Below are 222,796 nucleotides of genomic sequence, written 5' to 3' on the forward strand. Positions count from 1 at the left end.
GACCGGGATCGAGGTGCACCGTTACGGTGCGCACCTGTTCCACACCTCGAACAAGCGGGTGTGGGAGTACGTCAACCGCTTCACCGAGTTCACGAACTACCAGCACCGCGTGTTCGGCAAGTACCAGGGCCAGGTCTACCCGCTGCCGATGAACCTCGCGCTGATCAACCAGTTCTTCGGCAAGTCGCACACCCCGGACGAGGCCCGCGAGCTGATCGCCAAGCAGGCGTCGGAGTTCGAGACCGCGAACGCGCAGAACCTCGAAGAGAAGGCCATCTCGCTGATCGGCCGCCCCCTTTACGAGGCGTTCATCCGCGGCTACACGGCCAAGCAGTGGGAGAACGACCCGAAGAACCTCGGCGCCGACATCATCACCCGGCTGCCGGTCCGCTACACCTTCGACAACCGGTACTTCAACGACACCTACGAGGGCCTGCCCGTCGACGGGTACACCGCGTGGCTCGAGAAGATGGCCGAGCACGAGAACATCGAGGTGCGGCTGAACGTCGACTACTTCGACGTCCGCGAGCACATCCCCGCCGGCACCCCGACCGTCTACACCGGGCCGCTGGACCGCTACTTCGACTACTCCGCGGGCCGCTTCACCTGGCGCACCGTGGACTTCGAGTCCGAGGTCGTCGAGACGGGCGATTTCCAGGGCGCCTCCGTGGTCAACTACAACGACGAAGAAGTGCCCTACACCCGGATCATCGAGTTCCGGCACTTCCACCCGGAGCGCAAGCACTACCCGAACGACAAGACGGTCGTGTTCCGCGAGTACTCCCGGTTCGCCGGTGAGACCGACGAGCCGTACTACCCGATCAACACCCCGGACAACCGCGAGAAGCTCGAGCGCTACCGCGAGCTGGCGAAGACCGAGGCCAAGGAGCGCAACGTCCTGTTCGGCGGCCGGCTCGGTACCTACAAGTACCTCGACATGCACATGGCCATCGGTTCGGCGCTGTCCGCCTTCGACAACAAGATCGCGCCGCACCTGACCGATGGCGCGCCGCTGGACGGATCCCTCGATGCTTGACAAGGGCGTTCCCACCGGTGAGGTGGCGGTTCTCGCGAAGGCTCAGGGCGTCCTGAAGAGCGACGTCACGGTGAAGGCGGCACGTGGTCTTTCGCACTTCGGTGAGCACAGCGCGGGATGGTTCGCGCTCGGGCTCGCCGGGGCCGCGGTCGACAAGAAGCGCCGCAAGGACTGGCTGGTCGCGGCGGCGGGCGTCGTCGGCGCCCACGCCGCCTCGATCGCGGTGAAACGCGTGGTCAGGCGGCCGCGACCGGACCACCCGAGCGTCGAAGTCCTGGTCTCCACGCCGAGCAAGCTGAGCTTCCCGTCCTCGCACGCGACCTCCACCACGGCGGCGGCGGTGCTCTACTCCGGATTGACCGGGCGTAACCTGGTCCCGGCCCTGGTACCGCCGATGCTGGCCTCCCGGCTCGTGCTCGGCGTCCATTACCCGACCGACGTTCTGGCCGGAGCGGCCCTTGGGGGCGTAGTCGGCGGCTTGATACGTAGGAAGCTGAAGCGACGATGAGTGAAACGACCGAGAAGGCCGATTCCAAGCCTGACGACGTAGAACCCGTGGCCGCGACCGAGGCCGCCGAACCGAAGAAGGTCGCCGGCGGTCTCGTCGGCGGCATCATCAAGACGGCACGCCCGCGCCAGTGGGTGAAGAACGTGCTGGTGTTCGCCGCCCCGTTCTTCGCCTTTTCGAAATCGACGGACCGGACCGGCCTGCTGATCGCCGCGTTGATCGCCTTCGCGGCGTTCTCGCTGGTGGCCTCCTCGGTCTATCTCATCAACGACGCGATCGACGTCGAGGCGGACAAGGCCCACCCGACCAAGCGGAACCGGCCGATCGCGGCCGGGATCGTGCCGGTGCCGGTGGCCTTCGTCGCGGCGGGTGTGTTCTTCGCCGCGGGCCTCGGCATCTCGTTCCTCGCCAGCTGGCAGCTCGCGGTCGTGCTCGCGGTCTACGAGGCCGTCCAGCTCGGTTACTGCTTCGGCCTCAAGCATCAGCCAGTGGTCGATCTGGCCATCGTCGGTTCGGGCTTCCTGATGCGGTCGATCGCCGGTGGTGTGGCCGCCGGTATCGCGCTTTCGCAGTGGTTCCTGCTGGTCACCGCGTTCGGCTCGCTGTTCATGGTGGCGGGCAAGCGCTACGCCGAGATCATGCTCTTCGAGCGCACTGGAGCGAAGATCCGATCTTCGCTCAAGAAGTACTCGGCGAGCTACCTGCGGTTCGTCTGGGCGACGTCCGCGGCGATCCTGATCATGTCGTACTGCCTGTGGGCGTTCGAGATCCGCCAGGTCGAGCGCGACTCGGTCTGGGCGATCGTCTCGATGGTCCCGTTCGTGGTGGCCGTGCTGCGCTACGCCGTCGACGTCGACGGCGGCAACGCGGGCGAGCCGGAGGAGATCGCGCTCAAGGACCGCGTGCTCCAGGTGCTCGGCGCGAGCTGGGTGGTCACACTGTTCCTGTCGTTCTATCTCTGATTCGACAGCTCGGACACAGCGCGTCCACAGGATGCGCACGCATCCTCGGTGATGGGGGCGGGCACTGAGCCGGCCCCCATCGACCTAGGAGCGAAAGATGAGCGACCCGCAGCGACCGTCCGAAGACGAGACGGTCCAGCAGCCCGTCGTCGGTGACGAGAGCCCCGAAAAGCCTGCCGGCACTCCGGCCGCCGCCCCAGCCGGGCCGCCGCCAGGCTGGGTGCCCGCCCAGCAGGCTTCGCCCGCGAAGGGCGGCTTCCGCCGCTTCGCCGGGCATCGCGCGACGCAACTGGTGGCCGTCGGTCTCCTCGGCTTCGTCCTCGGTGGCGGAATCATCGGCACCGCCGTCGGCGTGGCCTCCCGTGGCGGCGACCGGCCCGGTTTCTCCCGCGAACACCGTGGCCCGGACGGCCCCGGCGGACACCGCGACTTCCGTGACGGCCCCGGCGACCGTGACCGGCCGGACCGATCCCACGGCGGGTAGATAACGGAATCATCACGACACCGTGTACGGTGTCCGTGATGCGAAGCGCCTCCGCTGATCTGTCCCAAGCTCCCGGTGCGCTGCCGGGAGCCGCCGTCCTTACCCGCCCCTGGGTGCTCCCGGCCGGCGCGGCGGTGGCTTCGGCCCTGGTGTTCGTGCTGGTCAGCGGGCATTTGATCGACGACACGTACATCACGCTGTCGTATGCGAAGAACCTCGCCTTCCACGGACACTGGGGCCTGATCGAAGAGGGCACCGCCAACACCGCGACGTCGCCGCTGAACGTCCTCGTGCTGGCGCTCGTCACCTTCATCGTGCGAGACGCCGTCTTCGCGACCGGGATCGTCTTCGTCGCCAGTCAGGTGGTGCTCGTCCTCGGCCTCCGCCGCATCGGCGCCGCGACCGGTCTCCCCGGCCGGTTCGCCCCGCTGGCACTCGGCCTGCTGCTGGTGAACCCGCTCCTGCTGTCCTCGGTCGGCCTCGAAGTCGCCCTCGGTGCGACGGCGGTCATCTGGCTGATGGTGTTCCTGCACGAACGCAACCCCGCCGCCGCGGGCGCGGTGATCGGCCTGCTCGCGCTGATCCGGATCGACCTGTTGCTGATCGCCTTCGTCCTGTTCCTCGCGCGCCGTGAGTTCTGGGTGGGCATCTGGCGGATGACGTTCGCCGCGCTCGCGGTGATGCTGCCGTGGTTCCTGTTCAGCTGGCTGGTGCTGGGTTCGGCGGTGCCGGACACCCTGGTCATCAAGATCATGCAGCGTTCGTGGGGCGAGTTCAGCTTCACCAACGGACCCCTGCTGTACTGGCGTAACTTCCCGCTCGCGGCGACGCTTTCCTTTCTGCCGCTCCTGCTCGGCGGGCTCGCCGGTCTACTGTGGACATGGCGTTTCCGGCGCGGTTCGGAACGGGCGAAGCGGCTGCTGCCGTTCGCGACCCTCGCCATCGCCGGTGCGGCGCACTATCTGGCCTACTGCTGGCTGAACGTCCCGCCGTATCACTGGTATTACGCGCCGAGCATCACCGGCGCGACGGTCTTCCTGGCCGCCGCTGCCTGCGCCGTGCCCGGTCGCGCGCGGCTCGGTGCGGGGATGCTCGCCGGTGCGTTCCTGTTCGTGAGTGTCGTCGCGTACGCGGCTCCTGAACTGCCGCGCCGGTTCGCGCCCGTCACCAGCAATCACGCCGCGTCCGCCGAGTACCGCCGGATCGGCGCGCAACTGGGCGAGCTGACCAAGGGGCGCAAGGTGGAGAGCGCGGGCGAGGTCGGCGCGCTCGCTTACGCCTGCGGTTGCGACATCGTCGACCAGTTCTCCGACCGGGGCTCGGTCGACCCGGCCATCGTCGAGACGAAGAACCGCAGCGGCGATCTCGGCAAGGCCCTGCTGGAAGCGAACTTCCGGTTCTTCGACCACAGCGTCCCGCCCGCGACCGCGGAGCTCGTGCTGGCCACCACCCGGAAGACCCCGCCACCGGACGCGCTGGCGATTTGGACGATCAGCTCGCCTTGGATGGGCACACAGCAGCTCTACCTGCTCCCCGCGCGGTGACCGTTCGGTACAGGCGGTCGTGAGTGGCGTTTCGGGTTCTACTGAGAGGTACGCAAAGGTGTCGGGTCGCGGGGTTTCGCTCGCGGCCGCGGGGTGACGGTGTCGCGAAAGCCACTTTCGGGACGTCAAGCGTCGCGAAAGGGTGCCTTTCCTCTCCACAAGTACGTGAAGGCCCCCTTCATGTACCTAGGCGCAAGGAAGGGGGCTTTCATGTACTTGGGGCCCCGTCTCGGGCCAGAACCTCTCAATAACCCGAAACGACCCGGCGTGGTGCGCTCGTGCCCTAGATCGGCAGTTTCCGGAAGATCGGCCGGGGCACGTGCCGCAGGGCCGACATGACCAGCCGGAACGGCGCGGGAGCCCACACCAGTTCCTTGCCCGCGCGCGAGGCGCCGACGGCGATCTCGGCGACCTGCTCGGCGGTCTGCGCCAGCGGGGCGTCCTGGAGGCCCTCGGTCATCTTGGTCTTGACGTGCCCGGGGCGGACGACGGTGACCTGCACGCCGAACTCCGCCAGCGCCTCGCCGAGTCCCAGGTAGAAACCGTCGAAACCGGCCTTCGTGGAGCCGTAGACGAAGTTCGACCGGCGGACCCGCTCACCGGCGACCGAGGACAGGGCGATGACCTTGCCGTGGCCCTGCTTCTTGAGCTTGTTCGACAGCGCGACACCCACCGAAACCGCGGCCGTGTAGTTCACGGTCGCCGCCTCGACGGCCTTCGCGTGGTCCTGCCACAGCTCTTCCTGGTCGCCGAGCAGGCCGAAGGCCACGACGGTGACGTCGATGTCGCCACCCTCGAAGGCCTTGTCCAGCACGGCGGGGTGGGTGTCCATGGCCTTGGCGTCGAAGTCCACAGTGCCTACTTCGGCACCCTTGTCCTTCAGGCGCTGCGCGGCGGCGTCGAGCCGCGGCGACGGGCGCCCGGCCAGCACGACCCGGAGGGGCTTCTCGGCCAGGTACCTCTCCGCGATCGCGAGCGCGATGTCGGAGGTGCCGCCGAGCAGCAGCAGGGACTGGGGGTTGCCCACAGCGTCGATCACAGTTCCAACCTTCGGGACATGTCAGAGGCGAAAACGCCTTCGGGGTCAACGGAAGCGCGGACCTTGCGCCATTCCTCGAGCCGCGGGTACATCTTCGCGAAGTTCTCCGCGGAGGTCCGCGAGTCCTTCGCCGTGTACAGGCGGCCGCCGAGCGCGAGCACGTCCTCGTCGAGTTCCTGGCAGAACCGGCTCAGCCCGTCCTTGATCGGGAAGTCGAGGCAGACCATCCAGCCGGGGTGCGGGAACGACAGCGGCGCCGCGTTGCCCTCGCCCATCTGCTTGAACACGTTGAGGAACGACACGTGCCCGGAGTCCGCGACCTTCTGGATGATCCGGCGCAGCGGCTCGTGCGCGTTCAGCGGCGTGCTGAACTGGTACTGCAGGAAACCCTTGGAGCCGTACGCGCGATTCCACTCGCCGAAGAGATCCAACGGGTGGTAGAAGGCGGTCAAGCTTTGGATCTGGTCACGCGCGTTCTTCGCGGTCTTGCGGTAGTACAGCTCGCCGATCGCGGAGAACGACAGCTTGTTCATGAGCCCGTTCGGAAAGATGTCCGGCAGGGTGGCCAGGGTGCCCGGGTTGAACTTGAGCGGGTCGGCCCGCAGCTTGGGCGGCAGCTCGTCGAGCTTGGCGAGCGAGCCGCGCTGGAAGGCGGCGCGACCGAGCTTCGCACCCGTGGAGATCGAGTCGAACCAGCCGGAGGAGTACGTGTAGTTGTCCTCGGAGCCGTCGGTGACCAGCGCCAGGGTCTCGTCGAGGTTCGCCGTGCGCTGAATGTCGGCCTTGAAGTACGCCGTCTCCGTCTTCGTCATCCGGATCTTGGCGCGGACGATGACGCCGGTCAGGCCGATCCCCGCGACGGTCGCCCAGAACAGCTCGGCGTCCGGGCCCTCCGGGGTCAGCGTGCGCACCTGGCCGTCGGCGGTGACGAGGTCCAGCGAAACGACGTGGTTGCCGAAGCTGCCCGCCGAGTGGTGGTTCTTGCCGTGGATGTCGTTGGCGATCGCGCCGCCGATGGTCACCTGGCGCGTACCCGGCAGCACCGGGACCCACAGGCCGTACGGCAGTCCCTCGCGCATCAGCTTGTCGAGACTGACGCCCGCGTCGAGGTCGACGATGCCGGAATCCGGGTCGATCGAGTGGATGCGGTCCAGCGCGGTCATGTCGATGACCAGGCCGCCCGCGTTCTGCGCCGGGTCGCCGTAGGACCGGCCGAGACCGCGCGCGATGACCCCGCGTTCCCCGGCCTGTGTCACCGCGCGGGCGATGGCCTCCACGTCGGGGGTGCTCAGGACGTCCGCGATACTCGGCGACGTCCTTGCCCAGCCCATGAGCGTCCGCCGCTGTGTCTTGGGTGCTTGGGTCACGCCGACCAGGGTAACCACGCCGAACAACGCCCGGAACGTGACCCTGAAGTGGCCGCTTCTACACTTTGGGCACCAGCCCCAGCAGTTTATGAGGTAGAGCAGTGGTGGCGACCGACTCGCAAGCCGGTTCGACGGCGGCAGCGCCGTCCTCTCCTGGGCTGTTCGGGCAGCTCATCCGTTTCGGCCTCATCGGCGGCTTTTGCGCCTTGGTCGATTTCGGCGTCTACCAGGGGCTCCGTGCCCTCGGTATGGACGCGACACCGTGGGTCGACGTCGCCCGCGCACTCAGCTTCATCGTCGGTACCACGACCGCCTTCTTCCTGAATCGCAAGTTCACCTTCGCCGGTGGACGCCAGGAAGGCGCACGTCAGATCGGTAGCTTCGTACTTCTGTATGCCGTGACGTTCCTCGTCGCCGTCGGCGTCAACCGGACGATGCTGCACGTCCTGCCGGAGTCGGCCTGGAAGGCCACCTTCGGTTGGGTCGTTTCGCAGGCAACCGCGACCGTGATCAACTTCGTCATGCTCAAGTGGGTCGTCTTCCGTGAGCCCCGCGCAATCGCCACCAGCCCGGTCTTGACCAGCACAGAGGAGAACTGAGGATTCATGCCCGGTAAAGCCGCCGTCACGGGAGAGGCCCCGAGCGCCATGGTGGGCACCATCGACGACACCCGCTTCGCGGAACGCACCCCGCAGGGCCGTCTCACCGCGCAGCGCGGGCTCTACGCCGGCCCGGCCCCCATCGTCAGCAAGGACCTTTACGCCGAGCTCGAATGGGGCACCGCCGTGCGCGAGCGCGCGAGCATCGCCATCGAGCCCGCGTCGAAGGTGTCCGGCAACACCTATTTCGGGCGCTTCCCCGCGAGCTACTGGCAACGCTGGACCGACGTGACCGAGGTCCAGGTCGAGGCCGTCGTCACCGGGGACGGCCAGCTGTCCGTCGGTGCCTCCGACATCGAGGGTGACGCGCGCGTGGTCGCCGCCGAGGTCGTCGCGGGCGCGAAGCAGCAGAAGGTGACGCTCGTCGCGAAGCTCGACAAGTTCTACGACGGCGGCGCGCTCTGGCTCGACCTCGAAACCGAAGGCGGCCAGTCGCTGCGCGTCGAGAACGTCCGCTGGACGGTCGAAGCGCCGGAGAAGATCCGCCCGACCGCGGTGACCATCTGCACGATGAACCGGGCCGACGACTGCCTGTCGAACCTGCAGGCGCTCGCCGCCGACGTCTCCTCGCTGGAGACGCTCGACGCGATCTACGTCGCCGACCAGGGCACCGACCTCGTCGAGTCGCGCGACGGCTTCGAGCAGGTCACGAAGGACCTCGGCGACAAACTGCACTACATCAAGCAGCCGAACCTCGGCGGCGCCGGCGGCTTCACCCGCGGCCTCTACGAGGTCGCCGGGCACACCGAGACCGAGCACGCGAACGTCCTGTTCATGGACGACGACGTGCTGCTGGAGCCGGACCTGGTGATCCGGATGACCGCGTTCTCCAACCGCACGGTCAACCCGGTCATCGTCGGCGGGCAGATGCTGAACCTGCTGCACCCGAACCAGCTGCACGTCGGCGCCGAATACGCCCGGCTGAACACGCTGGAGCCCGGCCAGCCGGTGACGCACTCGCTCTCGACCGCCGACCTGCTCGGCGTCGACGAGGAGACCCTCAAGCCGAACCGCCAGGAACGCCGCCTCGACGCCGGGTACAACGGCTGGTGGTCGTGCCTGATCCCGTACGAGGTCGTCAAGGCCACGGGCTACCCGCTGCCGTTCTTCTTCCAGTGGGACGACGCGGAGTACAGCTACCGCGCCCGCGCGCACGGCTTCCCCACCGTCACCCTTCCCGGCGCCGGCGTCTGGCACGCCGACTTCCACTGGAAGGACTGGGACGAGTGGCACCGCTACTTCAACCTGCGGAACTCGATCATCACCGCCGCGCTGCACTCGCCGTTCAACCTGAACCTGCTCTCGCGCGTGCTCATCGCGCAGCTGGTCCGGTATCTGCTCGGCATGCAGTACGGCCTGTCCGCCACGCTGATCAAGGCCGTCGAGGACTTCCTCGAGGGGCCGGAGGTCCTGCGTGACGGCGGCGTCGCCGCGATGAAGGAGATCCGCCGGATCCGCGACGAGTACCCCGAGACCAAGCGGCACAAGGCCACCGACGTCCCGGGCATCGCGTCGAACGACATCGGCATCATCAACAGCGCGCCGCGGCCCAGCCTGCAGCGGCTGGTGCTGATCAAGCGGATCCTCGACCGGGTGCTCGGCCGCAGCCGCCACTCGCTCGGCGCGATCCCGATCGACGAGGCCCACTGGTGGCACGTCGCCACCTTCGACACCGCCGTCGTCACCGACGCTTCGCAGGAAGGCGTGCGGGTCCGTTCGTACGACCGCGCGAAGATGTTCGACTTGGCACGCCGGGGCGCGAAGGTGATCCAGCGGCTCCGGAAGGAAGGCGCGGCGGTGCAGGAGCAGTACAAGCGCTCCATGCCCGAGCTGACTTCGCGGGAGAACTGGAAGCGGCTCTACGAGCTGTAACCCGCTTCGCTCACTGGGGTCGTGAGTGGCGTTTCGGGTTAGAACCCGAAACGCCACTCACAACCCCCGGCCGGTCGCCACCTCAGCCCGGCCAACGGCAGCACGTCGGTACTCGCCGGACGACACCCCCAGCGGCTCGTCCGGGAAGCCACCTTCCTGCTGGTCGCCGCCGGCCGCCCGGAGATCAAAACCGGCTTGCTGGAGCTTTTCTCCCGGAACTAGTGCAGACCGAACACGCGGGTCTTGCGGTTCAGGTCGTCGATGTAGGCGGCGGCGACGTGGGAGAAGTTGATCGCCACCTCCGCGTCCTCCTTCGTCTGGATCGTCTGTACCGAACCGGTGCGGACGAAATGCGAGAGATCCTTCGTCAGCCGTTCGGTTTCTTCCGTCGTGAGTGCGAAGAGCAGTGGCTCGCCGCCGGTGGCGAGATGGAGGACGAGCGCGGGTTTCCGGTCTGCCATGAAGCCATCGCACCAGCCGCGAGCACGGCCGGGCAAGCGGGTTCGCTGCGGGCGTATCGGGTGCGTGGTCTACGTTCATCCCCGACGGACAAGACACCCGCGGGGGGAAATGGCGATGCCGCATTCGTTCTCGCTGTCGCTGGCGGCGGTGGACATCCTGCTCGAATACGGCCGGTTCGGGACGGCGCCCGCCCCGTTCGAAGTCCCGCACATGGGCACGACGACCGATCAGCGCGCGATGGTGCGCGAGGCCGTCTTCCGCGATCTCGAAGGCCGGGGCCTGATGCGCGACGGCAGGCTCGACGCCGACGTCGAACTCGCGATCGCCACGTTCGTCAATCCGCAGCTGGCCGTCTGGACGGTCGCGCAGATGGACAACGACAAGCAGCTGTTCGCGAGGGCGGCGACGAACGGTCAGTTCGCGGTCGTCGTGCGCCAGGACGAGAACCTGCTCGTGTTCGAGGAGACCAGGCCGACCGCGATCGTCGCGTCGATCGTCGACCTGCTGCCGCTGACCCCGCCGGGCCCTGGCCAGTCCGTCACCATCGCCAAGCCGGCCAGCGCGCCGAAGCGTCCTCGGAACGACGACGCGTACGATCCCTTCGCCCAGGTCAGCGGTCCCCGTTCCCACGGGTCGACTCCGCAGCAGCGGCAGGTGGAGCGGATCTTCGAGAAGCCGATGAAGCGAGTGGGCCAGTTCAGCGTGTTCATCCGCGGCGGTCAGGTCTTTCCGCCACTGGCGTGGTTCGACACCGAAGCCGGCCGGTTCATGATGACCTCGCGCCAGGCGGCCGACGGGCAAAGCTGGCTCACCTACGCTCCCGCCGACAACGCGAGGATCGCGCAACAGCTGTACGCCCAGCTCGAAGGCCAGTTCTGAGCCGTGGGGAACCGGGTCGGCGCCCGTTTCGTCACAGTTTTCGGAGATCTTCGGTGATCGGTGAATCACCGTTGCGCTGAGTGTTCGGCTAGTAGACTGCCGGGCGATACGGGCGAGCAGACGACCGAGCAGACGACGCAGTGGGGCGGGCGATGGCTTTCGAAGCGGACGGCGGACAGGCGGCACCGGACTTCTCGATCGGCTCCGCCCTGGGTGCGGCGGCCAATTACGTCGCGATGGGTGGCCTGAACACGGCCGCGATCGCCCAGGTCGGCGCGGAGACCCAGAAGCTGGTCTCGGCCGCCAAGAGCGGCGGCTTCAAGATCACCGAGGAAGGTGTCAAGCCGCTCCTCCAGGCGGTGCGCGACATGGGGACCGAGCTCACCAGACTGGAGCGGCAGACGATCCGGCTCTCCGAAGCGCCGCAACTCGGCGACCACCCGTACGGCAAGGCCGTCGCGGCCCACGACCACAAGGGCGCCGCCCAGTCGGCCAATTCGGCGAGTGCGGTGCTCGGTAAGTTCAAGCAGGTCGTGCTGGACACCGAAGAAGCGCTGTTGCGTGCCTCAGGACAGTACAAGAAGAAAGAACAAGAAACGGTCGAGGCGCTCGATCGGCTCAAGAGCTGAGGCGGAATGAAGAAGCTGCTCCTCGTACCGCTGACCGCGGCCGCGTTCGTGCTCGTGGCCTGTTCCACCGAAAAGCCGGGCACCCCCTCCGCGGCGCCGTCGTCGCCCGCGCGAGGCGGCGAGTCCACCGCCCCGACGACGGCCACCGGTGGTGCCGACCCCGCGTCGATCGATCCGTGTTCGCTCCTCGGCGCGGCCGATCTCGCGTCGTACGGAACTTTCGAGTCGCCGGTCCCCTCGGACGGGGCCGGTGCCCGTGGCTGCGAGTTCACCAAGAAGGCCGAGACGGCGGCGGACGCCGTCACACTCGGCGTCGACGTCCGTGACAAGCAGGGTGTCGACAGTGTCGTCGACGGTGGAAACGGCAAGACCACCGGCAACGTCAACGGACGCAAAGCGGTGCTCGTCCCGAAGCCTCCCTCCGGCTGCCTGATGGCGCTCGAAACGGGTGCCTCGGCGCGGGTCGACGTCGTGGTCGTCAGTACGGATCCGCAGAAGTCGTGCGGGATGGCGGAGAAGATCGCCGACATCGTCGAACCGAAGCTTCCGAAGGGCTAGGGGGACAGGATGACCACGAACAGGGCTCAGGTGACCGAGGACGAGTACGTCGCGGGTCTCTCGCCCCAAGCCCGGGACGAGTACTACCGGGACAAGGCGAGCGGGGAGGTCGGCGACGGTCCGTTCGCGATCTTCCAGCGGTTGATCGCCGAGGGCAAAGCCCAGCAGCATTCCGAAGACGTCGGGAACAAGACCGTCGACGAGCTGACCAAGAACAAGGACGTCAAGTACGTCGAGGGGCTCGAACCGCCGAACGGCGACTACCTCGGCTACGACCACCAGAAGCTCGAACAGTTCGTCAACAGCAACCTCAACGTCGAACAGGTCTCCGAAGTCTCGAACGCCTACCACGAGATCCACAAGGCCTTCGACACCTTCTCGAGGACGATGGACGAGGCGGTCACCGCGTCGAAGGGCACTTGGGACGGCGACGCGGCGGGCAACGCGCAGGGCTATTTCAAGAGCCTCAGCAAGTGGTCGGAGACGAACTCCCAGAACGCGAAGCTCGCCTCGGAAACGATCTACGACCAGGGCACCGCGGCTTCCACCGTGAAGAACACGATGCCCAAACCGATCCCCTTCGACTGGAAGGAAGAGGTCGGGGGGTGGATGACGTCGAACCCGTTCAACCTCGGCGAGAACATCGACAAGTCCATCCAGAAGCAGAAGGACAGCCAAGAGGCCCACACTCAGGCGGCCTCCGCCATGAACAGCTACGACAAGGCCTTGTACGACGCCGCGTCGAAGCAGCCGGTGTTCGCCGAGCCGCCGAAGTTCGGCGTGGGTGGTGGCGGCGGGATCGAAGAGCCCCCGCCGAGGCCGCTGCCCTATCAGGTGCCGCCCGGTGCCGACAATCCCGGCTCCAACAATCCCGGCAACACCTACCTCCCGCCCGGCGGTGGCAGCGGCAGTGGTAGCGGCAGCGGCAGTGGTGGCGGGGGCAACGGTGGTGGCGGTGGCGGCTACGGCTCGTCCATTCCCGGCCCCGGCAGCAGCACGGGATCCGGCAGCATTCCGTCGGGCACGGCGCCGTCCGGCTTCCAGAACGGGCCGGCGCCGATCAGCACGCCCGGCCCCAGCAACACCGCGATGCCGATGAGTCCCATGCCGATGTCGCCCATGATGGGCGGCGGCATGGGCGACTCGGAGTACAACAGCCGAAGCGCCCGTGGTGGTGGCGGCGGAAGCGGGTTCGGTCCCGGTGGTGGCGCGGGTGCCGCGCCCGGTTCGGGTTCCGCGTCCGGCGCGGCCCGTCCCGGTGGGGTCGGCGCCGCCGAAGCGGCGGCAGGCCGCGGTATGGGCGGCCTCGGCGGTGGCGCCGCCGGTCGTGGCGCGCCCGGTATGGGCGGCGGCATGGGTGGCCGCGGTCAGCAGTCGGACGGGGACGAGGACACCGAGCACCAGCGCCCGACGTACCTCGTCGAGGGCGACCCGGACGAGGTCTTCGGAACCGACATGCGCACCGCGCCGCCGGTCATCGGCGAGTAGGGCGGTGCCTCACCGGAAGTGAGATGAAAGGTCCCTTCATTGCAAATTTTGCAATGAAGGGACCTTTCATCTCACGCGGGGGACCACCTCAGTAGCGGTAGAACTTCTCCTTGCGGCCCTGGCGCACCAGCTTGAGCCACTGCAGGAACGCCTTCGGGTCCCGCTTCACCCCGACGAAGTACAGCCCGAACCGCACCACTTCGAGCGCGCCGATCTTGCGCATACCCGGCTGCGACAGCAGGTACCCGCGGTTGCGGTAGGTGTAGTAGCGCTTGACCTCGTTCTCCGGGTCCTGCGCGTGGAACCGGCCGCCCAGCATCGGCTTGAACTCGTCCGAGCCGTCCGGATGCAGGTACGCGGTCTTGAGCGAAGTGCCGAACGGCAGCCCCGAACGCACCAGACGCCGGTGCAGTTCGACCTCGTCGCCGCGGAAGAACAGCCGCAGATCGGGCACCCCGACGACGTCCAAAGTGGACGCGCGGAACAACGCGCCGTTCATCAGCGAGGCGATGCCGGGCAGGAAGTCCGTGCCCAATTCCGACGACGAACGCTTCCAGGTCAGCCCGCGCCGCAACGGGAAGGCGAGCTTGTCCGGCGCGTCAATGTTGGTCACCACCGGGGAGATCTCGGCCAGCTCCCGCTTTTCGGCCTCTTCCAGCAGGATCGCGAGCACGTTCTCGTCGGCGGGACGGCCGTCGTCGTCGGCGAGCCAGATCCAGTCCGCGCCGAGGGAGAGCGCGTGCAGCATGCCGAGCGCGAACCCGCCCGCGCCACCGAGATTGCGGTGCGAAGGCAGGTACGTGACCGGAAGCGGGAAGTCCTCGACGACGTCCCGCGCCGACTTGTCCGGCCCGTTGTCGACCACGACGAGGTGGTCGACCGGCCGCGTCTGCGCGGCGATCACCTTGAGCGAGTCCGCGAGCAGTTCCCGCCGATGGCGCGTGACGACGACGCCGACGACGGCGCCTTCGGGCAACTGCCGGCTCTCGCTGGTCATCCTTGGCCACCGTTCGTCAGTGACACGGGCTCCGGGTCGGGCTCGACACCGAACCGCTCCAGTGTCTCCTTGCTCATGTTCTCGAACGGGTCGCGGCCCTTGTAGCCGGTGAGCACCTCGCGCAGCGAACCGCGCTGCTTGACGTGCCCCTCGTCCATCCAGATGGCGGAGTCGCAGAGCTCGAAGAGGAACTCGTCCGAGTGACTGGCGAACACCAGGATGCCCGACCGCTTCACGAGATCCTTGAGCCGGTCCCTCGCCTTGTTGAGGAACGCCGCGTCGACCGCGCCGATGCCCTCGTCGAGGATCAGGATCTCCGGGTCGATCGAGGTGACCACGCCCAGCGCCAGGCGCACCCGCATACCGGTCGAGTAGGTCCGCAGCGGCATCTGGAGGTAGTCGCCGAGTTCGGTGAACTCCGCGATGTCGTCGACACGCTGTTCCATCTGCTTCGCGGTCATCCCGAGGAACAGGCCGCGGACGATGATGTTCTCCAGCCCGGAGATCTCCGGGTCCATGCCGATGCCGAGGTCGAAGACCGGCGCGATCTTGCCGGAGATCTTCGCCGAACCGCGGGTGGGCTCGTAGATCCCGGACAGCAGCCGCAGCAGGGTCGACTTCCCGGCACCGTTGTGGCCGACCAGGCCGACGCGGTCGCCTTGTTTCAGCGAGAGCGTCACGTCGTGAAGGGCTTCGATGATCGGCACCTTGCTCTCCGTGCCGATCTTGCCGCCGACCTTGCCCAGCACCCGCTTCTTCAGTGAGCGGGTTTTCGCGTCGAAGATCGGGAAGTCGACGTAGGCGTTGTGCACATCAATGCTGACCATCTGTCACACCCAATAAGAGACGCGGGAACGGTAATTACGCATCGCGACCAGCGCGAGAGCCCAGCCGACGACGGTGATGCCACCGACGACCACCCAACTCCAGATACTGACGGCCTGCCCGATCAGGGGTGCCCGCACGATCTGGATGAAGTGGAACAGGGGATTGGCATAGACATAGGGCAGAAGGCCCGAGTTGGCGGCCTTGAAGCCGCCGGCCATCAGCTGGTCGATCGGCCAGACGATCGGCGTCATGTAGAAGAGCAGTTGGATCAGTGAGTTGACCACCTGCGGGATGTCCCGGTAGCGCGTCGAGATGATCCCCAGCAGCAAGGTGACCCAGCCGGCGTTCAGGGCGAGCATGAAGAAGCCGGGAATCGCGCTGAGGGAGTACCAGCCGATGCCGGGGTGGCAGATCCCGGAGAAGTTCGGTTCGCAGACACCGCTGTTCAGCGTGTACTGGTGGTTGAGCGAGGTGAAGAAGACCGCGATGACGATCACATAGACGATCAGGTTGTGCGTCAGCATCAGTGTCTGGCGCCAGACCGTCCGCAGGACGTACACCGAAAGCGGTGCCGGGAGCTGTTTGATCAGCCCCTCGTTGGAGATGAAGGTCTCCATGCCCTCGGACAAGCAGCCGCTGATGAAGCCCCAGATGATGAAGCCCGTACTGATGTAGGGCAGGAACGTCGCCGTCGGCATGTTGAACAACTGCGAATACAGCAGTCCGAGGCCCAGCGCGATGACCCCCTGGCTGATGGTGATCCAGAACGGGCCGATCACCGAGCGGCGATAGCGCTGCTTGATGTCCTGCCAGCCGAGGTGTCCCCACAGCTCTTTGGCGGCGAAACCGGTCTTGATGTCGGCGAACGCGCGCGAAAAGGTCTTGCTGTCCGAAATCGGCGGAACCGAGGTCGGCGCAGCACCGTCGGGCGCGTGAACCGTGCTGGTGGCGTGCACGGGAACGAGGGTACCGATGGGGCCGGTGCCGCCTGGGCCGCCCCGCCCGACCACGGAACGCCACCGTCGGCTTCCGAGCGGGGCGCGGTAGGTGTGCTGGTACTTTCTGCCCTCATGACTGCTGCACTCGGCGAGGCGCGCCTGATGGTCGATCTGCTCGCCGCGTACGCCGACCGGCCGGAGCCTCGTTCGGTGGCCGTGGTCGGGAACCAGCCGCTGCCGCCGGACGCCCGGCGCGCGAAGGCGATCGACGCCTGTGACCTCGTGATCCGTGTCAACGGCTTCGTCGTGGACGAGCCGGGCGGCCCCGAGACCGTCGGCAGCCGGGTGCACGTCGTCGTGTTCAACCGCGCCGTCCGCGCCACCAAGCACGTCTTCCGTGACTACCGCAAGCGGCTCTACCTGCTGGTCGAGCCGGGCCGGATGCACTGGGAGCCCGAAGCCATCCCCGGCTGGTGGCCCGCGGACCTCGGTCACGTGCCGGTGCCGAACCGCGAGGTCGTCCTGCCGCTTTCGGACGCGCTCGGCCTGCCGAGCCGCGAACAGGGCCTGTGGTCGACCACCGGGACGCTGGCCGCCTGGATCGCGCGGACGTCGTTCCCGCACGCCAATCTGGTCCTGTCGGGGTTCTCGTTCATCGACGACCCCGACCAGACACACTGGGAGCACGCCGCGGGCGACTCCTGCATCGTCGGCCCCGAGCACCGGATCGCCGCCGAGGGCAGGCTGCTGGACTCCTGGACGAAGACCGGCGAAACCGAACTCCTGCGCTGAACTCCCAGCCAGCCCACTTTCGAGAAGGAACCACCCCATGGCACTGCAGAAACTCCGCAGCGGCGTGATCGGCCGGATCGCCCGGCTCATCGACTTCCGGATCGACGAGCGGCTCCGCGACCTCAACGGGCGCGTCAACGACCTCGAACACGCCACCGCGGATCACCGGCGTCGGCTCGACGGCGCCGAAGGCGGCCTCGAGCACGCGCGTGGTGACCTGCGCTGGACCCGCGCCGAGCTCGACCGCCTCATCCCGAGCGTCGCGGCCCAGGAGGCCCAGCTGGAGGATCTGCGCGAGTCGCTGTCGCTGCCGTTGCACGCCGACAGGCCCGAGCTGGCCGAGGCGCGCAGCCTGATCCAGGAGATTCAGCGCCAGCACGCCCAGGTCCGGGTCCGGCTCGCCGGGATCGCCCGGTACGAGGACCGGCTGCGCCGCATCGAAGACCGCCACCGCGACACCCTCGAGCAGACGCAGTAATCCAGTGTCCGCCCGAAAGGCGACGGAAGCCGACGCGGGGCTGCTGCTCGCCTGGCGGAACGACCCTCGCACCCGTCAGGCGTCCCGGTCGACCGGCGTGATCACGCTCGACGAGCATTCCGCCTGGTTGCGCGGCGTGCTGGCGTCACCGGACAGGGAGCTGTACGTCGTCGAATCCGGCGGGAACCCGGTCGGCACCGTCCGGTTCGACCGCGAAGACGACGGTGTCTGGGAGGTCAGCATCACCCTCGCGCCGGAAAGCCGGGGCCGCGGCCTGTCGGGCGCGGTGCTGGCGGAAGGCGAACGGGCCGTGACCGCGAGCCGGCCCGTGCGGGTCATCGTGGCCGCGGTGCACCGGGACAACGCGGCGTCGGCCGCGCTCTTCGCCCGGGCGGGGTACGCCGAGACCACGCCTGCCGTCGACGGCTTCCGGAAGCTGCGTAAGACTGTGTCCTGACCAGACCGTCGTCAGGGAGGCGTTTCGTCCATGTCAGCACAGGAAGTCCGGATCGGCGCGCACCGCATCGGGGCCGGGCATCCGCCGTTCGTCATCGCCGAAATGTCCGGCAACCACAACGGTGAGCTGGAGCGGGCGCTCGAAATCGTCGACGCGATCGCCGCGACCGGCGCGCAGGCGGTCAAACTCCAGACCTACCGGCCGGACACGATCACCATCGACGTCGACGCCCCCGCTTTCCGCGTCAGCGACTCGCATTCGCTGTGGGGCGGCGAGAACCTCTACAAGCTCTACGAGCGCGCCCACACGCCGTGGGAGTGGCATGAGCCGTTGTTCGAGCGCGCCCGTGCCCGCGGTCTCGAGATCTTCTCCAGCCCGTTCGACCCCACCGCCGTCGACCTGCTGGAGTCACTGGACGCGCCCGCGTACAAGATCGCGTCGTCGGAGATCGTCGACCTGCCGCTGATCGAACTGTGCGCGAAGACCGGCAAACCGCTGATCATCTCGACCGGGATGGCCAACGTCGCCGAGATCGACGCGGCGGTCCGGACAGCGCGTGAGGCAGGCAACGACCGGCTGATCGTGCTCGGCTGCACCGCCAGCTACCCGGCGTCGCCCAGCGAGAGCAACCTGCGTGGCCTGCCGGTACTGGCGGGCGTGACCGGGACGCTCGTCGGCCTGTCCGACCACACGCCCGGCATCGGCGCCCCGCTGGCGGCCGTCGCGCTCGGCGCCGTCGCCATCGAGAAGCACGTGACCCTGGCCAGGAGCGACGGCGGTGTCGACTCGGAGTTCTCGCTGGAGCCCGCGGAACTGGCCGCGCTGGTCACCGAGTCGCACCGGGCCTGGGAAGCGCTGGGCGCGGCCGTGATCGGGCCGCGCGAGAGCGAGAAGGAAGGCTTGCGGTTGCGGCGTTCTCTGTACGTCGTCGAGGACGTGCGTGCCGGGGACACGGTGACGCGGGAGAACGTCCGCTCGATCCGGCCCGCCGGTGGGCTGGCGCCCGCCGAGATCGTGAACGTGCTCGGCCGCACCTTCGCCTCCGACGTCCCGAAGGGCACCGCGCTCACCTGGGGCCTGATCTAGCCGAAGAAGGCGTGGACCTCGTCGATGACGCGGTCCACGTCGGCGTCGGTCAGCGCGGGGAACAGCGGCAGCGAAAGCTCCTGGCGGTAGTACAGCTCCGCGTTCGGGCACATCCCGCGCCGGTAACCGAGGTCCTCGAACACCGGATGCCAGTACACGGGAACGTAGTTGACCTGTACGCCGATTCCCTTGGCGCGCAGGTGATCGAAGAGTGCACGGCGGCGTCCTTCGAGGACTCGCAGCGGGTACAGGTGCCACACCGGGTCCGCGCCTCCGCGCACGGCCGGCGTCAGCACTCCATCCAAAGAGGACAGTGCGGCGGTGTAGCGCGCATGGATCTCCGCGCGCCGCCTCTTGAACTCGGCGAGCCTGCGCAGCTGGCTGCTTCCCAAGGCGCACAACACATCCGGCAACCGGTAGTTGAGGCCGAACCCGTGCACCTCCTGATGCCACGCGCCCTCTTCCGGATAGCGCTGCGCCGCCTTGTCGCGCACCAGCCCGTGATTGCGGAAACCGCGGGCCCGCGCCACCAGCTCGTCCGAAGCGGCGACGACCGCGCCGCCTTCGGCCGTGGTGAGGTTCTTGGTGGGGAAGAAGGAGAACGTCGTGAGATCGGCGAGCGAGCCGACCGGCCTGCCGTGGAAGCTTCCGCCGACGGAATGCGCGGCGTCCTCCAGCAGCAGCGCGCCGTTTTCGCGGGCGATGCGGCCGAGTTCGTCCAGTTCCGCCGGGTGGCCGGCGTAGTCCACGGCCGCGACGACCTTGGTCCGTGAGGTGAAGGCCGCCGAAGCCGCCGCCGGGTCGAGGTTGCCGGTGTCCGCCTCGACGTCGGCGAACACGACCTTGCCGCCGAGCAGCACCGCCGTCGCGGCGGTGGCCACGAAGGTCATCGGTGACGTGACGACCTCGTCACCAGTGCCGATCCCGGCCGCCGCGTACGCGACGTGCAGCGCCGCCGTACCCGAGGTGACGGCTACCGCGGGCGTGCCGCCGGTGTGCTCGGCGAGGTCGGCTTCGAAGCGCGTGACGGCGGGGCCGGTGGTCAGCCAGTCACCGCGCAGCACCTCGGTGACGGCGGCGATGTCTTCGTCCGAAATGGACTGACGGCCGTAGGGCAGGAAGTCACCCATACTGCTCGACCAGGTCGCGCAGCTCGTCCGCGTCCAGCCACAGGTCGTTGGTGTCCGAGCGGTAGGCGAAGTTCTCCGGCACGGCCTCGCCGCCGGTCGGCGGCTCGTAGCCCCAGCCCGCGATGTGCGGCTGGACGACGTACCGGTCGCTCAGCCGCACGGTCCGGCGTGCGTCGTCGGGGGCGATCATCTCCTCGTGCAGCTTCTCGCCGGGCCGGATGCCGACCTCGTGCATCGGCGAACCGGGTGCGATCGCCTGCGCGAGATCGACCAGCCGCATGCTCGGGATGCGCGGCACGTACAGTTCGCCGCCGTTCATCTGGTCGAACGAGTCGATCACGAACTGCACGGCCTGCGGCAGCGTGATCCAGAAGCGGGTCATCTCCTTGTGCGTGATCGGCAGCGACTCGCCCTTGGCCGCGAGCGCGCGGAAGAACGGGATCACGCTGCCGCGCGAGCCCATCACGTTGCCGTAGCGGACCACGGAGAACCTGGTCGGATGCGTCGCGGCGTAGTGGTTCGCGCTGATGAACATCCGGTCGGCGCACAGCTTCGTGGCGCCGTAGAGGTTGATCGGGCTGGACGCCTTGTCCGTCGACAGCGCGACGACCTTCTTGACGCCCGTGTCGATCGCGGCCTCGATGACGTTCTGCGAGCCGACGACGTTGGTCTGCACGAATTCGAACGGGTTGTACTCGCCCGTGTCGACCTGCTTGAGCGCCGCGGCGTGCACCACGTAGTCGACGCCGTGCATCGCGCGCTCGAGGCGGCGGCGGTCCCGGATGTCGCCGATGAACCAGCGCAGCCGCGGGTCGTTGTCGAACTGCTGCCGGGCTTCGTACTGCTTGAGCTCGTCGCGGGAGAGCACGACCAGCCGTCGCGGGTTCAGCTCGGCCAGGGCGTAGGTGAGGAACGCCTTGCCGAACGAACCGGTCCCGCCGGTGAGCAGGATGCTGGAGCCATCCAGCTCGGACATCGTCGACCTCCGCGGTTCGGTGCTACTGCCGCACGACATCATGTCACCCATGGATCCAGCCCCCGGGGCCCACGTGGTCAACGCCGTCATCCAGGCACGCGCGTCGTCCACCCGGCTTCCTGGCAAAGTCCTTCGCCGGATGGCGGGCCGGAGTGTGCTCGGCTGGGTCATCCGCGCGGCGGCGGCTTCGCCGGGGATCGACGACGTCGTGGTCGCGACCTCGACGGAGGCCGACGACGACGCGGTGGCCGAAGAGGCCGCCCGGCACGGTGCCCTGGTCACCAGGGGACCGCTCGACGACGTCCTCGCGCGCTTCGCGGTCGCTGTCGAGTCGTACCCCGCCGACGCCGTGGTCCGGCTCACCGCCGACTGCCCGCTGCTGGATCCCGGGCTCATCGGGCAGCTCGTGGCGCAGTGGCGCGCTCAGCCATCGCTGGACTACCTGAGCACCGTGCTGGTGCGCACCCTGCCGCGTGGCTTCGACGCCGAACTCGTGCGCACCGGGGTGCTCGTCGACCAGGTCGAAACCGCTCGCGGCGCCGATCGCGAGCATGTGACGTCGGGCATCTACGCGAACCCGGAGCGGTATTCCTGCGCCGGGATCGTCGTCAGCCCGCCCGCCGACGACCTGCGCGTGACCTTGGACACCCCCGAGGACTGGGCTGTCCTCGAAGGGATCGTGGCCGAACTGGGCGACCGCGTCGGCGACTGGCGTGAGGTGGTCTCCGTGCTGCGCGCACGACCGGAACTGGCGAAGCTCAACGCGCATGTCGAGCAGAAGAAGGTCGCCCGGTGACCCGGCTGCTGCTCCGGGCCGACGCCTCGCCGACGATCGGTGCCGGCCACGTCTCGCGCATGGTCGCCTACGCCGAACGCGCCGTCGCGCGCGGCTGGGAGGTCGTGTTCTCGGGCCGGGTGGACAACGCCGAATGGCTCGCCGCCCGGTTCGAAGAGCTGTCGGTCCCGGTGGTGCCGTCCGTGCCCTTCGAGGGGTTCGACGCGGTGGTCGTCGACCACTACGGCCTCGGCGAAGTGCGCGAAGAGGTCAACGCCGCGGGCGCGCTGCTGGTGTCCATCGAGGACGACGTGTTCGGCAGGCGCGCGGCGGACCTGGTCGTCGATTGCGCCTTCGAGCCGGGGCCCCGCCCCGAGGACGGCTCGGCGGAGTTGCTGCGGGGTGTGCGCTACGCGCCGCTGAGGGAAGCCGTCGTGCGGGCGAGGGAAAAGCGCTCCGGGCAGAGCACGGATGGTGACCGACCGCGGATCACCGTCGTGCTGGGAGGCGGCGCGGAGTGGGCCGAAACGGTCAGCGCGCTCTTGCGCGCCCTTCGTGACACTCGGTTGCCTTTCGAAGCCGACGTGCTCGTCCGCGGTGAACCGGTCGTGCCCGAACCGATGCCAGGTCAGGAGTTCCGGGTCGCACCGCCCGGGCCAGGGCTGCTCGACCTGCTGGTGGAAACGGATCTGGCGATCAGCGCGGCCGGGGTGACCCTCCTCGAACTGTGCTGTCTCGGTGTGCCCACCGCGGTCGTCCGCCTGGTCCCGAACCAGGACGCGGGCTACCGAGCGGCACTCGGCCTCGGGCTGGCGGCCGGGCTGGGCAGCGCGGACGCGCTCGACGGCCAGGCCACCGGGACGCTCGGGAGCCTGTTGTCGGATCCGGCGGCGCGTAACGGTCTTTCCGGGACTTCGATGGCTCTGGTGGACGGGCGAGGAGTGGACCGGGTGCTGGACCGGCTGGAGAAGACGAGGGTGACGGGATGACGACCACGGCGGAGCGAACCGAGGCCGACGCCGTCCCGGAACCGAAGCCGCGGCGAGGACTCCTCGCCGTCCTGCTCGGATTCGGAGCGCTTTTCCTCGTCGGGTGCTGGGCGGCGTGGTTCCTCACCATCGACGACGCCTTCATCACCTTCCGGTACTCGGCGAACATGGCCGACGGCCACGGTCCGGTGTGGAACGTCGGCGAAGACCCGATCGAGGGCTTCACGAACTTCCTCTGGATGCTCTGGCACGTTCCCTTCGCGCTCATCGGAGTGCCGCTGGAGACCGTCGCGAAGGTGACGTCGCTCGTCCTGGGGATCGGCATCCTCGTGCTGCTGGTCCGTGCCGGGCACCGCGGCGCGGGCCTGCTCGGCGCGCTCGTGGCGGGTGGCGCGCTGGTGCTGTTCGTGCCGTCCTACTTCCACGTCACCGCCGGCCTGGAGACCATCGCGTTCGCCGCCGTCGTGCTGCGTGCCGCGATCGTCGGGGTGGATCTGGTCCAAGGCCGCCCCGTGCGGGGGTGGGAGCCACCGGTGCTGCTGCTCCTCGCCGGCATGATCCGGCCGGAGGGCGTGCTCGCGACCGTCCCGGCCTTCCTCGTCTGGTGCTGGCTCGGCCGCCGGAGCGGCCGGACGTGGGCGCTGGTGGCCGCAGTGGCCGTCGCCGGCGGCGCGTACTTCGGCTGGCGGTGGAGCTACTTCGGGCATCTGTTCCCGAACACCTTCTACGTCAAGTTCGGCAACCTCGACTCCGGTTCGGTGTGGCTGGAGACGACGGCCTGGCTGGTCGCCCCGCTGCTCGTGCTGACCGCCTTCCTGCTGTTCCGGAAGGCGAGCCGGGGCGCGGGCCTGGTGCTGTGCTCGGTCGTCCTCCTGACCGGGATGACCTACGCGGTGTCCGGACCGACCATGGACTACCTGCACCGGTTCGCCTTCCACGCGTTCCCGGTGCTGTGTCTCGGCGCGGGGCTGGCCATGGCGCACCTCGGCCGCCGGTGGATCGCCGCCCTGACCGGCGCGGTCGCGGTCGGCTGGGTCGCCGTCACCGGCGCGGAATCGGCGGATCTGCCGGTGCTCGCCAACTACGGTCCCGATCTGCAACGCGCCCACGTCGCCATCGGGAAGGGCCTGGCGAACGCCCAGGTGCCCGAGGCGGCGCGCAGTCTCGCGGTCTCCGACGCGGGGGCGATCCCGTACTACAGCGGCTGGAAGTCGATCGACTACATCGGACTGAACGACGAGGCCATCGCCCACGGCGCCTCGCCGACGGACGTCGTCAAGGCCGTCCGCCCGACGGTCGTCGTGGTCACCGCCCGCGGTCCGGGACAGACGCCCGGCTGGGCGTACGGTCTCGTCGTCCCCGACGCGGCGAGGGACTACCAGCTGGTGGCGGACGTCCAGATGCGCGACGGCTACTACCAGGAGGTCCTCGCGCTGCCCGAACACGCGGCGCCGATCCGGGCGGCGGTGGCGGCGTCCGTCGACGAGGCACAGCGCCGGAACGACCCCGGCCGGTACGAGGACACCATCGACCGCTGGCTCGATCGCCTGCGGAGGCAACTGCCGGGCGGATGAGGACGGTAACCGTCCTCGATCCTTCCTACCGTCGTTCGCATGACCCTCTCACCGTTCACGATCGACGTTCCCCAGCGTGACCTCGACGACCTCGCCGCCCGCCTCGCGAACACGCGTTGGCCGGATGAGATCGACGGCGTCGGCTGGGGTCTCGGGACACCGCTCGGGTACCTCCAGGAACTCACCGAGTACTGGCGGCTCCGCTACGACTGGCGCGCCCACGAGGAACGCCTCAACGGGTTCCCCGGTTTCCTGATGAACATCGACGGCGCGAACGTGCACTTCCTGCACGCGCGGTCACCGGAGCCGGACGCGATCCCGCTGGTGCTCACGCACGGCTGGCCGGGGTCCATTGTGGAGTTCCTCGACGTCATCGGCCCGCTGTCCGACCCCCGCGCGTACGGCGGCGATCCCGGGGACGCGTTCCACGTCGTCGTTCCGTCGCTGCCGGGGTTCGGCTTCTCCGGGCCGACGACCGACGCGAACTGGGGCACCAGCCGGATCGCCGATGCCTGGGGAGAGCTGATGTCGCGCCTCGGGTACGAGCGGTTCGGGCTGCACGGCGGCGACTGGGGCGCGATCGTGTCGCGCGAAGTGGGCGTCCGGTGCCCCGAGCGGGTGATCGGCGCGCATCTGACGATGCTGCCGCACGCGGTGCCGGAATCCGAGGCCGATCTCGCGGGCCTCACCGGGGAAGAACTCGCGCGGGGCGAGGCGGCGCTGGCGCGCGGGCGGGAGTTCCAGACCGGCGAGCTGGGATACGCGATGATCCAGGCGACCAAACCGCAAACGCTTGCCTACGGGCTCACCGACTCACCGGCCGGGCAGCTCGGGTGGCTGGTGGAGAAGTTCAAGTCCTATTCGGACTCCCGTGACGTCCCGGAAGACGCCATCGATCGCGACGACCTGCTCACCAACGTGATGCTCTACTGGCTCACCGGGACCGCGAACTCGTCTTCGCGGATCTACGCCGCGCCGGGCCCGGCTTGGGGCGAGGGACCGGCGAAGTCCACAGTGCCCACCGGGGTGGCTGTGTTCCCGAAGGACACCGGCCTGCCGATCCGGCGGCTCGCCGAGCGCACCGACGACATCGTGCACTGGTCCACCCCGGACCGCGGAGGTCACTTCCCGGGGCTGGAGGTGCCGGACCTGCTCATCGAGGACCTGCGGACGTTCTTCCGCCTGCTGCGCTGACCCCCCACCGGCTGCTATGAAAGGTCCTTTCCTTGCAAAATTTGCAAGGAAAGGACCTTTCATAGCACGTCAGAGGTACTGACCGGGCCCGTGCGCGTCGCCGCCCGCCCCGTGCCCGCCCAGGGCACCGCCCGCGGAAGGACCGGCCGGGAGCCCGCGCCGCATCTGCTCCAGCTGCACCCGCGCGGCCATCTGCTGCGCGAACAGCGCGGTCTGGATGCCGCTGAAGAGCCCTTCCAGCCAGCCGACCAGCTGGGCCTGCGCGATCCGGAGCTCGGCATCGGACGGCGTCGAGTTCTCGGTGAACGGCCGCACCAGGCGCTCCAGCTCGTCCTGCAGCTCCGGCGCCAGCGCCTGCTCCAGCTCGCGGATCGAGGTCTGGTGGATCTCGCGCACGCGCGTGCGGCTCGCGTCGTCCAGTGGTGCGGCGCGAACCTCCTCCAGCAGCTGCTTGATCATCGTGCCGATGCGCATCACCTTGGCGGGCTCTTCGACGAGGTCGCCGAGCGATTCCTCCTGGGCCCCCTCTTCACCGGAGCCTGGAGAGGCGACGCGCGCGGTGCCGACCGGAGTGCCGTCGGGCCCGACGACCACCACGTGGGGCGAGGAGTCTCCGCCGCCGTCACCGGGGGTGTTCGATTCGCGGGAAACTGGGTCGGTCATGTGCTCCATCCTGGCCTACGTCGGGCGCGAAGCGCAGTGTGGTTTTCAGCGCCGTCTCCGAGCGTAGCGGGAATCGTCGCACCCCGTGTCCGGGCAGCCAACCCCGGGTAGAGCGCCGAACCGCACGTCCGTACGGTGTCCCCATGGCGTTCGACGTCGCTCGTATCCGTGGGTTGTTTCCCGCGCTGGGTGACGGCTGGATTCACTTCGACGGCGCCGCCGGAATGCTCGTGCCCGAACAGGTCGCTTCGGCCGTATCCACGGCCATGCGTGCTCCGGTGTCCGGGCCGGGCGGAGCGTTTCCGGCCTCCCAGCGCGCGGAAAGCATCGTCTCGGCCGCTCGCCGGGCGGTCGCCGATCTGGTCGGCGCCGACCCGGCCGGAGTCGTGCTCGGGCCCAACGCGCCCGACCTCCTCCGCCGTCTCGTCGACGCGATGGCCGATCGCTGGACGATCGGCGACGAGGTCGTCGTGTCCCGGCTCGACGAAGAGGCCAACCTGGCGCCGTGGCGCCGCGCGGCGAAACGCGTCGGCGCGGTCGTGCGCTGGGGCGAGATCGACATCGAGACCTGCGAGCTGCCCGCGTGGCAGTACGAGAACCTCGTTTCCGCGCGCACCAAGGTCGTCGCGGTCACGCTGGCGTCCGGTTCGGTCGGCACCCGCCCCGACGTCCCCACGGTGATCGAGTTCGCCAAACGCGTCGGCGCGCTGGTCGTCGTCGACGCGACGTACGCGGCGCCGTTCGTGCCGCTGGACCTCAACGCGCTCGGCGCCGACGTGATGGTGGTCTCGGCGCAGGCCTGGGGCGGGCCGTCGGTGGGGGCGCTGGTCTTCCGCGACCCCGAACTGCTCGAACGCCTGCCGTCGGTCTCGCTCGACCCGGCCGCACGCGGTCCGGCCCGGATGGAACTGGGGCCGCACGCGTATCCGTTGCTGGCCGGGTTGATCGCGTCGATCGACTATCTGGCCGGGCTGGACGACGCGGCGATGGGCTCGCGGCGCGAGAAGCTGGTGACGTCGCTGGGCTCGGCGAAGTCGTACCACGCGGGACTTCTGGCGCAGCTGTCCACCGAACTGCGGTCGCTGCGGCATGTCATGGTCATCGGCGACGCCATGCGCCGGATCCCCGCGCTCGCGTTCGCCGTCGCGGGCAAGAAAGCGCCCGAGGTCGCCGAATACCTGGCGTCCCAAGGGCTTTGCGCCTTCGCCGACGACGGCACGAGCGGTGTCTTCGGATCGCTCGGCGCCGCCGAAGTCGGCGGCGCCGTCCGTATCGGCCTCGCGCACTACTCGAACGTCTTCGAGGTCAATCAGCTCGTGCGGGTGCTGGAGGAGATCCGCTGACCCGGACCCCGCCCCACCGCCACCGACGGACAGGCTGCGCCTGACTCGTCAGGATTTCGCGGCGAGCAGCACCTTGCCGAAAACCGTGCCCTCCTCCAGCGCGCGGTGCGCGGACGCGGCTTCGGCCATCGGGAGGACCTGGCCGACGATCGGCTTCACCGAACCCTGCTCCACCAACGGCCACAGCCGCTCGCGGACGTCGGCGACGATCGCGGCCTTCTGCTCCAGCGGCCGCGACCGCAGCCCGGCGGCGTACACGCTCACGCGTTTGCCCAGCAGCTTGCCGATGTTCAGTTCGCCCTTGACGCCGCCCTGCATGCCGATGACCACCAGCCTGCCGTCCGCTTTCAGCGCGTCGATGTTGCGGTCGAGGTACTTGGCGCCCATGTTGTCGAGGATGACGTCCGCGCCGCCGGTCTCGGCGCGCAGGATCTCGACGAAATCCTTTTCCTTGTAGTTGATCGCGAGGTCGGCGCCGAGCTGGCGGCAGCTCTCCAGCCGGTCTTCCGAACCCGCCGTCACCGCGACCGTCGCGCCGAGTGCCTTGGCGACCTGGATCGCGTGCGTGCCGATGCCGCCCGCCCCGCCGTGGACGAGCAGGACGTCGCCTTCGGACAGCTTGGCGTGCATCACCACGTTCGCCCATACCGTGCACGCGACTTCGGGCAGTCCGGCGGCGGCGATCAATTCCACTTCGGCGGGCAGCGGAAGCAGTTGTCCGGCCGGGACGGCGACCTTTTCCCCATAGCCGCCACCGGCGAGCAAAGCACAAACTTCGTCGCCGATTCGCCAGCCCTCGACGCCTTCGCCGATTTCGGCGATCGTACCCGAACATTCGAGTCCGAGAATTTCGCTCGCCCCCGGCGGCGGAGGGTAGTGGCCCTGGCGTTGCAGCAGGTCAGCGCGATTGACCGCGCTCGCGGCGACCTCGATGACGACTTCGCCCGAACCCGCTGCCGGATCGGGCATCTCTGTCCATTCGAGAACATCGGGATCGCCGGGCTCACGGATGGTGATCGCGTACATACTCCCGACCTTATCCCGGTGTCGTAAAGTCCGCCGAACGTCGGTTGACCTGTGGCGCGAACCACATAAGGGTGACGCTCATGTCATATTCGCGAAGAAGCATTTTTCCCTCGATCGTGGTGATGGCCACCGCCGCGCTCACGGTCGGAATGGCTCCCGCTGCGACGGCCACGACCGGGCCCGACGGTCCCGCGCTGGCCAAGCAGCTCGTCAAGAAGGTCGACGTCGGCAACGTCAACCGGCACCTGATCGCGCTGCAGCGGATCTCGGACGCGAACGGCGGCCGCCGCGCCGCCAGCACCGAAGGGCACAAGAAGTCCGCGGAGTACGTCGCCACGAAGCTGGAGCAGGCGGGCTTCGCGGTCACGCGGCAGGAATTCCCGTTCACCTACGCGGAAACCGTCGCGGAAGAGCTGACGGTCGCGGGCGCCGACGTCCCGATCATCATCATGTCCTACAGCCCGTCGACGCCCGCGGGCGGAATCACCGCCCCGCTCGCCGTGGTCCCGGTCGACGACACCAGCGGCTGCGAGGCCACGGACTACGCCGGTGGGGTCGCCGGCAAGATCGCGCTGATCCAACGCGGTGGCTGTTCCTTCGCGCAGAAGCAGGCGACCGCCGCCGAGGCGGGCGCCGTCGGCGCGATCGTCTACAACAACGTCCCGGGCCCGGTCAACGGCACCCTGGGCGACCCGGCCGCGGGCAAGATCCCGACCGGCGGCATCAGCCAGGCCGACGGCCAGGCACTCGCCACCAAGGCAGGCTCCCCGGTCACCCTCGACCTGCGCGCCTTCCTGGAAGAGCGGACCAGCTACAACGTCGTCGCCGAGACCAAGACCGGTCGCAAGGACAACGTCGTGATGCTCGGCGCCCACCTCGACAGCGTCACCGAGGGCCCCGGCATCAACGACAACGGCACCGGTTCCGCCGCGCTGCTGGAGACCGCGTTGCAGCTGGGCAGCAAGCCCAAGGCCAACAACGCCGTCCGCTTCGGCTGGTGGAGCGCCGAGGAGTTCGGCCTGGTCGGCTCGACCCACTACGTCAACTCGCTGAGCTTCGAAGAGCAGCTCAACATCGCGCTGTACTACAACTACGACATGATCGGCTCGCCGAACGCGGCGTACTTCGCCTACGACGGTGACAACTCCGACGGTGACGGCGCGGGCGCGGGCCCGTACGGTTCCGCGCAGCTCGAGAAGACCCTCGTGGACTACCTCCAGCAGGGCAAGGGTGTCCCGGTCGAGGGTACGGACTTCACCGGTCGCTCCGACTACGGCCAGTTCATCGCGGTCGGCATCCCGGCCGGTGGCCTGTTCACCGGCGCCGAAGGCGTGAAGACCGCCGCACAGGCCGCGAAGTGGGGCGGTAGCGCCAACGTCGCCTACGACAAGTGCTACCACCAGGCCTGCGACAACCTCGGCAACGTCGACCGCGTCGCGCTCGAGCGCAACTCGGACGCCGTCGCCTGGGCGCTGGGCGTGTACGCGACCAGCACCGCGAACATCAACGGTGTTTCGGGTGCCTCGGCCACGAAGGCGAAGGCCCTTCGCGCGGCCGAGCGGTCTCAGCAGCGGAGCATGACGGCTTCCGTCCACGCTGACGACCACCACGTCGCCGCGTAGTCGCTCTCTCAAGTGCAATGAAGGGGCCTTTCATCGCAAAATTTGCGATGAAAGGCCCCTTCATTGCGTCTTTGGGGTGACGCGCGGCCCAGGAACTCAGCCCAGGCTGTTGGTCGCGAAGGTGTCGCACCGCGCCGGCTGGCCGGTCTCGAAGCCGGTGGTGAACCACTTCTTCCGCTGCGCCGAAGTGCCGTGGCTGAACTGCGACTCGTCGACCCGGCCGCCGCCGAGTTTCGACTGGATGTAGTCGTCGCCGATCCGCGAAGCGGTGTCCAGCGCGGAGTTGATGTCCTCCTGGGTGACCTCGCTGATCAGCGGCCGTCCCGTCTCGGTCGGCGTGGTCGTGGCGTGGTTCGCCCAGACGCCGGCGTAGCAGTCGGCCTGGAGTTCGAGCCGCACCGAACCCGACGTCGGCCCGCTCCCGGTGCCCTTCTTGGACACTCCGGTGAGGTTCTGCACGTGATGGCCGTATTCGTGGGCCAGGACGTACGCCTCCGCGAACGGCCCGCCCTGCGCGCCGAACCGGGTGCGGAGTTCGTTGAAGAAGGCGAGATCGATGTAGACCATGGAGTCACCGGGGCAGTAGAACGGCCCGACGTCCGAAGTCGCGCTGCCGCAGGCCGTGTTCACGCCGCCGTTGAAGAACTTGGTGACGGCCTTGCGGTACGTCGAGCCGGACCGCTGGAACTCCTGTCCCCAGTAGTCCTGGATCGAGTTGATCGTGGCGACGACCGCGCAGTCGTGGTTCCGATTCGCGTCCGCGCCGGTCTTGCACTCCTGCGAAAGCGACGTGTTGTCCGTCTGCTGCCCGGAACCCACGTCGCCCAAGCCGCCGAGCCCGCCCGTGGGCGGATTCAGGCTGACGCCGCCGAACTGGGCCATGAGGAAGTAGATGACGAGGCCGACCACGCCGAGCCCGCCGCCGCCGAGTGCCACCCGGCCGCCGATACCGCCGCCACCGCCACCGCCGCGCAGGTCCTCGACTTCGGAGGTGTCCAGGCCCGCGCCTTCGTCGAATCGCACGGGGGAAGCGTAACCGGAATGGGCCGGACATGCCTGGGTGCGGCCACGCAGCGCGGCCGCACCCAGAACTACCGAGGTTGTCTTGTATCGATCGCCGGTCGACCGCGATCACCAGGCCGACGCCGGGCACTGCCGAGGCGGTCGAAGAGGCCGCGAACCCGAAACAGGCCGGAGTGACGCCGCATGCGCCAGAAATGTCGTGCGCAGCCGAGATGCCCGCGCTCGTCGCTGTTCACAGTCGCGACCGACCCGGTTCGTTCCGTTCCGGTCGCGGGGACACAGCGGGCGGTCAACCGCGAGAATCACCCGCCATACCACCACCTGACCCTTCCCGGCTGGGAGCGAGTCCGGCGACCGTCCGTGGAGATCGCCCGTTACTTGCCCGACCATCCGCTGACAAGAAGAATGCGCCTTTTCGCGCCGAGTCTCAACCTTTTCGTAACCCTCCTTCGGGCGAATGTCCCGCCCGGTTTTCACCACCGAAAAGTGACCGGCGGGTATGCGCCCCGTGCGATCAACGCTCTACGCTGCGGGGATGGCGGTGGAGCAGAAGGAAGTGCGCTGGCTGTCCGAGCCGGAGATGGCGGCTTGGCGCTCGTACATCGTCGCCACCATGCGGCTGCGGCAACGCCTGCATCGCGAACTCTCCGAGCGGCACGACGTCACGCTCGCCGACTACGAGGTCCTGGTCTGCCTTTCGCTCCAGTCCGACAACCGGATGCGGATGACGGAGCTGGCGAGCATGCTCGGCTCGACCAAGAGCAGGCTTTCGCACCAGATGGTCCGGCTGGAGGCCGAGGGGCTCATCCGCCGCACCCGTGACCCGGCGGACAAACGCGGCGTCGTCGCGGAGATGACCGGACGCGGCGCGGAGCTGCTGGACGGTGCCGCGCCGACGCACGTCGAGGGCGTCCGTGAGCACTTGATCGACCTGCTGAGCCCCGAAGAGCAACAGGTGCTGGGACGGGCCTTCGGCCGGGTGCTGAAGCACCTGTCGGAGATCGACGGTCTGCCGAGGCTGCCCCCGGTCACTCCTTGAGGGCGTTGAGCCGTGCCGCTTGCCGCGTCAGGTGGGCGTGCTCGGCCAGGTTGGCCGCCTTTCCGGCGGCCTCGCCGTACAGCCGTGCCGCCGTCGCCAGATCGCCGTCGCGCTCGTGGAGGTACGCCGCCACCGCCGTGTACCTCGGCAAGGTGTCGTCCAGTTCCGCCAGCGCCGCCAGGCCCGCGCGCGGTCCGTCCGCCTCGCCGACGGCCACCGCGCGGTTGAGCCGGACGACCGGGTTGCCGGTCGACAGCACGAGTTCGTCGTACCACTCGACGATCTGCACCCAGTCGGTCTCCTCGGCGGTGGGCGCGTCGGCGTGGAGCGCCGCGATGGCGGCCTGCGCCTGGAACTCGCCCAGCCGGTCGCGTGCCAGCGCCGCTTGCAGGATTGCCACGCCCTCGGCGATCAGGCGCGTGTCCCAGGCACCCCGGTCCTGTTCGGCGAGCGGCACCAAGTCGCCGCCGGGAGTCGTCCTGGCGGCGCGCCGGGCGTGGTGGAGCAGCATGAGGGCGAGCAGCCCCCGCACCTCGGGATGGTCGATCGAGACCGAGAGCCGCCGGGTGAGCCGGATGGCCTCGGCGGCGAGGTCGACGTCGCCGGAGTAGCCCTCGTTGAACACCAGGTAGAGCACACGCAGCACGGTGGCGACGTCACCCGCCTGGTCGAACCGCACCGCGGCGACGGTGCGTTTGGCCCGGCTGATGCGCTGCGCCATGGTCGCCTCGGGCACCAGGTACGCCTGGGCGATCTGCCGGGTGGTCAGCCCGCCGACGGCGCGCAGGGTGAGCGCGACCGCCGACGAAGGCGTCAGCGACGGGTGGGCGCACAGGAAGTACAGCTGCAGCGTGTCGTCCACCGCGGGAGCGGGCCCCGGCTCCGGTTCCTCTTCGACGAGGTCCTCGCGACGCCGGCGGGCGGCGTCCGAGCGGGCCATGTCGAGGAATTTGCGCCAGGCGACGGTGACGAGCCAGCCCTTCGGATCCTTCGGCAGGTCGCCGGGCCGGCCGCGGACGGCCTCGATCAGCGCTTCCTGCACGGCGTCCTCGGCCGCCGCGAAGTCGGCTCCGCGGCGGACGAGGATTCCGAGGACGTTCGGGAGGAGACCGCGCAGCAGGGCCTCGTCCATCTCGGTGTTCACTCCGTGACGACGAGGGGTTCGCCCCACAACGGCCGCAGTTCGAGCCACTCGTGGATCGGCTTCCCGCCCGCGCCCGGAGCGGCCGACAGCTCGCCCGCCAGTTCGAGCGCCCGCTCGTAGCCGTCGACGTCGATCACCATGAAGCCGGCGATGAGGTCCTTGGTCTCGGCGAAGGGGCCGTCGGTGACCGGCGGCTTGCCCTCGCCGTCGTATCGGACGAAGGTGCCTTCGGGGGCGAGGGCCAGCTCGTCGACGAACTCGCCGGTCTCCTGAAGCCGGAGCGCGAAGTCCCGCATGTACTCGATGTGCGCGGTGATCTCGTCCGGCGCCCAGTGGTCCATCGGCACGTCGTTGACCGCCGCCGGAGCGCCGCGGTAGTGCTTGAGCAGCAGGTACTTCGCCATGACTGTTCTCCTCGATGAGGGTGGCGCGGCCGGGTCCGGCCGCCTTCATCGCCAGGGACGGAGCCGCGTGGGAGTTCTCGACATCGTCGGGAACAGTAATGCCGCCCGATGGCCGGGAACAGAGCGGGGACGACCGACGTCATCCAACCTCAGGCGGATCGATCGGAGAGAAAACTGCCCCTCAATGGCGTCTAGTGGTCTAGACATCCGATCTCTAGCCTTTTGCTGGCGGCTGATTTTCCCATCGCGAAAGGAAGAGCCCTTGTCCAAGGCAAAACGGCGATCCGCCGGCCTTCTGCTGACCGCCGGTCTCCTCTGCGGCTTGTTCGTGGGTGAGACCGCGGGGGCCGTGGCCTCCGACAACCCGGCGGCACCCGCCGTCAAGGACCACCGCCGGCCACTGCCGCCCGGCGCGGCCCCGGTGGCCCCGCTCGCCGCTTCCGTCGCCCAGGCGCAGATCGCCGCCAATCCGGTGGTCTGCGAGGGTGACGGGGTCTCCGGCAAACGCATCGAACTGGTCTACGTCCGTGAGGCCGGTCAGCCCGACCGGTACGCGACCGTCGTGCCGTCCCTGCGCGCCTACGCGTCCGGGATCGACGACTCGTTCAACGACAGCGCCGCGGCCACGGGCGCCAGCAGGCATCTCCGGTACGTGACGACCGCGGGCGCCGGCTGCCAGGTCGCCGTCGGCAACCTCGTGGTGCCCAACGGCACGTACACCTCAGGGGCGATCCGCGACGCCGCCATCAACGCCGGTTTCCACCACGTGGACCGCGACTACATGCTGTTCTCCGACAACCCCCACACCTGTGCCGGTACGTGGGGCGACAGCGACGATCAACCCGGTCCCGCCAACGCCTTCAACAACGGCAGGCACTACACGGAGATCGCCGTCCCCTGCTGGGGTGTCAACGGTGCGGCCCACGAGCTCGGCCACATGCTCGGCGCCGTCCTGCCGGGTGCCCCGCACTACCAGGGCGGCGGGCACTGCTCCCAGGAATGGGACCTGATGTGTTACGGCGACACCCAGTCCTTCGACTGCACGGAGCGCGATTTCGATCGGCTGCTGGACTGCGGCAACGACGACTACTTCAGCACGAATCCCACGCCCGGCAGCTGGCTCGCCACCCATTGGAACGTCGCCAACAGTGCCTTCCTGATCAAGAAGGACACCCCGGACAACGACGACGGCCACGCACGGGGCGGTAAGACGTACGTCATCACCGGCGCCAGTGGCAACGCCATCGACGTCGTGGGTTCGTCGACCGGTGGCCTCGTCGAACTCAGTCACCGGGCCCGCACGGATTCCCAGAGCCAGAAGTGGGTCCTGGGCTACAACACCGGTCTGCAACTCGTCAACGCCAACAGCCAGCTGTGCGCCGACAGCGCCCAGAGCGGGACGGCGCCCGGCACGCACATCATCCAGTACAACTGCAACGGCCAGAACGGCATGCGGTGGGCGTTCCAGCCGCTCGGCAACGGTCGCGTGGCGATCTTCAACTACCTGACGGGGTACGCGATCACCGAGGGAGGCGCGTATCCGGCGTCTCTCGTCCAGCAGCCCTACACCGGGGCGGCCAACCAGCAGTGGACCCTGAACCCCGTCGCGGACCCCGGCCCGAAGGCGAGCACGAAGTACTATCTCACCGTCGCGACCAACGGCAACAGCGCGGCCGTGGTCGGCGGCTCGTCCTCTTCCGGCGCGAAGATCACCCACGTGGCCAGGCAGAACGACAACGGCCAGAAGTGGAAGCTCACCGACGTGGGCGGCGGCTACTGGAGGATCTCCAACGAGCGGAGCGGTCTGTGCCTGCGACCGGTCTCCGGCAGTACCGCGGACGGCGCGCTCCTCGAACAGACGCACTGCGGTTCGGCGACCAATCAGCAATGGAAGCTGCTGCGGAGCGCCGACATGCGCTACGGCCTGGTGAACCGGGCGAGCCAGCTCGCGGTGCGGCAGGTGAACGACGGCACGGCTTCGCTCCTCGAACAACGGCCCTTCGTGGGTGGCCGTAGCGACGAGACCGTCTGGGCTCTCGTGCCCGCGTAAAACGCGAAGCTCCCCAGGGCCGTGGATTCCTCGGATTCGTCGGATTCATGGACCTGGGGAGCTCTGTCGTCAAGACTGGCGGTAGCGGTGGGATTCGAACCCACGGAGGACAGAGCCCTCGCATGTTTTCAAGACATGTTCCTTCGGCCGCTCGGACACGCTACCGCTGTCGAGGATATCCGAAGGGACTTCGGCAGGACGCTTCGGATGTAGTCGAAGCACGGCTTTCCGTCGAGTGCCTAGTCGAAGTCCCAGTCGGTCAGGATCCCGATGAAGACGAAGCCCGCCAGCAGGAGCACGATGATCGCGACGCCGATGTAGCCGATGATGATCGCCGCCAGCGCCATCCCCTGGCCGCCCGCTTCCCCGCGTTTGGCCTTGGAATGCGCGATATGCCCCATGATGACGCCGACGATCGAGGGCAGCCCGCTGCACGCGACGAGGCTGGCGATCGACACGACCAGTGCCGCGATCGCCAGCCCCTGGTCCTGCGGCGGTTGCGGCGGACCGTAGCCGTGACCCGGCTGCGGGTACGGCTGCCCGTAGGGATCCTGCGGATATGTCACCGGCTCACCGTAACCGGCGGAGATCGGATCAGGACGCCTGACTTTTCGCGGCCTTCGCCGCGATCCGCGCCTGGACCTCGGGACGGCGCAGCGGTGGCACCGTCGCCGGCGGCCGGCGGCGAGCGGGCAGTTCGGACAGCAGCCGCCTGGTGATCGCGGTGATCTCGGCGACGGCGGCCTCGAACGGCTCACGGGTGGCGTCGGACAGGCTCTGCACCCCGGACACCTTGCGGACGTATTGGCGGGCGGCGGCCTCGATCTCGTCCGGCGTCGCCGCCGGCTCGAGGCCTCGAAGCGTGGTGATGTTCCGGCACATGCCTCGATCGTACGTCCGCCCACCGACGTTTTCGGGTGCTTCGATCACACAGTCGGTTAGAAGCTGCCCCGGTTCGTTGACGCCGAAAAACGCGTTTGGGCAGTCTCGGCGGAGTGCCACTCAGACCCCGCTCTCTTCGCCGCGTGCCCGTCGAGCCGATCCCCGAACCGGCCAAGCCTTCCTCGATACCGGAACAGGTCTGGCAGCGCGTCCCGATCGACGCCCTGATCGACCTGGTCACCGAGATCTTCACCGCCCACGATCTGCCGTGGTCGCGGGCCAGGGTGGCCGCCGAGGCGGTGTGCCACGGCGATCTCACCGGAACACCGGAGTCCGGTGTCGCCGAACTGACCCGGCTGCATCTGCCCATGCTGGTCGACGGCATGGTGCGGCCGAGGGCCGAACCGCTGATGATCGCCGACCGCGGCGCCGCCGCCCTGATCGATTATCGCCGCGCGCCGGGGCTGTGGGCCGTCGGCGACGCGATGGACCGCGCGGTGTCGAGGGCGGGCAGGTACGGCGTCGGGCTCATGTCGGTCCGCGGCGTCGGGCCGTTCGGCCGTGCCGGGCACCATGCCGCGCGGGCGTTGCCGCACACCATGATCGGGCTCGTCATGGCGGCGGGTGGTGAGCTCGGGAAGGCCGCGAACCCGCTCGGGATGGCCGCCCCCGCGGGCGCGTACCCGGAGTTCGTCCTCGACTTGGACACCATCACCGACGCCGACAGCGCCGCCGTCGCCGGTTTCGCCCTGCTGGTGGAGATCTTCGCCGGGGTGCTTTCGGGCGTCGGCGACCACGATCACGACACCGGTCTCATGGTGATGGCCATCGCGCCGACGACGCTGCGCAGTGCCGACGGGTTCTACAAGGCCGCGAGCGCGTTGTTCGGCAGCCTGCTCGGCTGGGAGGGCGGCACGCCGGTCCGATATCCGGGCTGGCGTGAGGCGCAGTACCTCGAACAGTGCCAGGCGCTGGGCGTGCCGCTGAACGAGCCGGTGCACCGGGAGCTCGAAGAACTCGCGAGGGCGTTGCGCCTGGCGCCGTTGCAGGGCCGCTAGGCCAGGACGACGCGGCCGCCTTCGCCGCCGACCTCCACGACGTCGCCGTTCGTCAGCTGGCGGCCGCGCCGGACCTCCACCTCGCCGTTGACCGTGACCTCTTCGGCGTCGAGGAGGTCTTTGGCGTGCGAACCGTCTTCGGCCAGGTTGGCCAGCTTGAGGAACTGGCCGAGGCGGATCGGTTCGCCGGTGATCGGGACGTCGTGGATGCTCATGGGGAGATCATCCCCGTGCGTCCATCTTCCGGTACAGGGTGGCGACGTCGGTGTCGAAGTAGCTGCTGTAGGACGTGTCCGGATCGTCCCCGCCGTAAAGGTAGCCGCCGATCACGCCGACGACGGTGCCGAGTTCGGTCGCCGGGTCGGGGTCCACCACCCACGGGCCGCCGCTGGTGCCGGTGGTGAAGCCGGGGCAGCCGACGCGCAGCTGGTAGGTGTCGGCCTGGCTGCTGCTGCCGTGACAGACGACCGGCACCTCGCGTTCGTCGGGATACCCGGTCAGGGTGATCGAGTGGGCGAACCCGCCGCCCGTCAAGAGAGTGTTCGCGCCGGTGACGCTTTCGAGGGTCTTCGTGTTGCCGGCCTGATGCGCGGTCGCGAAGCCGACGTCGAGGTCCGGATCGGACGAATCGGCCCATCCCTCCGGGACCTGGGGATCGGAGACGTCCCAATAGCCGTATGGTGCGATGCCGTCGTGGTAGCCGGGCGCGAAGGAGATCCCCGTCGCGTACTCGCCGCCTTCGCCGTCGTGGAGGCAATGTGCCGCCGTGAGCAGGAGGTCGCCGGGAACACTGTGGACGACGCTGGCCGTGCAGAAATGCGACCCGTCGATGAAGAGCGCGCCGATCGCCGGGTTGGTCCGCGTGGCGACGGGGGTGGCGGCCACCGTCGCGGCGGTGTCGCCGGCGTCGGTCGCGACAGGCTGCGAGGCGGCGGAGCAACCGGACAGAACGACACAGAGCACGAGCAACAGGGCGCGGCGCATCGTCTTCCCTTCGCTCCTCCACGGCTGTCCGGTCACAGATCACCATAAGCGGCGCACGAACACAGCCCGAATCGATCAACGCACAGCAAGCTCACAGCCGTAGTATGTGTTACCTCGGGTAACACATCGAACGGTTGGGAGCGGGCATGAGGTCGTTCACGGACAAGGTCGTGGTGATCACGGGCGCGGGCTCGGGAATCGGCAAGGCGCTCGCGATCGAGCTGGCGGGACGAGGGGCCAGGCTGGCGCTTTCCGACGTCGACGCCGTCCGTGCGGCGGGCACCGTCGCGGAGTGCGAGAAGGCGGGCGTGACCGCGAAGGCGTACGCGCTCGACGTCGCCGACCGTGACGCCGTCCTCGCGCACGCCGAGGAGGTCGCCGTCGATTTCGGGGGCGCCAACGTCGTGGTGAACAACGCCGGGGTCGCGCTCGGGGCCACGGTCGAGGAAATGACCTGGAAAGACTACGACTGGCTGATGGGGATCAACCTCGGCGGCGTGGTCAACGGTACGAAAGCCTTTCTGCCGCAAGTGATCGCTTCGGGTGACGGGCACATCGTCAACCTTTCGAGTGTGTTCGGCTTCATCGGCGTGCCCACGCAGAGTGCCTACAACGCGGCGAAGTTCGGGGTGCGGGGGTTCACCGAGGCGCTGCGGCAGGAGATGCTGATCGCCCGTCATCCGGTCAAGGTCAGCTGCGTGCATCCGGGTGGGATCAAGACGAACATCGCCCGCGACGCGCGGGGTGGCGTCGACCGGGACATCGACAAAGCGGCCGAGGGATTCGAAAAGATCGCGAGGACGACGCCGGAGAAGGCCGCGCGGACCATCGTGCGTGGTATCGAACGGGGGACGGCGCGCATCCTGATCGGGCCGGACGCGTATGCCATCGACGCGATTCCGCGCGTGCTCGGCTCTTTTTACCAGCGGCCGCTCGCCCTGTTGGGGCGGCTGGGGATGAAGCGACTCTGAACGGAGTAACCCTCCGTGCTCCGGACGGCTCGGCATAACTCGATCGGGGTGCGTTACTTACGGCGGCGTCGGAAATGCACCACAATGCTCTCGTTCGTGATTCCCCTTCCGGAGGTCCCCATGCCGCGCGCCGCCCAGCGCCGTCCGTCGACCGACGCCGCGTTCTCCGCGCCCGTCGAGACCGTTGAACTCCTGGACCGGACGGGGATCATCGCGGCGAGCCTGCCGAAGCGGCGGCGCAGCCCGGAAAACGAACCGGAGCCCGAGCCGATGCCGGTGCGGCCCCCGGTCTGCGAACCGGTCGTGGACAAGGATCTCCGGCCCAAGGCCGTCGTCATCCACCGTCGCGCCCGGTCCTGGCTGGTCGGCGGAGCGGGGGTGGCGCTGCTCGTGCTCGGCTGGTTCGCCGGCACGTCCACCCTCGGGACGGTCGAGGACACCGCCTTGCCCGAGCCGCCACTGCCCGCCGTGGCGACCCAGCCACCGCCCGTCGCGCAGCCCGCGCCGCAGGCGGCCCCGGTGACCGTTTACGTCCCGGTCACCGTGAAACAGCAGGCGCCCGCGACGAAGAAGAAACCCGTCAAGGAACGGGTCGTGGCCCTGCCGCCCGCCGGGACCAAGCCGCCGGAGCAGCCGCGCTCCGACCTCGGATCGGGCGACAAGGCCACGGACGACCTCCGGAGCATGCTGGACCCCGTCGTGGCGAGTTCGCTGGCGATGCAGATGGCGCAGGGAATGCTGAGCTACGGCCGCTGACCCGCCGGCGCGGCGCCCTCGCCGGGATCGCCGTGCACGAGTCCGGTGCGGTGGACCACCCGCGGCGAGGACGGGGAAAGCACGCCCATGCCGGCAAGCACGTCGGCGCTCGTCGGCGCTCGTCGGCATGAGGACGCCATCCACGTCACGCCGGGAACGCCGGCCGCGCGGATCTTCGACGCGGAGCGTTCCGTTGAGCGGTACCACTGTTCGTACGGTCTCGACGCCCGGCAACGGGACACGTTGGCCGCGAACGGTCTCGTCTTCAGTGGATTCGACGGCGAGGGTGCCACGCGGATCGCGGAACCGCCGGAGCATCCGTTCTTCCTGCCGACGCTGTTCCAGCCGGAACTCGCCGGCGACGGGAACCGGCCCCCTCCGCTCGTCCAGACCTTCGCCTGCGCCGCGAATCTGACTATCCACAGTGGACTTCAACGGCGGTCGTGAGCCGGATGGCCGCTGACACAGCGGAAGTGATCGACTACCGTGAGCCAAGGGGAGGGCTCATGAAGAAGGGGGAGTTCGCTCGGAGCACCGGGTTCAAGGCCGCTTTCGCGGTCGGCGAGTTCCGTGCGTTGTGGGCGGCCGAGGCGTTTTCGCAGGCCGGTGACCAGCTGGCCAGGGTCGCGTTGTCGGTACTGGTCTGGGAAAGAACGGCGTCGGCGGGGCTGACGGGACTCACCTACGGATTGACGTATCTGCCGACGCTGATCGGTGGCACCCTGTTCGCCGGGCTGGCGGACCGGTATTCGCGGCGGACGGTGATGATCGTCTGCGACCTGCTGCGCGCGGCGACCGCGGCGTCGATGGCGGTTCCGGGGACGCCGTTGCCGGTGCTGGCCGGGCTGCTGGTGATCCTGACGATGGCGGGTGGTCCGTTCCGGGCGGCACAACTCGCGTTGCTCCCGGACGTCCTCGAAGGCGAGCGGTACGTCGCCGGGCTCGCGGTCCGCACGATCACCATCCAAACGGCACAGCTGGCCGGATTCGCCGGTGGCGGGCTGGTGATCGGGCTCGTGACGCCCTACTGCGGACTGGTGATCGACGCGGCGACCTTTGTGGTCTCGGCCCTGCTCGTGTCCACAGGGGTCCGTCGCCGGGGCCCCGCCACCGCGGAATCTTCGGTGAAAAGCCGGGTGGCGCGGGCTTTCAGTGGCGAAGGTGTCCGGGAACTGTGGCAGGGCAAGGGAATCCGGGTGCTGTTCGGGTTGAAGATGCTCGCCGGGTTCGCCATCGCGCCGGAAGGGCTCGCGGCGCCGCTCGCCGTCGGGCTCGGGGCGGGGAGTTTCGCGGTCGGCCTCATTCTCGCGGCGGATCCGGTGGGTTCGGTAATAGGATCGTGGATCTTCATGAAATGGGTTCCGGCGCGACGGAAAACGCGAATGGTCGGTATTCTCGCCATCGCATCCGTCGTTCCACTGGTCTTTGTCTTCTTTCGTCCGGCCCTGCCGGTCTGTCTCGCGTTGATCGGGCTCAGCGGTGCGTTCGCGGCGCCGTACCACCTGCAGGCCGTGGCGCTGATGGCGCGCGCGGTGCCGGACGGTGTCCGGGCGCAGGTGATGGGCCTGACCTCGACGAGTTTGGTGACCGTACAAGGAATCGGGATCATGCTCGCGGGCGGTCTCGCCCAGTTGACCGGTCCGTTCGTGGCCGTCGGGGTGGCCGCGACGGTCGCCGTCGTCTCGGCGGGCCCGATGGCGATGGCCTGGAAACGCACCATCGCCACCGGGCCCGAGGTATGGCTCCCGGCCGGGAGCCGAACCGGCTGAATCGGTGGGATCAGTCCTCGCGACCGTTCATGATGGTCCTCCCTCCCACTGCTCCATCTGTGTGTTCCGGAATTGACTCGAGCCACCCTCAGTACTACCTCGGATACATTGAATCGCGTACGGAAGGGGGACCGGTGACGATGATTATGGGGGATGAGGAACTCGTCGGAGAAGGGGCCGGTACGCGGCTGAGAACCTGGGTCCGAAACTGGGACCTATGGTCCGGACCACGGGGCGTGCCGACGGTTTTTCTTGTGGTGGAAGGACTTGCGGCGGCAGTCGCCGTAGTCGCCCTGCTCCGATCGAACTACGAGAGTACGGAATTCGTCCGCTTTGGAGCACTGCTCGGCCTGGCTTTCCTGCAGGCCGAGCTTTCGCGTTCGGTGGAACGGTTGCGGCGCACGCTTTGTGACCGGCCGCATATCAACATGACTTCGGTGTGGACGTTCGCGGGGGTGCTCGTCCTGCCGTCGGGGCTCGCGCTCGCCCTCGGGCTGCTCATCTACCTGCACCTTTGGCTCCGGGTGTGGCGGGGGATGAGCCACCGTCCGGCCTACCGCGTCGTGTACTGCGCGGCGGCGATCGTGCTCTCCTGCCTGGCTTCGGGCGCCATCGTCTCCGGATGGAACGGCCTGCCCGCCGGGTTCGCCGGTTCGCTGAAGATCGTCGAGGCGGCGGCCGTGTTCACCGTGGCCAACGCGTTCGTCGTGGCGCTTTCGGTGTACCTGCACACCGGAGGCCGGTCGCCGCGATCGCTGTTCGGCTCCGGCGACGACAACCTGCTGGAGGTCACCACCCTGGTGCTCGGGACCTCGACCGCGCTGGGCGTCGTGCACGCGCCCGCGCTCGTCCCGTTCGTCCTGCTGCCCGTGCTGGTGCTGCACCGCAGTGTGCTGGTGCGGCAACTGGAGATCGCGGCGAACATCGACGGCAAGACCGGCGTGCTGACCGCGCACGCGTGGCATGTGCTCGGCGAACGGGAGCTTTCGTCCGCGGCCAGGGCGAAGAGCAAGCTCGGGGTGCTGATGCTCGACCTCGACCACTTCAAGCAGGTCAACGACGTCTACGGGCATCTCGCGGGCGACGTCGTGCTCAAGGTCGTCGCGGAAACGATCTCGGAGCACGTGCGCGACTACGACTCCGTCGGGCGCTTCGGCGGCGAAGAGTTCGTCGTGCTGCTTCCCGGCGCGACGGAGACCGAGGTGATCCCCGTGGCCGAGCGGGTCCGGCAGGCGGTGATGGCGATCGAGGTCGAGGTCGCGACCGCTTCGGGGCCACGGGTCGTGCGCGGGCTTTCGGTGTCGATCGGCGTCGCGGTCTACCCGTCGGGCGGGACCGTGCTGGAGCGGCTGCTGCACGTCGCCGACTCCGCGCTCTACCAGGCGAAGAACAGCGGCCGGAACCGCGTCGTCTCGCTCGCGGCAGCCTGACGCAACGCCGAACTCGCGTGCTTGAGGGCGTAACTCGCGTGCTTGGGGGTGTAACTCGCGTGCTTGGGGGCGTAACTAGCGAGTTACGCCCCCAAGCACGCGTGAGCGGGTTCTACCAGGGTGAGTTTTCTTCGTCGTCCGGTGCTTCGTGGCGCTTCTCGCGAGGCGCCGGCGGCGGAGGCGGGGTGTCGGCGGGCGGCGCCGGGGGAGCGGGCGGCGCCGGAGGCTCTTCCTCTTCGATCTCGGGGAAGCGGCTGCGCAGGGTGCCGATCATCAGCGCCCTGGTCTCCTGGTCCTCGTCGCCGAGCGATTCCTGCATGACCTCGGCGACCTGGCCCGCGATCCCGGCCTGCGCCTGGTGCATGGTCTGGAGGATCTGCCGCGACAGTTCCTCCAGCGGATACGTCCTGGCCTTGTTCCCGAACTCGATGTCCGTCACGCCACCGTCCGCCCCGACGGTGATCTTGACGGCGCCGTCGGAGCTGGACGCGGTCAGCCGCAACTGCTCCGTCCGCTCTTGGGCGGCCGCGTAGCGCTGGGCCTTTTCTTCCAGCCCCGCGGCCCATCGGTCCATTCTGCGCTGGGCCTCGTCGGGGTCCAGCATGAGCTCGCCGAGCTCGTTCCCGCCGGTCACTTCTTTCCTCCGATGTCCAAGGCCTTGAAGTCCGCTTTGAACGGTTCCGCGTTGGTGGTGTCACCGTCTACATAGGACTTCGCGGCGGTGCGGACGTTGTCCGCCGTCGATTGGATGCCTTCCGCGGCGGCCTTGATCGTCTCCGCCGCGCGTTCGCCGGCCGGGTTGACGATCGGTGGCAGGAACGCGCACAGCAGGCCGTACGCGTCCGACGACATCGCCGAACCGGTCGCGCCGTGCGCGGTGTTCAGCCGGTCCACGAGCCCTTCGAGATGGCTCGCGTGCGCGGTCAGGTCGTCCGGGTCGACCTCGAACGAAGCCGTCACTTCCAGTCCTTGTTCTTCCAGTCGCCGATCACCGGCGGGGCCACGATCTCGTCGGCGGCGAAGAAGGACGGGTCGTCGGATTCGACGTAGTCGGCGACCTTGTGCTCCTTGTCCTCCTGGCCCTGTCCCTTGCCGGCACCGGGCGCCATACCGCCCATCGGCATGCCACCGGGGGCACCCGGCTTGCCGCCGGAACCGGCCGCACGGGCCGCGGCCGCCTCGGCGTCCATCGCGCCCGCGCCGACGGCGCCACCCATACCGAGCGAGCCCGTCGCCCGGCCGGCACCACCGAGACCGCCGGCACCACCGGCACTGCCGGGACCGCCGGGACCACTGCCGCCGGCGCCGGCACCGCCCGCGCCGGTCCCGCCACCGAAGCCGCCGGTGCCGCCGCTCGGGAGGTTCGGCATGCCGAGCTTGGGCGGGTTGTACGGCGTGCCCTTGTACGAGTTGCCGTCCGGGAACGTGGGGCCACCGAGCCGCTCACCGATGCCACCGGGCCGCGGCATCGGCGGGATGTTCGGCATGACCGGCTTCGGTCCACCGCCGGTGGGCCCGTTCGGGATGTTCGGCATGACCGGTTTCGGCCCGCCGCCGGTAGGCCCGTTCGGGATCGGGATGTTCGGCGGGGTGAACGGGAGACCGCCACCGGGGCGCGGCCCGCCGCCGCTCTCGGGGATGGGCATGTTCGGCGGGGTGAACGACGGCGGCGTGACGGACGGCGGTGTGTAGCCCGTGGTGCGCGTGCTGTCGTCGATCTTGGGCAGGTTCGGGAGGTGGGGCCCCGCCGACGCCGCGGGCCGGTGGCTTTCGCCACCGGTCGGCCCGTTCGGGAGGGCGATGTTGGGCATGGTCGGGTTGGAGCCGGGACCACCCCCACCGGGGAAGCCACCGCCCGGACCGCTGCCACCGGGACCACCGCCGCCGGGGAAGCCACCGCCGGGACCACCGCCGGGACCGCTGCCGCCAGGTCCGCCGTTCGGCGTGTTGAACGGCGACACGCTGCCGGGACCACCGGTTCCACCCTGGGTGGTCCCGTCCACCGAAGCGGCGATGGTCCCGTCGGAGCGCACATTGGACGGGCTGTGCCGCTGCGTGCCGTCGGCGCCTTCGGGAGCCATTCGATCGCGAAGCGTGTGGGCGGGTGAGCCCGCCCCACCGCCGGCGGGTGAGCCCTGCAATTGCCTGGTCGCCTGTGCCGTCGGCAGCTTCGGCGGGGCGGGGAACGCCGGGGTGGCGATCGCCGAGCCGACCGTGCCGTCGAAGTCGGTCATCACCTTCGCGGCCTGGTCCCGCGCGTCCTGCTGCTTCTTGAAGGTCGAGAGGTCCTTCCCGAGCTGCGCCATGTACAGGTGCGGGTCGGTGATCGTCTGCAGGTTGGCGTTGGCCTCCTGCACGCTGAACGCCACCGGCGGGTTCGCCGCCATCAGCTTCTGTGTCTCGTTGAGGGTCTGCGAGTGGATCTGCTGCTGCCGCCCGGTCAGCGTCGCGCCGTTCGCGGTCGAGCCGAGCCATTTGCCGACACCGGCGAGGTGCTCGCGGGCCGCGTCGCCGCCTTCGCCCTGCCAGTTGCCGGTGCTCGCGTTGATCGCTTTCGCCAGGTTGCGCTGGTGCGTGGCCAGGTCGTTGCCCGCCCGGATCCACTCTTCGGAGGTCTCGGCCACCGCGGCCGAATCGGCGTTGTCCGCGATCGCGGCCTGCATCTGCTCGTGGGTGGCGTTGGCCCACACCGTGGACGGCGGGGTGCCGGGGTTGCGAAGGTCCAGGTTCTTGTCGAGACCCTCGCGCGCCTTGTCCAGCTGACCTTCGTAGATCTTCTGCGTGAAGACGTCCTTGAAGCCGTTGAGCGCTTTGTCACCCCAGCCGAGGAGGTTGAACAGCAGGTCGGTCCCGGCCGCGGCCCCGGCCCGGATCTCGTCACCGGAGGCGGCCTCGTCGGCCAGCGGCCCGACGTAGTAAGCGGACGACGAGTCGGCCGTGATGTCGTAGAACGGGTCGTCCGGGTTGTAGTCGGGGGACTTCGGATCGGAGACCTTCGTGGTCTTCTCCGCGGCTTCGGTCACGGGTCTCTCCTCTTAGAACTCGGTGTCGATCCGCGTCAGATTGCGCTGGTTCTCGTCGTCGCGTTCCCGGTAGTTCCGCTTGGCGAGTTCGATCGCCTCGACGTAGGTCGGGAATTCGGCGCGGGCGGCCTCGAGCTGGGTGAGCAGGCCCTGCGCGTCCGTCGCGGTGCCGTGCATGTGCTGGGACACCCAGCGCGCGGTCGCGGTGGAACTCATCGGCGGCGTCTTCTGCAGCTTGGTCAGCGCGCTCCAGCGCTCTTCGAGACTGTCGATCACCCCTTGCAGTGACCGGATCATCTCCGCGCCGGTGCTCTCGTCGACGGCGAAACCGCCCTGTTTCGCCATGGCCTTCAGCTGCGCGCCCGCGAGCGTCTTCGCCGGGGCCCAGGCCGCCGGCTCCAGTTCTTGTGCTTCCTCGGTCAACGGAAGATCCTCTCGCCGGGTTCAGGAGGGTCAGTAGATGTCAGCGATGGCCGTCCGGATCGCGTTCGCCACGCCCGGCTGACTCGCCGGGTCGTAGTGACCGATCACGGCGCCGGAGGCTTCGTCGGTCTCCGTCCAGACCAGGTACCGGCCGTCCTCGGTGTCGAGCCAGCTCAGCGGCGTCGACCGGAGCCGTTCGCCGCGACGGCCGATCCCGCTCACGATGATGTGCCCGCCGCCGAGGCGGGTTCCGGACAGCACCTGCTCCAGGACGGCGACGTCGCTCTCGTCGTCGCGCGGGGAAGAGGACTCCGGCCGGGCGCGGACGACGCCGGTGAACTGGAGGTTGCCGAACGCGTCGGTCTCCTCCTCGTCGAACTCCGCCTCCGCCTGACGGCGCGCGGCCATCGCGGAGACGGCGCGCTCTTCCCGGTGCACGAGGGTGCGGCGGCCCGTCGACGCGGGGCGCATCCGTGGCAAGACCCCGGCGAGGACCTCGACCAGCTCTTCGTCCGCGAACAGCGCGAACTGCAGGAGGTCTTCCCCGTGGGCCTGGGTGATGCCGAGCGCCTGCCTGCCGTCGGTGAGGGTGAGGACGGCGATGTCCTGGCCGATGCCGTCGATCCCGTTGATCGAAACGGTGATCCGGTGGTTCGCGAGCAACGCGAACGCGGTGCGGACGGCCTGGTTCAGCTCACCGTTGACCGACAGGCGGCGCTGTTCGAGATCGGTGTAGACCTTCCGGATGACGGCGGCGTACCGCGCCGGGTCGATCGAAGTGTTGCGGACGCGCAACGGAAACAGGCGGACATCGACGCCCAGAGCCTGCCCGACCACGGTCGCCTCAACCGTCCCCAGCGCGAAATCGGCTCGTTCAGCCATGCTTCTGCGCTACTCCCTCGCGGGCGCCGGGCCCCGACTTTGTTGATGGCGAAAACAAACTAGCACAGCGCATGACTGTACGGAACCATACGAACACCGGTGAACCCGATGGAATGGATCACAGTGCCCGAATGGGCACTTTTCTTGCCCTTAAAGGAATAGCGACCGAAGTCAGCGGTCGGCCGTCGCGGGTGCGTAAGTCGTCATCCGACGGGCCACGTCCGTCCGCGAACGGGCACCGAGTTTGCGCAGCACCTTGGCGACGTGCTGTTCCACCGTACGCGGCGAAAGGAACAAACCGTCCGCGATTTCCCGATTCGTGCGCCCGTCGGAAAGCATGCGCGCCACCTCGAGCTCACGGGGCGAGAGTTCCTGGCCGTAGCCACGCCGTCCGCGCTGCGAAGGCGCCCACGCACCGTGCTCCCGCAGCAGGTGGCGGCAGCGGCCGGCGTCCCTGGTCGCACCGAGCCGCTCGTAGGCCTCCGCGGCCGCCGTGAGCTCCTCGATGGCCTTGCGGTCGCCGGCGGTCGGTTGACCGGCGGCGAGCCGGTCCGCGGTGAGCCGACCGGCGTTGAGCCGGCACAGCGCCGCCCGCTCCCGGGCGCCGATGGCCTGGTACGGCATCGGCAGTGCTTCGTAGCCCGCCGCCGCTTCGTCGAAAACCGTTGCCGCGGCGGGATGTTTGCCGCGCGCGTCGAGCAGGATCGCCTGGCCGGCGAGCAGCGCGACCCGGGAGACCGGTGAGTCCTTGCCCTCGCTGCCGCGGGCGAATTCCTCGACCACGGCGTCCGCCTCCGACCAGCGTCCGGCCCGCGTGTAGGCCTCGGCCGCGGCGGGCACCAGCGCCGCCGCCCACACCCAGACACCCTTGCGCCGGGCCGCCGCGACGGCGTTGTCGGCCGCCGCGCACGCGCCGTCGACATCGTCCGTCGCGAGGAGCACGCGGACGAGGACCCCGGCCGCCGAAAGGACGACGGGAATCGGCCCGTGTTCCGGGGCGTGCACGCTCGCCGCGGTCAAATGGCGTTGCGCGGCGGCGAATTCGCCACGAACGGCGGCCAGCCCGCCGAGGACGAGCGAGCACTCCATGACGATCGGGCCGAGGTCGGGATGGGTGTCGCGGAGCTGTTCGGCGGTCTCCGCGAGCCCGGACCAGTCGCCGCGTACCCAGTCGAGCCGGACCCGGGTGCCCTGCGCGAGCCCGGCGGCGTAGAGCGCGCCGGCGTCGGTCGCGCGCCGGATCCCTTCCGTGACCAGCTTTTCCGCCCTGACCAGATGCCCCGCCCAGGACTGCGCGTCGGCGAGGTTGCACCACAGCCGCGCCAGTTGCACCCGTTCGGCGACCCCGTCGACCACGTTGCCCTGTTCCGCCAGTTCGGTGAACTCGGTCCAGGCCGATCCGTCACCGATATGCGCCTGGGTGGAGATCCGATCACCGAGGAGCGCGAGCCGCAGTTCCGGGTCTTCGATCCGGTCGAAGGCCTCGCGGGCCCGGTCCATCCAGACCTCGTGCCAGGACAACGGCGTCAGCCCGTCGATCGGCTGGGCGAGCAGGTTGATCCCGCGGGCGGCCAGTTCCGGCTCGTCGGCCAGTTCGGCGATCGCCTTCTCCACCTCGACCCGGCCCTGCGCAAGCCGTCCGATGGTGCGGACGAGCAGCATCCCGAGGCTGAGCCGGATCGTTCCGCGCACGCTGGGCCGCAGGTCGGTGAGGTCTTCGAGGATCCGTTCCAGGGTCTCGACGACGTCCGGGCGGAAGCCGCGCAGCGCGACCTGACTGAGTTTCGTGGCCAGCCGGGCGATGTCGTCCTCACCGAGGCCCGCCTCGGCCAGTACGGATTGGAGCAGGTCGATCGCGCGTGACGTGTCGCCGTGGGCGATGGCCTCGTCGGCGGCGGCTTCCGCGTAGTGGCGCCATTGTTCGGTCCGCCCCGCCGCGCGCGAGTGGTTCGCCAGCAAGGTCAGCGGCGGCACCGGCTGACCGGTGAGCACCTGGATCGCACGCGAATGCAACAGCGTCCGCTCCGGACCGCTTATCGTGTCGTAGACGGCCTTGCGAGCCAACGGATGCCGGAAGCCGTAGCGGTCGCCACCGAGTTCTCCGAGGACACCTCCGTCCAAAGTGGACAACAGGGCCGAGCGGAGCGTTTCGCCGTCGAGGCAGGCGAGCCCGCCGATCACCGCGGGCTCGGACGGGACGGCGAGCACGGCCGCCGCGCGGGCCAGCCGGACGGCGGGTTCGGGCAGCGCGTCGAGCCGCTCGGTGATGGCTTCGCGCAGGGAGATGGGCACTTCGAGGCTTTCCAGCAACCGGTCCGAGAGCACCTCGCCGATCGGCAGCCGTCCGGCGGCGTCCCGCAGCGCCCGCAGGGTCTCCTCGACCACGAACGGGATCCCGGCGGTGCTCTCGTGGAGTCTCGCGGTGAACGGCGCGGAAACCCTCGGCAGGTCCAGTAGTTCTTCCGCCAGCTTCCCGACCGCCTCGACGTCGAGCGGGCCCAGTGTCACCCTGGCGGTCTGGACGTTCGCCCGCGTGCGGAACGGGATGCCGGCACCGTGCCCGGAAGGGGAACCGGTCCGATAGGCCGCTACGACGGCCAGTTCGGCGGGCATGGCCGCGGTGAGGAACCGCATGAGGTCACGGGTGTCTTCGTCGGCCCACTGGAGGTCGTCGATCAGGACGAGCGCGGGCCCGCAGGCGATCAGGAGCTCCCGGACGGCGCGGAACTGACGGTGCCGTTCGGCGCACGGGTCGGCGAGTGGTTCCGGCCGGGGAGGAAGGCTTTCCGCGAGTTCGGGCAGCAAGGGTCTCAACACCCCGGCGACCGGGCTGAGCGGGCCGAGCGGCCGGTCACCCACCGAACGCAGCGCTTCGAGCACCGGCCCGAACGGGAACGGCTCGCGCATCTGCTGGCAGGCACCCGAAAGCACCCGGCCGGACGCGAACTCGCGGCGTCCGGCCAGCTCTTCGAGCAACCTGCTGCGGCCCATCCCGGGTTCGCCTTCGATCAGCACGGCGGCGGGACGGCGCAGCAGGATCTTCACTATCGCCGAGACCTCGACGTCGCGGCCCACGAGTGCCGTCGATCCGGCGCGGACCGAAACCGAGGTCGGGCGAGGGGTGGCAAGCCACATCATGCGCTCCTCGGTGGGGAGTTCCCGCTGAGCCCGACACGATCTTGTGCGTTGTCCTGCGGAGCCTAAGCACTGCCTACCCGGTCGTAAACCACCCAACACGGACACCAAGGGCACCCTGTGCGGCCCTTCGGGGACGCACCGTCACCGGCAGGCTGACGGATCGCCGGTGAAAAAATCACCGGACACCCGAAACATCGGCGATCCACCCGATTCAGCGAGTCATCCCACGTTCAGGGGGTGACGGTGACTACGCAAGGTATTCGCTCGAAACCCTACTTACGGACGTGTCCGTCCGAGTGCCCGCGGTAGGTGGCCGCCCGTGGAGCAGGGAATTCGGCTTTCGAAGAATGGGTATACCTATCCGGCGCCGACCCGGATTGCGGCCTTCGGCGGACTCCAGAACCCTCACCCATCAGGGGAGGGCCATCGCATGGCGAACCGGAGCCGTGCGTGATGACGAGGGAGAAGCATGAAGATCACGAAGCTCCTCGGTGTGGCCGCCACGGCAGCACTGGCCACCGGCGCGCTCGTCACGGGTACCCCCGCGGCGGCGTCCTCACCATCTTCGGACACTCTGCTCAACCAGGAAATGGTTCCCGCCCTGCAACGGGACCTCGGCCTGACCGCCGGCCAGGCACTCGCCAGGATCCAGAGCGAGACCGCCGCCGGCACGCTCGAACAGTCGCTCGCCTCGACGCTCGCCGGCAGCTTCGGCGGCGCCAGCTACAACGAAGCCACCGGCAAGCTCCGTGTCGGCGTCACGGACGCGGCGAAGCTGGGTCAGGTCCTCGCCAGCGGTGCGGAAGCGGAACTCGTGCGCTTCTCGGCCGCCCAGCTTGATTCCACTGTGGACAAACTGAACGCGGGTGAGCGCGCGGCGGACGGCGCGATCACCGGCTGGGGCGTCGACACCAGGACCAACCGCGTGACGGTGAACGTCCTGCCGGGCAAGAGCGGCGTCGTCGACTCCTACCTGGAGAAGACCAAGGTGGACAAGACCGCCGTCGCGGTGGTCGAGACCGCCTCGGTGCCGACCCTGAAGTACGACGTCCGCGGCGGTGACGCCTACTACATCGACAATTCTTCACGCTGCTCGATCGGCTTCTCGGTCGGCGGCGGCTTCCTCACCGCCGGGCACTGCGGCCCGGGCACGGTGACCGGCTCCAACCGGGTCGCGATGGGCTCGTTCGCCCGCGCCAGCTTCCCCGGCAACGACTACGGTCACGTCCGGGTCAACAGCAACTGGGTGCCGCGCGGCGTCATCAACAACGGCACCCGCGTGAGCGGTTCGACCGTGGCGGCCACCGGTGCCTCGGTCTGCAAATCGGGTTCGACCACCGGCTGGACCTGCGGCACGGTCGGCGCCAAGAATCAGACCGTCCGCTACGCCGAAGGCGCGGTCTACGGCATGACCGCCACCAACGTGCGTTCGCAGGCGGGTGACTCCGGCGGCTCGTTCATCGCGGGCAACCAGGCACAGGGCATGCTGTCCGGCGGCAACAGCTCGGTGACGTACTTCTTCCCGGTCCGGCCGGCGTTGTCCGCGACCGGGACCTCCCTGGTCCTCGGCTGACCTTCGGTCCGGGCCGTCCCAGGAGCAGGAACACAGGACGAAGGGCGGACCGAGTGCCTCCAGTGCACTCGGGCCGCCCTTCGTCTTCGTACCGCGGGAAAGTGTCAGACGTTGCTGATCTCCTCGATCAGCGCTTCGACGTCGAAGTGCTCGCTCTCGGCGCCGAGCGGGACCAGCTCGTAGGTGGACTCGAGGAAGGCCTCGACGTCCTCACGCTCGAGCTCGAACGACGCGTAGCCGTCCGGTGACTCGATTTCGAGCGTCAGCAGCGACTCGTCCTCGGAGAGGTCGGGGCGGACGCGGACGTCGCCGAGCCCGGCGGGGTCGGTGAGACCGGTGACGAGCAGTTCCCGCGCGAAGGTCCACTCGACCCACCGGCCGCGCTCGGTCCGGAACGACACGGTCACCGCGAACGGTTCGCCGGCGAGGAAGGACAGGCGGGAGAGAACGGGCGTGCTGCTGTTGTTCAGCAGAACGAACTGGCTCTGGTGAATTGCGTCGGTGTGCACGGCCACTCCTCGGTGCTCGTGGTTCGCGCGGCGCGAACTTTTCGTCTCGGGGAGGAGATGCCCTGGCGAACGCCTGATGACGCGACCGCGCCGACGTTCACGCTATCGGCTGCATCTGTCCATAGTGGTGTAACGCCGGGCACAGACCCTCGCGTTCGGGTCGATACTCCTGGTGGCGAGACCGGGAAATCCTTTTTGGACGCGAAAATCGAAGGACGCTTCCTCGCAGGCGACGTGGGAAAGTCCCTTCCGCTCCACGTGGTTCTCACAGCTCCAGCGGCAGCGACAATCCCGTTTTGACCCGGTCCATCGCCACCGACGTCGTGAAGTGCCGGACGTTCGGGTTGTCGAAGAACATCCGCCGCGTGAACGCCTCGAAATCCGCCATGTCCCGGCAGGTCACCACGAGCACGAAGTCCGCGTTGCCGGTGACGTAGTAGCACTGCTGGACGTTGTCGTCCGAGAGCACCTGCCGCCGGAACCCGTCGAGCACCGCGAGGCTCTCCCGTTCCATCTCGACCATCACCACGAACGTCATCGACAGCCCGAGCGCCCGCGGCGACAGCACCGCCACCTCGCGTTCGATCACCCCGGTCTCGCGCAGCCGTTTGATCCGCCGCTGCACGGCCGCCGCCGACAGGCCCACCTTCGCGCCGATGGTCTCGGCGATCGTGCGGGCGTCGGACTGCAAGCAGGCGAGGATGGCGACGTCCAGGCTGTCGAGGTCGGGTGTGTGCACCAGGTCAGGCTAACCGGGGGGCTCCTCCGGGCGCCTGATCTTCGGCCGTGCCGCCACGCGGTGTGGATCACCCATCGGAGGCTCGCGTTCGAGGGGTCAGCGGGGTTCTCCGGCCACGGACCGTGGCGTCCGCACTGCTGGATTCGCCCGGTCGGGTGCCGAGGTGGCACGGGTGGCCCGTGTGCCCTGTCACCCATCCTGCCTGCTCGGTCGCGGTCGAAGCAGGTGAAGCACGGCGCGGCGGGAAAAACCGGGAATTCTTTGAATTGTGACCCGGAACACAACTGGCGGGTCTACTGAATGGTAGCGCTTACAAGTGAATGGCAGACCTCTCATTTCCCCGCGGAAGGATTTCTTGGTGCCCTCATCTCAGGTGGCCGTTCTCGCCGGTCTCGGCTCTTGGCTGCCGCCGCGCGTGGTGGGCAACGAGGAGATCGCCCAGCGGCTGGACACCTCCGATGAGTGGATCCGCTCGCGGACCGGCATCGCCGAACGCCGCGTCGTCGACCCCGGAACGTCCACTGTGGACCTCGCGGTCGAGGCGGGACGCCGGGCGCTGGCCTCGGCGGGGGAAGGCGGCGCGGACGCGGTCGTGCTCGCGACGTCCACGGCCGATCAGCTGTGCCCGGCCAGCGCGCCGCAGGTCGCGACCGAACTCGGGCTGAACGGCGTCGCCGCCTTCGACGTCAACGCCGTGTGCAGCGGGTTCATCTACGGGCTCGCCACCGGCGCCGGGCTGATCGCCGCCGGCATCGCGCGGCGTGTGCTGGTGATCGGTGCCGACGTCTTCACCTCGCTCGTCGACCCGGAAGACCGCGGCACGGTGCCGATCTTCGGCGACGGCGCGGGCGCGGTCCTGCTGCGTGCGGGCGACGCCGACGAGCTCGGCGCGCTCGGCCCGTTCGACCTGCACAGCGAAGGCGAGCTCGCCGAGCTGCTCTGGGTCGAGGCGGGCGGTTCGAAGAACCGTCGTTCGGACGACCCGCGTGACCACTATCTGGTGATGCGAGGCCAGACCGTCTTCCGGCACGCCTGTGCCCGGATGGCCGAATCGGCACGCGCCGTACTGGCGTCCGCGGGCTGGATGGTCGGCGACATCGACCGGTTCGTCGGGCACCAGGCGAACATCCGGATCCTGCAGACCTGCGCGAAACAGCTCGGCCTCGCCGAAGACGTGATGGTGTCCAACATCGAGAAGGTGGGCAACACGAGCGCCGCGTCGATCCCGATCGCGTTGGCCGACTCGGTCAAGGACGGGACGCTCCAGCCGGGGCACCGCGTCGTGATGGGGGCCTTCGGCGCCGGGCTCACCTGGGGTTCGACGCTGCTGCGCTGGCCGGACGTCATTCCGGGCTGAGCACGCTCACCTCCCAGGCGGACGTCGGCTCCCGGCGCCCGCGCAGCTCGAGTTCCGCATACGGCTCCCAGTGCGTGCGCTCGCTTTCCAGCGCCGCCTTGAGCACCCCCTCGCTCGCCAGGACCCGGCCGTCGGCGGCTTTCGCGTACTCGGTCAGGCGCGCGGCCTCGTTCACCGCGTCACCGATGACGGTGTACTCGAACCGGCTGCTGGTGCCCAGCTGACCGGCGAAGACCCGCCCGCTCGCGACGCCGATGCCGAGGTCCAGCTCGCCGGTCTCCCGGACGGCGTCCCGGATCGCCCGCGCGGCCGACAGCGCCGCCGTCGGCGCGTCCGCGAGCCGCGTCGGGGCGCCGAAGACGCAGAGCGCGGCGTCACCCTGGAACTTGTTGACCAGCCCGCCCCGCGCCCCGACCGCGTTCACCACGCCGGCGAAGAACCGGTTGAGCATCTTGACCAGGTCCTCCGGCGGGGTGCGGCTCGCCAAGGCCGTCGAATCGACGACGTCGACGAACAGGGCCGTCACCTCACGCACGTCACCGGAAAGGGAGGCGCCGTACTCGAGCGCGTGCCGCGCGACCTCGTCCCCGACATGCCTGCCGAACAGATCCCGCATCCGCTCCTGCTCACGGAGCCCGGCGGCCAAGTCGTTGACGGAGGACTGCAACAGGCCGATCTCGCTGGAGTCGTCGACGTCGACCACGATGTCCTTGTTGCCGCGCGCGATCTCGTCGAGCGCCATCCGCAGCCGGTGCAACGGCGTCGCGACGGCCTTCGCGAGCAACCCCGTCCCGATCGCGCCGACGCCCAGCCCGATCGCCGAAAGCAGGATCAAGCTCGCGACGTGGTCGCCCTGGCCGAGGTCCGGCGGGGCGGCCACCAGCAGCACCCCGAGGAACGGCACCCCGCTCGCCAGCGCCCAGGTGACGACCACCCTGGTGCGCACGGTGACCCGGAGCGTCCCCTTCGGCGGGGTCACCTTGAGCGCGATCGTCATCACCGGCCGGGCGACCCATTCCGCGGCGAGATAGGTGAGGCCGACCGTGGTCAGCCCGCCGAGCCCGATGACCAGCGCCATCCCGAGCGCGTCCAGCCAGGACCCGAGCACCCGCGCGAGCGCGCCGAGCACGATCGTGCCGATCAGCCAGAGTGTCCCGCTCACGATCCCCATGTCGACCGGGAGCCGCAGCGCCCGCTCGGCCTCGGCCCTCGTCGGCGGGCGGCCGAAGACGAACCAGACCGCCGTGCGCCGCTGGAGCCAAGCCGTCCACACGGTGCCGACCACCAGCGACAGCACCACGATGCCGGCCGCGGTGACCCCGAGGATCCAGCCACGGTCACCGACCTCGCTCGGCAGGCCCTGCACCAGCAGCAGCAACGCCACGACACCGGCACCGCACACACTGGACCCGACGCCGAGCGCGGCGAACCCCAGACTGGTCCTGAGCACCAGCCGGAACCGGCTCGACATCGTCTTCCCACGCACCCGGTGATCGTATGACCTCCGGCGGAAAACGGTTCGCCAGTTCTCGCGTGCGCTGGCTACCGTGCCGGTATGGAACCGCTGGGCCAGGACGAGATCAGGGCGTCTTTCGTGAACTGCACGCGTGGTGAGGCCAAGGGCGTCACGCTACCCGCCCGGCCCGAGGAAATTCCCTGGGAGAACAGGGAATTCCTGGGTTGGCGCGATCCGAAGGCCGCTTCCCGGGCGTATCTCGTGCTGCCGTACGGCGGGGAAATCGTCGGACTGTCCCTTCGCGCCGCACCCCGGCCGAAGGGCCGTGTCCTGCTGAGCAACATGTGCGGCCTGTGCACGACGACACATCCGCTGTCCGACATCGCGCTGTTCTCCGGCCGCCGCGCCGGGAAGCTCGGGCGCGAAGGCAACACGCTCGGCATCTACGCGTGCGCGAACCTCGCGTGCAGCCAGTACGTCCGCGGCGAACTGAAGCCGGACGTGCCGCAGCCGTTCGAGTCCTTGACGCTGGAGGAGCGGGTGTCCCGGCTGGAGGACAAACTGCACGGGTTCGTCGAGCGGGTGCTCCAGTCACGCTGACCGGCTCGTACCGTCCGGCCGGGACCTCACCTGGTTCCGCGGGCGGTCGGGTCCGGCTGGATCCACGAGACCTGCGTGTCAGCCGGTCACCCTGGGTTCCACAAAGGACGCGGCTGAATGCCCACTCGATGCCTATATGCGGTTTCGTTAGTGGGCACAAGTGGTCAGTGTCGTGCTAACGCAATGCCATGCAGCTTGATCTTACTCCTGTCGTTGCCGACGTGACTTGGGCGGCGTGATCAAAAGGGTTATCGAGGAGTAAGGCAGGTGTCCTGTGGGTGACTTCGAAGCCTGACGCTGGCGTCACAGCCGTCCCACTGTCACCAGGGAGTACATCTGAGGGTGGCGAAGGCTCCTTCCCTGCCTTCAGAGTGGCAGGAGGCCTCCACGACCAGCAACAGTCAACAATGGACACCATGAGCTGAGGAGCGCGAGCTGTCGCTCACCGACAAGAAGCGCAGTTCAACGGGGTGACCCACTCAAGCTGCGTGGCCTTCCGTTGGAACGCCCCTAACCCTCACGAATCCCTCGGGAGATGGCGCAAATCGCGCACCCTCCCGTGCGGAAACTGTCCCTTGTGGACACTCAACCCCGTCACGAGGCTTTGCCGAACCTGAACCGCAGGATCCGCCCCATTTTCTTGAACGCCGGGAACAACCCCACGAGCCACAACTGTGCCCGCATCGGCCCGGAGATCCGCTCCTTCACCTCGGGCGTCGCGTAATCCGTCGCGTCGAGTTTCGAGACCAGCGTCAGCCCGAGCCGTTCCAGTTCGGAGATCTCGTCTATGCCCCAGTGCAGCGTCGCCTTGGCCTTGCGAACCACCGGATTCAGCTTCTGCAGTTTGATCCCCAGCCTGCTGAACGTGTCGAAGACCATTTCGCCGCCCTGGGGGAAGTGCGCGATCAGCCGCCGCAGCAATTCCTCGCCTTCGGACGGGCGCAGGTACATCGTCAGCCCTTCCGCGATCACCAGACCGGGTTTGTCCGACGGGATCTCGTCGACCCAGCCGAAGTCCGTCACGGACGAGCCGATGGTCCGGTATCCGTCCCGTTCGGGGTAGATCCGGGCGCGCAGGTCGACGACCTCGGGATAGTCGACATCGAACCAGCGAACCGAGGGCGGCGGGTCGACGCGGTACACGCGGCTGTCCATGCCGCAGCCGAGCTGGACGACGGTCGCGTCCGGGTGTTCCTTCAGGAACTCCGAGGCCCAGTCGTCCATCGGCTTGGCCCGCATCGCGACGGTCAAGCCCATGTCGGCGGTGACGCCCAGTGAACCGAAGTCGTAGTCGATCTGCTTGACGGCCTCGTCGGCGGCCTTGTCGCCGAGGATCGGCCGGACGCCGCGGGCGTCGAGCGCCCGGCCGTACAGCGTGGCCAGCATAGTCGCCTTCTCTTCGGTGAACCGGACCCGCTCCATCGCACACCCCCGTCAGAAGTTTCACAAACTTCTGAAAATAATACTCGTGAAAAGCCGGTCGCGCCATCAAGGTGCCTACGGCAGTGGCTTGAATCGCAGGTTCGTAAAGGAAGGGGCCTTTCAGCTCGCCCCGGGTGCCGCAATCCTCACGACCCAGGCACGCCACTTCGCGTTCCGAAGGTCAATCCCTGGCCGTGTAGTCGTGGACGTAGGTCTTGGCGTCGAGCAGATGCCGCAAGGTGATCTCCCGCGCGGCCGCGGCGTCCGAACGGCGGATCGCCTCGAGGATCGCGCGATGCTCGTCGACGGCCTTCCGGATCTGCCCCGGAAGCCGCAGCGCCGCGCGCCGCTCCTCACCGACCAGCGAGAGCACCGAACGCAGCAGATCGGTGACGTCGTCGTTGCCGGCGTTGCCCGCGATCACCCGGTGGAATTCGGCGTCGGCCGCGATCACGCGCAACATGTCGCCGTCGGCCGCGGCCTGGTCCATCTCGTCGACGGTGCTTTCCAGCCGGGCGAGCACCCGCGGCGTGTGCTCGAGCGCGAGCCGCTCGGCCAGCGTCGGCTCGACGGTGGTCCGCAGGTCGAACAGCTTCTCGACCAGTTGCTCGTGCTCGGAGAACCAGCCGCGCAGGGGTTGTTCGTCGATCTTCTCGCGGACATACGTGCCCGAACCGGGCCGCACCTGCACGTAACCGATGGAATCCAGCACCCGCAACGCCTGCCGCAGCGAACCGCGGCTGATCCCGAGCTGTTCGCAGAGCGTGCGTTCGGCGGGCAACCTCGACCCGGCGGGGAGCCTGCCCGAATCGATCATCGTGCGCAGATGATCGACGGTCGCACTCCACACCTGTTCGCGCTCGTCCTCGGCCACGCCGCCATCCTCGCAGGTTCGCGCGCTCGCCCGGGACTGTCGGTGGGCGATGCCATCATCGAACGATGACTGGGGTGGCAGGATTGATCAAGGCCTGGGTGCACGGCTGGGCGCTTTCCCGCGGCGTCGGGATTCCGGTGGCCGAACCGGACGGTTACCGGCTCGACGTCGGGCGTCCCGGGCATCGCGTGAGATACGTGCTGGAGGACGCCGGGTCGGTCGCGCGCCGGGCCCGTTCGCTGACCGAACCGGGAACGTGGCTCAAGGTGAGCGGCTCGCGGGACGAGGTGGCGAAGACGGTGCCGCCGGAATGGGAGGTCGGCCCGCCGGAGTACCTGATGAGTGCCCCGCTCGCGTTGCGGCCGGTCATGGCCGCGCCCGAGCCGTACCGGGCGGAACTGGTCGGCGACGGCGTGGTCACCGACGTGGTGGTGCGCGCGCCCGACGGTTCGCGCGCCGCCACCGGCCGGGTCGCGATCGCCGGCGGCACGGCGGTGATCGATCAGGTCGTGACGGAGCCCGAGCACCAGCGGCGAGGGCTGGGCAGATTCGTCATGCGCCGGCTCGACGAGGTGGCGGTTTCGGCCGGGGCGGAGCGTGCCGTCCTGGTCGCGACGGAAGAGGGACGGGCGCTGTATCTCGCGCTCGGCTGGACGGTCGCCGGGGAGATCACCGCGGCTCATCTGCCGGAAGGAAACCGAACCGGTGGCGGTGCGCCGTCACCGGGACGAGCGCTCGTCGAGTGAGGTCGGCCCGCAGTCCGGGGTCAAGACCGGGCAGAACGGTGTGCGCTTCGGCACCCGAACCGAGTCGGACGTCCGCAAGGCGACGAAACCGCGTCTTCGCCCCGAACGAGACATAACGGGCTCGTGGCCTGTTCGACCAGACACATCCACAGCGCGAAAGGAGGTGACGATGCTTAGGGTGCGGACGTGAGTGCTTTATGACGTGGTGGCACGCGGTCGTGATCTTCGTCGCGGGGCTCTGGGCGGGCACCATCAACACGGTCGTCGGCTCGGGCACGCTGGTGACCTTCCCGGTCCTGGTCGCGCTCGGCTACTCGCCGCTGACGGCGACGACGTCCAACGCGATCGGCCTCGCCCCCGGGACGGTCAGCGGGGCGATCGGCTACCGCGACGAGCTCAAGGGCTACTGGCCCCAGGTCGGCAAACTCGCCGTGGCGTCGTTCTTCGGCGCGATCTGCGGGACGATTCTGCTGCTCTCGTTGCCGAAAGACGCCTTCGAGACCGTGGTGCCCGCGCTGGTGGGGCTCGCGGTGGTGCTGGTGATCGTCCAGCCGCGCGTGTCCGCCTGGGTGACGAAGCGCCGCGAGGAGAACGGAACGGTCCAGAAGATCGGGCCGCTCCTGCTGTTCCTGATCTTCCTGATCGGCATCTACGGCGGATACTTCACGGCCGCGCAGGGCGTGATGATGATGGCCGTGATGGGGATGCTGATGTCGGAGTCGCTGCAACGGCTCAACGGCGTCAAGAACGCGCTCTCCGCCGTCGTGAACATCGTCGCCGGCGCGATCTACGCCTTCATCGCACCGGTCAGCTGGCCCGTGGTCGCGCTGCTCGCGGTCGGGTCCACGATCGGCGGCCAGCTCGGCGCGAAGATCGGCCGCAAACTCTCGCCGAAGGTGCTGCGTGCCGTGATCGTCGTGATCGGCCTCGCCGCGATGGTGCAGTTGCTCCTCAAATAGGGAAGCCCGGTGGATCCGGGCCTCCGGCGAGTTACGCCTCCAAACACGCGAGTTACGCCTCCAAACCCGCGAGTTACGCCTCCAGACACGCGAGTTACGCCGCGTAAGCCACTTTCCAGACCTCTGACGTCCCCAGAGTGGCTTACGCGACACGCCACCTCTGTCAGCGCGGGAAATCCCCGGCCGCTTCGAGGAAGAGGTCGTTCTCCTCGGGCGTCCCGATGGTCACTCGCGCGCCTTCGCCCGCGAACGGGCGCACGATCAGCTTGCGCTCGAGGGCGTGCTCCGCGAACTCGGTCGTCCGCTCGGTCAACGGCAGCCAGACGAAGTTCGCCTGCGTCTCCGGCACCTCGTAACCCAAGGCCACCAAGGCATCCCGGACACGAGTGCGTTCCGAGACGATCTCCTTGCAGCGTTCCAGCAGTTCACCGGCCGCGTCGAGGGAGGCGATGGCCGCCGCCTGGGCGATCATGTTCACCGAGAACGCCACGTAGACCTGCTTCAGCGCGACGATGATCGCTTCCGGCGCCACCGCGTAACCCACGCGAAGACCGGCGAGACCGTACGCCTTGGAGAAGGTCCGCAGCACCGCGACGTTGTCCCTGCCGCGCGCCAGTTCGACGCCGTCGGGCACCTCGGCGTCGGTCACGAACTCCTTGTACGCCTCGTCGAGCACGACGAGCACGCCCGAGGGCACGGCGTCGAGGAAGCGCTCCAGTTCCGCGCGTCGCACGACGGTCCCGGTCGGGTTGTTGGGGTTGCACACGAAGACCAGTCGAGTCTTCGGCGTGATCGCGGCGAGCATGGCGTCCAGGTCCAGCCCGTGCCCGGCCGTCAGCGGCACCTTCACGCTGACGGCGTTCGCCACCTGCGTGACGATCGGATACGCCTCGAACGAACGCCACGGGAAGACGACCTCGTCGCCCGGGCCGCACAGGGCCTGGATCATCTGCTGGCAAAGGGAAACCGAACCGCAGCCGACGGCGATCCGCCCGACCGGCTCGGCCAATTCGCGGGCCAGCCGTTCGACGAGCCCAGAAGCCGTGATGTCCGGGTACCGGTTGATGCCCTGCGCCGTCTCGGCTATGGCCTGCGCCACACTCGGCAGCGGCCCGCCGGGCACCTCATTGCTCGCCAGCTTGATCGCACCCTGGATTGTCCGGCCAGGGACGTACTTCGGCAACGATTCGAGATCCGCACGCGGCGAAACAGGGGACATCTTCGGCGCTCCTACGTCTGGGGGACGGCTCCGACACCGTATCCTCCCGCGCGAACGCAAGCTCCGAATATTTACCTAAGAGTGGTCTGATGGAGGAATGACCCTGACGACCACCGTGGAACACCAGCACGCCGACGGCCACACGCTGCGCCTGACCTTCGCCGAACCGGATGGTGTCGTCCGCGGCGGGCTCGTGGTGCTGCACGAGGAGGCCGAAGAGGTCGAAGAGGGTCTGGGCCTGCTCTTGGCCGGGCTCGCCGGCGAAGGCTGGCTCACCGTCACCCCGCATCTCGACCGGGACGATCTCACGCAGCAGGACCTGCTCGAAGCCACCGACGCGACGCTCGCATGGCTCGGTGAGCGCGGCATCCAGGCAGACCTCGTCGGTGTCGTCGGTTTCGACCTCGGCGGGACCGCCGCGCTGGTCGTCGCGTCGAACCGCAGGCTGGGCGCGGCGGTGAGCGTGGGCGGGCAGGGCGTCACCGGGCTGCCGGTACTCGTCGAGATCGCGGGACGGCTCACCAGCCCGTGGCTCGGCATGTACGGCGACGCGGGTGACGAGGCCGGAGGCGCCGAGGTCGAGCAGCTGCGTGACGCGGCGGCGACGGCGAACGTCGCGACGAACGTCGTCCACTACCCGGGCGCCAACCACCGCTTCGACGCCGACCCGGACGCGGCCGCCGAGGCCTGGCAGCGCACGTTGAATTGGTTCGACGCCCACCTGCGGTGACTCCATTCGCGCTAGCATTCCCCTCAAGATGTGACAGGGGAGGGTCGAATGGCACAGTCACCCAAGGTACCTGCGACGCCACAAGCCGCGTTCGGAGCTTCCGCTCCGGCGTTGGCTCCGGTGGCGGGTCAGATCCGGGATTCCAAGACGGATGCCAAGAAGGGGACCGTCAAGGTCTCCGAGGACGCCGCCAAGAAGCTCGTCGACGCGCTGCTGAAGGCACGCCATGAGCTCAACGCGCTGATCAAGGACTCGACCGAGTTCAACGCGCCGTTGAAGCTGGGCGACAACTTCGTCGGTCACACCATGAGCGAACGCTTTCAGGGCGCCGCGAACGAGGGGACCGAAGCGGCCGTACCCGTTCTCCGGGACTTCGCCGTGGTGCTCAAGGACTTCCAGCTCACCGTGATGGCCGCGCGGAAGATGTACGTCGCCGCGGACGAGGAAGGCCAAGAGCAGCTCGAACGGGTCGCTCGCCGGTTCGACATGGAAGACATCGTCGGCCACGAGCGGAAGGACGAGCACTGATGCGCGGCCTTCCCCTGCCGTGGCCGCCTCGCGAGCCCGAACCGCAACCCGGCCCCGAGCACCTCCACGCCGACATCGACTGGATGAGCTACTCGCATCGCGAGCTCTACGAGATGGTCCACAACGAGCTGGACCTCGCGAGCGCGGAAGCCGTCGCCGCGCAGTGGACGAAGATCAGCGCCTTCCTCGACAGGGCCGCTTCCGAACTCCGGGCGGCGCTGGCCGCCACCTCCGACGGCTGGACGGGCGAGGGCGCGGACAGGGCGCGTGACGCCGCCGTCAAGCTCGTCGATTGGGCGGGCGACACGGGTTGGCGCGCGGAGAACGTCGCGAACTGCGTGCGCCGCCAGGCGGACATCGCCGACACCGCGCGGCGCACGATGCCCGAGCCGCCGGGACACGCGCCGCGACCCAAGATGCCGGAGCCACCGAAACGCCGTCCGATCCCGGTCTCCGATTCGACGCAGGCGATGTCGGCGTCAGCCACGCCGGCACCGTCGGGCTCCGGTTTCGCCGAGGCGGGGCGGATCGTCGCCGAACCCACCGACGAAAGCGCGCAGGATCTGCACCGGCAGGCGGCCGACGTGATGACGCGGATGCAGCGGAACTCCGGTGAGGTCTACGAGAACGTTCCGGCCTTCACCTCGTACGGCAAGCAGCCGAACCTCCTCAAGACACCCGAAGAGCCGGAGAAGCCGAAACCCGAACCCGCGCCGGAACCGGTGCCGCCACCGGACGACTCCACGCGCAGCAGTGGCGCCGACGATCCCGCCCCGTTCCCGGTGCGGGAGCCGATCGACACACCGCGCGCGCCCGGCGCGAGCAGCGGCGCGTACGTTCCGCCGCCACCCGGTACCGCCGGGGGAACCCACGAGCAGCTCGGACAGGGCGGCCGATCCGGTGCCGGCGGCTTCGGGCCGTCGGGGCAGCAGCCCGGCCAACCGGCGGGGACACGCGCCGCGGCGGCCGCGGGCATGGGCGGTTTCGGGGGGATGCCGATGGGAATGGCGCCCTCGCAAGGACGACAGGGCGAAGAGGACCACAAGGCGCCGAACTACCTCGTCGAGGATTCCGACGTCTGGGGGCTCAGCGGGCAGGTGACCCCACCGGTCATCGGCGAAGACCCGAGGAGCGGTCGCTGATGGACTGGATCCGGTTGCACATCGGCGAACTGTTCCTGCTCTGGTCGGCGCACGGACGCGACGAACTGCCCGCGGTGCTGGAGGTTCCGCACGTCGGGCGGACCCCGGAGTTCCGCGCGGAACTGGTGGCGGCGGCGAACGGGACGCTGTCGGAACGCGGCCTCGGCACGGTGGAGGCACCCGCGCCCGGGCTGGTCCGGCTGCTGCACACCGTCGCGAACAGCGAACTGACGCTCGACCTGCGGCTCGACGGCGATCCGGCGTACCGGGCCGTCGGCTGCGTGTCCGATCGCGGCGCGGTCGCGATCGGCGTTTCGGGCACCGACGTCGAGCTGTCGGCCCTGCGGGAGCCGCTCGTCGCCGCGACCTTGCTGCAGGCGTTGCCGCCGTGCGACCAGGGCCGTGGCCTCTCGGTCAACCTGCGCGTCGACGACTACACGGCCGCGTGCGAGGCGGGGGAGGGCGGCGGGCAGCCCGCGTTCTCCGACGTCCTTCGTGACGCCGGGCTGCGTGAACCCGAGGTCATCGTGCTGGTGCGGATCGCGACCCAGCGGATCGGCAGCGGGCGGCTCGGGGCGACCAGGAAGTCGTGGGAGGGCCGCTGGGTGCGCGGCGAAGGCACGTTGACCTGGGTGGACACCCCAGATGGCCGCTACGGGCTTCGCCGCGACCGGGGGTGGCTGACCGTCACCCCGCTCGACGCGGCGCGGCTCAAGACGATGGCGTACGAGCTGTTCACGGGGGCTCGCCAGTTCGGTTAAGGGGTGGATCAGCAAGCGCGGAGCGCTTTCCGCTGAGGGTGGTGGTGGGGCGGGGAGGGTTAACATCGCGGGGTGACGCACACCGCCGACGCCCCAGAAGTGCTCTGGCGCCCCGAGCCGAGCCGCCTGTCCGACACCAAGATCGACGCGTTCCGCCAGTGGCTGCGCGCCGAACGCGGCGTGGAGGTCGACGACTACGACGCGTTGTGGGAGTTCTCCGTGCGACGTGGGCCCGAGTTCTGGTCCGCCGTCGCCGGCTTCCTCGGCCTGCGCTGGCACGACGAGCCCGGCGAGGTGCTCACCGGCGAGATGCCGAACGCGCGATGGTTCGAAGGCGGCACGCTGAACTACGCCGAGCACTCGCTGATGCCCGGCGTCGCGGGCGCCGCGAAGGCCGACGACGAGGTCGCCGTGATCTTCGATCGCGAAGACGGCCTCTCGTCGCAGCTGACCTTCGGTGCCCTGCGGTCCGCCGTCGCCTCCGCGCGGGAAGGGCTGCGGAAGCTGGGAGTGGCCAAAGGGGACAGGGTGGTCGCGCTGGCGCCGAACTGCCCGCAGACCCTGATCGCGTTCCTCGCCACCGCGAGTCTCGGCGCGATCTGGTCGTCGTGCTCGCCGGACTTCGGCGTCCGCGCGGTCACCGACCGGTTCGCGCAGATCGAGCCGAAGGTGCTGATCGCGGTCGACGGCTACGTCTACAATGGACGGTGGTTCGACAGCCGGTCGACGGTGAACGCGTTGCGTGACGAGATCTCCACACTGGAAGCGACCGTGCTCGTCGACTACGCCGGTGGCCGCCTCGACGGCACACTCGACTGGGACACGCTGCTCGCCGACAACGCGGGCGCGGAACTGGCCTTCGAACCCGTCGAATTCGGCCACCCGCTGTGGGTCCTGTACTCCTCGGGGACCACCGGCCTGCCGAAGGGCATCGTCCACGGCCACGGCGGCATCACCCTCGAACACCTCAAAGCCCTTGCCCTGCAAAGTGATCTCGGCCCCGATGATCGTTTCTTCTGGTTCACCACCACCGGCTGGATGATGTGGAACTTCCTCATCTCCGGCCTGCTGACCGGAACCACGATCGTGCTCTTCGACGGCAGCCCGGGACATCCGGACCTGAACGTGTTGTGGCACTTGGCCGAACAGCACCGCGTCACCTACTTCGGCACGTCGGCGCCGTACATCCAGAGCTGCCTGAAGGCCGGCATCGAACCGGCCGAGCGCTACGATCTCACCGCGTTGCGCGCCTTGGGTTCCACCGGCGCGCCGCTGAGCGTCGAGGGTTTCCGGTGGATCGTCGACGAGGTCGGCGACCGCGTCCAGATCTGCTCGGTCTCCGGCGGCACGGACCTGTGCGCGGCGTTCGTCGCGTCCGCCCCGGACGTCCCGGTCTGGCTCGGCGAGCTCTCGGTCCGCGCGCTCGGCGCCGCCGTCGCCGCGTTCGACGAGCAAGGAAAGCCCGTCGTGGAGACGGTCGGCGAACTGGTGATCACCGAGCCGATGCCGTCGATGCCGGTGTTCTTCTGGAACGACCCGGACGGCGCACGGCTGCGCGAGGCGTACTTCGAGATGTACCCCGGGATCTGGCGGCACGGCGACTGGATCCGGATCACCGGACGCGGCTCCGCCGTCATCTACGGACGCAGCGATTCGACGCTGAACCGCGGCGGCGTCCGGATGGGCACGGCCGAGTTCTACCGCGTCGTCGAGTCGTTCGACCAGGTCGCGGATTCGCTGGTGATCGACACGTCGGCGGCGGGGAACGAGGACGGGCAGCTGCTGTGCTTCCTCGTGCTGGCCGAAGGCACGTCGCTCGACGAGGTCGAACCCGCCCTGCGCAAGGAACTGCGCGGCGCCCTCTCGCCGCGGCACGTGCCCGACCGGTTCGTCCAGGTGAGCGAAGTGCCGCGGACACTCAACGGCAAGAAATGCGAGGTCCCGGTCAAGAAGATCCTTTCGGGGGTTTCCCCTGACCGCGCCGTCAGCCGGGATGCCCTGCTGAACCCCGACGCCCTCGTACCGTTCGTGGAGCTGGCAAGGAGCTAACAGGAGCGGGCGCTTGGCAGGTGCCTCCTCGGTGACTCGGCTGCCCCTGGTCCCGGCCGGACGGCGCACCCCGCGCGGCCGCGTCGCCGAATGGCTGGAACCGCCGCACGAGGCACGGTCGGCGCGGCGCCGGTCGCGCTGGTGACCGGTGTGTTGCTGATGCTGCTCAGCGCCGGCCTGGCAACTGGCGGTCGCCGCCACGCTGCTGATCTTGTCGCACTTCGGCCTCAGGCATGCTCGGTGCCGGGTCCGTGTCGCTCGCGCTACGACACACGGCGTCACTTCATTGCGCTCCCCACCCGGTGACCGGCCGATGGCACGCGGCCGGCTCTTCCTGCGACTGACGGCGGCCGGTGTCGCGATCAACTTCGTGCTGCCGGCACTCGCGCCCGTCGGTGACCGGCTGGCGCAGTCGACACCGGCCTGATCGGCGTTCGTGGTCCGGTGGTGTCCCCGTGATGTGCCTTCCGCGAACCTCGACGAACTCTGGACGCTCGCCGCCACGTAGCGCGGCAACCGACACCGAATGCGGCTTCTCGATGGGCCCTCGGCCGCATGAGCGACCCCGGCTCGGTCCTGGTGACGGCGTGTCCTCCAGTTCGTTCCGTGGGGCGAGAAGGGTCTCTCGCTGAACGTCATGCGTCGTCCTCAGCGCGGTCTGGAACATCGCGCCGACCCCATTACCCGCCTGTCCGCTAGGACACTGCGATTCTTCTCACGTTAGATCCAGATCGAGACCCTCTGCCGCTTCAACGCGAAGTTCCGATCCAGCTGGGTCCGCGCTACCTGGCGTACCCCGCGGCCCGCCCCGGAGTCGGCGTCGCCGTCTTCGAAGCCGAAGGTCTCGGCGGGCGCTCATCCGGCCTGCTCAGAGCCCTGCAACGCGTCTAAGGGGGGTCCCTTCCAAGGAGGTCCACAGGGTGTGTAACCTATTTGAGCAGTGGTCGTTGGGCCTGGGAGGCTTCGCCTAGTCTGGTCTATGGCGCCGCACTGCTAATGCGGTTGGGGGTAACCCCCCCTCCCGGGTTCAAATCCCGGAGCCTCCGCTGGTGCCTGTTCCGGCAGGTGCTAGATTGACAACTGAACAAGCGCCCGTAGCTCAGCTGGATAGAGCATCTGACTACGGATCAGAAGGTCAGGGGTTCGAATCCCTTCGGGCGCACGTCTGGTTGAGACAGCACTAAGGCCCTCCCGTTCGCGGGAGGGCCTTTTTGTCTGTCCTGTAATTTCTGGACCGGACACGTCCAACTGGGGCAGCATGTGTTCGATGCCAGTCAGGTGTGCTTTCGCCGCTGTGCCGGCATCGGTATGAAGTTGAGCACTTAAGTGCAGCGAGGGGACGCCGGCTTGTTCGACATGGTTCTAGAGGGTCCGCCTGGACGCGGAGATGACCCTGAGCTCGACGCTGTAACCGATCGGCTTTATGAGCATGATCCATCAGGCGATCGTGTCGCCAAGGTACTTAGAGAAACAATTGACCAGCTACTTGACGGGCGTCGAAGCGGCCGGTGGGATTACGTACAACTTCACAAGACCGAAAAGACTCACATGGGCACGTTGGTTGAGATCAACCTGCATCGTGAATTTGATTTTGCAGATGGAGTAGCCACCGACTATCGGATCGCCGGCCACGATGTGGACTGCAAGTTCTCCCAGCGGATTGGCGGCTGGGAGATGGGACCCGAGATGGTCGACCAACTGTGCTTGGTGATCTGGGCAAGTGACCTGGAAAGCAAGTGGCAGGCTGGCCTTGTCCGGGCAAGGCAAGACCGGTTGCGCCTGAATGCGAATCGAGATGCAAAGCGGCGACTAACCGAGCGCGGCGTCACAGAGATCAGGTGGCTCTGGAAGTCGCATGGCAATCTTGCCCCGAACGTACTGTTGCATCTTGACCCGCTGAGGCGAGAGCGGATCATGGATGCGCGCGCACGACGCGGTGATCGCCATGCGCAAGCACGGTTGTTTCAACTGTGCCGAGATGTGCAAAATCAGATAATTACCCGGGCCACCGTTGAAACGGTGGGCTGGGGTCTGGACGATCCATTGAAACGGATGCGCAGCAATGGCGGTGCCCGCGATGCGCTTCGTCCCGAAGGTTTGCTTGTCCTCGGGCACCAGGACAACGATCCTGGAGTTGCGTCCGCGCTAGGACTTCCGGTGCCGCAAAAGGGACAGTTCGTAGTCACCCGGGTTGTGCCCGCACGAGACGATGAAGATCTGCGGATGGCCTCGATACAAGGCCAGCTCTGGCGGAAGGCAACACCAGATGATCCTCTGCACCCCGCTCCGGTTGTTCCTCGTAGCTAGGTTCCGTGTTAGGTGATCGTCGCTAACGACGGCTCCCGCCGGCCTGGCTTACCCGAGCTGTATCGATTAGCCAGGCCAGCGGGAGTGTAGTCAGCAGTAAGACGACGCAGATCCGGTTAGCTCAGCAGCCAGATGATAAAGGCTACGAGCGCGCCTCCGGCGCCGGAGGCAAGGCCCTTGACGAAGTGCGTGCAGGCAAGCTGCCACCACCGACGCCATCCGGCGGGCTCGGGCCACCTGCTCTCACCAGCAGGTTTGCCGGGAACTGCCCTTCCCGACCGTGTGACTCGTGCCGGACGGCCACCCGAAGAAGGGCGGCGACGTTTACTATTCATGTAGGGACTCCTTGTCCACGGCAGTTGGCGGGGGTTCTGAAGGGGGAGGGCCCTGCCGGCCTTGGTTCCTAGGCCTGCCGGTCGGGCCTTCCTCCGGTATCTCGGTCTTCGCGAGGGCATATCGCTCCACCCCAATCACGTATTGTTGATCACAACACTGCGAGTTACTGATAGGTCGCGAGGGAGGGCCCCGCGCCGCAAGCAACAAGTCAGAGCAGGACACAACGGCTTCACGCCGTGTCCCGCCTGTTACCTGTTGCGGCAAGGACGACGCTCTAGACAAAGATCACCTGCCTTCCAGAAGCACGAGCGCGTTGTCGGTCAGCCCGACGTCGAGGAGTTCGCTGATGATGGCCAGCCGATCGTGCGAGCTGCGGCTGCGCGCGCCATGCAACACCACATCAGCGGCATCAGGGTGGCCAGCATCTACGAAGTACGACACAGCACCGGCTACTTCCTTAACAGTTACTTCGGAACCAGTTGCCCAGAGAACACTGGAAACGTCGTGCAGGTGTCCGTTGTCGATGTAGGACAAGACCTCGTCGAGCCCTGGCGGCGGCGCGGGTGTGCTCATCGCGTTGCGCCGGTCTCCATCTGCCGTCACGCCGTTGCGCCGGTCCTTTCCCTCATGGCCCGCTTCCCATGGTGGCGGCGCTTCCACCAGCGCAACATGGCAGTTAGGGCATAGCCCCAGCTTGACGGCGGCTCGGAGTTCGAGAAGATACTCAAGGGTGAACGGCATTGTGGTGAGCACACCATGTCTTGCCACATCCCGTGCCGCCTCCTCGTACATCAAGATCAAAGTGGCGATCGTTGGCAGCCGTCGCGCGTTGTAGTAGTGCGAGAGTGATGCGTCAGAGACTCCAAGTCGCTTACTTACCGCGGCGATAGTGCTTGAGTGAAAGCATTTGTGCAGGTCAGTGAGAGCCTCGGCGAAAGCCGCGGCCATGGGCGTAGTCCCGTCCGGGTATCTGCCGCCTACACGTCCTATCGGTGGCATCCCATCCCCTCTTCAGCCCCTTCCTTGAAGAGTCGCGTACAGCCCTTCGACGCGTGAAGGCGCGAAGGACATGTACGCGACTGTAGGGCATCGAGGTCATCTAGATGGCAGCGACTGGCCTGAAAATCTCGATTTTCTTGCGGCAACAAAACCTGGCCGCAGTTCCGATATATCGCAATACGTTGCGATATATCGGAACTGCATCACCAGTCCCTACAATCGGTGTAGTCATTACAAAAAATGTAGGAATGCTTGTTTAAGTGGGCTCGGTGAACCTTCTGTGTTACAAAGGAAGTTCAGCTGTCATGGTCTGCTGGTTCGCAGTGTGGCTTGCCAGCGAAGTCGGCACAGAAGGGCTTATGCGTGCTCCCGTCGTGGCAAGATCATGAGCTTGGAACGATGAAGCGAGTCGCCCTGTGGCTGCTCGCAGAGGTCGGCGAGGGAAATAAATTTACAAAGGAGAAGCTAAGAAAAGACTTCCCAGGTGTGTCTCAGATTGATAGAAGAATGCGGGATCTTCGGAAGTTCGAATGGCAGATTGACACCAACCGTGAGGATCTGACACTCGATCCTCACGAACACTGCTTCGTCAAAGCCGGCCTTCCCGTCTGGGAGCGAGGCGTTGCGCTTAGTCAGCGGGCAAATGCTGCTATAGGTGCCGCTATGCGCAGAGAGGTGCTCGCGGCCGATGGAAACATGTGCCGGTCGTGCGGCATTACACCTGGGCATCCCTACGCCGGCACCCATGAGATGGCCCAGCTTGACATTGCTCGTCGGCATGTGGTCACTTCCACCGGTGTCGAGGTACAGCTGGTGACCGAATGTAAACGGTGCAGGGTGGGTGGACGTGGCATCGAAGCCAGCCTGGATGCCGTACTGCGGGACCTGTCTTCCCTTGGGGCTATCGAACGCCGTTTGCTGACCGGCTGGGTCAAAGCGGATCGCAGAGACTTTAGCCGGATCGAGGAGTTGTGGTGCGACTACCGGTCCCTGCCGGCTGAAGCGCGATCTAAAGTCCAGGAAGCGCTAGGCCTCGGCTAGGCCGTACTAAGCTACCGCTTCGGCAGGCTGCACTGCTGAACCAGAGCGACTTCGTATCAGGAGAGAGTAGTGACTAAAGACTACGGTCGGCCGCCACGAGCTGAAGAGAACCGCGCGCTGATCGAGAGTCGACTGGCGGAAGTAGCTGCCGGCGCAGGGGTGCACGAGACTGTAACGATTGACTGGCGTGGTCGACCAACACATCTAGACGTTATCGAGATGTCGGTAGGTGATCTGTATTACAACCCAGCTACTCACAGGATTCGCGCTCAACGTAGTCACGACAGTTCGCGAAGTGACTTGCTCGAACAGGATCCCTGGAGCCAGGGAAGTCAAGAGTACCTAGACTTTTTGCTTAAAGCCTTGCCATCGGATCTTTCAAAAGTTGACCCAGTTTTTACTGGGTTGGCTGAGAGCCTGAATGACTACAAACAAACTGACCCCGGGCTAATCACCCGTGATGGTGTACTTGTAAACGGCAATACGAGGCGTGCGGCTCTGCTTCAGATTGGCGGGCCGGGGCAAGGTATGCGTGTCGCAGTTCTGCCCGAGTCATGTACCTGGGCCGACGTAAGCGACGTTGAGCTGTCTTTGCAGCTCCGAAAGACCCATCATCGAGAGTACTCCTATGTCAACCGGCTACTAGCTATTGATGAGCTGACTAAACAGGGAATGCCGACTAGCGTGATCGCGACAACGTTTCGCACCACGTCAGCTGCTTGTGAACAAGATCTGTGGGTGCTCAGGTGCATTGAATCACTAGTTGAGCGCAGTAAGGCGCAGGGTACACGCCTGCCGATCTTTGCTTTCGAAGATAAAACTGAGAAGCTTAAAGAATTATATCGACGGTACTCAAAAGACGTCACAGTCGACCCGGAGATGGCAGAGTTGGTAAAAGAGTATCGCCTGGCTGCTATTACTTTGGATTTTTCGAAGACTGACGTGCGGCTGATTGAGGATGATTTCCAACAACGCTATCTGTCTAAGCACCTCCCTGAGGTGCTGAAAGAACAGGACGATGGTCACGAATCAGTTTCTATTCCGGGATTAAATCGAAAAGTTAAGGGCGCGTCGAATGCGTTGGCTTCTGTCAAAAAGCTAACTGATACAGCTTTGCGGGCAAAGGCTGCTGAAGCATTCGATCCTACTCTCCGGGATCCTGTCGCAGCTGAAGCAGTTCAGGCGGGAGAGGAACTTCGTGCGGCAATGGAAAAGGCCCTGGTGCCGGCAGGCAAAGATGCTCGGATACGAAAAAGGAAGCAGGCGGCCCCCACAAGGCTTCTGGATGCTTGCCAAGATATCGATCAATGTGTCACTGACCTGGTTATGTCTCGGGGATCTAGAAGCCTAGATGAGGAATCTTTTGACGAGGCGGTCGTCAAGCTGAGGAGCAGTCTGGAGCGGCTAGCGCTGGAGACTCGACGCACAGTTTCCGTTCCCGGCGATGGAGTGGACTGGCTTATTTCGGCCCTCTATTCGGGGTCTTAATGGCTATGAACCCGGAAGCGAGCCTATTCATTGGCTTCGATGTAACTCGTACTCAAGCTTTGCTGCGGGCGCGATTAGATTTCGTTTCCGCTCTGGGGCGGCTGCTTGAGCGCTTTCCGGCAGGACGGTTCTCGGACAAGACGGCCGCGGTTGTTCCTGTCGATGAATTTCTCATTGGCCTGGAAGCCTTAGCCGATTGGCCTGAGCCAGAAACGGTCACCTGGGATGCAACGTTCCAAGCAACTGTCGAGGAGATGCTTGACGATGCTGAAGAAGCTGATAGGCAGCTGCATGGTGACGGCCAAATCGAAATTGGTTCCAGTGAAGTCGATGAGCTTCTCGGGCCAAGCTGGTGCGGTGAGCTGACCGACTTTCAGCGTCGGGATATAGCCCGTTTGATATCACTTGGGCATAGCGCGAATTTTAGTGTTCCTGGCGCAGGTAAGACGCGGGTGGCGCTGGCGGTCTTCGCGGCGATGCGTGAGAAAGGAAAAGTCGATCGGTTGTTAGTGGTAGGACCAAAGGCTGCTTACGAAGCATGGCTGTACGAAGCCAAGGTTTGTTTCAAACGTCCGCTCGAAGTCAAAGTGGTAACCAACCGGCTACCAAGCGCGGCAGATCTTCTTTTAGTGAATTACGAACGCTTGAACCCTTCTCTGGCTGGATTTGCTAGGTGGTTGCAAGAGTCTCCTGGAATGATGATTCTTGATGAAGCTCACAGGATGAAATTGGGTGCTGCTGGGGTTTATGGATCCGCATGTATGGCGCTTGGCCCATTGAGTCGAGTCCGGATGATCCTTAGCGGTACGCCAGCGCCTAATGGCCCCAAAGACCTTGAAAGCCTTTTGGCGTTCGTCTGGCCGGGCCGCGGCCGCCGGGTGGTCCGGCAGGCGATCGGCGGGGGAGATCTTGGTTATGCGAGTAGCAAACTGAGGCCGCTCTACACGCGAACAACAAAACAAGAACTAGGCTTACCCCCTGTTTCAACGCGTGTTCGCAGGGTTGAAATGTCACCTTTGCATCGAGAGATATATGATGCGATGGTTGGCCAGTTCACTGCTCGTGCAGAGCGAAACCGTAACGACTTCGAATCATTGGGAAGGGCAGTTCTCCGACTATTGATGGCGGCTACCAGTCCTGCCCTTCTTGTGGAAGGAGCGACGAAGTATGAGCCGCTTTCATTTCAGATTCCACCTTTGGAAGTGAATGAAGACGAGCCACTCTATGTCCTGCTTAGAGATTTGTCAAAGTATGAGATCCCCCCTAAGTATCAGGAAGCCTTAACTATTGTTGCAGATAATGCGAGAAATGGGTTGAAGACGCTGGTTTGGGCTAGTTTTGTGCGCAGTATTAAGTCTTTAGAGGTGCTTTTTAAAGACTTCAGTCCGGCTGTGGTGCACGGAGGTACTGCGGACAGAGCCGAGCAACTTCGTACCTTTCGCGAAGATCCGGCATGCGCGGTGCTGGTTTCAAATCCGGCCACCTTGGGCGAGGGGGTTAGTCTGCATCAAGTGTGTCATGACGCAGTCTATGTGGACCGAGATTTTCAGGCAGGCCGATTCTTGCAGAGCCTTGACCGTATCCATCGGCTAGGTCTTGCGCATGACACTGAGACCAGGGTAACGATACTCGAAGCTCAAGGCAGTATTGATGAGATTGTGGCACTGCGTTTGAAAGAAAAGCTGGAGTTCATGGGGCAGATTTTGGATGATCCCTCAGTGCGGAAACTGGGAGACCCTGAAGACGAGATCGCGCTCGCGGGTGGCCTGGATGCAGCGGACATACAGGCCATCATTGGCCGCGTTGGCGCGATCCTGCCGTAGCTAGGTGTTAACTGATCTTTGCTCGACTCTTCAAAAACACGGCGTGCCGGTCGTGGTCGTCCTGCCCCATAAAAGCTCTGAAGTTCCCGAGCTTGTGCTTTGTTACGCCATTATCTGAGATGGTTTCTACGACAAAATCTTTCTTCAGTCTGGCTATGCTGAGCTCGACTTCTGGAATATCGATTGTTTTTTCGCCGGAATTTTGAAGATGTTCAACTTTGACGAAGTCGCCCACTTCTTTGAGCATCTTGTAAATTGGATCGTGCCCGACTGGCTCGCGCACGACCTTCTTCCCTTTTTTGCTAAGTGCATTCTTGATGGATTTTCCGACAGCTTCTGCGACTGGTGGCGGAAAGGCGTTGCCGATCTGCCTGTACTTGGATGTCTTAGGCCCCTCGAAAGTCCATTTGCCCTCGTCGGGGAATCCTTGAAGCCGTGCAACCATTTCATTGGTCAACTTGGGGCCACGGCCATTGCGAGAGTACTCATCTTTCGGGCCCGGAACATCGTTGGCGACACCATGTGCGTCGACCCAGAGCTCTTGCCATGCTCGCTTGGCTCGTGTGGGCCCAAGGTCGGCGCCGCCGTGCTTCTTTGAGCCTCCCACGATCGTGGGAGCGATCTTGTTGGCGCGTTCCACCCAATCATCGATCTGGCCCCAGCCCCGTGTGCCCATGAGGTCCTTAAGGGATTCGCCGACTGTCGGAGCGTTGAGGAGCGGTTTCGGCCACCTGAAATAGTCCGCATATTCCTCTTGAAGCGCTACCAGGACAAATCGCGGTCGCAGCTGTGGGACGTTGAAGTCGGAAGCATGGATAAGACGCCACTCGGCGACGTAGCCGAAAGATGTTAGACGATCTAGCACGTGCTGCCGGTATCCGGAGAACCGTGGCATACTCAGTCCTCGGACGTTCTCAAGCAGCAAGGCACGCGGTTTCACTGTCGCAACCTGCTCGACGGTCCAGGCGAAAAGGTCCCGCTCGTCGTTGGCTCCAAGTTGCTTACCCGCGATCGTAAACGGAGGGCAGGGTACGCCGCCCGCGAGCAAGTCGATCCCCTTGTAGTCGTCGGGCTTCCAGATCTCCGGGTCTGCCACGTCACCCGTCTTGATCTTATCCAAGGTGAAGCCGCTGTTCTTTCGGTCGCTGTTGGTCTGGAGAGTCTTAGAGGCGTTCTCGTCGAGCTCGACCGCAAGCGTGTGGTGGAAGCCGGCGTTGTGCAGGCCCAGGGCTTGGCCGCCAGCGCCAGCGCAAATCTCGACGGCGTTGAGCTTCATGGTCACTTAACCTTCCAAGGTGGTGCAGCTGGCGAGGGGCCTAGCGAGGTATCTTGCCTCATGTGTCCGTGATCGGATGAAGAGGTTCGGCAGGCGTGGTTCAAGGTGATCGGAGCAAGGCTCGTGCCCGAGCGCATGCGAAGGGGCTCTACCCGGCGCCGAAGAATGCCGGTCGGTCTCGGAACATGCAGGCCAACCGGCGTGCTGACACCAAGCCAGAAGTTGAGCTCCGTAAGGCGCTGCATCACCTTGGTTACCGGTATCGCAAGGATCTTCGCCTGACGTTGGACGATGGCGTGAAGGTCCGTCCGGATGTTGTCTTCACGGCTCGCAAGGTAGCGGTGTTCGTGGACGGTTGCTTCTGGCACGTGTGCCCTGAACATGGGAGACAGCCCACGTCGAATGAGTGGTACTGGGCGCCGAAGCTTCGCCGCAACGTTGAACGCGACCGCCGGGTTACTTCCGCTCTGGAGGGCGCTGGCTGGCGTGTAGTGCGCATCTGGGAACACGTGCCCCTGGAAGCTGCCGTAGTCGCGGTGACGGATGTCCTCGAACACGGGTTCGACAGTACTCGCGACGGCCGACAAAAGCCGGTATGACACGGCGGTGGTGCTCGCCAGTTGATCCCGGGCGTGGTTGGCTAGCCCCCGAACACGCTGGTCAGCGCCTCCCGGATCAACCCCGCCAGATCCGCCTCCCCGTCCGTCTCCGCCCAGCGCACAAGCGCCACATGTGCCGCCCCAAGGCACGCCATGGCCGTAGCCCGCACCTGAAACTCCTCGTCCGGCGAAGGGGAAGGCCCACAAAGAGCGGCCACGATCGCGTCCGCCGTCGCGTACTGGCTGTCCAGATGCCGTGCCCGCAACGCCGGCACCGAGATCATCAGCCGTAGCCGCGCCAGCAGGAACGCCTTTTCCTGCGAAGTGCCCAAAGCGGCGGTCGACTCCAGGGCACGCCCTATCCGAGAAAGCAAAGGGCCAGGCGGCTGCGCGGCGACGGCCGAAGCAGTGACGGGGTCGTATTCGTCGTAGAGGACCAGGTCCTCCTTCGTCGGGAAGTGCCGGTAGACCGTCATCGCCGAGACGCCGGCGGCCGCCGCGACGTCGGCGACGGTGGTCGCGTCGTAACCGACGTCGGTGAAGAGGCGGATGGCGTGCTCCTGCAGAAGAAGCCGGGTTTCGGCGCGCTGGCGATCTCGGAGGCTCACGTGGTAGACACTATCAAAGTGTTAGTGACTAACATCTGGGGTGCGCATGAAGACGGCATTGGTGACCGGGGCGTCGCGGGGGATCGGGGCGGCGATCGCCCGGAGGCTGGAGCGGGACGGCGTAACCGTCCTGAGACAAGACAGCGGTCAGGCCGACTTGTCGACGATGGACGGTGTCGACAAGGCCTTGGAGGGCATCGACAGCCTGGACATCCTGGTCAACAACGCGGCAGCCGCACCGCGGGGACCGATCGAGACGGACACACCCGAAGGCTTCGACCACCTGATGGCGGTCAACGTGAAGGCACCGTACTTCCTCATCCAGCGAGCACCGCTGAACGACGGTGGCCGCATCATCAACATTTCGTCGGTCGCCACCAGGATGGCCAACCCGACGCAGACGTCCTTCGCGATGACCAAGGGGGCGCTCGAGACGATGAGCCGCACGCTCGCCCACCAGCTCGGACCACGCGGGATCACGGTCAACGTCGTCGCGCCGGGCGCCACGAAGACCGAGACGAACAAAACCCTCTTCACGCCGGAGCTGGAGGCCGCCATCACCGGCCTCACGGCGCACCGGAGGCTCGGCACCGCGGAGGACATGGCGGACGTCGTCGCGTTCCTCGCCTCCGACGACGCCCGGTGGGTGACGGGGCAGGTCCTCGACGCGAGCGGCGGGTTGTTCCTCGGGCCGACGGCGCAAGGGGTTCAATAGGGCGGTGACGTGGTTCAGCGAGGACGAGCTCCGCAGGCAGGCCGGTGACGTCTCCTTCGCGCGCGGGGCCAAGTACCTGGAGTCGGTCGAGACGCTGGACGACGTCGCGGGCGGGGTCGCGGCGGTGGTCAGCGGCACCGACCGGTACACGGTCCGGTTGCGCAACGTCGACGGCGAGCTGGTCGGCGAGTGCTCCTGTCCGCACGCGGCGGACGGGTTCTTCTGCAAGCACTGCGTGGCCGTCGGGCTGCTGGTGCTCGAGGGCGTGGCGGACGGCGGCGCGGCGGACATCCGCGGGTACGTCGAGACGCTTTCCCACGCCGAGTTGGTCGAGCTGCTGGTCGGGCACGCGAACGAGGACCCGGCGCTGTTCCGCAAACTGTCGCTCAAGGCGGGCCGCGAGGACCTCGACGCGTTGCGGCGGCACGTCGAGGGAACGTTGCGGTTGCGCGGTTTCGTCGGTTTCCAGGGCACGGTCGCGTACACCGAGAAGGTGCGCGAGGTGCTCGCCACCGCGAGGGAGCTCATGGACGGGCCGCTGCTGTGCCGCGTCATCGAGCTGGTGGTGGAGGCACTGGACTTCGTCGAGGACTCCTTCGGCGCGCTCGGCGCCGAGGTCCGGGGCGCGCTCGCGTTGTACGCGGAGGCCTGCGCGGACTCGCCGCCGGAGCCCAAGGAGCTCGCGGAGTGGTTGCTGCGACTGGATCTCGACGGTTCGGGCCGCCTCGACGTGAACATCGCGGACTTCACCGCGGGCCTCGGTTTCGAGGGGCTCGCGGTGTTCCGCGCCGGCGTCGAGGAGCGGTGGCGGCTCGACGACGGCGAGGACCCGTACCGCAGCCGCAAACTCCAGCGGCTGCGCGAAGGGTTCGCGGCGATGCGGAACTGGCGCGCCTAGAACCGCTGGCGGTTGCGGTACAGCTCCTCCAGATCCCGTAGCCCGGCCTGGTCGCCGGTGTCTGCGGCCGCGCGGAACCAGTACTCGGCCTCCTGGAAGTTCCCGTGGTCGGCGGCCAGCCTGCCGAGGTTGGTGTACGCGGGCACGCTGCCGAGTTCCGCGGCCTTCCGGTACCAGGCGGTGGCCTCACCGGGGTCGTTCCGGTCGTTGGCCAGCACACCCAGGTTCGTCATCGCGGCGGCGTCGCCCCGTTTGGCGGCCTTGAGATACCAGCGTTCGGCGGCCTCGAGTTCGCCGCGGCGGTGCAGCACCAGACCCAGCCGGACGGCGGCTTCGGGGGCGCCGGCGGCCGCGGCCGCGTGGTAGCAGCTTTCGGCGCGCGCGAGATCGTTCCGCCGCTGCGCCCGGCGGCCGAGCTCGCACAGCGCGGAAGCGTCGGCCCCTTCCCCCGCCTTGCGCCACCACGGTTCCGCCTCGGCCGTCCGGCCGGTGTCGCAGAGCACGGCGCCGAGCGTGATCATCCCTTCGACGTCGCCCGCCCCCGCGGCCTCGCCCGCCCAGTACTCGGCCTCTTCGAGTTCGCCGCGCCGATGCAGTGCCCGCGCCAGCTCGGCCATCGCCTCGACCCGGCCTTCGGTGGCCGCGCGTCGCCACCAGTCCTCGGCGGCGGCCGCGTCACCCCGTCGCGCACAGAGTTTTCCCAGATACGACATGGCATGCGAATCACCGGCCATCGCGGCTTCGCGGTACCAACGTTCGGCCTTTTCCGGTACGCCGCGCTCGTTCAGCAGGTGCGCCAGGTTGCCCATCGCGACCCTGTCCCCGCCCTCGGCGGCCTTCCGGAACCACGCTTCGGCCTCGTCGAGATCGCCACGCTCCAGCGCGGTGGATCCCATACGCGCCATGGCGATCACGTGTCCGCGTTCCGCGGCCTTCCGGTTCAGATAGTCGTCGACCCTGGTGTTCCACTTACGTTTTCCGGCGCCCACAAGCCCGCTCCTTCCGGCAGCGTCCCTGGGGTGGTCGCCGCTCAGGACCCGGATGTGACAACAACTACCGGCGGTCATCGCCGTGTCGCACCCGGTTCCCCCGCCGGCCGTGGCGATACTGGGCGCTCCCCGTCCCCGTCGAGAGGAATCGCGCGGTGGCCACGCGTGCCCGGCAGATGACCACGACCCAGCGGCTGCTCCTGGTGATCACCCTCGCCGCCGTGGTGCTCGCGGTCTTCTGGTTCGTGAGCGGCAAGGACGACGCGCTGCGACCCAGGCCCGCGGACACGGCCAGCGCCGCCGACGCGCGCAAGCAACTGGACGAGCTCTCCGTCGCGCCGCGCGGTTCGATGGACGGCTACGACCGCAAGAAGTACCCGCATTGGGACAACCAGGGGAACAACTGCAACACCCGCGAGTTCGTGCTCAAGCGCGACGGCAAGGACGTCAAGGCCGGTCCGGACTGCGCCCCGACCGCCGGCAGCTGGACCAGCAGCTACGACGGCGAGACCTGGACCGAGCCGACCGACATCGACATCGACCACATGGTCCCGCTCGCCCAAAGCTGGGTCTCCGGGGCGAAGTCGTGGACGGAGGAGAAGCGGCGCCAGTTCGCGAACGACCTGACGCGGCCCCAGCTGTTCGCCGTCACCGACAACGTCAACCAGGAGAAGAGCGACAAGGCGCCGGACCAGTGGAAGCCGCCGCTCGTCTCGTTCTGGTGCACCTACGCCACCGACTGGATCACCGTGAAGCACTACTACGGCCTCACGGTCACCACCGCGGAGAAGACCGCGCTCAGCGACATGCTCGCTCGTTGCTGATCGGCCCGGCTTCGGGTTGGCTGGGCCCATGGCGACCTTCATACTGATCCACGGCGGTGGCGGCAGCGCTTGGGACTTCCACCTCCTCGAGGCGGAGCTGGCGGGCCGCGGCCACGACGTCGTCGCGGTGAACCTGCCGATCGACGACGAGAAGGCGGGCTTCCCCGAGCACGTCGACGCCGTCGTGAAAGCGACCGGCGACCGCCGGGACAGTGACGACATCGTCGTGCTCGGCCATTCCTACGGCGGTTTCACCGCGCCGATCGTCGCCGGCGAGTTTTCCGCGCGGCTGCTCGTGATGCTGACGCCGATGATCCCGAAGCCGGGCGAAACACCGGCGGACTGGTGGGGCAACACGGGTTTCGAGGACGCCAAGGACCTCGGCGACGAGGAGAAATTCTTCAACGGCGTCCCCGCGGACATCGTCGCGGAAGCGGGCTCGCACGGCCGGAACCAGGTCAGCGCCGAATGGGGACAGCCGTGGCCGCTGGAAAAATGGCCGGACGTCCCGACGAAGGTTCTCATCGCGCGCGAAGACCGCTTCTTCACGCCCGAATTCCAACGCCGGGTCGTCCAGGACAGGCTCGGGTTCGCGCCCGACGAGATCGACGGCTCCCACTCCGTGTCCTTGAGCCACCCGAGAGCACTGGCGGACCGGCTGGAGTCCTATCTCACCAGCGATCCAGCCGCATGACCTCTTCGAGCGGCCGACGCGCGGCGGGCTTGAAGGTGTCGCCGGTGTAGAACGCCGTCGGGATGAGCGCGGCCTGGTGCACGTTCTCCGGCAGGCCGAGGATCTCCGCGGCCTCCCTCTCGTACGCGAGGTGCAGTGTCGTCCACGCCGTGCCGAGCGTGACCGCCCGCGCCGCGAGCATGTAGCTCCACACCGCCGGCAGCAGGTTCCCCCACAGCCCGGCCTGGTTGCCGGCGGGCAGTTCGGCGCTGTTCGTCTCCAGGCACGGGATGACGTGGACGGGCACCTCGCCCATCCGGTCGGCCAGGTACTCGACGCTGGAACCGACGCGCTTCTGCACCTTCGACCGTTCGGGGTCGTCGGCGAACAGCTTCCCGGCGGCGTTCGGGGAATCCAGGTAATCGCGGCACGCCCGCCGATAGAGCTTCCCGAGTTCGGCCCGCTGCCCGGGATCGGTGATCACGAGCCAGTGCCAGCGCTGCGAGTTCGAGCCGCTCGGCGCCTGCAACGCGACCTGCAGGGCGTGCTTCACCAGTTCGAGGGGGACCGGCCGGGCCAGGTCCAGTCGTTTGCGGACGGTTCGGGTGGTCGTGAGCAGCTCTTCGGGCGTCATCCGGCGATTATGTCGTTCTTTGCCTGTCGGTGAACCCCGGCCGCGACCGACGCCGGCAGGGCCCTGGTCGAGCACGTCCCCGGCGCCGCCGTCGGGTCGTTATGATCCGCTGGTGGGAAGGCCGCCGCGCGAACGAGGGATGGGTACCTTGTTGCGGCATGTCCTCGAACTGACCGAGGCGGACGTCTCCGCGTTCTTCGAGGACATCGGGCTGGGGGACTACCGCCCGCGGTTCACGCCGTTCGTCCGCGCCCTCGTCACGCACGGCCCGCTGCCCATCCGCGATCTCGCCCACGAAGTCGGCGTGACGCATTCCGCGGCCAGCCAGACCATCGCGCAGATGGCGCGCCAAGACCTCGTCTCGCTCCGGCCGGGGACCGACGCGCGGCAGAGAGTCGTTTCGCTGACCGAGAAGACGCGCCGTCTGATGCCGACACTCGAAGCGGAGTGGGCCGCGACCAGCGCCGCGGCCGCACAGCTGGAAGCCGAGCTGCCGTATCCGCTCAGGGAAGTGCTGGTCGCCGCCGTGGAGGCCTTGGAGCGGAAGCCGCTCCGGGAGCGCATCGCCGAAGCGGACGCCGCGCTCAGGCCGGGGTGTCGGCCCGGTCCACCCTGAACACGGCCCAGACGTACTTCCCGCCGGGGCAAAGCTCGTGTCCCCAGTCTTCGGACAACGCGTGCACGAGCTGAAGACCGCGGCTGCGCGCCGCCATCGGCGACGGCTCCTTCAGCTTCGGCCGCCCCGACCCGGAATCGAAGACCCGCAGAGTGAGCCTGTCGTCGGCGTACTCGACCTCGAGCCTGTCCGGCTTGTCGCCGTGCTCGAAAGCGTTGGTGACCATTTCGGAGGTCGCCAGCAGGACGTCGTCGACAGCCGGGCCGTCGAGACCGAGGCCGGCCATCGTCGTCCGCACCGCCTGCCGCGCGACGGCCGGGGCCGTCACATCGACCGGCAAGGGGAGGGAGACCACCGGCAACGATCCCTCCGATCGTGTCCTGGACATCGTCATGGTTTCCGCACCTCCCCTCACGAGAGACTCCCAGATCCGTTGCTCGCCTCCCAATTACCCACCAGCGCCGAGGTCGAATCAGATTCCTTCGGAGAGTTCTGTCTCGGTCAGTCCTTCGCGCAACTTCTTCAGCGTGGAGGCCAGTAGCCGCGACACCTGCATCTGGGACACCCCGACCCGGCGCGCGATGTCCGACTGGCTCATCCCCGAACCGAACCGCAGCGCGACGATCTTGCGCTCTCGGTCGGGCAGCCGTTCCAGCATCGGCCGCAGCGCCTCGCGCAGCTCCGCCTGGCTCAGATTGGCGTCCGACTCGCCGAAGCGGGTGTGCGCCGAGTTCTCCAGGAGGTTGTCCAGCGAGGCCCCGTACCGGCCCTGGCCGGCGCGGAGACCCTCGTAGACCTCGTCGATCGGGACGCCGAGATGGGCGGCGATCTCACTGGGCTTCGGCGCGCGGGAAAGCCGGACGGTCAGCTCCTCGCGCACGGCCGAGATGTTCGCGTTCAGCTCCTTGAGCCGCCGCGGCACCCGGACCGACCAGCTGTTGTCACGGAAGTGGTGCCGTAGCTCCCCGGAGATGGTCGGGACCGCGAAGGCCAGGAAGTCACTGCCCTGGCCGGGATCGAACCGGTCGACGGCGTGGATCAGGCCGATCGTCGCGATCTGGACCAGATCCTCCATCGACTCGTCCCGGTTGCGGAACTTGCGCGCCAGATTGCGCGCCAGCTCCAGATGAGCGCGCACGAGCTCGTCTCGGAGCCCCTCTCGCTCGGGCGCGTCCGGTGGCAACGCGCACATGCGCTCGAACAGGGCCGGAACGTCCCCGCCGTCTCGCCCGACGGGTGCCGTCACGGCCGGGCCGCCTCGCTCTCCCGGACGAGCTCCACCCTGGACAGGTAGCCGCCGTCGGCCGGGACGACACTCCGCCGCGCGGACGTCGCCAGCGCGGTGAGCAACTGCCAGGACAGGCCGGTCTCGTCGTCGGGTTCCGGAGAGTCGGAGACGACCGAGACGGTCACCTCGATCCGCCCGTCCTTCCACGAGAAAACGCAGTTCAGCCGACCGTCGGCGGCGGAGGGAAGCAGCATGGAGCAGGCCTCGTCCACCGCCATCCGGAGATCTTCGACGGCGTCCAGATCGAAGTCCTGGCGCATCGCGATATCCGCGACGATCGTCCGGAGAGTCGGCACCACATGCGGTACCGCGGCCGTGCGAACCTCGATGAGTTGAGCGCCCTCCCCGCCGGGCGGGGTGTTGTCCACCACGTGTGTTCCTTCCTCGAGCAGCGCTGCCGGTCCGGTGCTGGATCACTTCCCTGGGGGTGAGCAAACCAAACCCACGTTTGACCCGTGCAGGGGGCGGGCATGTAACCCGCGACAAACGATCTCCTGGGAAGGCGGGGACCGACATGGCTGACGTGAGCCGGCTGCCGAACGTGGTGGCGGAAGAGTGGGATTGGCAGCTCCGTGGGTCGTGCCGAGGCGCCGACAGCAGCTTGTTCTTCCACACGGACAACGAGCGTGGATCCGCCCGCGAGCGACGCGAATCGCGGGCCAAGGCCATCTGCCAGACCTGCCCCGTGCTGGCGCAGTGCCGTAAGCACGCGCTCGCGGTCCAGGAGCCCTATGGCATCTGGGGTGGTCTCGGCGAGATCGAGCGCCGCGAGCTGTTCCTCCGGGAACGCCGCGCCGGGCGCAAGGCGTTGACCGCGCATTGAGCGCGTCCCGGGCACCGGTCGGCGACGCGCGCGATGGCGATCGTGGCGCCCCGTCCGTACTGGGTTAGGGTTGGGGCTGTCGTTGCGGGAACAGCCAAGCCAACCCGCCGAAGAAGAGCGGGCGTCCGTGTCCGGACTGGGCGCGGCCGCCGCTTGAGACCCCGGGCGCGTTCCGGCGCTGAGCGTCGGTTCTCACCTGATGAGGAGAATGTGCATGCCCGCAGCGGACCAGAACACCACGCCGCCCGGTTTCAGCATCACGCTGGACGCCGAGGCGTCTGAACCGCGTGTGGTGGTCACCGGTGAGCTCGACCTGCTGACGAGCCCGCAGCTTCAGGAAACCCTCGGAGCCCTGATCACCGAGAAACCTTCGGGCCGGGTGGTCGCCGACCTGACCGGCGTGACCTTCTTCGACTCCTCCGCGCTGAACGTGGTGCTCCAGGCACAGCGCCAGGCCGCCGAGAAGGCGGTCGAACTCGAAGTCGTGCCCAGCCCGCAGGTGAGCCGAGTGATCGAGCTCACCGGCGTCGCCGAGCACCTCAGCGTGTCGGAAGAGCCCCCCGCCTGATCCCCCGCTACGGTCGTGGGCTCGTGATCCGCGACCTCTGGGGGCAGCACGATGATGGGGCGGACGCATGCCCTGACCGGTTGGTGCGCGGGGCTCGCCCTCGCACCCGTGGTCGGCGCGGGCACGGTGCACCAAGCGGTCGTGTTCGCCGCGACCACGGCCGGCTTCGCCCTCCTGCCGGACCTCGACCACCCGGGCGCTCGCGCGTCGAAGCTGCTCGGCTGGTTCACCGGCGCGATCTCGTGGCTGCTTCGCCGGGTGTCGGCGGCTCTCTACGCACTGACCAAGGGACCTCGGGACGAGAAGGTGTCCGGTAAGCACCGGCATCTCTCGCACACCGTACTGTTCGCCGTGGGCCTCGGTTTCCTGACCTCCTGGGGCACCACCGAAGGCGGGCCCTGGGCGGTGTTCGGCGTCGTCGTCCTCGGCCTCCTGCTCGCGGAAGGCGCGCTCGGCGACTGGCTGCTGCCGGTCAGCGGCGCCGCGGTCGCGTGGTGGGTGTGGACCGCCCCGCCGGACAAGGTGGCGCAACTCACGGAGATCTCCGGCTGGCTCGGCATCGCCGTCGCGGCGGGATGTTTCGTGCACTGCCTCGGGGACTCGCTGACCGAGTCCGGCTGCCCGTTCCTGTTCCCGATCCCCATCGCGGGCGAGACCTGGTACGAGATCCGGCCGCCGAAGCCGCTGCGGTTCCGCACCGGCAAGAACGTGGAGAACCGGCTGATCTTCCCGGTGTTCGCGGTCGCCGCGGTGGTGCTGATCCCCGGTGTCCGGGATTACCTGTTCACCACGATCCACGGACTGCTCACCCCGGAGGGCACCCAGACCGCGGTGCGGTGAGGAATGCCCTTACCGCCGGTGGCGTTGAATCGGAACGCCTGACCGGTCGAGGAGGGGAAGCAGTGGACAAGCCCGTGCTGCGCGCCGACGCGCGACGCAACCGAGCGAAGGTGCTCGCAGCCGCCGAAGAGGCCTTCGCCGTCAACGGCCTCGCCGTCCCCCTCGACGAGATCGCCCGCATCGCCGGTGTCGGCGCGGGCACGGTGTACCGGCATTTCCCCAGCAAGGAAGCGCTCTTCCAGGCCGTCGTCCTCGACCGGCTCGAGCAGTTCGCCAAGGAAGCACGCGGCCTGCTGACCGCCGAAGACCCCGGTGAAGCGTTCTTCGGCTTCTTCACCCGCGTCGTCCAGCAGGTGTCCCGTGATCGGGCGTTGTGCGACGCGCTCGCCGAGACGACCGGCCTGGGGTTCAAAACGAACGCGGGCAACGACTTCCGGTCGGCGACGCAGGCGTTGCTGACGCGGGCACAGGCCGCGGGGGCGGTGCGCGAGGACATCGACGGTGACGACCTGCGCGCCCTGATCGCCGGTTGCCTCGCCGCGGAGCGGTATTCGCTGGAGGAACGCCACCTAGTGCGAGTGGTGATCGACGGCTTGCGCACCTCCCACCCATCTTGCACGCTGCGTAACAAAACGTAAGATCAACGCGAGAAGTCCTCGTACCTGCGCTTCGCATGGCGAGGGGGTGCCGGATGTCGCGTCCACGTCCCATCACCGGTTCCGTCACGGTCGCGGCCATCGCGGGTCTCGCCACCGGACTGCTCGTCGCCGCCCTTCTGGTGGCGGGCCGCGAGCCCCGGCCCCGGGTCCAGCAAGTCGGCACGACCCCTTCCCCGACGACGATCTCCCGTTCCGTCGGGCCGGTCACGGTGACCGTGCCGGGAAGTGTCCCGGAACCGCTCGTCGTCACCCGCGTCAGCACGCCGGCGCCGCGCACGGTGACCAGAACCGTGACGCCGCCCGGGTCACCTTCCACCTCGACGGTGCCCCCGCCCGCCACGACCACGGAATCCCGGAGCGACTGACGCAACCCGGACGGCCGTTCACGCCGTCTGTCCGGATATGCGGCGGCTACCCGTTCTCGTGCTCCTGCTCGCGACGTCGAGCGCGTGCCATTCCGGCGAGAAGGCCTGCCCGGCCATCGCCCTGGCGGAGGGGATCTCCCTCGACATCCCGCCGGAGGTGGCCGCCGGGGTCACCCGTGTGTCACTGGAGTCGTGCTGGGCAGGCGGCTGCGTGACCGAGTCCGCGCCCGGTGGCGAGCAGGTCTTCCTCCCCATCCGGGGCCTGCCGACCACGCCGGTCCGGACCACGGTGACCTTCGACGACGAGAAACCCCACGTCCTCGACGTGACCCCGGCGATCGCCTACCCGGCGGGTGAGGCATGCGGAGGCGGCGTGCCGGTCGCGAAGCTGGTCGTGACGGCCGACGGGAAGGTACGGCAAGGACCGTGAAGGCCGCCCCCGATGACGGCCTCCACGGTCATCCCCCGTGGCTAGCCGACGTCGCGACGCCGCCAGCCCATGAGCCCGGCCACGAGCGCGACCACGGCGACCCCGGTCAGCCAGACCAGTGGTGTGGCGGCGAACTGCGCGGCGGGCAGTTTCGGAACGTGCGAGAACGGTGAGACGTCCAGCAGCACCTGCGGCAGGTCCAGCACCGGGCCGAACAGGCTGAGCAGCAAAGCCAGCCCGGCGATCGCCCACGCCGCCGTCGAGAGTTTCGGCGCCAGGCCGAACAGCGTGACGGCCAGGCCGATGATCACCCACACCGCCGGAAGTTGCGCCAGCGAAGCGACCACCATGTCCCCGGCCGAGCCGGAGACACCACCCGCCCGCATCCCGTTCGACAGTCCCAAGAGGACACCGCTGAGAACCATCATCAGCGCCGTGCCGCCGAACGCGAACACGAGATGGCTCCCCAGCACCCGCAGCCTGCCCACGCCGGTGGCGAGCAGCGGCTCGACCCGGATCGCGGTCTCCTCGGCGCGGATCCGCAACGCGGCCTGCACCCCGTACAACGCGACGACCATGGCGAACAGGCCGGCCATCGCCGCCATGAAGGCGTCGATCAGCCCGTCCGTGCCGCCGAGACGCTGGAAGATCTCCTTCGCCTGCCGGCTTTCCCCGACGACGTCGCCGATGCCGCTCGCGACCGAGCCGAACACCGCGGCGCACACCGCCGTGCCGATCAGCCAGCCGATCAACGGACCCCGGTGCAGCCGCCACGCCAGCGCGAACGGGCTGCGCAGCGACGTGGCCGCTTCGGCGGGGCCGGGACGCGGCGGGACGAGGCCGGTGCCGACGTCGCGCCGCGGGAGCAGCGCGTAGCCGAGGGCGCCGACGACCACGGTCGCGGCCAGCGGCAGCAGGAAGACCCACCAGCGCTCGCCGGCGAACGGCCGGGTCTGTTGCGCCCACCCGAGCGGGGAAAGCCAGGAGACCCAGGCCGCGTCCGAGGTCGAGTCGCCGACCGCGCGCGACAGGAACGCGACACCGACGGCGGTGGCGCCGATCCCGTTGGCCGTCCTCGAGTACTCGGCCACCTGGACGGCGACCGCCGCGACGGCCGTGAAGACCAGCCCGGTCGCCGCGGTGGCGGCGCCGAGCGCGAGCGCGCCGCCGACGGGCAGCTTCGCGCCGATCATCAGCCCGGTCTCGACTCCTCCGATGAGGACACTCGTCCCGGCGGACACCAGCACACCCGCGGTCAGCAGGGCATACCGGCCGACCACCGCGGAGGCCAGGAGTTCCGCGCGGCCGGTGTCCTCCTCGGCCCGGGTGTGCCGGGTGACGGTGAAGACCGCCATCAGCGCCACGAGCAGGGCGAGGAAGCCGCCGAGCCGCCACGCGGTGAACCCGCCCGCGGTCGAGAGGTCGAAGGCCGGGCCGTAGATCAGCGAAAGCGACGGGTTCGCGCCCATGCTCGCGGTGAGCCCGGCCCGGTCGGCGGCCGTCGGGTACAGCGTTTCGAACGTGCCCGAGGACGTCGAGGGCACGATCCCGAGCAGGACGACCCAAATCGGCAGGACGATCCGGTCCCGCCGCAGCGCCAGCCTGGTCAGCTGCCAGGTGCCGACCAGCCCGTGCCCCGGTTCGGAGACGGTCACCGGACGGTCCGGCGTCGCGGTCATTTCGCGCTCGCTTCGGTGTAGTGGCGGAGGAACAGCTCTTCCAGCGTCGGCGGCTGGCTGGTCAGGCTCCGGACGCCGACCTGGGTGAGCCGGCGCAGCGCGTCGTCGAGGGAACGGGTTTCGACGTCGAACCGGACCCGGTTGCCCTCGACCTTGAGGTCGTGGATGTTCTCCAGTTTCGTCAGCCCGTTCGGCGGGCCGGCGAGTTCGGCGGAGATCGACGTCCTGGTGAGATGCCGGAGATCGGCCAGCGTGCCGGTCTCCACGGTGTGCCCGTTGCGGATGATGCTGACCTTGTCGCAGAGCGCCTCGACCTCGGCCAGGATGTGGCTGGACAGCAACACCGTGCGGCCCTGCTCGCGCTCCTCTTGGATCGCGTACTGGAAGGTGGCCTCCATCAGCGGGTCTAGGCCGGATGTCGGCTCGTCGAGGATCAGCAGGTCCACGCGCGAGGCCAGCGCGGCCACGATCGCGACCTTCTGCCGGTTGCCCTTGGAGTAGGTGCGCCCCTTCTTCTTGGGGTCGAGGTCGAACCGTTCGATCAGCTCCTTGCGGCGGCGCTGATCGAGCCCGCCCCGCAGCCGCCCCAGCAGATCGATCACCTCGCCGCCGGAGAGGTTCGGCCAGAGGTTCACGTCACCGGGGACGTAGGCGAGGCGCCGGTGCAGGCTCGCCGCGTCCTTCCAGGGGTCGCCGCCGAGCAGGCGGACGTCACCCGAGTCCGCGTGGAGCAGGCCGAGCAGGACCCGGACGGTGGTCGACTTCCCCGCGCCGTTCGGGCCGAGGAAACCGTGCACCTCCCCGACGGGTACCCGCAGGTCGAGGCCGTCCAAAGCCTTGGTCCGGCCGAAGGACTTGTGGAGGCCGGAGATGGAGATGGCGTTTTCCATACGACTGAAGGTACAGTGATTTCACGAAGTTGTGAAGTTAAGAAAACATATGGATGGTGTGATCGCTCTGGGGGACGTACGAGAGGATGTGCCCATGACGACGACGCCTGACCAGAGAGACGAGGACGCCGTCCGCCGTTACGTGGAGCACCTGGGCCTCACGCTTTCCCAGATCGGGATGCAGCGGATGCCCGCCAGGGTGTTCGCCGCGTTGATGACCACCGACGCCGGCCGCCTCACCGCGGCCGAACTGGCCGACCAGCTCTCGGTGAGCCCCGCCGCGATCTCGGGGGCCGTGCGCTACCTGGAACAGGTCGGCCTGGTCGCCAAGGAACGCGAACCCGGCTCGCGCCGCGACCACTACCGGCTCTTCGACGACCTCTGGTACGCCACCTTCATGAAACGCGACCGCATGATCACCATGTGGCGCGACGCCGCCGACGAGGGCGTTTCGGCCCTCGGCGAGGGAACGCCGGCCGGTGAGCGGGTCGCCGAGATGCGGGACTTCCTGAGCTTCATGATCAAGGAACTCAACGACATGTACGCGAAGTGGCACGAGATGCGGGCCGAAAAGGGCAAGTGACCGAAGGGCGCCGGTGCGCGGGCGGTCGCGTCGGCGTTCTGCCGTGAGGCCACGGTGAAAGTACCTGAAGGCCCCCTTCCTGTACCCAGGCGCAAGGATGGGGTCCTTCATGTACTGGGAAGGCGTGGAACTCGCGCGAGGAGATGCTGCCGAACGGGCCGCACCCTGCCGCACCGACGGCAACGTCCGCGGCAGCTACGGCATCGACCATGCCGACGTCGCCGACCATCTGCTTCGCTCGTCGCCGGACCGCCTCGATCGCCCAAGACCGACCCACGTTTCGTCCTCTCGACGCGGTTGTCGCGTGCGCGACTTTTCGCGAGTGGAGGACAGATCGCGGAAGTAGAGTCGCGGCGTGATCAGTCGTGCGGTGGCGCTCGCCCCGATCCTGCTCGTACAAGCCGTCCGGGTGCGCCGTACGACGCCAAGGCTTCCCGGGGCCGCGGGGCCGGTCGCCGGCGTCGTGGCGGGCGACGGCCCTCCGGTGCGGCTCGCGGTGCTCGGCGAGTCCACTGTGGACGGGGTCGGCGCCGCGACGCACGCCGAGGGGCTGACCGGACGGCTCGCGGAAGAACTCGCGCGGGACGGCCGCGCGGTCGCCTGGCAGGCACTCGGCAAGACCGGCGCCAACGCCAGGGTGGTGCGTGAGGAGCTGGTGCCGCTGCTCGCACCCGCCGACCTGGTGGTGATCGCGCTGGGCGTCAACGACACGATCGAACTGCGTTCGGCCGCGTCCTACCGGCGCGACCTGCTCGACCTCGTCGTCGCGCTGCGGCGGCGAGTGGGCCGGGTCCCGGTGGTGCTGGCGGGCGTGCCGCCGATGGGCTGGTTCCCCTCGCTGCCGCGTCCGCTGCGGGACTTCCTCGGCACGCGGTCGGCCGCCCTCGACGCCGCGGCCACCCGGCTGGCGTCACTGCCCGGCGTAGCCCACGTCCCGATGCCCGCCGCGATGCTGGACCCGGCGACCTTCGCCGAGGACCGCTTCCATCCCGGCCCCGAGGGATACCGGCGCTGGGCCGGGCAACTCGCGGACGTGAGCCGTCGGCTACTCAACGACACCTTTTTCCGGCAAAAGCGCTGATCAGGTCACCCTCCTGCCACAAATCAAGAAATTTCCGCAGAAAAACTGGCTCTGCGTGTATCTGGTGGCAGCCTCGTTGCGTCCTATGGAGCAGTCGAGGAAATGAGGGACACCCGATGACGACCGAAATCAACACCGCGACCGTCGACGACGCCACGGCCACCGAAGACCTCGAAGAGACCCCGAAGCCGCGCCCGATCACGGCGCCGATCCCGCCCCGTCCCGGCACGGGCCCGGACGGCAACTGGGACCCGTACAAGACGCCGCCGCCCGCGAACTGAGCGCACACAGACGGGTGATGTCCGGAAGCCGAGGGGGCCGCCGGGCATCACCTCCGGGTGCTCCTTCGGGGGAGGGGGACGCCCGGAAGCGGGCCCGTTGGGGAGCGGGCCCGGGGGGAGGGAAAAAGGGCCGGCCGGTGCGCAGTACACACCTGCTCGCGCCGGCCGGTGCCTTCGTCCTCCGCCACACGACGAGGGAGACGACCGGAAAATCGACGAAAAGTTAGTGACTTGATGTATCCCAGAGCCTCTTGCACGCTCCTTTCCCCCGAAAGGCCCGCGATACTGCCAGCGCCGACACGAAGACACGTCCGAAGTGGGGCAGATACGGTGACCGACGTGCAAACGACCGAGGTAGACCCGCCATGGGAAGGACTGACCGGTGCCGACCTGCATGCCGCCTGTATGCGTGCGGCCCGCGCCGGTGACCGCCAGGCGATGGACAGACTTGTGCACGAGCTGACCCCGCTCGTGTGGCATGTCGCGCGCGCGAACGGGCTCGACCGCCTGACCGCCGAGGACGTGGTCCAGACGGTGTGGCTCGCCCTCTTCAGCCAGCTCGGCAAGCTGCGTGACCCCAAGGCGCTCGCCGCCTGGTTGATCACCACCACCAGACGTGAAGCACAGCATCCTTTCGGCCGCCGCGCCCAGCCCGTCCCGCTGACCGACGAGCTGGCCGAAAGCATGGAGAGCACCCATCCGGCTCCCGAGGAGGAAGCCGTCCGCGCCGACCGGGATCGCCGGGTCTGGCGCGCCTTCCTCCGCCTGCCGCACCGTTGTCAGCAGCTTCTCCGGCTGACCGTGCTCGCCGGGCGGGCCGAATACCAACTGGTCGCCGAAGCACTCCGTATGCCGCGCGGAAGTGTCGGCCCCACCAGGGGCCGGTGTCTCGAATCGATGCGCGACCTGCTGGCCCAAGAAGGGGGAAGCCGATGAACGACCTCGGGACGCCGGGGGAGATGACCTCCCCGGGCGATGAGGCCTTGCTCGCCGATATCGGGCGCTTCATGGACGAATTGGACCCGCCGCCGGGAGACCTGGTGCAGCGGGTTCAGTTCGCGCTCGCGCTCGAAAACCTCGACGTCGAGGTCGCCCGCTGGGAACGGATGGACGCCACGGCGGGCGTTCGCGGCAGCGACACCGGCACGATCACCTTCACCGTCAGCGACCTGACCGTGATGATCAACCTCACCAAGATCGGCAAGAAACACCGGATCGACGGCTGGCTCGTGCCCGCCGGCGAGTACGGAGTGGAGGTTCGCGTCGCCGAGCACGGCACGAGTTCCACCACCGCCGACGAGGGAGGCCGGTTCGTGCTGGACGACGTCCCCCAGGGCACCACCCAGATCGTGATCCACCTCGGTGACGTGACCTGCCGAAGGACCGTCGTGACCCCCACCGTGGTGCTCTAACCGGACGGCTGTTCCGTTATGCGGCGCGGGTGTGCTCCCATAGTGCGTGTGCCCGCGCAGCCTCCCGTCGTCGACTCCGTAGTCGGGTCGGCGGCCGAGCTGCACCGCCGTGCCAGGGCCGCGGCGTCCGATCACGGGCCCGGCGCGGCGATCAGGTTGCTGCAGCGGGGGTTGTCCCTGCTCGGGCCGGTGGCGGCGGACCGGCCCGACAGGCTGGAGATCCGCGTGCGGATCCTGGTCAGTCTGGCGGCCGCGGAAGCGGAGATCACGTCGCCAGAGGACGGTTTCGCCCGGCTGGACGAGGCCGAGCGGACGCGGCTCCGGTTGCCGGGTGGTGAGGTCCGGCGGGAGCTGGGTTTCATCGTCGTGCTGCAACGCGCGCTGGTCATGATGCGCGTGGGGCGGCTCGACGAATCGCTCGCGCTCTACAACACGGTGATCCCCAGGCTCGTCGCCGAGACGCACGAACACAGTCTCCTGCTGACCAGGACGCTGGTGAACCGGGCCTGGCTCCAGCTGCAGAAGACCAATCCCGACGGCGCGCACCGGGACCTCGTCGACGCACTCGACCTCGCCGTCGAACACGGGCATCGGATGCTCGAAGGGAAGATCCGGCACAACCTGGGTGATCACGCCCAGCTGCTCGGCGACATCCCCGAAGCGCTCAGGCACTACGAGCAGGCGGCGTCGATCTTCGTCACCGAGGGCCCCGGCTCGTTGCCGCTCGTCCGGCTCGACCAGGCGAAGGCGCTGCTCACCGCGGGGCTCGCCGAGGAGGCGGCGCGGCACCTCGACGAAGCGATCCCCGAACTCCGCGGCAACGGCGCGGTCCACGTCGTCGCCGAGGCCGAGGTCGCGCGAGCGGGAGCCGCCATCCTCGAAGGCGATCACGTACTCGCGAAGAGGCTCGCGACCTCGGCCAGGCGCAGCTTCCTCCGCCGCGGCAACGGCCGCTGGGCGGAGATCGCGGAACTCACGCGGTTGCGAGCGGACGCGATGAAAATGTTGGCGGACAGGGAAAAGAGGCCGTCCGCGAAACTGCCCGGCCGGCTCGCCGACCTCGCCGGCCGGTTGGCCGGACTCGGTCTGCGCGACGAAGCGGGCGCGGCCAGGATGTTCGCCGTGCGGTTGCTGATCCGTCGCGACGAGACGGTCGCCGCGGAGGAACTCCTGGCCCTGGTCTCGAAACCCCGGCAGACCACGCCGATCGACCACCGGATGCAGCTGCGGCTGTGCCGGGCGGAACTCGCGGTCGCGTCCCACCGGCCGCGTTCGGCCCTCGCGCAGGCACGGGCCGGATTGGCGGAACTCGGGCAGATCCGCGACCGTATGGGCGGGCTCGACCTCGTCTGCGGGACGGCGGCACACGGCGAAGAACTGGGCAAACTCGCGCTGACCTTGGTGCTCAAGAAGGCGAGGCGCAGCGGCGCCGGGGCGAAGAGCCTGTTCGCGTGGCTGGAACGCACGCGCGCGCAGGTGTACCGCTACGAACCGCTCCCGGTCATCGAGGATCCGGCACTCGCCCGGCACATCAACGAAATGCGGCACGTGCGGGGAACCATCCAGGCGCGGCGGCTGTCCGGTGAACCGGTCGGGAAGCTCGAGGAACGCTACGACCGGTTGCAGCAGGAGGCGACCCGGCTCGGCTGGTACACCAGCCAATGGGGTCGTCCGCGGCCGGTCTCGGCACCCGACGAAGTGGTCGAGCGGCTCGGGGACCGGGTGCTGGTCAGCCTGATGGGGTACCGCGACACGTTGTACGCGGTGGTCGTCGACCGCGGCCGGTTCCGGCTCGTGAAGCTGGGCCCGCTCGCGGAGATCATCGAGACCGCGCGGCAGTTGCACGCGGACCTCGACGCGCTGGCCCCGGACAACCTGCCCGCGCCGCTCGTCGAAGTCGTCACCGGCTCCGCCCGGCGCCGGGCCGACAAGCTCGACAAGCTGATCTCCGCGTCGCTGGCGAAGACACTGGAGAACCGCGAGCTGATCATCGTGCCGATCGGCCCGCTGTACGCGTTGCCCTGGGGCGCTTTGCCTTCACTGCAAGGACATCCGGTGTCGATCGCGCCATCGGCGACCGCCTGGGTGACCGCGTGGGGACGGCGCAACTCCGGCCCGGTCCTGCTCGCCGGCGGGCCCGGTGTGCCGGGTTCGGTGGGTGAGGTGCGCAACCTGCGGACGGTGTACCCGAACGCCCGGCTCGTCGACGGGAAGGACGCGACCAGCGACACCGTACTGTCCGCTTTGGACGGTTCCGGAATGGCGCACCTGGTCGCGCACGGCGCGCACGAACCGGCGAACGCGCTGTTCTCGCGGCTGGAACTCGTCGACGGCCCGTTGTACGCGCACGAAACCGCCCGGCTCGCGAAGCCGCCGGAACGGGTGGTGCTGGCCGCGTGCGAACTCGCGATGAGTCACATCCGACCCGGCGAGGAGGCGCTCGGCTTCGCCGGGACACTGCTCGCCAGCGGATCGCGGACGGTCATCGGCGCGATCGCGCGGGTCGGGGACAAGGCCGCCGCCGAAGCGATGGCCGACCTGCACCTGCGGCTGGCGTCGGGGACCGCGCCCGCCTTGGCACTCGCCGAAGCGACCGCCGCCGATCCGCTGCGGCGGCCCTTCCTCTGCCTGGGCGCGGGCTGATCTTCCGGTCGGGGGCCGAACGGGACTTTGCCCGCGTCTCATGCGATGAAGGAAGCTTTCGCTGCTTCTGTTGTGATGAGAGGAACTTCCCTGTGTTCGTTGTGATGAAGGCTCCCTTTATCGCGTCTCATGCGACGAAGGCTCCTTTCACCGCGTCCGACGCGGCCTTCAGTTCCCCACAGGAGTTGTCCACAACCATCCCCACCTGTGGACAACTCCGCTCGCCGCCCCTTCCCCGCGCCCATCGCCGGTAGACTGGACTCGGGGTCGCCCCCCTTGGGAAGGGCGGGGGGTGGGGTCAGGCGCGTTCGGCGTGTTTCACCAGGCGGGTGGCCAGGATCGAGACCACGGCGCGCAAAGCGATGCGGACGGCGGCGCCGGTGCCCGGCAGCGGTTCGGTGAATCGGCCGGTCCACCGCAGATCCGTGCCACCGGAGGCGGTCGGCGTGAACGAGACCTCGGCGCGGTAATCCTTCAGCGGTGCGAGGCCCGCGAAACCGTAGACGTGCTTTCGGTCCTGTTCGTATTCGAGCGTCTCTTCGTGGAGATACACCGGCCACAGACCGACGGCCCGGACGGCGCCCACCCCGTCCCCGGCCGGCTTCCGCGCCCAGCGCGAGTGGAACACCACCGGCTTCGCCCATTCCGACCACCGGGACCCGTCGGCCTCCAGCGCGAACAGGGCAGCGGGCGAGGCGCTGCTCGTCCGGTTGATCTCGAAGGAGTACGTCTTGCCCATGTGGCGACGATAACCGTTCCGGCCACCGCGGATAAGTCAAGATAGGGGCGTGAGCACGTCGCGCCGCGAGATCGCCGCACCGCATTGGCTGGTGCAGCTGCTCCGCAGCACGCCGGTTCCCATCCCGTGGAACATGGTCGCCCGCGCCGTCCTCGCCCTCGCCGTACCGCTGGCCGTCGGCTACGCGCTCGGCGACATCGGCGTCGGCGCGCTCGTCTCCACCGGCGCCCTGCCCACCGTCCTCTCCGAATCCGCCGGCCCGTACCGCTACCGCGCCCGGCGGCTCGGCGGCGCCACCGCGGCCGCCGCCCTCGGTTACTTCGCCGGGCTGATCACCGGCGGCGTCCCGGCCGCCTCCATCCCGGTCGTCGTCGGGGTCGCGGCGGTGTCCGCGCTGATCAGCGCGGCGGGCAGCAACGCCTCGGTCGCCGGGTTGCAGATGTTCGTCTTCTGCGTGCTCGGCACCGGCCAGCACGTCACCGGCCTGCGGGTCGAAATCCTCCTCGGCTACTTCTGCGTCGGCGCCGCCTGGAGTCTGCTGATCGCGCTCGCCACCTGGACCTTCCGCGCCACCAGCCCCGAACGCGGCGCCGTCGCGCACGTCTACGTCGAACTCGCCGCGATGCTGTCCGCGACCGACGAAGCCACCTCCCGCGTCGCACGTCACCAGCTCACGACCGCGATGAACACCGCGTACGACCGGCTGCTCACCGCGCGATCCTGGCTCTCGGGCCGAGACGCCACCTACCGCCAGTTGCTCAACCTGCTCTCGGCCAGCACCCCCGCCGTCGAGGCGGCGGTGGCGATGGTCAACGCCGGCCGCCGGGCCCCGGACGACGTGATCGACCATTTCATCGCGACCTCGGCCGCGGTACTCGCGAACCAGGAACTGCCCGAGCCGCCCGAAGCGCCCGAAGCCGCCGACCCGGTCCTCGCCGCGCTTTACGCCGGACTCGCCCGGATCGGCAAGGGCGACAACCGGAAGCGGCGCGAGGTCCAGCCGTGGCACAAGCGCCTGCGCGGCTGGGTGGGTTCGCTCGTCTCCGGTCCGCTCACCTGGTTCGCCGCGCTGCGCCTCACACTGTGCGTCGCGATCGCCGAAATCGTCGCGCTGCTCGTCCCGTTCGAACGCTCCTACTGGATCACACTCACCGTCGGCATCGTCCTCAAACCGGACTTCGGCTCGGTCTTCGGCCGCGCCGTACTGCGCGGCATCGGCACGGTGATCGGCGTCGGCATCGGCGCGGCCGTGCTCGCCGCGGGCGGCGAGGGCTGGCTGCTGGTCCTGCTGATCGCCGTGTTCGCGGGTGGCGTCGCGGTCGGCAAGGTCCGCAACTACGGCATCCTCAGCGCCTTCGTGACGCCGCTGATCATCCTGCAGATGGACCTCGTCAGCACCGGAAACTGGGACGTCGTGCTCGCGCGGCTCGTCGACACCGTGCTCGGCTGCGCGATCGTCCTGCTCTTCGGCTACCTGCTCTGGCCGGGCAGCCGACGGCCGCAGGTCGGCGGACGGCTCGCCGAAAGCCTCGACAGCCTGGTGAAATACGTCGACAAGGGGCTCGTGCTCGCGCCGTCGGGCGAAGCGCGATTGGAACGGTCCCGCGCCCGTCGCCGCGCCTACCGCGCACTGGCCGACCTGCGGACCGCGTTCCAGCAGGTCGTCGTCGAGCCCTCCGCCGCCGGACGGCAGGCCGTCGCCTGGTGGCCGGTGATCGCCGGGCTCGAACGCGTCGCGGACGCCGTCACCGAGGTCGGCGTCACCCTCGGCCGCGGCGCCCCCGCCCCGGCCGACGCCGACATCGCCCTCCTGACGGCCGCCCTCACCGAACTCGCGGCCGCCGTCCGCGAGGAACGGGATCCGGCGGAGATGCCGATGCCCGACAACGAGCGGCTGTCCGGTGTCGTCGACCAGATCGGTGCGGCCTTCGACGCCGTGCGCGGCCCCGACCTCGTCGAACGCGCGCCGCTGCGGTTGGTCCGGCGGTTCCTGCCGTACCACCGCCGCGCCTGAGCGTCAGTCGAACCGGATGTGCTTGACGCTCGTCCACTTGCGCCGGACGAAACCCCGCAGCGCGCTGTCCGTGTTCGGCGCGAGCGTCAGCCCGGCCGACGCCGCGATCCGGTCGGCGACCTGCGCGACGGTGAGCGTGTCCGTATGGACGTGTTCGCCGAACTCGGCGCCGCTCAGCCGGTCCAGGCAAAGGTCGAGTTTCGACACCGCGAAGCTCTCGCGTTTCGGGGGGATGCCCTTCCTTCGCACGGAGTGGACGATGCCGCGTTCGCTCAACCGTCGCAGCACGGTCTCGCGCCGGGCCAGCAGCGCGAAGTGCCGGACGTCGTGCCCGCGCTCCCGCAACCCGCCGACGATCTCCTCGAAGTACCGCGGCTCCACCAGTGTCATCGGCACGACCACCGGGCCGGCCTGTTCGCGGAGTATCAGATCGAGTACCTCGGAAACGCCCCGTCGCCACGCGGACAGATCCTGGAAGTCGGCGCGCAGCCGCGGCGGCAGCATCCGGTGCAGGCCGAACCCCGCGACCTCGGGATCGGACAGGACACTGCCGGGCAGGCGCCGGTGCAGTTCGTGCGCGGTCTGCGTCTTGCCACCGCCGAACGGGCCGTTGATCCAGACGAGCATGCCGCCGACCCTAGCGACCCACCCACCCGGATGGGGGAGGGTGAGCATCATCTCGAACTAATGTTCGAGTTTTCACGCATAATCAACGCATGCTCGACACTGGTGACACGCTGCCGCCGGGGCCGCGTCACCTGCACATGGTCCGGCCCAACCAGCCCGTTTGGGTCGACCTCAAGCTGGTGTACCCGGTCGGCGTGACGCAGCCCCGCCTGCCCGACGGCCTGGACCTGACCGGCGTCGTCCCCGGACTGCTGGGGATGTGGCGGGCGACGACGACGGCGCACTGGGTCGGCTGGGTCACCTTCCAGCTCGGCCCGGTCGGCCGGGGTGGCACGACGCACTCGCAATGGGTGCTGGCCGAGGCGCTGCGGCCGCGCGAGAAGCGGAACACGTGGTCCGGGAGCTACCCCTCCGAGCGGAGACGGTGATCGTCCCGTTCCGTGGACGGTGTTGATCACGCGCCCCAACGCGCCCACGATGACCCCGTGTCCGTCCACAGAGAGTCCGCGCCGACGCGTTCGGCCGGCGAAGGTGTCACCGCACTGCTCCTGCGCCGTGGACGGCTGGGTTCCCCGCCCGCGTAGCTCCTCGTCTCGCCAAGTCGTCCGACGGTGAATCCAGGGAGCACGTATGTCCATCGCACTGCCCGACCGTGTCCGCCTCCGCCCCGCGACCGTCCCCGACGGCGGGATCCTCGAAGGGCCGCGGCTGCTGCGGCGCCTGCCGGAGGGCGTGGAAGAGCGTCCGTACGAGCTTTTCGCGGTACGCCCGCTGGGACGACTGATCGGTGCCGAGATCGGCGGCGTCGACCTCGCCCGGCCCCTGACGCCCGCCCTCCACGCGGAGCTGAACCGCGCGCTGCTGGAGTGGAAGGTGCTGTTCTTCCGCGATCAGGACATCACTTCGGCACATCAGCGGGCGTTCGCCGCCCACTGGGGTGAACTGGAGACGAACCCGTTCCTCCCGGCGGGCGAGACCGAGGACACCACCCGGTTCACCCGGTCGGCGAGCATGCCCGCGTTCGAGAACATCTGGCACGTGGACGTCACGTTCCGGCCCGCGCCGGCGCTCGGTTCGGTCCTGCGACTGATCGAGGTCCCGCCGGTCGGCGGCGACACGATGTGGGCCGACATGGCCGCCGCCTACGACAACCTGCCGGAGGAGGTCCGTGACCGCGTCGACGGGCTGACCGCGGTGCACGACTTCATCCCCGGCTTCGACCGCTTCTCCGACCCGGAACTGCTGCTGCGGCACCAAGACGCCTTCCCGCCGGTCGAGCATCCGGTCGTCCGTACCCATCCGGAGACCGGGCGGCGTACCCTCTTCGTCAACCAGGCCTTCACCACCCACATCGTCGGCATCGACCGCGACGAAAGCGACAGGCTCCTGCGGTACCTGTTCAGCCGCGCGCACGTCCCGGAGTTCCAGGTGCGCTTCGCCTGGCGGCCCGGTTCGGTGGCCTTCTGGGACAACCGCGCCACCCAGCACTACGCCGTCAACGACTACCACCCGCACGCGCGGGTGGCCGAACGCGTCGCCATCGTGGGCGACCGGCCGTTCTGAGCGTCCCCGCGACGGGTGATCGCCGCAGCGTGTTCACCGGTACCTGTGTGACGATGAGGTCATGGGCATCAACTTCGATGAATTGAAGAACAAGGCCACCGACGCTCTGCGTGAGCACAACGACAAGATCGAGGGCGGCCTGGACAAGGCGGCGGACTTCGCCAAGTCGAAGTTCTCCGGCCACGACTCGCAGATCGACTCCGGGGTGGACAAGGCGAAGGGCTTCATCAACAAGTTCGACGACACCCCGGACAACCCGCCCCAGCAGGGTCAGCAGCCGCCGCAGGGCCAGTAACCCCTCGCACTTCGGCACCTCCTTGCGATCGTTGCGCGGGCAAGGATCGCAAGGAGGTGCCGAAGTGCGTCAGGAGACGTCGCCGAGCGCGGTGTCGCCGTCGATCGCGGTGATCCGGCCACCTCGCTCGCCGAGGGCGATCAAGCCGTCTCGCGCGTCCGGAGCGGTCAGGCTGACGCGCACTCCCGCCCGTTCCGCGTCCTTGGCAGCCGCAAACGCTTGCGCGCCTTCGTGGCCCGCGTTGACCGTCACCGCGAGACCGCCCGTCGAAGCCAGCGAACCCCGCGCGGCACCCAGCCGCCCCAGTGCCTCGTCGACGATCGGCAGCAGCGCGTCCCGGTTGCCCTCGGTCATCGCCCGCACCAGCGCCGGATTCGAGCCGGCCACGCGCGTGCCGTCCGTGTAGGACCCGGCGGCCAGCGCCATCGCCAGCGGACCGCCCTGCGCGCCGATCGTGGCCAGGATGGCCGCGAAGACATGCGGCAGATGCGAGATCCGCGCGACCGTCTCGTCGTGCGAATCCGCGGGCAGCGGCACGACGTGCGCGCCGAGGCCCAGCACCAGGCGGGCGACCTCCACCCACGCCGTCAGGTCCGTGTCGTGCTCGACGCCCAGCACCCACGCGGCACCCTCGAACAGCGCCGGATCACTCGCCTGCCAGCCGGAGTCCGCCGTTCCGGCCATCGGATGCCCGCCGACGAACTTCGCGTACGGCGCGCGACGGCGGACCGAGTCGAGCACCGGGCCCTTCACGCTGGTCACGTCGGTGAGCACGCAGTGCCCGGCGACCCGCGAAACGGTCCGAAGCACCTCTTCGACCGCGGGCATCGGCACCGCGAGCACGATCATCGCGTCCCGCTCCGCCGCCTTGCCCAGCGCCGCTTCGACCTGCGTCGTCACGTCGAAACCCGCTCTGCTGGCGGCGTCCGCGTCAGCCTCGGAGGTCGTCGCCCCGAACGTGGTACGGCCGATCGAATGCGCCGCGCGCAGCAGCGAACCACCGATCAACCCGAGCCCGATCACGCATACGTCCCGCACAAGGGTTCATCCTGCCATCTACGAGGCCACTCGTCAGAGCCTGACGACGGAGTCGAAGAGGGAATCGGAAACCGACCGAACGCGTGAACCCGCCCCGGACGAAGGCCGCGTCCTGCCGACGTCGATCGCGGCGCGGGTTCACCAACCGATCCTCAGAGCACGGCGGCGAGGCGGGTGCCCTGATCGATGGCCCGTTCGGCGTCCAGTTCGGCCGCGACGTCGGCGCCGCCGATCAGATGCACCGGCAATCCGGCCGCCCGCAGGTCGTCGGCGAGGTCACGCACCGGCTCCTGACCCGCGCAGACGACGACGGTGTCCACGTCGAGCAGACGCGGTTCGTCACCGACGGTGATGTGCAGGCCGTCGTCGTCGATCCGGTCGTAGGTGACCCCGGTGAGCTGCTCGACGCGTTTCGCCTTCAACGTGGCCCGGTGCACCCAGCCGCTGGTCTTGCCCAGCCCCGCGCCGATGCCGGACTTCTTGCGCTGCAGCAGGAAGACCTGCCGCGGTGACGGCTCGACCTTCCGCTCGGTCAGCCCGCCCGCGGCGTGCTCGGGGTCGGTGACGCCCCATTCGGCCATCCACGCGTCCAGATCGAGCGCGGGGGAGGTGGTGTGCGTCAGGAACTCGCTGACGTCCACGCCGATCCCGCCGGCGCCGATCACGGCGACCTTGCCGCCCACCGGCTTCCCGTGCCGGACGACGTCCACATAGGACAGGACCTTGGGGTGGTCGACACCCGGGAGCGACGGCATCCGCGGTGTCACGCCGGTGGCCAGCACGACCTCGTCGAAGCCGGCACCGGTGAGATCGGCGGCGGTCGCACGGGTGCCGAGGTGGACCTTGACGCCGGTGACCTCCAGCCGTCGCGTGTAGTAGCGGATCGTCTCCGCGAACTCCTCCTTGCCGGGGATCTTCCGCGCGATCCCCAACTGGCCGCCGATCTCGTCCTCCGCCTCGAACAGTTCGACGGTGTGCCCGCGTTCGGCGAGGCCGGTCGCGGCCGCGAGCCCGGCGGGGCCCGCGCCGACGACGGCGACGTGTTTGGCCTTCCGCGTGGGCGAAAGCGTCAGCGTGGTCTCGTGGCCCGCGCGCGGGTTCACCAGGCACGACACGAGTTTCCGCTTGAACGCGTGGTCGAGGCAGGCCTGGTTGCAGGCGATGCAGGTGTTGATCTCGTCCGCGCGCCCGGTCTCCGCCTTCCGGATCCATTCCGGGTCGGCGAGGAACGGCCGCGCCATCGACACCAGGTCCGCGGCGCCGCTCGCCAGCGCCTCCTCGGCGACCTCGGGCATGTTGATCCGGTTCGACGTGACCACCGGGATCCCGACGTGCGGTTTGAGCTTCCCGGTCACCCAGGTGAACGCCGCGCGCGGCACGGACGTCACGATCGTCGGCACCCTCGCCTCGTGCCAGCCGATACCGGTGTTGATGATCGTCGCGCCCGCCGCTTCGACCTCCTTGGCCAGCGCGACGACCTCTTCCCAGCTTTGGCCGCCTTCGACGAGGTCCAACAGGGACAGCCGATAGATGATGACGAAGTCCTCGCCGACCGCTTCACGCGTGCGGCGCACGATCTCGACGGCGATCCGCCTGCGGTTTGCCGCGCTGCCGCCCCAATCGTCCGTGCGCTTGTTGGTGCGTTCGGCGAGGAACTGGTTGATGAAGTAGCCCTCGGACCCCATGATCTCGACGCCGTCGTAGCCCGCTTCCTTGGCGAGGAAGGCACAATCGGCGAACGCGCGGATCTGGCGCAGCACGCCGGAGCCGGAAAGGGCCCGCGGTGTGAAGGGGTTGATCGGCGCCTTGATCCCCGACGCGGAAACGCTCAGCGGATGGTAGGAGTACCGGCCCGCGTGCAGGATCTGGAGCGCGATCTTGCCGCCCGCCTCGTGCACGGGATCGGTGAGTCGCTTGTGCGCCTTGGCTTCCGAGTGTGTCGAAAGTTTCGACGCCAGCGGCAGGAGCCAGCCGGTCCGGTTCGGCGCGAACCCGCCGGTGACGATCAGCCCGACGCCACCGCGGGCGCGTTCGGCGTAGTACTCGGCCAGTCGCGGGAAATGCGCTTCCTTGTCCTCGAGGCCGGTGTGCATCGAACCCATGATCACCCGGTTGCGCAGGGTGGTGAAGCCGAGATCGAGGGGGGACAGCAGGTTCGGGTACTGGCTCATCGCTGGTCCTTACGCATCGTGGTGGAATGCCCGGAGGACTTCTTCGAGCCATTCGACGTGGCCCTGCTCGGTTCGGATTCCTCCGCGCAGCACGAGGAACTGGTGCAACGACTGTCCACTGAGGACGCTGGGGTCGGGGAAGTCGTGCTTCTCGATCCGCAGGTAGGCGTCGAGCTGTGCCGCGTGCGCGTCGCGATGCCGGGTGACTTCGGCGGCGACGGCGGCCGGATCGCCGAGGGTCGCGCCGCGGATCTTCACGGCGAGTTCCCTGGCGGTGGCCGACGGATCCGGCTCGGCGAGCCAGCGGGCCAGTTCGGCCCGCCCCGCGTCGCCGACGGTGTAGACCTTCTTGTCGGGTTTGCCGGACTGCGCGACCTGGTCGACGGCGACCCAGCCCGCGTCCTCCATCCGCTTGAGGACGCGGTAGATCTGCTGGTGGGTGGCGTTCCACCACAGCCCGATGGACTTCTCGAAGCGCCGCGTCAGCTCATAGCCCGAGCCGGACCGCTCGGACAGGGAAACCAGGATCGCGTGCTCCAGTGCCATGCACCTAGTTTCATATGCACCTGGTTGCACTGCAAGGCGACGCGCGTCACTGCGGAAAAGTCACGGCTTGCGGGCGACACCGCCGATGACACGCGACTCCGAGGGGGTCGCGGCGAAGAGCGTCTTCTCGTCCGGGTGCCACGCCGGCGCGTAGACCAGCCCCGGCTCCAGCAGCGGCCAGCCGCCGAAGAACCGCCGGAACTCGTCCATGGTGCGCAGGAAACCGGGGTTCGTGGTGGTCTCGTAGTACTCGAGGATGTCGAGCAGCGCCTGCCGCTCCTCGTCGTTGGCCGGGTTCTCGTTGGTCATCTGCGAGAGCACCAGCAGCGAACCCGGCGCGAGCCGGTCGCGGTAGAAGTCCAGCAGCGCGTCGGGATCCTGCTCGTCCTTGATGAAATGCATGACCGCGTTGATCACCAGCGCGACGGGCTCCCCGACGTCGATGATCCCGGAGTCCGTCACCCGTTCCCACAGGTCTTCGGGGTCGAACAGATCCGCGGCGATCGCGTGGTGCCGGTCCGGGTCGGCGGTGTCGGCGAGCAGCAGCGTCGAATGGGCGAGGGCGATCGGCTCGTTGTCGATGTAGAGGACCTGCGTGTCCTCCTGCGGGCGCGCCTCGTCGGCGACCTCGTGCACGTTGCCCGCCGTCGGCAGGCCGGAGCCGATGTCGACGAACTGGCGGATGCCCAGTTCCGCGCAGTGCCGCACGGCCCGGCCGAGGAACTGCCTGCTGGTCTTGCAGTAGTCGCCCATGAGTGGCAGGCGCTCGCGCACCCTCTCGGCGAAATTGCGGTCGATGGCGTAGTGCGTGTCGCCGCCGATGAAGTAGTCGTAGACGCGGGCCGCGGACGGCCGGTCCAAGCTGTTCTCGACGGCCTTGAGCGCCGCGTCGTGATCGATCATCGTCATCCCTTTGTCCGCGCCGGAAATCCCATGCTAACCGGCTGGGACGTAGGCCTCGCGGTAGGCGTTCACGGTTTCTGTCAAGCGATCGAGTTCCGCGCGGGTGCGGGCGAGACCGGCCGCGTCGAGGCCCATCGCGTCGCCGATGATCTTCGGGATGCCACTCGCGCGCTCCCGGAGCCGGGTGCCGTCCTCGGTCAGGCTGACGCGGACGGACCGTTCGTCGTCGGCCTGCCGGTCGCGCCGGACCAGTCCGGTCTTCTCCAGTCGCTTGAGCAGCGGCGAAAGCGTGCCGGAGTCGAGGCTCAGCACGGTGCCGAGTTCCTTGACCAGCCGCTCGTCCTCCTCCCAGAGCGCGAGCATCACCAGGTACTGCGGATAGGTCAGGCCCAGATCTTCGAGTACCACGCGATAAAGCGCGGTGACGGCCCGCGATGCCGCGTAGAGCCCGAAGCACAGCTGATCGTCCAGGCACAGCGATCCCGCGTCGTCCGTTGGCATCGGTCCTCCTCGTTCCATGGTGTGCCGATCATGCCTCAATTCGCCACTTGAGTGGGCTAAATCTCCTTGAGTACATTTAAGTTGTGCACAACTGAGTTGCGAGCTACTTTCAGTTCGTCGACTCGACTCTTCACTTCGACAACCAGGAGGCAGAAATGACCGCCAACCCGCACGACCTGGCCCTCGAACCCGCCGCGCAGGCCTTCGTCGAGGCCACCGCCACCCCGCCGTTCCTCTTCCAGCTGCCGCCCGAAGAGGGACGCAAGGCCGTCGACGAGGTCCAAGGCGGTGACGTCGAGCTGCCCGCCGCGGACATCGAGACCACGCACGTCGACGGCGTCGAGGTCCGCATCGTCCGCCCGCGGGGCGTCACCGGTCCGCTGCCCGTGCTCGTCTACCTCCACGGCGCCGGCTGGGTCTTCGGCAACTTCCACACCCATGAGCGCCTGGTCCGCGAGCTCGCCGTCGGCGCGGGCGCGGCCGTCGTCTTCCCCGAATACGACCGCTCACCGGAGGCCCGCTACCCGGTCGCCATCGAGCAGAACTACGCCGTGGCGAAGTGGGTCGCCGAGCACGGCGCCGAAAACGGGTTCGACAGCACCCGGATCGCGATCGCCGGTGACTCCGTCGGCGGCAACATGACCGCCGCGCTCACGCTCATGGCGAAGCAGCGTGGTGATGTCACCTTCCGGCAGCAAGTGCTCTTCTACCCGGTCACCGACGCGAACTTCGACACCGAGTCCTACCGGCGGTTCGCCGAGGGCTACTTCCTCGCCCTCGAAGGCATGAAGTGGTTCTGGGACCAGTACACGGCCGACCCGGCACAGCGCGCGGAAAGCACCGCGTCGCCGCTGCGGGCGAGCCTCGACGAGCTGGCCGGTCTCCCGCCGGCGCTGGTGATCACCGCGGAGGCCGACGTCCTGCGCGACGAAGGCGAGGCGTACGCCGCGAAGCTGCGTCAGGCCGGTGTTCCGGTGACAGCCGTGCGATACCAGGGCATCGTCCACGACTTCGTCATGCTCAACACGTTGCGTGGAACACACGCCGCGGAAGCCGCGATCACGCAGGCGATCGGCGTGCTGCGCACCGCGCTCGAAGGCTGAATGGTTCGTCCAGGGTGACCCGCGTCACCCTGGACAACACTTTCCGGTGGCCGTACGTCTCTTGATCCAGATGTGGGAAGTGCGGTGCGGGGGCGTGCCGCGGCCGGAGAGGGACACGATCGTCATGGGATTGGGACTGAGTGCCATCCGGCTCGATTCCACACTGAACCTCGTCATCGTCGTGGTGCTGACGCTGCTCGCGATCATCGCCGTGCCGTTCCTCTGGGAACGCTGGCGCCGCAAGCTTCTCGGCCGCAGCACCACGATCCTCGCCGCGGTGGTGCTCGTCGTGGTCAGCACCGCGATGGGCGGGAACATGATCGGCGGGTTCTTCCCGACGGTCGGCGCCCTGTTCGGCACCGGCGTGTACTCGGGGGAGAGCGTCGACGCCGTGGCCGGCCAGAACGGTTCGGACCTCGACAAACTGCGGGACGCCGGGGCGATGCGGGCCAAGGAGGGCAAGGGATCCGTCGTGCACATGACGGTGACCGGCGAACGCACCGGCCTCACGCGCGACGTTTCGGTGTACTTCCCGCCCCAGTACTACGATCCCGCGTACCGGGCGCTCGACTTCCCGGTCATCGAATGGATCCCGAACTACCCGTCCGGCCCGGAAGTGGTCACCGGCCCCTACGAACTGCCCGCCAGACTGGACGCGGCCATCGCGAAGCACGTGCTCCCGCCGACCCTGGTGATCATCCCGGACCCGACCGGGAAACCGAAGGTCGGCCACGACACCGAATGCATCGACGAGGTCAACGGCACCGCCAACGACACCTACCTGACCGCCGACATCCGGGACTGGGCGATCGAGAAACTCGGCGCCAACCCGCAGCGGAAGGCGTGGACGATGGCGGGCTGGTCGTCGGGCGGGTACTGCGCGATGAACCTGGTGACCCGGCATCCGCAGTGGTACGGCCAGGCGGCGAGCGTCAGCGGCTACTACAAGGCTTCCGTGGACGCCGAAACGGAGAACCTGTTCAAGGGCAGGCAGGACATCGCCGACGCGAACACGGTCACGGTGAACCTGCAGAAGCATCCGTCGCCGGTCGACATCCTCGCGATCGCGGGGGACAAGGAAAGCTTCGAAAGCTTTTCGATCGACCAGATCCAGGCGGCCGTCCGCGCGCCGGCGACGCTGTCTTCGTGGCGGATCCCGGACGCCGGGCACAACATGAACACCTTCAAGGCGCAGGTTCCCGACGTGCTGGCGTGGATCGGCGCGCGGACCGTGCCGCCGTGCGCGCCGCAGGACAAGAAGATCATCACCAACGGCGGGGTCATCCCGTGGCCGCTGCCCCACACCGGTGCCAAGGGCGCGCTGGTCGACGTCGTCGAGTAGCTTGGCGCGGTAGGTCTTGTGGCACAAGCGAAGCCGGTCAGGAGCACGGCTCCCCGCCGCTCTCGCGCGCGCCCAGCCGCTGGAGCCGGTGCTCGTCCCTGTCCGTCCACTCCAGTCGCCACCAGGCCTGCAGTGAGAGCCGGCAAGGCGGTGACGGAATGCCCCGCGTGGTGATCGAGCGGAGCAGTTCTCCTACCGCGGGGTCGTCCTCGAGCCGGTTCGCGACGACGTCGTCGAAGTACGCCCCGAGTCCTTCGAGGTTCTTTGGCAGATGGTGCGCACGAGGCCGAACTGTCGCCATTCCGCGTAGGCCTCGGGGTTCAGCGCGTGACAGCGCTCGCCGTGCCGGTCGACGCCCTTGATCGCCTTGTGTGTCCAGCGGAACCGCTCGGCCTCCGCGACCGCCTCACGGCCGCCGTGAACCTGGCACGGCAAAGAGCGGCAGCGACGCCGTCCCCGCGCCGAGCAGCACCGTCCCACCTTGCTCACAGGCCGTCGATGAGGGGGAGCAGCGCCTTCACCACGTCAGTCACCCGCTTGCCGGCACCCGCGTAGGTGGTGGACGTCGGTTGGGAAGTCAGTACGACGACGATGTAGCGGTCTTCTTCGCCGACGACGCCGGAGCTGTGCAGGACGCGGGAGCCGCGGCAGCACGCCCAGCCCTGTTTGATCGACCAGGGAAGGGTGCCGACGCCGTCCGGGATGCCGAAGTACTGCCGGATCCCGTCGGAACCGCTTTCCGTCGCGCCGCTCAACGCCCGCATGATCGTCTTCCGGGTGCCCGCGCCCGCCTGGTCGAGCAGGTAACGGTAGACCTTCGCGATGTCCGCGGCGGTGATCCTGGTGTCGCCCCAGCGGCCGGGATCCTCGGGTGGACGCGTGCCGCCGAGACCGATCCTGGCCGCCCACCGGGTGACGATGACCGGCCCGCCGTGGGCCGACCACAAACTGCTGGCGATGCCGTCGTCGCTGGCCGAGAGCATCCGCTGCACGATGCTCGGCGATGTGCCCGCTTGAAGCGCTTCCAGCGCGATGAGGATCTTCACGAGCGACGCCGAAGTGTGGAAACGGTCCGGTTTGAGGGAAACCATGTTCTTCTTGGCCGTGCGGTCGTAGACGACCACACTCACCTGCCCGCCGGGGACGAGGTGCTGGAGGGCCTGGGTGTCGACGGTCTTCGACGGCGGCCCTGGCGCCGAGGAGGACGGGGGCGGGGATTCGACCGGCACCGGTTCGGTCTCGACGGTCAGCGCCGCGGTCCTCGACGCCGCGAGCGCCGCCGGTCCGGAACGCGACGGCGGAACCAGCGCCATCGCGACGATCGCGCCCAGACACAGCCCCACCAGAAGGACGATTCCGCTTGCTTTGCTCACACAAGTTGTTCACCCCAACGCCCGTTCGTGTTCGCGGTTGGACCATTCGGCCGCTGCGGTTTGCCAGGGAGGGCCTCGGGGTATACCGGCTCCACCGTGAATTCTGGTCGCCAACTCTGGGAGGCGGAGCAATGGCACGTGCACAACGCGCTCGTATCCGAACGGCGGGACTTCAGCCCGCCCAGGTCCTCGCCGGCCTGACGAGCCTGGCTTTCCTGGTCTTCGGGATCGTGGGCTTCACCAGGACCGGGTTCGCCGATTTCGCCGGCCGTCACGACTCGACCGTTCTCGGATTCTCGGTGAACCCGCTCTACAACCTCGGGTTCGTCCTGCTGGGCGCGATCGGTCTGCTGCTGACCTTCGGCTCCGGCCGGTCCCGTGCCTTCGGTTTCCTGACGTTCGTCGCCTTCGGTGCGCTGTTCGTCTGGGGTCTCATGATCACCGGGACCGTTTCCACGAACCCGGTCTCGCAGGCGGGCAACCCGTTCAACCTCAACGGGCCGGACAACTGGCTGCACCTCGGCCTCGCCGCGCTCGGGCTGGTGATCGCGTTCCTGCCCGCCCGGCACAAGGTGCTGCTGCCGGAGGACGAGGACGAAACCGTGGTGAGGGACCGGGCGGACAGTGCCACGGTCGTCGAGCCCGTCCACGACGATCTGCGACGGCCGAAGCATGAGAAGAACCCGGCCGCCGCCCGTGAAGAGCGACCGCCGGGCCTCGCCCACTAGGTCTCAGTAACCGGACTGAGCGGGAGCGTCCTCCTTCTTCTCGGAGGCGGCGCTCCCGCTCTTTGCGGCCTTGTTCTTCACCGGCGCGGTGCTCTTGCAGCCCGCCGGCTCGATGACGAACCAGGTGCCGCCGACGCCGTGACCGTTCGCCTCACCGGCGTTCGCGTCCTTGGTGTAGCGGTAGACGGCCCAGCCGCCCACGGTGACCTGGGTGGTGCCGTCCGCGCGCTTCACCGTGCCGAGCAGTTTTTGGTCGATGCCTTCGAGTTGGACGTCGCCCTCGGCGAGCACCGGCGGCCAGGTCTTCGCGCAGTCACCGTCGCAGGTCGGCTGCTTGTTCTTCTTGTCCTTGGTGAACATGTAGAGGGTGAAACCCTCCTGGTCCACAATGGCCGGTCCGATGCCGTCGACGTTGCTCGCGACCAGCTTCGTGGTGCCATCTTGTTGTTCGGCCGGAGCCGCCTCGGCCTCCTTCGCCGCCTGGCCAGCCTTGCCGCCCTTGACGTTCGCGGCGTACCAGGTGCTACCGACGCCCTGGCCCTTCGTCTCGCCCGCCTTCGTGTCTTTGGCGTAGCGGTAAAGTGCCCAGCCACCGACGGTGACCTGCTTACGTCCGTCGGCGCGGGTCAGTTCGCCGACCAGGGCCTGATCCACGCCTTCGAGCTGAACGTCACCTTCGGCGAGCACCGGCGGCCAGGCCTTCGCGCAGTCACCGTCGCAAGTGGACTTCGGCGGCTTCGCGCTGTCCTTGTCGAAGCGGTACAAGGTGAACCCGTCCTTGTCGACGAGCACCGGGCCGAGCGTCCCGGCTTCGGCCACGGCCACCTTGGTCCCGGCCTTGGCCGCCGGGGCGTTCCCGCCGGCCCCGGCCACCGCGGCGGCCGGAGCGACGGCGGGTGCCGTCTCGGTGCCGCCGGAGCAGGCCGACAGCGCCACCAGGCCCACGGCCGCGGACGCCGCTGCGACGACGAAACGCTTGCGAAGCATGGGATTTCTCCTTGTTCGTAGGGGTTCCGCGGCTTGGCGCGGTGAGCTCGTACCCCCTACACGGACCCCTCACGGGACCGGTTCAAGAAGTTCGCGGATTTTCTTCGCGGGTTCCCAGCGCGACGTCCGTGAGTACCCCGGCCGAACCGGTGTAGTTCGCCGGATCCAGTAGGTCGGCGAGCGATTCCGCGGAGAGGACTCCGGTCATCTCCGGCAGGTCGGAAAGAACGTCACCGAGGGCTCTGTCCCGCTCCAACGCGAGCTTGGACGCCTGGCCGAGGACCTCCTTGGCCCGCGCCTTGCCGAGCAGCGGGGCGAGCACGGTCGAAAGCCGCTCGGAGACGATCTGGCCGTGCGTGAGGCCGAGGTTCTCGCGCATGCGTCCGTCGTCGACGACCAGACCGCGGGCGAGTTCGGCCGCCGTATGCGCGGCGCCGCCGGTCAGGCGCAGGCACTCGCGCAGCAACTGCCACTCGGCGTGCCACACGCCCGCGGACCGTTCGTCCTCGGAGACCACGGCCTGGGTGACGCCGGCGGCCAGCACCGGGACCTGCAACGCGGCCGAACGGATCAGCGTCGCGAGCACCGGATTGCGTTTGTGCGGCATCGCCGAGGAACCGCCACGGCCCTCACCCGCGGGTTCGGTGACCTCCCCGACCTCGGTGCGCGTCAGGACCTGGACGTCGACCGCGATCTTCCCGAGCGCGGCCGCGGTGAAGGAAAGGGCGGCCGCGAGGTCGGCCGTCGGGGTGCGGAGGGTGTGCCAGGGCAGCGTGGTCTCGGCAAGACCGGTCTCCTCGGCGAAAGCCGTCTGAAGCCGCTGCGGATAGCCGTCGGGCAGCCCGGCGAGCCGCGCGTACTCGGCATACGCGGCCCTCGTGCCCGCCGCGCCCCCGAGCGAGACCGGCAGGACGACCCGGTTCAGCCTGTCCAGCGCGTCGAGGGTCAACTGACGCCAGCCCGCCGCCTTGAGCCCGAACGTGGTCGGAACCGCGTGGGCGGTGAGGGTGCGCCCGGCCATGATCGTGTCGCGATGCGCGCGGGCGAGATCCCGCAGCGCGTTCGCCGTCGCGTCGAGGTCCGCGGTGACGAGCGCCCGGGTCCGCGCCGCGACCAGCATCATCGCGGTGTCGAAGATGTCCTGGCTGGTGGAGCCGCGATGCACGTACTCCGTGCCGGCCGCCTCGGTCAGCTCCTTGATCAGCCCCACGACCGGGTTTGCCGTCTCGCGGGCCGCCCTCGCCAACGCGACCACGTCGATCTCGACGGACGCGGCGGCCTCCGTGATCGCCTCCGCGGCCCCTCGCGGGATCAACCCCGTGTTCGCCTGCGCCCTGGCGAGCGCCGCCTCCGCGTCCAGAAGAGCCCGCACCCAGGCGCGATCACCCGTCGCCGCCTCGGCGGGCGTGCCGGCGCGGACCGGGGACAGGAGGCCGGAATCGGGATCGGCGTTCATCGCCCCAGCATCGCATTCCCGGGTCTCAGTGGCCCGTCCTCCCGTCGATGCGCTCGCGCAGCAGGTCGGCGTGCCCGGCGTGGCGCGCGTACTCGGCGATGTGACGGGTCAGCAGCCACCGCAGCGAGAACGGCTCCCCGTCACGGCGGCTCTTGCCCGTGTCTTCGAGCGAAGCGGCCGCCACGATCTCCCGCGACCGCGCACACTCCTCCCGCCAGGCCACCCACGCGGCCTCGACGTCACCACCCGTGTCCTCGAAGTCCTGCTCGGGCCACTCGTCGGAGTAATAGAGCATCGGGACGTCCTCACCCGCGAACTGGAGACGGAACCACCAGCGCTCGGTGCCCGTGAGATGCCTGAGCAGCCCGTGCAGCGACAACCCCGACGGCTCGATCGGCCGCAGGGCCAGCTGCTCCGGCGTCAGCCCCTGGCACTTCAGCTCGAACGTGCGACGCTGCCAGTCGAGCGTGGACGTCAGGATCTCGCGTTCACTCGCCACCCGCGGAGGCTCCGGCCGCTCGCCCTCCCACGTGGCCGCGTAGTTCTCGTCAGGGATCGTGTCCATGCCCCCGACCCTGGCAGAGACCCCCGACAATTCCGTGGCGCTCCGGCGGCGGCCCCGGCATCCTGGTGGTCGGCGGCGGTCTACTAGACTCGGCCGCACGGGCCGTTAGCTCAATTGGTAGAGCTGCGGACTTTTAATCCGTAGGTTCTGGGTTCGAGCCCCAGGCGGCCCACTCTTTCGCCTGGTCCACGCTCAGTGGGCCACCCCTTGGTGGCACGCAACCGGCGAGATCCTCGCTCCGCCCTCGCCGGGCAGGAGCCGTCCGGCGGTGTTTCCCCGCACCAGCAGCGTGACCGCCGGGAAGACCGTGTTCGCCTTCAACAGGTTAAAGAACTGCGTTCACCAGGTCGCTCCCAACGCCGTATATGAGCGTAACTCCTCGCTCGGCGAAGACGAGACGTGGAAAGCGCCGCAGCAACGCGGGGCGCAGCCCCACCCGCGCCAGTGGCACTCCGGCAGAACGGTGTGCGCTATGCCCGAAGGCGACATGGCCTGGGTGATGTCGAAGGTCTCGGAATCGTCGAGCAGGGCGGGGTCGCGGTCGGCGGCCGGGGTCGAGCAGAGCACAGTGCCCGTCGATCTCCACGTGCGCGATCCGGAAAGCTGGCAAGTGTGGAGCGGAGATCGCCGTCATGCGCCGAGGCGGGTGTAGATCCGGCTGGCCAGGGTGGCGGCCAACTGGTTCAGGGCACTCCAAGGTTCATCGAGCGCGAACCGGCCGAGTAGTTCCGCCGCCGCATAGGCCTCGGCCGCGGAGAGCAGGGGCGCGCGCCCGTCCTGGAGCCCCTGCTCCACCAGTCTTGACAGCGCTTCGGCGTACTCCTCCAGGTCACGCACCACGGTCAGGCCGTACCGCTCGTCGAGCGAATCCCCGGCGAGGTCGTCACTCATGGTCGTCTCCCCTGCTGCCTTCACCCGTCCGACGCGCCTCAGAAAATCTATGCTGGCTGGGGTAGACATTCAACGCCGGGTGTGTGTAATGTACTCCTCGTACCGAGAAAGACAACGTCAAGCAGGCGCGGGAGATGACGTAACTACCCGCGAGGTGAGACAAGCCGGTCAGGCGGTACGGGGCCGATCAAGGAACAGGTTCCGAACGGTGACCGGGAGCAGGATCTCAGGGCCGTGTTGTGAAGAAGGTTCGACCAGGTAGTGCCGGCCCTGGAAGGAAAGTGCAGGACACGGTCGGAGCTAGTGCGTCCGTGAAGAAAACGCAGTTGTAGTCAGTGATGCAGTTGCAGGACCGGTCAGGTGGCCGGGGCCGATCAGTGAACGGGGCTCCGGGCAGTGACCAGCGGCGTCAGCGTGCTGGGACCGATCAGTGAAAGGGTTCCGGCCGTGTCGCTCGCAGCAGGTGAAGTAGCAGTACCCAGCAAGGTGAAAACACAGGATAGAAGGGAACGGCGACATCATTGGATCGCCCGCAGCGGCAGGGTAGCGCCGCGCGGGTGCCGTAGTTCCATCGAGTACGGAGGTGGTTCTCGGTCACGAATCAGCGATCCCCGCGGAATCCGGTTGTTCCCCGGACGCGGGTGCAGAAGGCCGGCGGTCACGTCGGCAGACAATGGTGAGACCCAACCCTGAGGACCCCGGGTGCCGTTCCGGCACCCGGGGTCCTTTGTGATGTGGAGGTGGAATGATCCCTGACCAAGAAGGACCGGCCACGCCCAACGGGGCCGACAGATTCGACGACGAGCACTACCCCGCCTACACGATGGGCCGTGCCGCCGACATGCTCGGCGCCACTCAAGGCTTTCTTCGCAGCCTCGACGAGGCGGGCCTGATCACCCCGCAGCGTTCCGCCGGCGGCCACCGGCGCTACTCCCGGCACCAGCTCCGGCTGGCGGCGCGGGTGCGGGAACTGGTCGATCAGGGCACCGCCGTCGATGCCGCCTGCCGCATCGTCACCCTCGAGGATCAACTTCACGAAGCCCATCGCGTGAACGCCGAACTCCGCGCCGAAAACTGAAATCCGCTGTGAACGCCCTTGTCCCAACAGGACGAGGGCGTTCGAGTGCGGATGTCGGGACGGACGGCCCGACCCCGACCCCCTCTTGAAAGCGCCGGACAGCGGCGCCCAAGGAGCGAAGGAGGCCTCGCGACGAGCAAGGTGGTGCTCGACGTGTCGATGTCGCTGGACGGATTCACCGCCGAACCGAACGTGCGGGCCGACGAGCCGACGAGCCCACGTGCGACGGCGGCGAACGACTGCACGAAGGGATGGCCGGTGCGGGGCCCGACGCCCGCGTTCGTGACGAAGTGAACGCGATGGCCGGGGCGACCGTCCTCGGAAGGCGCACCTGCGATCTCGGCCTGCGGCCGTGGGGTGGAACGCCGTGGCCCGGCGTCCCGAGTTTCGTGGTCACCCACCGGAGCGGGAAAGACCTGCGCGGTGACAACGGCGGCACGTTCGCCTTCGACGGGCCGGAGGCCGTGGTCCGGCGCGCCAAGGACGCCGCGGGGGACAAGGACGTACCCGTACTCGGCGCAGACGTCGCCGGGCAACTGCTCGCCCTGGGCCTGCTCGACGAGGTCCACCTCCACCTCGCCCCCCTGGTGCTGGGACAGGAGACCGCCGTGTTCGCCGGGTACCTGGGTGAACTGATCCCGCAGGGAAACCCGTCACCGGAACCGCTGCCCACCCGCGCTGTCGCGTCGGGCGGCTACCAGGGGAACACCGCCCGGAGGGCCGCCGAGACCGGTCCGAGGTCGGCGTCGAGGCGGTCGAGTTCGCTGGGGCTCAAGGCGTTGTACGGCGCTTCCGCGAGCCTGTCGGTCAGCGCTTCGACCCTTTCCTTGGTGGCCCGGCCGTCGGCGGTCAGCCAGCCGTCGGTCCCGATCAGACCGCGGTCTCGCATGCCGTCGACGACCTCGGTGAGCTGTGCGGCGGGGAGGTGGCCGACCCGGCCGAACTCCTTCGCGGGCATGTCGACGGACAGGGCGTGCAGCACGTGGGCTTCGGTCCCGCCGATGCCTTCGGCCAGCAAAGCGACGGTGTGGCCGTCACCGCGGTGCTCGCGCAGCAAGGTGGCCGCGTGCCACAGCCGGGCCACCGGTTCCTGCGGCGCCGCGACCGTGCGGAGGGCGGCGTAGAGGGCGCGTCCTTCGATCGGTGCGCTGGTCGCGGCCTTCATCAGGAGGTCGCCGGCGCGCGTGACACCCGCGTCGGCGGCGAGGTCGCCGAGGATTCGCCGCAGTCCGGCGACGCATCCTCGCTCGCGAGCGGCCAGCGCCTCCTCGGGTGTGGTCAGGTCCCAGACGCGCGGGAGGTGGCGCGCCACCTCGCCGGGGGCGAAGTTGTAGAAGAGCGCGTGGATCACGTCGGCCGGAACCGAGCGGCCGAACGGCGCGGCGCGGCCCGCGAAGTAGGCGTCCCACTGGTTGCGCAGGCCCAGCGCCATCAGTGCCTCGTCCGACTCGTCGGCGAAGTAGGGCACCAGGCCGATGGGTTCGATCAGGTCGTACATGCGCCGGGCGACGGGTTCCGGGTGCGACATCTCATCCCCTGTGGTCGTGGCGGCCTCCTCGTGGTGGCCGCTCACTTCCTCCACGAACGGGTCGTCCGGAATTCGACATCGCACCGCGGCGGTATCGCCGATACCGCCGCGGCACGGTCGCGCCCTACTTCAGGTGCCGGGCGAAGAACCGGCCCGCCGCCTCCGCTTCGTACCGGGGGATGCCGGTGTGCCCGCCCATGTTGGCGTGCAACGTCTTCTCCTTGGAGCCGAAGGCGTCGAACAGGTCAAGGGCGTGCTGCCGGTCGTTTCCTTCGTCGTCCCACTGCAGCATGACGTGCAGTGGGATGGTCACCCGCCGCGCCTCTTCGACCATGTCGCGAGGCACGTAACTTCCGGCGAACAGCACGGCGGCCGAGATCCGCGGTTCGACGACCGCCAGCCTGGTGCCGATGGCGATCACCCCGCCCGAATAGCCGACCGGGCCGCCGATTCCGGGCAGCGCGAGAAGGGCGTCCAGGGTGGCGCGCCATTCCGGGACCGCCTGTTCGACCAGGGGGAGGACGAGCCGATCGACGATGTCGTCGGAGACCGGCCCGCCGGCTTCCAGTGCCCGCCGCAGGTCGGCGCGGGCCTCGTCGACGGAGACGAGAGGGGGCCGGTCACCGGCTCCGGGAAGCTCGATGGTGGCCGCGGCGTAACCCTCCGCCGCGCAGCTTCGCGCCCGGCCCAGGAGCCGCGGGTACATCCTGTCCAGGCCGCCGGGGTGGCCGTTCAGGATCAAGGGGACCGGGGTGGACACGGGCTCGGGCGTCCACAGGACACCGGGGACCTCGCCGAGGGTGAATTCGCGTTCGAGGACGCCGTCGTCGAGGAGTTTTTCGGAAGTGAAGTGCATGGTCGTGCCTTTCGGGAGTGCGCAGGAACGGCGCTCCCGGACGACCTATCGCCCGACCGTGACCCCGGAGGAGAGCACCCATGTCGAAATGTTCACGGGTACCACCTCCTCGTTCGCTCGCACGGCCTCCGGCAAGATAGCAGCGGCCGGGCCCGGCCGCCAACGGGTTTGGACAGGATCACCGCGTCCGTCGGGATCTCGCCGTCCACCGGCACCGGGTCGGCGCGGTCGCCGACGGCGGCGCCGGATGTTTCACTGGGTGTGCCGGTACGGGCGGGTGTGCCCGGTTTCCGCGTTGTGCTTGGTGATGTGGTCGATCCCCATCTTTTCGAGCCTCGGGTACTCGGTCACCTTGAACACGTTGTCCTCGCGACGGTGCGGGTAGATGTCGTGTCCCTTGCCCGGCCAGCTCGGGAAGACCACGTGCGTGTCCTTGTTGGAGTTCTTCGCGAAGGTGTCGGAGACGTAGTCCCACTTCTCCTGGACGAGCGGCTTCCTCGGGTCCTTGGGGTCGTTGATCCACCCCGGCATCTTGACGTTGTTGTCCTTGAGGGTGCCTTCGAGGGTGTTGCCGCCGTTCTGCTTCGCGATCTTGGTGGCCTTCTCCTCGACCGAACCGAGGTACTCGTCCTCTTCCCCGCGTTTGCGCTTCTTGTGGCCGCCGGACCAGAAGAAGTGCTTGTCGGCCTTCAGGATCTCGTCGAGTTTCGGCTTGAACCGGTCGAACTCCTCCTTCGTCATCTTGTCGACGTTGATGGGAGGTTTCCTCGGGCTCCTTCGCAGCGGCGGCGGCTGCCCGCCGGCGCCGACGGGCTGGGGCCGCTGCTGTTTGCCCGGCCCGGTCTTGCCGCAGGAACCGGCCAGGCCGAGCGGGTCGCCGATGAGCAGCGGCTGCTCGACATAGCCGACGGGGTTGGCCGCGGCGGCGAGTCCGAGCGGGTCCTGGCTGAGGTAACGCGAGGTTCGCGGGTCGTAGTACCGGAAAACGTTGTAGTGCAGCCCCGTTTCCTCGTCGCGGTGCTGGCCGGGGAACGCCAGCGGCATCGCCGCGGTGTCGGCGTCGGGCAAGGGCACGCCCCAGAAACTGCTGCGGTCCTGCCAGACCAGCGCGCCGTGCTCGTCGAGCAACTCGGTCGGGGTTCCCGCGGGCGAGGTGAGCACGGCACGGAAGACGGCGTCTTCGAGGGCGCCGGTGCGCTCGACCTGGACGACGGGACGATCGTCGTCGAAGCGCTCCCAGGTGAGGAGCCGGTAGGACTCGTCGGCGGGGTCGTAATCCATGCGCTCGACGACGTTCATCCCGCTCCACAGGAACCGGACGTCGAAGGTGAGTTCGGCTTCCCCGTCCGGACCGAGCAGCCAGCGGCGTTTGGCGAACCGCCGCCCGAGCGGGTCGTAATGGTAGGTCCAGAACGCGCCGTCGGGCGTGCGCGCGGAACGCAGCCGGTCCAGGTGGTCCCATTCGTAGGCGCACGACCCGTCGGCGGTGACCCTGCCCCGCTCGTCACCGCTGTAGTGGGTCTCGTCGATGGCGAGGTTGCCCGCCGCGTCGTGGGTGAACCGTTCGACGCCGGCGGGTCCGCACGCCTCGCTGACCCGGCCCGCGGGGTCGAAGGAGAGCCGCCAGGGCCGGATCGCGTCGTCGACGGCGGCGAGCCTGCCGTCCGGGCGGTAGCGGTAGACGCGCCGCCCGACACCCGCGACGTCCTCTTCGGCGAGCCGGTCTTCCGCATCGAATCGGCGCCGGAGCACCACGGTGCCGTCGACGCTGCGCGTGATCTCCCGTCCGGCGGCGTCGTAGGCGAAGCCGACCTCGTGGCCGGCGATCCGCAGGGAACTCGGCAATCCCGCTTCGGTGAAGCGCCACTCACTGTCCACACCGGACGACGTGCGGCGGATCAGCGTTTCACCGTCGTGACTCAGGCACACGCCGAGCCCGTTGATCGTGTCGACGACGACCTCGTCACCGTCGTGGACGAGTTCGATCCGCGACTCGGCGTTCTCGGCGACGGTCATCCTGCCGAGGGCGTCGTATGCGTACCGCGTGACGTCGTCCGGAGTTCGCCGAGCGACGATGTTGCCCTGGAGGTCGTAGTCGTACTCGGTCGCGTCACCCGTGCCGTTGGTCATGCGGAGCAGTTGACCGGCCGCGTCGTAGGTGTAGCCGATCCGGCGGCCGTCGTAGTCGACCTCCTCGACGAGCCTGCCCGCGGCGTCGCGGACGTACCGCCAGGTGCGGCCGTTCGGGTTGGTCACCGAGGTGAGCCGCAGCTCGCCGTCGTAGGTGTACAGCGTGCGCGCGCCCGCGGTGTCGGTCTCCTCCATGACGAGACCGAACGGGCCGTACCCGCGGCGCCGCGCGGCACCCGCCGCGTCACGGTGCTCGACGACGTGGCCTTCCGCGTCGTGCACCCACGTCTCGCGACCGCCATGCGGGCCGAGCCGCCAGGCGCGGCGGCCGTCGGCCGTCCAGCCGAGCTTCGCTTCGCCGCCGGAAGCCGTGTACGCGAGCCGCGGGCGGCCGAACAGGTCGCGATCTCCGGGGCGGTCGGTCACGGGTTCGTCGTCGAGCGGATTCGGCGCGTCCGGGATGTGCACCGGCAGCCCGGTGCCCGCCAGGGTGGTGGCCGGATCGAAAACGGGGACCACCCGCTCGATCTCACCCGCCGACAGCCGGACCTCGCCGTCGGCGGCGGGCGTCAGCCGGACCGTGGACCCCGCGGGACGGTGGACGGCCACCAGTTCGCCGCCGTCGCCGTACTCGAAGCCGGTCTCGCGGCCGAGTTCGTCCACTTGGGACAGCAGTTCGTCGCGCCGGTTCCAGGTGTAGCGCCGGGAGTTGCCCAGCGGGTCGACGCGTTCGATCAGCTGCTTGGCGTCATTGAGGCGATACGTCCACGTGTGGCCGAGGGCGTCGGTGTGCCGGGTCGCGCCGGGCTCGTAGGCGAACGTCGCGTTGTAGTAACCGTTCGCCCCCACGGCGCGGACGCAGCGGCCGGAATCGTCGTAGACGTAGCGGTACCAAGTGCCCGTGCGGTCACGCCAGCCGACGAGGCGGTGGCCGAAGTCGTAGTCGAGTGCCATCGGGCGACCGGCGTAGTCGGTGACCGTGCTCAGCTGGCCGAGCCGGTTGTACGAGAAACTCACCAGCGGCGGCTGCCCCGGGGCCCCGAGCGCGACGATCCGCCCCCTCATCGTGCTGATCGCGAGTTCGACGCCGTCGTCACGGCGGATGCCCGCAGGCGTGCCATCGGCCGCGTAGCCGAACTCCGTACGGCTTCCGTTCTGTTCGATGGCCCTGAGCGGCAGGACGCCGCGGTCGCCGGCGAAGAGCAGCTCGCGATCGCCGATCGACAGCCGGTAGCCGTCCGGAGCGCGGCGCAGCCGGTGGCGCGGACCCTGCCGCGGCAGAACGGGCTCGTGGGCCGGGACGGGGTAGTCCAGCACCATCCCGTCTTCGGCGTGGAACCGGATCCGGCCGCCCGCGAAGACCAGCCGCTGGTCCATTGTGGACGTCCAAGATGGACCAAACCATCGGCCGGCGCCATAGGACGACAGGTGCGTGCGGGAGAGCTCCAGATTCCCCGCGGCACCGGGCAGGGTCACGTCGACCTGGGTCATGACGACCTCGCCGGTCGCGACGTCGACCGGGTCACCGCAGTAGCTCTTGGCATCCGACGGCGTCGACCGGTCGCCGTTGCCGTCCTTCTTGGTGGAGGCGTCGTCGCCACCCCGGTCGCGAGTGCCGCCGTTGCCGGTGCCGCTGGTGTTCGTCTGGTCGTTGTCGCTCTTGGTGTTGCCGCTCTTGTCGTTGGGGTTGGTGTCACCGCCCTTGTCGCGGCCGCCGCCACCACCGTTGCCGTCGGCACCGGAACTGGTGGTGCTCTCGTCTTCCTTGTCCTTCTTGGAGTCGATCCCGCGGTCGTTCCCGCCCTGGGTCTTGGGCGGCGGCGGGGCGTCCACCTTGCCGCTTGAGAGCTTGCGCAAAGCTTTGGCGGCGTCGTCGAAGAGCGTGTCGGCCTTCTTGAGCAGCGGCATCAGGCCCTTGAGCGCCTTGACGAGTTTGGTGGTGAGGTCGGCGATCTTCGCGGCGGTCTTGGCGACCGCGGTCACGACCTGCGGTACCACCCAGGTCAGGCCGATGCCGAGGGTGAACAGCACCTGAAGCGCCCAGCTGACGAGGTGGCCGACGAGTTCGGCGATGATGTCGCGGACGAGCGTGCGGACGGCGGCGACGACCTCGCCCGCGGTCTTGACCCCGCTCGAGGCGCCTTCGCAGCCCTTCTGGGCGGCGGTGAGCACGGTGACCGTGTCCTGGGACCGTTCCCGGTAACGGTCGGCGGCGTCGCCGGCCCACGTCTGCAGGTCCGCCTCGACCAGGTCGGACAGATCCGTGCCGATGGCGCCGAGTTCCTTGGCGATGTTGGACCACGTCTCGGCCTGCGCCTTGATCTGGTCCGCGTCGCCGGTCAAGGCGTCGAGCGCGTCGGAGAGCGGGCCGACGTGTTCGAGCAGCCAGCCCACTCCCGCGGCGAGGATCGAACCGAACGGGTCCATGGCCATCGACAGCGCGTCGAGGGCCGTCCCGACGGCGCCCATCGCGACCGCGGCCCAGTCGCCCTTCTCGATGCCCTCTTTGAGGTCGATCGCCGATTCCAGCAGCGGGACACCGGAGTGACCCTTGGTGGCGTCCTGACGCTCAGCGACCAGCGGATTCGCCATGTGTGCCGTCTTCCTGCCTCGGGATCTTCACCGACTGGGCAAGCACTTTCTATCATCGGTGCACCGTGGCGCCCCGGTGCGGAAAGGATCTTCGTCCGCTCGCCGGGAGAACGACCCCTACGGGCAGGGTCTTGCAAGTTCTGCGATGTGGAAGTTAACCTCCGCAGATTGAAACTGCCCCGCATCGCTCGCTTCGACGGAGAGGCGGATCCATGGTGAAGAGGACGCAGGCCGAAGCGGCGGCCGGCGGCAGGGCCGAGGACGAACGGCTCGGGATCGGCAAGAGTTTCACTTACGGCATCCAGCACGTCCTGACGATGTACGGCGGGATCATCGCGCCGCCCCTGATCATCGGTGGCGCCGCGGGGGTTTCGCCGGCCGAGATCGGGCTGCTCGTCGCGTCGTGCCTGTTCATCGGTGGCTTGGCGACGATCCTGCAGTCGTTCGGCGTGCCCTTCTTCGGTTCCCGGCTGCCGTTGGTCCAGGGCACTTCCTTCGCGGGCGTGGCGACCATGACCGCGATCGTGGCCGACGGCGGGCTGCCCGCCGTGTTCGGCTCCGTGATCGCGTCCGCGGTGCTCGGTCTGCTCGTCACGCCGGTGTTCTCCCGGCTGGTGAAGTACTTCCCGCCGGTCGTCACCGGAACGGTGATCACCGTGATCGGGCTCAGCCTGATGCCGGTCGCGGCCCAATGGGCGATGGGCAACAACACCAAGGCGCCGGAGTTCGGGTCGGTCTCCAACATCGGGCTGGCCGCGATGACGCTGGCGATCGTGCTGCTGCTCAGCAAGGTCGCCGTCCCGGCCATCTCCCGGCTCTCGATCCTCCTGTCGATCGTGGTGGGCACCGTGCTGGCCGCCGTGCTGGGCAAGGCCGATTTCTCCCGGGTCTGGGACGGCCCGATCTTCGCGGTGCCGACCCCGTTCGGCTTCGGCGCGCCGACCTTCGACGTCGCTGCCATCGTGTCGATGTTCATCGTCGTGCTCGTGACCCTCACCGAGACCACGGCCGACATGCTCGCGGTGGGGGAGATCGTCGGCACGCGGGTCGGCAAACGCCGGATCGGCGACGGGCTGCGCGCCGACATGGCGTCCTCGGCGATCGCGCCGGTCTTCAACGGCTTCATGCAGAGCGCGTTCGCCCAGAACGTCGGCCTCGTCGCGATCACCGGGGTGCGGAGCCGGTTCGTGGTGACCGCGGGCGGGGTGATCCTGCTGGTCCTCGGCATGCTCCCGGTGCTCGGCAGGGTGGTCGCCGCGATCCCGTACCCGGTGCTGGGCGGTGCCGGCCTCGTGCTGTTCGGCACCGTCGCGGCATCCGGGATCAAGACCCTGTCCAAAGTGGACTACAACGGGAACATGAACCTGGTGATCGTCGCGGCCTCCGTGGGACTGGGCATGGTCCCGATCGCGGCGCCGGAGTTCTACCACCACTTCCCGGCGTGGGTCGGCACGATCTTCCACTCGGGGATCAGCTCCGCCGCGCTCATGGCCGTCGCGCTGAACTTGCTGTTCAACCACCTGAAGCCGGGCAAGGGCCGCGATCCGTCGGTGTTCGCGACGGCGACCAGGGTGATCGACTACGCCGACCTCAAGGCCCTCTCGCGGCTCCAGGACGGCGACCGGATCGTCGACGGCAGGATCGTGGACGCCGGCGGCCATCCGGTCCCGGCGCGGGACGCGGACGGCAAGCCCGTGCCCTACCGGATCGGCCCCGAACCGGAAGAGCACTGACGCGACCGGGCACGATGGGCGAGTTCGCCGACGATGCGCCGCCACGCCGGTGACGACTCGGAGATCCGGGAAACCACCAGCTCGCGGTGTCCCGGCCGCCCGCCGTCCCGTTCGTGCTCGATCGCCCAGGCGTCCAGGTCGTCGATGAGCCGGTCGAGCCGGGGATCGCGCGGATCCCAGCCGATGGCCTGATCGCAGGCGAGGTAGACACGCAGCGTCTCGGGATCGTCGAAGGCGGCGTTCTTGTCGCGCAGCCGTTCCGGCATCGCACGCGGCTCCAGCGCCTGCATCAGGATCCACGCGTCCCGTTCGAGCAGCACCCGCTGTTCGCTGACGCCGAGGCCGCGCATCCGCTCCAGGAGGGCGACCACGCCGGGAGGCAGGACGAGCCGTTCACCGCCGGTCAGTTCGGCGATCCGATGGCGGTTTTCGGTGAGCCGGTCGATCTGGCGCCGCAGCTCGGCGTCGATGTCGGAGATGGCGGCGGCGAACTCGGCAGGCTCCGCGTGCAGCAGTGCGTCGATGCGGGACAACGGGACGCCCGCGTCCGCGAGGGTCTTGATCCGGATGAGGTCCACCGCCGCCTGCGCGCTGTAGCGGCGGTAACCGGAGGCGTCGCGTTCGGGCTCGGGCAGCAGGCCGATGTGGTGGTAGTGACGAACGGCACGCACGGTCACGCCGGCGGTCGCCGCGAGCCTGCCGATCGTGAGCACCCGTCCTCCTGTCCGTGGACCTCCGGCTCACCACGCTACGGGGCGCTTCCCCTCAACGGGACCAAGCGACGACGTCGCGGATCGCCTGGACCACGGCGTCGGGGCGGTCGAAGCAGAGCCGGTGGTGGAGCGTGTCGAAGATCACCCGCTGTTCCCCGCGCGAGAACCCGCTCACCCGCGCGGCGTCCATCTTCGTCTTGGCCTCATCGATCCGCGTCGGGTCGATGCCGACGACGGTGAGCGCGATCGCCGGGACGTCGGGAAGGTCCGGTCCGCCCCGCAGTTCTTCGGCGAGCGCGACCAAGCCGGTCCGTTCCGCGGCGCCGGCACGGAGCCATTCGTCGCTCATCTTGGCCTCGATCAGCGGCGGGCCCACCTCCTCCGGATAGCCCGCGCACAGCTCGGCGTGCATCGCGCGAAGGGCCTGGCGGTCCGGCTCGGGCCTCGGCCGCTCGGCCTCGGCCAGACTCGCCGCGGGCGGCATGAAGTCGTCCCAGCCGGGGTGAAGGGCGTCCAAGAAGACCAGTCCGGCCACCTCTCGCGGGTACAGCTGCGCGAACCGATGCGCGTAGAGGCCGCCGAGAGAGTGCGCCGCCAGCACATACGGGGCGGCGATGCCCTGGGCGAGGAGGAGTTCCCGCAGCTCGCCGGCGACCGCGGTGGCGCCGCGGGGCAACGGGAGGGCGTCGCTGTAGCCCGTGCCCCCGCGGTCGTACAGCACGGCGGTGGTGAACCGCGCGACCTCTTGCTGGACACCGAAGTAGTCCAGGCCGACCGCGCTCGCCCCCGGCAAGAACACGACGGCGGGCCCGCCGTCACCCGATCGGTGCACGAAAAGGCGGCGGCCGTCGATCTCCTGGAACTCTCCGAGTGGGGGTCTGTTCGTCATGCGGCAAGGGTCCGACCCTGACGCAGGGTCAAGGTCAACCCCGAAGCGGGACGAAGACGTCGAAACCGGCGATCCGGACTCCCGGCCGACCCGCCGAGGGTGGCGCTGACCTGGCAATCTGTACGAATTTGGGATGGCGACGTGTGCTACGCGGCAAGACCTGCAACAATGGACGGCGAGATCGGGGCATCGAATGGGCTCAGACTCGCTATGAAGAGCAGGTATAAAAGTATGGCTCAGGGCAGCGTTAAGTGGTTCAACGGCGAAAAGGGCTTCGGCTTCATCGCTCAGGACGACGGCGGACCGGACGTGTTCGTGCACTACTCGGAGATCCAGGGCAGCGGTTTCAAGTCCCTGGACGAAGGGCAGCGCGTCGAGTTCGAGATCGGTCAAGGTCAGAAGGGCCCGCAGGCCCAGCGCGTCGTCGCCATCTGACTTTCTTCACGCCGAAGGCCTCCATCCGTACCGGGTGGGGGCCTTCGGGCGTTTCGGGTACCGATATCGTCGAAGCATGCTTGTGATCGTTCGTGAGCAGTCGTGCGGTCGGACGCGGTGAGCCGCACCGCCCTGGAACCCGCGCAGGTCGGGCGGAAGGTGCGGTTGCGCGAGGTCGGTCTCCGCGATCGCCGGGTCCTGATGGGGTTCGACCGAGACATGGCCCGCGAGGCGACGCCGCTGATCGGCGGCGGACACCGGCACTGGGCTTCGCATCGCTCGGGGTCCTCCGGCGACGACATCCACTTCGGCATCGAGACGGTGCGCGGCCGGATGCTGGTCGGGTCGGTCTGCACCATCGGCGCCGACCCGGTGACCGGCCGGTTCGGCTACGGCATCGGGATCGCCCCTCGGCACCAGCGCTGCGGCTACGCCACCGACGCCATCACCGTCCTCCTGGCGCATATGTTCGGCCAGCGCGGCTTCGGCAAATGCGAGGTCACCGTGTACGGCGGCAACCTCGCGTCGCTTTCGCTGCACGGCGGGCTCGGCTTCCGCGAGGAGGGCAGGCTGCGCGACACCGAGGTGGTGCGCGGGGAGATCAAGTACCTCGTGCGGATGGGCATCACGGCCGAGGAGTTCGCCGCTCGCCCTTCGGACGACCTGCGTGACCTCGGCAGGCGCGGCCAGCACCGGCGGCCCCGGCGCGGCAAGCACTGGCGCACCCCCGCCGCGGTCAGCGGCTGATCATCCCGGACTCGTAGGCGAAGACGACGGCCTGGACGCGGTCGCGAAGGCCGAGTTTCGTCAGGATCCGGCCGACGTGGGTCTTCACCGTCCCCGGCGAGAGGTACAGCAGGCCGGCGATCTCGGCGTTGGACAGGCCCCGCGCCAGTTGCTGGAGCACCTCGTGTTCGCGCCCGGTGAGCAGCGCGAGCCTGCCGTCCGGTGCCGACGTGGGCAGACCGCCGGTGACGACGCGGTCGAGCAGCCGCCGGGTGACGGTGGGCGCGAGGGTGGCCTCCCCGGCGGCGACCACGCGGACGCCGGCGAGGAGATCCGGCGCCAGCGAGTCCTTGAGCAGGAATCCGCTCGCCCCCGCCTGGAGTGCGGCGTAGACGTATTCGTCCAGGTCGAAGGTGGTCAGCACCAGCACACGGGCTCGATGAGCCTTGGCGATCGCGGCGGTGGCCTCGACGCCGTCCATTTCGGGCATCCGGATGTCCATGAGCACGACGTCGGGATCGAGCTCCGCCACCAGCGTGACGGCCTCCGCACCGTCACCCGCTTCGCCGATGACGTCGATGTCGTCCGCGTTGTCCAGGATCATCCGCAGACCGGTGCGCACGAGCGCCTGGTCGTCGGCGATGACCACCCGGATCGTCATGACGGCAGGGACGCGCGGACGGCGAAGCCGCGGTCCGGCCGGGGTCCCGCGTCGAAGGTGCCGCCCAGTACGTTCACTCGCTCCCGCATCCCTTCGAGGCCGTGCCCGGTGCCGGACGGCGCTTCCGCCGCGATGCCGTCGTCGGTCACCTCGATCTCCAGTGTTCCGGGCCCGTACCGCAGCACGATAGTCACCGACGCGTCCGGACCGGCGTGTTTCAGCACGTTCGTCAGCGACTCCTGCACGATCCGGTAGGCCGCCAAGTCCACTGTGGACGACAGTGGCCGGGGCTCCCCTTCGACGCGGAACTCGACCGGTGTGCCCGCCGACCGGATGTCGGCGGCCAGCCGCGGCAGGCGCTCGGCCCCGGGCCGGGGTGCCCACTCCGGTTCGTCCTGGCCGAGCGCGCCGAGCAGCCGCCGGATCTCGCTCAACGCCGTCCGCCCGGTGTCGACGATGGCGTCCAGCGCCTCCCGTGATCGCTCGGGCCGCCGCTCCAGTTCCGCTTGGGCGCCCTGCGCCTGCAGGACCACCACGGAAAGCGCGTGCGCGACGACGTCGTGCAGTTCGCGGCTGATCCGGCCGCGTTCGGCCGCCACGGCCAGTGCGGCCTGGGTGTCGCGCTCGCGTTCGAGATCGGTGGCCCGCTGTTCCAGCACCGCGAGGCGGATCCGGCGCTGCCGCGTGTTCAGCCCGGCCAGCCACGCCACGCCGAGTGACAGGCCGATAGCCGGAAAACCGCCCCAATCCTGCACTCGATCGTCTTCGGCGGCGGCGGTGTCGGAGTAGTCGGCGGTGACCGGCGCCAGCGGATCGATGACGATGATCCGCGGTGACAGCGGAACCGGCGCCCGCGTGTTCGCTGTGTTCGTTTCGGAGGCATGGAACGCCCAGGCCCCGGCCGCGAGCAGGCCCACCGCCAGCAACGCGACGGAACGCCGTCGCGACCCCCAGGCCGCGACGGAGAAGAGGCCGATCAACCCCACGACGTCGACGGGCCGGAGATCGTTTCCCATCGCCAGGTGCAGGAGCGAGACCGTGGCCCCGGCCGCGAAGGTGATCGTGGGATTCCGATGGCGAACGAGCAAAGAAGCCAGGGCCACCAAGGAGGTCAGCCACCACTCGAAGCCCTCCGGGTCGTCGGCTGAGACCACAGTGGACAGTCCGACGAGGAGGGTCAGAACGCGGTCGACGGCTCTCGGACGACTCCTGAGAAAGGCCAGCACCAGTCGAGCGTAATCCTGGAACGGGCGGCGCGGATCCCTCTGACGGCAGACCCCGGGATACGACTTGCGACAGACGCGCGAACACGTCGCCGGGCTCCAGGCTGGGTGCGGGAAAAACCTCGACAGAAACGGAATCCTCATGAGAAGGCTTCTCGTCGCACTGCTCGCCTTCGCCGGAATGGCGGCCACGGCGAGCCCCGCCGCGGCGGCCCCGCGGCTGACGTTGCCACCGCCGACCGGCTCGCATCCCCTCGGCTCCACCGATCTGCACCTCGTCGACACCTCACGCAAGGACCCCTGGGTGCCGTCCGGTCCGCGCGAGCTGATGGTGTCGATGTTCTACCCGGCGTTGCTGCCGATCGGCCCGAAGCGGCCGTACCTCACCTTCGCCGAGGCCAAGGTTTTCCTGGCCGCATCGGGCCTGCCCGACATCGACCCCGCACTGCTCTCCGGACTCCGGACCAGCGCCCGGGTCGACGCCCCGGCCCGGCCCGGAAAGCGCGCGCTCGCCGTCCTGTCGCCAGGGTTCGGCAAACCGCGTACGACGCTCACCGGGCTCGCGGAAGAGCTGGCGAGCAAGGGGTTCGTCGTCGCACTGATCGGTCACAACCACGAGTCCCACGGCACCGCCTTCCCGGACGGGCGCGTCATCGAATGCGCCGCGTGCGGCTCCGACTCGAAACTGCTGCCGCCGATCCGCTCCGCGGACGTCTCGTTCGTCCTCGACACGCTGACCAGGCCCTCGTCTTCCTGGTCCCGGCTGATCGACCGCACCCGCATCGGCATGGCGGGGCATTCCATCGGCGGATACAGCACACCGACCGCGATGGTCGCCGACCAGCGCATCCGGGCGGGCGCGGACCTGGACGGCAGGCTGTGGTCGCCGATCCCCGCAGCCGGCATCGACCGGCCGTTCCTGCTGCTCGGCCGGGAGAGCGAGTACACCCCGGCCGGTCCGGACACGACGTGGGCGGGCAGCTGGCCGAACCTCACCGGCTGGAAGCGCTGGATCAGTGTCGCGACGGCGGAGCACGCGTCCTTCACCGACGTCGGCGTACTCGGTGAGCAGCTGGGCCTTGCCTGGCCCGGTCTGCTCGGTGGCGAGCGCGGCATGGAGCTGACCAGGGCGTACGTCTCCGCGTTCTTCGACAGGAACCTGCGCGGTGGACATCAGCCGCTGCTCGACGGGCCGGTGCCGGGCAATCCGGAGATCAGGTTCTGGAACTAGGCACGGGAGGCGCCGGTGAGGTTTTCGGAGAGCTCCCAGAGCCGCGCGGCCTCACCGGCATCGACCGCATACGGGCGCACACCCGTCCATTCGCCCTCTTCGACGGCGACTTCGGCGATGTCGGCGATGTCACAGTCTTCGCAGTAGAGGCCGCCCATCCCGTCGAGCAGCGGCGACGTCGCCGCCCAGACCTGGGTGGCCGCGCCCTGCTCCGGCGACTTGAAGCTCGGGTCGGCCTGGTCGCCGTGCTCGTCGATCCACCCGCGCTCGACCATTTCCTCTCGCCGCATATGCCGCTGCAGGGGAGTGAGGATGGCGCCCGGATGCAGGCTGAACGCGCGGATCCCGTGTGCGGCGCCGAGCGCGTCCAGCCGCACCGCGAACAACACGTTCGCCGTCTTGGCCTGGCCATAGGCGAGCCATCGGTCGTAGCCGCGCTCGAACTGGACGTCGTCCCAGCGCATCGCCGAGGAGTGGTGACCGGCGGAGGACACCGTGACGACGCGCGCCCCATCTGCCGCTTTCAACGCGGGCCACAGACGGCTCACCAGGGCGTGGTGGCCGAGGTGGCAGATCGCGAAATGCGACTCCCAGCCGGGGCCGACCCGCCGTTCCGGCGCGGCCATGATCCCGGCATTCGCGATCAGCAGATCGACCTGGCGTCCGGTGCGGAGGAATTCGCGGGCGAAGGCCTCGACGCTGGTCAGGTCGGCGAGGTCGAGCTCGCCGACCTCGGTGCCGGGAATCCCGGCGAGCGCGGCCCCGGCGTCGGCCGGACGGCGGGCGGGGACGACCACATGCGCCCCGGCGTTCGCCAGGGCACGCGTGGTTTCCAGGCCCAGCCCCGAATAGCCGCCGGTGACGACGGCGACCTTGCCCGAAAGGTCGATCCCGCTCAGTACTTCCCGGGCGGTGCTGCGCGCGCCGAAGCCGGACCCGATCTTGTGCTGTGAGTCGTTCATGCGGCGGACGCTAAGAGCTAGAGGGCACTCTAGGTCAACCGCCGTCGAACGCTGTCAACCGTTATCGTCGGTGAGATGACGGAACTCGCGATCGGTGAGGTCACCGCCCGGACCGGACTCAGCGTGCACGCGCTTCGCTTCTACGAGAAGGAAGGATTGCTCGTGGCGCCGGTGCGACGGGACGCGAACGACCGCCGTGTGTACACCGAACACGACGTGGAATGGCTGCTGAACTGCACGAAATTCCGGGCGTCCGGAATGCCGCTCGCCACCATTCGCGAATTCGCCGCTCTCGTCCGGCAGGGGCCGGGAAACGAGGAAAAGCGACTGGAGCTGCTCCGGGACCACCAGAACTCCGTCCGCGACCGGATCGCCGAGCTGGCCGATTGCCTGGACCTGATCAGCCGGAAGGTCGAGAGCTACGAGGAGCATGTCGCGCGGGGGACGGCGAACGAGCTCTGGGGTCAGCCGTCACGATCCACCTGAGTCCATAATGGACAGACATTGCCACCCGATCGGTGCAACGTTTCGCCTGGCGACGGGCAGGAGTGGCCCCTAGGCTTTGCCGCTCGTGACCTGCGAGGTGAGGCGATGAGGTCCTTCGGCGCGGTGGATCCGGTCAAGACGGCGCTCGCCGGTCTCACCACGATGGCCCTCGGGATGGTGGCGGCGCTGAACGCCGACGCGCTGCCGGTGCTCGGTGGCGGCGTCACCTATTCCGCCGAGTTCTCCGACGCGGGCGGGCTGCGCGTGGACAACGACGTCCGGATCGCCGGGGTGAAGGTCGGCAAAGTGGCCGAGGTCGACCTCGCGGGCGATCGCGTGCTCGTCTCCTTCCGGGTCAGGGACGCCTGGGTCGGCGACGCCACGAGCGCGTCCATCCAGATCAAGAACGTCTTGGGACAGAAGTATTTGGCGCTCGACCCGCGCGGCGAAGCGATCCTCGATCCCGGCGAACCGATCCCGCTGCGCCGGACCACCGCGCCCTACGACGTCCTTGAAGCGTTTCGGGATCTGTCGAAAACCGTCGACGCCGTCGACGTCGATCAGCTCGCGAAAAGCTTCGACATGTTGTCGGCGACGTTCGCCGATACTCCGGCCGACGTGCGTGCCGCGCTCGACGGGATTTCCCGGCTGTCCGGCACCATCGCCTCACGCGACCGGCAACTCCGGACGCTGGTCGCGAACACGCGGCAGGTCTCGCGGACCCTCGTCGACCGCGACGCCGAGGTCCAGCGGCTGATTCAGGACGGCAACGCGCTGCTGCGCGCCATCTCCACCCGGCAGCAGGCGATCAAGGACCTGCTCGACGGGGCGAAACGGCTCGCGACCGCGCTCGACGGCATCATCGCCGACAACGACGGGCAACTCGGGCCCGTGCTCGAACAACTCGACCGGCTGACCTCGATGCTGCAACGCAACCAGGATGCCCTGGCCAAGGGGATCGCCGCGTTCGCGCCGGCGATCCGGGTGCTGACCAACGCCGCGGGCAACGGGCGCTGGATCGACGGCTACCTGTGCGGGCTGGTCCTGCCCAGCTTCGGCCCGCTCGACGAAAACGGCTGTTTCGACAAGTGAGGTTCGAGGGCCAAGTCGTGACTCGCGTGACCAGAGGCGCAACTCGCGTTCGGCGTCGATCACGCGAGATACGCTCCCCATCACGCGAGATACGCCCTCGATCACGCGAGACACGCCCTCGATCACGCGAGATACGCTCCCCATCACGCGAGTTCGGTGCCACGGCACCCAGGTCTTCGCGCGGCCGTACTCACCACGTCCGGTGTCGAGGCATCGCTCACGAGCCCAGGCCGGTCAGGGCTTCGTCCGCCGCAACCAGAACAACCCGATCACCGGCAGTACCAGCGGGATGAAGAGGTAACCCTGCCCGTACACCGACCACACGGTGGCGTGCGGGAAGGCTTCGCGGTCGAAGAGACTGAACGTGCCGACGGTCAGTACGCCGAGCAGTTCGACGCCGCAGGCGACCAGCGCGATCCGCCACCAGCGCGCGCCGCGGCGGGCCAGTGCCACGGTGGCCAAGAGGTAGACGACGGCCGCGAACGCGGAGAGCGTGTAGGCCAGCGGTGCCTCGGGGAATTTGGTGCCGATCTGCACGGCGGCGCGTGAGGTCGCCGCCAGTGCGAAGATCGCGTACACGGCGACCAGGATCCGTCCCGGTCCGGAGGCCTTGTCCGCTGCGGTGTCCACCGTCTTCTCCTCGGTTTCTTCAGGCACTGGCACCCGCCCACACCTCGTGCAGCCGGAGCACCATCACCGGGATGGCGAGGCAGGCGATGCCGAGGATCGCGGTGCTCGACCGGGTGCGCTCGGCCAGCGCCCAGAAGGTGCCGAGCGGGAGCACGACCAGGCAGCCGATCAGATAGGCGAGGTAGGTGGCCATGCTGCCGGGGCGGCCGCCGCCGATCAGCAGGACGATCCCGATGACGAGCTGCGCCACCAAGAGGAGTTCGACCACGGCGAGGCCGGCGAGCAGTGCGTTGTCCGGAAGCTTCTTGCGCGCGGACTGCACGAAACTCCAGATCGCGACCAGGATCGCGCAAATCGCGACGGTCACCGCGAAACCTGTGCTCACACGCGCCTCCTCACCCGCTCCACCGGCCACAACGTACCCGTGGGCCGATCTCCGCCGACGGGCGACCGGTGGCGTTCGTGGCGGGCGCCACGAGAGGCGACAATGGTCCAGGCGGGGGTGAATTGATCACAAAGCGCGTTCATACGGTGTTCGGTCACTTTGGCCGGGCATTATTGCGATCGGCGCTTCGACCAGGGACTACGGCGCCGATCCCTTCCTGTTACACACCGACCGGGTGGTTGAAATCGGACTTGATCTCACCCTGGGTACCCCTACCATTCGGTAGGTTTCGAATTCACGTCCCTGAACAGCCCAGCCGAACCCCCGATATGGCGGATTGGCCGTTCGCAATCCGGCGGGTGGAATATTCTCCATCGCGATGGTGCACATGGCCCATCCGATTGGTGCCAAGGAGGGGGCGCTCGATGGACGTCCGGTACGAAGCGTATTGCTTCGCCGATCCTCTGTTCTTCGATGAGCAGCGGGAAAACGGGGACGCCGCCGACGATTTCGCCTCCCTGTTGCCCGCTCCCGCCACGGGCTGGCGCACCGGAGTGCGCGGAGTGTGGCGGCTTTTGCACCCTGTTGCTCGAAACCTTCCTTCGCAGGGCTGGAAAATCCATGTTTCCGCAGGTTTGGGCAACGCCGAGCGCGTGCTCACGAAGGTGCACGAACATTGCGTCGAGCGCGAGGTGTCCTACAAGCATCTGCGTTCGCGGAGCACGTTGCTGGCAAGGAATTCGAAATACGCTCCGCGTGACGGAAGCGGTAAGTTACTCACTCTTTATCCAGCTGACAACATCGAGCTCGAGCGTGTTCTCGCCGAGTTGTCCGCGAAGCTCGACGGGGAGCCAGGGGCCTACATTCTCAGTGATCTTCGGTATGGTGCCGGCCCGCTCTACGTGCGCTACGGCGGATTCGCCGAGCAATGGGTCGAACTCGACGGCAAGCGGGTCCTCGCGGTGCGCAAACCGGACGGCACGCTGGTCCCGGACAAGCGCGAACCGACCTTCTCCGTCCCCGACTGGGTCACGATTCCGGAGTTCCTCGCCCCGCACCTCGCGGCTCGCAAGAGCGGCGGCGCGGACGAGTTCCCCTATCAGGTGAAAAGCTCGCTGCACTTCTCCAACGGCGGTGGCGTGTACCTCGCCGACCGGAAGGCCGACGACGAGCGGGTGGTCCTCAAGGAGGCCAGGCCGTTCGCCGGCCTCGACCGCGACGAGGTCGACGCCGTCGAACGCCTCCGCCGCGAGCACGAGGTGCTGGACCGGTTGAAGGGCATCGACGGCATCCCCACCGCCTTCGACCGCTTCACCGTCTGGGAGCACCACTTCCTGGCGATGGAGTACATGCCCGGCGTCTCGCTCGGCAGCTGGCTCGCCCGCAACTACCCGCTCACCCGGCGCGACACCACCGAGGCCGACATCGCCGCGTACACCGAACGCGCGCTGGCGCTGGTCCGGCGGGTGGAGGCGATGGTCGGGGAGGTGCACGGCCGCGGCATCGTCTTCGGTGACCTGCACTCGCTGAACATCCTGGTCGACGGGGACGACGACTCGGTTTCGCTGATCGACTTCGAGATGGCGTCCGACGTGGAGACCGGTGTGCGGCCCGCCCTCGGCGCCCCCGGTTTCCGCGCCCCGCGGGACCGGAACGGGTTCGAGGTCGACGAGTACGCGCTCGCCGTCCTGAAGCTGTGGATCTTCTTGCCGCTCACGACGCTCCTCGAGCTCGCCCCGGCGAAGCTGCGCGGGCTCGCCGACTTCGTCCAACAGCGCTTCGACGTGCCGGAGGGCTACGCCGACTCGATCGTCGCCGAACTCGCGCCCCGGAACGTCCCGCCGCTGCCGAGCGCGACCGAGCTCGACCAGGACAAGCCGGACTGGACGCTGGTCCGCAAGCAGATCGTCGAGGCGATCCTCGCCAGCGCGACCCCCGAGCGCACCGACCGGCTCTTCCCTGGCGACATCGAACAGTTCCGCGTCGGCGGAGCATGCTTCGGTTACGGTGCGGCCGGTGTCCTCCATGCCCTGAAAACGGTCGGCGGCGAGCGTCACCAGGAGCACGAACGCTGGCTGCTGGACTCGATCCGCCGCGAACCGCCGGGACGGCCGGGGTTCTACGACGGCTCCTACGGCATCGCGTACGTCCTCGAAGAGTTCGGCTACCGGGACGAGGCGACCAAGCTGCTGTCGGCGTCGGCGACGCTGGTCGCGCAGACCACCGACCACGGTCTGGAAGGCGGCCTGTCCGGGATCGGGCTCACCCAGCTGCACTTCGCGGTGTCCCGCAAGGACAACGAGTTCGGCAGGCAGGCGCTCGCCACCGCCGTCCGGCTCGCCGAAGCGCTCGAAACCGCCGACCCGCCGGGCGACTTCGCCAGGGCAGGGTTGCTCAACGGCTGGTCCGGTCCGGCACTGCTGTTCGTCCGGTTGTTCGAGCGCACTCACGAACAGGGCTGGCTGTCCTTCGCCGACCAGGCGCTCGAGCGGGACATCGAGGAGTGCGGGGAGTCCGACGACGGCTCACTGCAGGTCCGCGACGGCGAGACCAGGACGTTGCCCTACGCGGGTGTCGGCAGCGCGGGGATCCTGATGGTCGCCGAAGAGCTGGCGAAACACCGCCCCGACGCGAAGGCGTTGAAGAGCCTTCCCGGCCTGCGTGAAGCATGCCGCGGCGAGTTCGTCATCCATCCCGGTCTGCTGTTCGGCCGGGGTGGGCTGATGACCGCGCTGGCCATGGGCGCCGACCCGGACCAGTGGGTCCGCGACGCCATCGACCTGCATCTTTCCCGGCTGGCCTGGTACGCGGTGCCGTACAAGGGTGGCCTGGCGTTCCCCGGCAACCAGCTGCTGCGGCTGTCGATGGACGTCGTCACCGGTGGCGCGGGCGTTCTGCTCGCCCTCGCCGCCACCCTGAACGGAAAGGCCGCGCTGCCTTTCCTGTCCCCCCGAACTGCCGGTCGGTGACGATCGGCGGAAGTGGAAAATCAACGAAAGGGAACAGATCATGGAACTGGTTCTCGACCTGCAGGCCCTGGAAACCCCCGAGGTGCTCGAGGGTGGCGGCGGTGGCAGCCACGGCGGCGCGAGCAACCTCAGCCTGCTGGCCTCCTGCGCCAACAGCACGGTCAGCCTGCTGACCTGCCACTGAGCGCTGACTGATCACTGAGGGTGCGGGAGCGGCACAGGCCAAGTGCGCCGCTCCCGCGCCTTCATTTTGCCTTCCGGTTCATCTCGTTGGGATCACGGATCAAGAAATGGGACGTGAGCCCTCTCCGCCGGCTCGAGGACGAAGGAGTGGGATGGCGGGTTCCGCCGATCGCCTGCTGGTCACCGTGACCCTCCTCGATCGCCCCCGCCTGATCGCGCTGATCCTCAGCGCGCTCGCCGGGACGGCGGCGGGACTGCTCCTGCCCGGCGCGCTGGCGGCGGCGGTCGACGCCGTGGTGGCGGGCCGCCCCAGCCTTCCCGAAGTCTCCTGGCTCGTCGTCCTCGGCGTCACCGAGATCGCCGTCGGCCTCATCGGCGGGATCCTCACCGCGCGGATGACCTCGTCCGCGACGGCCTGGATGCGCCGCAAGCTCACCGACGGTTACCTCGCCCTCGGCACCAGATCGACCTTCGCCGACGGCGACGCGATCAGCAGGCTCACCGGTGACTGCACCGGGGCGGGCATGATCGCCTCGGTCGTCGTCCAGCTCGGCTCGACCACCCTGATCTCCGGCGGGGCCCTCGTCCTGCTCGCGCTGATGGACTGGCGGCTCGCGCTCGTCTTCCTTGGCAGCATCCCCTTCGGCCTGATGCTCGCGCGCACCCATCTGAAGAACACCGCCGACGACGTCCTCACCTATCAAGAGGTTTCCGGCGAACTGGCGGCGAGAATGGTCGACGCGGTCGCGGGGCTCCGCACGATCGCCGCGTCGGGCACCGCCGACCGCGAGGCCGAACGAGTGCTGCGGCCGCTGCCGAGACTGAGCCTCGCCGGCCGCGGGATGTGGCGCACTCAGGCCAGGATGGTGTGGCGATCCGGTCTGCTGTTACCGGCGGCGGAACTCGCGGTGCTCGCCGCCGCCGGTTTCGGTGTGCTGGCGGGCAGGCTGTCCGTCGGGCAGGTGCTCGCGGCGCTCGGCTACGTCGCGCTCGGCATGGGCCTGATCACCCAGATCCCTTTGCTCACCACGCTTTCCCGTGCGCGGTCGTGTGCGCGGCGGATCGACGAGGTGCTCGACGCGCCGGTCCCCGAACCGGGCGACCTCGGTGTCGTGGTCGGGGAGGGCACGCTCGAACTGCGCGGTGTCACGGTCGAAGGCGCGTTGCGGAACGTCGACCTGGTCGTCCGGGGCGGCCGGTTCACCGCGGTCGTCGGGCGCTCCGGTGCGGGGAAGTCCGTGCTGGTCAACGTCCTCGGCGGGCTGCTGCCCCCGGACGAGGGGACGGCGACGCTGGACGGCCGTCCGCTGGAGCGGCTGCGGCCGCGGGAACTCCGCGCGGTCGTCGGGTTCGCCTTCGAACGGCCCGCGCTGCTGGGCGCGACCATCGGTGACGCCGTCGGCTACGGCTCGTGGGCCGGGGAGGCCGCCGTGCGCGGTGCCTGCCGGTCCGCCCAGGTGCACGACCTCATCGTCCGGCTGCCGGACGGATACCGGACACCGCTTTCCGAGACGCCGCTTTCCGGCGGGGAAGCCCAGCGGATCGGCCTGGCGCGCGCGATCGCGCACGCGCCGAGGGTGCTCGTCCTCGACGACGCCACGGCCAGTCTCGACACGGTCACCGAAGCCGCCGTGGAGGAGTCGATCGAGCGCACCCTGCCCGGCCGGACGCGGGTGGTGGTGACGCATCGCGCGGCCACCGCGTCACGGGCGGACGCGGTGGTGTGGCTGGAAGACGGCCGGATCCGCGCGGTCGGCACGCATGACGAGCTGTGGCGGGATCCGGCGTACCGGGCGGTTTTCACCGAGGGCACCCAATGAGCGTCTGGGGGCTCTACCGCTCGGCGCTGGCCGGGCAGTGGAAAGGCGGCCTGGTCCTGCTGGCGTGCTCCGTACTGGAAAGCGCGCCCGCGTTCTTGTCCGGTCGCCTGGTCGAACTCGCGGTCGACGAGGGGTTTGCCGCGGATCGGCCAGGCACCGGACTGCGTTGGCTCGCGGTCTTCGGGCTGGTCGCCGTGATCGGGGCGTTCGGTTCGCGGCTGGTGTGGCATCAGCTCGGCAAGGTCGTGGAGCCGTTGCGCGACGCGCTGGTGACCGCCGTCGTACGCGGGGTCCTGCACGATCCCTCGCCGCCGCGGAACCAGCCGGACGCCAGTGGCGTCGCCCGCATCACCCAGCACGTCGAAGTGGTCCGCGACGCCACGGCCGGGCTCCTGGTGCAGGCGCGGGGAATGATCGTGACGACGGTGGCGGCGCTGGCCGGGCTGTTCACCGTCGCCGGTTCGCTCGCGCTGATCGTCTCGATCCCGGTGGTGGTCGCGGTCGGGGTGTTCGCCTGCCTGCTCCCGTCGCTGGCCCGCCGTCAGCGCGCGCTGGCACTGGCCGACGAGCGGACCGCCGAGGTCGCGGGTGCGTCGCTGTCGGGCATGCGTGACGTCGTCGCCTGCGGCGCGGAACCGCTCGCCGCGCGCGAGCTCTACGACGCCGTCGGCACGCAGGCCGAGGCGGCCGTGCGGGTGGCGCGGTCCGGGGCGGCCAGGACGGTGGTGATCGCGACCGGCGGTTTCGTGCCGCTGCTCCTGGCGTTGCTGGTGGCGCCGGGCATGGTCGAGGACGGCACGCTCACCGCCGGCGCCGCGCTCGGCGCGCTCGTCTACCTGGCGACGACGATGCAGCCGGCGCTGCGCGGGCTGGCCGCGACGGCGAGCACCGTGGTGCTGCGGCTGATCGTCGCGCTGCGGCGGCTGGCGGAGACCGCGCAGGCCGAACCGGAACCCGACGGCACGGCCGAACCCGAGGGCACCGCGATCTCCGTGCGCGACCTGACCTTCGGCTGGGGAGCGGCGGCCCAACCGGTGGTGCGCGGCCTCGACCTGCACCTGCGGCCCGGAGAGCGGCTCGCGGTGGTGGGGCCGAGCGGGATCGGCAAGTCGACCCTGGCCGGGCTCCTGACCGGGATGCTCGAACCGCAGTCGGGCCGGGTGCTGCTCGGCGGGGCACCGGTCCGGGAGATCCCGGCCGCGCTGCGGCACCGGATGGTCGCGTTGATCCCGCAGGAGGCCTACGTCTTCGCCGGGACCGTGCGGGACAACGTCGGCCTGTTCGCGCAGACCGCGACGGACGCGGAGCTGTCCGCGGCGGTGGCGGCCGTCGGCGCGGAACCGCTGGTGACGCGGCTGGGCGGACTCGACGGCGAGATCGGGCACGGAATGCTGTCCGCCGGTGAGGCGCAGCTGATCGCGCTCGCGCGGGTATACGCGAGCGACGCGGGCGTCGTGGTCCTCGACGAGGCGACGTCGCACCTCGACCCGCCCGCCGAAGCCCGCGCGGAACGGGCGTTCGCCGAGCGGGGCGGGGTGCTGGTGGTGATCGCGCACCGGCTGACGTCGGCGTTGCGCGCGGACCGGGTCCTGGTGATGGACGGCAGGGAAACCGCGCTGGGCACCCATCTCGAACTCATGGACCGGTCCACGCGCTACGCCCAGCTCATGCACGCGTGGGCGCCGCGGCTACCCCGGCCCAGTGCCCAGTTCCTCCAGCGCGCTCCTGAGTAGACCGTCGACGGGGACCGGGCGCCGGGACTCGCGATCGACGAAGACGTGCACGAAGTGCCCCTCCGCGATCACCGTCTCCTTCGAGTACATCCCGACCTCGTAGCGGACGCTGGACCGGCCGAGATGCCCGACCCGCAGACCGACTTCGAGCTCGCCGGGGAACGACACCGAAGCGTGGTACTTGCACTGCGACTCCACGCACAACCCGATGACACCACCGATCTCGATGTCGAGACCGCCGCGTTCGATCAACCAGGTGTTGATCACGGTGTCCATCACCGAATAGTGGACGACGTTGTTGACGTGCCCGTAGACGTCGTTGTCCTTCCACCGCAACGGAACCGTCTGCCAGTGCGGATACTCGTCGTTCACCACAGCGTCACCGACTCCCGCAGGATGACGGCGAGATCCGCTTCCGACGCCTCGCGCGGCGCCGTGGCCAGCAACCGTTGTTGTTTCACCGTGCCGGACACCAGTGCGTCCACATCGGACTCGGTGTAGCCGACGGCGCCGATCCCGTTGGGGATCCCGATCTCCCGCATGATCCGCCCCAGCACCGAGGGCAGGTGGTCCCGCGGATCGCCCGGCCACGTGAAGTCCGGCGCGAGCAGCCGCGCCACCCGCAGGTGCCGGTCCGGGGCGGCGTCGAAGGTGAACCGGAACGCCGCCGGCGCCGTCAGCGAGACGGCCATCCCGTGCGGCACCATCGCTTCGTCGCCGGGATACCCGGGCGGATGGAACTCCCGGACCTGTCCGGCGAGCGGATACGCGTTGGCGTGCGGGATGTGCACCCCGGCGTTGCCGAACCCGAGGCCGGCGAAGGTCGCCGCGAGCGCCATCGCTTCGCGTGCCTTCAGGTCGGAGCCGTCCCGCACGGCCGCGGGCAGCGCCCACGACAGCAGCCGCAGGGACTGCTCGGCGAACATGTCGGCCAACGGATTCGAGCCGCAGTACGGAACCCGGTCCTCCGGGCGCTTCCGGTCGAACTCGGTGTACGGCTTGGCCGTGAAGCTTTCCGCGGCGTGGCAGAGGATGTCCATCCCGCTCGCGGCGGTCACCTCGGGCGGCTGCGAGACCGTCAGCCTCGGGTCGACCACGGCGAGGCTCGGCCGCAGCCGGAGGTGGCTGATACCGCTCTTCGCCCGCAGTGACGACACGTCCAGTACGCAGACGGTGGTGCTCTCCGAGCCGGTCCCGGTGGTCGTGGGCACGGCGACCAGCGGTTTCAGCGCAGAAGCAGGCGCGCGGCCGCCGCCGACCGGGGCGTTGACGTAGTCCATCAGGTCGCCGTCGTTGCTGGTCAACAGGTTCACCGCCTTCGCGGTGTCGATGGCCGACCCGCCGCCGACGGCGACGAAGGCGTCCCACTCGCCCTGGCCGCGGGCGAAGTCGACGGCCTCGCGCATGCTGACGTCGGTGGGCTCGACGTGCACGCCGTCGAAGACGACGGCTTCGATGCCATAGGTCTCGATGCCTTCGGCGATCCGTTGCGGCCAGCCCGTCGCGGCGACGCCCGCGTCGGTCAGGACGAGCACCCGGCGGGCGCCGTACCGGGTGAGGTCGTAGCCGATCTCATCGCTCGACCCGGCGCCGTACTTCAAGGCCGGTGCGCCATAGGTGAAAACAGTTTCACGTCCAGCGGTGGCTGAGGTCACGTTTTCGTGCTCCCTTGCTTGAACACGTTCCGAATTTCGTGCTTTCCGCCGCTCCGGGGTTGCCGGAATCGGAAGATCGCTTGACGGCACCGATCACCGCCCGCCTAAGCTCTTCTCATTAGATACCAACCGGGAGCGTCCGTCGCCCAGACGGCCGTGAGGATCCTGACCGAGGCGCAGATCCACCGCGTGTACGCGGTGGCGGGTGAGTCCTTCCTGGATCTGCTCGACGCGCTGCAACGCGAGCGGTCGATCACCTTCGTCTCGGCGAGGCACGACTCCGGCGCGGCGTTCATGGCCGAGGCCGAAGGCAAGCTCACCGAACATCCGGCGGTGCTGCTCGCCGGCCGCGGCCCGAGCGCGGCGAACCTCGCGATCGGCGTGACCACGGCGTACCAGGACGAGAGCCCGATGGTCGTCCTCCTGGAGAACCCGCCGTCGGCGCCCGGTCCGACGAGCGAGCTGCCCACCGCCGACCTCACCGCGATGCTCGAACCCCTCGCCAAGTGGACCGGCCGCGCGGACTCCCCGGACGAGGTGCCCGGCCTGCTGGTCGAGGCGCTGAACCGCTGCCGCGAAGGGCGGCCGGGGCCCACCGTCGTCGCCGTCCCGGCCGACTTCTGGGGTGTCCCGTTCGATTCGGCCAAACCGGTCGCCTCCGTGCGCCCGCCCGCCACCGGCGCCCTCGGCCGGACCGCCGAGGCGGTCGCGCAGCTGGTCGACGAGGCCCGCTACCCGGTGGTGATCGTCGGCGGCCGGGCTCGCGCGGCACGCGACGAGCTGATCGCCGTCGCCGACGAACTCGCGCTCCCGGTGTACAACGCGTTCCGCCGTCAGGACGCCTTCCCCGAGAACCACGCGCGCTACGCCGGCCACCTCGGCATCGGCATCCCCGCGCGGCAACTCGACGCCCTCGAACGCGCCGACCTCGTGCTCGCGCTGGGCACGCAGCTCGACGAGGTCACCACGCAGTCCTTCCGCTACCCGACGCCATCGCAGACGTTGGTGCTGGTCGGCACCGGGATCGAGCCCGCCCGCCGCGGCGGCTTGACCTTCCGCGTCGACGCCGAGGTCGAGCCCTTCCTGCGCGAACTGCGCACCGTCGCCTCGCCCCGGCAGCGGCGCGCGTCGGCCGCGAACGCCGCCGTGCACACCTTCATGACGCCCCCCGACACCAGCGGCGCCACCCGCGTCCACCCCGCCGACGTCATCCGCGCGGTGCGCAAACTCGCGCCCGAAGACGCGATCGTGACCAGCGACGCGGGCAACTTCGCCCAGTTCATGCACCGCTACTGGTGTTTCACCGCGCCGCGCAGCCAGCTCGGGCCGAGCAACGCGGCCATGGGCTACGCCGTTCCGGCGGCGGTGGCGGCGAAACTCGCCGAGCCACGCCGGACGGTGATCGCGATGGTGGGCGACGGCGGCGCGCTGATGACCGGGCAGGAGATCGAGACCGCCGTCCGCTACCGGGTGCCGGTGACCGTCCTGGTGTTCCAGAACGGTCTGCACGGCCCGCTCGCGGTGCACCAGGCACGCAAACACGGACGGCTCACCGGGGTCACCGTCCCCGTCACCGATTTCGCGTCCTGGGCACGCGGTCTCGGCGCCGCCGGGTACACCGTGGACGACCGTGAGGAACTCGAGCCGATCATCGCGAGCGCGCTGGTCCGGCAACGGCCGTGCGTCATCGACATCAGGACGGATCCGGACGTGGTGACCCCGGACATCCGGCTGACGAGCCTGCTGGGCGCCGCCAGGCCACCGCAGGGCGGCCAGTAGCGGTTGCCGCCCCGATGACCGGGTGGACTTTTTCTCAGGGGATACACAGAAACCCTTGTCGGGTGGCCTTCACCTGCTCCAAAGGGTGGGAAGGCGGTGACGACTCGGCCGGGTTCCGGTCGCGGAGATCGGATTTTGTCGGTCGGCCGTGGCACAATCGCCGCAACACCGCGAGTCCGATATGGACCGGAGCGAGTATTGGTGGAGTTGTTGGCACGCAGTACAGAACGTCGTACTACGAGCGTTGTGTTGACACTGGGAGAAAACATGGCTGACGAGACGAAGCCACAGGACAGGTCCGTTTCCGGCGTGGTGCCGGTGCAGTTCAGCGCGGACGCGGAGACCCACGACATCGCCGTCGTGGCCACGAACCGGGAGGCGTTGCGCCGTTCACCGTTCGGCGCCGAGGCACCGCTGCGTGCGGCGAGCGGGGAATAGCCGGCGAGACCCGGGCGGTGCGGCGCGGGGCCGCGAGGGTAGCGTTGTCCGAGGGCACCATGCGGCCTAGTGCGGCCCAGCACACCCCGGGTGCGGAACCTTGTCCGCCTGCGTGCGTTGTGCTTTACTGATTCAGGTCTCGTTTTTTGTGTTCGTGCTGGTTCACGCTCGCAGAACTCAGCGGGCGTAGTGTCTCCTCGTGTTTCCGGGGAAGCAAACCGTCTGGTCATGACCCGGGCTGCCGACGTGGCTTCCTGTTTGTTTGTGTTGCATATGGAGATTTTATGACTCAGGGCACTGTGAAGTGGTTCAACTCCGAGAAGGGGTTCGGCTTCATCACTCCCGACAACGGCGGCGGCGACGTCTTCGTGCACTACAGCGAGATCAAGGGCAACGGCTTCCGTACCCTCGAGGAGAACGCCCGAGTGGAGTTCGAGATCGGGCAGGGCGCGAAGGGTCCGCAGGCCACCTCGGTCACCGTGATCTGATCCAGGTTTTTCCAGCAGGGCCGTCTTCCTTCGGGAAGGCGGCCCTGCTGCTTTTCCGGGGCGTCCCCGGTCGCGTCGTGAAGGACGTTTCGGGCGGGCGCCTTCGGCGCTGTTCCTCCGGCGCTTTCCTGGTGACGCGTCAGGTGGGGGAGACGAGTCCCGCTTCGTAGGCGAGCACGATCGCCTGCGCCCGGTCCCGTAACCCCAGCTTCGCCAAGATCCGGCCCACATAGGTCTTGACGGTCTGCGCCGAAAGCACCAGATCCGTGGCGATCTCCGGATTGGACCGTCCTTTCGCGATCAACCGCAGCACTTCCCGCTCGCGTTCGGTGAGCACGTCGAACCTCGCCGGGGACGGCCGCGGCACCGGCGCGCTCGCCACGAAGTTCGCGATGAGCCGCTTCGTGACCGCGGGGGAGAGCAGGGCGTCCCCGGCGGCGACCACTTCGATGGCGTTGATCAGTTCGGCCGATGGCGCGTCCTTCAACAGGAACCCGCTCGCGCCCGCCCGCAACGCCTCGTAGACGTAGTCGTCCAGGTGGAACGTCGTCAGGACGAGCACTTTCGGCTTCTCGCCGTCGCCTTCGAGCAGTCGCCTGGTCGCTTCGAGACCGTCCATCACCGGCATCCGGATGTCCATCAGGACGACGTCCGGCGGCGTGCCCAAGGCGGCGAGGCCCGCGAGCGCCGCGATCCCGTCACCTGCTTGGCCCACCACGTCCAGACCCGGTTGCGCGTTCAGCAGGCCGGCGAAGCTCTCCCGCACCAAGGCCTGGTCGTCGACGACGAACAGGGTCGTCACGCGTCGTCCACCCCCGGGAGATCCAGCTCGACGGCCACGCGGAAGCCGCCGTCGGCCCGCGGCCCGGCCTCGTATGAACCGCCGATCAGCGTAACGCGTTCGGCGATCCCGGCGAGGCCGGTGCCGTCGCTCGAACCCGGCCCGGCAGGGCGGGTGGGCGGCCCGTTTCCGACGAGAATCTCGAGCCCGCCGGGTTTCCGCCGCACCTCGACGGCCACTCGTGCTCCCGGGCTGTGCCGTGCCGCGTTGCTCAACGCCTCCTGAAGGATCCGGTACGCCGCCAGTCCGACCAGGGCGGGAATGTCGTCCCCGCCGGAGATGTCCGCACGGATCTCGATCCCGGAGGCCCGGCAGCCTTCGATCAGCGACGGCACCTCCGCGAGCCCCGGCTGCGGCTCGTGCTCCGGCTCGGCCTCGGTGTCACGCAGCACGCCGACCAGCCGCCGGGCCTCGTCGAGCGCTTCCCTTGCCGCGACCCCGATGGCGCGGAACTCCTCCTCCGCGGCCTCGGACACGTCCGGGACGCGGTAGCGCGCACTGTCGGTCCGCAGCGCGATCAGCGAAAGGTGATGACCGATGATGTCGTGCAGTTCCCTGGCGATCAACGCACGCTCCTGCAACGAAGCCCGCTTCGCCCGCTCCTCGACCGTCGTGCGCTCGGCCGCGTCGGCCTGCTTCAGCGCCCGACGGCGTTGCTGCATCCCGTATCCCGCCACGATGGTCGCGGCCACCACGATCAACGACCACACCAGGGTCTTCGCACCCGCGCGAGGTAGCTGCGCGATGCCGACCCCGACGGCCAGCGTCACGGCGATGACCGAGATGCCCCGGCCCTGCCCGGGTTTCGTGCGGGCGAGTGTCATCGCGAGCACCGGGAGATACGGCAGGACCTGGACCTGCAACGGCCAGTCCGACCCCGTCCGGCCGAAGAGTGCGTAGTCGGCGGGGAAGAGGACCGCGACGATCGCGCTGAGCATCCCCGCCGCCGCCACCCGGACGGCGGTCAACGGGAGTTTGACGACCAGCAAGGGCGGCACGATCTGCAGGATCAGCAGGAAGAAGATCAGCGGCACACTGCCGCCGCCGAGGTACCGCGCCCACGTGCCGTAGGTCAAGCCCAGCAGCACCGCGAGCATGACTGCGGCGAGGACGGATTTGATCCAGACCGGAACGTGCCACCAGGCCGAAGGCGGTTCCAGATCGGCGTCGCGTCCGGTGAGGAGCGCCCATCGCAGGGAACCGCCGTAGGAGTCCATGGCTCGACGCTAACGACGCCGCGGACCGGGCACATCACCTCGTGGGGGACACCGCGAGTCCCCCACGAGGGGACACGGACTGCTCGCCCGGGCGGGCTGTGCCGGACGGTGGCGCGCGGTCAGGCTCGTCTCATGAACGACATCAAAGCGCTGATCAGGCTGTCCGCGCTCGCCTGGCTGGCCGCGGGACTGGTCATCGCGGTCTACGTCGAGATCGTCCACGCCGGCACGGTCGATCCACTTGCCACCACCTTCAGCGAGTACGTCCACGTCGGCCAGGGCGCACGGCTCGTCGGGGTCGCCATGCTGGCCACCGGCTTCGGCGCGCTGACCATCGCGGGCGGCGTCCGGCTGTCCGGGGCGGTGCGGGCGGCCAGGCTCGTCGCCTTGTCCGGCGTGGGACTGTGCGTGCTCGCGGTGTTTCCGCAGGAGCCGATGGACCAGCCGCTGACCTGGCACGGCGCGATCCACCGGTATGCCGCGCTCGCCGCTTTCACCGCGTTGCCGCTGGCAGGACTGGTTCTCGGCGAGGCCCGGCGGTTGTCCTACGCCGCCTTGGCCGCGCTCGTGGTCTTCGTGGCGACTTTCCTGGTCGACGCCCGTGCGGTGAGCGGATTGGCCGAACGAATCCTGCTGATTCTCGAACTCGCGTTGCTGGTCACCTTCGTCCGCGGAGGTGGCGTTGTGATGCAACCTCGTGCAACTCTTCCTTTCGCGGCCTCGACGTCGTTTCCTTGTAGGGACTTGGCGCGGCAGCGGAGGACATGTGGGCGAAGCGGTTGCGGGGATCGTGGCGAACCCCGCTTCGGAGCGTGACATCCAGAGTCTGCGTTCGGCACTGAGAGTGGCCGGGGTCGGCCGCGTGATGGTGTGGACCGAGGCGGGGAAGATCATCGGCACCGTCCGCCGGATGGTGGACGCGGGGGCGAGCGTGCTCATCTGCCTGGGCAACGAGGGCATGATGCGGGCCGCCGCGGCTGCCTGCGGTGACGTCCCGCTGCTCATGCTGCCCGCCGGGAGCACCGACGAGTCCACCGTCGCCGGGCTCGCCGCCGGGTTGCTGGCCACCCATCAGGTGGACACGGACCTGGTCACGAACCGCGCGACCGTGCTCGAGGTGGTGACGAAGGCCCGCCGCGAGATCGCGCTGACCGACGTCAGCGTGTGCTCGGAGAGCCGGTGGGACCCCGCGGCGCTGACCGAGCTGTACTGCACGTTCGCCGTCCCGGACGGGGTCGGGTTGTCGAGCATTCCCGGACGGCTGTGCCCCAGCCCCAAGTCCACTGTGGACGGGGTCGCGGTCTCCCTCGGGCCGGTCGACGAGACGCCGTACGTCGTGCAGGCACCGATCGCGCCCGGCGAGGTCCGCGCGGTGGGCGTCCGGGGCTGGAGCGTGCTGCACGCCGGGGTCCGCGTCGATCTCGCCGCCGGCGGTGGCTCCATCGCGCTCGACGGGCAGCCGCACTTCGTGCTGAAGCCGGGAGAGAGCGCTTTCGTCGAGCTGAAGCCCGATGGCCCGTGGTGCGTCGACGTCCGCGCCGTGATGGCCGAGGCCACCAGGACCGGCCTGCTTCTCGGCCGGAAGCCGACCGGGTCCTTTCCCGCGACCCACCTGGTGGACGCCCCGTTCACCGGGTGAGCCCGCCCAGGTCACAGAAGCCTTTCGCATGCCGGAGCCGCCGGGCACACTGGTCGAAACGGACCAAAGGAGTGGGCAAGGTGCGGCTGGAGGCGGCTTTGCCGGTCGGCGCGGATCCGCGCCGACACGCGCGCGCCCTCGCCAAGGTGCACGAAGCAGCTCTCGCGGGGCGTGCGCTCCCGAGCCATCCACGCGCGGTCATCGGCGCGTCTTGGCAGCGTATGCGCCGTCTCGGCCTGAATCCGGATCGCGGCTCGCCGGTTCCCGCGCTCGCCCCGGACCAGCTGGAAGCCCGCCGCCGCGAGAGTGGCCTCGCCGCCGTCCTGCCCGCACTGCGTGGCGGCCTCATCAGTCTCGCCGAACAGGCCGCGCACATCATGGCCGTCGTCGACGCCGACGGCCGCGTCCTCTGGCGCGACGGCAGCACCGCGGTCCGCCGCCGCGCCGACGGGCTCGGGTTCGTCGAAGGCGTCGACTGGCGCGAGAACTCCGCCGGCACCAACGCCATCGGCACCGCGCTGGTCACCAGGCATCCGGTGCAGGTCTACTCGGCCGAGCACTACGTCCGTAACCAGCACGACTGGACCTGTGCCGCGGCGCCACTGCACGATCCGCGGGACGGCAAGCTGCTCGGCGTCGTCGACCTCTCCGGCCCGGCCTCCACCGTGCACCCGACCACCCTCGCGCTGGTCGACGCGGTCGCGAAACTCGCCGAAGCGCAGTTGCGCACCACCCATCTCTCCGAACTCGAAAGGCTGCGCGGGCTGGCGTCACCCCTGCTCACCCAGGTGAAGGGCAGGGCGGTGATCGCCGATCCGCATGGCTGGATCGCGGCTTCGACCGGACTCGCCCCGATCGGCCGGATCGCGCTGCCGACCGACGCGACCGCGGGCCGGACCTGGTTGCCCACCTACGGGAACTGCCTGCTGGAGCCGCTGCCGGGAGGGTGGCTCGTCCGGCTCGCCGAAAAGGAGGACGAGCCGCCGACGCGGGTCGTGCTCGATCTGCGGTCGGCGCGGGAGAGCACACTGCGCGTCTCGGGCGCGGCGAGCACGTGGTCGCATCGGCTGAGCCCGCGGCACGCGGAGATGCTGTACGTCCTCGTGCGTCATCGCGAGGGGAGGTCGGCGTCGGAACTGTCGCGCGACCTGTTCGGCGACGCGGGCCGCACCGTCACCGTCCGCGCCGAGATGTCCAGGATGCGGCGGCACTTCGGCGGGATCCTGCTGGGCAGGCCGTACCGGTTCGCGGACGACGTCGAGGTCCTCGTCGAGCGGCCCGCCGACGGCGAGGTCCTTCCGTATTCCGTCGCGCCCGCCGTCCGCGCCTGAATCGTGCGAAAGCGATGGGGTACGGCCCCGGAAAAAGGCCTTCGACCCTGCCCGGAGATCACGTGCAGATGACACACGCCGGTGTCACTGGCTGCGCAGATCCGGACTCGGATACCTTCTTTGCGGGTAGAACCAATGGGGAGGATCGGCGATGACGAGCACTGTGACCCGGCCGGGGCCGCCGGGGAGCCCCGCGCCGCCCCCCGCGCCGGAGGGCCGCAGCGGGATCGCCGGGCTGCTCGAACTGCCGGGGAACGGGATCCGCGCGATCATCCGGTCCGCGTCGACCACGCCGGGCAGGCTGTCGGTGATCGCGATCGGGCTCGTGCTGCTGTCGCTGGTCGCGGGACTGTTCGGCACACTGGCCGCGCAGGGCAAGAAGGACACGATCAACGGCCTGATCGACCACCGCGAACCGCTGGCCGCCGCCGCGCAGCAGGTCTACCGCGCGCTTTCCGACGCCGACGCGACAGCGGCCAGTTCGTTCCTCTCGATCGGCACCGAGCCGCTCCCGATGCGCCAGCGGTACGAACGCGACATCGCGGAAGCCGGTGCGGCGCTGGCGAAGGCGGCATCGGACTCCTCCGGCGTCGGCAAAGCCGCCGAGCAGATCAACACACTCGGCCGCGAGATCCCCGTCTACACAGGACTGATCGAAACCGCGCGTGTCTACAACCGGCAGGGTTATCCCGTCGGCGCCTCGTATCTGCGTGAGGCATCCGAGCTGATGCGGGCGAAACTCCTTCCCGCCGCACAGGACCTGTACCGCATCGACACCGACCGGCTCGCCGCCGAACAGGACGACGCGACCGGATTCCCTTGGCTGGCAACGGCTTTGGTGCTCGCCTTGCTCGCCGCGCTGATCGTCACGCAGGTGCATCTGACGCGGAAGACCAACCGGTTGCTGAACGTCGGTCTCGTCGTCGCGACCGCGTCGGTGGTGGTCGCCCTGCTGTGGGGCGCGGTGGCGCTGATCGTGCAGGGCAGCCTCGTCGGCAGCGGCGAGGAAGACGGCTCGCACCAGGTGGACGTGCTCGTCCGCGCCCGCATCGCGGCGCTGCAGGCACGAGCCGACGAAACGCTGACACTGGTCGCCCGCGGTGACGGCGCGGCGTACGAAAAGGACTTCGGCGACCTCGCCGCGCAACTCGGCGGCACCGACGGCCAAGGCGGCCTGCTGGGCGAGGCACGCGGCCTCGCGGCGGGTGGCGCGGCCGCCGAGAAGGTGGACGCGGCGATCCAAGCGGCGTCGGCGTGGTTCAAGGCGCACGCCGAGGTGCGGCGCCAGGACGACGACGGCTTCTACCAGGACGCCGTCGGCACGGCCATCCGCGACGACAAGAAGGACGGCGCGGCCGGGGCTTTCCTGCGGCTCGACGAGAACCTGGTCGCCGCGATCAACGTGGGACGACAGGAATTCCTCGACGACACCCGCGGCGCCGAACGTGCGCTGACCCTGCTCCCGCCGGGGATCGCGGTGCTGGCGTTGCTCGCGGCGGCGGGGTCGGCGTTGGGGATCCGTGAACGGCTGAGGGAGTACCGGTGATGCGGAACGGTCTGCGAGGGGCCGTGCTCGGCGCGGTCCTCGTGCTGGCGACGGCTTGCGGCAGCGCGGGGGCGCCGGTCGACCCGGCACCCGTCGGCGACGTCGCCCCGCCGTTGCCCGCGAACGTCGGCGGCGCCGACGCCGGCGGTGGCGGGACGACCGACACGAGCTGCAACCCGTTGGCCAGCCTGCGGCCGGCCAACGGCACGTCGATCACCAGCGGCTCGACGATGGCGAAGATCAAGGAGAACGGCAAACTCGTGGCCGGCGTCGACCAGACGACGTTCCTGTTCGGTTTCCGCAATCCGACGTCGGGGCAGCTCGAAGGCTTCGACATCGACATGGTCAACGAGATCGCGAAGGCCATCTTCGGCAGCGCGGAAGGCCGTGTGCAGTTCCGGGCGATCCCGTCGAAACTGCGCGAAGAAGTGCTCGAGAAGAAGCAGGTCGACATCGTGGTGCGCACCTACAGCATCACCTGCAGCCGGCTGAAGAGGGTCAACTTCTCGACCGCGTATTACCAGGCGGGACAACGGATCCTGGTCGAATCCGGCTCGAAGGTCGCTCAGCTTTCGGACCTCGGCGGACGGCGGGTCTGCGCGACCAAGACGTCGACCTCGCTGACGAAGATCGCGTCGGATCCCTCGAAGCCGGTGCCGGTCTCGGTGGACAACTGGTCCGACTGCCTGGTGATGCTGCAGCAGAAACAGGTCGAGGCCGTGTCGACCGACGACGTCATCCTCGCCGGGATGCTCGCGCAGGATCCGACGCTGAAGATCGTGGGGGACCGGTTCACCGAGGAGAACTACGGCATCGGTATCCCCAAGGAGAACGAGGACATGGTGCGGTACGTGAACGCCGTGCTGGAGAACGTGCGCGGTAGCGCGTGGCAGTCGATCTACGCGAAATGGATCGGGAACAAACTCGAAGGCGGGACGCCGCCCGCACCGGTGTACAGGTGAAAGCGGGCCGTTCGGGATCGCTCCCGAACGGCCCGCCTCGGATCAGGGGGACTTGTCGCCGATCACCGGCGGCACCGGCTTCATCTCACCTTCGTAACCGCCGAACAAGACGTCGGCGTCCTCTTCCTGCAGGTAGTTCGGGGCCTTCTTTTCCTTGTCCTCTTCCTTCTGCCCCTTGCCACCGGGAGCGCCCGCCCCCATGGCGCCCGGCACGCCGCTCTTGCCCGCGGCGGCCGCACCACCCCGCGTGACGCGCTCCTCCGGCAGCTTGCCCGCCCCGGACCCGCCGCCCTTGCCCGCGAGCTTTTCGGCGTCACCGGCCGAAACCTTGCCACCCGCGAGCCGCTCGGCGACATTGCCCGACCCGCCGTTGCGCCCGAATCCGCCGCCGCCACCCCCGCCACTGGTCAACCGGCTCGCCGCACTGCCCCCGGGCCCGCTCGGCGTCCGGCCGGGCTTCCCGCGATACTGCTCGCTGCCCAGCCGCCCGAGACCGGTCGGGCCCGGCCCGTTCATCGCGGCCAGCCCCGGCGTCGGCCCCGGCCGGAACGACCCCGGCGGCCCGCTGAACGGCTGATTCGGCCCGGACACCCCGGTGTGCCCGCCACCCGTGGTGATCCCCGGCCCAGGCGTCGGCCCGCTCGGCCCGCCACCGCCGGGCCCTGGCATCCCCGGCCCAGTACCACTGGTGGGCCCGGAACCCGGCCCGCCGCTGAAGCCCTTGACGTCGGTACCGCCGGAAAACTTGGACGCCGTCGTCGAATCACCCATCTCCGGCGGCGGCGCGAACGTGGGCTGCTTGGAATTGACGTCGAAGAGTGACCGGTCGTAGGTGTGCATCACCTGCGCGGCCTGCTGATGCGCCTGGAACGACTGCTCCTGCTTGGCCGAAATGTTGCTGACCGTGTCCACCGCACCCGCGTAATTTCCCGACGCGAGCTGGCTGAGGGCGTTCTTGTACTCGGTGTTGCGGTCGAAAGGGACCTCTTCGGGCATGGAGTTCTTCGCGGTGGTGGCCGCGGCCGCCGACTGGGAAAAGCGGTTGGACGCGAGATACGCGCCGTCGCCCGCGGTGTCGGCCCACTTGCTGATGTTGGTGAAGAAGTCGGTGACCGACTTGGCGCCGTCGCCTTGCCAGTGCTCGCCTTCTTTGCCGATCGCGTCGCGGACGGCGTTGCTGAAGGTGTTCAGGGAATTGCCCTGGTTGTTCCAGAGCACCCCCTTACGGTCGATGTCTTCGGGTTCGAGATTTTCTGTGACCATCCGCTTGAGATCGCCATGTGGGACGGCCTCGTATCGCTGTTCCGACGGCGAGAGACCAGTACGGAACTGCTGTCCTTGCGCCAGCGATGCGGCTTGCTCTGCGGAGTATTGGCCCGCCTGCTGTTCGGCAGTCAGTCTCGCGGTAAGAGAGTTGCCGCCGGGACCTGCATTGACCTCGTTGTAGGTGTCGGAATACCGCTTGGCCTCGTACGTCCGGCCGGGGTTACCCATCGCCGAAAATTTGCTGTCGAAGTCATCTTGCCCGACGTTGACCATGGTCTCTCTCGTTCCGTAGTCAGTTGCCTCTAGGCAGTTTCGGTTCAGCGGCTTCTGCGATTTCCCGGGAGAGTGCGCAGGCCTCTTCGTTCGTACCCTCGTTCAAGCCGGTAGAAGCAGTCAGGCGGGAACCCTGCGTAACTGCGATTGCCACAGTGCAGGACTGAGTGCCGGCGTCACCGGGAATCTCGACAGCATCCCGGCTACCGATCTTCGTTGATTTCTTAGCCCCTTGACCTGGAGACAGTTGATCGATTCCCGCCTCCGCTACGAGATAGAGCCGTGCGGATCCATAACGCTTTTTGCGCGTCGCACAGCCGTTGTCACTTTCGGCTTGCTCGACTGCCGGAGGGTCAAAGCCCTTTGCGGACGTCGTTGGTTCGAGGAGGTCGCAAGCTTTGAGGTCACCGAAAACGTTCCCAGGGGTGGAAGCGGAGGATGACGAGGTCGGATTCATGGAGGCACTTGGGGCCGGCGTCGCCACACCCGAGCGCTCGGGTGAGCAACCGGTTGTCGCGAGAAGCAGCGTGGCAGCCAAGGCGATAAAACATTTCTTGATGACCATCAAATGTCTCGTCAGTCCTCGTGAAGTTGCTTGAACTGGTCAGCGCCCACGGCGTCTTGCTCCCGGTACTTCTTTTTTGCGGTCTCGATGGCTTCTTTGGCACGGTTGAGAATGTCACGCAAGGCGTCCAGCTGTGTCTTGGCGGACAACTCGTCACCGTCTGCGACGAGGACGGCATGGTCGCCGACTCGTTGGGCGTAGGGGCTGTTCCCTAGCTTTGGTTTTTCGGCGAGCCGTTGAAACTCCGGTTGGTTAAAAGTCCAATCATCGACGTAGTCGTCGATGGCGGTCTTCAAGGCCTCCCCGGCCTCTTCGCTGACCTTGAACCGCCCCTCCTTGGCCGCGGTCACCATCCGATCGGCCTGCGCCGAAAAGTCGCCCAGCATCTCCGAGAAGTTGCCCGGCGGTCCGCCGGTGCCGTCAGTCATGGTCTCTCCCCTGTACCAAGTCCCGGTTACTCGTAGCGCTCGTCAGATCACGATATCAGCGGGAACGGCCTCGAAGCCCGCCTTCCGGCGAGGATCACGCGCTGTCGACCCGGGCGGCTTCGACCAGGTCGTGGAGCCATCGGGCCAGGTGAGAGCCACTCGTCGGGGTGAATGTGCGGCGGACTTCACCGTCGGGGAAGCGGTCGGTGGTGAGCATGAAGCGGCCCTGGACGCTGTCGAACCACTGGACGCTCTTCTGCTGTGGTTTACCCCGGTCGTCGCGCAGGGTGAGGCTGATCGTGCCCATCCGCACCAGTGGGTGTTCGAAGAAACGGCCGGCGGCGCCCAGGCGGAGATTGTCCGGATCCTTGTCGAACGGGTCGTCCGGTCGTTTGGCCGGCGGGAGAGTGCTGGACGTCGTCACCCGTCCGGGGAACGCTTGGAGGGACGGTAGATAACCGAGCAGGGTCGCGACGACCTGTTCGGGGTAGATCGGCTCGAAGAGGATGTCGAAGCCGCGTTGTTGGCTCACCACGCCCAGGCTGCTGTTCCAAGCGCCCCGGTAGAGGTATTCGGCGTCCTGCTCGACTTCGTGCGCCTCCAGGGTGACGACGAAGTCCCCGGTGGCCCAGAGCCGGAGGGCCTGTTCGTAGTCGCGCAGGAGTTCGCCGCCGCGGGTGAAGCCTCGGTCGGCCAGCTCGGCCCAGATCTCTTCGCAGTGCCGCTCGCGTTCCGTGATGGTGGTTCCGACGGTCGGGATTTCGAAGGGCAGCACGAATCTGCCGAGCCCGAGTTCTTCGAGTACGACGTCGAGCTGGGCCATCGACATCGAAAATGACGCAGGCACCGGTCCCTCCCCCTCATCACCTGCTGAATCGGTTCTCTTCCGCACCGTAGCGGGTTCGACCCGGCGCGGGCACGACCTGTCCGCGCACCTCTAGGATCTGGGGTGACGTGGTCGCGGGGATTTCGGGAGGTACCAGTGTCGGAAGAGCCGCGCCGTCCTCGGCACGCAGCGCCGGACGACGCCCCGCCGGACCGCGAGGCGGAGTCCGCCTCCTGGACGCCGCCGGCGCCGGTCCGCTGGGAGACACCCGAACCGTCCATTTCCGGCAGGCTCGACCTCAACGAGCCGTCGCGGCCGAAGCAGCCGCCCGAGCCGGAGAAGGACGCCGAGCGCACGACTTATCACGCGCCGGTCCAGCGTCCGCAGACTCCGCCGCGTGGCAGGCAGCGGCCGATCCCCGGCGCCGAGGATCCGACGCGTCCGCCGGGCGACATGGCCCCGGTGAGCCCGCAGACCCAGGTCGTCCACGCGGCGTGGCAGGCGCCCGCCGGCGCACCGCAGCCGACCAGCGTGCTCTCTTCGCCTGCACCGGAAACGCAGAGCATCATGCCGCCGACGCCGCGCGTCGACCACGGCCCGGGGCCGTTGCCGGATCCGGGCACGGAAAGCGTCCTCCCCGAGCGGTCCAGCGAAAGCCGGGGCACCGGCACCGGCACCGGATCGGGCAGCCGGGGCACGGGAACGGGTACGGGTTCGTTCCCCGGCACCGCGCGCCGGACGTCGTCCCGCACCTCGCGTCGCGGCCGTCTCGGCGCCGGGCTCGTCGACGTCCCGCAGGTGCCGTATCGCGATCCGGCGTCCGCGGTCCTCGAGAACCCGATGGTGTCCGAGGAGAAACGCTTCTGCGGCAACTGCAGTGCCAAGGTCGGCCGCGGCAAGAACGGTGAGCCCGGTGCGCCGGAGGGCAACTGCGAAAAGTGCGGAAACCCGTTCTCCTTCGTTCCGAAGCTGCGGCCGAACGAGATCGTCGGCGGCCAGTACGAGGTGCTCGGCGCCCTCGCGTACGGCGGGCTCGGCTGGATCTACCTCGCGCAGGACCACAACGTCAGCGACCGCTGGGTGGTGCTCAAGGGCCTGATCGACACCGGTGACGCCACCGCGATGGCGGCCGCCGCGAACGAGCAGCGGTTCCTCGCCGAGGTCGAGCATCCCAACATCGTCAAGATCCACAACTTCGTGCAGCATCCGGACGGCGACACCGGCAACTCGGTCGGTTACATCGTCATGGAGTACGTCGGCGGTCAGTCGCTGCGCCAGCTCGCGCTCGCGCACCACCGCGAGACGAAGCGCCCGGAGCCGTTGCCGATCGGTCAGGTGATCGCCTACGGGCTCGAGATCCTGCCCGCCCTGGGCTATCTGCACAGCCAGCACCTGCTGTACTGCGACCTCAAGCCCGACAACGTCATCCAGACGCACGAGCAGCTCAAGCTGATCGACCTCGGCGCGGTCCGCCGCGTCGACGACTACGAGAGCCCGCTGTTCTTCACCACCGGCTACAGCGCGCCCGAACTGGCGACCCACGGCGCTTCGGTGGCATCGGACCTGTACACGGTCGGCCGCACGCTCGCCGTCCTCAGCTTCGAGTTCTCCGGCTACACCAGCAAGTACAAGACGACCCTGCCCGGTCCGGACGCCGTCCCGCTGTTCGCGCTCTTCGGCTCGTACCACCGCTTCCTGAAGCGCGCCACGCACTCCGACCCGGACCGCCGGTTCATCGCGGCCGAGGAGATGGCCGACCAGCTGACCGGTGTGCTCCGCGAGATCATGGCGCTGGGCACCGGGAAACCGCGCCCGGGCGCATCGACCGTCTTCGGCCCGGAGACCCGCACGTTCGGCGTCGACATGGTCGTCCCCGAGCACGGCGGGAGCGTGCCGCTGCCGGATCCCGGCGAGGTGGTCTCGGGGCTGCCGATCCCGCAGGTCGACACGGACGACCCGGCGGCGGGCGTGCTCGCCTCGACGGTCGCGCTCGACCCCAAGGGCGCCATCGAGTCGCTGGCCGGGGCGCCGCGTGAGTCGATCGAGGTCCGGCTGCGCATCGTCCGGGCCCGCATCGAGCTCGGTGAGCTGGTCGAGGCGCAGCGGCAGTTGCAGGCCGCGCAGTACCTCGCGATCAAGGCCGGCTTCCCGCACGACTGGCGGATCGACTGGTACCGCGGCCTGATCGAGCTCGCCGGCGGACGATCCCGCGTCGCGCACGTCGCGTTCGAAGCGGTGTACGACGACCTTCCGGGCGAGATCGCGCCGAAGCTGGCCTTGGCCGTCAGCGCGGAAGGGGTCGGGGACTACTTCGGCGCCGCGCGCTACTACGAGCTGGTGTGGCGAACGGACCGGTCATACGTCAGCGCCGCCTTCGGACTGGCTCGCGTGTACCTCGCGCAGGGCGCCAGGGCCAGCGCGATCGAGGTGCTGGAGGCCGTTCCGGCGTCCTCGTCGCATTACGTCGCCGCACAGGTGGCCGCGATCAAGATCAAGACCAGGATCAACGGCGGCGGCAAGGACCCGGTGATGGTGTCCGAGCGGGATCTCGTCGACGCCTCGACACGCCTGGAGCGGTTGCAGCTCGACGCCGAACGCCGCACGCGTTTGTCGGCGGAGGTCCTCGAAGCGGCGCACGGCTGGCTCAATGCCCAGAACCAGCCGACGCCGGGGGCGAAGGTGCTGGGCTGCGCGCTGGACGAACGAGACCTGCGATTCGGGCTCGAGCGCTGCTACCGGACGTTGGCGCGCTTGGCCGGAACGGTCGACCAGCGGGTCGAGCTGGTCGACAAGGCGAACGCCATTCGGCCGAGAACCCTCACCTAACCCCGCAATTCGTCACCTGCTTGCGGTGGTTCGCCTTACGGATCACCGCAAGCAGGTGACGAATTGCTCAGGGGTTGATGTCCCACTCGCGGGCGCGCTCGGCCTTCTCGTGCGCGGCGGCGAGCTTTTGCAGCGCCTCGGGGTCCCCGTGGGTGCTGAAGTGTTCGAACTCGACCCGCACGAACAGCGCCCGCGCGCGCACCGCGACAGGACCGTCTTCGGCGTCGAGCCGTCCGTCGGCGCTCACGTAGATCTTCCGGCCGGCGACGCCGTCCAGTTTCGTGGCGAGGTAAAGGGTCGAACCGACCGGGACGGGCCGGAGGAAGTCCGTCTCCAGTTTCCCGGTGACGGCGGGGCGGCGCAGCAGGTTGCCGACGGTCGCGCCGAGCGCCTCGTCGAAGGCGCAGGCCAGCAGGCCGCCATGGGCGAGGCCGGGTGCTCCCTGATGGGCGGAGGTGACGGTGAACTTCGAGTACACCGTCGTTCCTTCGCCCACCGTCGAATGCAGGTGGAGCCCGGCCTCGATCTCGTCCCCGCAGCCGAAACACTCACCGTAGTGAATGCCGAGGTGGCTGCCCTGTCGCGGGGCTTCCGGGTGGACGGTCGCCGGTTCGACTTCGACCGGCGGCCACGGCTGCGAGATACGGCTCATGGACAGACGTTAACTCGCCGGTAGCTCGGACGGATCGCCGGGAGTGACCGTTTCCGGCTTCCGCCGCCGCACGATCCGCGAACTCACGATGCGACGCAGGGACACCCCGGCCGTTTCCGGCAGCAGCAGGATCGGGATGGCGGCGATCGCCGCCGCGCCCATCAGGTAGTACGCGGGCCACAGATTGTCGCCGGTCGAGTTCACCAGGCTGCCGATGACGTACGACGCCGTGCCGCCGAACGCCGCGGTCGAAAAGCTGTACCCGATGGAGAAGCCACCGAAGCGCTCCTGTGTCGGGAACATCGCCGGCAGCGTCGCCGCCAGCACGGCGAGGATCAGCACCAGCGGCACCGCGATCATCACCAGGCCGAGCATGAGCTGCCAGGCGTTCTGGTCGTCCGCGGCCGCGCCCATCAGGGAGAACGCCGGGATCGGCAGCACCAGGAAGCTCGCACAACTCGCGATCAGGATCGGTTTTCGCCCGATGCGGTCGGACAGGATGCCGATCGGCACGATCAGGATCAGCATCAACGCGATGGTCGCCAGGATGATCAACAACGGCACGTGCCCGCTGAAGCCGACCACGTCCTTGAGGTAGGTCTCCAGATACGTGATCACGATGTAGTCGGCGACGTTCAGCATCACCACGATGCCGACCAGGTGCAGGATCGACGTCCAGTGCTTCTTGATCAGCGACTTCAGCGGCGACTTCTCGACCTGGTTCTTCTTCTCGATCTCCTGGAACAGCGGAGTGTCCTCCAGCTTGTTCCGCAGGTAGAGACCGACGATGCCGAGCGGGCCGGCGATGAGGAACGGCAGGCGCCAGCCCCAGTCCCGCATGGCTTCGTCGCCGAGGACGACGGTGAAGACGGTGACGAACCCCGCGCCCATCGCGAAGCCGACGAGCGTGCCGAACTCGAGCCAGCTGCCCCAGAACCCCCGGCGCCGGGCAGGCGCGTACTCCGCGATGAACGTCGCCGCGCCGCCGTACTCCCCACCCGCCGAGAAGCCTTGAATGGTGCGCAACAGGATCAGCAGGATGGCCGCGGCCGGGCCGATCGTCGCGTAGGACGGCAACAGGCCGATGACGAACGTCGACCCGGACATCAGGATGATCGTCAGCGCGAGCACCTTCTGGCGCCCGATCTTGTCCCCCAGCGGACCGAACACGAGGCTGCCGAACGGGCGCACGACGAAGGTGAGCGCGAGGACGGCGAAGGTCGCCAGCGCGCCTTCGGAAGTGCTCGAAGCGTTGAAGAAGACCTGCCCCAGGATGGCGGGCATGAAGCCGAAGACACCGAAGTCGTACCACTCGATACAGTTACCCATCGCCGCTCCGGCGACGGCTTTTCTGATCTGCTCGGGTGGTGCCTCCGCCGGTTCCCCTTTTTCCTGGTGTGACGCGCTCGGCGCCTCTTCGGCCATGGGTTTGACCTCCCGACCCACCCGTTCACTTACCCATCGTCGAGGGTTGGTTCCCCCGACCGTAGGTGGTCAAACGTGCGGATTCAGCGCTTTGTATCGGTCGTGCGAAGGGCGTTCCCCCGGAACGGTGACGAACGCCCAGGTGAAGCCGAGGTCGGAGAATTTCCGATTACTCTGAGTCGCCACTCCGGATCGGACGTCCCGGGCAGTGCGTCAGTGAGTAGTGATCGCGGTCGGAGGTTCGCTCGCTTGCTTCGTCGGGAAGGGCGCGCGAGAGGGAACGGCCGTCGTCGTGCGGCCGGACTGAGGAGCCTTGGGTGTCGTGCGCGTCTGCTCGGGCTTCGAGAGCGTCTTCGATACGGGCGGGTTTTCGGGAGAGACCTCCGGTCGGGGAGTCGGCGCGGAAGGCGCCGGCGAGACCGGCAGCGGGGCGATGGTCGACAAACCGGGACCCGCGGGTCGCACCGGCGCGGATCCCTCGCCGCCGCGGCCACCGACGGCGATCGCGCCGAACACGATCACCGCGACCGTCGCGAGTGAACTGCCCGCCACGGCCAGCCGTTTGCGTCGGCGCCGGATCCGGCCACCCTGCTCGATGATGTCCGCCGCCCGAATGCCCAGCGGGGGACCGCTCGCCCCGTGCGAAAGCACGCCCTTGATGTCCTCGTCCATCTCCTCACCTCCCATCGTCGTGCGCTCCGCTCAGGGCCAGTTCGCTGAAATGCGGCCCGAGCCGCTTGCGCAGGGTCGCCAGCCCCCGCGCGCTCTGACTCTTCACGTTCCCGGTGCCGCAGCCCAGCGCCGCGGCCGTCTCCTCGACGCTGAGATCTTCGAAATAACGCAGTACGAGTACGGCCCGCTGCTTCGGGGCGATGCCGGACAGGGCATGCCTGACCAGCATCTCCTGTTCCGTGCCGCGTGCTTCACCCGCGACTTCGGGAAGGACGTCGGTGAGCCTCTCCCGTTTGCGCCAGACCCGCCGGTGCTCGGAGAGGAACGTCCGCAGCACGATCTTGCGCGCGTAGCCGTCGAGCGCGTCGTGCCGGGAGAGCCTCGGCCAAGCCAGGTACAGCTTCAGCAGCGCGGCCTGGGTGATGTCCTCGGCCTGGTGCCAGTCCCCGCACAGGAGGTACGCGGTGGCACGCAGGCTGTGCGCGCGCTCGTCGAAGTACCGGGCGAACTCGCCGTCCCACGGCGAGCCCGTCCGGGTCTTCGACGAGCGGCTCGACGACACCTAGTCACCGGCTCCTTCGACGACGGCGGGGAGGTTCAGGTCACCGGTCGGCCCGGCGGGGACGGCCTTGGGCACGCGGTGCTCGCCCGGCTCCACGACGGTGCCGTTGGCCTTCGTCGGGGCGGCCTCCGGACCCGACGGGGCGGTGGTCCCCCGGGTCGGCTCGGCCGGTGCCACGGTGGGCGCCTTGGCCGGCGTCTGAGAGGCCGTCGGCGACGGTGCGCTCTGATCGGCCGACGCCAGCGACGTGGTCGCGAAGGCGGCGCCGCCCGCCAGCAGCAGCGCGCCGAGAGAAAGAGCGATACGAGTACGCAAGAGAGTCTCCTCGATCCGGGCGCCGCTCATTGGCCGCGGCGCCTTGCGTCGTTAGACATGCGTCCCGCCCGCCCTGGGGTTGCATCGAATTTCCGAAGGTTTCGCACCGGGTCAGCGCACGGCAACCGACACGAACGGCCGGAGACCGCGAAGGTCTCCGGCCGCCCGGTTCCAGGGAAGTACTTCAGCCCGCGAGCGCGGAGAGCTTGGACCACTCTTCCCAGGAGTAGGTCCAGTCGCTGTAGTCGCGCGCCCGGTTGATCTTCACCGTGCTGCCCTCGATCTCGACGGGGTCCCCGACCAGGGCGCCGTCCATGTACGCCTTGGCGTTCGCCGGCGCCAGGTTCACGCAGCCGTGCGAGATGTTCTTCTTGCCCTGCGCCCAGATCGACGGGGCGTAGCCGTGGATGAATTCGCCGTTGGTGGAGAAGCGCACCGCGGACGGCACGACGATGTTCTCGTAGTCGTAGCGCTCGTTGGTCATCGAGTACGTGTCGTGCTTGGACATCACCACGTGCGTGCCGCTCGGCGTGACGCGACCCTGGTCGGCGTCGAGACCGTAGCTGGCCGGGTAGTCCGCGATCTGCCGGCCGTCACGGACCACCACGAGCCGGTGGGTCTGGGTGTTGCCCTTGACGATCTGCGAACGGCCGATCGTGAAGCTCGCCGAGCGGTCTTCCTTGCCGTACACGCCTTCGCCGATCTTGACGCCGTAGATCTTGGCGTTGAACTTCACCGTGGTGCCGGGCTGCCAGTAGGCCTTCGGCCGCCAGTGCACCGAGGTGTCGTCGTGGACCCAGGCCCAGGACCCCTCGGTCTTCGGCGTGGTCTCGACCGAGAGCGCCTTCTCGACCGAGGCCTTGTCGGTGACCTTGCTCGGGAACGTCAGCGTGATGGGCATGGCGACGCCGTAGGTCTGCCCGTCGAAGACGTTGATGTTCGCGCCCGCCTGCTTGCGCGGTTTGACGGTGGTGAACGCCCCGCCGACTTCGACGGGCTTGCCGTCGGTGCCGGTGGCCTTGCCGGACCACGTGTACGCCTTGCCGTAGCCGAGCTGTTCGGTGGTGGACCAGCTCTTCTTGTCTTCGGACGGCTGGCCCGCGACCTGCTTGCCTTCGGGATTGGTCAGGACGACCTGGTCGAGGGTGCCGTCGGCGACGCTGACCTTGATGGGCTGACCCGGCGCGACGTCCTGCGCGCCCGCGGCGGGTTCGTAGGTGAGCTTGGCCGGCGCGGGCGTCTTCCCGCCGGTGTCGCTGCTGACCGGCCCGCCGCCGTCCGGTCCGCTGGCCGAAACGGTCGGCTCGCTGCTGCACGCCCCCAGCGTCAGAACGGCGATCAACCCCAGTGCCGCGAACGCCGCCCGGCGGCGCGCGGTTTCCGTGAACCTCAAAGCTTCCCCTTTGCTCCCCTGTACACCGACCATGACGTCCGGACCGCCCCATAAGTTGACCCGATCGAGAGTGATGCGAGTCACATTCGAGTGAATCGCCCTTCACGATCGGGGCATGAGCGACTTCGGTCCGTGTCCGGCGAAGACCGGAGGTCGGCGCGCGGCGACAGGGTAGTGAGGGGGTCCGACAGAAGACGGTTCCGTATACGACGTTCCGGTGACCTTGGTACTCGGGGGTGCTCGGAGTCCGATCACGGGCTTCAAATATGGCCAGATCCCGGTACTCTGCCATCAGGCCGTCGTTTTGCGTGTTCGTGGCTTCACACTCGCGGAACTTCTGACGCGAGCCATGAGCCGGTGACGCGCTTATCGCTCGACTCGTTGGAACCGCCCGGGACGGTCTGGGTGTCGCTTCGGAGGCACTCGAAGCGGATGCGCAACGAGGAGTAAAGCGGTGGCGCAAGGCACTGTGAAGTGGTTCAACGCGGAGAAGGGCTTCGGCTTCATCGCGCAGGATGGCGGCGAGGGCGACGTCTTCGTTCACTACTCGGAGATCGAGGGTCGCGGTTTCCGCACGCTCGAGGAGAACCAGCGAGTGGAGTTCGAGGTCGGTCAGGGCCAGAAGGGCCCGCAGGCCCAGAAGGTCCGCGCGATCTGAGTCCGCCCTTCAGGCGTTGCTCAGACTGATCGGAAAAGCCCCCGGCGATCCGCCGGGGGCTTTTCTCTTGCCTTGAAGACTGCTTCTGGTGTGCTGTTCCGTTCCGCGGCGACGGGCTCAGCGGGGGACGGGCTGCTCCCACGCGTTGGCGTCGAAGCGGAATTGGTCGGTGTGGGCTTCCTCGTGGCGGCGCTGCTGGGCCGAGTTGGCCTGCGACTCCCAGGAGAGGCGCTCGAGGATCCATTCCTGCGCAAGCGCCTGCGGCGAAAGGTTGCGCTCGGCGGCGGCGTCCTTGAGCTGTTCGCAGGCGATGAGGTTCATCCGAAGCTGGAACACCTGCGCTTCACCGAAACGCTTGCCGGTGCCGGTGCTCTCCGGGTCGTTCTCCGGCGCGAGAGCACGAAGGTAGCTGGTGAGTTCCGTGTCTTCGACGACCGCCTCGGCCTCCTTGGTGGCGGAGTTGCGGTGACGACCCGGGTTGACCGGCTTCAAGTTCGTGCGGCTGCCGCTACGACGGCTCAGGGAAGGAAGGGGCACCGGGCCACGATAACGGTTCGGTCTCGGCAAACCAACCACAGTGAGCCACGACACACTCGAATCTTTCCCCGAACGGCCCAACCACAAGAAGAAACCGATTTCCCTTGATCACTGAACGCAACCCCGATACCTGACGTAACCATTCGCGCGAGCGACACCCGGCCTCGCAGCCGCCACCGGTGCGGGGCACCCGACCGCCACCGAACGGACCCTGGGGGTCTGGGGGTGGCCCCCAGAACACGGAGCGACCCCCGCGCCAGGGGGAGGAACGCGGGGGTCGGAGGGGATCTCCACAGGCGCTGACCGGGGGTGTGTCAGCAAATCGATTGTCGCACGGTTTCCTGAGAAGGGCGAGTGGGCGCGGGCAGAATTCCGGTCGTCGCGCCACCTGAGGTTCGCCTGTGGTTCATGTGACGCGGGTGTACGAGTGATCGCTCTGCGTTGTGCGGAGCGTGGCGACAGGTTCACTCTCCGGGGGGCTGTGTGTCGCGGCCGGCTCTGGTTAGCCTCGCGGCCAAGCTGTTCGTTGGCCGTCTGGAGGAACCATGGGTGGGTCTGTGGAAGTTCGACAGTTCCTCCTTCGGTACGAAGGTGCCGATGGGGGAAGCTCTACGACGTTGGCCGGTGGTCTGCCGGCGCAGCGCACGGGTCAAGGGGACGCCCAGCGGGTGTCCGACGACCAGGTGCGGCGTGCCCGGCTGGCCGTGGCCAATGGGGCGCTGGGTGTCGATGACTGTGTCCAGTTGCTGGACATGCTGGGGTTGACGCTGGATGAGGACGGGCAGGCGCCCGTTCAGCGCTGAGGTCGTTCGCGAGGGCCCGGTCGGGTGGTGCGTGCACCACGCGGCCGGGCTTCCGTTCGTCTAGGCGACCTTCCCGCCAGTTGTGTAACACTGTTACCAACCAACTGACGGGAAGGTGTGGGGACATGGCCGACGAAGCGGCGATCGCGGTGGCCCGGGAGGTCCGAGGCGCGGTGCAGGTGCTAGGCGGGAAGTTCATGACCTCTTCGGAGCTGGCCGAGGTCGAGGCCGAAGTGGGGCTGCCGCCTCGGACGCTGTACCTGCGCGGGCGTTCGGCGGTGCTGGGCGACCCGCCGCCGAAGGTCGTCGCGGAGCTGTTCGGCATCTTCCCGTCCTGGCTCTTCGAGTTCGCCCTGCCGCCCGCTATGGCGGCCCTCGACGCGGCCTCCGCGGTTCGCGCCTACTCGCGGTCATCGGCGCACTGGGCACGCGTCAGTCTTTCGGGGGCCGACGACCCCGGCCGCCTGGCCGATCTGCTGTTCCGTCTCGTGGACGCCGCGGACGCGAGTGGTCTCGCGTTGTTCGCCGGCTGGCAACGCGCCGAACGCCCCGAAGCCGCTGTCGAACGGCTGGCGTTCGCGCTCATGGTGTTCCGAGAGTTCCGCGGCGGTGTCCACTTCGCCGCCCTTCGCGCCGTCGGCTTGACAGTGCCCCAGGCCGTCGTCGCGGATCCGGAAGGCGGCCGGGACCGCCTCCTGCGCACCGCGTGGTCCGAGGAGGCCGCGGACGCGCTGATCGCCGCGGCGGAGGCCAAGAGCGATCTGCGGCACCGGTGGCGGCACGCGGAGGACCTGACCGACCAGCGCGTGGCCGAACTCCTCGCAGTCACTCTCGCGGATGACGAGCGAGACGAGCTCCGGCGGCGTCTCGGCGCCCTGCGGGACGCTTCGGCCCTGATATCCTGAATTCACCGCGTTCTCGCAGGTCCCAGCCCTGCGAACAACTAAGGGACCCCCTGTGCGGAAGCGGAAACGGGGGTGTCCTATAGTTATGTTCGCTCCCGGGGACACCGGGAAGCGCGGGTCGGTCGGTTCGCCGAAACCGAACCGGGCTCCCATCGTCCAGCGGCCTAGGACTCCGCCCTTTCAAGGCGGCAACGCGGGTTCGAATCCCGTTGGGAGTACGCAGTACGGTTACAAAGCAGTATGCAAGGCCCTGTGGCGCAGTTGGTTAGCGCGTCGCCCTGTCACGGCGAAGGTCGCGGGTTCGAGTCCCGTCAGGGTCGCAAGATCGTTCGGCTCTTGGCCGGCGTTCCCGGCCAGGTAGCTCAGTTGGTACGAGCGTCCGCCTGAAAAGCGGAAGGTCGCCGGTTCGACCCCGGCCCTGGCCACCGCTCTTCAAACCGTCTTGACTCAGGTCAAGGCGGTTTTTTCCTGTCCGGGGTCGATCTTGGGTCCGTCCACTGTCGACCGTGGTCGACCCGCTTCGGCCGCCGCTTGTCGCACGAGCCGTTCTTCTTCGCTGCGCTTGGCGGCTTCGTTCCACTGCCTGATCTTGATCTCCAGTAAGGTAGAGGTGTCATGATCGAGACATGACACCCGCACCCGAACAGGCCGACGAATGGACTGTCGGCGCTCTCGATCTCGACGCGTACCTCGGCCGGATCGGCCGGCACCGCGAGAAGCCCTCCGCCGCCGCGTTGCGTGAGCTGGCGAAGGCGCACATCCTGGCCATCCCGTTCGAAAACGTCGACGTCGTTTTGGGGCAGCACAGGGGAATCGCGCTGGAAGACGTGATCGGCAAGCTCGTCCGGCGACGGCGTGGCGGCTACTGCTACGAGCACGGCAGCCTGTTCGCCGCGGCCGCCGAGCAGCTCGGCTACCCCGTGCGCCGCCTGGTCGCGCGGGTGCAGCCGCGGAAGAACGGGCCGTACACGCATATGACGCTCGCGGTCGAGGCGGACGGCGTCCTGCATCTGGTCGACGTCGGTTTCGGCGCCGGGATGCTGGTGCCGATGCCACTGGTCGACGGTGCCGTCGTGGATCAGGCCGGCTGGCCGCATCGGCTCGTCGCCGACGGGGACCGGTGGCGCTTGCAGAAACTGGAGGACGACGACTGGACCGACCTGCATGCTTTCACGCTCACCCCGATGCACCGGATCGATTACGAGGTCTACCACCACTACACGTCGACGCATCCGCGGTCGCCGTTCACCGGGCAGCTGGTGGTCATGCGCCTGGAGGAAGGGCTCAGCCGCAAACTGGTCGGCGACGAGATCATCGTCGAACGCCCGGGCGGGGCCAAGGAGACCACCAAGATCCCGGCCGAGCGGCTCGACGCGACATTGCGCGAGCTGGACGTCGTCCTTAGCGAGGAAGAACTCGCGAAACTGCTGACGAGCTATCCGGGGTGAGGTTCAGAGCTCGAATTCGGCGCGCTTGTCCTCGGGGACGAGATCCTCGTACTCGCGGTGCTTCGCGATGAACGAGCGCACATACGGGCAGTAGGGCAAGACGGACCTGCCTTGCGCTCGGACGTCGTCGAGCGCCGCGGTCACGAGCTTGCCCGCCAAGCCCTGGCCCGCGAAGTCGGCTGAAATCTCGGTGTGCCGGAACAGGACCGCGTCCGGGCGAGTACGGGTTTCCAGGAACCCGGCGGGTTTCCCGTCCACGACGATGTCGTAGCGGTCTTCTCCGGCCTTGATCTCGACACTCATTCGACCGCTCCGAAAAGCTCGTCCGGTGGCGCGGGGCGACCCAGGTGGAAGCCCTGCGCCTGGTCACAACGCAACTCACGCAGGACCGCGAGCTGCTCTTCGTCTTCGACGCCTTCGGCGACGACGATCAGGTCGACGGCGTGCGCCATCGCGATGATGCTCTTGACGATCGCGGCCGCGTCGCGCGATTCCGCGATGCCGGTGACGAAGGTACGGTCGATCTTGAGCGTGTCCAGCGGGAGCCGTTGCAGCTGCGCGAGCGACGAGTAGCCGGTGCCGAAGTCGTCGATCGCCAGCGAGACACCGAGATCCCGCAACGACGTCAGTACTTCGGCGGCCGCGGCCTGGTCGCGCATCAGCGCGCTCTCGGTGACCTCCAGGGTCAGCGCGTGCGGCGGGAGCCCGGTGGTCTTCAGCGCGTCCTGCACGCCCGCCACCAGATGCGGGTCGTCCAGCTGCCGGGCCGACAGGTTGACCTTGAGGTTCAGGTCGATGCCGAGCTGTCCGCGCCGCCGGGCGATTTCGCGGGTGGTCGTGCGCAGGACGTGTTTGCCGATCAGGTTGATCAGGTCGCTTTCCTCGGCCAGCGGGATGAACTCGGCGGGCGAGATCGTCCCGTGCGCCGGATGTTTCCAGCGCAGCAAGGCTTCCACCGCGACCATCGCACCGGATCCGATGTCCACGACCGGCTGGTACGCCGTCCAGAGTTCCTCGTTCTGCAAGGCGTCGCGCAGATCCTGTTCCATGCGCAGCCGCCGCTGCATCCGCTCGCGCAGCTCGACGTCGAAGAACTCGTACCGTGCCCGGCCGAGCGTTTTCGCTTGATACATCGCGACATCCGCGTCCCGCAGCAGGTCTTCGGCGGTCCGGGTGTCGTCGTTGGCGGCGGTGACGATGCCGATGCTGGCGTCGATGTGCAACTGCCTGCCGTTGACGGTGATCGGTTCGGTCAGCGCCTCGCGCAACTGTTCGGCCAGTGCCTTGATCTCGTGCGGTTCGGTGATCTCCGCGGTGACGACGACGAATTCGTCACCACCGAGCCTGCCGACGAGATCGGTTTCGCCGATTCCCCGGCGCAGCCGTTCACCCGCGATGCGAAGCACCTTGTCCCCGACGGAATGGCCGAGGGAATCGTTGATCACCTTGAACTTGTCGAGATCGATGAACAGCACCGTGGTCAGCTCGGCGCGGCCCGCGCCGGAGAGCGCCTCGGCGAGACTGTCCAGCACCAGTGTCCGGTTCGCGAGTTCGGTGAGCGGGTCGTGCGTCGCCTCGTGGGCGAGCCGCTCGCCGATGGCGCGGCGTTCGGTGATGTCGGTGAACGAGGCGACCACCGCCAACGCCGACGGGTCCTCCGGGGTCAGCAGCCGCGAGGTCAGCGAGATCCAGACGTCTTCGCCGTCGGGCCGCCGCAGCCGCAGCACGAGACCGGTCAGCGTGGCCCCGGTGCGCCGGGTCACCACCGACGGCATCCGGGCGGGCGGAAGGCGGCCTTGCTCGTCGTACAGCTCCAGCGTCACGCACGGAATGCCGATGAGATCGTCGTGGTCGACGCCGATGATCCGGCACGCCGCGGGGTTGGCCGATTCGACCAGGCCGCCAGGGCCGATCACGACCACGCCTTCGTCGAGTGACGCGACCACCGTGCTGTAGTGCTGCTCGGCGCGCCGCCGAGCCGTTTCGTCGGCGCAGACCAGGACGAAGCCGTCGTTCATCTCCGCGGCCGAAATACGGATCGCCAGTGTCGAGCCGTTGCGATGGCGGTGGGTCATCTGCATGACACCGCCCCTGCGCAGCACCGTTTCCGGGTCGAGCGCGGCGCCGACGAGATCGCTCACCGTGCCGCCGACCGCCTCAGCGGCGGTCCAGCCGTAGACGTTCTCCGCGGCCGGGTTCCAGCTGGTCACCACGCCGGTGCCGCTGGTCGCGATGATCGCGTCACTGACGTGGCTGATCAGCGCGGCCTGATAGCGAAGCGTCGCTTCCGCGGCCTTCTGCGCGCTGATGTCGCGCATGATGACCTGGAACGCGGGCCTGCCTTCCCAGGTCGTGCGCACCGACAGGCTTTGGACCAGGTATTTCGTCCCGTCGAGCCGGAGCATCACGGTGTCGGCGGGATCGGTCGACGCGCCCTGGCGGTGAAGCGACGCGATCCTGTCCAACAGGGCGGGCAGCGACTCGGCGGCGACGAAATCCATGATCGGCCGTCCGATCAGTTCGGCGGTCGACGACGCTCCCAGCGCGGTGACGGCGGCCCGGTTGACGTACGTGACAACGCCGGCTTCGTGGACACAGACGGCGTCAGGACTGAGCTCCACCAAAAGCCGGTAACGGTCAGTGAGGTCTTCGAGGGCCTGCCGGTTCTCGCGAACGTCGGTCACATCGGTGGCGATGCCGAGCAGTCCCGTCGAGCCGGTGTCGTCGCCGAGGGTGCGGGCGCGCAAGCGGACCCAGCGGACCTCTCCCGCCGGGGTTCGGAACGACTGCTCGAGTTCGAACTCGCGCCACGGCGGGGAAGTGCGCGTGCCGGAGGTCAGCGGGGCCACCAGATCGGCGAGCCCGGCCTCGATCTCGGCTTCGGTGAGAGCGGCTCCACCCAGCAGGTTCTCCAGTCCTGGCAGCCAGGACAGCTTCTCGTCCTCGAAGTCGTACGACCAGATGGCGGCGTGGTCGCCCGCGAAGCCGAGGTCGCCGACCGGCTCGTTCCCGAGCGACGCGCCCGCCGGAGAGCCGGAATTCCCGGCTCCGGGCACGGCGAGGGCATCAGCCTCCATGATCCGTCCGAACCCCCTCTTCCGGTGCTGGCACCGTCGATTACACCACCCGAGGAGGGCGCTGTATACGCGAGCCGAACGTGGGCGGCCGCCGCTATGCGGGAAAGCGTATGAATACACGCTCTGTGACTGGCATACGCTGGGTTGTTCCATCGGGTGAATAATTTTTGGTCAACTTCACCCGTTCAGCGGTGAGTTGCGGTAAAACTACTGCTCGCTCTTTCCCGGTGCGAAAGGTTCAGCTGGTGGATGACGACGACGTTTCGGTCGCCGACCTGCTCATTCGCGAGGGCTGGGACGACCACGAGGAGTCACGGGCAAAGTCACGCTGGAGAGTCGTCGCGGTGGTGATCGCCGTGGTCGTCGCCTGTGGGACCGCCGCGGTTCTCGTCGGGTTCGATTCGGCTCCCGAGCCGATCGCGCAGCCGAACCAGATCGGCGTGATCGAGATGCCGAAGCGGCCTTCGGAAAACGGGGGAGCCGACGCGACGTCGGCGGTCCCGAGCACGGAGAGGGTCGAAACCGGCGAGGGCGGGACTTCTTCCCCGCCCGGCAGGACCACGTCCAGCCGCCGCGCGTCGAGTTCGGCCGCGTCGACGTCCGACGATTCTCCGGAGCCCACCACCACGCCGACGTCGCCGACACCACCGGACGAGCCCGCCGATCCACCGCGGACGACCGGGTCCACGGCCCCTCCGAAGCCGCCCAAACCGACCCCGCCGCCGCCCTCCACGAAACCCACCGAAGAGTGCAAACTGTGGCCGAAGTGGCTGTTCTGTTAGGGCATTCGCAGTAGATCCGGCTCCCGGCGCCTGCCGAGGTGGGTGAGCGGCAGGTTGAGGGTGAAGGCGGCGGCCGGGCTCGGGCTGCCGCAGATGATCTGAAGCCACGACGAGAGTGCCGGAAGAGGTCGAGTTCCCGAACTGGTTCGTCGAGCACGCCGGCAGCGGCCCGACGCCGAACGACACCGCCACGATGAAGGTGTCGTGGTTGCCGGAGAACTCCACCTTCTTCCGGAGCTGCACGCGAACCTGACCACCGCGACCACGCCGATCACCGGTTCCGGTTCGGCCGCGACGAAGGCACCGACCTTCGGCACCAGTGCCCTCGGGCCGCGCAGGGCCGGCTTCGGCAGTGGCGGGTGGTGGCATCGACCGGGTGGACCTCGGGCCGGCTCAGATGGCCCCTTCTGACGTGCGGGAGCACCAGTGAACTCGTCGGGCATGACTGCTGCGCGTCCGCCGCGGGAGGATCACGTCGCGAAAGGGGCGGTCGAACGGGCCGGAGCTGTGTTGAATGAACACCGGGCACAACGGAAGGAGCGCCGATGGAGACCGTCCTCGTCGTAGGGGCCGGACAGAGCGGGTTCGGAGTGGCGACCTCGCTGCGGGACAAGGGGTTCGACGGGCGGATCGTGCTGATCGGTGACGAACCCGGCTTGCCGTACCAACGGCCTCCGCTGTCGAAGGGCTACCTCGCCGGGACGGCGGGTGATGCCCAATTGCGCTTCCGGGCCGAGGATTTCTTCGCGGAGAAGGGCATCGAGCTGATCCCCGGCCGGGTGGCGTCGGTGGATCGAGACGGGACGAAGGTGGTGCTCGAGGACGGCAGCGCCCACGAGTACGACCATCTCGTCCTCGCGACGGGAGCGGACAATCGCGTTCTCCCGGTGCCCGGATCCACTTTGGACGGTGTGTTCACCCTGCGCACCAAGGACGACGCCAACGTTCTGCGGGCCGCGTTGGAAAGCGCGGCGAACGTGGTCGTGGTCGGGGGCGGATTCATCGGGCTCGAATTCGCCGCGCACGCCGGGCGGCCCGTGACGATCGTGGAGGCGCAGGACAGGCTGATGGCCCGCGTCGCGACTCCCGAGGTCTCGGCGTATTTCGCCGCTTTGCACGAGGGAGCCGGGCATACGGTCCTGCTCGGCACGGGTGTCACCGCGCTGCACGGTGACGACCGGGTGGCCGAGGTGGAATTGAGCGACGGCAGTCGGCTGCTCGCCGACCTGGTGCTGGTCGGGGTCGGAGTGGAGCCGCGGACGCGGCTCGCCGAGGAGGCCGGGCTCGCCGTGGCGAACGGCGTCGTCGTCGACGAACACCTGCGCACGAGCGACCCGAAGATCTCGGCGGTGGGGGACTGCGCGAACTTCCCGAGTGTCCAGGCGGGCACCGCGACCCGGCTCGAGTCGGTGCAGAACGCCGTCGACCAGGCGCGGGCGGCTGCTTCCGACATCGCCGGTGAACCCGCGCCCTACGACAGCCTGCCGTGGTTCTGGACCGATCAACTCGGCGCGAAGCTGCAGATCGCCGGGCTGCTGACCGGCGCGGACAAGACCGTCGTGACCGGGGATCGGGAGGGCGGGAAGTTCTCGGTGCTGTCGTTCCGGGACGGTGTGCTCGTCGGGGTGGAGTCGGTGAACCGGCCGCCGGACCACATCGCCGCGCGCCGCCTGTTCGCCGCGGAGCCGGAGCCGCGGTTCGAGACGCTGGAGGCGCACGGCTTCGATCTCAAGGCGACTGTCGCGTCAACCCGTGGTTGACGTCAGCCTAACGTCAACCTAGAGTTGACGTCATGACGAAACCGGTCCGGCTCGACGACCTCATCTCCCATATCAAGCAGCAGCATCCCGACGGCGACGTGCTTGGCCAGCTTTCCGACGCGGTCTTCCTCGGCGAGCACCTCGGCGAAGTGGCCGACCATCTGATCGGCCACTTCGTCGACCAGGCACGGCGTTCCGGCGCGTCCTGGACCGAAATCGGCAAGAACATGGGGGTGTCCAAACAGGCCGCGCAGAAGCGTTTTGTCGACTCCAGCGGCTCTTCGCTCGAAGATCTGGTGAAGGTGTTCAGCCGCTACACCGACCGCGCACGGCACGTCGTCGTCGCCTCGCGCGACGAGGCCGTCGCGGCGAAGAGCCCGCAGATCGAACCCGTGCACCTGGTTCTCGGCCTGCTCGCGGAACCGGCCGCGCTCGCCGCCGGGGCGATCGTGGCGCAAAAGGTGACGCTCGAAGCCGTCCGCGAGGCCGCGGTGGCGAGGCTGCCGGAACCCGCCGACGAACCGGCGGAGGCGGCGAAGATGGCGTTCGGCGCGCAGGCCAAGAAGGCGCTGGAGCTGACCATGCGGGAATCGCTGCGGCTCGGGCACAACTACATCGGCACCGAGCACATCCTGCTGGCCTTGTTCGAACTCGGCGACGACCTGCTGACCGGGCTCGGGCTCACGAAGGAGAAGACCGAGGAGCTGATTCTGCGGGCGCTGGCGGAGATCGTCGCGGCGCGCGGGGTATGACGCGGGCCGCGCTCATCGTGCTGGTGTTCGTCGCCCTTGTCCTGTTGGCCGCGTGATGGCCCTCCTCGCGGTCGTCTCGCGGATCCTGCTCGCCCCTCGTCGGCCGATCGCGGCGAATCCCATAGCGAAACGGAGGGCACGCGTGGCTGGGGAGATGGCGCGCGTGATTGGGTGGACGACACACGTGACTGGGGAGACGGCGCGCGTGATTGGGCGGACGACACGCGTAGCTGGGAGACGGCGCGCGTGACGGCCCCATTCCTTGCGGTCCGGGGCCGTCACCGGCACGTCAGGCGGAGGACTCGGGACGGCCGTCGGCCGCCCAAGCGGTGTGGAACGTACCGTCGCGGTCGACGCGGCGGTACGTGTGGGCACCGAAGTAGTCCCGCTGTCCCTGCACCAGCGCGGCGGGGAGTCGCTCCGCGCGCAGACCGTCGTAGTAGGCCAGCGCGGTCGAGAACCCCGGGGTCGGGATGCCGAGCCGCACCGCCGTGGAGATCACCGAACGCCACGAGTCCTGGGCGTCCTCGACGGCCTTGCGGAAACCGCCGGAGGTCAGGAGCGTCGGCAGTGCGGGCTCGTCGGCGTACGCGGCGGTGATGTCGTTCAGGAACTTCGCGCGGATGATGCAGCCGCCACGCCAGATGGAAGCGACCTTGCCGAGGTCGATGTCCCAGCCGTATTCGGCACCGCCGGCCTGGATCTGGTTGAAGCCCTGGGCGTACGCCACCACCTTCGACGCGTACAGCGCCTGCTCGACGTCGTCCGCGAAGGTGTCCAAAGCGGACCCTGTCAGCGGAGCGCGCGAGGGACCGCCGAGACCGCGTGAGGCTTCACGCAGGTTCGACGAGCCGGACAGCGAACGCGCGAAGACCGCTTCGGCGATGCCGCTGATCGGCACGCCCAGGTCCAGTCCGATTTGGACGGTCCAGCGGCCGGTGCCCTTCTGCTCGGCCTGATCCGCCACGATGTCGACGAACGGCTTGCCGGAAGCGTCGTCGGTGTGGGCGAGCACCTGCGAGGTGATCTCGATCAGGTACGAGTCCAGCCGTCCCGAGTTCCAGGTGCGGAAGACTTCGGCGATTTCCGCGGGAGAGTAGCCGCCCGCGCCGCGCAGCAGATCGAACGATTCGGCGATCAACTGCATGTCGGCGTACTCGATGCCGTTGTGCACCATCTTCACGAAGTGCCCGGCGCCGTCCGCGCCCACGTGCGTGCAGCACGGCTCGCCGTCGACCTTCGCCGAGATGTCTTCGAACAGCGGCCCGAGCGACTGGTACGACTCCTCGGAGCCGCCCGGCATGATGCTCGGCCCGTGCAGCGCGCCCTCCTCGCCGCCGGACACCCCGGTGCCGACGAAGTGGATGCCCTTCTCCCGCAGCGCGGCCTCGCGGCGCCGGGTGTCCGCGAAGTGCGCGTTGCCCGCGTCGACGATCACGTCGCCCTTCTCGAGGAGCGGGACGAACTCGTCGATCACGGCGTCCGTCGGCGCGCCGGCCTTGACCATGATCACGACTTGGCGCGGCTGCTCCAGCGCGTCGACGAATTCCTGCGCCGAATACGCCGGGATGAAGTCGCCTTCGTCGCCGAACTGCTCGACCAGCTCCTTCGTCCGCTGCTCGGAGCGGTTGTGCAGGGCCACCGTGTGCCCGTGCCTCGCCAGGTTCCTGGCCAGGTTGCGGCCCATGACCGCCAGGCCGGTGACCCCGATGCTCGCCTTCTTGCTCATCCGCACCCTTCCGCTTCGATTCCCGTGCCGAGCCTATCCCCGGTGCGGCATACGGCGCCGGGGCGAGAAAAGATCAACCGGGAGTTGTCCACAACCAAGCTCCCCTGTGGACAACTCGGTCCCGGCTGTGCGCCACCGGACGCGGAATCGGGTACGGCCACCGGTCACCACCAAGTCACCCAGTCACCAGCAGCGCCCTGGTAGGCCGTTCGGTGGAACAAGGGTCGATCACCACGGTGTCTCGCTCGCGACGAAGTACCCATAGTTGTCCGCCACCACGAATTGTCGGGCTGGACGTCCCCGAACGCACCATCGGTGACCTGCCCGGCGAAGGGGATCGGCCCCTCGGTCACCATGCCTGGTGAAGGTGCCCGAAATGTGCCGCGATCGTTCCGCCACCAGGGTGACGTACCAGGTGACTGGTGTTTTCGGCCGTTTCCTGGAACGCTGCGCGATGTCATCATCGAACCCCGCAAGGTGAAGTACCCTGGGTGGGTTCGAACATTCGCGCGCAGGACGGCGGGCAACCGCGGTCCTGGCTATGTGGTCCGGGAGAGCAAGGCTGATGGCCAGCACCGTCACCTCGCGCCGGAAGCAGCTCGGGAACGAGCTCCGGCATGCCCGCAACGCCGCGCGGATGACACAGCAGCAGGTCGCCGAGGTCCTCGGCTGCACCCAGGGCAAGGTCAACAAGATCGAGTCCGGTGCCGTCGGCGTCAAGCTCGGGGATGTGCGATCCATGCTGAACGCGTTCGGGATCAACGGTGACGAGGCCGACACGCTGATGAACCTGGCCCGTGCCGCGGCCGGGCAGCGCGGCCACTGGTCCGGGTACCGATCCGTCGTGCCGCACTGGTTCCGCACGTTCACCGATCTCGAACCCGCGGCCGCGGAGATCCTCACCTGGCACGGCGAGCGCATCCCCGGTCCGTTGCAGTCCGAGCACTACATGCTCAAGCAGTTCACCGAAGCGGGCGCCACCGACGTCACTTCGCTGGTCCGCAACCGGCTGGACCGCAAGGCCGTCTTCGAACAACAGCAGCCGCCGTACTACCGGTTCATCATCAGCGAAGGCGCCCTGCGCCGCGCTCCCGGCGGCTCGGCCCCGGCGGTGATGCTGGACCAGGTCGAGCATCTGCTGGCGTTGGAGAAACATCCGCGCGTGTATGTGCACGTCCTGCCGTTCGGCGCGCGGCTCGCCGCGGTGCCCAACGACTTCACCATCATGCGGTTCCCCGATCGCACCAGGGATTTCGTCTACATCGAGCATTCGGCGGGCGGGTTGTACCTCGACGACGTCAAGGACTTCAACATCTTCGTCGACTCCTGGGACCGATTGCGCGGCGCCGCGCTGGAACGCCAGGAGACCCGGCAGTTCCTCAAGGAGCTCGCCGAGTCGTATCGCACCCAGATGCAAGCCTGAGATGGACCCGCGGTTCGGTCCCGAGGGCGTGGATCTCGAGCGGCCCAACGCCGCCCGGATCTACGACTGGGCGCTCGGCGGGACCGCGAACTGGGCGGTGGACAGGGAATTCGGCGAACACCTGGTCAAGGCGTTCCCGCTCATCCGCGCCCTTGCCAGGGCCAACCGCGCCTTCCTCGGCCGCGCGGTGCGGCATTGCGTGGAGAACGGCGTGAGCCAGTTCCTCGACCTCGGTTCCGGCGTGCCGACGGTCGGCAACGTCCACGAGATCGCCGGCGAGGTCGACGGGGACAGCCGGTGCGTGTACGTCGACAACGAACCGGTCGCCGTGGCACACGCCAGGATCCTGCTGGAGAAGACCGGCGATCCCGCCCGGCACGCGGTGCTCGGCGGCGACCTGCGCGACGTGGACGACATCTGGGAAGGCGCCTTCGACACCGGCGTGCTCGATCCGGCGAAACCGGTCGCCCTGCTCACCGTCGCGGTCCTGCATTTCGTGCCGGAGCCCGATCTGGCCGCCGTCATCGCGCGGTACCGGAGGCTGTTGCCCGCCGGCTCCTTCTACGTTCTCTCCCATGTCACGATGTCCGGTGTGGAGGGAGCCGAGCTGGAACAGATCCAGCGCGTCGTGAAGCAGTACGAGCAGTCGAGCACGCCCGCGTCCTTCCGCGACAAGGAAGAGATCCTTGGTTTCTTCGGCGATTTCGAGCTCGTCGCGCCGGGGCTGGTCCCGGTCGGCGCCTGGCGGCTGGACGACCCCCGCTCACCTGCGCTCGACTGCGCCATCGGCGGGGTCGCCCGCAAACCCGGTTCCGGACGAGGTGTGACGGAATGACGACGCGGCACGACCCCGAGGCTCCCGAGGGGGTCGATCTCGAACGCCCCAACGTGGCCAGGGTGTACGACTGGTTCCTCGGCGGTTCGGCCGACTGGGCCGTCGACCGCGAGTTCGGCACGCAGGTGCTCAAGCAGTTCCCGGAGGTCGAGACCTTCGCCAGGGTCGGCCGCGACTTCCTCGGCCGCGGCGTGGGATACCTGGCGCGCCAGGGGATCACGCAGTTCCTCGACATCGGCTCCGGTGTGCCCACCGTCGGCGACGTCCACCGGATCGCGAGCGCGATCGACCCCGGCTCACGGGTCGTGTACGTCGACATCGAGCCGGTCGCCGTCGCGCATTCCCAGTTGCCGCTGGAACGCGAGGGGCTGCTCGGGCGGCACGCGGTGCTGCAGGGCGACGTGCGGGATCCCGCCGACATCTGGAAGCGCGCCCTCGAAACCGGCGTGCTCGACCCGCGCCGGCCGATCGGGCTGGTGATGGTCGGCCTGCCGTACTTCCTCGGCCCGGGCGAACCGGTCCACGAGCTGGTCCGGCGCTACCTCGATTTCCTGCCGTCGGGTTCGTACTTCCTGTCCTCGCACCTGACCGAGGACGGCGTCACACGCGAGGAAGGCGACAACCGGGAGAACGTGCAGGAGCTGTACAAGAAGACGAGCGCGCCGTTCCACCTGCGGTCCCGCGCGGCGTTCGCCGCGTTCTTCGACGGAATGGAGATGGTGGAGCCGGGCATCGACTGGATGGCGGCCTGGCATCTCGACGAAGCGGACTCCCGGGCGAGCGACCGGTTCGCGGGCGACCCGACCTTGACCGGCGGGCTCGGCGGCTTGGGCCGCAAGCCCTGAGCCGGTTCAGGCCCGGCCGGTCAGATGCCCGATCAGGGGCGTCAGCTCGAAATGACTTTCGAGCGGCCTGCCGGTTCTGATCAGGTCCCGCTGCGTGCCGGGCGCATCGATCTCGGAGTTCCACGGCGGCTGCTTGCGCAACGGAGCCTGGATGAGGCTGAACCCGAACCGCTGACGCAGTTCGAGCCCGATGGTGCGGTGGTGCTTCGCCGAAGCCCTGCGTTCGTCCTCACGGCGGAACAACAGCGTGGTGAGGCGGACGGCCATGGCGTCACACCCCCCGGCTCGGCCGCGGCAACCGCGTCTGGTCGGCCGAACCGGCCAGGCCGAGACAACGCTCACAGGGCATCCCCGAACCGACGGGGATCCATTCCAGATGGTCGTACGGCATCGCCGCGCCGCACCGGGCGTGCAGGAACTCGGGGTGCGAACCCCTGGAGTGCAAGTCGAAAAGATGCGCGGAGCGGCGGCTTTCGCCCGCCGTTCCGGCCATGAGCCTGCCGACGGCGAGTACTGTCGCCGGCATGGTGTCCTGAATGATCACGCTGATCCTCCCCCACGAGGTCGGCGGTGGGTGGGCATGCGCCGCGGGGTGGCGCCCCTGCCGGTCACCTGCCGTCGGTGGCCTGCCGGAACAGGGGAAACTCCCGTCGAACGCCGCCCGGTGGCGTCTGCCGCCGAGTTCGCGCGTGCTGCGAGCGATTCACCAACAACCGAGCCCCGGCCGCTGCGATTAATCCTACTCCTGGAATAATCTTCATGTCGAGGGTGGGCGGAGTTGATCACCCACATGGCCGTGCGGGATAGTCCCGTTGAGGCAGGGAGACACTGGGGCCGTGATGGTTCGCGCAGGTCGCGACCCGCATCCCCGACCGACGTTCGGAGGTACGACCAATGGCCGATTATCCATCGGCGGCGGATTACGATCCGACCACGGCCGTGTCGCTGTTCGACGACGCCGCGTGGGAGAAATCCTTCGCGAGCGAGCCCAACGGGGGGAACTGCGTCGAGGTCAACCTCGGCAAGGAAGGCCTGGTCGGGGTGCGTGACACCAAACTGGACCGGAGTCCTGTCTTCGTCTTCGATGCCGGTGAGTGGAACGCCTTTCTCCAGGCGGTCAAGGCCGGACAGTTCGATTTGAGCCCTTGACGGAGGGTTCGCGTGCCCGTCAGGACGCGCGAGCCATCCGATCTTCGGTCCTTTCGAATCACCCCGTCGCGGGGAGCCCGTTCCCGCGCAGCCTGGCTCTGGTGCGCCGCCAGGCGATGGTGATCAGGACGGCGAGCACGAGCAGCGGGAGCAGGCTGATCGACCAGCTCACCGCCATCGGCGGCCCCGGCTGTTCGAGCACCACCAGATCGCGGAGTTCTCCCGCGCCCTTGCCCGCGGGCCCGTCGATCTCGAACCGGAACGTCCACGCGCCCTCGGTCTGCAGGGCCCGGATGTCCAGCCCCCACACCTCCAGTTTCCGCGGATGCTTCGCCAGCGGCTGTGGACGGCCCAGCCGCCCGGTCTCCGGATTGACGAACGCGAGCGTTCCCGACTTCCCGGCGATCCCGTCGTCCGGAATGAACGTGAAGTCCAGCGATTGCATGGCACGCAACGGCCACGTGCTGAAGCCCACCGTCATCCCGTACGGGCCGATCTGCACCCGTTCGGTGTGGACGATGTTCACCGGTTCGTAGGCGTTCGCCGCGGGTGTGGTCGCGAACAGCAACCCGATCACCGTCGCCAAGGCCAGCAGTGTCTTACGCATGCGCGTTGTCCCCCTTCGCCGGGGCCAGCAACCTCAGCATCCCGCCGAACCGCCACCCCGCGAATCCGCCGAGCAATCCGAACACCGCTCCCGTCCCGGCCGTCATCACCACGATCGACCAGTCGAGAGAGCTCTCGTAGACGATGCTGTTCTGGATCGGCATGCTCGCGCCGACCAGGAGCCCGCCGATTCCGCCCGCCGGTACCGAAACGCGGCCCGCGGACCAGCCGCGTCGGGAAAGCAGGTACACCGCTTCGAGCACGGCCGCGATCGGCAGCAACGCCATCGGCATCAGCGAAGGCATCGCGGGTACGCCGTCGATGTAGTCCCGCATCGGCAGGCCGACGGCACTCGCGTACGCCTCGGCGGCCCACGGCGAGAACCACCAGGTGATCGCCTGGATGACCGCCAGTGCCGCGGCGACCCGGACCGCGCCGCCGTGCCGCCCCCAGAACCCGCCGCCCGCCGAGACCAGCAGCACCGAAAGCAGTGCGATGCCGACGGAAACGACGTCGAGCCCGTCGACGTCGATCTGCTCCAGCCCCAGCACGGTCACCGTGCTGAACGCGATCAGCACGCCGAGGCTGCCGACGACGCCGATGCCGCCCCAGCGGTGTTCCCGCGCGGCCGCGAACACCATGACCGTGCCGATGATGCTCAGCGTGATCGACAGCAGCAGTCCGATGTGCGGCGGCGAGTCGATCACCGCGTCGAAGCCGTACAGACCGTGCCACCACTGGTCCCAGAGGCCGTACAGCAGGAACATCGCCGCGCCGGTCCCGGTCACCAGGTAGCCTGCCGGGGCGGCGAAGACCTTGCCGAAGACGTTGATCGCCCGGCCGCCGACCCTGGCGTCGACCGGACGGCCCGCCCGGCGCGCGGCCGTGGTCGTCAGCACGACCACGAGGCTCGCGAGCCCGGAGATCGCGCTGCCCGAGTAGAGGAACAGATGCGGCATCGTGAAGAACGTGTCCGGGCCGACGTCGCCGTGCCACTGGATGTCCCAGGTCAGCCCGACCAATGAGATCACCGACCCGGCCAGCACCGTGCCCGCCGGGATCAGCCCGGTGCGGTCACTTCGTGCCACCGAGGCGACCCTCGCTCCTCCCGCGGTGAGATCCATACCCCCCGCCCTCCCTCTCCTACTTGACCAGCAACGGAAAAACGTGCTGCGTGGCGCCGGACGGCCCGCGCAGGGAAACGGTGATCTCCCACTGCCCCGACATCGGCAGCAGGACGTCGCCGGTGCGGAACCTCCCCGGTGCTTCCGCGATCGCGGGCGACGGGGGGAGCGCGTGGCCCATCTGCGGCATCACCGGTTCGAGGGTGACGACGTCCGGGGTGGCACCGGTGACGGTCAGTGTGAAGACATTCCCGCCCTGATGCGGATCTTCCACCGACAGCTGCACGGTGTAGGGACCCTGGGTGGAGCGCTGGACCTGTGCGCCACCGCTGCTCGGCCAGACCAGCCAAGCCACGATCGCCACCACGAGCACCGCGACCACGGGGATCAGCGGAACGGGCCTACGTCTGTCCACTGTGGAACTCACCGTGGTGCTCCGTCCGCCGGGACCTCGATCCGCAGGGGCACGGTCAGCACCGTGTAGTCGCGCTCGGCCTGCAACCAGAGCCGGTACTCGCCGGGCGCGGCGAAGGTGTAGGTGAACGGGACGTCGGGGCCGTACGCGGCGACGGTCTCGTCCGGCTTTCCCGGCATTCCCGGTGATCGCGGGATCATCGAGTGCACGTGTGCCCAGGTCGGCGCGGTAGCGGCGGCCGCGCCGACCCGGCTGTCGTCGGTGATCGGGCCGACGACGATCAGATGGCCGAGCATGCCCAGCCACGGCTGGAGATCCGCCCGGCCGAACCGGGCGGTGATCGTGGTCGGCGTACCCGGTTCGACGTCGATGTCGACCGGGTGCCCGTGCACGACCCGCTTCCCGGCACCGGTGGGGACGGGTTCGGCGGGGGAGTCCGTGCCGGCCGCGACTTCCAGCGTGGCGCGGACCAGCTGCACGCCGCCGCCTCGCCGGGCCAGCTCCGCGGCGACGGCATAGGTTCCGGCCTCGGGCGGGGTGAACTTCACCCGGTAGTCACCGGGGCCGGACCGCACCGGATGCAGATGCCAGAGCCTGCCCGCCGGCGAGATGACGACGAGATGGATCAACGCGTCGTCGTGCACCAGAAGATCGTCGACAGGGCGGCCGGTCGCGCCGTCGGCGATGGCGAGCCGGAGCTCGGCGAGGGTTCCCGATCGTGCGTTCGGTGACCGCACGGCCAGGTTCACCGGCGGCCGCGAGAAGTCCACAGTGGACATCTGCGCGTTCGCGTACGGGTCCCGGACGTTGTCGCTCGTCGGATCCAGCGCGGTGCCCGGCGCGGGCGGCGGCGGGGTCGAGGCGGAAAGCGTCGCACCGGTGATCGCGACCGCGAGCGCGGCGACCATCCCGCCGGCGGGGATCAGCGCGAGCCGCGGGCGGCGCACGCGCAGCGCGACGACGAGACCGAGCACCAGGAACACGCCCGCGGCGACGAATCCGCCGAAAGTGGCCTTTTCCCACGGCGGGATCACCCTGGCCGGGACGATGAACGGGATCGAGGCGGTGTCGGTCCCGTCGTCGAGGCCGAGCTCCCACGGCCCCGGCTGGTCGACCTGCAGCCGGCCGGAACGCACGCCAGGTTTGTCGTCCAATCGCACGGTGGTTTCGGAAAACATCGTCCCCGCGGTGGACGCGCGCAGTTTCAGCTTTCCCGGCACGCTTCCGGCGTGCGTGACGACGTCGACGTGCAGCGGGCCGGGCGCGATGTCCATCCGCCGCAGGATGATCGTGAGATCGCGGGTGCCGAGTGTCTGCGCGACCTGGACGTCCGCGCCGCTCGACACGCCGTCCGCCCGCGCGGTGCCGGCCGGCGGCAAGGACGCCAGCGCGCAGAGCACGAGTACGCGGGCGATGACCGACGGCGCCGTGCGCCGCCCCCTCGGTGAATTCCCCATCCCGGCTGAAATTAGCGACGCCGGCGGGGGAAAGCGTCACGTCGCGGGGTGAACCGGGGTCCCCCGTGAAGGGGACGGCGGCCCTTACTCCGTTGGGGGCTTGTGCGGGAAAGCTCCTTCAGCCCCCGCCGGGCCCGCCACCGCCTCCGAGCAGGCGATACGCGCGCGGATGCGCCCGGAACCAGACGTTGAGCCTGCCGATCCGGCGGACGAGCGAAGACCTCGACGTCACCGGGAGCAGCCCGGTCGTGATCCGGACCGCGGCGCGAAAGCGGTCGAATCGGCGCTGGTCCCGTGCCGTCCACTGTAGACCGAGCCGGTCCCGCAGCCGGGGCGGCAGTGTGCCGCGGATGAGGAACATCTGTCCGCGATACTGCCGGCGCTGAAGTCGCGTCCAGTGTTCGTCGGGCAGCCATCGCCACGGTTTCTTCACCGTGCGGATCGTTTCGAACAGCGTCGAAATCGTCTCGTTCGGGCCGAAGCCGCCGACCATGTCCGCGTAATATCGCTCGAATTCCGGCCACGTCGGCGGCAGGTCCTGCTCGCGCAGGCCGAGAAGCCGCCCGACGTCGCACATCTGCGCGTAGTATTCGTCCACTTCGGACGATGTCATCGGAGTGCCGTAGAACCGTTGTGTGTCCACGGGAACCATGACGAGCGTGGCGTGCACCCAGGCGTACGCGTGCGGATCCAGCGCGCTGTACCGGCGGCCGTCCTCGTCGACACCGGTGAACGACCGGTGCAGCGCGCGCAGCCTGTCCGCCTCGTAGCGCGCGCCGTCCGGGCCGCCGTAGACGTAGATGGACAGCGAAGCGGCCGTGCGCAGCAATCGCGTCCACGGATCTTCGACGTAGTCGGAATGATCCCGCACCCCGGCGGCGACCACCGGATGCGCGACCTGCAGCACCAGCACCTGACCCGCCAGCAACCCGGCCCGGAAGTCGCCGAAGTACTTCCACCCCGCCGTCCCCTTGACGATCGGCGGACCGGTCATGACGCGCCGCGGACCAGCATCATCAACGACTGCGCCACGCCGACGCCGTCGTCGCCCGTGGCCAGTCTGCGCAGCTGGAGTCCGGCGATCAGCGCGACGACCGGACCGGTCAGCCGCTCCGGGGACGGCACGCCGAGCGTCCGCAGGATCACCAGCGCCAGCCCGTCGTAGGCGGCGAAGCATCGCGCGGCCGCGTCCTGGAGCCCAGGGTCGCGCGCGGCCTGGAGATACAGCTCGTGCGCGCCGAGTTCGTCGGCGCCGAACGGAAGCCGCGCGATGACCTGCTCGACCACCGACGCGGCCTGCTCGACACTCAACCCCTGCTCGCGGTAGGCGTCGACGAACCCGGTCAGTTTCGTGGTCTCTTCTTCGGCGAACAGCAGCATCGCCTCGCGCAGCAACGCGGTCTGGCTGGGGAAGTGGTAGGTCAGCGTGCCGAGCGAGACTTCGGCGGCGGTCGCGATGCGGCGGTTGGTCAGCCCGCCGACGCCCTGTTCCCCGACCACCTCGAGCGCGGCGTGGAGAATGGTCTCGCGGGTGTTCACCAAGCGGTCTCGGGTTTGCGGTCCTGCCACCGTTCGACCTCTTCCAGTTGCGCGGCCAGCGAAATAAGCCGTTCCTCGGCGTGTGAGGGGCCGAGCAGCTGCCCGCCGAGCGGCAGGCCTTCGGGGCTCAGTCCGGCGGGGACGTTCACGCCCGGCCAGCCCAGCACGTTCCACGGCCAAGCGTAGGGGCACGCGGCGATCATGGCCTGGTCGGTCTGCCAGCCGCTGAGCCCGTCGAAGGCGCCGATCCGCGGTGGCGGTGTCGCGGTGGTGGGCGTGAGCACGACGTCCACCCGGCCGAACACCGAGCCGATCTGCCGTTGCAGCAACGGTTCCGTGGCGCGGGCGAGACTCAGCGCCGGTCCGGCCAGTGCCGAGCCCTGCCGGGCGTTGGCGCGGGTGCGCCGGTCGAGCCGCGCCTGGTCCGGGACGCGACGGGACCAGTCACGCACGCCGACGAGCGAACGCGGCAGGAAGGTGAGGCCGATCAGGCGGTAGTCGGGTTCGATCTCGACGATCTCGTGACCGAGTTCGGCGAACCGCTCCGCGAGCCGGACGACAGCCGCGTGCGCTCGCGGGTCGAGCCGGGTCTTCGTCGCGGTGAAAGGGATCCTGGTGGACAGCCCGATCCGCATCCGGCCCGGTTCGCGGCGGGCGGCGGATCGGAACGCGCTCCCGGTCCCGGCCGCGACGTCGAGCAGCAGGGCCGCGTCGGCGACGGTGCGCGCGAGCGGGCCGACCACGGTCAGGCCGTGGAAGAGTTCGCGTTCGGTCGGGACCCGCCCGCGCTGGGGTTTGATCCCGACCAGATCGGTCCACGCGGCCGGGATCCGGATCGATCCGGCCCCGTCGGAACCCAGCGCGGCGGCGATCACCCCCGACGCGATGGCCGCGGCCGCGCCGCCGGAGGAACCACCAGGGGTGCGCTCGGTGTCCCACGGATTGCGGGTCGCGCCGAACGCCGGCCCTTCGGTGAACGGCCACTGGCCGAGTTCCGGGGTGTTGGTCTTCCCGATGAGCACCGCGCCCGCCCGGCGGAGCGCGGCGACGGGCGGGGAGTCCGCCGTCGCGACGGAGAAGTCTCCTTCGCAGCCGAACGCCGTCGGCAGTCCGGTGATGTCGAGGTCGTCCTTGATCGCGGTGGGGACGCCGAGCAGGGGAGCGGTTTCGCCGGCGGCCAGCCTCCGGTCCGCTTCTTCGGCTTCTTGAAGGGCTTCTTCGGCGCGAAGGCATTTGAAGGCGTTGAGCACGGGTTGGCTGGCCTCGGCCTTTTCGAGCGCCAGGCGCGTGAGCTCGACCGACGTCGTCACTCCGGTGGCCAGCATCGACGCCTGCTCGGCGAGTCCGGTGAACGCGAGGTCCGAGGCACTTCTCACCGCCGAGGACCCATCGACGAGATCCGGTTTCGAGGTGGTCATGGCTCCCCCTGCACGTCTCGTTCGTTCAAACGAACGATACCACCGGGTAGCTTCGGTGTGGTTACGTCACTTTCATGAACCTCGATCGCTTCCCCCGCGTCGACCTCGGCGGCTGGCCGACGCCGCTGCATCCGGCACCTCGGCTGGGTGAGGCCCTCGGCCTGCCGAACCTGCTGCTCAAACGGGACGACGTGCATCCACTCGGCGTGGGCGGCAACAAACTGCGCAAACTCGAGTTCCTGCTCGGCGCGGCGATCGAACACGGTGCCGACACGGTGATCACCTTCGGCGCGCTTCAGACCAACCACGGCCGCCAGACCGCCGCGGCCTGCGCGAAGCTCGGATTGCGGTGCGAACTGGTACTGACGGCGAAGGTCGCCCGCGAAGGTGACGCGTACGAACGGTCCGGCAACGTGTCCCTCGACCACCTTTTCGGCGCGAACGTGCACATCTGCCGTGACGGCGAGGAGACCGGAAGGACCTACGAGCGGCTGATCACCGAGGCCGCGGCCGAGGGCCGCGAGGTGGCCACGTTCCCGGTCGGCGGCTCCGACGGCGTCGGCGCGCTGGGGTACGTGGCGGCCGCGCGGGAACTCGCCGGGCAACTCGGCGAGCTGGGCGTCACCCGGGCGCGGCTGGTCGCCCCGCACGCCAGCGGCGGGACCTCCGCCGGGCTCGTCGTCGGAACGGCGGACCTCGACTGGCTGACGCTCGACATCGCCTGCGTCAGCCATCCGGTCGACGAGGCCCTCGACAACCTGGCGGATCTCACCATCGCGGCCGCCGTGCTGCTGGGGACCGAGCCACCGTCACTCGACGGCCTGCGCGTCGACGACCGCGCGATCGGCCCCGGTTACGGTCTCCCGACCGCCGGGACGTGGGACGCGGTGCGGCTTTTCGGCCGCACGGAAGGGATCGCGCTCGACCCCGTGTACACCGGCAAAGTGGGCGCCGCGCTGATCGAGTGGGCCGCCGAAGGCCATTTCGCGCCCGACGAGCACGTTGTCTTCCTGCACACAGGCGGTCTGCCCGGTCTCTACGGTTACGCCCCCGAATTCGCCGACGCGGTGAGCCGCTGAGGCGACCTTCAGCATCCCGGCGATCAGGAGCACGTGCGCCACCAGCGAAACCCGCTGCATGACGCCGACCGGTGCGAGGTCGGTCAGTGTCTTGAAGAACGGGATATCGGACAGTCGCACGAAGATGAAACTGAGCCCGAAGACGATCAACCCCGCCGCGCTGCCCCACGCCAGACGGCCGACCAGCTTCGCCGCGGGCGTGCCGCGCAGGTTGTCGCGCAGGGTGAACCCGGCGGCGGGCAGACTGAGGAACGCGACGAGGCACGCGTACAGGTGGATCTCGCCGCTGACCGGATCCGGGAATTCCGGATAGCTCGCCGGGAAGACCGCGGCCGCCGCCAGCCCGAGCGACCACAGCACGAACAGCAGTTTCGTGGTGCGGCTGAGCGCGATCCCGGCCGCGGCCAGCGCGCCGAGCGCGGTGAGCGAGCCGATGGACAGGGAGAGCACGCTGGCGCCGAGCATGCCGGTGCCGCGGTCGACGTAGGCGTAACTGGACAACGTGTCGAACACCGGATCGCGTGAGCTGATCAGGTGGAGCACCACCATGGTGAACAGTGCCCAGCCGATGCCCGCGCCCGACGCGATCAGCCAGGGCTTGGTCCTCGATCTCTCCCCAGGGAACGTCATGCGTCCAGCCTGCTCGCGCGGGCGGACGTTTCCGATCCGGGAAGCCCCCGGTTCTACCCTGGGGCTACCCCGAAGTCGACCAGTACCAGTAGCTGGTCATCGTGCCTTTTCGCGCGGGGCCAGCGCTCACCGTCCGGGTCCTGTTTCTCCGCCGTGCGCACCGCGTCGAGGACGGCGTCCGGACCACGCTCGCGGCTGAGGGCGAGCACCTCCGGCCAGTCGAACAGGTCGTACTCGTCGACACCGATCGCGACCCCGTCCGTCGCCAGCAGCAGGGCTTCGACCTCCGAGCGCGGCCAGCTCCGGCATACGGCTTCGGCGGCCGCCTTCGGTTCCGCTTCGGCGACCCAGAAGCCGTCCGGCGCGTTGCGTTTAGCGCGGACGTCGGCGCCTGTGCGGAGCTGGCCACCTTCGCGCAGCGAGACCAGCCTGTCGTCGGTGAGTGGATCGGCCCCCGAAGGACCGAAGGCGACGATCGGGCTGTCGGCGAGCACCAGCCCGTCGACGGTGTCGTCCGTCCAGCGGGCGATCGCGACCGTGCTCGACGGCGACCGCCCTGGTTCGAGGCCTTCCCGACGGGCGACGTCGGCTATCGATTCGGCCAGCAGCACCGCGAGATCCGCCCGGGGTTGCGCGCTCAGGGCCCGCGACAGGCTGTGCACGAGCAGGCTCGCGTACCAGCCGCCGGACGGCGTGTCCGGTCGCGGCGCGGTCGCCCCGTCGAGCACCACCACGGCGTTGCCGAGTACGGCGACATGGTCTTCGGTCGGGCGCGCCGCTCCGTCGGCGCCCACTCCGTCCCTTTCCGCCACTGAGATTTCGGCCATGTCCCCGACCCTAACCGTCAACCGGGGTTGACGCGGCCGTGATGTCAACGTAGGTTGACGTCATGACCGAAGCGACAGATCTGGCCGCGCGAGCCGGTGACCGCGATCCCCGCGTGGGATTGCGCGCCGTCGCCGCCTTGCGCCGGCTGTTGGAACAACTCGAGGCCGTGCAGGTCCGCAGCGCGCGGGTGCACGGCTGGTCCTGGCAGGAGATCGCGGCCGAGCTGGGGGTCAGCAGGCAAGCGGTGCACAAGAAGTACGGGAGGCACTGATGTTCGAACGCTTCACCACCGAAGCCCGCGAAGTCGTCGTCGGAGCCCAGCGCGTCGCGTCGGACGAAGTGGCCGGGAACGTGGACCCGCTGCACCTGCTGACGGCCCTCGCCCGGCACACCGGCGCCCTCAGCGCACTGGGCTGCCCGGCGGACGAACTCGCCGACGACCTCCGGCGAGTACGCCGCCGGGGCGGGATGAGCGACGCCGACGTCGACGCACTGAGCGGCTTCGGCATCGACGTCGAGCACATCGTCGAGCGGGTCGAACAGACCCATGGCCCCGGCGCGCTGAGCGGCGGCCGTCGTACCCGGCGCGGCCATCGGCCGTTGACGCCGGAAGCGAAGAAGGTGCTGGAGAAGAGTCTTCGCGAAGCCATCGATGTCGGCAGCAAGCGCATCGAAGGCGAGCATCTTCTGCTCGCGCTGACCGCCGTCCCCGGCGTGGCCGCCGACGTCCTCGCGCAGCGCGGCATCGACCACCTCGCCGTCCGCCGCCTGCTGGAGCAGCGGAAGGCCGGCTGATGCCCCGACCGTGATCAGACGCCGCACACGTGAGTTACGCCTCCAGTCACGCGAGTTACGCCTCTGATCACGCGAGTTACGCCTCCAGTCACGCGAGTTACGCCTCCAGTCACGTGAGTTCGGCGAGCGGCTGGCCGGCGGAGCGCTCCCGCCAGATGACGTACGGCAGGAAGGCCTGAGTGAGCGGCCCGATGGCGAGCGCGTAGAGCACCGTGCCGACACCGACGGTGCCGCCGAGCAACCAGCCCGCCGCGAGAACGGTGAGCTCGATGAGGGTCCGGACGAGGCGGATCGACTTGCCCGTCCGGGCCGACAGGCCGGTCATCAGACCGTCTCGGGGGCCGGGGCCGAGTCGTGCGCCGACGTACACCGCGGCGCCGAGACCGTTGAGCACCACACCGGCGACCAGGTTGAGCAACTGCCAGCCGAGCACGTCCTGGTCGGGCAGGAAGAGCCGGACGAAGTCGACGGTGAGCGAGATGACCACGATGTTGGCGACGGTGCCGATCCCCGGCCGCTGCCGCAGCGGGATCCACAGCAGCAGCACCAGCACCGACGCGATCGCGGTGACCGTGCCGAACGACAGACCGGTGAGCTTCATCAGGCCTTCGTGGAGCACGTCCCACGGGTCGAGGCCGAGGCCCGACCTGGTCAGCATGGCCATGCTGCCGCCGTAGAGGACGAGTCCGGCGACGAGCTGGATCGAGCGGCGGGCGGTGTCTTGGGAGATGCCGACGGGATGGAGAGCTGGTTTCGGTGCCACGCTTACACCATCGGGGGTAAGTGGCTGCCTTGACCATGACCAATCTGAAAGAATTGGTCTTATGGAACCGCTGATCCCGCTGACTGGACGTGTTTCGGGACCGAAATTGGCCGTTTTGCTGGGGAACTGGCGGCAGAGTGGTTCTCGACACGGTGCGGTGGATCTCGCGGCCGCTGTCGAGTTGCTGGTCCTCGACGGCAGGCTCCCGCTCGGCACCAGGCTCCCGGCCGAACGGGAGCTCGCCGACGCGCTGGAGGTCAGCCGCACGCTGATCGGCGCCGCGCTGGACAAACTGCGGGCCGACGGTCTGGTCGCCAGTCGTCGCGGAGCCGGTTCCTGGATCGCGTCGCCCGGCGGACGCGGCCGGGACCCGGTCCTGCCGACCGGTGAGGACCTCATCGATCTGGCGCAGGCCTGCCCGCCTGCCATCCCCGGCCTGGTGTCCGCCGTGGACGCCGCGCGCAAGTCGCTCGTGGATCACCTCGGCGAGAGCGGCTATCACGTACGCGGCCTGCGGGTCCTGCGCGAGCGGATCGCCCGCCGCTACACCGAACGCGGGCTGCCGACGAACACCGATCAGGTGATGGTCACCAACGGCGCGCATCACGCGTTCGTGCAGGTCCTGCGCATGCTGGCCGGTCCCGGCGACCGGGTGCTGGTCGAGCAGCCGACGTATCCGAACTCGCTGGAGGCCATCGGCGCCGCGCACGCCATCCCGGTCCCGGTGCCGCTGGATCCGGTCACCGGATGGGACATCGTCGGGATCGAGGCCGCGTTGCGGCAGTCCGCACCGCGACTCGCGTACTTCGTCGCGGACTTCCAGAATCCGACCGGCCTGCGCCTGGACGCCGTCGGCCGGGAGCGGCTCGCGGCCGCGCTGAGCCGCGCGCGTACCCCGGCGATCATCGACGAGACGCTGGTCGAGCTGGACCTGGAGGGCGATCCGGCCGACGGGCCGCCGCCGCTGGGGGCGTTCGCGGGCGATCTCGGCATCACGATCGGCTCCGCGGCCAAGTCGCATTGGGCGGGGCTGCGGCTCGGCTGGATCCGCGCTTCCGAAGACGTCATCGGCAGGCTGGTCGCGGCCCGGTTCGCCGTCGACCTGGGGTCGCCGGTCTTCGAGCAACTCGTCCTCGCCGAACTGCTCGACGACGGCGGGGTCGCGCTGGCGCATCGACGTCAGGAGACGCTGGCCCTGCGCGACGCGCTGACCGGGGCGCTGAACTGGTACTGCCCGGACTGGACGTTCACCGTGCCGCCCGGCGGGCTCTCGCTGTGGTGCCGTCTGCCGGAGCCGATGAGCACGCGGCTGGCCGTCGCGGCGGCGGGGCACGGGGTGCAGGTGGCGCCGGGCTCGCGGTTCGGTGTGCACGGTGGATTGGAGCGCTGGCTGCGGCTGCCCTACGCGCTTCCGGCCGAACGGCTTTTCGAGGCCGTGCGGCGGCTGGGCGCGGCCGCCGCTTCGGTGGCCGCGACACCCGCGACGGCCGCCCCGGTGGCCGTCCAGGTCACCTGACCCGGCAATTCGTCACCTGGTTGCGATGGGGGACCCCCGCAACCAGGTGACGAATTGCGAGCTGGGCCGGAAACGGAAATAGCCGGTGCGCCGGCGGGGCGGCCGATGCTCCAGGGAGGGCATCGGCGCCGCACGACCGGCGCACCGGCTATCCGGCCCGCCCCGAGGTCGAAACCCCGGGACGGGCACCGCGGCGGTTACCCGGCACAGCCCCTCGACGTGCCGGGAACCGCCCGCGGTTCAGGCGGACTTCGAGCTTGGCCGGCTCCTGCTCGGCGCGGTGAGCAGAAGCCCCCGAGGTCCACCCGGTGCTGGTCCCGGCGCCGCAGAGGCAACGCGGCGCCGGGGCCGGGATCCGAACCGGCCGGGCGCGGTCGGCCGTTCGGAAAGACAAGGGGATGCCTGAAATGAGGGCAGGCGAAAGCGGCTCGTGCCGGAGGATCAGCAGACGTCGAAAACCGAAGTTGATCTTGGTTTGGACGTGGTTCTCCCCGGCGACCCGGTCAGGTCAGTCGGGGGAGGTGGCGGGAAGCGCGGCTTCCCGGCCGGTGCGCTCGCCTTCGTGGTCGCAGCCTGCTCCGAGGAGTTTCAGCTGCGTGGCGGGGATGCCCGCGTCGAGCACGGCGAGCGGCCCGCGGCCGCCACCGGTGTTGTCGTGCCCTGGCTGAGCGGTCGTCGTGGGGGCCATCGGGGCCACCGGGGTGTTCGGCAGGCCACCGCCGCCGCCACCCGAGCCACCGCCGTCGGGGGAGGCGTGCGTGTCGGATTCGACGGGTGCGGCCGGAGCGGGCCGGGGGTCGGCCTTGACCCGGACCGGCAGGGTGACGCGGTGGTCCTGGGGCGCCTTCACCGGAACAGGCGCCTCGGCGGGAGCGGACGGACTGGTCGCCGGAGTGCTCGGCGTGGGCGCGATCACCGTGGCGGGCTGGGCCGGGACGGCGATGGTGACCGAGCCACTCGCCGACTCACCGGTGTCGCCGCCGAAAACGGGGTCGAGCACGTCGCCGGTGTCCGGCAGGATCACCGGACCACCCCCGACGCAGCACGGATTCGGCATGAGGATCGGCGTGAGGATCTGGTCGCCGATACCACCGATACCACTGATGCCACCGACGACTCCGCTGACGGTTTCGACGACGCCGCCGACCGTGTTCGTGACGACGTCCAGCACCCCGCCGATGAGGCCGCCCAGCAAACCGTTGGCCGCTGGAGACTTCGCGGTCTTCACCGCGGGCTCCGGAGACGAGGTCTTCTCGACGGAACTCGCGCTGGAAACTACCGCGTCCTCGACAGCGAACTCAGTGGCCTCGGTGGCCTCGGTGGCCTCAGTGGCTTCGGTGGCCTCCGGCTCCTCGTCCACGACGGGAGCGGGCCCCTCTGTAGAGGATTCAGCCTGCGGAGTTTCGGTGGTCTCGGCGGGTTTCGTGGTTTCGGTCTCCGTGGAGTCCGAAGTGGACTCCTGGGGAGTGGTCGTTTTCCCGGATTCGGCTTCGTCCGAAGGCTGGACCACGGAGGTCTCCGGCGCCACGGGAGTCTGCTCGTCGGCCGAAGCCGGTGCGCTCAGGACGACGCCGAGGAGCCAGCCGGAGAGCGCGAGCCCGCCCGCGAAGAGGATTCGCGCGCCGGTTTTCGGTGCCCTGAGGCCGCGACGGCGCACGACTGCCGGACCATTCACAGCAATCACCACCGTCCGCGCCTGAAACCCACGTTCTCCACGTGAGTTCGATCTTGCTTGGGGTCTCTTCCGGTCAGGTCGCAGGTCCCCCGGGACTGCACCAGTTTTAGCACCGGAGGTGAGTGTTTCACCTCAGCCGCCGTCGATCCAGCCCGTTAGGCGGAACGACGCAACCGGCTCCGGTGCCTGGAGTACCGAAGTCGATCACTCTCGGTGTGTGCCGGGCGGCCATCCGGGACCGGGTGGAACTACTCAAATCCTCGGTGACCTGATGTTTTCCGGTCTCGAGCCGGATCCTCGCTGCGGTACGTGCCGTCGAAGTCGCGTTCGGTGATCGGCGCGGCGGACGCAAGCCGCCGGGAGAGGAGATTCCGGGATGTGGGACGTGAACGCGGTCTCAGCGGCGGTGCTCAAGGCGCTGAAGACCTATCGCTTGAGCGAAGCCGACGCCAGGGACGTCTGTCAGGACGCCTGGCTGGAACTGCTTCGCGCTCCTGGCGCGCTACGTGACGAAGCGAAGCTCGGAGCCTGGCTGGCGACCACTGCGCGGCGCCGCGCGCTCCGGATGATCACCAGGAACAGGCGTGAAACACCGCGCCCGCTGTCCGACGCGGAGTCGTCTCCGGAGACGATTCCGGAGACGGAGGTCATCCGCGCCGAACGCGACCGCGTGCTCTGGGCGGCGGTCGATCGCCTGCCGGATTCGCATCGGCGGCTGATCCGCCTGCTCGCCCACCGGCCGGAACTTTCCTACGCCCAGCTCGCCGGGGAGCTGGGCATCAGTCCGGCCAGTGTGGGCAGGCTGCGGAGACGGTGCCTCGACCGGCTCGAACGGACGCTCGAGAAGGGCGGCTGGGCGTGAACATCGGAGGAGTCAGCGGAGTGTGCGCAATCGGGTGACCGCTTCGTCGATGACCTCGTTGCGTTTGCAGAACGCGAAACGCAGCAGGTGTTTCCACTCTTCCGGGTGATCGGTGAACACCTTCACGGGCACGGCCGCCACGCCCACCCGTTCGGGCAGCTCCCAGGCCAGTTCGGCGGCGTCGTCGAAGCCGAGCGGACGGACGTCGACGCAGACGAAATACGTTCCGGCGGTCGGCCGGACCGCGAACCCCGCGTCGGTGAGGCCTGCCGCGAGCCTGTCCCGCTTGTCCTGGAGGCGCGTGCGCAGGTCTTCGGCCCACGGCAGCTCGTGGTCCAGCGCGTGGGCCACGGCGGGCTGGAACGGGCCGCCGGAGACGAAGGTGATGAACTGCTTCGCCGCCTTCACCGCCGCGACCAGCTCGGGGCTCGCGCAGACCCAGCCGATCTTCCAGCCGGTGCAGTTGAACGTCTTGCCCGCGCTGGAGATCGAGACGGTGCGTTCGCGCATGCCGGGCAGGGTCGCCAGCGGCAGGTGCACGGCGTCGTCGAAGACCAGATGCTCGTACACCTCGTCGGTGATCGCGAGCAGATCGTGTGTCACGCAGAGCGCGGCGACGGCTTCCAGTTCGGCGCGCGTGAACACCGTGCCGGTCGGATTGTGCGGTGAATTGAGCAGGATTGCCCTGGTCCGGGCGGTCACCGCGGCGCGCAGGCCCTCGATGTCCAGCGCGAACCGGTCGTCGCGTTCCACCAGGCCGACGACACGCCGCTCCGCGCCCGCCATGGCGACCGCGGCCGCGTACGAGTCGTAGTACGGCTCGATGACGATGACCTCGTCACCCGCCTGGGTCAGCGCGAGCAACGACGCCGCGATGGCCTCGGTGGCGCCGGCGGTGACCAGGATCTCCGTGTCGGGGTCGTACGCCGTGCCGTACCGCAGCCGGTGCCGTGCGATCGCCGCGCGCAGCTCGGGCCGCCCGGGACCCGGCGGATACTGGTTCGCGCCGCCGAACAGCGCGTTCTTGGCGGCTTCGAGCATTCCAGCCGGCCCGTCGGTGTCGGGAAAACCCTGGCCGAGGTTGACGGCTTCGTGACGGACGGCCAGCGCCGTCATCTCCGCGAAGATGGTCGAGGTGAAGGGCTGGAGGCGGGGTACGAGGACAGGTTCGCGCACGATCAGCCATCCTCACGGACAATGGCGGTGTGGAGCAACTGACGCCCGCCAAGGTGACCCCAGCCGATCCGCCCGGTGGAACCGCAGCCGAGGAGGAGAAGCGCCGCGGCCTGCGCAAGATGAAGATGGTCGCACTGTCGTTCCTGCTCGGCGCGACGGTGATCTTCCTGCTGACCAGCTGGGCCGAGGCCGCGGGCTGGCCGGGGTGGGTCGGCTACGTCCGCGCGGCCGCCGAAGCCGGGATGGTCGGCGCGCTCGCCGACTGGTTCGCGGTGACGGCGCTGTTCCGGTATCCGCTGCGGATCAAGATCCCGCACACCGCGATCATCCCGAACAAGAAGGACGCGCTGGGCTCCAGTCTCGGCGACTTCGTCGGCTCGAACTTCCTCTCCGAGTCCGTGATCCGCGAGAAGCTGAGCCGGGTCGAGGTCTCGAAGCGACTCGGCGGCTGGCTCTCGCAGCCCGCCAACGCGGAGCGGGTGACGTCCGAACTGGCCACCGTGGTGCGGGCCGCGGTCAAGGTGCTCCGCGACGAAGACGTCCAGGCGATCATGGAGCAGGCCGTGGTCAAGCGGATCGTGGACAGGCCGTGGGGTCCGCCGCTCGGCAAGATCCTCGAAGGCGTGTTCGCCGACGGGGCGCATCACAAGCTGGTGGACCTGATGTGCGACCGCGGCTACGAGTGGGTGCGGGACAACCACTCGACGATGTTGCGCGTGGTCTCGGACCGGGCGCCGAGCTGGTCGCCGAAGTTCGTCGACGAGATGCTGGCGGACAAGGTCTACGGCGAGGTGCTGTCCTTCGTCTGGGCGGTGAAGACCGACGTCAACCACCCCATGCGGCTGGCGCTGGACAAGTTCCTCGGCGAGTTCGCCCTCGATCTGCAGACCAACCCCGAAGTGATGGCGCGCGCCGAACAGGTCAAATCCCAGATGCTGGGGCACGGCGAGGTGCAGAAGCTGATCGGCTCGGCGTGGGCGACGGCGAAGGAGATGCTGCTCAACGCCGCCGAGGACCCGTCGAGCGAGCTGCGGCGCCGCGTGCGCACCGGCCTCGAAGCCCTCGGCGGGCGGCTGGTCTCCGACGATCACATCCGGTCGAAGGTGGACACCTGGGTGGAGGGTGCGGCGGCCTACCTGGTCACCCACTACTCGCAGGAGATCACCACGATCATCACCGACACCGTGGAACGCTGGGACGCCGAGGAGACTTCGCGCAAGATCGAACTCCAGGTGGGGCGCGATCTGCAGTTCATCCGGATCAACGGCACGGTGGTCGGCGCGCTCGCCGGCCTCGTCATCTACGCGGTCGCGCAACTGCTCTTCTGAGTTTTTCGAGCGGCGGCACCTATACCACACTCTGGAGCCCTTACCGCGAGTTGTCCACAGGAAGTGGAGTCATCCCCAGGGTTATCCACAGCTTTTCACGTCTTTGGCCTAACGGTGTGCACAACCCCTGGGGGTAACTCGGGGGTGGGTGACCCCAGAGATTGTGGTCTCAGGGTGCGCGGCGGCACACGAGTTCCGGTGGGTGGCCGTAACTCACATGCCCCCGCAAGTAGGTGACCAATTGCGCAAGTGGTTCAGGTGGAGACGTCCGCCGTCCGGGCCCGCCAGGCCCGCGCCTTCTCCCGGTTCCCGCAGGCCCGCATCGAGCACCACGTCCTCGACCGGTTGCGTGATTCGTCGTAGAACGCCCACAGGCAGTCGTCGGCCGGGCAGATCTTGAGCCGGATCCATTCGCCGAGCACGGCCAGCCGGATCGACGCCGCCAGCACGGCTTCGGTGACCGTTTCCGCGACGAGGAGAGGGCCTTCCGGGCCGAGGACGATCTCCGCCGGCGCGCGCAGGCCGGGCCGGGCCAGTCTCGGGTCGCCGATCGCGGCGCGCAGCGCGTCCCGAGTTTCGCGTGCGGCCGCGGGGGAATTCGCTCGCAGCCGGTGATCCCTCGCCCAGCGTTGCCAGGATTCCGGATCGTCCAGGAGGTCCGTGCCGCGTTCGACGTTCAGCGTGTTCAGGAACTCGACCACCAGGGACGCGTCGGTGTTCACCTCGCCCAGTGTACGGCGGGACCGGTTGTCATCGGCTCCGATAACCCGCATACTCAGTTCACTGGTTATTCGATCATTCTGGAGGCTGAACCATGGGTGCGGTACCGACCTTCGGCGCGGTGGCCCTCGACTGCCCGGACCCGGTCGCGCTGGCGGAGTTCTACCGCGAGCTGCTCGGCTGGGAGCCCGCCGAAGTCGCCGAGGACGGCCATTGGGTGACATTGCGGAATCCGGAGGGCGGCGCGCGGCTCTCCTTCCAGCGGGTGCCGGACTACCGGCCGCCGGAGTGGCCGTCCGCGGAGAACCCGCAGCAGGCACACGTCGACCTCGACGTCACCGACGTGGAAGCCGCGCACGAGCGCGCGCTGAAGATCGGCGCGAAGCTGCTCGACGACTCTCCGGAGACCTTCCGGGTGTACGCGGATCCGGTCGGACACCCGTTTTGTCTGTGCGCCTGCTGACCGCGGACCCGAAAAATGCGTAATCTCTGATACGTGATTTGTCCGAAGTGCCAGAACGCCATGAAGACCGTCGACAAGAACGGTGTCCACATCGACCAGTGCCAGGGATGCCGCGGCATCTTCCTGGACAGGGGCGAGCTGGAGGCCATCGCCGGTGCCGAGAACTCGTACTACGGCGGGCATCAGCCCCCTCCGCCGTATCAGGGAGGTGGCCACGCGCCGGCGCCGCACTACGGCCGTCCGGACTCCCCGCGCCCGCATCGCGGTGGGTACGCGGACTCGCCGAAGGGGTACCGCGGTGGATACGCGGACTCGCCGAGGGGACACCGCGGCGGCTACGCGGACTCGCCGCACGGGTACGGCCACAAGCGTCGTAAGGGCGGCTTCCTCGAGGGTCTCTTCGACTGACCGTGGTCCTCGATCTCAAGATCTGCCCGGCCTGCGGTGATCGCGCCGAACGGCCACGAGTCGAGAGCGGGCTGCTGGTGTGCGCGGTGTGCGCGCACCGGTGGCCGTTCCGGCGGCTTCCGCTGTTCGCGCTGACCGGGCCGAGCGGGGCGGGCAAGTCGACGGTCGGGCCGCGCCTGGCGGAACGGCTCGGCGATCTCGCGCTCGTGGTCGAGCAGGACGTGCTGTGGACCGGGGCGCTGCGCGACGACGTCCCCGGCCATCCGGCGTTCCGCTCGACCTGGCTGCGGATGGCGGCGATGCTGCACCAGAACGGACGGCCGGTCGTGCTCTGCGGCACCGTCGCGCCGCCCGAGTTCGAGCGGCTGCCCGAGCGCGTCTTCTTCTCCGACATCCACTACCTGGCACTCGTCAGCGAGCCCGCCGCGCTGCGCAAGCGCTTGCTCGCGCGGCCCGCCTGGCGCGAGTGGGACGAGGAGCGGGTCGAGGAGATGCTGGAGTTCAACGAGTGGCTGCAAGCGGAAGCACCCTCGATGGATCCGCCGGTCGAGCTGTTCGACACCACTCGCCTCCCGGTGGACGACGCCGTCGACCACGTCGAGAAGTGGGTGCGCGGCCTGCTCTCAGTGACGCAACGGCCAAGCGCGGCCCTCGGGTGAATCCAGCCAGATCACCTGGTCCTCGCCGTAGAGACTGAGCCCGAACCGGTCCCGTCCGGGCTCGCCGAGTTCGCGCCATTCCTCGTGCGCGCTTTCGACGATCTCCCACAGTCGCCGCGGGCCGCCTTCGGCCACTTCGAACTCGTTGCCCCTCTGCCGATGTCGCATCCACGAGCCGTCCGGGTGGAGCAGGGTGATGCTCTGGCCTTCCCGCACGGCCGTCACGCCGGGAAGCTGCAGCCCGGCGAAGAACTCGAAGCGGCTGCGCACTTCGGTGATCACTCGCGTCGGCAGCCGGGTGGGCCGCCAAGTGACGTCGCCTTCGAGCGCCTTCGACGGCTTGAAGCGGTGCGCGCGCAGCGGCATGAAACGGCCGTCGCGGGCGAGCACCCGCCCGTGTCCCGTCGCGCCTTCGCCCGCGACGATCCGGACGAGCCCGCCGCCGATCGGCCGGTTCAGCGTGGTGACGATCAGTCCGCCGGGCAACGTCTGCTCCAGCCACGCGGGCGGGATGGACGACACCGAGCACGTGCACAGCACCCGGTCGTAAAGCACGCCCGCCGGAAAACCCGCGGCACCGTCGGCCGCGGCGCACGAGGGCGCGAACCCGATCTCCGCGAGCCGCCGGCGCGCGGCGTCGACGAGCTCCGGGTCGATGTCCACCGTGTACACCAGCCCGGAACCGAGCCGATGGCACAGCAGGGCGGTGTTGTAGCCGGTGCCCGTGCCGATTTCGAGGACGCGATGCCCGTCGGCGACCCGGAGCTCTTCGAGCATGATCGCCATGATCGACGGCTGGCTGGACGAACTCGTCGGCGTTCCCGGCTGCGCGCCGAGATAGCGCGCCCGTTCCCAGAGGCTGGAGTCGTCGTCGAGCTGGACGACCAGCACGTCGGAGGAGTAGACGCGGCGCAGCCACCCCTCGTCGCCGTGCTCCATCGCGGCCCAGCCGTTGGCCGCCGGGACGAAGAACCGGGGCAGGAAGACGTGTCTCGGCACGGCGCGGAACGCGGACAGCCAATGCGCGTCGTGGAGCACGCCCTCGGCGAGCAGACGCTCGACGAGGCGCCGCCGCAGCCGCGTCGCGTTCGACATCCCTCCACGGTAGCGGGTGAGCACCACCACACCCGATGGTTGCAAGCACAGTGCTTGCAATAGCTAGCACCTCGGCGTAGCGTGGAAGACGTCGCGAGGAGGTGGCCGATGTCAGACACCAACCGGGACCAGCCCGCATCGGGCGGGCCGATGGAGAAGGTCGCGGACCTCGCTTCCGACATCGGCGAGTACATCCGCCAGCAGCGCAGCAACGCGAAGATCTCCTTGCGGCAGCTGTCGAAACTCGCCGGCGTGTCCAATCCGTACCTGAGCCAGATCGAGCGCGGGGTCCGCAAACCCAGCGCGGAGATCCTGCAGCAGATCGCCAAAGGCCTGCGAATCTCGGCCGAGGCGCTCTACGTGCAAGCGGGAATCCTCGATCTGCCCACGGGCGGCCCGGTCGGCGACGCGATCCGCGCCGACCTCGAGCTGACCGAACGGCAGAAGCAGGTCCTGCTCGACGTCTACGAATCGTTCCGCCGCGAGAACGCCGCCGCGAAGCCGGCGCCGGCCACCCCAGAGCAAGCCGCCGAATCCAAGGAGTCAGCATGACCACGGCCACGAACAAGACCGACCGCAAGCACACCGCCCTCGACCAGGTCCGCACCCCGCTGCTGGCCGCCCTCGGTGCCGGCAACCTGGCGGGCCAGGCCGTCGTCGGCGCCGTGTCGAAGGCCAAGGAACGCGTCTTCGAGAGCGGCGAGGTCGCTCGCAAGAACATCGAAGAGCTGCCGCACGACGTCGAGGGTCTTCGCGAGAAGCTGGACCCGGCGGAGCTGCGCAAGGTCATCGACGAGTACACCGAGGCCGCGCTGAAGCTGTACGGCAAGCTGGCCGCGTCCGGTGAGCAGGCGTGGGACAAGATCGCCACGCAGCCGCAGGTCAAGAAGGCCATCGAGCAGCTCGAGGAGGCCCTGAGCACCGCGCAGGACCGTGTCGAGGACGCCACCAGCGAAGCCCGTGAGCGCATCGACACCGTGCTCGGCAAGGTCACCAAGGGCACCCGCTCGGTCGGCGAGAAGGCCGCCCGCAAGGTCTCCGACGCCGCGATCGACATCGCCGGTGAGGCCGAGGAGATCGGTGACGACCTGGCGCACGAGACGCGTTCGGCTTCGCGCAAGGTCGCCGACAAGACCGCGCCGAAGACGACGGCCCCCGCGCGCCGCAGCACCGCCACCACCGGCCCGGCCGCCAAGAAGCAGGCCACCGCGCCGAAGACCACCGAGAAGTAACGGTCCGCGTGGACTCCCGGCCCCCTGACACCGCCTTCGGTGCCAGGGGCCGGGCCGTCCGCCCGGTTTGACGTAAGCTGACTTCGTGTTCGTTGCCACCTGGATCCTCATCGCCATTCACTGGGGCGGCGCACTGACGGGGCTGTTCGCTTTCGTGCATGCGCTGCTGCAGCGCGCGGACGCGTATTCCGCCGCCGATCGCAAGACCAAGCCCATCTGGATGCTCATCACCGGCGGGGCCACCGTGGTGCTGACCTTCTTCCAGTTCTACGGCGGCGGCATGATCCTGTGGCTGCCCGCGCTGGTCGCGGTCCTGGTCTACCTCGTGGACGTTCGTCCCAAGCTCATCGAGGTCCAGCGCGGCGGCCGCAACTGGTGATCGAGCCGGTCGGCGGAGCCGAGACGTACTCGGAAAGTTCACCGAACGCGTGAACCCGCCCGGCCGAAGGCCCCGCCATCGCGGTGGCAGGCGCCCTGATCGCCCCTCGTCACGTGTTCACAAGCAGTGCGCTGCCGACATCGATCGCGGACGCGGGCCCACCGACGGATATTAGGGTGGGCCTGTGACTGACTGGACCATCGCCGGAACCCTCACCGTCGTCCCCGCCCTCTCCCGCCCGGACCTGCTCGCCGAGCCCGTCGCCAAGGCACTCGCCGCCCTTCCCGATCCGGACGCCGCCGGCGTCGTCGAGATCGACGCCGAGCTCGCCGACACCGCCGCCTTCTGCGAGGCGTACGGCTCACCGCTCTCCGCGTCCGCGAACTGTGTCGTCGTCGCCGGCAAACGCGCCGGCGAAGTCCGCTTCGCCGCCGCGATGATCCTCGCGACCACCCGCGCCGACGTGAACGGCGCCGTCAAGCGCCGCCTCGACGTCCGCAAGGCCTCCTTCGCCCCGATGGACGAGGCCGTCTCGCTCACCGGCATGGAGTACGGCGGCATCACGCCGGTCGGCCTGCCGGAGGGCTGGCCGATCCTGATCGACCAGCGCGTCGCGGACGAACCCGAGCTGGTCGTCGGCAGCGGTATCCGCGGTGGCAAGCTGCTGATCTCGGGCTCGACCCTCGCGTCCCTGCCCGGTGCCGAAGTGATCGACGGTCTCGCGCGTCCCGTCGAGTGAGACTGTCCACCAAGAACTTCTCGCTGGCTTCGGCGTTCGAGGCCGACTTCCTCGAAATCGACCTCGCGGTGCTCGCCGGCCTCGGTGAGAACCGCGCTCGCGTTCTCGCGGCGCTGTGCGACCGCCCCGTCTACGGCGTGAACACCGGGATGGGGCGGCTCGCGGGAGTCGCTTCGCCCGCGTCGAGCGCGCACCAGCGGAACCTGCTGATCGGCCGGGCCGTCGGCGGCCCGCCGTGGCTCTCGGCAGGGGAAGTGCGGTGGCTTCTGCTGGTGCGCCTGCGAGATCTGCTCGCGCCCGAGGCGGGCGCGAGCCCGGAGCTGGTGACGTTCCTCGTCGACCGGCTGAACGAGGGGTTCACGCCCGCCGTGCCGAGGACCGGCCTGGGCAGTGCCGGTGAGATCATCCCGCTGGCGCACGCCTTCCAGACCTTTCTCGGCGTCGGGACCGTGCTGATGGACGGTGTCGAGACGCCCGCGTCGGAGGTGCTGGCGAGGCCGTACGAACCGGGTCCCAAGGAAGGCGCGACCCTCATCCAGGGCTCGCCACTGGCCGAGACGCTCGCGGCCTTCGCGCTCACCGAGGTCCGGCGGCTCATCGACGCGCAGACGCTGGCGGCCGCGATCGCGATCGACGTCCTCGGCGCGCCGCAAGCGATCTATCGCCCCTCACTCGCGGGAGACGACCGGGTGCTCCGCTCGGTCCTTCTCGAGGTGGGCGGACTGATCCACGGTGCCCTCGAACGGGGCGAGGTCGTGCAAGGACCCGTGTCCGTACGGGTCGCCCCGCGCGGGATCGCCCATCTGACGCGGGTCGCGGGGGAACTGGACGAGGTGCTCGGACGCTCGGCGCCGACCGATTCACCGGTGTTCCTGGACGGCGAGTTCGTGTCCACCACGGGGTTCCACGCCGTCGAACTCGGGCTGCGGATGGACGCGGTGACGGCTGCGCTGGTGCATCTCGGCGAAGTCAGCGCGCAGCGGACGCACCGGTTGCTCGACGAGCGGTTCAGTGGCCTGCCCGCGCAGCTCGCGATGGATCCTGGGCCGCAGGCGGGGCTGGTCCCGTTGCACAAACGCGCCGTGGGGGAACTGCACGCGCTGCGGCGGCTGGCCACGCCCGCGACGTTGGGTTCTGTCGACACCTCCGCCGGCCAAGAAGATGTGCAGGCGTTCGCCTGGGCGGCGGGGAATCAGCTCCGCGACGCTTGCGCGCGGATGTTCGCCATCACGGCCTGTGAGCTGATCACGGGTTCGCAGGCGCGGTGGCTGGCCGACGGGGAGGGAGCGCCCGGGCTGCGCGCGACCTATGAGTGGCTGCGGGAACTGGTGCCGCCGGTGGAGGTGGACCGGTCATTGGGGCCGGAGGTGACGGCTTTGGTTTCGGTGCTCAGGTCCGGGCGTCCGCGCGCGACTGGATCGCCAGCCCGCGCGGAGTCACCCAGCGGGTGACGAGCGCGAAAACGCCCTCGCACACCAAAGCCAGGATGACGACCGCGATGCCGCCCGCCAGAATCTCGCCGTGGCCGGGATCACCGAGGGCGAAACCGTCCACAATGTACCGTCCGAGCCCGCCGCCGTCATTGACGATCGCGCCGATCGCCACGGTCGCCACCAGTTGCAGGAACGCGACGCGGGCACCCGCGAGGATGACCGGTGACGCGAGCGGCAACTCCAGGCGCAGCATGATCTGCCACTCGCGGTGACCGGTTCCGCGGGCGGCGTCGACGGTTTCCTGCTCCAGCTGCAAGACGCCCGCGTAGGTGTTCGTGAACAACGGCGGCAGCGCCAAGGCCACCAGCGCGAGCATCAGCGGCCAGAACGTCGTGTCGACCTCCAGCCGGGAAGCCAGGAACCAGAACAGGATCACCAGCCCGAAGCTGGGAATCGCGCGGCCGATGTTCACCGCGCTCGTCGCGAGGAACTGCGCGCGGCGGTGATGCGCCAGCCACAACGCGGGCGGGATCGTCAGCACGGCCGAAATCGCCAGTGCCACCAAGGAGAACTGGAGATGCTCGACCGTCCGGTACGGCACACCCGCCGGATCGGTCCAGCTCCAGCGATTCGGTTCGCCCAGCCACTCGACGGCCTGGTCGAGGATGCTCATCGCGCCGCCTTCCGCGACCACGGCGCCAACGCGCGCCCACCGAGCCACAACAGCAGATCCACCACCACGGCCAGTACCACGGAAAGCCCGACACCGACGATGATCGACGTCGGGTTCGGTGTCGTGGTTTGGATCCCGTTACGGATGAAGTACCCGAGCCCGCCCTTGCCGAGCATGGAAGTCACCGTCACCAGCCCGATCGTGGTCACCGCCGCGACCCGCAGTCCCGCGATCACCACCGGCAGCGCGAGCGGCAGTTCGACCTGCCACAGCAGCCGCGAACGCGTGAAACCCATGCCTATTGCGGCTTCCCGGACTTCCTTGGGCACTTGCTCGACACCGGTGACGATGTTGCGGATGAGGATCAGCAACGTGTACGTCGCCAAGGGGATGACCGCGGTGGTGAAGGAGGTCAGCCCGGTGAAGGGCACCAGTACGGCGAAGGCGCCGAGACTGGGAATGACGTACAACGACCCCGCCACGCTCAACGCGAACACGTAGAACCACCGGCGACGCAGCGAAATCACGGAAACACCGATCGACACCACCAGCCCGATGGCGAGCGCCGCCGCGGTCAACGTGATGTGCTCGCCGAGCCGCTCGAAGATCTCGTCGAGATGGCGGTCCACCCACCGCCATTCGAAGAGCGGCCGTCCGCCCTGGGCGGGGACGGGGAACACGGAGGAGGCTCGCACCGGCCGACCTTACCCCGATCGGGGCACCGGATTCCGTTCTGCGGGAGCGCACGGGGCGCACCTCTCAAAATGTGGATTCTGTCGTGACCCGGAGATACTGTCCATTCCTCTGAACGAGTCATAGGAGTGTGCACGTGCGCTGGACACGGAATGTTCGAGTGGGCGCGGTGCTCGCCGCCGCCGTCCTCGGTATGACCGCCTGTGGGGGTGGCGACGACGCGGCGGCCCCGGCCGCGCAGGGCAAGGGCGGGGCGCCGATCGTGGTCGCCTCCTTCAACTTCACCGACAGCGTGATCCTCGCCGAGCTGTACGCGAACGCGCTGGAGGCCAAGGGCTACCCGATCACCCGCAAGCTGAACCTCGGTTCGCGCGAGCTGATCTACCCGGCGCTGAAGTCCGGTGAGCTCCAGTTCGTCCCGGAGTATCAGGGTGCCGCCATCAGCACCGGATTCGGCAAGGAAGCCGCGAAGGACGCGCAGGGCGAACACGAGCAGCTCAAGAAGCTGTTCGAGCCCGACGGCATCGCCCTGCTGGAGCAGTCGCCGGCGGAGAACAAGAACACCTACATCGTGAAGGCCGATCTCGCCAAGGAGAAGGGGCTGGCGAAGATCAGCGATCTGTCCAAGGTCGACAACGTCGTCGTCGCCGGCGCGCCCGAGTGCGCGGAGCGGCTCCCCTGCTTCAAGGGCTTCACCGACGTCTACAAGCTGAAGGCCACCTTCCAGACCGTGCAGGAGGCGGGCCCGCGTGTCGAGCAGCTGCGGTCCGGCAAGGTCACCGTCATCCCCGTCGACTCGGTGAGCCCGCTCGTCGGCGACCCGCAGTTCGTGGCGCTGGAGGACGACCTCGCCATCGTGCCGACCGAGAACGTCGTGCCCGCGGTGAACAAGAAGGTCCTCGACGAGCGCGGCGCCGACTTCACGGCCGCCGTCAACGCCGTGAGCAAGGCCCTCGACACCGTGCAACTGCGTGAGCTGAACAAGCGCGTCGACGCCGACGGCGAGAAGCCGGGCGACGTCGCGAAGGAGTGGCTGCAGGAAAAGTCGCTCATCTGAGGCTCTTCGCACGTGAGATGAAGGGGCCTTTCCTCGCAAAATTTGCGAGGAAAGGTCCCTTCATTGCAGCTGCGGGAGGGGCGCCCGCTCCGGTCGCGGGCACCGGTGGAATCGTGGACGCTGTCTTGCAACACGGGTGAAAGGGAGTGGGATGGGAAAGGTCACGGCCGTCGCGGAGCGCACCATCGAGGCGTCGGCGGACAAGGTCAGGGCGCTCGTCGCGGACTACACCGAAACCCGGCCGAAGCTGCTGACGGAGCACTACCGCGACTACGAGGTCACCGAAGGCGGTGTCGGCGCGGGCACGAAGGCGCGCTGGAAGCTCCAGGCGACGTCGAAGCGTGTGCGTGACGTCGCCGCGACGGTGACCGAGCCGTCCGAAGGCACCCTCGTCGAAACCGACGCGAACTCCAGCATGGTCACCACCTGGACCGTCCGCGAGGTACCGGCGGGCAGCCTCGTCCGCATCCAGACGACCTGGGACGGCGCGGGTGGCATCGGCGGCTTCTTCGAGAAGACCTTCGCGCCCGGCGGGCTCAAGCGGATCTACGAGGGAGTGCTCGGCAAACTCGCCGAGGTCGTGTAGCGCTCGCCACAATCGGAATGGTCGCCCCGGTTGGCTCGTTGTACCCGTCGTGCATACGGGGCGATCGCCCCGCTTGAGGTTTCGCAACAGACTTGGAGTCACCCCGTGAACGCAACCGAGATCCGGCTCGCCTCCCGTCCGCACGGTGTCCCGGCGCTCGAGAACTTCGAGATCGCCGACGTCGGGATCCCGACCCCGGGCGAGGGGGAGATCCTGGTCCGCAACCAGGTGCTGAGCGTGGATCCGTACATGCGCGGCCGGATGAGCAGTGCGAAGTCCTATGCCGAGCCGTACGAGGTCGGCAAGGTCATGCACGGCGGTGCCGTCGGTGAAGTGCTCGAGTCCACCGTGGACGACTTCCAGCCGGGCGACATCGTGCTGCACGGCCTCGGTTGGCGCTCCCACGCCGTCGTCGCGGCGAAGCACGCGGTGAAGGTCGACCCCGAGGCCGCGCCGATCACCGCCTACCTCGGCGTTCTCGGCATGACCGGGCTCACCGCGTACGCCGGACTGCTCGACGTCGCGGAGTTCAAGGAGGGCGACACCGTCTTCGTGTCCGGCGCGGCGGGCGCGGTCGGTTCCGTCGTCGGCCAGCTGGCGAAGCTGAAGGGCGCGAAGCGGGTCATCGGCAGCGCGGGCACCGACGAGAAGGTCAAGTGGCTGACCGACGAGCTGGGCTTCGACGCGGCGTTCAACTACAAGGACGCCCCGGTCGCCGAGCAGCTGCGCGCGGCGGCGCCCGAAGGCATCGACGTGTACTTCGACAACGTCGGCGGCGAACATCTCGAAGCGGCCATCGACTCGATCAACCTGCACGGCCGGATGGCGATCTGCGGGATGATCTCGGTCTACAACAACACCGAACCGGCCGCCGCGCCGCGCAACCTCGCGTCGATCATCGCGAAGCGGTTCACCATGCGCGGCATGCTGGTCGGCGACCACTACGCGCTCCAGCCGCAGTTCGTGAAGGAGGTCGCGCCGCTGGTCGCCTCCGGTGAGCTCAAGTACTCGGAGACCATTGTGGACGGTATCCGCAACGCGCCGCAGGCGTTCCTTGACCTGCTGGGCGGGGCGAACACCGGCAAGATGCTGGTCCGCGTCTGACCCGCTCCGCCGTGCAATGAAGGGGCCTTTCCTCGCAAAATTTGCAAGGAAAGGCCCCTTCATTGCACGCGCGGGGGCTCAGTACTGCGTCGTGAGAGCGCCTTCGGTCAGCGCGGCGTCCAGCGTCTCCGCCGCCATGTCCAGCTTCATCTGGTCGCGGAAGATCTGACCGGCGGTCGGCAGCTCGGACCGCTTCGGCCAGGTCTCCGGCTTCCACAACGAGGACCGCAGGAAAGCCTTGGCGCAGTGCAGGTACAGCTCTTCGACCTCGAGCAGGATCGCCAGCGCGGGCCGCTTCCCCTTGATCACGAGGTCGTCGAAGAACGGCGCGTCCGCGATCAGTTTCGCGCGGCCGTTGATCCGCAGCGTCTCGTTCATTCCCGGCACCAGGAACAGCAGTCCGGCGTGCGGGTTCTCGAGGATGTTGGTCTGGCTGTCGAGCAGCTTGTTGCCCGGCCGGTCGGCCAGCACCAGCGTCTTGCCGTCGAGCACCTTCACGGAACCGGCCGGGTCGCCGCGCGGGGAGACGTCACAGGTCCCGTCGGCCGACGCCGTCGCCAGCAGGTAGAACGGTGAGTGCTCGATCAGGGTGCGCGCGTGCGGGTCGAGGAAGGGAAGGACCTTCTCCTTCGTCCGCTCCGTCGGGTGGCCGAGGTGCTCACGCAGCGCTTCGTGCGTCTCGATCACTTTGATCTCTGAGGTCCCCATGACCACAGTGAACCACTAGAAGACGACAGTCCGGTTCCCGTGCACCAGCACGCGGCCCTCGAGATGCCACCGCAGCCCGCGCGCCAGCGTCACCTTCTCGATGTCGCGGCCCTTGCGCACCAGGTCCTCGACCGAGTCGCCGTGGTCGACGCGGATGACGTCCTGGTCGACGATGGGGCCCGCGTCGAGGTCGGCGGTGACGTAATGGCAGGTCGCGCCGATGAGCTTCACCCCGCGCGCGTGGGCCTGGTGGTACGGCCGTGCGCCGACGAACGACGGCAGGAAGCTGTGGTGGATGTTGAGCACCCGCCCGGCCCACGCCTCGCACAGTTCCGCGGGCAGGACCTGCATGAACCGCGCGAGGACGACGGCGTGCGGGTCGTGTTCGTCGACCAGTTCCCGCACCGCGGCGAAGGCGGACGCCTTGGCGGAAGCGTCGCCGGCGGGGAACGGGACGTGATGGAACGGGATGCCGTGGGCGCGGGTGATGTCACCCAGCGACGCGTGGTTGCCGATGACGGCGGCGACGTCGACGTCCAGTTCCCCGGCAGCGACCCGGCCGAGGAGGTCGTAGAGGCAGTGTCCGGCCTTGGAGACGAGGATCACGACGCGGCGGCGCTCGCCGGTGTCGCTGATCTGCCAGCTGGACTCGGCCGAAAGCGACTTCGCGACCTCGGCGAAGCGGACACGAAGTTCGGTGGCGTCGAACGGGAGCGAGTCGGCGCGGACGACCTGGCGGGTGAAGAACCAGCCGGTGTCCGGATCCGTGTGGTACGCCGCTTCGACGATCCAACCGCCGTGTTCGGCGAGGAAACCCGAGATCCGGGCGATGATGCCCGTGCGGTCGGGGCAGCCGAAGGAGATCACATGGCGACGTTCAGGGTTCGACACGCACACCATTGTCGCTGGTCCCGGCCGCCGCGCGGCGCCGGGTCAGGATGCGCACCCGGACCCGCCGCCCGATCTCGATCGCCGCGACCAGCAGCAGGCCGAGCGCGAAGGACAGCAGAAGGCCCTTCTCCGGCTCGTCCGCGAAGGCCGCTCCGCCCACAAGACCGATGAGGACGCTGTACACCGCCCAGATACTCGTGCCGAGGGCGTCGAGCGGGACGAACTTGCCCGGCGGATAGCCGAGACTGCCGTTGGCGAGCCCGCTCGCGACCCGGCCACCGGGCAGATAACGGGCGGCGAGGATCAGCAGGACGGCGTTGCGCCGCACCTGGATCTTCGCCCATTCGTAGCGCCGGATCCCGTCCGGACCGCGTTGCAGGCGGGAGAGCGCTCGCGGGCCCGCGGCCGCGCCGACGGTGTAGCCGAGGCAGTCGCCCAGCCAGGCCCCGAGCGCGGCGACCAGCGCGAGCAGCGCCAGCTGGGGGAGGTCCGTGCCGATCAGGACGGCGACGGTGACGACGGTGGTCTCGCTCGGCATGAACGGCAGGAGCGCGTCCAACCCGGACACGAGGAACACGATCACCCACAGCCAGGGCGATCCCAGCGTGCCCTCGAGCAGCCCGGTGACGTACTCCAGCAGTTCCACGGTTCCATGGTGATCACCGCAGGTCGCTTTGGGGTGACGGAGCGGGGTTGGACCGGTGAATTCCTAGTCCGGGGCCACCGACGACCACGGCACGGTGAGTTCACCCAGCCGCCACCGCGACGGCCGGTTCAGCACCGGCCAGCCCCGGGCGGTGAGCAGGTGCACGGTATGTGCCCAGCGGGCGCGGGCGCCGAAGTTCTGATGCGGCGCCGCCGTCGCCCAGCAAGTGTCCAGAGTGGACAGCAGATCGTGGACGCGTTCGCCGGGAACGTTGCGGTGGATGAGTATCTTGGGCAGACGTTCGGCCACTGTGGACGGACGTTCCAGGCTGGCGAGATGGACCGAAAGGGTGAGGGTGCGTGGCCCGCCGGAGCCGACGGCGACCCAGGTGCTCAGCCGCCCGATCTCGTCGCAGGTGCCTTCGACGAGCAGTCCGCCCGGCGGCATCGCGTCCAGCATCAGCGACCAGGCGCCCGGGACGTCGGCTTCGTCGTACTGCCGCAGCACGTTGAACGCGCGCACCAGCACCGGCCGGGTCCCGGCGAGTTCGAAGCCGCCTCGCCGGAAGTCCAGCCACGGCCGGTCGACGGCGGATTGCGCGACGGCCACCCGTTCGGCGTCCAGTTCCAGGCCCAGCACGCGGACGTCGCGCCGGACCGGGCGCAGCCACCGCGCCATCTCGACCGTGGTCACCGGCGAGGCGCCGTAGCCGAGGTCCACCACGAGCGGTTCGTCCGCGCGGTGCAGCAGCCGCGTCACGACGGGGTCGCTCGCGAGCCACCGGTCCACGCGGCGGAGCCGGTTGGGGTTGGTCGTCCCTCGTGTCGGTGCCCCGACCGGCTTCAGCGCTCGGCCAGCCACTTCACGACGAATTCGGCCTCGCGTTCCAGCAGTTTGGTGACCTGTTCGGCGATCACGCCTTCCAGCTTCCCGCCGACGAACGGGATCCGCACCTTGACCTCGCCGCTGTTGACCAGCGTCGCCTGCCCGCCTTCGCCGGTGAGCGACGTCTTCGCGGTGATCTCGCCCGGCACGCCCGAGACCGATGCCGTCGCGGTGCCGGTGTAGCCGGCTCCGGCGGCCTTCCAGGTCTGCTCGCGCTCGACGATCAGATCGCCCCGGTGCAGCGTCCGCACGGCCGAGGGGAGCTTGTCCGAGCTGATGCCCTGACGCAGCTTGTAGCGCACGCCGTCCCCGGCCGGGACGTACTCCAGCAGCTCCGCGTCGTCACCGCCGATCCGCTCCAGCCTGGCCCGCAGCGCCGCCTCGCCGGCGACCGCCTCGAACGTGGTCGCGACGTCTGCGGAGAACGTTGAGCGGTGCTCGATACGGGAGGCCATGGCGCCAGACAGTACCGTTCACGGGCGTGAGCACTGCCGAAACTCCCACCCAGCACGCCGCCCTCGCCGACCACACCACCCTGCGGCTCGGCGGTCCGGCACGGCGTTATGCCGAGGCGACGACCGTGCAGGCCCTGGTCGAGGCGGTTCGCGAGGCCGACGAAGCGGGTGAGCCGGTCCTGCTGCTCGGCGGCGGGTCGAACCTCGTCGTCGCCGACGACGGCTTCGACGGCACGGTGCTGAAGGTCGGCACCACCGGCTGGACACGTGACGGAGATCTCGTCGAGGTGGCGGCGGGCCAGAACTGGGACGGTTTCGTCGAGGGGCTGGTCGCCGAGGGCGTCGGCGGGCTCGAATGCCTCTCCGGAATCCCCGGTTCGGTCGGCGCGACGCCGATCCAAAACGTCGGCGCGTACGGCTGCGAGGTCGCCGAGTCGCTGATCTCGGTCGACCTCTACGACCGCGCCACCCGTGAGATCCGCACGCTGACCGCTGAAGGACTCGGCTTCGGCTACCGCACGTCGATCCTGAAAGGGACCGACGCGGGTGTCGTGCTCACAGTGCGCTTCAAGGTCAGCGAAGACGGCCTCTCGGCCCCCATCCGCTACGCCGAACTCGCCCGCACGCTCGGTGTCGAGATCGGTGACCGGGTCCCGACGGCCGAAGCGCGCGAAGCGGTCCTCGCCCTGCGTCGCGGCAAGGGCATGGTGCTGGACGCCGACGACCACGACACGTGGAGCGCGGGCTCGTTCTTCACCAACCCGATCATCGGGGAGGCGAGGCTGGCGAAAGTGCTGGCGGGGATCGTGGAAGTCGTCGGCGAGGACGTGCGCGTGCCGCAGTACCCGGCCCCCGGCGGCACGAAGCTGTCCGCCGCGTGGCTGATCGAGCGGGCCGGCTTCGGGAAGGGCCACGCGGGGCCCGGCGGCCGGGTCTCGCTGTCGACGAAACACACGCTCGCGCTCACGAACCGCGGCAAGGCTTCGACCGCGGACCTCCTCGCTCTGGCGCGTGAGGTGCGCGACGGCGTCGAGGCGCGCTTCGGTGTTTCGCTGCACCCCGAACCCCTGTTGATCAACTGCTCGCTCTGAACCCGGCAATTCGTCACCTGCTTGCGACATCCCGCCCACGCGAAGTTCGCAAGCAGGTGACGAATTGCGGGGAAGTGCACAACCCCACGCCGGTCCCGTGCGTCTATTCCCAGAGCGCGGGGGGTGACTTCCGTCGCCGCGGGTAACGTCGGAGAGGTTCCCAGCGCTGAGCGGGTAGAGGCTCGCGGGGGAGACGGGGATCTTCATGGGAGGTAAACGGTGATCGAACGGCGCACGGTGTTCAAGGCCGCGCTCGCCGCGGGGGCGGCCATGCTGGCCGCGGCCTGTTCCGGCGAAGAAGGCGGCAACGCGAAGCCGGAAGGCAGCGGTGGCGAAGAACAGGCCGCCGCCCCGGTCGCCAAGATCACCGCCGAACCCGCCGCCGACGCCAAGGACGCCTCCGTGGTGACGCCGGTGGTGGTCAAGGTCGCCGACGGCAAGCTCACCGAGGTCAAGGTCAGCGGGGACGGCGGCAAGGACGTCAAGGGCGAGCTTTCCCCCGACGGACTCACCTGGACCAGTACCGAAGTCCTCGGCTACGGCAAGACGTACACCTACGCCGCGAAGGCCACCGGCAGCGACAACAAGCCCGCCGAGTTCAAGGGCTCCTTCACCACGGTCAAGCCCGCCAAGGAGATTCGCGCCACGCTGAACCCGACCGACGACGCCGAAGTCGGCGTCGCGATGCCGATCAGCGTGAAGTTCGCGTCCCCGGTCAAGGACAAGGCTGCCGCCGAGAAGGCACTCAAGGTGAAGACCGACAAGGACGTCGAGGGCTCCTGGGGCTGGCTGTCGGACACACAGGTCGACTGGCGGCCCAAGGAGTACTGGCCCGCCAACATCAAGGTCAGCGTCGAGGCGAAGCTCTACGGCGTCGCGCTCGGCGGCGGCGCGTACGGCAAGGCCGACGTGACCACCGAGTTCAAGATCGGCCGCAACCAGGTCGTCAAGATCAACACCCCGGACCACGTGATGAAGGTCTACCGGGGCGGGACGGAGTCGGCGAGCTACCCGTGCTCGAACGGGCTCGACTCCGACGTCCAGCGCAACACCCCCAACGGCACGTTCATCGTGATGACGAAGGAGCCGACGGCGCGGTTCGACAACGCGCGCTACGGCTACACCAACGTCAACAAGAAGTGGGCCTGCCGGATCTCGAACAACGGCGAGTACATCCACGAGAACCAGGACAACGCGGCGAACATCGGTAAGGCCAACACCTCGCACGGCTGCGTGAACCTGCTCGACGCGGACGCGAAGAAGTACTTCGACACGGCGATGATCGGTGACCCGGTGGAGATCACCGGGTCGAAACTGGGCAGTCCGACCAAATCGGACGTCAAGAACTGGTTCTACGACTGGAAGTCGTGGAAGGCACTCTCGGCGATCAAGTAGGCGAAGCAGGGCACCGGTGGCCGTCCCGTACAGGTGGTCGTGAGTGGCGATTCGGGTACCGACCCGAATCGCCACTCACGACCACCCCGGCCGACCTCCTAGGCTGCGGGCATGAAGACCGAGGTAGTCGGCTACGGCGGGACCCGCATCGGCTTGTGGGTCGAAGGCGCCGAGAACACCCGTCCGATCGTGTTCGTGCACGGCTGGGCCCAGTCCGCCAAGGCCTGGGCGCCGCAGCTGGCGGATCCCGCCCTCAGCGAGCGGTTCCGCCTGGTCGCGATGGATCTGCGCGGGCACGGGGACTCCGAGGTGCCCTCCGCCGGTTACGACGATCCGCGCGTCTGGGCGGAGGATCTCGCCTCCGTGCTCGACTTCGCCGGTGACGACGCGATCGTCGTCGGCTGGTCCTACGGCGGCCTGGTGATCACCGACTACCTCCGGGTGCACGGCTCCGCGCGGCTCAGTGGCGTCGCTTTTGTGGGCGCTATCACAGAAATCGGCAAGAATCGGTCGGGTGGCAAGATCGGCCCCGCGATGCGCGAAGCCATCCCGGCGGTGCTTTCGGACGATCCGTCGGTCGCGATTCCCGCGTTGGTGCAGTTCAGCGCACGGATGACGACCTCCCCGGTGTCCGGCACGCTCACCCAGTCGCTGCTCGGGGCCTGCCTTTCCACCCCGCCTTCCGTGCGGTCCGCGCTGTTCCGGCGCGACGTCGGGAGCGAGGACGTCCTGCGTGATCTGGACAAACCGGCACTTATCATCCATGGTCTCGCGGACGCTGTGATCGATCCGACGTCGGCGGAATACGCGGCCGGGAAGATTCCGGGGGCCGTCGTGCGTTGGCTACCTGAGGTGGGGCATCTGCCGTTCGCCGAAGCGGCGGACGAGTTCGGTGATCTACTGCGCCGGTTCGCCGATCAGTAGGACTTCGGGAGTGTTGACCAGGTGACGATCCCTCTGCACGGGTTCGATGCCGCGCCAAGGCGCGTCGCGGTGCTGTCGTTGCACACCTCTCCGCTGGAGCAGCCGGGTACCGGCGACGCCGGGGGGATGAACGTCTACGTGAGCCAAACGGCCACCGAGATGGCCCGCCGCGGCGTCGAGGTCGAGGTGTTCACGCGCGCGACGTCCTCGGATCAGCCTCCGATCGCCGAACTGGCGCCGGGTGTGCTGGTGCGGCACATCCCGGCCGGTCCGTTCGAGCCGCTGGGCCGCGACGAGCTGCCCGCGCAGCTGTGCGCGTTCACCGCCGGGGTGCTGCGGGCCGAGGCGTTCCACGAGCCGGGCTACTACGACCTCATCCATTCGCACTACTGGCTTTCCGGTCAGGCGGGCTGGCTCGCCCGCGACCGCTGGGGCGTGCCGCTGGTGCACACCGCGCATACGCTGGCCAAGGTCAAGAACGCCGCGCTGGCCGAAGGCGACACCCCCGAGCCGCGCACCCGCGTGATCGGCGAAGAGCAGGTCGTCGAGGAGGCGGACTGCCTCGTCGCGAACACCCGCGTCGAGGCCCGCGAGTTGATCGAGTTGTACGACGCCGACCCGCACGCCGTGCACGCCATCCCGCCCGGCGTCGACCTCGACCGGTTCACCCCCGGCTCCCGCGCGGCGGCGCGCCGGGCGCTGGGTCTGCCGCAGGACGCGATCGTGCTGGCCTTCGCCGGCCGGATCCAGCCCCTGAAGGCGCCGGACGTCCTCCTGCTGGCCGCGGCCGAAATGCTGCGCGAGCGGCCGGAGCTGGCGTCGCGGCTGGTGGTGCTGATCGTCGGCGGCCCGTCCGGGACCGGGCTGGAGCAGCCACAGGCCCTGCGCGAGCTGGCCGTCTCCCTCGGGATCGAGGAGCAGACCCGGTTCATGCCGCCGCAGCCCGGCCGGTCGCTGGTCAACGTCTACCGCGCGGCCGACCTCGTCGCCGTGCCGAGCTACAACGAGTCGTTCGGACTGGTCGCGCTCGAGGCGCAGGCCTGCGGGACGCCGGTGATCGCCGCCGAGGTCGGCGGGCTGCCGGTCGCCGTCCCGCACGGTGTTTCCGGCCTGCTCGTGCCGTCGCACGAGCCGAAGGACTGGGCGGGCGCGCTCGCGAACGTCGCCTTGCGACCCGGCTGGCGAGCCGAACTTTCGGCCAACGCCGTCGTCCACGCTCGGCGCTTCTCGTGGCGCCGTACGACGGACCGGCTGTTGGACACGTACGCTCAGGCGACCGGCGCGTTCCGGCGTGCCCTCGAACAGCGCGCGGAGGTGGCGGTTTGACGCTCGACGAGACCTTGCGGTCCTCTTTGGACAATGCGGGCCTGGAATACGACAGGCGTGGCGAAGGGAAGTACTTCGTCACGTTGCCCGGCACCAAGAAACTCCAGACCAACTGCTGGCTGGTCGTCGGCGACCACGCCTTCGCCGTCGAAGCCTTCGTCTGCCGCCGTCCCGACGAGTCCCATGAGGACGTTTACCGTTTCCTGTTGCGCCGCAACGCGAAACTGTACGGCGTGCACTACACCGTGGACGCGATGGGCGATATCTACCTGGTCGGCCGATTCGGACTGGACACGGTCACCGAAGGCGAATTGGACAAGATCCTCGGGCAGGTGCTGGAGGCCGCCGACGGCGACTTCAACACGCTTCTGGAACTCGGGTTCGCCGAATCGATCAAACGCGAATGGGACTGGCGCGTCTCTCGCGGGGAGTCCCTGGCGAACCTTCAGGCGTTCAAACATCTCGTCGAACCTTCGAACGGGCACGAACCCGGGGCCTTGACCGACTCGTGACCCGAACGGTGCAACGGGCCTGAGCCCGGCTCCGTCTCTCTCCGCAGCACTGGAGGGAGAAGGACGGATGCGCAAGCGATTGAGATGGGTGGCCGCGGCGGGCATCGTGCTGGCGCTCGCCGGCTGCTCGGCGAACAACTCCGGCGGCGAGTCCGCCGCGCAGCCGAGGCCGGCCGACGGCAGGCAGGCGGCGCCGAATCAGGGCCCGTCGAACAAGGAAAGCACCGACAGCGCGGGCAAGGCCGGTACGGACAAAGCACCCGTGCCGGCGGGCCTGCCGGGGAGCACCGACCGCAAGCTGGTGCGCACGGCGAGCGTGGAACTCACCGCGCCGAACGTCGCCGACGTGATCTCGCAGGTCCGCGTCGTCACCCAGGGCGCCGCCGGCTACACCGGGCAGGAGAGCACCCAGGAGAAGCGGGCGACGGTCACCGTCGTCGTGCCCTCCGAACGCCTCGACGGCGTGCTGGACCAGTTGGGGAAGCTGGGCAAGCAGGTGAGACGCGAGGTCACCGCGACGGACGTGACCGAGCAGCTGGTCGACGTCGAATCGCGGCTGGCCACCCAGCGGGCGAGTGTCGAGCGCATCCGCGCGCTGCTCGCGAGGGCGACGTCGGTTTCGGAGATCGCCTCGGTGGAGAGCGAACTGACGAGCCGCGAGGCCGAACTCGAGTCCCTGCAGAAGCGACGCGAACGCCTGGCCGGAAGTGTCGCCATGTCGACGATTTCGTTGCAGGTGAAGGCGGAGACGGTCGTGGCGGAGGAAGAGTCGCGCAGCGGGTTCTTCGGCGGCCTGACGAACGGCTGGGACGCGTTCCTGACCTTCGGCGGCGGCCTGCTGACCGTGCTCGGTGCGATGGTCCCGTTCCTGCTGGTCTTCGGTGTCCCCGCGGCCGCGCTGGTGTGGTGGCTGCGCAAGCGGCGTCGTCCGGCGGCGCCCGCGATGGCGACCGCTTCGGAGCTGCCGTCCGCGCCCCCGCTGGACTGAAGGGGAACAGGCGGGACGGCTCGAGGGAGGGGGGAGTCGCGATCTCGAGCCGCCCCGCTGAAGTTCCCGCCAAGGTGGACCCGGTGACGAGGGGGATGCCAACGGGGCCGGCGGGCGCCGCGACTCGGCAGGGGGGAGACGAGTCGCGGTCGTCACCCGCGTCGAGCCGGGGAGTGCGTGGAATCCGGCCGCGCGGGACTTAGTCAACCTGTCAGATCTCCACCTGTAATCACAAGACTACCGGTTACTCTGTTCGAGTGAACTTCGAAATCCGGGATAACGGAGTGCAGTCCGATGTTCGGGGATCGTGCCTTGTTGGCAACCCGTCTTCTGGATGGGTGAAGTGTTACTCGCAGGTAATGCACTCTCTGTAGAGGAAAGGGCAATTGCGGCCCTCTGACCGGCGCTTCCGCTCACTCTGGCAGGCTGGTGCGCATGGCTGAGCTTGGGACTCTGGTGCTGCTGCGTCACGGGCAGAGCACGTGGAACGCGGAAAACCTGTTCACCGGCTGGGTGGACGTGCCGCTGTCGGAGCAGGGCGAACAGGAGGCGCGCAAGGGCGGGCGGCTGCTCGCGGAGTCCGGTCTGCTGCCGGACGTGGTGCACACCTCGCTGATGCGCCGGGCGATCTCGACCGCCAACCTGGCGCTCGACGCCGCCGACCGGCACTGGATTCCGGTCAAGCGCGACTGGCGCCTCAACGAGCGGCACTACGGCGCGCTGCAGGGCAAGAACAAGAAACAGACGCTGGACGAGTTCGGCGAGGAGCAGTTCATGCTCTGGCGCCGCTCCTACGACACCCCGCCGCCCCCGATCGACCCGGCCGGCGAGTTCAGCCAGGTCGGTGACGCGCGCTACGCCGACCTGGGCGACGCCGCTCCGCTGACCGAGTGCCTCAAGGACGTCGTCGCGCGGCTGCTGCCGTACTGGGAGTCCGCGATCGTGCCGGATCTGCGCGCGGGCAAGACCGTGCTGGTCGCCGCGCACGGCAACTCGCTGCGTGCGCTGGTGAAGCACCTCGACGGCATCTCCGACGACGCGATCGCCGGGCTCAACATCCCGACCGGCATCCCGCTGCGTTACGACCTGACGGACGACCTCGAGCCGGTCACCGCCGGCGGGACGTACCTGGACCCGGAGGCCGCCAAGGAAGCCGCGGCCGCCGTGGCGAACCAGGGCCGCTGACCGCGTCAGGGCAGGGGTTGGACCGACTCGACCCCGGCGGCCTTCCACCCTTCGGGCAGCCGCTGGAGACGCAGGACGATCGGCAGGTGCTTCTTGGTCGTCTGCCCGGCTGTGCCGGTGACGCCGGTGACGTCGGTCGTCGCGTGGAGCAGCACGCTCGCCTTGTCGTCCACGACCTCCATGACCGCGGCGGCCGGATTCGGCACGGGCGACGCCTTCGCGCTCCCGGACCGGATCTGGTTCAGCCGCGCCGCCTTGTCCTGCCGGAACTGCGTCAGCAACGGCCCGGTCGACACGGACTCGTAACGGGCGTAGGTGCCTTCGGGATCGGCTGGATCGACCTGCAACAAGGCTTCCGCGGCGCGGAGAGCGCCATCGCGGGCGGAATCCCGCACCCTCGCGAACACCCGGTCACCCGCACCCGGTCTCTCGACCACGGGAGGCGACCCGGCCGGGTTCACGTCGATTTCGCCGATCCGCCAGCGGTCGCCCTCGCGCACGGTCGCGAGCCGCACCGACGCGATGCCCTTGCTGGTGACACCCGCCCTGGTGCTGCTCTGGTCGAGCACGGTCAGCACCCGCGCCTTGTCCGGCGTCTCCTCGGCCGCGGCCGAGACGATCACCCTGGTCACGAGTCTGATCGGTTCCGTCGACTTCCGGACCTCGGCGAACAGTTTCGCCAGCTCGTCGCGCGCGCCCGGCGTCAGGTTGTCGGCGATCGCCTTCTCGTAGGCGGGCGCCGCCGTGCTGTCGTAGGAGAACACCGCTTCGGTCGCGGCCTTGACCGCTGTCAGCACCGACGCCGTCCGCACCGGGTCGACCAGCGCGACATTCGCGGGCGGAGTCTCCGGTTCGGGCCGGGCGGTGCCGGAGACCGTGGTGGTGCAGCCCGCGAGCGCGAGCAGCACGGCGAATCCCGCCCAGCGCTTCACAGGAGGCCGAGCTCCCTGGCCCGCGCGTCGACCTGGAGCCGCGACGTCACCCCGAGCGCGACGAGCAGTTCCGACACGCGCCGCTGATAGGTGCGCACGCCCATGCCGAGTGTCTTCGCGGCCTTCTCGTCCTTGCAGCCGGTGGTCAGGAACTCGAGGATCTGCGGTGCCTCCATCCGGATGTCGGCGAACCGCGCGTCGAACGTCTCCAGGGTCGCGGCCGCCCGCCAGGCGGTTTCGAACAGCGACAGAATGCCCTGTACCAGCTCCGGGCGCGAGATGACGCTGTACGAGCGCACCGCCTTGCCCTCGTCGCCCGCCATGATCGCGACGCGCTCGTCGAG

230 protein-coding genes, 7 tRNA genes and 2 pseudogenes (2 of these 239 cut by a window edge) are annotated in these 222,796 nt (G+C 68.7%); 132 read left to right on the top strand and 107 right to left on the bottom strand.

Annotated features, from left to right (window positions below):
- From glf to P3102_RS01110, 5 genes are all read left to right on the top strand, one after another.
- Positions 1-1,036, top strand: partial view of a UDP-galactopyranose mutase gene (gene glf / locus P3102_RS01090; protein ID WP_276365781.1) — the 3' portion only. Its footprint begins 191 nt before the window's first position; the window shows 1,036 of its 1,227 coding nt (coding positions 192-1,227); its start codon lies off the left edge, out of view; it ends in the stop codon at positions 1,034-1,036.
- Complete coding sequence (locus P3102_RS01095) at positions 1,029-1,544, top strand: phosphatase PAP2 family protein (RefSeq protein WP_276365783.1); 516 nt, start codon at positions 1,029-1,031, stop codon at positions 1,542-1,544. Before glf ends, P3102_RS01095 begins: the two co-directional genes overlap by 8 nt.
- Positions 1,541-2,506 carry a decaprenyl-phosphate phosphoribosyltransferase gene (locus tag P3102_RS01100; protein ID WP_276365785.1) on the top strand — a complete coding sequence of 322 codons (966 nt, stop codon included), beginning with the start codon at positions 1,541-1,543 and terminating at the stop codon, positions 2,504-2,506. Before P3102_RS01095 ends, P3102_RS01100 begins: the two co-directional genes overlap by 4 nt.
- 97 nt (positions 2,507-2,603) lie before the next feature.
- Entirely contained in the window at positions 2,604-2,990 is a 387-nt protein-coding gene (locus tag P3102_RS01105; RefSeq protein WP_276365787.1) for a hypothetical protein, read from the top strand.
- 38 nt (positions 2,991-3,028) lie between these two features.
- A complete protein-coding gene (locus P3102_RS01110) occupies positions 3,029-4,534 on the top strand; it encodes a hypothetical protein (protein ID WP_276365788.1) in 1,506 nt (501 codons plus the stop codon).
- 283 nt (positions 4,535-4,817) lie between these two features.
- Here the strand turns inward: P3102_RS01110 and P3102_RS01115 are convergent, their stop codons facing one another.
- Together P3102_RS01115 and P3102_RS01120 are read right to left on the bottom strand one after the other, a co-directional pair.
- A complete protein-coding gene (locus P3102_RS01115; RefSeq protein WP_276365790.1) occupies positions 4,818-5,573 on the bottom strand; it encodes a decaprenylphospho-beta-D-erythro-pentofuranosid-2-ulose 2-reductase in 756 nt (251 codons plus the stop codon).
- Positions 5,570-6,940, bottom strand: coding sequence for an FAD-binding oxidoreductase (locus tag P3102_RS01120; RefSeq protein ID WP_276365792.1), 1,371 nt, complete (start codon positions 6,938-6,940; stop codon positions 5,570-5,572). Before P3102_RS01120 ends, P3102_RS01115 begins: the two co-directional genes overlap by 4 nt.
- Positions 6,941-7,041: 101 nt before the next feature.
- Between P3102_RS01120 and P3102_RS01125 the strand changes: the two genes are divergently transcribed.
- Positions 7,042-7,539 (top strand): GtrA family protein, encoded by a 498-nt coding sequence (locus P3102_RS01125; RefSeq protein WP_276365793.1) that lies wholly within the window; start codon positions 7,042-7,044, stop codon positions 7,537-7,539.
- A 6-nt stretch (positions 7,540-7,545) separates the two neighbouring features.
- Positions 7,546-9,471, top strand: coding sequence for a glycosyltransferase (locus P3102_RS01130; protein ID WP_276365795.1), 1,926 nt, complete (start codon positions 7,546-7,548; stop codon positions 9,469-9,471).
- Positions 9,472-9,689: 218 nt separating this feature from the next.
- On the opposite strand, the gene P3102_RS01135 is transcribed toward P3102_RS01130, so the two are convergent.
- The gene (locus P3102_RS01135) at positions 9,690-9,932 is read right to left on the bottom strand and encodes a hypothetical protein (RefSeq protein ID WP_276365797.1); all 243 of its coding nucleotides are present in this window, start codon (positions 9,930-9,932) and stop codon (positions 9,690-9,692) included.
- A 115-nt stretch (positions 9,933-10,047) separates the two neighbouring features.
- Between P3102_RS01135 and P3102_RS01140 the strand changes: the two genes are divergently transcribed.
- The 4 genes from P3102_RS01140 (at position 10,048) to P3102_RS01155 (ending at position 13,487) form a co-directional block, all read left to right on the top strand.
- Entirely contained in the window at positions 10,048-10,812 is a 765-nt protein-coding gene (locus P3102_RS01140) for an ESX secretion-associated protein EspG (RefSeq protein WP_276365799.1), read from the top strand.
- A 152-nt stretch (positions 10,813-10,964) separates the two neighbouring features.
- Complete coding sequence (locus P3102_RS01145; protein WP_276365800.1) at positions 10,965-11,441, top strand: hypothetical protein; 477 nt, start codon at positions 10,965-10,967, stop codon at positions 11,439-11,441.
- Positions 11,442-11,447: 6 nt separating this feature from the next.
- The gene (locus P3102_RS01150) at positions 11,448-11,999 is read left to right on the top strand and encodes a DUF3558 domain-containing protein (RefSeq protein ID WP_276365802.1); all 552 of its coding nucleotides are present in this window, start codon (positions 11,448-11,450) and stop codon (positions 11,997-11,999) included.
- Positions 12,000-12,008: 9 nt separating this feature from the next.
- On the top strand, positions 12,009-13,487 hold the full coding sequence (locus tag P3102_RS01155; RefSeq protein ID WP_276365803.1) for a hypothetical protein: 1,479 nt from the start codon (positions 12,009-12,011) through the stop codon (positions 13,485-13,487).
- Between the two features lie 88 nt (positions 13,488-13,575).
- Here P3102_RS01155 and P3102_RS01160 read toward each other — a convergent pair whose 3' ends face one another.
- The 3 genes from P3102_RS01160 to P3102_RS01170 are packed head-to-tail and all read right to left on the bottom strand — an operon-like array spanning position 13,576 to position 16,268.
- Positions 13,576-14,484, bottom strand: a complete 909-nt coding sequence (locus P3102_RS01160) for a glycosyltransferase family 2 protein (RefSeq protein ID WP_276365805.1) — start codon at positions 14,482-14,484, stop codon at positions 13,576-13,578.
- The gene (locus tag P3102_RS01165) at positions 14,481-15,311 is read right to left on the bottom strand and encodes an ABC transporter ATP-binding protein (protein WP_276365806.1); all 831 of its coding nucleotides are present in this window, start codon (positions 15,309-15,311) and stop codon (positions 14,481-14,483) included. Before P3102_RS01165 ends, P3102_RS01160 begins: the two co-directional genes overlap by 4 nt.
- A 3-nt stretch (positions 15,312-15,314) precedes the next feature.
- On the bottom strand, positions 15,315-16,268 hold the full coding sequence (locus P3102_RS01170; protein ID WP_276365808.1) for an ABC transporter permease: 954 nt from the start codon (positions 16,266-16,268) through the stop codon (positions 15,315-15,317).
- 144 nt (positions 16,269-16,412) lie between these two features.
- Here P3102_RS01170 and P3102_RS01175 point away from each other — a divergent pair, with 144 nt between their 5' ends.
- From P3102_RS01175 to pseI, 4 genes are read left to right on the top strand one after another with little or no spacing between them, the layout of a single operon-like run.
- The gene (locus P3102_RS01175; protein ID WP_276371575.1) at positions 16,413-17,042 is read left to right on the top strand and encodes a hypothetical protein; all 630 of its coding nucleotides are present in this window, start codon (positions 16,413-16,415) and stop codon (positions 17,040-17,042) included.
- 37 nt (positions 17,043-17,079) lie between these two features.
- Positions 17,080-17,520, top strand: coding sequence for a hypothetical protein (locus P3102_RS01180; RefSeq protein ID WP_276365809.1), 441 nt, complete (start codon positions 17,080-17,082; stop codon positions 17,518-17,520).
- Positions 17,521-17,524: 4 nt separating this feature from the next.
- Positions 17,525-17,977, top strand: coding sequence for a GNAT family N-acetyltransferase (locus tag P3102_RS01185; RefSeq protein ID WP_276365811.1), 453 nt, complete (start codon positions 17,525-17,527; stop codon positions 17,975-17,977).
- Positions 17,978-18,007: 30 nt separating this feature from the next.
- Positions 18,008-19,063: a pseudaminic acid synthase gene (gene pseI, locus P3102_RS01190; protein ID WP_276365812.1), complete on the top strand. Its 1,056-nt coding sequence runs from the start codon at positions 18,008-18,010 to the stop codon at positions 19,061-19,063.
- On the opposite strand, the gene P3102_RS01195 is transcribed toward pseI, so the two are convergent.
- Together P3102_RS01195 and pseB are read right to left on the bottom strand one after the other, a co-directional pair.
- Positions 19,060-20,193, bottom strand: a complete 1,134-nt coding sequence (locus P3102_RS01195) for an aminotransferase class I/II-fold pyridoxal phosphate-dependent enzyme (protein ID WP_276365814.1) — start codon at positions 20,191-20,193, stop codon at positions 19,060-19,062. The two genes, pseI and P3102_RS01195, sit on opposite strands and share 4 nt — an antisense overlap.
- Positions 20,186-21,169 carry a UDP-N-acetylglucosamine 4,6-dehydratase (inverting) gene (gene pseB, locus P3102_RS01200; RefSeq protein ID WP_276365815.1) on the bottom strand — a complete coding sequence of 328 codons (984 nt, stop codon included), beginning with the start codon at positions 21,167-21,169 and terminating at the stop codon, positions 20,186-20,188. Before pseB ends, P3102_RS01195 begins: the two co-directional genes overlap by 8 nt.
- 49 nt (positions 21,170-21,218) lie before the next feature.
- On the opposite strand from pseB, the gene P3102_RS01205 reads away from it, so the two are divergent.
- From P3102_RS01205 to P3102_RS01220, 4 genes are read left to right on the top strand one after another with little or no spacing between them, the layout of a single operon-like run.
- Positions 21,219-21,965: a glycosyltransferase family protein gene (locus P3102_RS01205; protein WP_276365817.1), complete on the top strand. Its 747-nt coding sequence runs from the start codon at positions 21,219-21,221 to the stop codon at positions 21,963-21,965.
- A complete protein-coding gene (locus tag P3102_RS01210; RefSeq protein ID WP_276365818.1) occupies positions 21,962-22,933 on the top strand; it encodes a spore coat protein in 972 nt (323 codons plus the stop codon). Before P3102_RS01205 ends, P3102_RS01210 begins: the two co-directional genes overlap by 4 nt.
- A complete protein-coding gene (locus P3102_RS01215) occupies positions 22,930-24,507 on the top strand; it encodes a hypothetical protein (RefSeq protein WP_276365819.1) in 1,578 nt (525 codons plus the stop codon). The genes P3102_RS01210 and P3102_RS01215 overlap by 4 nt, the downstream gene beginning before the upstream one ends.
- 39 nt (positions 24,508-24,546) lie before the next feature.
- Positions 24,547-25,701 carry an epoxide hydrolase family protein gene (locus tag P3102_RS01220; protein WP_276365820.1) on the top strand — a complete coding sequence of 385 codons (1,155 nt, stop codon included), beginning with the start codon at positions 24,547-24,549 and terminating at the stop codon, positions 25,699-25,701.
- A 69-nt stretch (positions 25,702-25,770) separates the two neighbouring features.
- Here P3102_RS01220 and P3102_RS01225 read toward each other — a convergent pair whose 3' ends face one another.
- Positions 25,771-26,373, bottom strand: coding sequence for a bacterial proteasome activator family protein (locus P3102_RS01225; protein ID WP_276365822.1), 603 nt, complete (start codon positions 26,371-26,373; stop codon positions 25,771-25,773).
- Positions 26,374-26,507: 134 nt separating this feature from the next.
- Between P3102_RS01225 and P3102_RS01230 the strand changes: the two genes are divergently transcribed.
- Entirely contained in the window at positions 26,508-27,707 is a 1,200-nt protein-coding gene (locus P3102_RS01230; RefSeq protein ID WP_276365823.1) for a cysteine desulfurase-like protein, read from the top strand.
- Between the two features lie 48 nt (positions 27,708-27,755).
- On the opposite strand, the gene P3102_RS01235 is transcribed toward P3102_RS01230, so the two are convergent.
- On the bottom strand, positions 27,756-28,733 hold the full coding sequence (locus tag P3102_RS01235) for an NAD(P)H-quinone oxidoreductase (RefSeq protein WP_276365825.1): 978 nt from the start codon (positions 28,731-28,733) through the stop codon (positions 27,756-27,758).
- Positions 28,734-28,813: 80 nt separating this feature from the next.
- Here P3102_RS01235 and P3102_RS01240 point away from each other — a divergent pair, with 80 nt between their 5' ends.
- Positions 28,814-30,355: a M28 family metallopeptidase gene (locus tag P3102_RS01240; RefSeq protein WP_276365827.1), complete on the top strand. Its 1,542-nt coding sequence runs from the start codon at positions 28,814-28,816 to the stop codon at positions 30,353-30,355.
- Positions 30,356-30,451: 96 nt separating this feature from the next.
- Here P3102_RS01240 and P3102_RS01245 read toward each other — a convergent pair whose 3' ends face one another.
- Positions 30,452-31,378, bottom strand: coding sequence for a neutral zinc metallopeptidase (locus P3102_RS01245; RefSeq protein WP_276365828.1), 927 nt, complete (start codon positions 31,376-31,378; stop codon positions 30,452-30,454).
- A gap of 535 nt (positions 31,379-31,913) precedes the next feature.
- Here P3102_RS01245 and P3102_RS01250 point away from each other — a divergent pair.
- Entirely contained in the window at positions 31,914-32,417 is a 504-nt protein-coding gene (locus P3102_RS01250; RefSeq protein ID WP_276365830.1) for a MarR family transcriptional regulator, read from the top strand.
- Here the strand turns inward: P3102_RS01250 and P3102_RS01255 are convergent.
- Both P3102_RS01255 and P3102_RS01260 read right to left on the bottom strand, forming a co-directional pair.
- Complete coding sequence (locus P3102_RS01255; protein ID WP_276371577.1) at positions 32,407-33,549, bottom strand: DUF6596 domain-containing protein; 1,143 nt, start codon at positions 33,547-33,549, stop codon at positions 32,407-32,409. The two genes, P3102_RS01250 and P3102_RS01255, sit on opposite strands and share 11 nt — an antisense overlap.
- A gap of 8 nt (positions 33,550-33,557) precedes the next feature.
- Positions 33,558-33,965 (bottom strand): YciI family protein, encoded by a 408-nt coding sequence (locus tag P3102_RS01260; RefSeq protein WP_276365831.1) that lies wholly within the window; start codon positions 33,963-33,965, stop codon positions 33,558-33,560.
- A 262-nt stretch (positions 33,966-34,227) separates the two neighbouring features.
- Here P3102_RS01260 and P3102_RS01265 point away from each other — a divergent pair, with 262 nt between their 5' ends.
- A complete protein-coding gene (locus P3102_RS01265; RefSeq protein ID WP_276365833.1) occupies positions 34,228-36,015 on the top strand; it encodes an RICIN domain-containing protein in 1,788 nt (595 codons plus the stop codon).
- Positions 36,016-36,091: 76 nt separating this feature from the next.
- On the opposite strand, the gene P3102_RS01270 is transcribed toward P3102_RS01265, so the two are convergent.
- The 3 genes from P3102_RS01270 to P3102_RS01280 form a co-directional block, all read right to left on the bottom strand.
- Positions 36,092-36,180, bottom strand: a tRNA-Ser gene (locus tag P3102_RS01270).
- A gap of 74 nt (positions 36,181-36,254) precedes the next feature.
- Positions 36,255-36,581, bottom strand: coding sequence for a DUF4190 domain-containing protein (locus tag P3102_RS01275; protein WP_276365834.1), 327 nt, complete (start codon positions 36,579-36,581; stop codon positions 36,255-36,257).
- A 28-nt stretch (positions 36,582-36,609) separates the two neighbouring features.
- On the bottom strand, positions 36,610-36,897 hold the full coding sequence (locus P3102_RS01280) for a DUF2277 domain-containing protein (RefSeq protein ID WP_276365836.1): 288 nt from the start codon (positions 36,895-36,897) through the stop codon (positions 36,610-36,612).
- Positions 36,898-36,992: 95 nt separating this feature from the next.
- Between P3102_RS01280 and P3102_RS01285 the strand changes: the two genes are divergently transcribed.
- Positions 36,993-37,955, top strand: coding sequence for an Ldh family oxidoreductase (locus tag P3102_RS01285; RefSeq protein WP_276365838.1), 963 nt, complete (start codon positions 36,993-36,995; stop codon positions 37,953-37,955).
- Here the strand turns inward: P3102_RS01285 and P3102_RS01290 are convergent.
- Both P3102_RS01290 and P3102_RS01295 read right to left on the bottom strand, forming a co-directional pair.
- Complete coding sequence (locus P3102_RS01290) at positions 37,952-38,170, bottom strand: RNA-binding S4 domain-containing protein (RefSeq protein WP_005149665.1); 219 nt, start codon at positions 38,168-38,170, stop codon at positions 37,952-37,954. The two genes, P3102_RS01285 and P3102_RS01290, sit on opposite strands and share 4 nt — an antisense overlap.
- A 7-nt stretch (positions 38,171-38,177) precedes the next feature.
- On the bottom strand, positions 38,178-38,939 hold the full coding sequence (locus tag P3102_RS01295) for a serine protease (RefSeq protein ID WP_276365842.1): 762 nt from the start codon (positions 38,937-38,939) through the stop codon (positions 38,178-38,180).
- A gap of 146 nt (positions 38,940-39,085) precedes the next feature.
- On the opposite strand from P3102_RS01295, the gene P3102_RS01300 reads away from it, so the two are divergent.
- From P3102_RS01300 to P3102_RS01320, 5 genes are all read left to right on the top strand, one after another.
- Positions 39,086-39,910: an SDR family NAD(P)-dependent oxidoreductase gene (locus P3102_RS01300; RefSeq protein ID WP_276365844.1), complete on the top strand. Its 825-nt coding sequence runs from the start codon at positions 39,086-39,088 to the stop codon at positions 39,908-39,910.
- A gap of 84 nt (positions 39,911-39,994) precedes the next feature.
- A complete protein-coding gene (locus tag P3102_RS01305) occupies positions 39,995-40,666 on the top strand; it encodes a hypothetical protein (protein ID WP_276365845.1) in 672 nt (223 codons plus the stop codon).
- A gap of 87 nt (positions 40,667-40,753) precedes the next feature.
- Entirely contained in the window at positions 40,754-41,113 is a 360-nt protein-coding gene (locus tag P3102_RS01310; RefSeq protein WP_276365847.1) for a hypothetical protein, read from the top strand.
- Between the two features lie 59 nt (positions 41,114-41,172).
- On the top strand, positions 41,173-42,435 hold the full coding sequence (locus tag P3102_RS01315; RefSeq protein WP_276365848.1) for an MFS transporter: 1,263 nt from the start codon (positions 41,173-41,175) through the stop codon (positions 42,433-42,435).
- A gap of 254 nt (positions 42,436-42,689) precedes the next feature.
- Positions 42,690-43,865 carry a GGDEF domain-containing protein gene (locus tag P3102_RS01320; RefSeq protein ID WP_276365850.1) on the top strand — a complete coding sequence of 392 codons (1,176 nt, stop codon included), beginning with the start codon at positions 42,690-42,692 and terminating at the stop codon, positions 43,863-43,865.
- Positions 43,866-43,977: 112 nt separating this feature from the next.
- Here P3102_RS01320 and P3102_RS01325 read toward each other — a convergent pair whose 3' ends face one another.
- The 6 genes from P3102_RS01325 to P3102_RS01350 all read right to left on the bottom strand — a co-directional run bounded on the left by P3102_RS01325 (position 43,978) and on the right by P3102_RS01350 (position 51,328).
- Positions 43,978-44,499, bottom strand: a complete 522-nt coding sequence (locus P3102_RS01325) for a YbaB/EbfC family nucleoid-associated protein (RefSeq protein WP_276365851.1) — start codon at positions 44,497-44,499, stop codon at positions 43,978-43,980.
- A complete protein-coding gene (locus P3102_RS01330) occupies positions 44,496-44,825 on the bottom strand; it encodes a type VII secretion target (RefSeq protein ID WP_276365853.1) in 330 nt (109 codons plus the stop codon). Before P3102_RS01330 ends, P3102_RS01325 begins: the two co-directional genes overlap by 4 nt.
- On the bottom strand, positions 44,822-46,888 hold the full coding sequence (locus P3102_RS01335) for a hypothetical protein (RefSeq protein ID WP_276365854.1): 2,067 nt from the start codon (positions 46,886-46,888) through the stop codon (positions 44,822-44,824). The genes P3102_RS01330 and P3102_RS01335 overlap by 4 nt, the downstream gene beginning before the upstream one ends.
- A 12-nt stretch (positions 46,889-46,900) precedes the next feature.
- Positions 46,901-47,311 (bottom strand): hypothetical protein, encoded by a 411-nt coding sequence (locus tag P3102_RS01340; protein ID WP_276365856.1) that lies wholly within the window; start codon positions 47,309-47,311, stop codon positions 46,901-46,903.
- Between the two features lie 30 nt (positions 47,312-47,341).
- Entirely contained in the window at positions 47,342-48,193 is an 852-nt protein-coding gene (locus P3102_RS01345; protein WP_276365857.1) for an ESX secretion-associated protein EspG, read from the bottom strand.
- Positions 48,194-48,364: 171 nt separating this feature from the next.
- Positions 48,365-51,328 carry a LuxR family transcriptional regulator gene (locus P3102_RS01350; protein WP_276365859.1) on the bottom strand — a complete coding sequence of 988 codons (2,964 nt, stop codon included), beginning with the start codon at positions 51,326-51,328 and terminating at the stop codon, positions 48,365-48,367.
- 472 nt (positions 51,329-51,800) lie between these two features.
- Here P3102_RS01350 and P3102_RS01355 point away from each other — a divergent pair, with 472 nt between their 5' ends.
- Entirely contained in the window at positions 51,801-52,904 is a 1,104-nt protein-coding gene (locus P3102_RS01355) for a S1 family peptidase (RefSeq protein WP_276365860.1), read from the top strand.
- A 104-nt stretch (positions 52,905-53,008) separates the two neighbouring features.
- On the opposite strand, the gene P3102_RS01360 is transcribed toward P3102_RS01355, so the two are convergent.
- Positions 53,009-53,413 carry an SsgA family sporulation/cell division regulator gene (locus P3102_RS01360; protein WP_276365862.1) on the bottom strand — a complete coding sequence of 135 codons (405 nt, stop codon included), beginning with the start codon at positions 53,411-53,413 and terminating at the stop codon, positions 53,009-53,011.
- Positions 53,414-53,678: 265 nt separating this feature from the next.
- Positions 53,679-54,152, bottom strand: coding sequence for an Lrp/AsnC family transcriptional regulator (locus tag P3102_RS01365; RefSeq protein ID WP_276365864.1), 474 nt, complete (start codon positions 54,150-54,152; stop codon positions 53,679-53,681).
- A gap of 358 nt (positions 54,153-54,510) precedes the next feature.
- Between P3102_RS01365 and P3102_RS01370 the strand changes: the two genes are divergently transcribed.
- Entirely contained in the window at positions 54,511-55,509 is a 999-nt protein-coding gene (locus P3102_RS01370) for a beta-ketoacyl-ACP synthase III (protein ID WP_276365865.1), read from the top strand.
- On the opposite strand, the gene P3102_RS01375 is transcribed toward P3102_RS01370, so the two are convergent.
- Entirely contained in the window at positions 55,496-56,980 is a 1,485-nt protein-coding gene (locus P3102_RS01375; protein WP_276371579.1) for an adenylate/guanylate cyclase domain-containing protein, read from the bottom strand. The two genes, P3102_RS01370 and P3102_RS01375, sit on opposite strands and share 14 nt — an antisense overlap.
- 84 nt (positions 56,981-57,064) lie before the next feature.
- On the opposite strand from P3102_RS01375, the gene P3102_RS01380 reads away from it, so the two are divergent.
- Positions 57,065-57,565 (top strand): FBP domain-containing protein, encoded by a 501-nt coding sequence (locus P3102_RS01380; RefSeq protein WP_276365867.1) that lies wholly within the window; start codon positions 57,065-57,067, stop codon positions 57,563-57,565.
- A gap of 594 nt (positions 57,566-58,159) precedes the next feature.
- Here the strand turns inward: P3102_RS01380 and P3102_RS01385 are convergent.
- Both P3102_RS01385 and P3102_RS01390 read right to left on the bottom strand, forming a co-directional pair.
- Positions 58,160-58,987: a class I SAM-dependent methyltransferase gene (locus tag P3102_RS01385; RefSeq protein WP_276365868.1), complete on the bottom strand. Its 828-nt coding sequence runs from the start codon at positions 58,985-58,987 to the stop codon at positions 58,160-58,162.
- 181 nt (positions 58,988-59,168) lie between these two features.
- The gene (locus P3102_RS01390; RefSeq protein ID WP_276365870.1) at positions 59,169-59,861 is read right to left on the bottom strand and encodes a FadR/GntR family transcriptional regulator; all 693 of its coding nucleotides are present in this window, start codon (positions 59,859-59,861) and stop codon (positions 59,169-59,171) included.
- Positions 59,862-59,935: 74 nt separating this feature from the next.
- Here P3102_RS01390 and P3102_RS01395 point away from each other — a divergent pair, with 74 nt between their 5' ends.
- Positions 59,936-60,607, top strand: coding sequence for a GNAT family N-acetyltransferase (locus P3102_RS01395; protein WP_276371580.1), 672 nt, complete (start codon positions 59,936-59,938; stop codon positions 60,605-60,607).
- A gap of 197 nt (positions 60,608-60,804) precedes the next feature.
- On the top strand, positions 60,805-61,566 hold the full coding sequence (locus P3102_RS01400; RefSeq protein WP_276365871.1) for a sulfite exporter TauE/SafE family protein: 762 nt from the start codon (positions 60,805-60,807) through the stop codon (positions 61,564-61,566).
- A 163-nt stretch (positions 61,567-61,729) separates the two neighbouring features.
- Here the strand turns inward: P3102_RS01400 and hisC are convergent, their stop codons facing one another.
- A complete protein-coding gene (gene hisC, locus P3102_RS01405; RefSeq protein ID WP_276365873.1) occupies positions 61,730-62,785 on the bottom strand; it encodes a histidinol-phosphate transaminase in 1,056 nt (351 codons plus the stop codon).
- A gap of 97 nt (positions 62,786-62,882) precedes the next feature.
- On the opposite strand from hisC, the gene P3102_RS01410 reads away from it, so the two are divergent.
- The 8 genes from P3102_RS01410 to P3102_RS01445 all read left to right on the top strand — a co-directional run bounded on the left by P3102_RS01410 (position 62,883) and on the right by P3102_RS01445 (position 70,302).
- A complete protein-coding gene (locus P3102_RS01410) occupies positions 62,883-63,515 on the top strand; it encodes a dienelactone hydrolase family protein (protein ID WP_034319814.1) in 633 nt (210 codons plus the stop codon).
- 48 nt (positions 63,516-63,563) lie between these two features.
- Positions 63,564-64,043 (top strand): hypothetical protein, encoded by a 480-nt coding sequence (locus P3102_RS01415; RefSeq protein WP_276365877.1) that lies wholly within the window; start codon positions 63,564-63,566, stop codon positions 64,041-64,043.
- Positions 64,043-65,185, top strand: coding sequence for a PPE domain-containing protein (locus tag P3102_RS01420; protein WP_276365879.1), 1,143 nt, complete (start codon positions 64,043-64,045; stop codon positions 65,183-65,185). The genes P3102_RS01415 and P3102_RS01420 overlap by 1 nt, the downstream gene beginning before the upstream one ends.
- On the top strand, positions 65,185-65,946 hold the full coding sequence (locus P3102_RS01425; RefSeq protein ID WP_276365881.1) for an ESX secretion-associated protein EspG: 762 nt from the start codon (positions 65,185-65,187) through the stop codon (positions 65,944-65,946). The genes P3102_RS01420 and P3102_RS01425 overlap by 1 nt, the downstream gene beginning before the upstream one ends.
- A gap of 72 nt (positions 65,947-66,018) precedes the next feature.
- Complete coding sequence (locus tag P3102_RS01430) at positions 66,019-67,995, top strand: acetoacetate--CoA ligase (protein ID WP_276365882.1); 1,977 nt, start codon at positions 66,019-66,021, stop codon at positions 67,993-67,995.
- A 956-nt stretch (positions 67,996-68,951) separates the two neighbouring features.
- Positions 68,952-69,041, top strand: a tRNA-Ser gene (locus tag P3102_RS01435).
- 42 nt (positions 69,042-69,083) lie between these two features.
- Positions 69,084-69,157, top strand: a tRNA-Arg gene (locus P3102_RS01440).
- A 194-nt stretch (positions 69,158-69,351) separates the two neighbouring features.
- On the top strand, positions 69,352-70,302 hold the full coding sequence (locus P3102_RS01445; protein ID WP_276371582.1) for a NaeI family type II restriction endonuclease: 951 nt from the start codon (positions 69,352-69,354) through the stop codon (positions 70,300-70,302).
- Positions 70,303-70,923: 621 nt separating this feature from the next.
- Here P3102_RS01445 and P3102_RS01450 read toward each other — a convergent pair.
- On the bottom strand, positions 70,924-71,430 hold the full coding sequence (locus P3102_RS01450) for a hypothetical protein (protein WP_276365884.1): 507 nt from the start codon (positions 71,428-71,430) through the stop codon (positions 70,924-70,926).
- A gap of 606 nt (positions 71,431-72,036) precedes the next feature.
- Here P3102_RS01450 and P3102_RS01455 point away from each other — a divergent pair.
- The 3 genes from P3102_RS01455 to P3102_RS01465 all read left to right on the top strand — a co-directional run bounded on the left by P3102_RS01455 (position 72,037) and on the right by P3102_RS01465 (position 75,989).
- Complete coding sequence (locus P3102_RS01455) at positions 72,037-72,678, top strand: hypothetical protein (protein ID WP_276365885.1); 642 nt, start codon at positions 72,037-72,039, stop codon at positions 72,676-72,678.
- Between the two features lie 69 nt (positions 72,679-72,747).
- Entirely contained in the window at positions 72,748-74,166 is a 1,419-nt protein-coding gene (locus tag P3102_RS01460) for a transcriptional regulator (protein WP_276365887.1), read from the top strand.
- Between the two features lie 5 nt (positions 74,167-74,171).
- Complete coding sequence (locus P3102_RS01465) at positions 74,172-75,989, top strand: DEAD/DEAH box helicase (protein ID WP_276365889.1); 1,818 nt, start codon at positions 74,172-74,174, stop codon at positions 75,987-75,989.
- Positions 75,990-75,996: 7 nt separating this feature from the next.
- On the opposite strand, the gene dcm is transcribed toward P3102_RS01465, so the two are convergent.
- Complete coding sequence (dcm, locus tag P3102_RS01470; RefSeq protein ID WP_276365891.1) at positions 75,997-77,265, bottom strand: DNA (cytosine-5-)-methyltransferase; 1,269 nt, start codon at positions 77,263-77,265, stop codon at positions 75,997-75,999.
- A 95-nt stretch (positions 77,266-77,360) separates the two neighbouring features.
- Here dcm and P3102_RS01475 point away from each other — a divergent pair, with 95 nt between their 5' ends.
- Positions 77,361-77,864: a very short patch repair endonuclease gene (locus P3102_RS01475; RefSeq protein WP_276365893.1), complete on the top strand. Its 504-nt coding sequence runs from the start codon at positions 77,361-77,363 to the stop codon at positions 77,862-77,864.
- 41 nt (positions 77,865-77,905) lie between these two features.
- Here the strand turns inward: P3102_RS01475 and P3102_RS01480 are convergent, their stop codons facing one another.
- Entirely contained in the window at positions 77,906-78,472 is a 567-nt protein-coding gene (locus P3102_RS01480) for a TetR family transcriptional regulator (RefSeq protein WP_276365894.1), read from the bottom strand.
- 46 nt (positions 78,473-78,518) lie between these two features.
- Between P3102_RS01480 and P3102_RS01485 the strand changes: the two genes are divergently transcribed.
- Together P3102_RS01485 and P3102_RS01490 are read left to right on the top strand one after the other, a co-directional pair.
- Positions 78,519-79,187, top strand: a complete 669-nt coding sequence (locus P3102_RS01485) for an SDR family oxidoreductase (protein ID WP_276365895.1) — start codon at positions 78,519-78,521, stop codon at positions 79,185-79,187.
- A 4-nt stretch (positions 79,188-79,191) separates the two neighbouring features.
- Complete coding sequence (locus P3102_RS01490) at positions 79,192-80,085, top strand: SWIM zinc finger family protein (protein ID WP_276365897.1); 894 nt, start codon at positions 79,192-79,194, stop codon at positions 80,083-80,085.
- Here P3102_RS01490 and P3102_RS01495 read toward each other — a convergent pair.
- Positions 80,082-81,074: a tetratricopeptide repeat protein gene (locus P3102_RS01495; RefSeq protein ID WP_276365899.1), complete on the bottom strand. Its 993-nt coding sequence runs from the start codon at positions 81,072-81,074 to the stop codon at positions 80,082-80,084. The genes P3102_RS01490 and P3102_RS01495 overlap by 4 nt on opposite strands.
- A gap of 155 nt (positions 81,075-81,229) precedes the next feature.
- Between P3102_RS01495 and P3102_RS01500 the strand changes: the two genes are divergently transcribed.
- Both P3102_RS01500 and P3102_RS01505 read left to right on the top strand, forming a co-directional pair.
- The gene (locus P3102_RS01500; RefSeq protein WP_276365901.1) at positions 81,230-81,898 is read left to right on the top strand and encodes an HNH endonuclease family protein; all 669 of its coding nucleotides are present in this window, start codon (positions 81,230-81,232) and stop codon (positions 81,896-81,898) included.
- Positions 81,899-81,926: 28 nt separating this feature from the next.
- On the top strand, positions 81,927-82,592 hold the full coding sequence (locus P3102_RS01505; protein WP_276365902.1) for an alpha/beta hydrolase: 666 nt from the start codon (positions 81,927-81,929) through the stop codon (positions 82,590-82,592).
- Here P3102_RS01505 and P3102_RS01510 read toward each other — a convergent pair.
- A complete protein-coding gene (locus tag P3102_RS01510) occupies positions 82,570-83,205 on the bottom strand; it encodes a nitroreductase family protein (protein WP_276365904.1) in 636 nt (211 codons plus the stop codon). The two genes, P3102_RS01505 and P3102_RS01510, sit on opposite strands and share 23 nt — an antisense overlap.
- 139 nt (positions 83,206-83,344) lie before the next feature.
- On the opposite strand from P3102_RS01510, the gene P3102_RS01515 reads away from it, so the two are divergent.
- Positions 83,345-83,821, top strand: a complete 477-nt coding sequence (locus P3102_RS01515; protein WP_276365906.1) for a MarR family transcriptional regulator — start codon at positions 83,345-83,347, stop codon at positions 83,819-83,821.
- On the opposite strand, the gene P3102_RS01520 is transcribed toward P3102_RS01515, so the two are convergent.
- From P3102_RS01520 to P3102_RS01530, 3 genes are all read right to left on the bottom strand, one after another.
- Entirely contained in the window at positions 83,790-84,215 is a 426-nt protein-coding gene (locus P3102_RS01520) for an ATP-binding protein (protein ID WP_276365907.1), read from the bottom strand. The two genes, P3102_RS01515 and P3102_RS01520, sit on opposite strands and share 32 nt — an antisense overlap.
- A 78-nt stretch (positions 84,216-84,293) precedes the next feature.
- Positions 84,294-85,067: a SigB/SigF/SigG family RNA polymerase sigma factor gene (locus tag P3102_RS01525; RefSeq protein WP_276365909.1), complete on the bottom strand. Its 774-nt coding sequence runs from the start codon at positions 85,065-85,067 to the stop codon at positions 84,294-84,296.
- Positions 85,064-85,480, bottom strand: coding sequence for an anti-sigma factor (locus P3102_RS01530; protein WP_276365910.1), 417 nt, complete (start codon positions 85,478-85,480; stop codon positions 85,064-85,066). The genes P3102_RS01525 and P3102_RS01530 overlap by 4 nt, the downstream gene beginning before the upstream one ends.
- A gap of 143 nt (positions 85,481-85,623) precedes the next feature.
- Here P3102_RS01530 and P3102_RS01535 point away from each other — a divergent pair, with 143 nt between their 5' ends.
- From P3102_RS01535 to P3102_RS01560, 6 genes are all read left to right on the top strand, one after another.
- Complete coding sequence (locus tag P3102_RS01535; protein WP_037315146.1) at positions 85,624-85,932, top strand: WhiB family transcriptional regulator; 309 nt, start codon at positions 85,624-85,626, stop codon at positions 85,930-85,932.
- A 214-nt stretch (positions 85,933-86,146) separates the two neighbouring features.
- A complete protein-coding gene (locus P3102_RS01540) occupies positions 86,147-86,500 on the top strand; it encodes an STAS domain-containing protein (RefSeq protein WP_276365912.1) in 354 nt (117 codons plus the stop codon).
- 54 nt (positions 86,501-86,554) lie between these two features.
- On the top strand, positions 86,555-87,340 hold the full coding sequence (locus P3102_RS01545) for a metal-dependent hydrolase (RefSeq protein WP_276365914.1): 786 nt from the start codon (positions 86,555-86,557) through the stop codon (positions 87,338-87,340).
- 62 nt (positions 87,341-87,402) lie between these two features.
- Entirely contained in the window at positions 87,403-87,978 is a 576-nt protein-coding gene (locus P3102_RS01550) for a TetR/AcrR family transcriptional regulator (protein ID WP_276365916.1), read from the top strand.
- A gap of 53 nt (positions 87,979-88,031) precedes the next feature.
- Entirely contained in the window at positions 88,032-88,364 is a 333-nt protein-coding gene (locus P3102_RS01555) for a hypothetical protein (RefSeq protein WP_276365918.1), read from the top strand.
- 37 nt (positions 88,365-88,401) lie between these two features.
- Complete coding sequence (locus tag P3102_RS01560; protein WP_276365919.1) at positions 88,402-88,794, top strand: hypothetical protein; 393 nt, start codon at positions 88,402-88,404, stop codon at positions 88,792-88,794.
- A gap of 41 nt (positions 88,795-88,835) precedes the next feature.
- Here P3102_RS01560 and P3102_RS01565 read toward each other — a convergent pair whose 3' ends face one another.
- Positions 88,836-90,473 carry an ABC transporter permease gene (locus P3102_RS01565; protein WP_276365921.1) on the bottom strand — a complete coding sequence of 546 codons (1,638 nt, stop codon included), beginning with the start codon at positions 90,471-90,473 and terminating at the stop codon, positions 88,836-88,838.
- Positions 90,470-91,363 carry an ABC transporter ATP-binding protein gene (locus tag P3102_RS01570; protein WP_276365923.1) on the bottom strand — a complete coding sequence of 298 codons (894 nt, stop codon included), beginning with the start codon at positions 91,361-91,363 and terminating at the stop codon, positions 90,470-90,472. The genes P3102_RS01565 and P3102_RS01570 overlap by 4 nt, the downstream gene beginning before the upstream one ends.
- A 94-nt stretch (positions 91,364-91,457) precedes the next feature.
- Here P3102_RS01570 and P3102_RS01575 point away from each other — a divergent pair, with 94 nt between their 5' ends.
- The 6 genes from P3102_RS01575 to P3102_RS01600 all read left to right on the top strand — a co-directional run bounded on the left by P3102_RS01575 (position 91,458) and on the right by P3102_RS01600 (position 97,363).
- Entirely contained in the window at positions 91,458-91,946 is a 489-nt protein-coding gene (locus P3102_RS01575; protein ID WP_276365925.1) for a MarR family transcriptional regulator, read from the top strand.
- A 355-nt stretch (positions 91,947-92,301) separates the two neighbouring features.
- The gene (locus tag P3102_RS01580) at positions 92,302-93,027 is read left to right on the top strand and encodes an SGNH/GDSL hydrolase family protein (protein ID WP_276365927.1); all 726 of its coding nucleotides are present in this window, start codon (positions 92,302-92,304) and stop codon (positions 93,025-93,027) included.
- Between the two features lie 116 nt (positions 93,028-93,143).
- Positions 93,144-93,308: a hypothetical protein gene (locus tag P3102_RS01585; protein ID WP_276365928.1), complete on the top strand. Its 165-nt coding sequence runs from the start codon at positions 93,144-93,146 to the stop codon at positions 93,306-93,308.
- A gap of 330 nt (positions 93,309-93,638) precedes the next feature.
- Positions 93,639-94,244 (top strand): sigma-70 family RNA polymerase sigma factor, encoded by a 606-nt coding sequence (locus P3102_RS01590; RefSeq protein ID WP_276365931.1) that lies wholly within the window; start codon positions 93,639-93,641, stop codon positions 94,242-94,244.
- Complete coding sequence (locus P3102_RS01595; protein ID WP_276365933.1) at positions 94,241-94,720, top strand: carboxypeptidase regulatory-like domain-containing protein; 480 nt, start codon at positions 94,241-94,243, stop codon at positions 94,718-94,720. Before P3102_RS01590 ends, P3102_RS01595 begins: the two co-directional genes overlap by 4 nt.
- Positions 94,721-94,762: 42 nt before the next feature.
- The gene (locus P3102_RS01600) at positions 94,763-97,363 is read left to right on the top strand and encodes a CHAT domain-containing protein (RefSeq protein WP_276365935.1); all 2,601 of its coding nucleotides are present in this window, start codon (positions 94,763-94,765) and stop codon (positions 97,361-97,363) included.
- 298 nt (positions 97,364-97,661) lie between these two features.
- Here the strand turns inward: P3102_RS01600 and P3102_RS01605 are convergent, their stop codons facing one another.
- Positions 97,662-98,102, bottom strand: a complete 441-nt coding sequence (locus P3102_RS01605) for an SRPBCC family protein (RefSeq protein ID WP_276365937.1) — start codon at positions 98,100-98,102, stop codon at positions 97,662-97,664.
- A gap of 49 nt (positions 98,103-98,151) precedes the next feature.
- Between P3102_RS01605 and P3102_RS01610 the strand changes: the two genes are divergently transcribed.
- Positions 98,152-100,116 (top strand): FUSC family protein, encoded by a 1,965-nt coding sequence (locus P3102_RS01610; protein ID WP_276365939.1) that lies wholly within the window; start codon positions 98,152-98,154, stop codon positions 100,114-100,116.
- 3 nt (positions 100,117-100,119) lie between these two features.
- Here the strand turns inward: P3102_RS01610 and P3102_RS01615 are convergent, their stop codons facing one another.
- Complete coding sequence (locus P3102_RS01615; RefSeq protein ID WP_276365941.1) at positions 100,120-100,743, bottom strand: AAA family ATPase; 624 nt, start codon at positions 100,741-100,743, stop codon at positions 100,120-100,122.
- Between the two features lie 89 nt (positions 100,744-100,832).
- Between P3102_RS01615 and P3102_RS01620 the strand changes: the two genes are divergently transcribed.
- From P3102_RS01620 to P3102_RS01630, 3 genes are all read left to right on the top strand, one after another.
- The gene (locus P3102_RS01620; protein ID WP_276365943.1) at positions 100,833-101,171 is read left to right on the top strand and encodes a hypothetical protein; all 339 of its coding nucleotides are present in this window, start codon (positions 100,833-100,835) and stop codon (positions 101,169-101,171) included.
- A 202-nt stretch (positions 101,172-101,373) separates the two neighbouring features.
- The gene (locus tag P3102_RS01625) at positions 101,374-102,306 is read left to right on the top strand and encodes a TauD/TfdA family dioxygenase (protein ID WP_276365945.1); all 933 of its coding nucleotides are present in this window, start codon (positions 101,374-101,376) and stop codon (positions 102,304-102,306) included.
- Between the two features lie 61 nt (positions 102,307-102,367).
- Complete coding sequence (locus P3102_RS01630; RefSeq protein WP_276365947.1) at positions 102,368-102,601, top strand: antitoxin; 234 nt, start codon at positions 102,368-102,370, stop codon at positions 102,599-102,601.
- 69 nt (positions 102,602-102,670) lie between these two features.
- Here the strand turns inward: P3102_RS01630 and P3102_RS01635 are convergent, their stop codons facing one another.
- The 5 genes from P3102_RS01635 to P3102_RS01655 all read right to left on the bottom strand — a co-directional run bounded on the left by P3102_RS01635 (position 102,671) and on the right by P3102_RS01655 (position 107,760).
- The gene (locus tag P3102_RS01635; RefSeq protein WP_276371584.1) at positions 102,671-103,624 is read right to left on the bottom strand and encodes a prephenate dehydrogenase; all 954 of its coding nucleotides are present in this window, start codon (positions 103,622-103,624) and stop codon (positions 102,671-102,673) included.
- A 167-nt stretch (positions 103,625-103,791) separates the two neighbouring features.
- Entirely contained in the window at positions 103,792-105,810 is a 2,019-nt protein-coding gene (locus tag P3102_RS01640; RefSeq protein WP_276365949.1) for an NADPH-dependent 2,4-dienoyl-CoA reductase, read from the bottom strand.
- Positions 105,811-105,819: 9 nt separating this feature from the next.
- Positions 105,820-106,356, bottom strand: coding sequence for a PadR family transcriptional regulator (locus P3102_RS01645; RefSeq protein ID WP_276365951.1), 537 nt, complete (start codon positions 106,354-106,356; stop codon positions 105,820-105,822).
- Positions 106,357-106,416: 60 nt separating this feature from the next.
- Positions 106,417-107,265: an SAM-dependent methyltransferase gene (locus P3102_RS01650; RefSeq protein ID WP_276365953.1), complete on the bottom strand. Its 849-nt coding sequence runs from the start codon at positions 107,263-107,265 to the stop codon at positions 106,417-106,419.
- Positions 107,266-107,292: 27 nt separating this feature from the next.
- Entirely contained in the window at positions 107,293-107,760 is a 468-nt protein-coding gene (locus tag P3102_RS01655; protein WP_276365954.1) for a MarR family transcriptional regulator, read from the bottom strand.
- 155 nt (positions 107,761-107,915) lie between these two features.
- Here P3102_RS01655 and P3102_RS01660 point away from each other — a divergent pair, with 155 nt between their 5' ends.
- Together P3102_RS01660 and P3102_RS01665 are read left to right on the top strand one after the other, a co-directional pair.
- On the top strand, positions 107,916-108,863 hold the full coding sequence (locus P3102_RS01660; RefSeq protein ID WP_276365956.1) for an alpha/beta hydrolase: 948 nt from the start codon (positions 107,916-107,918) through the stop codon (positions 108,861-108,863).
- A gap of 124 nt (positions 108,864-108,987) precedes the next feature.
- Entirely contained in the window at positions 108,988-110,205 is a 1,218-nt protein-coding gene (locus P3102_RS01665; RefSeq protein ID WP_276365958.1) for an alpha/beta hydrolase-fold protein, read from the top strand.
- Between the two features lie 37 nt (positions 110,206-110,242).
- On the opposite strand, the gene P3102_RS01670 is transcribed toward P3102_RS01665, so the two are convergent.
- Genes P3102_RS01670 through P3102_RS01680 form a run of 3 tightly spaced genes read right to left on the bottom strand, consistent with a single transcriptional unit; the run spans position 110,243 to position 111,578 of the window.
- Positions 110,243-110,506 carry a hypothetical protein gene (locus P3102_RS01670; RefSeq protein ID WP_276371653.1) on the bottom strand — a complete coding sequence of 88 codons (264 nt, stop codon included), beginning with the start codon at positions 110,504-110,506 and terminating at the stop codon, positions 110,243-110,245.
- Positions 110,398-110,694, bottom strand: coding sequence for an oxygenase MpaB family protein (locus tag P3102_RS01675; protein WP_346660155.1), 297 nt, complete (start codon positions 110,692-110,694; stop codon positions 110,398-110,400). Before P3102_RS01675 ends, P3102_RS01670 begins: the two co-directional genes overlap by 109 nt.
- Positions 110,691-111,578 (bottom strand): hypothetical protein, encoded by an 888-nt coding sequence (locus P3102_RS01680; RefSeq protein ID WP_276365960.1) that lies wholly within the window; start codon positions 111,576-111,578, stop codon positions 110,691-110,693. The genes P3102_RS01675 and P3102_RS01680 overlap by 4 nt, the downstream gene beginning before the upstream one ends.
- Before the next feature lie 131 nt (positions 111,579-111,709).
- Here P3102_RS01680 and P3102_RS01685 point away from each other — a divergent pair, with 131 nt between their 5' ends.
- A complete protein-coding gene (locus P3102_RS01685) occupies positions 111,710-112,306 on the top strand; it encodes a DUF4383 domain-containing protein (protein WP_276365962.1) in 597 nt (198 codons plus the stop codon).
- A gap of 3 nt (positions 112,307-112,309) precedes the next feature.
- Here the strand turns inward: P3102_RS01685 and P3102_RS01690 are convergent, their stop codons facing one another.
- From P3102_RS01690 to P3102_RS01700, 3 genes are all read right to left on the bottom strand, one after another.
- Positions 112,310-113,293 (bottom strand): SCO0930 family lipoprotein, encoded by a 984-nt coding sequence (locus P3102_RS01690; RefSeq protein WP_276365964.1) that lies wholly within the window; start codon positions 113,291-113,293, stop codon positions 112,310-112,312.
- 82 nt (positions 113,294-113,375) lie between these two features.
- Positions 113,376-114,749: a 3-carboxy-cis,cis-muconate cycloisomerase gene (pcaB, locus tag P3102_RS01695; protein ID WP_276365966.1), complete on the bottom strand. Its 1,374-nt coding sequence runs from the start codon at positions 114,747-114,749 to the stop codon at positions 113,376-113,378.
- Between the two features lie 25 nt (positions 114,750-114,774).
- Positions 114,775-115,314, bottom strand: a complete 540-nt coding sequence (locus P3102_RS01700; RefSeq protein WP_276365968.1) for a DinB family protein — start codon at positions 115,312-115,314, stop codon at positions 114,775-114,777.
- Positions 115,315-115,413: 99 nt separating this feature from the next.
- Here P3102_RS01700 and P3102_RS01705 point away from each other — a divergent pair.
- A tRNA-Lys gene (locus tag P3102_RS01705) sits at positions 115,414-115,486 on the top strand.
- Positions 115,487-115,944: 458 nt separating this feature from the next.
- Here P3102_RS01705 and P3102_RS01710 read toward each other — a convergent pair.
- A complete protein-coding gene (locus P3102_RS01710; protein WP_276365970.1) occupies positions 115,945-116,205 on the bottom strand; it encodes a hypothetical protein in 261 nt (86 codons plus the stop codon).
- 745 nt (positions 116,206-116,950) lie between these two features.
- On the opposite strand from P3102_RS01710, the gene P3102_RS01715 reads away from it, so the two are divergent.
- The 3 genes and pseudogenes from P3102_RS01715 to P3102_RS01725 form a co-directional block, all read left to right on the top strand.
- The gene (locus P3102_RS01715; protein WP_276365972.1) at positions 116,951-117,283 is read left to right on the top strand and encodes a MerR family transcriptional regulator; all 333 of its coding nucleotides are present in this window, start codon (positions 116,951-116,953) and stop codon (positions 117,281-117,283) included.
- A 153-nt stretch (positions 117,284-117,436) separates the two neighbouring features.
- Entirely contained in the window at positions 117,437-117,577 is a 141-nt protein-coding gene (locus tag P3102_RS01720; RefSeq protein ID WP_276365974.1) for a hypothetical protein, read from the top strand.
- A gap of 5 nt (positions 117,578-117,582) precedes the next feature.
- Positions 117,583-117,837: pseudogene (locus P3102_RS01725) on the top strand (dihydrofolate reductase); the annotation flags it as partial.
- A gap of 140 nt (positions 117,838-117,977) precedes the next feature.
- On the opposite strand, the gene P3102_RS01730 reads toward P3102_RS01725, so the two are convergent.
- The 3 genes from P3102_RS01730 to P3102_RS01740 form a co-directional block, all read right to left on the bottom strand.
- A complete protein-coding gene (locus tag P3102_RS01730) occupies positions 117,978-118,811 on the bottom strand; it encodes a MarR family transcriptional regulator (RefSeq protein WP_276365975.1) in 834 nt (277 codons plus the stop codon).
- 124 nt (positions 118,812-118,935) lie between these two features.
- Positions 118,936-119,667, bottom strand: a complete 732-nt coding sequence (locus tag P3102_RS01735) for an alpha/beta hydrolase (RefSeq protein ID WP_276365977.1) — start codon at positions 119,665-119,667, stop codon at positions 118,936-118,938.
- Positions 119,668-119,919: 252 nt separating this feature from the next.
- Complete coding sequence (locus tag P3102_RS01740) at positions 119,920-124,389, bottom strand: DUF6531 domain-containing protein (protein ID WP_276365978.1); 4,470 nt, start codon at positions 124,387-124,389, stop codon at positions 119,920-119,922.
- Between the two features lie 212 nt (positions 124,390-124,601).
- Between P3102_RS01740 and P3102_RS01745 the strand changes: the two genes are divergently transcribed.
- Positions 124,602-126,122: a nucleobase:cation symporter-2 family protein gene (locus P3102_RS01745; protein ID WP_276365980.1), complete on the top strand. Its 1,521-nt coding sequence runs from the start codon at positions 124,602-124,604 to the stop codon at positions 126,120-126,122.
- Here the strand turns inward: P3102_RS01745 and P3102_RS01750 are convergent.
- Together P3102_RS01750 and P3102_RS01755 are read right to left on the bottom strand one after the other, a co-directional pair.
- The gene (locus P3102_RS01750) at positions 126,089-126,835 is read right to left on the bottom strand and encodes a MerR family transcriptional regulator (RefSeq protein WP_276365981.1); all 747 of its coding nucleotides are present in this window, start codon (positions 126,833-126,835) and stop codon (positions 126,089-126,091) included. The genes P3102_RS01745 and P3102_RS01750 overlap by 34 nt on opposite strands.
- Before the next feature lie 52 nt (positions 126,836-126,887).
- Positions 126,888-127,724 carry an alpha/beta hydrolase gene (locus P3102_RS01755; protein ID WP_276365983.1) on the bottom strand — a complete coding sequence of 279 codons (837 nt, stop codon included), beginning with the start codon at positions 127,722-127,724 and terminating at the stop codon, positions 126,888-126,890.
- Between the two features lie 231 nt (positions 127,725-127,955).
- Between P3102_RS01755 and P3102_RS01760 the strand changes: the two genes are divergently transcribed.
- Together P3102_RS01760 and P3102_RS01765 are read left to right on the top strand one after the other, a co-directional pair.
- Positions 127,956-128,159: a cold-shock protein gene (locus tag P3102_RS01760; RefSeq protein WP_005149851.1), complete on the top strand. Its 204-nt coding sequence runs from the start codon at positions 127,956-127,958 to the stop codon at positions 128,157-128,159.
- A 102-nt stretch (positions 128,160-128,261) separates the two neighbouring features.
- Complete coding sequence (locus P3102_RS01765; RefSeq protein WP_276365985.1) at positions 128,262-128,906, top strand: GNAT family N-acetyltransferase; 645 nt, start codon at positions 128,262-128,264, stop codon at positions 128,904-128,906.
- On the opposite strand, the gene P3102_RS01770 is transcribed toward P3102_RS01765, so the two are convergent.
- Positions 128,896-129,546 carry a response regulator transcription factor gene (locus tag P3102_RS01770; protein ID WP_276365987.1) on the bottom strand — a complete coding sequence of 217 codons (651 nt, stop codon included), beginning with the start codon at positions 129,544-129,546 and terminating at the stop codon, positions 128,896-128,898. The genes P3102_RS01765 and P3102_RS01770 overlap by 11 nt on opposite strands.
- Complete coding sequence (locus P3102_RS01775) at positions 129,543-130,772, bottom strand: sensor histidine kinase (RefSeq protein ID WP_276365989.1); 1,230 nt, start codon at positions 130,770-130,772, stop codon at positions 129,543-129,545. The genes P3102_RS01770 and P3102_RS01775 overlap by 4 nt, the downstream gene beginning before the upstream one ends.
- Before the next feature lie 139 nt (positions 130,773-130,911).
- Here P3102_RS01775 and P3102_RS01780 point away from each other — a divergent pair, with 139 nt between their 5' ends.
- A complete protein-coding gene (locus P3102_RS01780; RefSeq protein WP_276365990.1) occupies positions 130,912-132,000 on the top strand; it encodes an alpha/beta hydrolase in 1,089 nt (362 codons plus the stop codon).
- Here P3102_RS01780 and P3102_RS01785 read toward each other — a convergent pair.
- A complete protein-coding gene (locus tag P3102_RS01785) occupies positions 131,997-132,962 on the bottom strand; it encodes an SDR family NAD(P)-dependent oxidoreductase (protein ID WP_276365992.1) in 966 nt (321 codons plus the stop codon). The genes P3102_RS01780 and P3102_RS01785 overlap by 4 nt on opposite strands.
- Positions 132,963-133,037: 75 nt before the next feature.
- Here P3102_RS01785 and P3102_RS01790 point away from each other — a divergent pair, with 75 nt between their 5' ends.
- Entirely contained in the window at positions 133,038-133,448 is a 411-nt protein-coding gene (locus tag P3102_RS01790) for a MerR family transcriptional regulator (protein ID WP_276365993.1), read from the top strand.
- A 105-nt stretch (positions 133,449-133,553) separates the two neighbouring features.
- A complete protein-coding gene (locus P3102_RS01795) occupies positions 133,554-134,540 on the top strand; it encodes an MCE family protein (RefSeq protein ID WP_276365995.1) in 987 nt (328 codons plus the stop codon).
- 234 nt (positions 134,541-134,774) lie between these two features.
- On the opposite strand, the gene P3102_RS01800 is transcribed toward P3102_RS01795, so the two are convergent.
- The gene (locus P3102_RS01800) at positions 134,775-135,197 is read right to left on the bottom strand and encodes a hypothetical protein (RefSeq protein ID WP_276365996.1); all 423 of its coding nucleotides are present in this window, start codon (positions 135,195-135,197) and stop codon (positions 134,775-134,777) included.
- On the bottom strand, positions 135,190-135,555 hold the full coding sequence (locus tag P3102_RS01805; protein WP_276365998.1) for a hypothetical protein: 366 nt from the start codon (positions 135,553-135,555) through the stop codon (positions 135,190-135,192). Before P3102_RS01805 ends, P3102_RS01800 begins: the two co-directional genes overlap by 8 nt.
- A gap of 425 nt (positions 135,556-135,980) precedes the next feature.
- Here P3102_RS01805 and lanKC point away from each other — a divergent pair, with 425 nt between their 5' ends.
- From lanKC to P3102_RS01825, 4 genes are all read left to right on the top strand, one after another.
- Positions 135,981-138,524: a class III lanthionine synthetase LanKC gene (lanKC, locus tag P3102_RS01810; protein ID WP_276365999.1), complete on the top strand. Its 2,544-nt coding sequence runs from the start codon at positions 135,981-135,983 to the stop codon at positions 138,522-138,524.
- Positions 138,525-138,564: 40 nt separating this feature from the next.
- On the top strand, positions 138,565-138,708 hold the full coding sequence (locus P3102_RS01815; RefSeq protein WP_091598068.1) for a SapB/AmfS family lanthipeptide: 144 nt from the start codon (positions 138,565-138,567) through the stop codon (positions 138,706-138,708).
- 151 nt (positions 138,709-138,859) lie between these two features.
- Positions 138,860-140,527 carry an ABC transporter ATP-binding protein gene (locus P3102_RS01820; protein ID WP_276366001.1) on the top strand — a complete coding sequence of 556 codons (1,668 nt, stop codon included), beginning with the start codon at positions 138,860-138,862 and terminating at the stop codon, positions 140,525-140,527.
- On the top strand, positions 140,524-142,260 hold the full coding sequence (locus tag P3102_RS01825; protein WP_276366003.1) for an ABC transporter ATP-binding protein: 1,737 nt from the start codon (positions 140,524-140,526) through the stop codon (positions 142,258-142,260). Before P3102_RS01820 ends, P3102_RS01825 begins: the two co-directional genes overlap by 4 nt.
- On the opposite strand, the gene P3102_RS01830 is transcribed toward P3102_RS01825, so the two are convergent.
- Together P3102_RS01830 and P3102_RS01835 are read right to left on the bottom strand one after the other, a co-directional pair.
- Positions 142,216-142,635 carry a thioesterase family protein gene (locus P3102_RS01830; RefSeq protein ID WP_276366004.1) on the bottom strand — a complete coding sequence of 140 codons (420 nt, stop codon included), beginning with the start codon at positions 142,633-142,635 and terminating at the stop codon, positions 142,216-142,218. The two genes, P3102_RS01825 and P3102_RS01830, sit on opposite strands and share 45 nt — an antisense overlap.
- Positions 142,629-143,861: a hydroxyacid-oxoacid transhydrogenase gene (locus tag P3102_RS01835; RefSeq protein WP_276366006.1), complete on the bottom strand. Its 1,233-nt coding sequence runs from the start codon at positions 143,859-143,861 to the stop codon at positions 142,629-142,631. Before P3102_RS01835 ends, P3102_RS01830 begins: the two co-directional genes overlap by 7 nt.
- A 171-nt stretch (positions 143,862-144,032) precedes the next feature.
- Between P3102_RS01835 and P3102_RS01840 the strand changes: the two genes are divergently transcribed.
- The 3 genes from P3102_RS01840 (at position 144,033) to P3102_RS01850 (ending at position 146,620) form a co-directional block, all read left to right on the top strand.
- Positions 144,033-145,694 (top strand): thiamine pyrophosphate-dependent enzyme, encoded by a 1,662-nt coding sequence (locus P3102_RS01840; protein ID WP_276371587.1) that lies wholly within the window; start codon positions 144,033-144,035, stop codon positions 145,692-145,694.
- Positions 145,695-145,961: 267 nt separating this feature from the next.
- Positions 145,962-146,132 carry a hypothetical protein gene (locus P3102_RS01845; RefSeq protein ID WP_276366008.1) on the top strand — a complete coding sequence of 57 codons (171 nt, stop codon included), beginning with the start codon at positions 145,962-145,964 and terminating at the stop codon, positions 146,130-146,132.
- A gap of 284 nt (positions 146,133-146,416) precedes the next feature.
- A complete protein-coding gene (locus tag P3102_RS01850) occupies positions 146,417-146,620 on the top strand; it encodes a cold-shock protein (protein WP_005163378.1) in 204 nt (67 codons plus the stop codon).
- A gap of 139 nt (positions 146,621-146,759) precedes the next feature.
- Here the strand turns inward: P3102_RS01850 and P3102_RS01855 are convergent, their stop codons facing one another.
- A complete protein-coding gene (locus tag P3102_RS01855) occupies positions 146,760-147,422 on the bottom strand; it encodes a response regulator transcription factor (RefSeq protein ID WP_276366010.1) in 663 nt (220 codons plus the stop codon).
- Entirely contained in the window at positions 147,419-148,678 is a 1,260-nt protein-coding gene (locus P3102_RS01860) for a histidine kinase (protein WP_276366012.1), read from the bottom strand. Before P3102_RS01860 ends, P3102_RS01855 begins: the two co-directional genes overlap by 4 nt.
- A 132-nt stretch (positions 148,679-148,810) precedes the next feature.
- Here P3102_RS01860 and P3102_RS01865 point away from each other — a divergent pair, with 132 nt between their 5' ends.
- From P3102_RS01865 to P3102_RS01885, 5 genes are all read left to right on the top strand, one after another.
- Complete coding sequence (locus P3102_RS01865) at positions 148,811-149,494, top strand: DUF998 domain-containing protein (protein WP_276366014.1); 684 nt, start codon at positions 148,811-148,813, stop codon at positions 149,492-149,494.
- Positions 149,445-150,317, top strand: coding sequence for an ATP-NAD kinase (locus tag P3102_RS01870; protein ID WP_276366015.1), 873 nt, complete (start codon positions 149,445-149,447; stop codon positions 150,315-150,317). Before P3102_RS01865 ends, P3102_RS01870 begins: the two co-directional genes overlap by 50 nt.
- Before the next feature lie 71 nt (positions 150,318-150,388).
- On the top strand, positions 150,389-151,648 hold the full coding sequence (locus tag P3102_RS01875) for a GAF domain-containing protein (protein WP_276366017.1): 1,260 nt from the start codon (positions 150,389-150,391) through the stop codon (positions 151,646-151,648).
- 151 nt (positions 151,649-151,799) lie between these two features.
- Positions 151,800-153,194: a hypothetical protein gene (locus P3102_RS01880; protein ID WP_276366018.1), complete on the top strand. Its 1,395-nt coding sequence runs from the start codon at positions 151,800-151,802 to the stop codon at positions 153,192-153,194.
- Complete coding sequence (locus P3102_RS01885; RefSeq protein WP_276366020.1) at positions 153,194-154,156, top strand: glutamate ABC transporter substrate-binding protein; 963 nt, start codon at positions 153,194-153,196, stop codon at positions 154,154-154,156. Before P3102_RS01880 ends, P3102_RS01885 begins: the two co-directional genes overlap by 1 nt.
- Positions 154,157-154,198: 42 nt before the next feature.
- Here P3102_RS01885 and P3102_RS01890 read toward each other — a convergent pair whose 3' ends face one another.
- The 4 genes from P3102_RS01890 to P3102_RS01905 all read right to left on the bottom strand — a co-directional run bounded on the left by P3102_RS01890 (position 154,199) and on the right by P3102_RS01905 (position 157,535).
- A complete protein-coding gene (locus P3102_RS01890) occupies positions 154,199-155,650 on the bottom strand; it encodes a hypothetical protein (RefSeq protein ID WP_276366021.1) in 1,452 nt (483 codons plus the stop codon).
- A gap of 64 nt (positions 155,651-155,714) precedes the next feature.
- Positions 155,715-156,260 (bottom strand): DUF3558 family protein, encoded by a 546-nt coding sequence (locus P3102_RS01895; protein WP_276366023.1) that lies wholly within the window; start codon positions 156,258-156,260, stop codon positions 155,715-155,717.
- A gap of 11 nt (positions 156,261-156,271) precedes the next feature.
- Positions 156,272-156,688, bottom strand: a complete 417-nt coding sequence (locus tag P3102_RS01900) for a hypothetical protein (protein WP_276366025.1) — start codon at positions 156,686-156,688, stop codon at positions 156,272-156,274.
- Positions 156,689-156,782: 94 nt separating this feature from the next.
- A complete protein-coding gene (locus P3102_RS01905; protein ID WP_276366027.1) occupies positions 156,783-157,535 on the bottom strand; it encodes an ESX secretion-associated protein EspG in 753 nt (250 codons plus the stop codon).
- A gap of 135 nt (positions 157,536-157,670) precedes the next feature.
- Between P3102_RS01905 and P3102_RS01910 the strand changes: the two genes are divergently transcribed.
- A complete protein-coding gene (locus P3102_RS01910; RefSeq protein ID WP_276366029.1) occupies positions 157,671-160,340 on the top strand; it encodes a tetratricopeptide repeat protein in 2,670 nt (889 codons plus the stop codon).
- A 67-nt stretch (positions 160,341-160,407) separates the two neighbouring features.
- Here the strand turns inward: P3102_RS01910 and P3102_RS01915 are convergent, their stop codons facing one another.
- The 6 genes from P3102_RS01915 to P3102_RS01940 all read right to left on the bottom strand — a co-directional run bounded on the left by P3102_RS01915 (position 160,408) and on the right by P3102_RS01940 (position 165,392).
- On the bottom strand, positions 160,408-160,992 hold the full coding sequence (locus P3102_RS01915) for a PaaI family thioesterase (protein WP_276366031.1): 585 nt from the start codon (positions 160,990-160,992) through the stop codon (positions 160,408-160,410).
- A 9-nt stretch (positions 160,993-161,001) separates the two neighbouring features.
- Entirely contained in the window at positions 161,002-162,417 is a 1,416-nt protein-coding gene (locus P3102_RS01920) for an MFS transporter (protein WP_276366032.1), read from the bottom strand.
- Positions 162,418-162,630: 213 nt separating this feature from the next.
- Complete coding sequence (locus tag P3102_RS01925) at positions 162,631-163,089, bottom strand: hypothetical protein (RefSeq protein ID WP_276366034.1); 459 nt, start codon at positions 163,087-163,089, stop codon at positions 162,631-162,633.
- Between the two features lie 4 nt (positions 163,090-163,093).
- Positions 163,094-163,651 (bottom strand): SigE family RNA polymerase sigma factor, encoded by a 558-nt coding sequence (locus P3102_RS01930; RefSeq protein ID WP_276366035.1) that lies wholly within the window; start codon positions 163,649-163,651, stop codon positions 163,094-163,096.
- Positions 163,652-163,996: a hypothetical protein gene (locus P3102_RS01935; protein WP_276366037.1), complete on the bottom strand. Its 345-nt coding sequence runs from the start codon at positions 163,994-163,996 to the stop codon at positions 163,652-163,654. It abuts the gene before it with no gap.
- Between the two features lie 154 nt (positions 163,997-164,150).
- Complete coding sequence (locus tag P3102_RS01940; protein WP_276366039.1) at positions 164,151-165,392, bottom strand: Ig-like domain-containing protein; 1,242 nt, start codon at positions 165,390-165,392, stop codon at positions 164,151-164,153.
- 421 nt (positions 165,393-165,813) lie between these two features.
- Between P3102_RS01940 and P3102_RS01945 the strand changes: the two genes are divergently transcribed.
- The gene (locus tag P3102_RS01945) at positions 165,814-166,017 is read left to right on the top strand and encodes a cold-shock protein (RefSeq protein WP_003097368.1); all 204 of its coding nucleotides are present in this window, start codon (positions 165,814-165,816) and stop codon (positions 166,015-166,017) included.
- Positions 166,018-166,134: 117 nt separating this feature from the next.
- Here P3102_RS01945 and P3102_RS01950 read toward each other — a convergent pair whose 3' ends face one another.
- The gene (locus tag P3102_RS01950) at positions 166,135-166,554 is read right to left on the bottom strand and encodes a hypothetical protein (protein ID WP_276366040.1); all 420 of its coding nucleotides are present in this window, start codon (positions 166,552-166,554) and stop codon (positions 166,135-166,137) included.
- Positions 166,555-167,099: 545 nt separating this feature from the next.
- On the opposite strand from P3102_RS01950, the gene P3102_RS01955 reads away from it, so the two are divergent.
- From P3102_RS01955 to P3102_RS01980, 6 genes are all read left to right on the top strand, one after another.
- Positions 167,100-167,357 carry a hypothetical protein gene (locus P3102_RS01955; protein ID WP_020633070.1) on the top strand — a complete coding sequence of 86 codons (258 nt, stop codon included), beginning with the start codon at positions 167,100-167,102 and terminating at the stop codon, positions 167,355-167,357.
- A gap of 125 nt (positions 167,358-167,482) precedes the next feature.
- Entirely contained in the window at positions 167,483-168,262 is a 780-nt protein-coding gene (locus P3102_RS01960) for a hypothetical protein (RefSeq protein WP_276366042.1), read from the top strand.
- Between the two features lie 145 nt (positions 168,263-168,407).
- Positions 168,408-168,480: transfer RNA gene (locus tag P3102_RS01965), tRNA-Glu, on the top strand.
- A 28-nt stretch (positions 168,481-168,508) separates the two neighbouring features.
- Positions 168,509-168,582 (top strand) — tRNA-Asp (locus P3102_RS01970).
- Between the two features lie 31 nt (positions 168,583-168,613).
- Positions 168,614-168,687: transfer RNA gene (locus tag P3102_RS01975), tRNA-Phe, on the top strand.
- A 201-nt stretch (positions 168,688-168,888) separates the two neighbouring features.
- Positions 168,889-169,710, top strand: a complete 822-nt coding sequence (locus tag P3102_RS01980; RefSeq protein WP_276366043.1) for an arylamine N-acetyltransferase — start codon at positions 168,889-168,891, stop codon at positions 169,708-169,710.
- A 3-nt stretch (positions 169,711-169,713) separates the two neighbouring features.
- Here the strand turns inward: P3102_RS01980 and P3102_RS01985 are convergent, their stop codons facing one another.
- Both P3102_RS01985 and P3102_RS01990 read right to left on the bottom strand, forming a co-directional pair.
- The gene (locus P3102_RS01985) at positions 169,714-170,013 is read right to left on the bottom strand and encodes a GNAT family N-acetyltransferase (RefSeq protein ID WP_276366044.1); all 300 of its coding nucleotides are present in this window, start codon (positions 170,011-170,013) and stop codon (positions 169,714-169,716) included.
- Complete coding sequence (locus tag P3102_RS01990; protein WP_276366046.1) at positions 170,010-172,787, bottom strand: EAL domain-containing protein; 2,778 nt, start codon at positions 172,785-172,787, stop codon at positions 170,010-170,012. Before P3102_RS01990 ends, P3102_RS01985 begins: the two co-directional genes overlap by 4 nt.
- Before the next feature lie 245 nt (positions 172,788-173,032).
- On the opposite strand from P3102_RS01990, the gene P3102_RS01995 reads away from it, so the two are divergent.
- The 4 genes from P3102_RS01995 (at position 173,033) to P3102_RS02010 (ending at position 176,081) form a co-directional block, all read left to right on the top strand.
- Entirely contained in the window at positions 173,033-173,569 is a 537-nt protein-coding gene (locus P3102_RS01995; RefSeq protein ID WP_276366048.1) for a serine/threonine protein kinase, read from the top strand.
- Positions 173,570-173,684: 115 nt separating this feature from the next.
- Positions 173,685-173,822: a hypothetical protein gene (locus P3102_RS37780; protein WP_346660156.1), complete on the top strand. Its 138-nt coding sequence runs from the start codon at positions 173,685-173,687 to the stop codon at positions 173,820-173,822.
- A gap of 292 nt (positions 173,823-174,114) precedes the next feature.
- The gene (locus P3102_RS02005) at positions 174,115-175,329 is read left to right on the top strand and encodes an FAD-dependent oxidoreductase (protein WP_276366049.1); all 1,215 of its coding nucleotides are present in this window, start codon (positions 174,115-174,117) and stop codon (positions 175,327-175,329) included.
- 32 nt (positions 175,330-175,361) lie between these two features.
- Positions 175,362-176,081: a Clp protease N-terminal domain-containing protein gene (locus P3102_RS02010; protein WP_276366051.1), complete on the top strand. Its 720-nt coding sequence runs from the start codon at positions 175,362-175,364 to the stop codon at positions 176,079-176,081.
- Between the two features lie 289 nt (positions 176,082-176,370).
- On the opposite strand, the gene gndA is transcribed toward P3102_RS02010, so the two are convergent.
- The gene (gene gndA, locus P3102_RS02015) at positions 176,371-177,810 is read right to left on the bottom strand and encodes an NADP-dependent phosphogluconate dehydrogenase (RefSeq protein ID WP_276366052.1); all 1,440 of its coding nucleotides are present in this window, start codon (positions 177,808-177,810) and stop codon (positions 176,371-176,373) included.
- Between the two features lie 565 nt (positions 177,811-178,375).
- Here gndA and P3102_RS02020 point away from each other — a divergent pair.
- The 3 genes from P3102_RS02020 to P3102_RS02030 are packed head-to-tail and all read left to right on the top strand — an operon-like array spanning position 178,376 to position 180,913.
- On the top strand, positions 178,376-179,233 hold the full coding sequence (locus P3102_RS02020) for a helix-turn-helix transcriptional regulator (protein ID WP_276366054.1): 858 nt from the start codon (positions 178,376-178,378) through the stop codon (positions 179,231-179,233).
- 1 nt (position 179,234) lies between these two features.
- Positions 179,235-180,068 (top strand): SAM-dependent methyltransferase, encoded by an 834-nt coding sequence (locus P3102_RS02025; RefSeq protein ID WP_276366055.1) that lies wholly within the window; start codon positions 179,235-179,237, stop codon positions 180,066-180,068.
- Positions 180,065-180,913 carry an SAM-dependent methyltransferase gene (locus P3102_RS02030; RefSeq protein WP_276366057.1) on the top strand — a complete coding sequence of 283 codons (849 nt, stop codon included), beginning with the start codon at positions 180,065-180,067 and terminating at the stop codon, positions 180,911-180,913. The genes P3102_RS02025 and P3102_RS02030 overlap by 4 nt, the downstream gene beginning before the upstream one ends.
- Before the next feature lie 6 nt (positions 180,914-180,919).
- Here the strand turns inward: P3102_RS02030 and P3102_RS02035 are convergent, their stop codons facing one another.
- Together P3102_RS02035 and P3102_RS02040 are read right to left on the bottom strand one after the other, a co-directional pair.
- Complete coding sequence (locus P3102_RS02035) at positions 180,920-181,180, bottom strand: hypothetical protein (RefSeq protein WP_276366058.1); 261 nt, start codon at positions 181,178-181,180, stop codon at positions 180,920-180,922.
- A gap of 4 nt (positions 181,181-181,184) precedes the next feature.
- Positions 181,185-181,457, bottom strand: a complete 273-nt coding sequence (locus P3102_RS02040) for a hypothetical protein (protein ID WP_125779694.1) — start codon at positions 181,455-181,457, stop codon at positions 181,185-181,187.
- 350 nt (positions 181,458-181,807) lie between these two features.
- On the opposite strand from P3102_RS02040, the gene P3102_RS02045 reads away from it, so the two are divergent.
- Positions 181,808-182,062 carry a DUF397 domain-containing protein gene (locus P3102_RS02045; RefSeq protein ID WP_276366060.1) on the top strand — a complete coding sequence of 85 codons (255 nt, stop codon included), beginning with the start codon at positions 181,808-181,810 and terminating at the stop codon, positions 182,060-182,062.
- Between the two features lie 58 nt (positions 182,063-182,120).
- Here P3102_RS02045 and P3102_RS02050 read toward each other — a convergent pair whose 3' ends face one another.
- The 7 genes from P3102_RS02050 to P3102_RS02080 form a co-directional block, all read right to left on the bottom strand.
- Complete coding sequence (locus P3102_RS02050; RefSeq protein ID WP_276366061.1) at positions 182,121-182,669, bottom strand: hypothetical protein; 549 nt, start codon at positions 182,667-182,669, stop codon at positions 182,121-182,123.
- Entirely contained in the window at positions 182,662-183,792 is a 1,131-nt protein-coding gene (locus P3102_RS02055; protein ID WP_276366063.1) for a hypothetical protein, read from the bottom strand. Before P3102_RS02055 ends, P3102_RS02050 begins: the two co-directional genes overlap by 8 nt.
- Before the next feature lie 19 nt (positions 183,793-183,811).
- Positions 183,812-184,219 (bottom strand): FixH family protein, encoded by a 408-nt coding sequence (locus tag P3102_RS02060; protein WP_276366065.1) that lies wholly within the window; start codon positions 184,217-184,219, stop codon positions 183,812-183,814.
- Positions 184,216-185,664 (bottom strand): hypothetical protein, encoded by a 1,449-nt coding sequence (locus tag P3102_RS02065; protein WP_276366066.1) that lies wholly within the window; start codon positions 185,662-185,664, stop codon positions 184,216-184,218. Before P3102_RS02065 ends, P3102_RS02060 begins: the two co-directional genes overlap by 4 nt.
- Positions 185,665-185,782: 118 nt before the next feature.
- Positions 185,783-186,658, bottom strand: coding sequence for an oxygenase MpaB family protein (locus P3102_RS02070; RefSeq protein ID WP_276366069.1), 876 nt, complete (start codon positions 186,656-186,658; stop codon positions 185,783-185,785).
- Positions 186,655-187,203: a TetR family transcriptional regulator gene (locus tag P3102_RS02075; protein ID WP_346660212.1), complete on the bottom strand. Its 549-nt coding sequence runs from the start codon at positions 187,201-187,203 to the stop codon at positions 186,655-186,657. The genes P3102_RS02070 and P3102_RS02075 overlap by 4 nt, the downstream gene beginning before the upstream one ends.
- Complete coding sequence (locus tag P3102_RS02080; RefSeq protein ID WP_276366073.1) at positions 187,200-188,621, bottom strand: amidase; 1,422 nt, start codon at positions 188,619-188,621, stop codon at positions 187,200-187,202. The genes P3102_RS02075 and P3102_RS02080 overlap by 4 nt, the downstream gene beginning before the upstream one ends.
- A gap of 74 nt (positions 188,622-188,695) precedes the next feature.
- Here P3102_RS02080 and P3102_RS02085 point away from each other — a divergent pair, with 74 nt between their 5' ends.
- Positions 188,696-189,700, top strand: coding sequence for a D-cysteine desulfhydrase family protein (locus P3102_RS02085; protein WP_276366075.1), 1,005 nt, complete (start codon positions 188,696-188,698; stop codon positions 189,698-189,700).
- 78 nt (positions 189,701-189,778) lie between these two features.
- Here P3102_RS02085 and P3102_RS02090 read toward each other — a convergent pair.
- Positions 189,779-190,330, bottom strand: a pseudogene (locus tag P3102_RS02090) (DUF998 domain-containing protein); the annotation flags it as partial.
- A gap of 53 nt (positions 190,331-190,383) precedes the next feature.
- Positions 190,384-191,157, bottom strand: coding sequence for a protein phosphatase 2C domain-containing protein (locus P3102_RS02095; protein ID WP_276366076.1), 774 nt, complete (start codon positions 191,155-191,157; stop codon positions 190,384-190,386).
- A gap of 62 nt (positions 191,158-191,219) precedes the next feature.
- Between P3102_RS02095 and P3102_RS02100 the strand changes: the two genes are divergently transcribed.
- On the top strand, positions 191,220-191,429 hold the full coding sequence (locus P3102_RS02100) for a sigma factor-like helix-turn-helix DNA-binding protein (RefSeq protein ID WP_004559389.1): 210 nt from the start codon (positions 191,220-191,222) through the stop codon (positions 191,427-191,429).
- The gene (locus P3102_RS02105; RefSeq protein WP_276366078.1) at positions 191,429-191,953 is read left to right on the top strand and encodes a Clp protease N-terminal domain-containing protein; all 525 of its coding nucleotides are present in this window, start codon (positions 191,429-191,431) and stop codon (positions 191,951-191,953) included. Before P3102_RS02100 ends, P3102_RS02105 begins: the two co-directional genes overlap by 1 nt.
- 109 nt (positions 191,954-192,062) lie before the next feature.
- Here the strand turns inward: P3102_RS02105 and P3102_RS02110 are convergent, their stop codons facing one another.
- Positions 192,063-192,716, bottom strand: a complete 654-nt coding sequence (locus P3102_RS02110; RefSeq protein ID WP_276366080.1) for a YitT family protein — start codon at positions 192,714-192,716, stop codon at positions 192,063-192,065.
- A gap of 61 nt (positions 192,717-192,777) precedes the next feature.
- On the opposite strand from P3102_RS02110, the gene P3102_RS02115 reads away from it, so the two are divergent.
- On the top strand, positions 192,778-194,232 hold the full coding sequence (locus P3102_RS02115) for a PLP-dependent aminotransferase family protein (protein WP_276366081.1): 1,455 nt from the start codon (positions 192,778-192,780) through the stop codon (positions 194,230-194,232).
- Between the two features lie 508 nt (positions 194,233-194,740).
- Here the strand turns inward: P3102_RS02115 and P3102_RS02120 are convergent.
- The gene (locus tag P3102_RS02120) at positions 194,741-195,907 is read right to left on the bottom strand and encodes a hypothetical protein (protein WP_276366083.1); all 1,167 of its coding nucleotides are present in this window, start codon (positions 195,905-195,907) and stop codon (positions 194,741-194,743) included.
- A gap of 376 nt (positions 195,908-196,283) precedes the next feature.
- Here P3102_RS02120 and P3102_RS02125 point away from each other — a divergent pair, with 376 nt between their 5' ends.
- The gene (locus P3102_RS02125) at positions 196,284-196,769 is read left to right on the top strand and encodes a sigma-70 family RNA polymerase sigma factor (RefSeq protein ID WP_276366084.1); all 486 of its coding nucleotides are present in this window, start codon (positions 196,284-196,286) and stop codon (positions 196,767-196,769) included.
- A gap of 12 nt (positions 196,770-196,781) precedes the next feature.
- Here the strand turns inward: P3102_RS02125 and P3102_RS02130 are convergent, their stop codons facing one another.
- Complete coding sequence (locus tag P3102_RS02130; protein WP_276366086.1) at positions 196,782-197,945, bottom strand: pyridoxal phosphate-dependent aminotransferase; 1,164 nt, start codon at positions 197,943-197,945, stop codon at positions 196,782-196,784.
- Between the two features lie 29 nt (positions 197,946-197,974).
- Here P3102_RS02130 and P3102_RS02135 point away from each other — a divergent pair, with 29 nt between their 5' ends.
- Positions 197,975-199,273: a DUF445 family protein gene (locus P3102_RS02135; RefSeq protein ID WP_276366087.1), complete on the top strand. Its 1,299-nt coding sequence runs from the start codon at positions 197,975-197,977 to the stop codon at positions 199,271-199,273.
- Between the two features lie 254 nt (positions 199,274-199,527).
- Here P3102_RS02135 and P3102_RS02140 read toward each other — a convergent pair whose 3' ends face one another.
- Positions 199,528-199,995, bottom strand: coding sequence for a CGNR zinc finger domain-containing protein (locus tag P3102_RS02140; RefSeq protein ID WP_276366089.1), 468 nt, complete (start codon positions 199,993-199,995; stop codon positions 199,528-199,530).
- 92 nt (positions 199,996-200,087) lie between these two features.
- Here P3102_RS02140 and P3102_RS02145 point away from each other — a divergent pair, with 92 nt between their 5' ends.
- From P3102_RS02145 to P3102_RS02155, 3 genes are read left to right on the top strand one after another with little or no spacing between them, the layout of a single operon-like run.
- Positions 200,088-200,456, top strand: a complete 369-nt coding sequence (locus tag P3102_RS02145) for a VOC family protein (RefSeq protein ID WP_276366090.1) — start codon at positions 200,088-200,090, stop codon at positions 200,454-200,456.
- A 33-nt stretch (positions 200,457-200,489) separates the two neighbouring features.
- Entirely contained in the window at positions 200,490-200,864 is a 375-nt protein-coding gene (locus P3102_RS02150) for a zf-TFIIB domain-containing protein (RefSeq protein ID WP_276366093.1), read from the top strand.
- Between the two features lie 2 nt (positions 200,865-200,866).
- Positions 200,867-201,523 (top strand): AAA family ATPase, encoded by a 657-nt coding sequence (locus tag P3102_RS02155; RefSeq protein WP_276366094.1) that lies wholly within the window; start codon positions 200,867-200,869, stop codon positions 201,521-201,523.
- Here P3102_RS02155 and P3102_RS02160 read toward each other — a convergent pair.
- Entirely contained in the window at positions 201,488-202,618 is a 1,131-nt protein-coding gene (locus P3102_RS02160; RefSeq protein WP_276366096.1) for a methyltransferase domain-containing protein, read from the bottom strand. The genes P3102_RS02155 and P3102_RS02160 overlap by 36 nt on opposite strands.
- Before the next feature lie 108 nt (positions 202,619-202,726).
- On the opposite strand from P3102_RS02160, the gene P3102_RS02165 reads away from it, so the two are divergent.
- The 5 genes from P3102_RS02165 (at position 202,727) to P3102_RS02185 (ending at position 206,419) form a co-directional block, all read left to right on the top strand.
- Positions 202,727-203,170: a helix-turn-helix transcriptional regulator gene (locus P3102_RS02165; protein WP_276366097.1), complete on the top strand. Its 444-nt coding sequence runs from the start codon at positions 202,727-202,729 to the stop codon at positions 203,168-203,170.
- On the top strand, positions 203,167-203,850 hold the full coding sequence (locus P3102_RS02170) for a hypothetical protein (protein ID WP_276366099.1): 684 nt from the start codon (positions 203,167-203,169) through the stop codon (positions 203,848-203,850). The genes P3102_RS02165 and P3102_RS02170 overlap by 4 nt, the downstream gene beginning before the upstream one ends.
- An 85-nt stretch (positions 203,851-203,935) precedes the next feature.
- Positions 203,936-204,229 (top strand): DUF2516 family protein, encoded by a 294-nt coding sequence (locus P3102_RS02175; RefSeq protein ID WP_007030838.1) that lies wholly within the window; start codon positions 203,936-203,938, stop codon positions 204,227-204,229.
- A 184-nt stretch (positions 204,230-204,413) separates the two neighbouring features.
- Positions 204,414-204,968 carry a YbaK/EbsC family protein gene (locus tag P3102_RS02180; protein WP_276366101.1) on the top strand — a complete coding sequence of 185 codons (555 nt, stop codon included), beginning with the start codon at positions 204,414-204,416 and terminating at the stop codon, positions 204,966-204,968.
- A complete protein-coding gene (locus P3102_RS02185) occupies positions 204,965-206,419 on the top strand; it encodes an aromatic amino acid lyase (RefSeq protein WP_276366103.1) in 1,455 nt (484 codons plus the stop codon). Before P3102_RS02180 ends, P3102_RS02185 begins: the two co-directional genes overlap by 4 nt.
- Here the strand turns inward: P3102_RS02185 and P3102_RS02190 are convergent.
- Positions 206,358-207,074 (bottom strand): ABC transporter permease subunit, encoded by a 717-nt coding sequence (locus P3102_RS02190; protein ID WP_276366104.1) that lies wholly within the window; start codon positions 207,072-207,074, stop codon positions 206,358-206,360. The two genes, P3102_RS02185 and P3102_RS02190, sit on opposite strands and share 62 nt — an antisense overlap.
- On the bottom strand, positions 207,071-207,754 hold the full coding sequence (locus P3102_RS02195; protein WP_276371589.1) for an ABC transporter permease: 684 nt from the start codon (positions 207,752-207,754) through the stop codon (positions 207,071-207,073). The genes P3102_RS02190 and P3102_RS02195 overlap by 4 nt, the downstream gene beginning before the upstream one ends.
- Before the next feature lie 149 nt (positions 207,755-207,903).
- Here P3102_RS02195 and P3102_RS02200 point away from each other — a divergent pair, with 149 nt between their 5' ends.
- From P3102_RS02200 to P3102_RS02210, 3 genes are all read left to right on the top strand, one after another.
- Positions 207,904-208,824, top strand: a complete 921-nt coding sequence (locus P3102_RS02200; protein WP_276366105.1) for an ABC transporter substrate-binding protein — start codon at positions 207,904-207,906, stop codon at positions 208,822-208,824.
- 151 nt (positions 208,825-208,975) lie between these two features.
- The gene (locus P3102_RS02205) at positions 208,976-209,410 is read left to right on the top strand and encodes an SRPBCC family protein (RefSeq protein ID WP_276366107.1); all 435 of its coding nucleotides are present in this window, start codon (positions 208,976-208,978) and stop codon (positions 209,408-209,410) included.
- 105 nt (positions 209,411-209,515) lie between these two features.
- A complete protein-coding gene (locus tag P3102_RS02210) occupies positions 209,516-210,514 on the top strand; it encodes an NADP-dependent oxidoreductase (RefSeq protein WP_276366108.1) in 999 nt (332 codons plus the stop codon).
- A gap of 78 nt (positions 210,515-210,592) precedes the next feature.
- Here P3102_RS02210 and P3102_RS02215 read toward each other — a convergent pair whose 3' ends face one another.
- The 5 genes from P3102_RS02215 to P3102_RS02235 form a co-directional block, all read right to left on the bottom strand.
- Positions 210,593-211,222 (bottom strand): pyridoxamine 5'-phosphate oxidase family protein, encoded by a 630-nt coding sequence (locus P3102_RS02215; RefSeq protein ID WP_276366110.1) that lies wholly within the window; start codon positions 211,220-211,222, stop codon positions 210,593-210,595.
- 15 nt (positions 211,223-211,237) lie between these two features.
- Complete coding sequence (purU, locus tag P3102_RS02220; RefSeq protein ID WP_276366111.1) at positions 211,238-212,122, bottom strand: formyltetrahydrofolate deformylase; 885 nt, start codon at positions 212,120-212,122, stop codon at positions 211,238-211,240.
- Positions 212,100-212,759, bottom strand: a complete 660-nt coding sequence (locus P3102_RS02225) for a VTT domain-containing protein (protein ID WP_276366113.1) — start codon at positions 212,757-212,759, stop codon at positions 212,100-212,102. The genes purU and P3102_RS02225 overlap by 23 nt, the downstream gene beginning before the upstream one ends.
- Before the next feature lie 63 nt (positions 212,760-212,822).
- The gene (locus P3102_RS02230; RefSeq protein ID WP_276366115.1) at positions 212,823-213,620 is read right to left on the bottom strand and encodes a class I SAM-dependent methyltransferase; all 798 of its coding nucleotides are present in this window, start codon (positions 213,618-213,620) and stop codon (positions 212,823-212,825) included.
- Positions 213,602-214,099, bottom strand: a complete 498-nt coding sequence (locus tag P3102_RS02235; RefSeq protein ID WP_276366116.1) for a DUF2505 domain-containing protein — start codon at positions 214,097-214,099, stop codon at positions 213,602-213,604. The genes P3102_RS02230 and P3102_RS02235 overlap by 19 nt, the downstream gene beginning before the upstream one ends.
- Before the next feature lie 26 nt (positions 214,100-214,125).
- On the opposite strand from P3102_RS02235, the gene P3102_RS02240 reads away from it, so the two are divergent.
- The 7 genes from P3102_RS02240 (at position 214,126) to P3102_RS02270 (ending at position 221,520) form a co-directional block, all read left to right on the top strand.
- Complete coding sequence (locus P3102_RS02240) at positions 214,126-215,190, top strand: UDP-N-acetylmuramate dehydrogenase (RefSeq protein ID WP_276366118.1); 1,065 nt, start codon at positions 214,126-214,128, stop codon at positions 215,188-215,190.
- A 219-nt stretch (positions 215,191-215,409) separates the two neighbouring features.
- Positions 215,410-216,585, top strand: a complete 1,176-nt coding sequence (locus P3102_RS02245; protein ID WP_276366119.1) for an Ig-like domain-containing protein — start codon at positions 215,410-215,412, stop codon at positions 216,583-216,585.
- A gap of 111 nt (positions 216,586-216,696) precedes the next feature.
- Positions 216,697-217,509: an alpha/beta hydrolase gene (locus P3102_RS02250; protein WP_276366121.1), complete on the top strand. Its 813-nt coding sequence runs from the start codon at positions 216,697-216,699 to the stop codon at positions 217,507-217,509.
- Between the two features lie 21 nt (positions 217,510-217,530).
- Positions 217,531-218,835 (top strand): D-inositol-3-phosphate glycosyltransferase, encoded by a 1,305-nt coding sequence (gene mshA / locus P3102_RS02255; RefSeq protein ID WP_276366122.1) that lies wholly within the window; start codon positions 217,531-217,533, stop codon positions 218,833-218,835.
- Positions 218,832-219,347, top strand: a complete 516-nt coding sequence (locus P3102_RS02260) for a YbjN domain-containing protein (RefSeq protein ID WP_276366124.1) — start codon at positions 218,832-218,834, stop codon at positions 219,345-219,347. The genes mshA and P3102_RS02260 overlap by 4 nt, the downstream gene beginning before the upstream one ends.
- A 67-nt stretch (positions 219,348-219,414) precedes the next feature.
- On the top strand, positions 219,415-220,335 hold the full coding sequence (locus P3102_RS02265) for a DUF4349 domain-containing protein (RefSeq protein WP_276366126.1): 921 nt from the start codon (positions 219,415-219,417) through the stop codon (positions 220,333-220,335).
- Positions 220,336-220,770: 435 nt separating this feature from the next.
- Positions 220,771-221,520 carry a phosphoglyceromutase gene (locus tag P3102_RS02270; protein ID WP_276366127.1) on the top strand — a complete coding sequence of 250 codons (750 nt, stop codon included), beginning with the start codon at positions 220,771-220,773 and terminating at the stop codon, positions 221,518-221,520.
- 5 nt (positions 221,521-221,525) lie between these two features.
- Here the strand turns inward: P3102_RS02270 and P3102_RS02275 are convergent, their stop codons facing one another.
- Positions 221,526-222,452, bottom strand: a complete 927-nt coding sequence (locus P3102_RS02275) for a hypothetical protein (RefSeq protein ID WP_276366129.1) — start codon at positions 222,450-222,452, stop codon at positions 221,526-221,528.
- On the bottom strand, positions 222,449-222,796 hold the 3' portion of the coding sequence (locus P3102_RS02280) for a DNA-binding response regulator (RefSeq protein ID WP_276366131.1). The gene runs 300 nt beyond the window's last position; the window shows 348 of its 648 coding nt (coding positions 301-648); the start codon falls outside the window, past its right edge; it ends in the stop codon at positions 222,449-222,451. Before P3102_RS02280 ends, P3102_RS02275 begins: the two co-directional genes overlap by 4 nt.

The organism is Amycolatopsis sp. QT-25 (assembly GCF_029369745.1).
Classification (GTDB): Bacteria; Actinomycetota; Actinomycetes; order Mycobacteriales; family Pseudonocardiaceae; genus Amycolatopsis.

Coding starts and splice junctions, on each gene's coding strand:
- P3102_RS01095 (WP_276365783.1), top strand. CDS start 1,029: ATGCTTGACAAGGGCGTTCCCACCGGTGAGGTGGCGGTTCTCGCGAAG.
- P3102_RS01100 (WP_276365785.1), top strand. CDS start 1,541: ATGAGTGAAACGACCGAGAAGGCCGATTCCAAGCCTGACGACGTAGAA.
- P3102_RS01105 (WP_276365787.1), top strand. CDS start 2,604: ATGAGCGACCCGCAGCGACCGTCCGAAGACGAGACGGTCCAGCAGCCC.
- P3102_RS01110 (WP_276365788.1), top strand. CDS start 3,029: ATGCGAAGCGCCTCCGCTGATCTGTCCCAAGCTCCCGGTGCGCTGCCG.
- P3102_RS01130 (WP_276365795.1), top strand. CDS start 7,546: ATGCCCGGTAAAGCCGCCGTCACGGGAGAGGCCCCGAGCGCCATGGTG.
- P3102_RS01135 (WP_276365797.1), bottom strand. CDS start 9,932: ATGGCAGACCGGAAACCCGCGCTCGTCCTCCATCTCGCCACCGGCGGC.
- P3102_RS01140 (WP_276365799.1), top strand. CDS start 10,048: ATGCCGCATTCGTTCTCGCTGTCGCTGGCGGCGGTGGACATCCTGCTC.
- P3102_RS01145 (WP_276365800.1), top strand. CDS start 10,965: ATGGCTTTCGAAGCGGACGGCGGACAGGCGGCACCGGACTTCTCGATC.
- P3102_RS01150 (WP_276365802.1), top strand. CDS start 11,448: ATGAAGAAGCTGCTCCTCGTACCGCTGACCGCGGCCGCGTTCGTGCTC.
- P3102_RS01155 (WP_276365803.1), top strand. CDS start 12,009: ATGACCACGAACAGGGCTCAGGTGACCGAGGACGAGTACGTCGCGGGT.
- P3102_RS01160 (WP_276365805.1), bottom strand. CDS start 14,484: ATGACCAGCGAGAGCCGGCAGTTGCCCGAAGGCGCCGTCGTCGGCGTC.
- P3102_RS01165 (WP_276365806.1), bottom strand. CDS start 15,311: ATGGTCAGCATTGATGTGCACAACGCCTACGTCGACTTCCCGATCTTC.
- P3102_RS01175 (WP_276371575.1), top strand. CDS start 16,413: ATGGTCGATCTGCTCGCCGCGTACGCCGACCGGCCGGAGCCTCGTTCG.
- P3102_RS01180 (WP_276365809.1), top strand. CDS start 17,080: ATGGCACTGCAGAAACTCCGCAGCGGCGTGATCGGCCGGATCGCCCGG.
- pseI (WP_276365812.1), top strand. CDS start 18,008: ATGTCAGCACAGGAAGTCCGGATCGGCGCGCACCGCATCGGGGCCGGG.
- P3102_RS01195 (WP_276365814.1), bottom strand. CDS start 20,193: ATGGGTGACTTCCTGCCCTACGGCCGTCAGTCCATTTCGGACGAAGAC.
- pseB (WP_276365815.1), bottom strand. CDS start 21,169: ATGTCCGAGCTGGATGGCTCCAGCATCCTGCTCACCGGCGGGACCGGT.
- P3102_RS01205 (WP_276365817.1), top strand. CDS start 21,219: ATGGATCCAGCCCCCGGGGCCCACGTGGTCAACGCCGTCATCCAGGCA.
- P3102_RS01215 (WP_276365819.1), top strand. CDS start 22,930: ATGACGACCACGGCGGAGCGAACCGAGGCCGACGCCGTCCCGGAACCG.
- P3102_RS01220 (WP_276365820.1), top strand. CDS start 24,547: ATGACCCTCTCACCGTTCACGATCGACGTTCCCCAGCGTGACCTCGAC.
- P3102_RS01225 (WP_276365822.1), bottom strand. CDS start 26,373: ATGGAGCACATGACCGACCCAGTTTCCCGCGAATCGAACACCCCCGGT.
- P3102_RS01230 (WP_276365823.1), top strand. CDS start 26,508: ATGGCGTTCGACGTCGCTCGTATCCGTGGGTTGTTTCCCGCGCTGGGT.
- P3102_RS01235 (WP_276365825.1), bottom strand. CDS start 28,733: ATGTACGCGATCACCATCCGTGAGCCCGGCGATCCCGATGTTCTCGAA.
- P3102_RS01240 (WP_276365827.1), top strand. CDS start 28,814: ATGTCATATTCGCGAAGAAGCATTTTTCCCTCGATCGTGGTGATGGCC.
- P3102_RS01250 (WP_276365830.1), top strand. CDS start 31,914: ATGGCGGTGGAGCAGAAGGAAGTGCGCTGGCTGTCCGAGCCGGAGATG.
- P3102_RS01255 (WP_276371577.1), bottom strand. CDS start 33,549: ATGGACGAGGCCCTGCTGCGCGGTCTCCTCCCGAACGTCCTCGGAATC.
- P3102_RS01260 (WP_276365831.1), bottom strand. CDS start 33,965: ATGGCGAAGTACCTGCTGCTCAAGCACTACCGCGGCGCTCCGGCGGCG.
- P3102_RS01280 (WP_276365836.1), bottom strand. CDS start 36,897: ATGTGCCGGAACATCACCACGCTTCGAGGCCTCGAGCCGGCGGCGACG.
- P3102_RS01290 (WP_005149665.1), bottom strand. CDS start 38,170: ATGAGCATCCACGACGTCCCGATCACCGGCGAACCGATCCGCCTCGGC.
- P3102_RS01295 (WP_276365842.1), bottom strand. CDS start 38,939: ATGCGCCGCGCCCTGTTGCTCGTGCTCTGTGTCGTTCTGTCCGGTTGC.
- P3102_RS01300 (WP_276365844.1), top strand. CDS start 39,086: ATGAGGTCGTTCACGGACAAGGTCGTGGTGATCACGGGCGCGGGCTCG.
- P3102_RS01305 (WP_276365845.1), top strand. CDS start 39,995: ATGCTCTCGTTCGTGATTCCCCTTCCGGAGGTCCCCATGCCGCGCGCC.
- P3102_RS01310 (WP_276365847.1), top strand. CDS start 40,754: ATGCCGGCAAGCACGTCGGCGCTCGTCGGCGCTCGTCGGCATGAGGAC.
- P3102_RS01315 (WP_276365848.1), top strand. CDS start 41,173: ATGAAGAAGGGGGAGTTCGCTCGGAGCACCGGGTTCAAGGCCGCTTTC.
- P3102_RS01345 (WP_276365857.1), bottom strand. CDS start 48,193: ATGGCTGAACGAGCCGATTTCGCGCTGGGGACGGTTGAGGCGACCGTG.
- P3102_RS01350 (WP_276365859.1), bottom strand. CDS start 51,328: ATGTGGCTTGCCACCCCTCGCCCGACCTCGGTTTCGGTCCGCGCCGGA.
- P3102_RS01355 (WP_276365860.1), top strand. CDS start 51,801: ATGAAGATCACGAAGCTCCTCGGTGTGGCCGCCACGGCAGCACTGGCC.
- P3102_RS01375 (WP_276371579.1), bottom strand. CDS start 56,980: ATGTCGAGCCGGTTCCGGCTGGTGCTCAGGACCAGTCTGGGGTTCGCC.
- P3102_RS01380 (WP_276365867.1), top strand. CDS start 57,065: ATGGAACCGCTGGGCCAGGACGAGATCAGGGCGTCTTTCGTGAACTGC.
- P3102_RS01385 (WP_276365868.1), bottom strand. CDS start 58,987: ATGGAGCGGGTCCGGTTCACCGAAGAGAAGGCGACTATGCTGGCCACG.
- P3102_RS01400 (WP_276365871.1), top strand. CDS start 60,805: ATGACGTGGTGGCACGCGGTCGTGATCTTCGTCGCGGGGCTCTGGGCG.
- hisC (WP_276365873.1), bottom strand. CDS start 62,785: ATGTCCCCTGTTTCGCCGCGTGCGGATCTCGAATCGTTGCCGAAGTAC.
- P3102_RS01410 (WP_034319814.1), top strand. CDS start 62,883: ATGACCCTGACGACCACCGTGGAACACCAGCACGCCGACGGCCACACG.
- P3102_RS01415 (WP_276365877.1), top strand. CDS start 63,564: ATGGCACAGTCACCCAAGGTACCTGCGACGCCACAAGCCGCGTTCGGA.
- P3102_RS01420 (WP_276365879.1), top strand. CDS start 64,043: ATGCGCGGCCTTCCCCTGCCGTGGCCGCCTCGCGAGCCCGAACCGCAA.
- P3102_RS01425 (WP_276365881.1), top strand. CDS start 65,185: ATGGACTGGATCCGGTTGCACATCGGCGAACTGTTCCTGCTCTGGTCG.
- P3102_RS01445 (WP_276371582.1), top strand. CDS start 69,352: ATGGTTCTAGAGGGTCCGCCTGGACGCGGAGATGACCCTGAGCTCGAC.
- P3102_RS01450 (WP_276365884.1), bottom strand. CDS start 71,430: ATGTACGAGGAGGCGGCACGGGATGTGGCAAGACATGGTGTGCTCACC.
- P3102_RS01455 (WP_276365885.1), top strand. CDS start 72,037: ATGAAGCGAGTCGCCCTGTGGCTGCTCGCAGAGGTCGGCGAGGGAAAT.
- P3102_RS01465 (WP_276365889.1), top strand. CDS start 74,172: ATGAACCCGGAAGCGAGCCTATTCATTGGCTTCGATGTAACTCGTACT.
- dcm (WP_276365891.1), bottom strand. CDS start 77,265: ATGAAGCTCAACGCCGTCGAGATTTGCGCTGGCGCTGGCGGCCAAGCC.
- P3102_RS01485 (WP_276365895.1), top strand. CDS start 78,519: ATGAAGACGGCATTGGTGACCGGGGCGTCGCGGGGGATCGGGGCGGCG.
- P3102_RS01505 (WP_276365902.1), top strand. CDS start 81,927: ATGGCGACCTTCATACTGATCCACGGCGGTGGCGGCAGCGCTTGGGAC.
- P3102_RS01510 (WP_276365904.1), bottom strand. CDS start 83,205: ATGACGCCCGAAGAGCTGCTCACGACCACCCGAACCGTCCGCAAACGA.
- P3102_RS01515 (WP_276365906.1), top strand. CDS start 83,345: ATGGGTACCTTGTTGCGGCATGTCCTCGAACTGACCGAGGCGGACGTC.
- P3102_RS01520 (WP_276365907.1), bottom strand. CDS start 84,215: ATGACGATGTCCAGGACACGATCGGAGGGATCGTTGCCGGTGGTCTCC.
- P3102_RS01535 (WP_037315146.1), top strand. CDS start 85,624: ATGGCTGACGTGAGCCGGCTGCCGAACGTGGTGGCGGAAGAGTGGGAT.
- P3102_RS01540 (WP_276365912.1), top strand. CDS start 86,147: ATGCCCGCAGCGGACCAGAACACCACGCCGCCCGGTTTCAGCATCACG.
- P3102_RS01545 (WP_276365914.1), top strand. CDS start 86,555: ATGGGGCGGACGCATGCCCTGACCGGTTGGTGCGCGGGGCTCGCCCTC.
- P3102_RS01555 (WP_276365918.1), top strand. CDS start 88,032: ATGTCGCGTCCACGTCCCATCACCGGTTCCGTCACGGTCGCGGCCATC.
- P3102_RS01560 (WP_276365919.1), top strand. CDS start 88,402: ATGCGGCGGCTACCCGTTCTCGTGCTCCTGCTCGCGACGTCGAGCGCG.
- P3102_RS01565 (WP_276365921.1), bottom strand. CDS start 90,473: ATGACCGCGACGCCGGACCGTCCGGTGACCGTCTCCGAACCGGGGCAC.
- P3102_RS01570 (WP_276365923.1), bottom strand. CDS start 91,363: ATGGAAAACGCCATCTCCATCTCCGGCCTCCACAAGTCCTTCGGCCGG.
- P3102_RS01575 (WP_276365925.1), top strand. CDS start 91,458: ATGACGACGACGCCTGACCAGAGAGACGAGGACGCCGTCCGCCGTTAC.
- P3102_RS01585 (WP_276365928.1), top strand. CDS start 93,144: ATGACGACCGAAATCAACACCGCGACCGTCGACGACGCCACGGCCACC.
- P3102_RS01595 (WP_276365933.1), top strand. CDS start 94,241: ATGAACGACCTCGGGACGCCGGGGGAGATGACCTCCCCGGGCGATGAG.
- P3102_RS01605 (WP_276365937.1), bottom strand. CDS start 98,102: ATGGGCAAGACGTACTCCTTCGAGATCAACCGGACGAGCAGCGCCTCG.
- P3102_RS01615 (WP_276365941.1), bottom strand. CDS start 100,743: ATGCTCGTCTGGATCAACGGCCCGTTCGGCGGTGGCAAGACGCAGACC.
- P3102_RS01620 (WP_276365943.1), top strand. CDS start 100,833: ATGCTCGACACTGGTGACACGCTGCCGCCGGGGCCGCGTCACCTGCAC.
- P3102_RS01625 (WP_276365945.1), top strand. CDS start 101,374: ATGTCCATCGCACTGCCCGACCGTGTCCGCCTCCGCCCCGCGACCGTC.
- P3102_RS01630 (WP_276365947.1), top strand. CDS start 102,368: ATGGGCATCAACTTCGATGAATTGAAGAACAAGGCCACCGACGCTCTG.
- P3102_RS01640 (WP_276365949.1), bottom strand. CDS start 105,810: ATGAGCCAGTACCCGAACCTGCTGTCCCCCCTCGATCTCGGCTTCACC.
- P3102_RS01645 (WP_276365951.1), bottom strand. CDS start 106,356: ATGGCACTGGAGCACGCGATCCTGGTTTCCCTGTCCGAGCGGTCCGGC.
- P3102_RS01650 (WP_276365953.1), bottom strand. CDS start 107,265: ATGACGATGATCGATCACGACGCGGCGCTCAAGGCCGTCGAGAACAGC.
- P3102_RS01655 (WP_276365954.1), bottom strand. CDS start 107,760: ATGCCAACGGACGACGCGGGATCGCTGTGCCTGGACGATCAGCTGTGC.
- P3102_RS01660 (WP_276365956.1), top strand. CDS start 107,916: ATGACCGCCAACCCGCACGACCTGGCCCTCGAACCCGCCGCGCAGGCC.
- P3102_RS01665 (WP_276365958.1), top strand. CDS start 108,988: ATGGGATTGGGACTGAGTGCCATCCGGCTCGATTCCACACTGAACCTC.
- P3102_RS01670 (WP_276371653.1), bottom strand. CDS start 110,506: ATGGCGACAGTTCGGCCTCGTGCGCACCATCTGCCAAAGAACCTCGAA.
- P3102_RS01685 (WP_276365962.1), top strand. CDS start 111,710: ATGGCACGTGCACAACGCGCTCGTATCCGAACGGCGGGACTTCAGCCC.
- P3102_RS01690 (WP_276365964.1), bottom strand. CDS start 113,293: ATGCTTCGCAAGCGTTTCGTCGTCGCAGCGGCGTCCGCGGCCGTGGGC.
- pcaB (WP_276365966.1), bottom strand. CDS start 114,749: ATGAACGCCGATCCCGATTCCGGCCTCCTGTCCCCGGTCCGCGCCGGC.
- P3102_RS01700 (WP_276365968.1), bottom strand. CDS start 115,314: ATGGACACGATCCCTGACGAGAACTACGCGGCCACGTGGGAGGGCGAG.
- P3102_RS01710 (WP_276365970.1), bottom strand. CDS start 116,205: ATGAGTGACGACCTCGCCGGGGATTCGCTCGACGAGCGGTACGGCCTG.
- P3102_RS01715 (WP_276365972.1), top strand. CDS start 116,951: ATGATCCCTGACCAAGAAGGACCGGCCACGCCCAACGGGGCCGACAGA.
- P3102_RS01730 (WP_276365975.1), bottom strand. CDS start 118,811: ATGTCGCACCCGGAACCCGTCGCCCGGCGCATGTACGACCTGATCGAA.
- P3102_RS01735 (WP_276365977.1), bottom strand. CDS start 119,667: ATGCACTTCACTTCCGAAAAACTCCTCGACGACGGCGTCCTCGAACGC.
- P3102_RS01740 (WP_276365978.1), bottom strand. CDS start 124,389: ATGGCGAATCCGCTGGTCGCTGAGCGTCAGGACGCCACCAAGGGTCAC.
- P3102_RS01745 (WP_276365980.1), top strand. CDS start 124,602: ATGGTGAAGAGGACGCAGGCCGAAGCGGCGGCCGGCGGCAGGGCCGAG.
- P3102_RS01755 (WP_276365983.1), bottom strand. CDS start 127,724: ATGACGAACAGACCCCCACTCGGAGAGTTCCAGGAGATCGACGGCCGC.
- P3102_RS01760 (WP_005149851.1), top strand. CDS start 127,956: ATGGCTCAGGGCAGCGTTAAGTGGTTCAACGGCGAAAAGGGCTTCGGC.
- P3102_RS01770 (WP_276365987.1), bottom strand. CDS start 129,546: ATGACGATCCGGGTGGTCATCGCCGACGACCAGGCGCTCGTGCGCACC.
- P3102_RS01780 (WP_276365990.1), top strand. CDS start 130,912: ATGAGAAGGCTTCTCGTCGCACTGCTCGCCTTCGCCGGAATGGCGGCC.
- P3102_RS01785 (WP_276365992.1), bottom strand. CDS start 132,962: ATGAACGACTCACAGCACAAGATCGGGTCCGGCTTCGGCGCGCGCAGC.
- P3102_RS01790 (WP_276365993.1), top strand. CDS start 133,038: ATGACGGAACTCGCGATCGGTGAGGTCACCGCCCGGACCGGACTCAGC.
- P3102_RS01795 (WP_276365995.1), top strand. CDS start 133,554: ATGAGGTCCTTCGGCGCGGTGGATCCGGTCAAGACGGCGCTCGCCGGT.
- lanKC (WP_276365999.1), top strand. CDS start 135,981: ATGGACGTCCGGTACGAAGCGTATTGCTTCGCCGATCCTCTGTTCTTC.
- P3102_RS01815 (WP_091598068.1), top strand. CDS start 138,565: ATGGAACTGGTTCTCGACCTGCAGGCCCTGGAAACCCCCGAGGTGCTC.
- P3102_RS01820 (WP_276366001.1), top strand. CDS start 138,860: ATGGCGGGTTCCGCCGATCGCCTGCTGGTCACCGTGACCCTCCTCGAT.
- P3102_RS01825 (WP_276366003.1), top strand. CDS start 140,524: ATGAGCGTCTGGGGGCTCTACCGCTCGGCGCTGGCCGGGCAGTGGAAA.
- P3102_RS01845 (WP_276366008.1), top strand. CDS start 145,962: ATGGCTGACGAGACGAAGCCACAGGACAGGTCCGTTTCCGGCGTGGTG.
- P3102_RS01850 (WP_005163378.1), top strand. CDS start 146,417: ATGACTCAGGGCACTGTGAAGTGGTTCAACTCCGAGAAGGGGTTCGGC.
- P3102_RS01860 (WP_276366012.1), bottom strand. CDS start 148,678: ATGGACTCCTACGGCGGTTCCCTGCGATGGGCGCTCCTCACCGGACGC.
- P3102_RS01865 (WP_276366014.1), top strand. CDS start 148,811: ATGAACGACATCAAAGCGCTGATCAGGCTGTCCGCGCTCGCCTGGCTG.
- P3102_RS01880 (WP_276366018.1), top strand. CDS start 151,800: ATGACGAGCACTGTGACCCGGCCGGGGCCGCCGGGGAGCCCCGCGCCG.
- P3102_RS01885 (WP_276366020.1), top strand. CDS start 153,194: ATGCGGAACGGTCTGCGAGGGGCCGTGCTCGGCGCGGTCCTCGTGCTG.
- P3102_RS01890 (WP_276366021.1), bottom strand. CDS start 155,650: ATGGGTAACCCCGGCCGGACGTACGAGGCCAAGCGGTATTCCGACACC.
- P3102_RS01895 (WP_276366023.1), bottom strand. CDS start 156,260: ATGGTCATCAAGAAATGTTTTATCGCCTTGGCTGCCACGCTGCTTCTC.
- P3102_RS01900 (WP_276366025.1), bottom strand. CDS start 156,688: ATGACTGACGGCACCGGCGGACCGCCGGGCAACTTCTCGGAGATGCTG.
- P3102_RS01915 (WP_276366031.1), bottom strand. CDS start 160,992: ATGAGCCGTATCTCGCAGCCGTGGCCGCCGGTCGAAGTCGAACCGGCG.
- P3102_RS01920 (WP_276366032.1), bottom strand. CDS start 162,417: ATGGCCGAAGAGGCGCCGAGCGCGTCACACCAGGAAAAAGGGGAACCG.
- P3102_RS01925 (WP_276366034.1), bottom strand. CDS start 163,089: ATGGACGAGGACATCAAGGGCGTGCTTTCGCACGGGGCGAGCGGTCCC.
- P3102_RS01935 (WP_276366037.1), bottom strand. CDS start 163,996: ATGAGCGGCGCCCGGATCGAGGAGACTCTCTTGCGTACTCGTATCGCT.
- P3102_RS01940 (WP_276366039.1), bottom strand. CDS start 165,392: ATGGTCGGTGTACAGGGGAGCAAAGGGGAAGCTTTGAGGTTCACGGAA.
- P3102_RS01955 (WP_020633070.1), top strand. CDS start 167,100: ATGGGTGGGTCTGTGGAAGTTCGACAGTTCCTCCTTCGGTACGAAGGT.
- P3102_RS01960 (WP_276366042.1), top strand. CDS start 167,483: ATGGCCGACGAAGCGGCGATCGCGGTGGCCCGGGAGGTCCGAGGCGCG.
- P3102_RS01980 (WP_276366043.1), top strand. CDS start 168,889: ATGACACCCGCACCCGAACAGGCCGACGAATGGACTGTCGGCGCTCTC.
- P3102_RS01985 (WP_276366044.1), bottom strand. CDS start 170,013: ATGAGTGTCGAGATCAAGGCCGGAGAAGACCGCTACGACATCGTCGTG.
- P3102_RS01990 (WP_276366046.1), bottom strand. CDS start 172,787: ATGGAGGCTGATGCCCTCGCCGTGCCCGGAGCCGGGAATTCCGGCTCT.
- P3102_RS02005 (WP_276366049.1), top strand. CDS start 174,115: ATGGAGACCGTCCTCGTCGTAGGGGCCGGACAGAGCGGGTTCGGAGTG.
- P3102_RS02010 (WP_276366051.1), top strand. CDS start 175,362: ATGACGAAACCGGTCCGGCTCGACGACCTCATCTCCCATATCAAGCAG.
- gndA (WP_276366052.1), bottom strand. CDS start 177,810: ATGAGCAAGAAGGCGAGCATCGGGGTCACCGGCCTGGCGGTCATGGGC.
- P3102_RS02020 (WP_276366054.1), top strand. CDS start 178,376: ATGGCCAGCACCGTCACCTCGCGCCGGAAGCAGCTCGGGAACGAGCTC.
- P3102_RS02025 (WP_276366055.1), top strand. CDS start 179,235: ATGGACCCGCGGTTCGGTCCCGAGGGCGTGGATCTCGAGCGGCCCAAC.
- P3102_RS02030 (WP_276366057.1), top strand. CDS start 180,065: ATGACGACGCGGCACGACCCCGAGGCTCCCGAGGGGGTCGATCTCGAA.
- P3102_RS02035 (WP_276366058.1), bottom strand. CDS start 181,180: ATGGCCGTCCGCCTCACCACGCTGTTGTTCCGCCGTGAGGACGAACGC.
- P3102_RS02045 (WP_276366060.1), top strand. CDS start 181,808: ATGGCCGATTATCCATCGGCGGCGGATTACGATCCGACCACGGCCGTG.
- P3102_RS02050 (WP_276366061.1), bottom strand. CDS start 182,669: ATGCGTAAGACACTGCTGGCCTTGGCGACGGTGATCGGGTTGCTGTTC.
- P3102_RS02055 (WP_276366063.1), bottom strand. CDS start 183,792: ATGGATCTCACCGCGGGAGGAGCGAGGGTCGCCTCGGTGGCACGAAGT.
- P3102_RS02065 (WP_276366066.1), bottom strand. CDS start 185,664: ATGGGGAATTCACCGAGGGGGCGGCGCACGGCGCCGTCGGTCATCGCC.
- P3102_RS02070 (WP_276366069.1), bottom strand. CDS start 186,658: ATGACCGGTCCGCCGATCGTCAAGGGGACGGCGGGGTGGAAGTACTTC.
- P3102_RS02080 (WP_276366073.1), bottom strand. CDS start 188,621: ATGACCACCTCGAAACCGGATCTCGTCGATGGGTCCTCGGCGGTGAGA.
- P3102_RS02085 (WP_276366075.1), top strand. CDS start 188,696: ATGAACCTCGATCGCTTCCCCCGCGTCGACCTCGGCGGCTGGCCGACG.
- P3102_RS02095 (WP_276366076.1), bottom strand. CDS start 191,157: ATGGCCGAAATCTCAGTGGCGGAAAGGGACGGAGTGGGCGCCGACGGA.
- P3102_RS02100 (WP_004559389.1), top strand. CDS start 191,220: ATGACCGAAGCGACAGATCTGGCCGCGCGAGCCGGTGACCGCGATCCC.
- P3102_RS02105 (WP_276366078.1), top strand. CDS start 191,429: ATGTTCGAACGCTTCACCACCGAAGCCCGCGAAGTCGTCGTCGGAGCC.
- P3102_RS02115 (WP_276366081.1), top strand. CDS start 192,778: ATGGAACCGCTGATCCCGCTGACTGGACGTGTTTCGGGACCGAAATTG.
- P3102_RS02125 (WP_276366084.1), top strand. CDS start 196,284: ATGTGGGACGTGAACGCGGTCTCAGCGGCGGTGCTCAAGGCGCTGAAG.
- P3102_RS02145 (WP_276366090.1), top strand. CDS start 200,088: ATGGGTGCGGTACCGACCTTCGGCGCGGTGGCCCTCGACTGCCCGGAC.
- P3102_RS02160 (WP_276366096.1), bottom strand. CDS start 202,618: ATGTCGAACGCGACGCGGCTGCGGCGGCGCCTCGTCGAGCGTCTGCTC.
- P3102_RS02165 (WP_276366097.1), top strand. CDS start 202,727: ATGTCAGACACCAACCGGGACCAGCCCGCATCGGGCGGGCCGATGGAG.
- P3102_RS02170 (WP_276366099.1), top strand. CDS start 203,167: ATGACCACGGCCACGAACAAGACCGACCGCAAGCACACCGCCCTCGAC.
- P3102_RS02190 (WP_276366104.1), bottom strand. CDS start 207,074: ATGAGCATCCTCGACCAGGCCGTCGAGTGGCTGGGCGAACCGAATCGC.
- P3102_RS02205 (WP_276366107.1), top strand. CDS start 208,976: ATGGGAAAGGTCACGGCCGTCGCGGAGCGCACCATCGAGGCGTCGGCG.
- P3102_RS02215 (WP_276366110.1), bottom strand. CDS start 211,222: ATGGGGACCTCAGAGATCAAAGTGATCGAGACGCACGAAGCGCTGCGT.
- purU (WP_276366111.1), bottom strand. CDS start 212,122: ATGGTGTGCGTGTCGAACCCTGAACGTCGCCATGTGATCTCCTTCGGC.
- P3102_RS02235 (WP_276366116.1), bottom strand. CDS start 214,099: ATGGCCTCCCGTATCGAGCACCGCTCAACGTTCTCCGCAGACGTCGCG.
- P3102_RS02250 (WP_276366121.1), top strand. CDS start 216,697: ATGAAGACCGAGGTAGTCGGCTACGGCGGGACCCGCATCGGCTTGTGG.
- P3102_RS02265 (WP_276366126.1), top strand. CDS start 219,415: ATGCGCAAGCGATTGAGATGGGTGGCCGCGGCGGGCATCGTGCTGGCG.
- P3102_RS02270 (WP_276366127.1), top strand. CDS start 220,771: ATGGCTGAGCTTGGGACTCTGGTGCTGCTGCGTCACGGGCAGAGCACG.